Below are 227,839 nucleotides of genomic sequence, written 5' to 3' on the forward strand. Positions count from 1 at the left end.
CGGGCAAATACGCCCAGCCGCCACATATCCAGCGCCTCTATGCCGTAGATATGTAACAGGTACTGACCAAACTGCCGTTCGGCCGGGTTGAATTTATAGTGACCGTAGGAGCCCAGAATTCCCACCGACCATGCTCTATGCTGAGCCGTAGCGGAATACGACAGGAAAGCCAGGCCTAGCGGGAGTAAAAATTTTCTCATGCAGGGGTAATAGAAACGGGTGTTCTGTAGCTGAGCTTGGTCACTACCCTACTATCCGGCAGGAAAGAAAGAGCATTCGTGCGGAACAGCGGCTTGTAGCGCCTAAGCCCAAGAAGTGGATATTCTGCACAAAGCACCTGTTTTCCGACGAGCTGGCCCAGGACATTTGTACCGTGTTTGTGACACAGCCTTCAACCCCTGCCTGGGCAGAACAGGAAGCTACTACACCAGCCAGCACCGGATTCCGCAGGAGTTAGCCCCTTTCAGCATAGCCTCAGTTGTGACTTGGGCTACACGAGCTGCCTACTCAGGCTGTGTGGGCAGCACGAGAAACAGACCGTCATGCTAAACCCCGTCGAAGCATCTCGCGTGCAGTGGTAATCAGATTACTCCGGCAACCTCAGCACGCGAGATTCCTCGACAAGCTCGGAATGACGTTCTGTTTCGTTTCTAAATACCTTGAATAAAGAATTTTCCTACCCCAGCAACTCCTCGATATCCTCCTTGGTCAGGCTCTTGATGATGGCCTCGTCGGTGGTAATCAGGTCCGTGACCAGCTGGATTTTCTTGTTCTGCAGGGCCAGGATTTTCTCTTCCACTGTGTTCTGGGTGATGAACTTGTAGGTGAACACCGTCCGCTGCTGCCCGATGCGGTGGGCCCGGTCCACGGCCTGGGCCTCCACGGCGGGGTTCCACCAGGGGTCCAGAATAAACACGTAGTCGGCGGCGGTGAGGTTGAGGCCCACGCCCCCGGCCTTCAGCGAGATGAGGAACACGCGCAGCTCGTCGCTTTCCTGGAAGCGGGCCACCTCCTTGTGCCGGTCGCGGGTGTTACCATCGAGGTAGGCGTAGGCCAGCTGGCGCTCGTCCAAAGAAGCCCGCACAATATCGAGGTGCTTCACAAACTGGCTGAAAACCAGAACCTTGTGGCCTTCCGATACCACGCTCTTAATCATGCGCACTACCTCCCGCAGCTTGCCCGACTCGTGGGCGTACTCTTCGTCGGCCATGCGGGGGTGGTTGGCAATCTGGCGGAGCTTGGTCAGGCCCTGCAGCAGCATAAACTGGGTGCTGGCCGTGCCGTGCTCCTCTATACTCTGCAGAATCTTGTTACGGTAAAAGCTCTTGGTTTCCTCGTAGCACTGCTGCTGCTCCTCCGTCATGGGGCAGTAGCTCAGGTTTTCAATCTTATCGGGCAGCTCGCGGGCCACCTGGGCCTTGTGGCGGCGCAGGATAAAGGGCTTGATGAGCGTGTGCAGGCGGCGCGTCTTGGCCTCGTCCTTGCCCTTTTCAATGGGCTTGAGAAACTCCTTGCGGAAGAAAGCCTGGGTACCCAATAAACCCGGATTAATGAACGACATCTGCGACCAGAGGTCCATGGTGCTGTTCTCTACCGGCGTGCCCGTCAGGATGAGGCGGTGGCGGGAGTGCAGCCCGCGCACGGCCTGGGAGGTAGTAGAGCCCGGGTTCTTGATGGCCTGCGACTCGTCCAGAATTACATAGTCGAATTTGTAGGTCCGGAGCAGGTCGGCGTCGAGGCGCACGATGCCGTAGCTGGTCAGCACCACGTCGTAATCGGCAAACTGCTCCACGTTTTTGTCGCGGTAGGTGCCGGTATAAATCAGCAGGCGCAGGGTAGGCGTAAACTTAAAGGCTTCGGCCATCCAGTTGTACACCAGCGAGGTAGGCATTACCAGCAACGAAGCCGCGCCCTGGGCCGCGCCGCTTTCCTTGCGCTGCAGCAGCATGGCCAGCGTCTGTACGGTTTTGCCCAGGCCCATGTCGTCGGCCAGGCAGCCGCCGAACTGGTAGTCCTGCACGAAGTGGAGCCAGTTGTAGCCGGCTTTCTGGTAGGGGCGCAGCTCACCGCGGAACGAAGGGGGTAGGGGGCGGTCCTCCACGGCCTCAAACTCACGCAGCTTTTCCAGCTTCCGGCTCATGACTACGGTAGCCAGGTTGCCGTTCTGCAGATCAGACACCAGGGCCAGGTGGTGCTTGCGCAAAGTCAGGGCATGCTGGTGCTCCTCCGAGAAGGCAAACAGCTCCAGGTACTGCGTAAACCACTCCTCCGGGATAATGGCAATCTGCCCGTTGGGCAGCCGGAACTCGTGGCGCTTGTTCAGGATGTAGGGCCGCAGCTTAATGAAGGGCACCTCAAACTCCCCGAAGCAGACGGTGCCGTGCACGTCAAACCAGTCGTTGGTTTCCGTAATGCCCACCTGCACCGTCACGGCCCCAATAAAGTAGTCTTTGCCGGAGGTAGGGCCCTGCTGCACCGTAAAGCCCAGGCGGGCTAGCTCGTCGGCGTGGTGGTGGAGCCAGCGGAAGGCAGTGGCTTTTTCTAGCACGGCGCGGCCGCCCTTCACCTCCAGGGCCCGGTCGCGCAGCTCACTGATGATTTCCTGCTCCCGGTCGAGGTTGCGAATCAGGCGGTGGAAGATGTAGTTGTCTTCCTTCTTTTCCAGCTTCACGCACACCCGCTTGTTGTGGGCCGTGTGCACGGTATGGTCGCCGTAGCGGAAGCTGAGGTCAAAGTGAATGTGCTCTGATACCGTAGCCTCGGCCGTGGCCGTGTGGGCGGCCACCGGGCTACCCCGGCGGGCGGGTGCAACCGCGCGCGGGGCCGGGGCCGCTACCACGGTGGCCCCCGGCGCATCCGAGAAGGTTAGCTGGGGCCGGGCCACGTAGCGCTCCGAGCGAATATCGAAGCCGCGGGCGTGCACATCAAACGACTCCACCAGCGGCGCCACGAAGCGCTGGAAGTAGCTGTCCTCCACCTGCCGCGGAATAACGATGAATTTCTTGTTGAGGAAGGGCTTGATTTTCTTGCCGTCCACGTCGTTGTGGAAGTTGTGGAGCGTGTCGCCCAGCAGCAGCCAGGCCGGCTGCTCGCACACAATCACGGCGTTCTTGTACTGGAACTCCAGCTTCTGACCCTGGTACTGAATAGTCGGGAAGTAGTGGGTGCTGTCTTCGTTGCGGCGGAAGTGAAACAGCACGGAGGCCCGCTCCGGGGCTACCCCCATCTCGCGCCAGGTAGGCTCCCCATCCTTGCCCATAATAAACACCTGCTTGCCCTGCAGGCGCTCCAGAATCTGGCCCATGCGGTCCTGCACGTAGGTGCAAATAGCTTCCTGCAGGCCTTTATCACCCTTCTCGGGGTCGTAAATTTTGAGAAAGAAATCGGCCGGCGTGGTCTTCTTCGACCAAAACTCCTTGATAACCGCGTCCTGCTGAATCTGGTCGGTGAGGGCAATGAGCTCGAAGTCGGTTTCATCCAGGCCATCGGCAAACTCCGGGGCGTTTTTGGCCGATACCGTTTGGTGCTGCAGGGTAAGCTGCCCCCGCTGATTTCGCTGCACCACGTACGATTCAAACAGATACCCTAGATACTCATGCTCGAGTAATGAATAAACTATTTGAAAGGGCTGTGAAGTGGAAACCTTCATAGTCGACGACAATAATGCAGCGTTGAAAGTAGTAACAAATGCTAAATACTTATTTTTTTACCAAAAAGTAAAATTAAATCCAAGAATAGTCACATTATCAAGATGAACATGCCCAAAAAGGCTGTCCAACCAGGCTTTCTGGTCTACGAAGGTAAGTGGATGCGCTTTGCAGAATGATACTTTCCGGGCTAAGCACAAAGAAATACGGCGGCTCTACCCCGTAGAACCGCCGCACAAGAGAAAATCAGCAGTAGATAAAGTGCTGGAGGAATGAGGATTAAGTGGTTTTCCGGGATTGGGAACTCCACGGGAAGGCTAGGTGCTACAGATTCTCGCGCAGGTCCAGGCTGGCCGCGTTCAGGGCCGGACGGATGGAAACCACGATGGTAATAAAGATGATGGCTACCCCCGTCAGGGCTATGTCGGAGAACTGCATCTTCACGGGGTAAGAATCCACCACGCTGGTAGCCATGCCCATCCCCACCAGATGGAAGGTTTGCTGGGCCCAGCAGATGCCTACCCCCAGCACCAGCCCCGTAAAGGCCCCAACCTGGGCTACAATGGCGCCCTCCAGCAAAAAGATGTTGCGGATGGTGCGGGAGCTGGCCCCCATAGCCATGAGCACGGCAATGTCCTTGTGCTTGTCGATGACCAGCATGGACAAGGAGAAAAAGATGTTGATGCTGGCAATGAGCAGGATAAAGGCGAAGGTGATGAACACGAACATCTTCTCCACCTTAATGGCTTTCAGCAAACTCAGGTGCTGCTCGTCGGAGTCCAGCACCTTGAAGCCTGCGCCGAGCTGCTGCTTCAGCGCCTCCTTTACCTGCCCGATTTCCTGGTCTTCCTGTACTTTCACCTCCAGGGCGGTGCGGCGGTTTTCGTAGTGCAGCAGGGTGCGGGCAAACTCCAGGGGCACAAAGATGTAGCTGTCATCTACGTGCTGCTCAATCAGGAACACGCCGCCGGCCAGAATGTTCTGCTCGTTAAAAGCCGTTTCGGGGTTCATCGACAGCGTTTTGCGGCCCGTGTTGCGCGGGTACAGCAGGCGCATGGGCGAGAAGCGGTTGTCCAGGGCAATGCTGAGCTCGTGCTGCACGCCGGCCCCGAGCAGGGCGTAGTCCATGCCGTCGCGGTGAAGCTGGGAGCTGCCTTCCACAATCGCCGAATCGATGTTGCTCTGGCGGTAGTAGTTGTCCGAGACGCCCTTCATCTTCACCACCATCTGCCGGTCGCGGTACTGCAGCAGGGCATTGTCCTCGATAACTTCCGTAACCAGGGCCACACCGGGCAACCCCTTGATTTGCTTGATGAAGGCCGGGTTCACCTCAAAGGACTTACCCTGCACGGCCGTAATCATCAGGTCGGGGTCTGATTTGCCGTAGAGGCTACGCGCCACTTCCTCCAGCCCGTTGAACACGGACAGCACAATAATCAGCGCCATCGTGCCTATCGCCACGCCTACCATGGAGATATTGGAGATGATGCTGATGATGTTGCGCTTCTTCTTCGAGAGAAAATAACGCCGGGCAATGAGCAGGGATACGTTCACGTGCGGGGCGCGGAGGGCGAAACGGGTGGAAAAGCGGAGCTGACAGGCAACGGGTACGGTTCAGGAGCCAAGATACGCCGCCAACGGAAAAAAGGTCTATTTCCAGGCTTTCACAATCAGGCCGGTACCGGAGTCGTGCTTGGTGTTGGCGTCAAACCAGTTCAGAATAAGGCAGAACGGGAACGTAACGAGGTAGTAGAACGGCAGCAGCACGAAAAACCACTTCGAGTAGCCCAGCATCAAGATCGGGTACTTCATGCTCAGGCGCCAGGAAACCTGGCCTGGCTCGCCGTAGCTGTAGCGGGCCTCAATCCGCTCAAAGCCGGCCGTGCGCAGCTTCTGCTGAATCTCATGGATGTTGTAGCCGTCGCGGACGTGCTCCTCAATAAAAGAGGTTTCGCCGTCGGCGTGCACGTCGGAGCCGCCTTGGTCGGAGGGGGTAGAGATAAGCAGCATGCCGCCGTCCTTGAGGGAGGCGTGAATGTTGCGGAACACTTCCACGTCTTCCAGAATGTGCTCCATTACGTCCACCGACAAAGCCAGGTCAAAGGAGTTGGGCTGCTGATACAGCACCAGATCCTGCACGGCAAACTGAGCATTGGTGCGCCCGATCTGGCGGAAAAAGCGGTTAGAGTCGGCTACCTGCTCGTCTTTCACATCTACGGCCAGAATCTGCCACTTGCGGCTCAGCCCGCTCAGCCAATAGGTGTACTGCCCGTAGCCCGAGCCGGCGTCGAGGATGTTCAGCGCCTCGCTGGTGTGGCCTTTGGCCCACTGGCGCAGCTCGCGGTGAACGTGCCAGGTGCGCAGCAGCAGCAAATCGAGCAGGTGGTAGAAGAGGCGGCGCAGCAAGGGCGTGCGGTTGAACACTTCGCCGAGCGACTTCTTAATCGGATCGTAGTACAAGGGGTGAGATAGTGAAATGGTGAAATGGTGAGCTGGATGTTCTGATGGCGTAGTAGTCAGCAGGATAACTCACTATTTCACCATCTCACCACCTCATTACTCGTCTTCGTCGGCGAAGAGTTTGGGGCGTTTGGGCGCGGTGCCTTCAGCATCAGAGCCGGCCTCGGGCTCCGCTGAGGGGGCTGGCGGAATGTGCAGGTCGCCGAACACCTTGTCCATGTGAGCGGCGTAGGCGGCCGAGTCATCGAGGAAGAAAACCAGGTCGGGCACGATGCGCAGCTGCTGGCGCACGCGCTTGGCCAGGGCCTGCCGGATGGCTTTGAGGTTGTCCTGCACCAGGGCCAGCTGCTGCTCGGCGGCGGTGTTGCTCGGGGCCATCAGCAGGCTCAGATACACGCGGGCCACGCCCAGGTCGGGCGATACGCGCACCAGGCTGATACCGGGCGGCAGGCTCGGGAACAGGTGGGGCAGGTCGCGCTGGAATACGGCGGCCAGCTCCTGCTGGAGCAGGCTGGCTACTTTTTGCTGTCGTTTGCTTTCCATAAGAATCCGCAAAGATACCGGTTGCAGAGGATTAAGTAAGTAGGTAATTGGCGGTGAGGAAAGAAGAGTCCGGAAATGGCATTGAACCGACCGGTAGCTTCCGGCGGCGGACCGGTAGCCACCTGCCGGCGTTGCCCTGACTTGGTGGGGTAGGGGGCGGGCGGCGCTGAACTCCAGCGCCGTTGGTGTACGGCGCGTCGGGTATTGTTCCAGTGGCTTCGTTCGGGTGGTGCCGGCGGCAACCGGCCCGATACCTCTGGCGCCGGACCGGGGGTAGCCTGCGCTGTCTGCTTCCGAACTTCTTCGCAAAGGCCCCCCGGATGCCGTACTTTTACAGTTGCCTGACGCTGGTTGTCGGCTCTTCCTGACGTATTACCCCTTGCTGCAATTCTTCAAAAGCTCCCTGCCCACCCGCCTGTTTGCGCTGCTGCTGTTGCTGCTGGCCCTGCGGCTACCGCTGCTGTGGCTGGGCATTGCCCTCACGCCGGTGGAGCTGCGGGCCCTGCTGGTGGGCGAGCGGCTCCACGAGGGTGCCCTGCTCTACCGCGACCTGTACGACAGCACCGCGCCCTTGTCGGCGGCTTTGTTTGGGGCGCTTGATGTAGCCGCCGGCCGGCCCGTATGGCTCTACCGCATCCTGGCGCTGGTGCTGCTGGCGTTTCAGGCCCTGCGCTTCAACTTCGTACTCAACCGGGCCGATGTACACCCCGAGCGGGGCTACGTGGGGGCATTAATCTTCCTGCTCATCGGCAGCCTCACCACCGACCTGGACACCCTCTCGCCCCTGCTGCTGGGACACACCTTTCTGATTGCGGCCCTCAGCGCCCTGCTGCCTACCTCCCGGGAGGGCTATGACAACCGCCGCCTGTTCCGGGCTGGGTTTCTGGTGGGGGTAGGAGCCCTGTGCTACCTGCCGCTGGCCTTGTTCCTGCTGGTTGGGTTGTTTGCCGTGATTGTGTTTGCGGCCAACTCATTCCGGAGCTTTCTGCTGCTGGTGTGCGGGTTTCTGTTTCCGTATTCGGTGGCTGTTACCTTTTTTCTCTATACCGAGTCGTTGCCGGGCTTCGTGCAGTTTCACCTCACGCCTACCCTGCAGGGCATTGTGAACGAAACTGACGGGTTGCCGCTGTGGGTGCTGCTGCGCCTGCTCATTCTGCCGGGTGGGCTGCTGCTACTGGGCATCGGGCGCAGCTTTACTACCTCCCTGGGGCTGGTATTTCAGGTGAAGTTTCAGCAGCTGATGCTGGTGTGGGTGCTGGTGGCGGTGGGCATGGCGGCCGTGGGGCGGGGCATGGCTACCGGTACGCTGGTGCTGCTGCTACCCCCGCTCACGTACTTCAGCTTGTTTTTGTGGCAGAAAGCCCGGCGCGCCTGGGTGCCCGAGGTGCTGCTGCTGCTGGTTATCGGGGCGGTAGTGGTGGTGCGCTACCGGGCCGTCCTGCACCTGGAGCAGGTACTCCAGATTCCGGCCGAGCGCCACTACGCCGTGCAGCCCAACCCACGCTACGCCTTCTTGCAGGGCCAGCGCCTGTTGGTGCTGGGCCCCGATCAGCGCCCCTACCTGCACAACCGCCTGGCCACCCCCTACCTCGACTGGCGCCTGGCGCAAACCGACTTCGGGCACTTACAGGAGTACAATGCCGTCTTTCGGCTGGCCCAGAGTTTTCGGGATTCTCCTCCCCAATACCTCATCGACCAAGCCCGACTGCTGCCTGAGCTGCAGTACAAAGTGCCTGCCATCTTCGGCCGCTACCACCCCACCAATACCCCTGGTGTGTATAGGCTGAGTGGTGAGGTGGTGAATGAGTGAATAAGTAAAGTAGGTGCGCTGGCGGCAGACTTCTGGCCGGCGGCCAGAAGTCTGCCCGCCGACCAATGGGGCAAGTCTCCCGACTTGCGGCGGCCGAAGGCCGCCAGCTCGCGTCTGGGCCGCTGGCGCCGCGTGCATAAGTTGCTACCCCTCCTGTAAAGTCAAAAGGCCACCAGCACGATATTATCGTACTGGCGGCCTTTTTCATATGTAAACCCTGTCAGGCAGGAACCGCCCGAATGAAGCCACGCGGCGCGAGCGGCCCAGACGCGAGCTGGCGGCCTTCGGCCGCCGCAAGTCGGGAGACTTGCCCCATTGGCCGGCGGGCAGACGCCTGGCCGCCGGCCAGAAGTCTGCCGCCAGCCGTCTGTCACCTGTCACCATTTACCTCATCACCTGTTACCTCCTCACACGCCAATCTTATCAATGCGGGTTTGGTGACGGCCGCCTTCAAAGGCGGTGTTCAGGAACTGGCTGGTAATGGCGCGGGCGGTTTCCTCATCCACGAAGCGGGCCGGAATGCACACCACGTTGGCGTTGTTGTGCTGCCGGATCAGGGAGGCTACCTCTGGCTCCCAGGCCAGCCCCGCCCGGATGCCTTGGTGCTTGTTGGCCGTAATGCACACCCCGTTGGCCGAGCCGCAGAGCAGAATGCCCCGCTCGAACTCGCCGCGCTCCACCGCCGAAGCCAGCGGATGCACGTAGTCGGGGTAATCGACGGAAGCGGCCGAGTGAGTGCCGAAGTCCTGAACTTCGTAGCCGTTGTCGCGCAGCCACTGCAGCAGCATCTGCTTCTGCTCGAAGCCGGCGTGGTCGGAGCCGATGGCAAGTTTCATATCAAATGTGGAGAACGTGGTGGAATGTGCACAATGTGAGAAATGAGGATAAATGCCATGAAATGCTGGGTAGCTCACCACATTCCTCCACATTTTTCACATTAAGCACATTGTTAAGCTACTCCCTGATTTTCAGCGAGGCGGGCGTTGAGGTTGGCCGTGCGGGTACGGCTGACCACGCGGGCAATATTGATGCTCAGCTCATAGAGCAGCATAATGGGCACCGTAACAATGAGCTGGGCCGAAATATCCGGGGGCGTGATGATGGCGGCCACAATCAGAATAACCACAATGGCGTGCTTGCGGTACACCCGCATGATTTCGGGGGTAATCAGGCCGGCTTTGGCCAGGAAGAACACAATCATGGGCAGCTCAAACACGAAGGCGCACGACAAGGTCATGGTCGTGAGCGTGCTGATGTAGCTCTGCATGTCAATCTGGTTTTCGATGGTGGGGTCCACCACGTAGCCGGCCAGAAAGTTGATGCTCATGGGCGCCGCAATGTAGTAGCCAAACAGCAGGCCGGCCACAAACAGCACCGACACGAAAAATACGGCCCCGCGGGAGTTCTGCCGCTCGTGCGGGTACAGGCCCGGCTTGATAAAGCGCCACAACTCCCAGAACAGGTACGGAAAGCCCAGCACCAGCCCCACAATAAAGGCCGAGCTCAGGTGCATGGAAAGCTGCCCGCTCATCTCGCGGTTCTGAATCACGAATCCGATTTTGTCAACGCACAGGCTTTCGGCGTGCAGCAGGGTTCCGGCCCGGCACAGCATCCGGTAGGTCCAGAAATCGGGGCGGGAAGGACCCAGAATCAGGTCATGGAACAGAAAGTCCTTGGCAAAGAAGGCCCCCAGGGCAAACACTACCACCGCAATGGCCGCCCGGATGATGTGCCAGCGCAGGGCCTCCAGGTGGTCGATAAAAGACATTTCCTGCTGGTCGCCCAGCGCAGGTTGAGTAGGATCCACTGAGTGTAATGGGGAAAGTAGTGAAGTGGCGAAAAGGTGAGTAAACCAGCCGGCCTGCAGCAAGCGGCAGGAAACAAACGAAAAAATAGGGGAAGAAGATGGGTTCGGCTCGCGGAAATCAAACCGAACCCACCACCTCACTATTTCACCAGTTCACCGTTAGGCGAAGAGCGGGTACTGCTGCATCCACTCGTTGATTTCGCCGCGCACCCGGGCAATGCGGGCGTCATCGGCGTTGTGGGTCAGCACCTCGTCAATAAAGTCCACGATGCGGGCCATGTCGGGTTCCTTCAGACCCCGGGTGGTAACGGCCGCCGAGCCGATGCGCATGCCGCTGGTCACGAAGGGCGACTTGTCATCGAAGGGCACCATGTTTTTGTTGATGGTGATGTCGGCCTTGATGAGGGTGTTTTCGGCCAGCTTGCCGGTAAGGCCCTTGCTGCGCAGGTCAATCAGCATCAGGTGGTTATCGGTGCCGCCGGAAATAATCTGGTAGCCGCGCTCCACAAAGCCCTGGGCCAGGGCCTGGGCATTCCGAATCACCTGCTGGGTGTAGTCGGCGTAGGCGTCACTGAGGGCCTCGCCGAAGGCTACGGCCTTGGCGCCAATTACGTGCTCCAGCGGGCCACCCTGGGTGCCGGGGAATACGGCCGAGTCGAGCAGGCTGCTCATCATCCGAATTTCGCCTTTCGGGGTTTTCAGGCCGAAGGGGTTCTCGAAATCCTTGCCCAGCATAATCAGGCCGCCGCGGGGGCCGCGCAGGGTTTTGTGGGTGGTGGTCGTTACGATGTGGCAGTGCTGGAAGGGGTTGTTCAGCAAGCCCTTGGCAATAAGGCCGGAAGGGTGCGAAATATCGGCCAGCAGCAGGGCGCCTACCTCATCGGCGGCTTCGCGCAGGGCCTGGTAGTTCCAGTCGCGGGAGTAGGCCGAGGCCCCGCAGATAATGAGCTTGGGCTGCTCGCGGCGGGCGGTTTCCTTTACTTTTTCCCAGTCGATAAGGCCGGTTTCCTTTTCCACGCCATAAAACGTGGGCTGGTAGAGCTTGCCCGAGAAGTTCACGGGCGAGCCGTGGGTGAGGTGGCCGCCGTGGCTCAGGTCGAAGCCCAGAATTTTGTCGCCGGGGTTGAGCACGGCCAGCATCACGGCGGCGTTGGCCTGGGCGCCGGAGTGCGGCTGCACGTTCACCCACTCTACCCCGAACAGGGCTTTGGCGCGGTCAATGGCCAGCTGCTCAATCTGGTCCACAATTTCGCAGCCGCCGTAGTAGCGCTTGCCGGGCAAGCCTTCGGCGTACTTGTTGGTGAGGATGGAGCCCTGGGCCCGCATCACCTGCTCCGAAACGTAGTTCTCGGAGGCAATGAGTTCAATACCGTGGGTTTGCCGCTCTTGCTCTTTCTGAATCAGATCGAAGATGGCCGTGTCTTGGGCGAGGGTGGTGGCTTGCGTTTCCATATCGTCAAAGGTAAGAGTAAAAGGGGATGAGGTAATGAGGGGATGAAGTGGGGAAGTGTATAAGGATAGAAGAAGAAAAGACACTGCCCGACTTACATAATTCAGGCATTTGGTGGTGCGGTAGCCGGCTGCTAGCGTGTGCCTTAAGTGGTAGCGCCTACCCCCGCAACCCGCGCTAACCCGCAGGGCCCCCGGCGGCCGTGTGCGTTAACAGCTAACTGCCGTGCGCCAGAGGTGTTTAGAACGCCTGCGCGGCAGATTTTTGGGCTTTTTCTGCCGGGTAAAAGTCAGCTACATTGGCTATGTCCTATAGCTGCCCGCCGCTTCTGAGCCCAGGGCTCTGCCTCTCTGGCCCACCTTGCTGGCCAGTCTGTTCCGCCGCTCCCGTTCTGCTCTTACACACCGACTTCGCGCCTACCCCACCGGGTAAGCCGAAGCAGTGTGCCTTGTCCAATTCCCACCACAACCATTTCACCGTATGAGAAAGCGTACGCTATTTTCACTGTTTACTCTGCTCCTGAGTGTGCTGCTCCCCCTTGCGGGGTGGGCCCAGGGTAGCATCCCGTTCACCATCGCCAACAACTCGCCCTACCCCGATTCGGACCTGTATGTGGCTATTGTGGGCAAAGACGAGGCTGGTAATCACCTCTGGATCAATGCCGCCACCAGCCAGGTGCTACCCATGAGCGCCTCGTATAACACCGCGACGGGGCCAACGTACAACGGCAACACCGGGCCGGGCCAGAACTCGAAGTACGCGGCCTGCTTTACGCGCCTGAGCAACATCCCGAACAAGACGTTTACGCTGCCCTATATTGCGGGCTGCCGGGTGTTTATTGCCCAGGGCCAGCAGCTGTACCTGTACTTCTTCGGAGCATCGGGGGCCCCCTCGGGCTACGCCGCGCCGGACTTTCAGAACCCCAACGACCCGAACAAGGGTATTCGCTACGAGTTCATCGAGCTGACCAACAATACGTTCGGTTTCTTCGGCAACCACACCCGCGTCGATTCTTACCACTACCCCATGGGCCTGGAGCTGTGGGGCAACGGCTACTACAAGCGTGCCGGCGAGCTGAAAAGCCACGCCGACATTCTGGCCGCCTACCAGAGCTTTGCGCCCACGGCTTTCCAGAGCCTGCTGAACACCTCGGCCGGCACCATTACCTGCCCCGGCAAGTCGCCGGCGTTTCAGGCGGGCGGGGCCCAGGCCAACTACTTCGGCTCCTACATTGATGCCATCTGGAGCAAGTATGTAAACGAGGATTTGATTTTCAACGCCGGCGACGCGGGCGTATTCAAGGGCCGCATCAGCAACGGGCGCCTGACGGTGGTAGGCCAATCGGGTGGGTTTGTGGGCCGCACGGGCGTCATCTCGCGCAAGCCTACCACCCAGGAAGTGCTGGAAGGCAAGGGTGTGCTGGATCAGCGCGTGGGCGATGGGGACCTGGACCTGGTGATACAGTCGCAGCTGTGCGCGGCCATCAACCGCCACGTAGTGAACACCACTACCCCTAACCCCGGCCAGCAGAACTGGTACAACGCCAGCCAGTACTACCTCACGGCCCCGGCCAACTACTACGCCCGCTTCTGGCACCAGGGCGGCATCAGCGTCGATAACCTGAACTATGGCTTTGCTTACGATGATGTGAACGACCAATCCTCGTCGCTGCACACGCCCCAGCCGACCAAAGTGGTAGCTACGTTTGGCGGCTTTGCCGGCCTGGGCACTACCCCGCCGCCCGCTACGGGCGTGGCTACCTTCTACAAAGACTGCAACTACACGGGCACGGCCGTGGCCCTGCCCGCCGGCGACTACACCCTGGCGGCCCTGCAGGCCCGCGGCATCCTCGACAACGACGTGTCGTCGCTGAAAGTGAACAGTGGCTACGAGGTGGTGCTCTACGAAAACAACAACTACAGCGGCGCCGCCCTCACGGTAGGCAGCGCCGGCAACGCCTGCCTGGTAAACAACCCCCTGGGCACCGGCAACTGGAACGACAAAACCACTTCTCTGCGGGTGCGCACCGTTACTACCACCTCGCCTTCGTTTAGTGTAACGCTGCAGGCCGAAGCGGCCAGCGTGAACAACGGCATGACGGTGGAAACCTGCACCGACGCGGGCGGCGGGCAGAACATGGGCTTCGTGGATGCTGGTGACTACCTGGTGTGGAACGGCATCAACTTCCCGACCTCGGGCACTTATACCATTGAGTATCGGGTAGCCAGCGGAGCCGGGGGCGGCACTATTTCTTCGGACCTGAACGCCGGGGCTATCCAACTCGGTAACAGCACCATTCCGGGTACGGGGGGCTGGCAGACCTGGACCACCGTTTCCCGGACCGTGACCATCAATGCGGGTACCTACAACTTCGGGATATATGCCCAAACAGGTGGCTGGAATATAAACTGGGTGCGCATTACGAAAAGTGGGGCAGCCCGCACAGCCTTGGCTACCACGGCCGAAGCCGCTACGGGCGGCACGAAGCTTTACCCGAACCCCGTGGTAGACCGCCTGCAGCTGAGTGGAGGCGAAGTAAACCTGACGGGCAGCCGCTACCGCGTGCTGGATTTGCACGGCCGCACCGTAGCCAACGGGGCCTTCGACCGCGGCACGGCCGAGGTAAGTGCCCTCCCGGCCGGGATGTATCTGTTGCAGGTAACCACCCAGAGTCAGCAGGTTATCACGCACCGCTTCACGAAGTAAAGCTGCTGCCCAGCTAATCAGAAAGCAGGTTGCCTTTTGGGGCAGCCTGCTTTTTTAGTTGAGTACAGGCAGGCCGCCTGTGATAGGCAAGGCTCCGGCGGCGTACTGCCGCGCTGTAGGCCACGGTTGTGTTTTTGCCGTATTGATTACGCCATGTGGCTACTTCCTTGTTACTTGCTGCTATGAATTCCCCCCAACAGCTCGCCGAAGTCCTGACCAGTCTGCGCATTGGCAATCAATCGTACCTGATTGCTTTTTATGAGCAGAACCGCGACCTGTTTGCCCGCTGGGCCCGGCGGCAGCACCAGCTGGAGCCCGCGGCGGCCCACGCGCTGCTGCGCACGGTACTCGTCGATTTCTACGACCAGGTAGCCGATGGCCGCCTGACCAAGCTGCCGCCCGACGTGCGCGCCTACGTGTACGGCCTGGCCGATGAGCAGCTGCGCTCCGCCACTACCACCGAGATTCTGCCCGAGGATGAGGCCGGACGCCGCCAGCAGCTACTGCGGCTGTTCCGGCAGTTGGGCCTCGACTGCCAGAAGATTCTGATGTACTTTTATTTCCGGGGCTACAACTTCGAGAAGGTGGCCGGCAAAATGGGGTTCGCCAATGCCAACGTGGCCCGCCTGCAAAAAGCAACCTGCCTGCGGAAACTCTATGAGCTGCGTACGCGCACGGCAACCGGCAACCTGGCATAATAACCGGCTGCCCGCTTCTGCGTAGCTTAGTCCCCGATTTCCTTTCTTTTTCTGCCTGCCTGCCGCCGGTTTTCCGGCGCGCTTATTCCCCGGTTCTTCTCTGCCATGACGCCGCCCGCCTTCGACCTGCGCCCTTACCTGGAAGAGCTGGAACGCTTCGCCGATGGCCAGATGACCACGGCGGAGCAGGCCGCCTTTGAAATCCGGCTGGAACAGGACGCCGAACTTTACCAGGCCTACCAGGCCTACGAGCAGCTAACGGCCGACCTGCGCTGGGTAGCCGGCCACGAAACCCTGCACCAGCGCCTACTGGCCCTCGACCGCCGCCTGGACCAGCGGCAGGAAGCACTTACCCGCATCCGGCGCCGCCAGCGCAAAACCCAGCAGCAGTGGGGAGGCATTCTGCTTGTGGGAGTACTGGCTCTGCTCGGGCTGTGGCTGATTTTGCGCCCGGCCGCCCCCAATGCCGAAGTTGCCTGGGCCCGCTACTATGTGCCCGAGGCCGGCCTGCCTGATGATGCTGTGAACGAGAGGCGGCGCCCATTGCTGGCCGAGGCTATGCGCCAGTACCGCGACGGCCATTACGCGCCGGCTTTGCACAACCTGCGCCGGGTACCGTCCAGCAACCTCGGGCAGGATACCCTGCTGTATTACAGCGGCATTATGCTGCTAAGCCAAGAACAACCCGAGCAGATTCGGGCAGCCCAGCCTTTTCTGCGGCGCGTGGCTATGCAGTCGGCCTCACCCTTGGCCGGAAGGGCCCGCTACCACTTGGGCATGGCCTACTGGCGCAATCAGCAGATTACGGCCGCCCGCAACACGCTTCGCTCGGTGGCCAACGACCCACGCAACCCCTACCAGGACGCCGCGCGCCAACTCCTGCGCTCCAACGCACTACCCCAGGAGTGATTCGGTGCAGGAGCGAAGTGTCGTCATGGCGAGGGCACCGAAGCCATCCGTCCTGACCAGCGTGCTACCCCTTGAAATAGGACAAGCCCTTGACGCCTACGCTGGTTTCAAGGGCTTGTCACGTTAGAGAGCTTGTCAGGAGAAAAGAGGACGGCTAGCTTCGGTGCCCTCGCTATGGCGGTACTTCGCTCCTGCACTCCTGCGCCGGCTCATCGCCGCACGCCAATGGGGTAATCGGGCTCAATGTTGGGTTGGAGGTAGAGCGTGTTGGCGTCGAGGTCGAGAGCGGCAAGGTGGCGCAGTTCCGGGTTGTGGCGGTACACGCAGCCAGTATCCAGCCCAATGGCACCCTTCTGCGCCTTTACCTGGGCTTCTACTGTGGTAGTAGGGGTAGGCACGTGGCCATGCACCAGCCGGCGGCCGCCCGTGCGGGAGGCATCAAATACAAACTCCTTGATGTTGAGCATGGTGTGCCACTGCTGCCGCATCTGCTCGGGCGGCTGCCGGAAATCGTAGCCAGCATGCACCAGCATAAAGCCCGGAATATCAAACTGATACGGTAGGTTGTTGATCCAGCGGAGGTAGCGCTCCGGAATATCCTCGGGGCGCTCCACCCCGAAGCTGCCCAGCGTAATTTTATAATCGTTCATAGAGCCCCAGGTCAGCGTGATTTCGCCTTGGGCGGCGCTTAGCAGGTCCTGGTCGTGGTTGCCGCGCAGGCAGACTACTCGGTAGCCGCGTTCGGGCAATTGCATGAGGTAATCCAGCACCCCCCGGCTGTCGGGGCCTTTGTTCACGTAGTCGCCCAGCACGTACAGCTCGTCCTGAGGCCTGAGCTTCAGCTTTTCCTCAATTAAATGCCGGAGGGAAAGCAGGCAGCCGTGGATATCGGTAGTAACGTAGCGGGCCATAGTCAGCAGGCTTCAGAGGAAAAGAAGGGGTAGGGAGGCAAAGAAAAAGCACCTGCCACGGGCAGGTGCTTTCCCTGGTGGGCGCGGGCCCGGTTTAGGCGTACGGCGGCTTGCCGATGTCCTGCTTTTCGAGGTTGCGGTTGGGGTGGCGCTGGGGCGCATCCTGGGCTTCCTGCTCCAGACGGTCTTCGGTTTGGTCGTCGCGGTCGTTTACCGGCAGGTTGCCGGCCCCTTTGGGCTGCTCCGTTTGGGTAGGGCTGCCGTGATTTTCCTTGGACTGCTGGTTGGTGTTATTGCTTTTGTAGGGCATGACGTTCAGAAATCAAGCTTGTTTTCAGACAGGTAATCAGGTCAGGGTAGAAGCCGGGGCAGGCCCGGGCCTGCGGCGCTACTGCACAATGGCCGCGTCGGAGGCGTTGGGGTCGGTGAGGTCGGCGTTGGTGCCCTGGCGGGCCAGCTCCTCGTTGTTCGGCTGAATCTGTTCCATCTGGCCCATGCCCACGCGGGAGTTGGGGTTGCGCATTTCGTCGCGGCCGGGGCGGTCATCATCGGCATCCAGCTCATCTACGGGGCGGCGAGGCTGCAGGTCCGGGTCCCGGTCGTCGGGCATGTCCTGGTTTGGGAGGTCCTGGCGGCCTTCCTCGTTGCTACGCATATTGTCGGCCGGGCGGCCTACTTTATCCGCTTCCTCATTCACGGAAAGCGCGGTCAGGCCGGTTTCGCTGTCGGTGCCGTAGCCTTCTTTGCCGTCGCGGTTGCCAAAGCCGCCGCGGGCCGATTCGTTTTTGGGTGGGTCAGCACCCGGGATAATGTGCCCGGCGGCTAGTTCCTGGTCGGTGGTATCGTCGTTGATGACGCGAACGGGGCGGTTGTTAGGGTCAATGGCCATGGGAATTACAACTAGCAGATTGGGAGAGTGTACAAGCCGTTGTACTGTGGTTTACAGATTTGGGTTTAGCAGACCCAGCGGAAGCCAAAAGCACAGGAGCACCCACACGCCGGAATCAGGCAGTAGCGGACGGCGCCGGCCCTACCACGGCCCTCGCTCGGCTCCGGGAGTGGCCATCCGGCGCACCGAAGGCGATTCAGCTCCGTATTTGTGCTGAGTTTTTACCGGGTAAATACGGGTTTCGGGCTGATCTGTTGGTCACTCGCAACCTTGCCCGTAACGCAGGCAGTACAACAGGGGCCGCTGCCCCCGGCTGCCTGGGTCAGGTAATGAGCCTGATGACCATGAGCAGCACGGCAAAGCGGCCTTACTCATCCCACCAGAACCTTAACGTAGGATTCCTATGCTAGCAATGGACTACCGGGGCCCGAAAAGGGTCCGTGCCACCCAGAAACCCATGCCCGAAATCAAGCATCCGCAGGATGCTATTGTCCGGGTTACCCGCTCGTGCATCTGCGGCTCCGACCTGCACCTGTACAACGGCAACGTGCCGGACACCCGGGTAGGCACCACCTTCGGCCACGAGTTCTGCGGCATTGTGGAAGAAGTGGGCCCCGAGGTAACCAAGATTAAGGTAGGCGACCATGTGCTGGTACCCTTCAACGTGGCCTGCGGGGAGTGCCACTTCTGCAAGCAGGGCATGTTCGGCAACTGCCACGAATCCAACACCCAGGCCAGTGCCGTGGGCGGCATCTTCGGCTACTCGCACACGGCCGGCGGCTACAACGGCGGCCAGGCCGAGTACGCCCGGGTGCCCTACGCCAACGTGGGCCCCACGGTAATTCCGGAAGGTATGGACCCCGACGATGCCGTGCTGCTCACCGACGTAGTACCCACCGGCTACCAGGCTGCTGAAATGGCTGGTATCCAGAAAGGTGACACGGTAGTGGTGTTTGGTGCCGGCCCCGTGGGCATTATGGCCGCCCGCTGCTCCTGGCTGTTTGGCGCCGGCCGCGTTATCATCATCGACAAGGAAGACTACCGCCTGGAGTTTGCCCGCAACTACGCCAACTGCGAAGCTTACAACTTCGAGAAGGACATGGACGACCCGGTAGTGTTCATCAAGAAGCAAACCGACTTTATGGGCGCCGACTGCGTGATTGACGCCGTGGGGGCCGAGGCCGCCGGCAATGCCATGCAAACCATTACGGGCCGCAAGCTGCTGCTGCAGGCCGGCTCGGCCACGGCCATGCACTGGGCTATCAACTCCGTGAAAAAGGGCGGGGTAGTGTCGGTAGTGGGCGTGTACGGCCCCACCGACAACCTGATACCGATGGGCAACGTGCTGAACAAGGGGCTCACCATCCGGGGCAACCAAGCCTCGGTGAAGCGCCTGCTGCCGCGCCTGATTGAGCACGTACAGAACGGCGTAATCAACCCCAAAGCCCTGATTACCCACCGGATTCCGCTGGAAGAAGTGGCCGATGGCTACCGCATGTTCTCGGCCAAGCTCGACAACTGCATCAAGCCGCTGCTGGTTTTCCCTTCTTCCAACATCTAACCCCGACCACTGACCATGGAAAATACGCTGAGAGACCCGCAGAAGCTCCCCGGTTGGGGGATTGATGCGAACCCCGAAAACGACCCGACCTACCCCATGCGGGAACCCCGCATGAACGTGTCGCAGGACCTGGACAGCAAGCACCGCCCGGCTTCTTTGCAGCCCGAGGACGTGGAATTGCTCAAGTCCATTGAGCGCCCCACCGTATCGGCGGTGTTCGGCGAGTCGGCCCCGCCCGTAGGACTGAGCGGCCTGATCCGGCGGTTTGCCTTCAAGTACAGCGAATCGCACTACGGCCACTGGCTGCCCCTGCTGCTCGCCGACCGCGTGAACGTGGTAGAAGGCATCATGGAGGACCTGGGCCAGGGCAAAGTGCCCAACATCTTCGCCGAGAAAGGCTACGCCGCCGAGTGGAAGCACAACCGCACCGCCTTCGTGGCAAAAATGGCCACCATTGCCGCTGTTACCGTAGGCAGCATCCTCATCCTGACCCGCGACAACGGGAAAAAGCACAAGTACCGGTACTAGGTGCTGGTAGGCTTCTGCACTAAAGAAGGCAGAAGCGCAGTAAATGAAAAGCCCCACCATTGCTTTCCGCAAGGGTGGGGCTTCTTTCTGTTAGACTGTGTCAGATAGGCTTAGAACGTCCTGTCGAGCTTGTCGAGACATCTCGCGTGCTGCTGTTGGGGTAGTGTTGCAACGTCAGCAAGCGAGATTCCTCGGCTGCGCTCGGAATGACGTTCTTATAGTAACTTTCTAGTGCACCAGCACCCCGGCCTCCTCGGAGGCGGCTACGGGCTGCCCGACAATCCGGCGGCCGATGAGTTGAATCAGCAGGGCCAGCAGGGCGGTAGCGGCCATAATGGCTACCATAGGCACGGCCGTGCGGGTATTGAACACGCTGACCCCAAAGGAAGCCAGCGCGCCCACGCCCATTTGGGTGGCCCCCATGAGGGCGGCGGCACTACCCGCGTTTTTCGAGAAGGGCGCAATAGACAAGGCCGACGCATTAGGGTTGGCGTAGCCCAGGCAGCACAGAAACAGAAACAGTATTACTACCGTGCCTACCACCCCAAACCAGCCCTGCCAGGTGCCCACCAGAAACACCAGCCCAATAACCGATTGGCAGGCCATAGCCGCCAGCACAATTTGCTCGCTGCGGTAGTAGCGCAGCACCCAGCTGTTTACCTGGCTGGAGCCAATGAAGCCCACCGAGAGCAGGGCGAAAATCCAGCCGTAGGTTTTCTCACTGACCCCGAAGATGTCCATGAAGACCAGCGGCGAGCCCGACACGTAGGCCAGCAGCCCCCCGAACGTCATGGCGCCGGTGAGGGCGTAGGTGAAGAACTGGGGCTCGCGCAGCACCGACCAGAAGGTGGTCAGGATGGGTTTGGGATGCAGGGAGTAGGTAGGGTCAGGCTGGTAGCTTTCGGGCAGCCAGAAGATGCTGGCCAGCAGCATCAAGGCCGCCATCAGAAACAGCACCAGAAACACCGACTGCCAGCCGTAGGCCGAAATCATGTAGCTGCCGATGGTGGGCGCCAGCATGGGCGACACGCTGATAACCAGGGTCAGCAGGGAGAATACCTTGGGCGCATCCTGCACCGGAAACAGGTCGCGCACCATGGCCACGGCGGCCACCGTGGCGGCGCAGCTGCCTACCGCCTGCAAAAAGCGCAAAGCCACTAGCGCATCAATGGAGTGACACAGGTAGCATCCCACTGAGGCCGCCACGTACAGCAGCAACCCCACGTACAGGGGCTTCTTCCGTCCGAAGCGGTCCAGCAGGGGCCCGTAGAGCAGCTGCCCCGCCGATACGCCCACAAAGAAGCTCGACAGGGACAGGGCTACCTTGGCGGGCGTGGTGTGCAGGTCCTGGGCAATGGCCGGAAAGCCCGGCAGGTACATATCAATGGAAAAAGGCCCCAGCGCCGACAAGGTGCCCAGGATTAGAATCAGGAAGAAGTAGCGTTGCTTGCTCATGCAGGGGTAGGAAATGCCACCCGGCCATGGGCTGGTCGGCGTCATTTCAGAAAGAAGAACCGGGGTTTTGAACTAGTTGGGCTTTTAAACCACAAATGGCCCGAGAAGATTAGCTCGACAGGGAAATGTTTTTTGCGAGCTGCTCGGTAAGCCGCCACTGAAGGCGCAAAGGTAAAACCGGGGTAGCAGTTGGCGGCCCGCGTCGATTTCCGGCGAGTGAAGCCTACCTTGCGCTACCCCTTTCCAACCCTGCAACCCTATGTGGACCCAGCACGACAACGCCCTGACCCGCACCTTCCGCTTCAAGGATTTCAAGATGGCCTTCAGCTTCATGAGCGACGTAGCCGAGGAAGCTGAGTACCAGGAGCACCACCCTTGGTGGAGCAACGAGTACAACGTGGTCAGCTTTAGGCTGCGCACCCACGATGCCGGTAACACGGTAACGGAAAAAGACCAGAAACTCGCCGCCGCCATCGACCAGCTGGCCGCTGAGTATGGCGGCGTGGTGCAGGAGGGGTAGGAGACCGTAAGCAGGCCATCCTGATAGAACGTCATTCCGAGCTTGTCGAGGAATCTCGCATGCTCCTCTAGCACGTCATGCTGAGCGGAGTCGAAGCATCTCTACCTCTGACTAATCAATAGCACTACAACGAAGCGGTAGAGATGCTTCGACTCCGCTCAGCATTCGGCTGATGATCTGCCTCCCCACCCAAAGCCCGCTACCTTTGCTTTCTATGACGACTGCTACCCCTGCCCCCACGCTTTTGTACCTGGTACCCACGCCCATCGGCAACCTGGAGGACATTACCCTGCGGGCCATTCGGGTGCTGGGCGAGGTAGATACGGTGCTGGCCGAAGACACCCGCACCAGCGGCCGCCTGCTGCAGCACCTGAACCTCAAGAAGCCCATGCTCAGCTACCACCTCCACAACGAGCACCAGCAAGTGCAGCGCCTGCTGGAGCGCCTGGAGAAGGGTGAAACCATGGCCCTGGTGTCGGATGCCGGCACGCCCGGAATTTCCGACCCTGGGTTTTTGTTGGTGCGGGAGTGCCTGGCCCGGGGACTGAAGGTAGAGTGCCTGCCTGGCGCCACCGCCTTCGTGCCGGCCCTGCTGAAATCGGGTTTCGGGGCCGAGCGGTTTACCTTCGAGGGGTTTCTACCGGTGAAGAAGGGTAGGCAAACCCGCCTCAAGGAGCTAGCCGCGGAAACCCGTACCATGATTTTCTATGAGTCGCCGCACCGGATTGTAAAGACCCTGGAGCAGCTGGCCGAAGTGCTGGGCCCGGAGCGCATGGCCTCCGTGAGCCGGGAGCTGACCAAGCTGTTCGAGGAAACCGTTACGGCCCCGCTCGCGGAGCTGGCAGCCAACTTCGCGGCCCGTTCGGCCATCAAAGGTGAAATTGTGCTGGTGGTACAGGGCCACAAGGAAGAGCGCACCAAAGAAGACCGCTATACTGACGACGAACGATAGTGCTGACACAAACTACTTCTGCTGCGGCCGCCGCGCCGGTGGCCGCTCCTGATAAGCTCCCGGCCTGGCAACCAGCTGTGCTGGCCGTGCTGGGCGCCGTGCTTTTGTGGCTGGGCTGGCCGGTACACCCGGCGGTGCTGGCCTTGCTGCTGCTGGTAGGCTGGGTGCCCTACCTCCGCATGGAGCAGCAACTCACTGCTCACGGCGCCAGCGGCTGGAAGGTGTGGCGCTACAGCTATCTGCTACTGGTGCTCTGGAATCTGTTCATTACCTACTGGGTAAGCTACAGCACCTTGGGCGGCGGCATCACGGCCGTCGTCTGCAACGCCCTGCTGATGAGTGCCCCCCTCATGGCCTTCTACCACACCAAGAAGCGCTTCGGGCCGAAGCTGGGCTACCTCTCCTTACCCATCTACTGGATTGCCTTCGAGCAGCTCCACCTGCACTGGTTCCTGACCTGGCCTTGGCTGACGCTGGGCAATGGCTTCGCCCAGGCCAACCAGTGGGTGCAGTGGTACGAGTACACCGGTTTCCTGGGCGGCTCCGTTTGGGTGTGGCTGGTGAATTTGCTGGTGTTCGGGGCCTGGTTTGGCTTTCGCCGGCCTACCCCTACCCCCCATCCTCAGGGCAAAGCCTCCGGGAGGAAAGTAAGCTGGCTCTGGCCCGCGCTGGCGGCCGTGCTGCCAATTGGAGCGTCTTACCTCATTGGGAGTCAGTACCAGGAGAAGGGCCCCACGGCCGAGGTGTTGGTGATTCAGCCCAACGTGGACCCGTTCAATGAGAAGTTCGAAGGCGGCGCCAACTTCATTTCTCACGACTTGCAGATGCAGCGTATGCTCACCCTCACTGAGCAGAATCTGACCCCCCAAACCAAGCTCGTCCTTTGGCCCGAAACCTCCCTCGACGAGACCTACTTCGAATCGAATATCGATACCTACCCCAAAATTCAGCGCCTACGCCAGTGGTTGAGCCAGCACCCGGGGGTAGAGCTGATGACGGGCCTGACGACGGTGGAGCAGTACGGTTCGGATAAAAGCAACGCCAGCCCCACCGCCCGCTTCCGCGAGGATCTGGGCTACTACGACATCTTCAACGCCGCTCTGCATCTGGGTGGTGCTACCGGCCCGGCCGAGTTCTACCATAAGTCGAGGCTGGTGCCCGGGGTGGAGGGCGTGCCGCCGTGGCTGTCGGCCTTCGTGATTGACCTGGGCGGCACGGCCGGCGGCCTGGGCTCCCAGCCCGAGCGCACGGTGTACCGCACCGCTACTCCGGGCCTGAGCGTGGCCCCGGTTATCTGCTACGAATCGGTGTACGGCGACTTTGTGGGCGACTACGTGAAGAACGGCGCTTCCCTTATCGGCATCATCACCAACGACGGCTGGTGGTCCGACTCGCCGGGCCACAACCAGCACCTGCAGTACGCTACCCTGCGCGCCATTGAAACCCGCCGCGACATTGCCCGCTCGGCCAATACCGGCATTTCGGCCTTCATTAACCAGAAAGGCGAAATCACTCAGCGTACTGGCTGGTGGGTGCAGGCCGCCAGTCGGGCGACTGTTCACCTGAACACCGAACTGACCTTCTACGTCCGCTACGGCGAGCTCATCGGTCCCGCCTGCCAGGTGCTGGCCGTGCTCCTGCTCGTGCTGACTATAGTGCGGGCCGTGCAGAACCGAAAACAACTAGCGGCGTAAAGCCTGTTCTTGTCATCCTGAGCCTAAGCGAAGGACCTCTACCACGTGCCAACCCAAACGGTAGTCACTAGTAGAGGTCCTTCGCTTAGGCTCAGGATGACAGTTTTTTCCCGACGACACTACCTTCGCTTCATGGATTACAACCAACTCAGCTTTCAACTCGCAGCCGTAACGCGCCACGCGGGCCAGTTTATTCGCCAGGAGGCGGCTACTTTCGACCGCAGCCACATCGAAACCAAGGGCGTGCACGACCTCGTGTCGTACGTGGACAAGGAAACCGAAAAGCTGCTGGTGGCCGGGCTGCGTGAACTGCTGCCCGAGGCCGGCTTCATTACCGAAGAAGGCACTGAGGGCGCCGACCGTGCCGAGGAATACAACTGGATTATCGACCCCCTGGACGGCACCACCAACTTTGTGCACGGCCTGCCGGTGTACTGCGTGAGCGTGGGCCTTATCCACCACCAGGAGTTGGTAGCTGGGGTAGTGTACGAGGTGGTGCGCGACGAGTGCTTCCGGGCCGCCAAGGGCGCTGGGGCCTTCTGCAACGAGGTGCCCATCCACGTTTCCGACGTGCCCGAGCTGAACGGCTCCCTGATTGCCACCGGCTTCCCCTACACCGATTTCACCCAGCTCACGGAGTATCTGCAGCTGCTGAGCGCTTTCATTCAACGCTCCCACGGCGTGCGCCGGGTAGGCTCTGCCGCCGCCGACCTGGCCTACGTGGCCGCCGGCCGCTTCGAGGGCTTCTTCGAGTTCAACCTCAACTCCTACGACGTAGCGGCCGGCATTCTGCTGGTGCGCGAAGCCGGCGGCCGCGTCACGGCCTTCCTAGAGGACGGTGACCCCCTGTTCGGCCGCCAGGTAGTTGCCAGCAACGGCTACGTACACGAGGAAATGCAGGCCACCATCCGGGAAACCTGGAAATAGACGGAATCAATATGCTAAGTCGAGAGGTCATCTATTTTTGACATAAGATGGTGACCTCTCAGCTTTGTATACTGGAAATTCAGATCTATGTATAACTATCTTTTTTACAAATCTTATCAATTAGGTCGGGCTTCCGGCAATTATGATGATATGCCTGTTCTAGGTGGGGTAGTCTTTGTTTGCCTGTGCTTTATGCTTAACGTGTTTACTCTATTATTTCTGATAGAAGGAGCAGGTATTCAGAAAATTACACTGCCAGATGAGCGGTTTCGCTTTATCATCGCTCTTGGATTAGTTGGTCTATTCGTGGCTTTTTATCAGTATGGTAACCGGTACGAAAGAGTCATTTCTTACTACGAGGCCAGAGAGCGTAAAGCAGGTATAGGGCTGCATCCTATTCTGGTTATTACCGCGTATTATGTAGGTAGCTTCTTGGTGATGCTGGTAGCCGCATTATACAAAAACAAGGACTGGATATTTGCTCAGTAAGCGAATCTGATTAATCAGTCGGTTACACCAAAGCAAACTTTTCCCGGCGCCACGTAGTTTTGTGACCATCATGTGGATACAGTACCTCATCATCGCCTTGCTCTTTGCCGGAGCCGCCTTCTACGTGGGGCGCATCTTCTGGCGGGCTTTTTTTGCTAAAGACCAAGCCGGCTGCGCCAAAGGGTGCGGCGGTGCCTGCTCCGTGATTGATGTGGACCGGCTGCAGCGCACCATTGAGCTGGCGGCTGCCCGGGAAACCGCCGGGCGCTAGCGGCGCAATATTCTTGCTACGGGATATAACCTGCCCCCGCACTGGCTACGTATAGCCGGTGCGGGGGCTTTCCGTTGTTAGCCCCGCTACCCCCGCACTCTCTCCCAACTCCTATAAAACGCCCCTCATCATGCAAGACAAAGAAGAAGAACGCTCGCTGGTTAACGTAGAAAGAAAGCTCAATCAGGAAGGCTACACCGCTGACTTCAGCGTGCGCGAGGGCCGCCTCTACGCCATGAGCGACGACAAGAAAACCTACGGCCCCGAGGACGTAACCATCGTGGACTTCTACCGCTTCGAGGGCGAAAGCAACCCCGATGATATGTCCATCCTCTACGCCCTGGAAACTACCGACGGCGTACGCGGCACCATTTCCTCGGCCTACGGCACCTACGCCGAATCGGACTCTCTGGAGTTCCTGAAGCAGGTGGAAGACCTGGGCAAGAACCTGAGCAAGAAGTTCAAGTAAGCATATCCGCCCTACCCGTTCCTTTCCCAGAGTGCGCCGCAACTGCAGTTGCGGCGCACTCTGCTGTTTCTGCCCCACCCAACCTCAACGCTACCTACCCTTCTACTACAGCACCAACCCGAAGCGGCCGCCTTTGGTATCCAGGATGATGGTACGCTGCGCAAAAGGCTCGTTGCCGAGCATGCCGCCCATACCCGAAAAGCGCATCAGCAAGCTCTCCTTCAGGCTGGTACCTTCAATGTAGGTCACCGTCCGGAAGGGTACTGCCACGTTGCCCAGCTGCATGGCCGCGGGGGTAGGGGCGGTGTAAGCATGTAGCGTTCGGCTCATGGAGTTGACGGCGGCGTGCCGGACGGTAGCGTTGGGCTGGATCATGGTCTGCCAGGTATCCTGGCTGGTGAGCAGGGAGAAGGCGCTGCTGCCCGAGTCGAAGAGCAACTGGCGTGGCTCATCTTGCACAGTAGCGTTGAGCAGCACCCGGCGGCCAGTGAATTGCAGCGGCACAAAGGCGGCCTGGCGGCTGAGGTTGTCCGGTACGGTAGCCTCCAGGGTAAAGCGCTGCTGGGCATAGTCGAGCACCAGCACCCGGCCTTCCAGCACATCCGTCCCCAGCGTCCCGATGATGAAAGGCTGGGTAGTATCGGCGGGCAGCTCCGCTTTGCCGTAGTCGAATACCCGCATTTTTCGGGCGGTTACCTGGCCGGTTCCTAATCCAAACTGAAAGTTGCGCAACGTATCGGCCTGGGCGGGCAGATTCGGGGCCAGGCCTGGGTGAGTGCCCCGCAGCGCTGCCAATGCCTTGCCGTACATCAGGGAGGTAGGCGCCCCGGTATCAAACTGCACGTAGCAGGTGCGCGGGCAGCCGGGCAGGCGTACGGGCAGCAGCAGGGCGGCGTGCGGGGTGGCGGGCTTCGTCGTCGAGTCGGCCAGCCAGGTAAAGCGGCAGGTAGCAGGTAGGCCCGCAACGGCAAGCTGACTGGGGGCGGGCATGAACTTCTGCTTCATGTAGAAGTAGCCGCCGATGCCACTAACAACCAGTAAAGTCAGTACTCCGAGCAGAATTTTGAAGAGCGGTTTCATGGGACGCGAGGCGTGGTGGTTGATGTCACCAAAAGTGGGGCACTCCCCCCTCTGCCTCGTGCGTCATTCCTGCGTCATTTTGCCGCCATGTTTCGTAGTTAGTTGAAAGCTAGCTGTTTGGCGAATGGCGTGCTACATATAAATACGATACACGTTCAGACGGCCTTGCCGCAGCTGCCAGGCATTGTACCCAATTATTAGCACGTTGAGGGCATAGGTGAGCACCAGCACCACAAGGTACAGACCGGGCATTAGGGCGCGGTGGTTGCCCGCCAGTAGGAGCTGCACCATCACCACCACTAGGAAGGCGAGCGAGCTTCCTACCTGCCACAACACCTGAAAGCCCAGCACTCGCCGCCCTACCTCTGCGGCGTGCGCAATCGTGTGCCGCCGGGTTTTCCACAGCCACCACGGCACCAGAATATTCAGCAGGGGTAGCACCAGAAAACTCAGCGCACTCAGGTTGAGCAACTGCAGAAAGTCGGGGTCGGGGCGCAAGGCGGGGGTAGGGGCCGGCGCGTCCGAAGGAAGTACGGGCGCCGGCACGGCGGCGGGTGCGGGTGCCTCTGCCTCTTCGGCCCGAAAGGCCTCAAGCGGCACATCGAGGGCCGTGGCCAGGGCCTGCAGGGTGTAGCCGCGGGGTACGGTTTCGCCCTGCTCTACCCGCTGAATCGTGCGCAAGCTCACCCCCGATTGTTCCGCCAGCACTTCCTGCGAAAGGCCTTTCCTTTTCCGAATAGTAGCAATACGAGCAGCCGAGAACATAGCAATAGGGTCGAAGAGCAAAAGCTGTCAGCAAGATAGGCTTCTGCAGCCATGCAGGGAGTATGCCTAGCACCTACCAGAACGTCAGTCCGAGCGCAGCCGAGGAATCTCGCGTGCTGACGTCTGATTACTACCCCAACAGCACCACGCGAGATTCCTCGGCTGCGCTCGGCATGACGTTCCTGTAGACGCAGGTAGCAAACCCTCCTAAACTCTTACCCCCGCACCCTCACGCCCTACTCTTACCCCCACACCTTGGTGCCTTCGGTACAGTTGCGGCACATCTCAATTTGGTCGCGGCCCTTGAGCAGGGAGGCGCGGAAACGCTGGTACTTGGAGCCGTGCCAGAGCTGACGGAAGGTCTGGGTTTTCAGGTCGCCGAGGCGGTACTCGGCGTCTTTGTCGAAGCAGCAGGGCACTACCAGCCCGTCCCAGGTGATGACGCAGGAGTGCCACATCTTCCAGCAGTGGTTCACCAGCTTGTTCTTGATGCTCCAGGTACCATCAGCCGCGTTGTTCTCGTAGCGCGAGTAGTAGTCGATGGTCGGGATAAGCGGGGAGCCGTTCTGGTAGTCGTAAATCTGGGCCGTTTTGAACCACACGTCATCTACCCCCAGCTCCTTGGCCAGGCGCTTGGCATCTTCAATCTGGTGCTCGTTGGGGCGCACCACCAGAAACTGAAATACCACCCGCGGCGTCTGCGACTTTAGCTCCCGGCGCCACTTAATCACGTTGCGCGTGCCTTCCAGCACCTTATCCAGCTTGCCGCCCACCCGGTACTGCTGGTACACGTCCTGGGTGGTGCCGTCCAGGGAAATAATCAGGCGGTCCAGGCCGCTCTCCACGGTGCGGCGGGCATTTTTGTCGTTGAGGTAGTGGGCGTTGGTGCTGGTAGCCGTATAAATGCCCTTGCGCGCGGCGTACTGCACCAAATCCAGGAAGTTAGGGTGGAGGTAGGGCTCGCCCTGGAAATAGAAAATGAGATACCAGAGCCGCGAAGCCACCTCGTCGATGGTTTTTCGAAACAGCTCATCGGGCAGCATACCGGTGGGCCGCGTGAAGGAGCGCAGGCCGCTGGGGCACTCCGGGCAGCGCAGGTTGCAGCTGGTCGTCGGCTCGAACGACAGGGCCACCGGCAGCCCCCAGTGCCGGGCTTTGCCCGTGAGCTTGCTCAGCACGTACCCGCCCACTACCTGCGCCCCATTCCAGAGGCGGCCGGGGGTAGCTTTCGAAAAGAAGTTAAGTCCGTCGGTGAGTAGGGAGGCCATGCGGCAGTAAAGGTAGGCTATGGGCTGTCGTTCCGACGCAGGAGAAATCCGGGTCAAGCATTTAGATGCTAATTCAGATTCCTCACTTTGTTCGGAATGACAGGGGTAACAAACAAAAACGCCTTTCGCCGCGCGGCGAAAGGCGTTTTTCGATAACCGTCTGTAGCAGGCCTATTTACCAGACGGCAGGGTGCTGCTGTAGGTATTGGCCTTGCCAAAGGATTCCTTGATTTCGTCCACGGCGGCGCGGCTGCTCAGGCGCTTGGGCTTGGTATTGAGGAAGGTGCCGTCCTCGGCCAGCAGAAAGTAGCTGGGCACATCCTGCACGGCGTAGGCGCGGGCAATGGCCGAGCGCAGCCCGCCGGTAGTACGCACGTGCACCCCCGGCAGCTTCTTACTAACCACCAGCTGCTTCCAGGCCCCCTCGTTTTCATCGAGCGCCACGTTCAGAAACACGATGTTCTTGCCATCAAACTTCTTGATCAGCTCGGCCGCGTAGGGCAGGTCGCGCAGGGCCAGGCCGCTGGTAGTGCGCCAGAAGTTGAGGTACACGAGCTTGCCCGCGAACTGCTTCAGGCTGACGGTGTCGCCCTTGGCCGAAATCAGCTTAAAGTCCGGGGCCGGGGCGCCAATGGCAAAGGCCTTGTGGGTGTCAAAATCCTGGCGCAGCAAGGGGTAGTACTGGTTTTTAGGATCAACCGCACGGAAGTCTTCCAGCATGGTGGCCGACTGCTTCACGTGGCCGAAGCGGAACGACTCTTTCAGCACCCGCCCCATGATGATGGGCTTTACGGGGCCATCGAGTTGCTTTTTGGCCATGTCGTAGCACACTTGGTAGAAATCCGGGTCGGTGCGCTGCTTGCCGCTGCTGGTGGCCAAATAGTGGATGTAGTTGAGCAGAAATTCCTGGTACTGCTCGCTTTGCACGGCCGCCGGATTGTTAATCAGGGCTTTGTCGTTGAGGAAATCGTAGTAGGTAGGCGACACCTTCAGGCGGCTCTCGGTGGCTACCACCTGCTCGCGCAGGTCGGGGAAGGTGAGGCGGTCGTTGGCGTAGCTGTAGGCAATTTCCGCCTTGATGTACTCCTTGAACGCCGGACTCATGCCCTCCATGCCGTTTTCCATGAACTTCTGCTCCTCCTTGCGGCGGTAGTCCAGGAAAGAAATAAAGCCAGGCTCATAGAGCATGATGTTATCGGGCAGCACCTGAAAGCCATCATTCTCCACAAACTTCTCGTCCATCTCCGACATGAACGTGTTGGCTTCGGCCCCGCGGCCCTTGTAGCGCACCGAGCTGGCCAGGTCCGAGCCCTTGAAGCGGACTTCCAGTTGGTTGCCGGGCTCCAGAAACAGGTCGGCAACGTCGTCGCCGTACACCAGGTCGGCGCGGGTAGGGCCATTTACGGTCAGGGCCAGCCGGAACTCGCCTTTATCGTCGAGGCGGGCGTAGGTAATCTGTTCTTTGAGGTCGAGCGGATTTTCGCGCACCGATACGGCTACCGTATCGGACGTGCGGCCGCTGACCTTACCGGTCAGAACCACGGTGCCTTGGGCCCGGCTCAGCAGTGGGGCAGCCAGTAACCCAGCCCAGAGCAGGGCAGCGGCGAAGGTAGATCTAGAGGCCATCGGAAGAGGCTACGTCGGGGTGGGCAGTTGAAACCGACCAACACTCAGCCAGAACAGAATGTTTAGGTCAGGTAATTCGCGGTAAAAGTCAATTCCTGCACCGAAGATACGTCTAAAAGGTTGAGAAAGTGCAATATGGAAGCCTACTTTTTTAGTAATCTGCGGACAGAACCCAAAGTTTTACACGCAGCCAGAAGCCCGATTACAACAAATGCGCTTTGTAATCGGGCTTCATTCTGAGGCGGTTACCTGGCCAGGGGTTGCGTGTGAGCTGCCCCCTACCCGAACAGGCCCGTCAGCACCTCATCCAGCCGCCCCGCCGGGTGCACCCGAATGCCGTAGCGGGCCAGGTCGAGGCCCTTGGCGTTGAACTGCGAAATGTACATTTCGGCGAAGCCCAGTTTTTCCGCTTCGCTCAGGCGCTGATCCAGTCGGCTCACGGCCCGGATTTCGCCACTCAGGCCCACCTCCGCCGCCAAACAGATTTCATTGCGGATGGGCACGTCGTTGAGCGAACTTACCACTGCGGCGCACACGGCCAGGTCCAGGGCAGGATCTTCGAGGCGCAGGCCGCCGGCAATGTTCAGAAATACGTCGTGCTGACCCAGACGCAGGCCGCTGCGCTTTTCCAGCACGGCCAGCAGCATCTGCAGGCGCTTGCTGTCGAAGCCAGTGGAGGAGCGCTGGGGCGTGCCGTAGGTGGCGGGCGTTACCAGGGCCTGCACCTCCACCAGCAGCGGGCGGTTGCCTTCCAATGTAGCCCCAATGGCAATGCCGCTGAGCTGTTCGGTGCGCTGGCTCAGCAGAATCTCGGAGGGGTTGTTCACCTGCCGCAGGCCCGCGCCCTGCATCTCATAAATACCTAGCTCAGAGGTAGAGCCAAAGCGGTTTTTAATGGTGCGCAAAATGCGGTAGGTCAGGTGACGGTCGCCCTCGAACTGCAGCACCGTATCTACCATGTGCTCCAGAATTTTGGGGCCGGCAATGGAGCCATCCTTGGTGATGTGGCCAATGAGCAGCACCGGCACGCCGGTGTCTTTAGCGTACTTGAGTAGTTCGGTAGTGCACTCGCGCACCTGACTGACGGAACCCGGCCCGGCCTCTACAATGGTGCTGTGCAGGGTCTGAATGGAATCGACTACCACCACGTTGGGCTGCAGCTGGTCAATCTGGCGGAAGATGTTTTGGGTGTTGGTTTCGGTGAGGATGTAAAGTCCCTGGTGCTGCTGGCCCAGGCGCTCGGCCCGCATCTTGATTTGCTGCTCGCTTTCCTCGCCCGATACGTACAGAATGCGCAGGTTGCGCAACTGCATGGCAATCTGGAGCATGAGAGTACTTTTGCCAATGCCCGGCTCGCCCCCGATAAGAACCAGGGAGCCCGGCACCAGTCCGCCGCCCAATACCCGGTTCAGCTCCGCGTCATGGGTGTTCAGGCGCGACTCTTCCTCGTAAATAATGTCGCCGAGGGGCTTGGGCTTGGCCGCTTTATTTGCGCTGGAGCCTACCGAAGTTGACGCCTTCCAGGCATTGGCGGCCGGGTTGTTGTCGGCCTTCTCAATTACTTCTTCAACGTAGGTATTCCACTCGCCGCAGCTGGGGCAGCGGCCAATCCACTTGGCCGATTGAGCGCCGCAGTTCTGGCAGAAAAACAGGGTTTTAACTTTGGCCATGCCGGATATGTAAGGACCAGGGGAAAACTAAATAATGCAGCGCGAAGCCAAAAAGTTTGGCAAGAAACACCTTTTTAGCTGGGTTGAGAGGCTTTGCGCCGGGGCAAAGGGTAGGGCGCCGATAGCCCAGCAGGAAAGGCTTGAGTAGCAGGGAGCCAGTACCTTTTTAACCGGCGCGTGCACGGTGCATGCTCCGGCCAGAAAGTAAAAAGATAACCTCTTATCTTATCGTGGTATCGGGGCCTGGTGCTATTTAGCTCCGCATTGTGCTTTTGGTGGCGCTTGTGTTTTCTCCGTACTCTGTTGCATGCCTACTTCTTCTGTTACCCCCGACGAGCTGGCTCGGGTAGCCGTGTTTGCCGACCTGCCCGCGCCTACCCTACAGTGGCTGGCCGACCACGGCGCGCGGCGCATTTTTGCTCCCGATGAAACCATTGTGCAGCCCGGCGACGAAGCCGAGTACATGATGGCGCTGCTGCGCGGGGGCATTCAGTTCTACGGGCAGCGCAACGGACAGCGGGAGCCGGGCTTCCGGGTAGAGGCCGGGCAGGTAACTGGTGTGCTGCCCTATTCCCGGCTGCGCGTTATGCAGCGGCAGGGGGTAGCCCTGGGCGAGACGGAAGCCTTTATGCTGCACCGCAACCAGTTTCCGGAGCTGGAGCAGGTGAGCCCGGAGTTGGTGCAGCGCTTAGTTGGCCTGATGAGCGACCGGGCCCGGCTGGAGGCGCGCACCCAGGAGCGCGACGAAAAGCTGCGGGCCCTGGGCAAGCTCTCGGCTGGCCTGGCCCACGAGCTGAACAACCCGGCCGCGGCTATCATGCGGGCCGCCGAAAACCTGGCCACCCTGCTGCATGCCAAACCGGCTCTGCTGCTGGAGTTTGTGCGGCACTGCCCTAGCCCCGAAACCCTGCAGGCGCTGGCCGACCTGGCAACCGGCCCCGTGGCTGCTACCCCGCCTACCCAGTCGGCGCTGGCGCGGGCCGACGCGGAAGACGAGCTGGCCGATTGGCTGGAAACTCAGGGCATTGCCGATGGCTACCAGCTGGCCGGCGGCCTGCTGGATGCGGGCCTGACCCTGAACCGGCTAGAGCCCGTAGTAGCCGACTTACCGGAAGCCGCCCGCCCGGCGGCCCTTAGCTGGCTGGAAGGGCAGCTCACCACCCGCCGTCTGGTGCTGGATGTGCAGGAAGCCGGCTCGCGTATTACTACCCTCGTTGCCAACGTAAAGACCTACAGTCACATGGACCGCGGCAGCAACTTTGCGCCCCTGGACGTGCACGACGGCCTGGAGAGCACGCTCAACATTATGAGCTACTGCCTGCGCGAGGAAAAAATTACCCTTACCCGGGACTATGCGCCCACCCTGCCACCCGTGAGCGGCCAGGTCAGCAGCCTCAACCAAGTCTGGACCAACCTGCTCGATAACGCCATCGACGCCCTACCCCCCGGTGGCCAAATAACCGTGCGCACCCGGCTGGAGGGTGAGTTTGTGCGGGTGTTTATCATCGATGACGGTCCTGGTATTCCGCCCGAGGTGCTGCCCCACATCATGGAGCCCTTTTATACCACCAAACCGGCCGGCGAAGGTACCGGCCTGGGTCTCGATATAGCCCTGCGCATTGTGGAGCAGCACGGCGGCCGGCTGGAGGTGCAGTCGGAGCCGGGGCGCACGGAGTTTGGCGTGTGGCTGCCGGTAATGGGGCGCAGCTAAGTTAAGGCCGAAACAAAGCCAGTGCTGCCCGATAGCGCATTTCAGTATTCCTTTGTACGGCTACCCTACCCGGCAGCAGCTGTATTGACTAGTCTCCCCTCCTTCCTATGAAAAAGCCTGTTTTACTTTGCGTTGACGATGATCCTCAGGTACTGAGTGCTATTGACCGGGACCTGCGCCAGGAGTTTCGGCGCGACTACCGGGTACTGCGGGCCAGCTCGGGCCGCGAGGCCCTGGCTACTATTCAGGAGCTGAAGGAGCGGGAGGAGCCCCTGGCTCTGATTCTGGCCGACCAGCGCATGCCCGATCTGGAAGGCGTGGAGGTGCTTACCCAGGCCCGCCAGCTCTACCCCGATGCCAAGCGCGTGCTCCTGACGGCCTACGCCGACACCGAAGCCGCCATTCGGGCCATCAACTCGGCCCGCCTCGACCATTACCTCATGAAGCCCTGGGACCCGCCCCAGCAGCTGCTGTACCCTACCCTGCATGATCTGCTCAGGGCCTGGGAAATGACGTACAAGCCACCTTTTCGGGGTGTGCGCCTGATCGGGTTTCAATGGTCGCCCCGCTCCCACGATCTTAAGGATTTTCTGGCCGGCTACCTCATTGGCTACCAGTGGCTTGATTTCGAAACCGATTCGGAGGCGCAGGCCCTGCTGGCCCAGAAAGGATTAACCGCCCGCGACCTGCCGGTGGTAGTGCTAGAAGACGGCACGGCTCTGGCCAACCCCACCGCCACGGAAGTTGCCACTCGCATTGGTCTGGTAGTGCAGGCCTCCCAGGAGCTGTACGACGTAGTCGTTATCGGGGCCGGGCCGGCTGGGTTGGCTTCCGCCGTGTACGGCGCCTCAGAAGGGTTAAAAACGCTGGTGATAGAGCGCCAGGCCCCCGGTGGGCAGGCCGGCACCAGCTCCCGTATTGAAAACTACCTGGGCTTCCCGACGGGGCTCAGCGGCAGTGAGCTGGCCCACCGCGCCTGGAGCCAAGCCGTGCGCTTAGGCGCCGAGTTGCTGGCTCCGCAGGAAGTAGTAGATCTGTGCGTGCAGGACGGCTATAAGGTATTGACCCTGAGCGACGGTAGTAAAGTGCAGACGCGGGCCGTGGTGCTGACTACCGGTGTCAGCTACCGCACGCTGGCCGCCCCCGGTATGGACCGCCTGAGCGGGGTGGGCGTGTACTATGGGGCTGCCCGCACCGAGGCCCGTACCTGCCAGGAGCAGGACGTGTACATCGTGGGCGGGGGCAACTCGGCGGGGCAGGCTGCCATGTACCTGGCTACCTATGCCCGGCGGGTGTACATCGTGATTCGGAGCGCTAATCTGGCCGCGTCCATGTCGGCTTACCTGATTGAGCAGATCGGCCAAACGCCCAACATCGAGTTACTGCCTTTCACGGAGGTAGCCGAGGTGTGCGGCGACGACCACCTGGAAGAGGTAATACTTAGCCGCCAGGGGCAGCTGGAGCGGCGGCCGGCCCGCGCCCTCTTCGTGTTTATTGGGGCCAAGCCCAGCACCGAGTGGGTGTGCAACACCATTGTGTGCGACGCCAAAGGCTTTGTGCTGACGGGCCGCGACCTAGTGACGGACCCGCGCTACGCCACCTCCTGGAAACATCCGCGCCGGGAACCCTACCTGCTCGAAACCTGCGTACCCGGCGTGTTTGCCGCCGGCGATAGTCGGGCGGGGGCCATGGCCCGGGTTGCTTCGGCAGTAGGCGAGGGCAGCATGGCTATCAAGTTTGTGCACCAGTACTTAGATGAGTAAGGAGGGGGTAGGGGTTCGGCAAAAAGAATTTTGATGGAAACTCATACTTTCTGAGGCCCAGACAGCAAGCTGATTTCTGGCTGGGAAAGGCCGAAAAGACCACTCCGCCCAGGAAACGCCCCCAATGAAAGCCTGCTCCCAGTGTTGGCGCAGGGCCTTGCAAGGTCAACAAACCGTAGGCTTCGCTGGTATATAGCGCCGGAGCTATCCCGCCGGGTAGTTTGCCTATTGTTGTTTTTGTGCCGAGGCCTATGCGCTCATTTTTCCGAACCCTCCCCTCCCGTGCGCTCCTGCCCGCCGCGGCTGCCCTGTTGCTGGGTAGCTGCGAAATGCTGGAGTTTAGCCCCAACGACCACCGCGGCCCCGACCGTCAGCAGGACCTGACGGCTAAGAACCTGGCCCGCCTCAACCAGAACCCGCTGCCCGCTGGCGATACCCTGCGCTTTGTGTTTACCGGTGATTCTCAGCGCTTCTACGATGAAGCCGAAGACCTGGTGAAAAGCGTAAACCAGCAGGCCGATGTGCAGTTCCTGATTATTGCCGGCGACATTTCTGACTTCGGTTTCGGCCGCGAAATGCGCTGGGTAGATGACCACCTGCGCAAGCTGAAAATCCCCTACGTCACCGTTATCGGCAACCACGACTCGGTGGGCAACGGGCGCAAAGCCTACGAGGCCATTTTTGGGCCTCTGAACTACTCGTTTGCCTACGGCGACACGAAGTTTATCATGACCGATACCAACGGGCGGGAGTACAACTTCGATGGCAAGATTCCGAACATGCCCTGGGTAAACCAGGAGCTGCGCGATACCTCCACGCGCCGCCACGTTATCATCTCGCACGTACCGCCCCAGGATGAGGACTTTGACCCCGCCGTGCGCGATGCCTACGTAACGGCCCTGCGCAACGACCCGCGCCTGGCCTTCGAGATGAACGGTCACCGCCACGATTTCAGCATCGGGGAACCCTTCAATGATGGCGTTACCTACATCAACTCCTACGGCTTCGAGAAGCGCCAGTACCTGATTGTGACGGTGTGGGGCGACAAGCAGTTCCGGTTGAAAAAAGTACAGTTCTAATGGTACAGCGACTACTCCTGGCCGCCCTGGCGGCTGCTCCGCTGGCCGCCCTGGCGGGCCCCAACGGCCCTGCAACTCTCCTGCCCGACACTACCGGCACTACCCCTACAACCGGCCTGAACCCGGCGCCAGCCCAGGCTGCTCCCGCCGACCCGCTGCCCTGGTACCGGCCCCGCCACCTGGTAGCCCAAACGGGCGGGGGCCTGGGCATGGTGGCCGCAGGCGCCGGCTACTCGCTTAAGGACCGCCTTGATCTGGACATTCTTATCGGCTACGTGCCGCGCAAGTACGCGGGCTCCCGCTTATCTATTTACTCGGCCAAGCTGCTGTACTCGCCCTGGACGCTACCCCTGGGCAAGACCCAGAAGTGGGCGCTTAGGCCCCTGATGGTGGGCGGCTACTTCAGCTACACTCACGGCACCCTCAACGACGAAGAGCCCAACCAGTACTACCGCGGCTACTACTGGTTCTCGACCGATACGCGGGTAGGGCCCTTGCTGGGCAGCCGCCTGAGCTACGCCCTGCCCCCCACGGCCAAGGGCCGCTCCCGTAACGTGTCGGCGTACTACGAGCTGGGCTCCAACGACTTGTACCTGATCAGCTACGTGCAGAACCTGAAGGGCCTGTCGCCGATTGATATTCTGACTCTGAGCCTGGGCCTGAAGCTGGACATCTAGCCTGGGCCACCTCAGCCCCGCCAGGCTGGCTCAGGCCAAACACCTCCGGCAGTCCTACCCCTGCAGCAACGACAAACTCCTGGGCTCCGCTTTGGAAATCAGGGGTTTTTCGTTGTTATAGGGGGTAGGGAGCTACGAGCAGACAGGCCCGCGTACCGTGTCGGGGCGTGGCGTGGGGCGCGGGCCTACCGTCGGGCCAGGTATGTTTCGCGGGCTTCGCGCAGCAGGTGCAGCAGCTCGGTGCGCTGCCGGAGCAGCTGCTCCATGCGGGGCCGCTGCTGCCGGAACAGGCGCAGGGCCCGCAGGCGCCGCAGTCGGCCCGCCAGGTTACCCCAATAGCTCAGCGCATAAAACCCCGATAGGGGCAGGCTCAGCAGGTACAGCAGGGCCCACCCCCAGCTCTGGGTAAAGTGGTACACCAGCGCAGTTTGCCCTACGTAGGCCAGCGTGAACGTGAGCATGCCCGTCACGAGCATGATGGGAGCCACAAACTCCACATCCTGGGTGGCCCGTTTGGCCACCACCGACGGGATGATGTAGGGCAGGTAGTTGTTCAGGGCTCCGTAGAGGTAGAACGGTGCCCCGGCCAGCAGCCGCAGGCTTGCCCCAAAGGCCCGGACCGCCCGGCTGCTGCCACCGGGGCGCGCCTCCAGGGATTCATCGGTCAGGCGCAGCTGGTGCAGCTGCTGGTGGTAGGCCCGCAGCTTCTCCTGGGCCTCCCCAAGGCGGCCGACATCGCGCTCCTCAAAAAAGCGCACGGCCTTAAGCAGGGTACGACTGAGCTGAAAGTTGTCGTAAAGCGTTTCCTCAGCGTCCTGGATAAGGTGCTGGCCGAAGGTGCGCTCCACCTGCGTTACCAGTTCGTCTTCCTCATCGGTGCGCGTGATTACCAGGCGCGACTCCAGGCGGCGGCGGATGTGCTCCGTCAGCACCTCGGCGGCGGCTTCGGGGTTCTGGCGGTACTGCTCGGCGTAATCGGCTACCCGAATGGGCGGGGCCAGGTCCATGAACACATCGGAGCGAAAGCGCTGCGGATCAAAGTAGTTGATGCCCAGGGGCAGAATGTGCAGGCCCAGCTGGAAGTTGTGGCGGGCCTCGGCGCCCAGCGCAATACGGGCCGCCCCGGTTTTCAGGGGCCGCAGCCGCCGCTCCGACACGCTGGTGCCCTCCGGAAAAATCATGATGGTGCCGCCCCGGTCAAAGTAGTCGTAGCAGCGCCCGAAAATCTTCTCGTTGAGGGCTTCCAGCTGAGCCGGCGTCAGGGTTTCGGCCCCGGTTTCCACATCCTGGCGGCGGTAAATCGGGATGGAGTTGCCCGATTCCATGATGGCCCGCAGGATGGGGTTCTTGAAAAACGTGCTCTTGGCCAGAAAGGCAATGGGCTGCCGCCGGTTCACGGCCGCCACCAGCGGGTCCATGAGGGTGTTGGGGTGGTTGCTGGCAATAAGCAGGGGCCCCGGCATGCGCAGCCGCTCCGGGTGGCGCACCTCCAGGCGACGAAAAAATACGCGCAGGGCCACCTGCACGAGGGGCTTCATTACTGTATAAAAGAGCATGGCCGCAAGAAAGCTGTTTTGGGGTGGGGTGGGAATTATACTCAACCATAGCCCCGGAGTTGCCGGATGCCGGGCGGCAACCTGCGCATTTTTCCGCCAGGCTTCTTCCCCACAAGTTACCGGCTTCAGACTTTTCGAGCTGCCCGCGCCCGCGCCGCCAGGGCCCGGCCGGCCCGGGTAGGCGCCGGCCGGGCCCTGGCGGCCCCAGCCGCCTCCCCGGCCGGTAGGACTTTTGGCCGGCCCTGGCTTCCCGGCCAGGGAGGCCAGGGCCGGAGCCCCGGGGCCGCCCTACCCGGCCACCGCGCCGTAGAAACCCGGTGGGGTGCGTCCGTGCAAATTCCCGCATCTTTGAGGCTGATATTGGTTTTGTCCGTTATGCGTTTGCCACTCCTGCTGCTCCTGCTTCTGTTACTTACTCCGGCGGTAGGGTGGGCCCAAACAACGCCCGCTGCCGCCGATGCCGCTCAGGCCACGGCCCTGCGCCGGGCGGGCCAGCTGGTGCTGGAGCGCAAGTACGAATCGGCGTGGAAACTGCTGCGGCTGCTGGACCAGATGAACCAGGACCCGGCCGTGGCCCTGCAGAAAACCAGCCTGGCCCTCAACTACTACACGGCTACCGACGAGCTGAAGCGCTTTGCCTTCCGCGACCTGAAGCTGCTGGACCTCTCGCCGGACAGCCTGCGCCAGCTGGCCGTCGATACTCCGTACTATTCCTTTCCGGCCCGGCGGGTGCTGGAAAAGCTCAAGAATAAGTACCCCGATAACTACAAGCTCGACCGTGCCCTCGGCGACTACTACTTCACGGTGCAGCAGTGCGACTGCGCCGAGCTGGACCTGGGCGAGGACGAGGTGTTCCGGCGTACCATTCAGTATTACCAGCAGGCCCACGACCACGGCCAGGGCGACTACCTCTCGTACTTTGCCCTGGGCTACTCCTACCAGCGGCTGGGCCAGTTTCCGGAAAGCCTGGCGCCCTTCACGCGCTCCATTCAGCTGCGCCCAAACTACCCCACGGCGCACCTGAACCTGGCCTTCGTGTACCTGGAGCTTAAGGATTTTGAAAAAGCCCAGGCCCACGCCCGCCGCGCCGTGGAGCTGTTTCCCGATGACGCGCATAAGCAGGACGCCGCCTTTCTGCTCAGCCAGATTGAGGAACGCATGAGGGCCACCGCCGCGAAACCGGATTAAGCAGCCTCAGCTAACACCCTGACTTTCTCCGGGCCGGACTACAGCGTAGTACCGGCCTTGAACGAGCCGTCGTCCACGGATTTCAGGAAGCGGGTGAGGCCCCGGAAATAGGTTTGCTGGTCGTCCCACATGCTCATGTGGCTGCCCTGGGGGCAAAGCAGGTAGTTGCCCTGCTGCACGCGGCGGCTCATTTCCTCCATGTCCTTGGGGTTCATGGTGTCGTACTGTCCGCCAATCATGAGGGTAGGCACAGTTATCCGGCCCAGGTCGTTCCACCGGTCCCAGGTGAGCAGGCGGCCGGCGGTTTTGAACTCGTTGGGGCCCTGCATCAGCTCATATACATGCTGGTTGACGTGCTTGAAGGAGCGGGCCACCGGGTCGGGCATTTCCGGCAGGCGCAGCAGGTGCTTGGAGTAGTAGTTCTTGAACACCAGCCCCTCGTAGGTGGGGTTGTGATAGTCTTTCACGGCCTCGAACTTCTCCAGCGAGTCCAGCAGGGTAGGGCGCAGCTGGGCCCGCAGGGTTTTGTTGTAGGCATCGTAGCGCGGAATGCTGGCTACCATGTTCGAGATGACGAGGCCGGCCAGATGATCCTGGTGCTTAAGGGCATACTCCAGGGCCAGGATGCCGCCCCAGGAGTGGCCCAGCACGTAAAACTTATCAATGCCCAGGGCCTGGCGCACCTGTTCTACCTCATCCACGAACCGCTCGGTGCGCCATAGGTCGTCGTCCGTGGGCTGGTCGGAGTAGTAGGAGCCGAGCTGGTCGTACTCGTAGAACTCGATGCCTTCCTGCGGGAAAAAGCTCTCGAAGCACTCAAAATACTCGTGGGTCATGGCCGGGCCGCCGTGCAGGAGCAGCACCTTAATCTTGCCCGTCCCGAACCGCTTCGTCCAGACGTTGAAAGTACCCTTGGGCGTCTTGATGGGAATCACCTTCACCCCGCCACTGCGAATACCTGATTCAAAGGGTTTCAGGTAGGCCGAGGGGGTAGCATCCGGGGCCGCGTTGCCGGGCGCGGACGCTGCACCGGGCTTTTGTTGGCAGCCGGCGGCTAGCGTGAGGGTAGTGGTCAGCAGCAAGCTGGCTTTGCGGACGAGGGTAGGGGTAGGCATAGGGCGGGGTAGTTCGTGCTCTAATAGTAGAAAGAACTGAGGAAATGGCCGCTAAACCAGTGAAGCAACGTCAGTAAAAAGCCGGTCATCCTGAGCGCAGCGAAGGACCTTACTGCGCCAGAACAAGTCGTTGTTACGGCTCGTGTCAGCGGGATAAGGTCCTTCGCTACGCTCAGGATGACCGGCTACTTTTTACCTCTTCACCTCCTCACTTACTCCAGGTTCTCGCGGTTCATTACGCGGTTCTGGCGGTTGATGGACTCCAGGTGCACGGCATCGAAGTATTTGAGGATGAAGTCGCGGGTGAGGCCCAGCTGGTGGCCCTGCTGAATGCCGCGCTCCAGAATCTCGTTCCAGCGGCTGGTTTGCAGAATCGTGATGTCGTTGTCCTTTTTGTACTGCCCAATGCTCTCGGCTACCTGCATGCGGCGGCCCAGCAGGTGCAGAATCTCATCATCGAGCTGGTTGATCTGAGTGCGCAGCTGGCTGAGCTTGTTAAGGAATTCCTGCTGGTCGGTGGTTTCGTGGCGCCAGGTCAGGCCGTCGAGCAACTCGGCCAGGCGCTGGGGCGTTACCTGCTGCTTGGCGTCGCTCCAGGCGTTGTCGGGGTCAATGTGCGACTCCAGCATCAGCCCGTCGAAGTCCAGGTCGATGCTCTTTTGGGCCACGCTGGCCAGGCCGGTGCGGTTGCCGCAGATGTGGCTCGGGTCGCAGATAATGGGCAGGTCGGGCAGGCGGCGCTTCATCTCAATGGGCAAGTGCCACATGGGGGCGTTGCGGTACTCGGTGTTGCCGTAGCTGGCGAAGCCCCGGTGAATCAGCCCGATTTTCTGGTTGCCGACCTTGGCCAGGCGCTCTACGGCCCCCATCCACAGCTCCAGATCGGGGTGCACGGGGTTCTTGATGAACACCGGAATATCTACGCCCCGCAGCGCATCGGCCAGAGCCTGCACCGAGAAGGGATTAACGGTGGTGCGGGCCCCAATCCAGAGCACGTCCACGTCGAAGGCCAGGGCGTCTTCTACGTGCTTGGGGGTAGCCACCTCCACCGTAGTGGGCAGGCCCGTCAGCTGCTTGGCGCGCTGCAGCCAGGGGAGGCCCTTGGTGCCAATGCCCTCAAACAAACCGGGCTTGGTGCGAGGCTTCCAGATGCCAGCCCGGAGCATATCTACCTTGCCGGTGGCAGCCAGCTGAGTACAGGTGGCAATCAGTTGTTCCTCGGTTTCCGCCGAGCACGGCCCGGAAATGATGAGGGGCTTTTTGGCCAGGAATTTCGGGTGTTCCGCCGCGTCGGCGGGGGAGGTGAGGAGCTGTTCCATTATATGAGGAGGTTTTGTGTCTGGGATGGGGGTAGGGAATGGGGAGTAGGTGGGCGGTTGGCCCGGTTCCGGGGTACTACTTCAAAATCTTCTTAATCAGATTCGCCTGCTCTATCTGCTGATACACAGCCAGGTAGTCTTCTTGCTGAATCAGCTGGCGCAGGTGTTGCAGCTGGTGAATGTGCTCGTCCAGCACATCGAGCACGTTCACGCGGTTCTGGCGGAAAATGGGCACCCACATATCGGGCGAGCTTTTGGCCAGGCGCACCGTCGATTCGAAGCCGCCGCTGGCCAAAGCAAAGATCTGCTGTTCTTCCTTCTCCTTCTCTAACACCGTGAGAGCCAGGGCAAACGAAGTAATATGCGAAATGTGCGAAATGTAGGCCGTGTGCAGGTCGTGGGCCGTGGCATCCATGTACACCAGCTGCATGGCCAGGCGGCCAAACACAGCTTCTACCCGAGCCACAGCATCCTCGGCGCTGCGGGCCGCGTCGCAGATAACCAGGGTTTTGCCCTTAAACAGGCCCGGCACGGCGGCCGAGGGGCCCGAGTACTCGGTGCCGGCCATGGGGTGCACAGCTACAAAACGGGGGCGGTTAGGGTGAGCTTCCACAGCGGCCAGCAGGGTCGCCTTGGTGGAGCCCACATCAATGACTACTTGGCGGTCGGTGGCCGCGTCGAGCACCTGGGGCAGCACCCCGAGCATGGCGTCCATGGGCACGGCCACCACTACCAGGTCGGCGCGCTGCACGGCGGCGGCCAGGTCGGCTGCTACCTCATCTACCAGCCCTAAGGCTACGGCTTGGCGCTGGTTTTCGGGGCTCCGGTCGAGGCCAATGATGTGGTGAGCCAGGCCCGTCTCCTTAAGGCTAAGGGCCAGCGAGCCGCCAATCAGGCCAATTCCGATAATGGTGACTACCATGTGGTGAGATGGTGAAATGATGAGTTTGGATGATCTGCCGTCAGCACGGCTCTGCGCCTTCTGCGAAACCCTCTGCGCCCTCTGCGGGCTAAAAAATCAGGATACCGCCCGTACCCGCTCTAGTGCCGCTTGCAGCACCTCCGTGGTCTGACACAAGCTCACCCGAATGAACTTGTTGCCGTTGCTGCCGAAAATGCCGCCCGGGGTAATAAACACGTTGGCCTGGTACAGCAGCTCGTCGCTGAGAGCGTAGCCATCGGCGTAGCTGGCGGGCACGGCGGCCCACACAAACAGGCCCACCTGGTTCCGGTCGTAGCGGCAGCCGATGGTGTCGAGCAGCGCAAACACTACCTTCCGGCGGGCTGCGTACTGGGCGTTCAGCTCCTGCTGCCAGGTAGCGTCGAGGTTCAGGGCTTCCACGGCGGCCAGCTGCACCGGCAGGAACATGCCCGAGTCGAGGTTGCTCTTGAAGCGCAGCACCTCCTGCAGCAAATCGGGGCGGCCGGCCAGCAGGCCCACGCGCCAGCCCGCCATGTTGTGCGACTTGCTCAGGGAATTCAGCTCCAGTACCACCTCCCGCGCCCCCGGCACCGCCAGCAGGCTCTGGGGCGGCTCGGTGTTCAGAATAAAGCTGTACGGGTTGTCGTGGACCAGCAAGATGTTGTGCTCCTGGGCAAAGGCCACCAGCCGGGCAAAGAAAGCCGCGTCGGCGGCGGTGCCGGTGGGCATGTGGGGGTAGTTCACCCACATGAGTTTTACCCGGCTCAGGTCGCGGCGGGCCAGGGCCTCCAGGTCGGGCAGCCAGTGGTTGTCGGCCGTTAGGTCGTACTCCACGGGGGTAGCGCCGCTCAGGTGGGCGGCGGCCCGGTAGGCGGGGTAGCCGGGGTTCGGAATCAGCACCTCGTCGCCGGCCTCCAAAAACGTCATGCTTACGTGCATGATGCCTTCCTTGGAGCCCAACAGGGGTAGGATTTCCGCTTCCGCATCCAGCATTACGCCGTACTGCCGCTGGTACCAGCCGGCCATGGCCTGGCGCAGAGCCAGGACGCCCTTGTAGCTCTGGTAGGCGTGGGTGTTGGGCTGCTCGGCTGCTTGCGTGAGAGCCGCTACTACCCGGGGGTGGGGCGGCAAATCGGGGGAGCCAATACCCAGATTGATAATCTGCTTGCCGGCTTTGTTCAGGCCTTCAATCTCGCGCAGCTTCTGCGAGAAGTAGTATTCCTGGGTGTGCTGCAGGCGACTGGCTACGGAAACGTGCATGGGGTAGGATATTGGTCATTCCGGGTCTTGTGTGCAGTAAGCAGAATGTCCGGAATGACGGTTCAGTTTGATTTCAGTCAGTGCGTATCGCCTTTGTGGTAAACGCCCAGCACTTCCAGGCCTTCCGTGAGCGGGGCAATGGCCCGGAGGGCAGCCTGCAGCTGTTCAGGCTGCTCAAATTCTAGGTCGGCGTGGAAGTAGTAGTGCCAGGTGCCGCCCGGCTTGGGGCAGGATTGGAGCTTGGAAAGGTTGATGCCTTGCTCGGCAATGCGCACCAGCACCCGCGCCAGGCTACCCTGGGCATGCGTGGTGTGGAAGTAGAGCGAGGCCTTGTTGGGTTGGGCTACCTCCGCGGCGTTTTCGGGGCGGGCCACCACCAGAAAGCGGGTGTAGTTTTTCTTTTCAGAGTGGATGTCGGCTTCCAGAATATCCAACCCAAACAGCTCAGCGGCCAGCGTGCCGGCCACGGCCGCTACACCCGCGCGGCCGCCTTCCCGGATGCGCTGGGCACTCAGGGCCGTGTCCTCGGTTTCTACCAGGCGCCAGTGCCGGTGGCGGCCGAGGTAGTCGGCGCACTGCAGCAGGGCCATGGGGTGGGAGTGCACTTCGGTAATATCCTCCAGCCCTTGCCCCGGCAGAGCCATCAGGTGCTGACGGATGTGCAGGTAGGTCTCGCCCATCACCCGCAGGCCCGATTTGCGCAGCAGCGTGTAGTTGGGCAAGATGCTGCCGGCAATGGAGTTTTCGATGGCCATAACGGCTGCGTCGGCCGTGCCTTGCACCACAGTGCTTACTACCTCTCCAAACGTAGCGCAGGGTACTACCTCCACCTCGGGGCTAAAGTAGCGCCGGGCGGCTATCTGGTGGAAACTGCCTTCGAAACCCTGAATGGCAACGGCTGGAAGCATGGGGCTGGTAGTGAAAAGGGTACTAAAAAAGGCCTCCGGAGTGCGGGGCCTTGGTGTTGCGTGGTGGCTGCTTTTGGGTCAGCTTTGGCGAACGGGGCCCGGCTTCTTAGTAAAAAAGAAGTAGGTATAGCCGTAGTAAAAGAAAGCCGAAGTGAGCATAAGAAGCCGGAGCGTAAGCGTAAAAAAAGCGCCTCCCGAGGTGGTCGAGAGGCGCTGTATGGTTTCGGTTGGAAAAGCTACAGAAGGGCCGCTCGACTACGCCGTGGCGTAGTAGAAAGTATAGCTAAAAAAGAAGCGGCCGGTGTGCTGAGGCATGAAAATCAGGTGCTTTACGCTGGCAAGGTGAAACGCATCAATGGCAATTCCAAATTAATTTTTTGGAAGTGTAGCTGAACAACCGTTCGGGAGCGGCAAAAGCCGCAGCTCCTGGGGCCGCAGCGCGGGGGCCTGCTGAGCGCACAAAACCAACCGGTGACCAGCGGCCGTCCCGCACCATTTTCAGACGCTAAAGCGGAGCTGGATTCCGCTCCGGCCGCCTGGTGGCGCGAGGCCCCCTTGGAGAAATGCATGCGGTAGCCTTGGGCCGGAACAGACGGGAAACCACAGGCGCCACTACCGGAAAACCGGTATTTTTCTCTGATCAGGCCGTGTGCAAGCCCCTAAACTCTGTTTTGTTGGGTTTATTCTCCAGTTTTCGGCTGAATTCAGGGAACCGGAGTTTTCTCTGGTCTTAGCGGGGTAGGGACAATGGCAGCCCGTTTTACTGTGCACGTTAATCTATGACTTTACTTGCCTCACTCGTATCCGCTTTCCTCTTGGCGCAGGCCAGCCCCATGCAAACCCCGCCCACCGATACCACGCGGCTGGTACGAGGGTTTGGAGGCCAACAGTTTGCCTGGGGCACGGCCGGGCTGTGCAACGGCAAGCAGCTAAAGGCCTACCTTCCCGTTTCGGCTACGGGCGTGGATATGCTGGTAACATACTACCTGACCGCCCTCGATGGCAGCCCCAGCCCGAAGCCGAAGTTTCTGCCCGTGGATGAAGTGCAGTGGCTGCGCATACGGGGCCAGTACTCGGCACTGCTCAAGGAAAAAAAGCGGGAGCCGGGCCGCATTGGCGCGCGCCGGGTGGCCGGGCCCGTGGAGCTGTACGTAGTGAAGGCCGCCTCCGCCCCCACCACCAGTTTTCTGGGGCCTACCCCCGTACTGAGCGCCCCCGCCGCTTCCACTCAGACTACCGAACCGGAAGCCGTGAGGTGGTATCTGCGCCGGGCCGATGGTACGCTGGTGCTGGTGACGCCGGAGAATTTTGCCCGCCAGGTTTCCACTTTTCTGGCCGATGACGCCGAGCTGGCCCGCCGCGTGGCCGCCGGCCAACCCGGCCACGGCCCCGCCGAGCTGGAGGCTCTCATCCGGCAGTACAACGAGCGGGCCCGTAGCCGCTAAGCGTGAGCGGCCCACCGCTCTGGCCCCGGCGGCCCTGCAATCTACAATAGCTGCTGCTGAGCGGCCAGCTTAATTAAGGAGGCCGTGTTGCTCACCCCAAATTTGGTTAGAATGTTGCGCCGATGCGTTTCCACGGTCAGCACGCTCAGGAACAAACGATCAGCTATTTCTTGGCTGGTCAGGCCGTCGGCAATCAGAGCCAGAATTTCCTTTTCGCGGCGGGTTAGCAGGGGTAGTTGCGGCGTAGCTGGTGCCGGCTGCAGCAGTAGCTCCTGCACCTCCTCGCTGAAATATTTCTTCCCGGCCTGTACCCGCCGCATGGCTTCTAGCAGCTCTTCGGGCGAAGCGTTTTTGAGCACATAGCCCGCCGCGCCGTGCTGCATCATGCGCGTCACGTAGCTTTTTTCGTTGAGGGTGGTCAGGGCAATGACTTTGAGTTTCGGATACGTTTCCGTTAGCTGCTGGCATACCGCTACCCCGTTCTGGTCGGGTAAGTTAATGTCGAGCAGTACCACATCGGGCTGCAGCCGGGCCACGGCAGTATAGCACTCGGCGGCCGTGGTGCAGGTGCTCACTACCTCTACTTCTGCCAGCGGCTGCAGCAGCACGCGCAGGCCCTCCAGCACCATGCGGTGGTCGTCCACCAGTACTACCCGTATCGAATTCATAAGCGGCAATTTAGGGAGAAGGCAAACAGGGACGGCAGGTGCCGGAACCGCACGGCGGCAGTTGCAGCGGGCGCTGGCGGCTTGCCATCCTACGCCGGAGCGGTTGGTGGGGGTACGCGAAAATCCAGGCTGACCGCCGTACCCTGCCCGGGCCCGGAGCGTACATCCAGGGTGCCGCCGAGGTAGTCGGCCCGGGCTTGCATACTGCGCAGTCCTACCCCCATGCGGGTCCCGTTGGGGTCAAAACCCCGGCCGTCGTCTTCTACTACCAGCTGCACATCGTGGTGGTGGCGCATAAGCTGCACGAGCACCTGCCGGGCCTGGGCGTGCTTCAGCACGTTGTTGAGCAACTCCTGCACCAGGCGGTACAGTGCCACCTCCGTAGCATGGTCGAGGCGGGCTTCCAGGCCGTAGGTTTGCAGGTGTACCTGCAGGCCTCCGGCCTGCTGCGCAGCGGCGCAGAGGTCCTGCAGGGCCTGGGGCAAGCCAAACGTGAGCAGGGCCTCGGGCATCATATTGCGGGCTACCCGGCGCAACTCACTAATGGAGCTGTCAAGATGGTCAACGGACTGGGCAAACAGCGCGGCAGCCTCCTCAGAAAGCACCACGCGGCCGCGCACAGTGCCCAGGTACAGCTTCACGGTGGAGAGCATGCCGCCCAACCCATCGTGCAGGTCGCGGGCCAGGCGGCGGCGTTCCTCTTCCTGGCCCTGCAACATGGCCGTAGTACTCAGTAGCTGCTTTTCCTGCTCCAGCTGCCGGATGCGCTGGGCCTGCAATTCCCGCTGCTGCCGGGCCAGGCGCTGGCGGTGGCGCAGCAGCAGCCCCAGCAGCCCACCGGCCCCAAGGGCTGCCAGGGCTAGGCCCAGGTACGCCATACTTAACCGGCGCTGCTGCAGCAGCGCCTGCTGCTGGGCGGCCCGCTCGCGGCGCAAGGCCTGCAGCTGCTGGGCCTGCTGGCGCGTCCGGAAGCGCGTTTCCAGTTCCCGCACCCGGGCTTGCACGGCGGCCCCGGCCAGGGTGTCGCGCAGCTGCTGGCCGCGGCGGTAATAATACAGGGCCTGCTGCCACTGGCCGGCCTGCTCTTCCAGGTGGGCCAGGGCCGCCAGGTTGCTGATGAGCTGTTGTGCGTCGCCGAGCTGCTGGGTTAGCGCCAGGCTGCGCTGCATGGTGGCACGGGCCTGACTCAGGTCGCCGAGTTGGGCTTCTGCCTGCCCTAGGTTAAACAGAATCTTGGCCTGGTAGCCCAGTGCCCCTTTGGTGGTGGCGTAGGGCAGTGCCCGCCGGAAAGCCTGCCGGGCCGGCTGAGGAAGCTGCCGCCCGAGGTAGTACTGGCCCAGTGTACCGTAGTACTCGCCGGCGTAGAACGGGTGCCGCTCTATAATGGGGTAGGCGGCCCGGAGCAGCTGCCATGCACTATCGGGGCGGGCTTGCTGCAGCTGCAGAGCGGCCAGCTGCAGATACACCGGCGCCAGCTCGGGCACCGGCCCGGTGGCACGGCCCAGGGCCACGGCCTGCCCCCAATAGGCCGCCGCCTGCTCGGGTTGGTTGAGGGCCTGAAAGCTGTTGCCCAGGTTGGCATACACCGTGAGGGTAGTGGGCACTTCGGCTGTGCCGGCCAAGTGGGAAACTGCCTGCAGGTAGAACTGGGTCGCGGCCTCGTAGCGGCCCTGCCGATCGGCTACGTTGCCGCGGTTATTGGCAATGGCCGCCAGCAGCCTGCGCGTGCGCCCATCGGCCGCCGCCGAGCGTGGCAGGGCTGCGGCGGCGCGCTGGGCCAGCTGGCCGTAGCGCCGGGCGCGGTCATTGTCGTTGCGGATAATGGCCAGGGCGCTAAGCTGCAGCCAGCTATGGGCCTGTCCGTAAGCAAAGCCGGTGCGGGTGCTCAGGGCCAGGGCGTGCCGGGCATAGTGCCGGGCGCGGGCCGTGTCGGTGGGCGCCAGGGCGGCGGAAAGGCGCAGGGCAGTTTTGGCCCGAACCGTGTCGGAGGGGGCCGAGCGCAGGGCCTGCAGCAGGCTATCGGCGGCGGGTAAGCGGCTGGCCTTACTTGGCCAGGTGGCGCCGCTGAGTAGCAGCAACAGCAGCCCCAGCCGCCAGCCGCCGCGAAGCCTATACCACCCCAAAAATGAAAGAAAGCGAAGCCCCATGCGCCGGCAAACTTGCTTAGGATTTGGCGAAGAAACCCTGCTGACCAGGAAATTACTGGTTTCCTGGTAGAGCAGATTACCGGCTTCCCGCGATTTCAGGAGCGAAGCCCGCCCGGCACCTTTGCAACGGTTCCGCTGCCTCATCTTCCACCGGCACGGGTGGGGTAGCAGCCCTGGCCTAAACCAGCCGGGAGCTGCCGTTCCGGCGGCAAGTCTGTGATTTTACCCCCTCTTTCTTATTCCTACCTGATGTTTTCCCGCTACGCCTCCCTACTGCTCCTACTCTTAAGCGGCCTGCTGCTGGGCACAGCCTGCCAGAAAGAAAGTGACCCCACCCCCGTTTCAAGCCTGGAGCAAATCCTGCGCGACAATCCCGAGTACAGCACACTGTATGCCGGCCTGCGTAAAACCAACCTGCTACCCGCCCTGCAGCAAAGCAAGTTCCTGACGGTGCTGGCCCCCACCAACGCGGCCTTCGCGGAGCTGAGCGGCACTCCCTACACCACGGCGACCAGCATTATGGCTCTGCAGGATGTCGGCCAGATTGAGCAACTCCGCCGCGTGTTGCAGTATCATCTGCTGCCCGAACAGGCGCTCAACGAGGTAGCCGAAGTTGAACACAAGCAATTTACTACGCTGCTGCCGGCTGCTGGTGCGGCTGGCAACCAGTTGTACCTGTGGTATTTCAGCGGTAAAATAGCCCTGAATGGGTTGTACACTGCCTGGACCGACGCCCGGGGCCAGCACACGGTGGGCGGCGTAGTGCATGCGCTGCCCCATGTGCTGCTGCCACCGGCCCGCACCCTGGCCGAAGAAGTGCGGCAGCGTGCGGCAGACGGAGCCGAGTACGGCTTGTTCTGGGAGGCGCTGCAGCGCCCGGTAGCGGCGCCGGTGCTGGCTTTGCTCAGCGATGCGCAGCGCGACTACACCCTGCTGCTGCCTTCCAATGGCGGCCTGCTCCGCACCCTGCGCCGCATGAACCCGGCCTGGACCAGCGTAGCGGCCGTGCCCGACGCCGCCTTGCTGCGTCTGCTGCAACTCCACTGCCTCCCAACACGGCTGCCTTCCTACCTGCTGTTCAAGAATGACCGGAACCCGACTCTGGCGGGCAGCCAATGGGACTATGCCCTGGACTTCCACGGTGGATTCGATTTGTTTGGGCTCAAGCCGTATGATGCCAGCTGCCAGGTAATGCCCCATACCAATCGGCACCGGCTGTCCGAGCAGGAGCACCCGCATTTGGTTGCCCTCGATCAAACGGCTACCAACGGCATTATTCACCTGCTCGATGATGCTGTTCAGCCCTGAACTGGCTCTGCCTTCGTTTATCCGCTCTGTTCGTGGATGGCCAGATATCCGCTGCTTGTTTATTTGATTGTATAATCTAGTGATGAATAGTTGATTACTGAAATAATTACTGGGTAAGTGGGCGGCCGCGGCTTCAAGGACAGCTTGAGGTCGGGGCCGCCTGTTTTAGGATGTCGGGACTGTGGCAGGGCAGCAGCGGCCGGCTGGAGAAAAGTTGGCACGGTTTTGTAATACTACCCTCTCCGAAGCCGGCAGCCACCCGCTGCGCACCTCTGGTAGCCGGCCCTTCCTTCCAACCTTTCCTGCCATGAATACGAAGCGACTTTTCGGCCGCCTGGCCGCTGCTGCCCTTTTTGTTACCGCGTTTGCTACCGCCTCCGAGGCCCAGATTCAGCCCCACCGCGTACCGAAGTACACGGGTCCGGCCCAGGCCCGCCCGGTTCGTTCTACGCCCTCTTACTCCTCCTCGGCTTCCTCGGCCACCGATGGGGTGAAGTTCGGCATCCGGGCCGGCGTGAACGTCTCGGACTGGTCGGGCGACGCGGTAAACAGCGTGATGGACCTGGCCGACTATACCAACGGGGCCGTGACCAAGGAAATGAAGCCCGGTTTCCACGCCGGCCTCTATGCCTCGCTGCCCCTGGGCCCCCGCTTTGCCATCGAGCCGGGGGTAGGCTACTCCGAGAAAGGTACCGTGCTTACGGGCCGCATTCCGCTGGAGCAGTTCGACTTCCTGAACGCTAAAGTAAAAGCCACGGCCCGCATGGCCTACCTCGATATTCCGCTGCTGGCCAAAGGCTACCTCACTGATGGGTTCTACGTGTTTGCCGGTCCGCAGGCCTCGGTGCTGCTCTCGGGTAAGGCCCGCGTGAATGCCAGCGCCCTGGGCTTCTCAGCCTTCAATGAGAACTTCGATATCAAAGACCAGTTCCGCCAGGTAGATTTCTCGGTGACGGGCGGCCTGGGCTATCAGTTCCAGAACGGCCTGGGCCTAAGCGCCGGCTACGACTACGGCCTTTCGTCCCTGGACAAAAACAACAATTTCGACGCCCAGAACCGCGTGATTAAGGCGTCCGTCAACTACTCGTTCTAACTCTCTCTCCCACTACCTATTCCCTGCACAAAGGCCCCACCGATTTTCGGTGGGGCCTTTTTCATGCACGAGCAATATGAGGCACAGGAATAAAACACGGCAACTAGGAGTAAAGCCGAAGTCGGCCCGGCGGCGCTTATGGCGGCGCGTCTGCAACCGGCGCTGCCCGGCCGCTGTGAGTGGGGTTGGGCCGACTTCGGGGGGTAGGCAGAGCGGCAGCAAAACGCCCGAAACTACCCGCGTAAACGGATGGCGCTGGCAAGAGCCAATGCATGCTTGATAAGTTGCAAGCTATTGGTAATAAGATTTTTAATTAGTTGTATCTGATGGGCTTACTACCGCGCGCCTACTTCCACCGGGGCCGGGCGCAGGGCTTCCGCCAGCTTCACCAGGCGCACCAGCTCGGCGCGGTAGCCATCGGGGTCGAAGCGCCGGGCACCTTCGGCCAAGCGCGCCGTTGATTCCCAGGTGGCTGCGCCGCGGTAGTCGCTCTGGCGCAGCAGCATCCCGAACTGGGCCACCGCCGCCGCGAAACGCAGGTTTTCACTGGCTTCGGTCAGGGGGCGAGGGGCCCCGATCAGGGCTTGTTCCAGCAATTGGCTTTTGCTGCCCTGGGGCTCTTTGTAGCGCAGCTTCACGGTGAGCAACTCAGCCGAGGCGTTAGCCTTGGGCGCTGGCACCGACTGGTACTTGAGCGGATCGACGGTGGCACGGGCTCCTACGGGCACTACCTCATAAAGAGCCGTTACGGTGTGACCGGCACCTAATTCGCCGGCATCTTTGCGGTCGTTGTTAAAGTCCTCGGCGGCCAGCAGGCGGTTTTCGTAGCCTACCAGGCGGTACTCGCGCACCCGGGCCGGGTTGAACTCCACCTGCAGCTTCACGTCCTTGGCAATGGTGAACAGCGTGCCGCCAAACTGCCGGACCAGCACCCGCCGGGCTTCGTCGAGGTTGTCGAGGTAGGCGTAGTTGCCGTTGCCTTTGTCGGCCAGCAGCTCCATTTTCTTGTCCTGGTAGTTGCCCTGGCCTACCCCCAGCACTGTCAGGAACACGCCGGTTTCCCGCTCCTGGGTGATGAGGCGTTCCATGGCCGCGTCGCTCTGCTCGCCCACGTTGAAGTCGCCGTCGGTGCAGAGAATAATGCGGTTGTTGCCTTCCTTATTAAAGCTCTGACGCGCTACCTGGTAAGCCAGGCGCAAGCCCGCCCCGCCCGCCGTGGAGCCGCCCGCCTGCAGCTGGTCGATGGCCGCCAGGATGTCGGCGCGGCGGGAGCCGGGGGTAGGAGGTAGCACCAGGCCAGCGGCCCCGGCGTACACCACCAGCGCCACCTTATCCTGGGGGCGCAGCTCGTTGGTAAGCAGGCGCAGGCTTTGCTGTATCAGCCCGAGCCGGTCGTCGCCCATCATGGAGCCCGACACATCCACCAGAAAGACCAGATTGGCGGGCGGCAGCTTCTCGGTAGCCACCCGGCGGCCCTGCAACGCCACCTGCACCAGCTGGTGCTCGGGGTTCCAGGGGCACTCGGCCAGCTCCGTAAGCACCCGGAAAGGCTCGGGGGAGGTAGGGGCCGGAGCGGGGTAGTCGTACTGGAAGTAGTTAATGAGCTCTTCGGTACGCACCGCGTCGGATGGAGGGAGCTGACCCTGCTGCAGAAAGCGGCGCACGTTGCTGTAGCTGGCCGCATCCACATCAATGCTAAAGGTACTCAGCGGGTCTTTGGCAGCATTGTGGAAGCCGTTTTCAGCCAGCGAAGCGTAGGTTTCGCCCGCGCCGGGTTCAGGGCGGGGCATCATGTAACCGCCGCTCGGGCTGATAGCCACTCCAGCTACCCGGCCTTGCAGGGCATAATCAGCAGAAGTGGCGCCTTCACCCGGTTCGAGCCCCGCGAGGTCTGCCGGATTATCAGTGTTGCCGGCCACTGTTTCGGTCTGTTGCCTGCGGCTGTTGGGCGAGGCCGGGCGAGTGGCCCGTGGCTTGGCTTTGCCAGTAACTACCACTTCGCTTAGCTGCCGCCGGTCCGGTTGCAGGGCAATAGTGGGCACTACAGTCTGGCCCGGACGCAGGGTTAGCTCCCGCGTTACGTAGCCAATGGAGCTGAAAACCAGGGTTCGGTGCTCTGCTTTCAACTCCAGCTGGAAGTAGCCTTTGGACGTGGTAGTAGCCCCGTTCCGGGTTCCTTTTACCAGCACCGTGACGCCTGGTAACCCTCTTTTCGTGCGGGCATCAATCACCTGACCTTCCACAAAAGATTGAGTTGCAGGATTCTGTACGTGGTAGCGCGCGGGAGCAGGCTGCTGGGCCTGAGCAGGTGAACCGGTGAGTACGCCGGCTACTAAGGTGCAATACAGGAAACGGGGCATGGCAGATACCAGTAGAAGTGAAAGGATTAAATTGACTACCTATTCAGGGCTTAGCAGTAGTTGGCTCAGGCTGTTCTGCGGCCCAGCGGTGCAGCCGCTTCTCCCGGCGCTGGGCCTGCCGGGGCGCCGTGCGGGCTTCGTCGGCCCGAATGCCGGCACATTCCTGGGCGTTGGGCAGCCGCCACGGCAATACCGGTGAGGGCCCGACAGCGGCAGCCGCGGCGGGGTTCAGGGTATCGGGAGGGGTAGGGCGCTGGGCCCGCACCGGCTGGGTAGCGACGAGGGCCAGGGCTGAACCGGCCAGCAGGAAATAGGAAGGCAACATAACCGAGGGCGTTAGGGTAGCAGCTTGTATTTCAGATGCCCCCGGCCAACGGATTCCACACGCCACCTGAAAAATATTTTTACCGGCTTGCCTTTCGAGGCTCTGCTAGACGATTCCGGCCCGGCCGCGCCATGCTTTTCCGGCCTGAAAGCGTAGCTTTCGGTTCTGGCCCTTTTGCCCTGGTATGTTCTTTCGTCGCTCCCGCCGTCCTGCGCCTGCTGCCGAGCTCTCCGATGCGGAGCTGCTCCGGCGCTACCATGCCGAGGGCGACGTGCACGACCTGGGCACGCTCTACGACCGGCACATGACCGAGGTACTGGCCATCTGCCGGCGCTACCTCCGCGACGAGGAAGATGCCAAGGACGCCGTCATGCAACTCTTTGAGCAGTTGGTAAGTAAGTTGCGCCAGCACGAGGTGGAGAACTTCGCACCCTGGCTGCACGCCACGGCTCGCAACCATTGCCTGATGGTGCTACGGGCCCGGCAGCGGGCGGGGCCGGCAGCGGGTGGGGCGCTGGTGGTGCATTTTCCGGATGCCGCCGGTATGGAATCGGCGGCGGCCCGGCATCTGGCAGATGATGACCCCACCGAAGCCGACCTCCACGAACAGCAGCTTCAGCACTTGGAGCACGCCCTGGCTGAGCTACCTCCCGGCCAACGACGATGTCTGGAGCTGTTCTACCTCGAAAAGAAATGCTACCGCGACATTGCCGAGCTCACCGGCTTTGATCTGAACGCGGTGAAAAGTCACCTCCAAAACGGCAAGCGCAATCTGCGCCGCCACCTCGAAACTACTGCCGCTTCCAATGCTTCGCCCTGACTCTGCTTCTGCGCCTACCCCTCCTGCCAGCCGGCACCTGCCGGTGGAGGTGCTGCGCCAGTACGCGGCCGGGACACTGACGCCCGCCGAGCAGCACCGCGTGGAAGCCCACACCCTCGACTGCCCGCACTGCGCCGATGTGCTGGAAGGCCTGGAACTGCAGCCCGCCGCCGTTACCGATGCCAGCCTGGCCGAGCTGCGTCAGCGCCTGGGCGCCCGCGTATCAGAACTGGCTACTGAATCGAAGCCCAAACCCGCGCTGGGGCTAGCTTGGCAGCAACTGGCGGCCGCGGCCGCGCTCTTGCTCACCCTAGGGGCCGCCGTGGTGTGGTTTACTCTGCTGCGCCCGGCCCCACAGGATACGGCCGCGCGGCCTGCCGCTATGCGGCGCGAAGCCGTGGCTACGGCTCCCGTTGCTCCCGCTGCCCCCACTCTGGAAGCACCGGAAACGGCTGCCGCCCGGGCAGCCATTCCGGAAGTAGCCGCGGTTACGCCGGGCGCAACTTCCCGCGCAGCCTTACGCCCGCGGCGCTCCGCTGGGAGGCCGGCCCGGGGCCGGACGGAGTCAAGCGTAAACGGTGACGCCGATGTTCCGGTGGAAGTAGCCGGTCTGGGGGCAGCGCAGGGGTGGGCCGGGGAGAAAGGAGCGGCTGACGCAGCCGCGGCTCCGGTAGCCGTTACGGCACCCGATTCCGTCCGTACTACCTCGGCCCGCGCGGCCGAGGAGTACGCCGCAGCTCCCCCGCCCGCGGCTGCCATGCCAATGGTCGGTACTACAGCCGTAGCGAAGCGGAAGATAGCCGCCAGCCCCCTGGTTATGGATCAACAAAAAACGGCCGCCCCGGAAGCGGCTCGCACTATTCGGGGGCGGGTAACGGACACTGCTGGTGCACCAATGGCTGGCGCATTTGTAACGTTTCCAGGAGCTTCTACAGGAGTTTCAACTAACTCAGAGGGCTATTTCAGTTTGAAGGTACCCCCTACGGAGCAGCTATACATTAGCTCCATTGGCTACGTCACGCAGGTGCGTACAATACGCCCCACAGACTCCACCCTAACACTGGCCCTCACCCCCGACACCAAAGCCCTGAGCGAGGTAGTGGTAGTCCGCCGCGACGCCCCGCCGGCGCCCATGGCGGTAGGAGCTATGCCGGCCGGGGGCTACGCCAGCCTCAAAAAGTACCTGCGCGACAGCCTCGACTACCCCGAAAAAGCCCTCGAAGACCGGCGCGAAGGCAACGTGAAGCTCCGCTTTGTGGTGGGCGTGGACGGCAAGCTCTCCGACATTAAAGTGGTGAAGAAGCTCTCCGAGGAGTGTGACGCCGAAGCCACCCGGCTGCTGCAGGAAGGCCCGGCCTGGTTTCCCGCCATTCAGAACGGCCGCCGCACCGCCCGCACCGTCGAAATTACGGTGCCGTTTAAAATAGAAGAGCGGTAAAGGCTACCCGTCATGGCGAGGAGGCCCGACGAAGCCATCCTTCCTGACCAGTGTGCTACCCCCTGAAACGTGACAAGCCCTTGACGTATGGTATCGCCAAGGGCTTGTTGGGGGTAGGGAGCGGGGCTTGCCCCCGCCCGGCGTCAGCGCCGTTACATTTATATGTAGTCGTTGTTCAGGCGCCCCGTTTCCCACGTCCGGTCAGGCGTCCGCGCCGTTAAATTTACGTGTAACCGATGTTCAGGCGCCGGGCGGGGGCAAGCCCCGCTCCCTACATCTAGTTAGGAGAGAAGCTTTGCTCTGCTTGCTGCGTCCTCTATTCAGTTGCTCCATTACTCAGCTACTCTTTAGCCGCTGTAGCCGCCGCCGCTTTCGGGTTCGGTGGCGCTGCCGCCGGCTTTGTCGGGGGTAGGCAGGTCGGGCTCGGTTTTCACTTCCAGCTGGCTGTAGTCGGGGGCACCGTTGCCGGCCACGGGCACGGGCGTTTCATCGGCATCGGCGCTGGTGCTGGTCGTGGCGGCCGAAGGCGGCGTGGGGGCCGTGTTTTCCTGGGCGGGCGGCGTCACGGCAGAGGGCTGAGCCGTGGTAGGCTGGTCGGGCTGTACGGAAAGAGCGTCGGATTCTGATTCAAAGGTCTTGTTCATGACAGTAGAGTAGCTAGGTAGAATGCTTGAGCTAGGCTATACGCAGCCCGCCGGCCCAGGGCCGAGCCAACCCGGCGCAGAATTTTGGGGTAGGGGTGGCGGGCCGTACGCCGTTACGTACTTTTGCGGCGCGTCGGGGCTTGCCGCGCGCTTTCTTGTCACCTTATTCTCTTCTCACCCACTAGAAGCATGACTCAGTTTCGCACCGAGAAAGACACCATGGGCACCGTGCAGGTGCCGGCCGACGCCTACTACGGCGCCCAGACCCAGCGCTCCATCGACAACTTCCAGATTGCCCAGGACATCAATAAGATGCCCAAGGAAATCATCCGCGCCTTTGCCTACCTGAAGAAAGCCGCCGCCCTCACGAACCGCGACGCCGGTATTCTGTCGGCCGAGAAAGCCGAGCTGATTGGCCGCGTCTGCGACGAAATTCTGGAAGGCAAGCTCGATGCGGAGTTTCCGCTGGTGGTGTGGCAAACCGGCTCGGGCACCCAGAGCAACATGAATGTGAACGAGGTAGTCGCCTACCGCGGCCACGTGCTCAACGGCGGTCAGCTTTCCGACGAGAAGAAGTTTCTGGCCCCCAACGACGACGTAAACAAGTCACAGTCCAGCAACGATACCTTCCCGACGGCCATGCACATTGCGGCCTACAAGATTCTGGTAGAGAAGACCATTCCCGGCATTGAGAAGCTGCGCGACACACTGCGGGCCAAGAGCGAGCAGTTCATGCACATCGTGAAAATCGGCCGTACCCACCTCATGGATGCTACCCCCCTCACGGTAGGCCAGGAGTTCAGCGGCTACGTGTCGCAGCTCGACCACGGCCTGCGCGCCATCAAGAACACCCTGGCTCACCTTTCGGAGCTGGCCCTGGGCGGCACGGCCGTGGGCACGGGTATCAACACGCCCCCCGGCTACTCCGAAAACGTGGCCAAGCATATTGCCGACCTGACCGGCCTACCCTTCATCACGGCCGAAAACAAGTTTGAGGCCCTGGCCGCCCACGACGCTATTGTGGAAGCTCACGGCGCCCTAAAAACGGTAGCTGCCTCGCTAATGAAGATTGCCAACGACATTCGTTTGCTGGCTTCGGGCCCGCGCGCCGGCATCGGCGAGCTGCACATCCCCGACAACGAGCCCGGCTCCAGCATCATGCCCGGCAAGGTGAACCCCACCCAGTCGGAGGCCATGACCATGGTAGCGGCGCAGGTGATGGGCAACGACGTAGCCATCAACATCGGCGGCATGAACGGCCACTTCGAGCTGAACGTGTTCAAGCCCCTGATGATCTACAACTTCCTGCACTCGGCCCGCCTCATCGGCGACGTGTGCGTGTCGTTCAACGACAAGTGCGCCGTGGGCATCGAGCCCCTGGAACAGAACATCAAGAAGCACGTTGACTCGTCGTTGATGCTGGTTACGGCCCTCAACCCCCACATCGGCTACTACAAAGCCGCCGAAATTGCCCAGACGGCCCACAAAAACGGCTCGACCCTCAAGGAAACCGCCCTGCAGCTCGGCTACCTCACCGAGGAGCAGTTCAACGAGTGGCTCAAGCCCGAAGACATGGTAGGCGAAATCAAGAAGTAAGGTTGTAGCGCGAACGTTGTAGTTCGCGTATTGCCGGGCATCTTATACTGTGTAACCAGCCCGACAACACGCGAACTACAACGTTCGCGCTACAACCTAAGCGCACTGCTTTACGAACAACGGGCAGCCGGCTACCATGCGGGCTGCCCGTTTTCATGCCCGCATATCCGCAATTTGTGGCACCCTTCCGTGCCTTTCTGGATCAAATTCCGGCCGGGGGCCGCGTGGTGGTGTTCTGCCATTTCGATGCCGATGGGCTGGCTGCCGGGGCCCTGTTCGGGCGCGGCCTCCGCCGCATCAACCCCGGCTGGCAGGTGGAGGTAGTGCCCTCCGGCAAGGGCGAAAACGCCTTCCTGACCCCCGGCGCCCACGAGCGGCTGCTGGCCCTCAGGCCCGATGCCCTGATTGTAACAGACCTGGGCGTGCACGCCCACGGCACTCTGGAACCTCACGGCGTGCCGGTGCTCTACGTCGACCACCACATTCCGGAAGGGCAGCCCCCGGCCGGCGGCACCGTGCTGACCGGCTACGGCCTTGACCCCGTGCCCTGCTCGGCCTGGCTGGCCTACGAGCTGCTGGCCGCCGAAGCCGACGTGACGGATCTGCAGTGGGTAGCGGCTATAGGGGTTATTTCCGACCTCGGCGACCAGGCGGCCTGGCCCCCGCTGGCAGCCGTGAAAAAGCAGCATACCGCCAAGTGGCTCAAGGAAGCCGTGGCCATGTGCAACGCCGCCCGTCGGGCCGGGGAGTTCGACCTGGCCCTACCCCTGCGCTACCTCCTCCACGATGACAACCCCCGCGGCCTGGCCCAGGACGCGGTGCTGGCGGGCTACCGGGCCGAGGTAGCGGCCGCTTTGGCTGCCGCCCGCAAGCTACCCCCCAAGTTCCCACCCAAAGGCCCTGAGGCCGCGCCCGTGGCTATCATCACCATCAACTCCGCCTGCCAGATTCACCCGCTTATTGCCCAGCAGTGGATTACGCGCCTCGCTGATAGAGTGGTGCTGTGCGCCAACCTGGGCTACCTGCCCGAGGGCATGGTCGCTATTTCGGGGCGGGCTGCCGGCAACCTGCACATTCCGGACCTGCTGCGGGCCGCTTTTGCTAGGGTCGGCGCTACCCCGCCCGCCAATTTCGCCCACGGCCACCCCCAGGCCAGCGGCGGCCACCTTTCCCTTTCTGATTATGCCCTGCTGCTGCGGGGCCTAGGCTACTAGGTCCCTACCCCCGGTCGGACGGGCGGAGCCCGTCCGACCGGACCGGGCGGGCAACCGCACAAAGTCAGCAATACCGAGCAGGTAGCGTTGCCCGCGCCGTGAGAATGTGCGCAATCATGCAAACCAGCGGGAATCTGTGATTTATCTTTGGAGCCGTTCCCCTCTCAGCCTGTTCATGGATTTCGCCCGCTGCATCACCCTGGAAAATAGCCGCGTCCGCCTGCGGCCCCTCGACCTCTCCGACTTCGACGACCTGAAGGAGGTAGCCTTCGACCCGGCCATCTGGCAATACACGACCACCCCCATGCCCCAAAATAGCGTGGAGCTGGCCGCCTGGCTAACCCAGAGCGTGCGCGACCGGGAAGCGGGTCGGCGCTACCCCTTTGCTATTGTGGACCGGCAGACGGGGCGCGTGGTGGGTAGCACCAGCTACGGCAACATTGCTTTGGATGACTGCCGCCTGGAAATTGGCTGGACCTGGCTGGGCCGCGCCTACCAGCGCACCGGCCTGAACCGCGCCGCCAAGCACCTGCTGCTGAAATACGCCTTCGGAGAGCTGCAGTGTGAGCGGGTGGAGCTGAAAACCGACGCCCGCAACTGGCAAAGCCGCGAGGCCATGCGCCGCATGGGGGCCACCGAAGAAGGCATTCTGCGCAGCCACATGAAAACCCAGGGCGGCCTCCGCCGCGACTCGGTATATTTCAGCATCCTGAAGCCCGAGTGGGACCAGCTGCGCCATACCGTTTTCCAGCAGTTCGACGCCCGTGGCTGAGCCCCAGGTTCCTACCCCCCGCCAGCCCTCAAGCCTGCTGCGCCGCCGGGCTGCTAGTTTCGGCTACGCGTTCCGGGGCGTGTGGGCGTCCTTGCGCACCGAGGTGCATCTGTGGTTTCATGCCGCCGCTACGGTAGTAGTGGTGGGGCTGGGGCTGTACTGCGGGTTGGCGCGGTGGGAGTGGGTAGCGGTGGCCCTGGCTGTGGGGGCCGTGTGGTGCGCCGAGCTGGTGAATACCGCCATTGAAGCTGTCGTGAATCTGGTGTCGCCGGAGTATCACCCGCTGGCGGGCCGGGCCAAGGATGTGGCGGCGGGCGCCGTGCTGGTAATGGCCTTGGCGGCGCTGGCCGTGGGGCTACTGATTTTTGGGCCGCGCCTGTGGGCGGAGCTGGGCTGGTAGCACCAGAGAAAGCGGAACTACTGCGGCCTGCCTGCGTAACCAAGCTTTGTGTGCATATTTGCCGCCCCTTTAGCCCTTCGGCGCGGGGAGAGTTTCAACCCTGCTCGCTTATGCGTTCTTCCCTGCTTCTCGTCCCGGCCCTGACAATGCTGCTGCACCTGGCCGCCTGCCAGCGCAACGTGGCCGTGACCACTCCCACCGATGCGCCCCAGACGGGCATGGCCGGCAGCGTATCAACGCCGGCGCCTACCTCGGCTAATACCATTGAGCCTACCCCCCGGCCCGATGCTGTGTTTGATGCCGCCCGGCGCCCCAAGTGGCTGGCCGACCGGATTCAGCAGCACCTCAACAACGAGAAGCAGAATCCGCCCATCCACATCTACAGCTACCAGTACGATGGGGCCACGGTGTACTACGAAAGCAGCCCCTGCTGCGACCAGTTCACGAACCTCTACGCTGCCGATGGCAAGCTGCTCTGCCACCCCGACGGCGGCCTGACCGGCCGCGGCGACGGCAACTGCCCGGACTTCACCAAAACCCGGACCGACGAAAAGCTGGTTTGGCAAGACCCTCGCTAAAAGGAAAGCGGTAATGAAGTGACAGGGCATCATACTTCATTACCCCTCACTTCATTACCCCATTACCTTCTTTCTTCCCCATGATTAACACCATTGAAAAGCTGGGCGCCTACACCGTGTGGGCCAACCAAACCCTGCTGCAGCACCTCGACGGCCTAGTGGCCCAGGGCGCTACCCTTCCGGCCGGAGCCCTGCGCCTGTTCAGCCACGTACTCAATGCCCAAGCCATCTGGCTGGGCCGCATGACCAACACGCCCAGCCCCGTGAAAGTGTGGCAGGAGCACGACTTAGCTACCCTGCACCACTGGCACGAGCAGACCTCGGAGCGGTTCTATCAGTATGGTATTCAGGCCGATGAGGCCGAGATGCAGCGCCTGATTACCTACACCAACTCTATTGGGGAGGGCTATACCAGCCAGATTTCCGACATTCTGACCCACGTGCCGGTGCACGGCAACTACCACCGCGCCCAGGTAGCCAAGGAGCTGCGCGCGGCCGGCCTGGAGCCCATCAACACCGACTTTATCACCTATTGCCGCGAGCTGTCGGCCAAGGCCGAGGCCGCCGACGTGCCCAGCCTGTAACTTCGGGGGGCGTTGCTGGGTAAACCCTGCCGGATGGTGGCCCACCACCATCCGGCAGGGTTTTTCGTTGATATACCCATTCGCCCTCTTCTCCCTCATCAGCTACTATTTTCGCTATGACAACCTCTGCCCCCCAGCCTGCCGTGCTGAGCCAGGAGCGCCTGAACGGCGCCTACTCCTATGCCGCCTACCGCCGCCTCATTGATGAGCTGCTGGCCCAGGGCAAAACCACCGGCCCCAACCAGTCGGATATGCTTACCAACTATACCCGCCTGAATGTGCAGCGCATGGAGCGCCTCGATAAAAAGGCGGAGCTGCTGCCCGAGCTGCGGGAGGCGCTGGGCAAGTTGCAGCAGCAGTACGTGTGGGTTATTATTACGGAAGGCTGGTGCGGCGACGCGGCCCAGATTGTGCCCGTGCTCGAAAAAATAGCCCAGGCCAGCCACGGCCGTATTACCACCCACTACCTGCTGCGCGACGAAAACCCGGACCTGATGGACCGGTATCTGACCAATGGCGGGCGCTCTATTCCTAAGCTGATTATGCTGTACGCCGATACCCTCACGGAAGCTACTCAGTGGGGCCCCCGCCCGGCAACGGCCCAGGATCTGTTTCTGGAAATGAAGGCAGCCGGCGCCACCCACGAGGAGTTTGCCGAGCGGCTGCACGGCTGGTACGCCCAGGACAAAACCCGCCATACCCAGCAGGAGCTACTGCACCTGCTCTCCAGCATGGCGTAGACTGGTCCGGCTCCGTTGCGCATCTACCCAGCGCCTGTTAAATTTTACTTGCAGGTAAAATTTAACAGGCGCTGGGTGATTTTTTAGTAGAATATGTATTCATTGTAAAATACAATAGTAGGTGTAGTACCAGGTGTGATAAAAAGAGACTTTTCCCCATGTAGGAAAAACAGAGAGTATTTGTAGATTCATATTGGGAGGTTGTTCTATAGAATGGAAATTTGGTCGATTACTACCAAATAACCATCAATAGTAGTTGTTTGCATTCGTGTGGCTTGGCTGTTGTGAAAGTTGGTCTAATTGAAAAAGTTATATAATCTGCAATAAATTTGTGAATTGGTTTGCTGAAGCAAGCAAGCTAAACGAAGGGCAGGTTCTTTTCTTTTTACAACTTTCTATGAAAACACATTTCCGCAGTGTACCCCGGAGAGCCGCGTTGAGTAAACGGCGTTGGGGCCGGGTTGGGGGCATGGTTAGTGTGCTGGTAGCCCTGCCCGGACTTGCCTGGGCCGTGGCGCCGGTAACCCGCAACGATGCCGTAATACTTCTGAACACGGCCACCTCAGCCACCATCAGTGTGCTGGACAATGATGCGCGGGGCGGCCTGGGCCTGGGCAGTGATGCCATTGATCCAACCACCGTAACCCTAGTGAGTGCTTCCGGCGCTACCAGCACCACCAACATGGCCGGCAGCAACGGCGGTACCTTCTCGGTGAACCCTACGACGGGCGTGGTGTCGTTTGCCCTGCCGGTTAATCCTCAGCCGGGCAGTCGGTTCCAAACTACCGTGCGGTACACGGTAAAGAGCGTAGGTGGTTTTCTGAATGGCGTAGCCACCTCGGAGCCCGCCACCATCACCGTGACGGTCAGCATTCCGCCCGTGGCAGCCAACATCCGGACGGGGGCCATGCTGAGCAGCGCTGCGGCCACAGCCATTACCAGCCTCGCGGCCACTGCGGCACCTAACACCACGGTTACCAGCTTCAGCCTGAAAACCCTGCCCCAGGGTGGTACCCTGCTCCTGAATACTACCCCCGTTACGGCGGCCCGCCTCTTCAGCACCGAAGAAGCCAAACAGCTATACTTCGATCCGGCGGGCAATACGTCCGGAGAGTTTACTTTCACCTACACCGGCATCAACAACGATGGTCTGGAGTCGGACCCGGCTACCTACACCCTCCCGGTGGCCAACACCCCACCCGTGGCCGTCAACGACCCTACGGTAGTGGTGGCCCGCAACACCATTGCCACTATTGCCGTGCTCGACAACGACTCGGACGCGGACGGCCGGCTGGCCCCGACCACCGTGGACCTGAACCCCGAGCAGGCCGGCATACAGGCAGAGCGGACCGTAGCCAGCCAGGGGAAATTCACGGTATCGGCTCAGGGCATTGTTTCCTTTACCCCTTTGCTGAATTTTGGCGGCACCAGCACCATTACCTACACCGTGCAGGACGATAAAGGTCTGACTTCGAACCCGGCCGCCATTCGCGTTATAGTGAACAGCGTTACCTCGGCCTTCGATGACAGCAACGAGGTAGAGAAGAACACCACCGCTTCGGGCAACGTGATTCTGAACGATACCGATCCGCAGAACACGGGCTTTACCGTGAGCCTAATTGCTACTGCCAAGCATGGTAGCTTGGCCCTGAACCCCGACGGCTCTTACACGTACACCCCGCAAACGGGCTTTCTGGGCGAGGATAGCTTTGTGTATCAGGCCTGCGACCGGACCGCTACGCCCCAGTGCGCTACCGCTACGGTGCACCTGAACGTGTACGACCCGGCCGTGCAGTGCATTGCGGCCACCGGCCCGAACCAGCTGGTAAACCCGGGCTTTGCCAGTGGCAACGTGGGCTTCAATACCAACTACGAGTACCAGCCCGACGACCCGCTGCGGGCCAACGAGCTGACGCCGGAAAACACCTACGCCATCGGGCCCGATGCCAGCAAGTACCACGGCAACTTCCGGGGCAACGGCACCGGCGGAGCCGCCGACAACTTCCTGATGATCAACGCCACTTCGGCCATCCGGACGCTGTACAGCCAGACGTTTAAGGTGCAGCCCAACCGCTACTACACCTTCTCGGCGCACTTTAACAACCTGATTCCGACGACCATGAACATTGCCGACCCGATTGTGGGCTTTGTTATCAATGGGGCCTCCACTTCCGGCACGCTAACGGTGCCGGAGTCGCCGGACCAGTGGGTGAAATACTCCGACGTGTGGTACTCGGGCAACAATACTACCGCTACCTTCGAAATCCGCAACCTGACCCTGGATCTGGCCGGCAACGATATCGGGATTGATGATCTGTACTTCGGTACGTGCAACGCCGTGCCGGTCGCCAATAACACGGCCACCCGGCCGCTGCCCAGCACGGCCCCAGCCACGGCCATAACGCCCCTGGAGGCCACCGACCCCGATGGTACCATTATTTCCTACACCATTACCTCCCTACCCCAGTCCGGCGCCGGCATACTCTACGTGAATGGCCTGCCGGCTACGCTCAACCAGGTAGTGCTGCCCGCCGAAAACAGCCAGCTGTCTTTTGACCCGAGCGGCACCCAGAACGGCAACATCACCTTTACGTTCCTGGCAACGGATAATACGGGCTCTACCAGCAACACGGCTACCTACACCATACCGGTGGGCCAAACGGCTCCCCTGGCCGACAACGTCCTGATGGCCCCGGCCATTCCGAACACGGCCGCGGCTACCATCCTGAAGCCCCTGGTTGCCACCGACGGCGACGGCACGATTGTAAAATATGTGATTACCAGCCTGCCCAATGCCCAGGCCGGTACCCTGCTGCTTGGCAACCAGGCAGTTGCGGCCGTGCCGCAGGAAGTGCAGCCCAGCCAGCTCGGCCAGCTTGCCTACGACCCCTCCGGTACCTACGCCGGCACAGTGGCCTTCAGCTACTATGCCGTTGATAACCAGGGTAACCTCTCGAATACGGCCATCTATACCATTCCCATTGGCAACCAGATGCCGGTAGCCCAGAACAAGAACGCACCGGCTCTGCGCAATACCAGCGGCGCTACGCCGCTCAGCGCCCTGGAATCGACGGATGCCGATGGCTGGATTGCCTCCTATACCATTGCGGCCCTGCCCGCGAAAGGCACCCTCACGCTGAACGGGGTGCAGGTATCGGCCGGACAAACCATCCGGCCCGAGCAAGCCAGCGAGCTGTCGTACGCACCGCCTCAGGCAGAAACGGGCCAATACTCCTTCTCGTACTACGCTACCGATAACCTGGGTGGTCCCTCCAATATGGCTACTTACGCGGTGCCCGTATCGGGTCCGCTGCCGGTGAAGCTGGTTGGCTTTACGGCCAAGGCCGTGGGGAATACTGCCCGCCTTGCCTGGAGCACTTCCGCGGAGCTGCACAACGACCGGTTTGAGGTAGAGCGCAGCACCGACGGGCAGCAGTTCCGGCGCATCGGGCAGGTACGGGGCCAGGGCACCACGGCCACCGGCGCCACCTACCAGTTCACCGATACCGCCGTGCCCGCCCCGGATGCCGCCGGCCTGGTGTACTACCGCCTGAAGCAGGTGGATATCAGCGGTGAATCAGACTACAGCCAGGTGCGTACGATATCTTTCCCGCGCCCGGAGGTGCCGGCTGCCCTGGTGGTGGCCCCAAACCCCTTCCGCGACCATGTCAGCCTGAGCCTGTCTGCCCTGCCGGCCGGCACCTACCAGGTAACCGTCGTTGATGGTACTGGTCGGGTGTTGTACCAGGGGGCGCTGGGTGGCGGCCAGGTGCAGCGCCTGGAAGCGCGGAACTGGCCCGCCGGCTTGTACACCGTGCTGGTACGCGGCAACAATGCCCAGTTCAGCCAGCGCATCGTGAAAGAATAAGTGGCGCTTATTGCCTATCAAAAAAAGCCCTGGCTGCACAGCCAGGGCTTTTTTAGTAGCAGTAGGGGTAGTTAATTCAGGGAAGTAGCGCCAAGCTCCGTTACCTGGTTATTGGTGACGGTAATGCCCGTACGCACCGCCAGCTTGTAAGCCGGCTGTCCGCTAGGGGCCGTAGTGCTGGGGTAGATGCGCACCTGGTAGGTGCCCGCCGGAAGACCGCTGAACTGGTAACCCCCCCCGGCATCGGCGGCCGTGCTGAACGTATCGGGCACGGTTACCGCGGAGCGAATGGCCAGCACCTGGGGTAGGGCCGCGGCGGGCGTAACCGTGCCGCGCAGGCCGCCGGCCAGCTCCTGGGTTACTACCCTGATTACGGGCTTGAGCAGATACCGCTCCTTCTTATCATTGCCGGCTTTCCAGTTGCCGCGCTCCACAATGGACTTGGCCACATCAAAGTCGAGCAGCAGCTGAAACGTTTCCCGCTCCCGCAGCGTGGTGTTGTCCAGTTTCAGCTTTACGCCCGAGGTCTGACCGCTGGGCGTTTTCAGATCGTAGCGCTGCCCGTCGCGCCCTATTACGTAGCTGTCGGGGCCCAGCAGCAGCCGAATTTCCTTTAGGTCGCCGGGCTCGAAATCGGTGCTCACCAGCAGGGCCGATTTGCCGTTCACGTAGTCCAGCACATTAATGGTCTGGGCCTGGAAGGGGAGCAGCTGCCAGCCGTCGGGGGTGGTTTCCTCTTTCAGGTGCACCTCAATCTGGCGCACGTCCAGCACCACGTTGCGGAAGTCGCCGGGGGCGTCCATCAGGCGTATTTCCAGCTTCGCGGCGTCGGTGGAGCTGTCGTTGTCTTGGCCGCAGCTAGCCAGCGCCAGCGGGGTGGCCAGCAGAGCCAAGGGAAGTAACCGGGTAAGCATCATGCGTGTGGGGTTGTGGGAAAAATAAAAACAGGGCCGTCAGCTTCCGTGTAGGAAGCCGGCGGCCCCGTTCGAGCAAGAAGTCAGCCAACTTTTACCGGGAGCGAAGCCAACGAAGTGCTACTGTCCTGCCTTCGTGCTATCGGCGGGGGTAGGGGTGGGCTCCGTTGGCTTGGGCTGCTCAGGGGCGGGCTTGGTGGGCTGGGCCTTGGGCTTCCCGAAAATCAGGTTGTTGAGGCCCTGCTTGGCTTTGTCCTGGAGCTTGGCCTGGGCTTCGAGGCGCTTCTTTTCCAGCTCCAGCCGGGCCTTGTCGGCCAGCTCCTGCTGCTTGCGCTGCAGCTCCCGCTGCAGGCTGTCCTGGGCTACCTTGGCCCGGGCCTGCAGCTTCAGCTTGGCGTCATCTACCTTGGCCTGCACAATGTTGCTGACCAAATCCTTGGCCTGGGCTTTCACGCTGCCGCTGGAAAGCTTCACCTGCGGGTTCGTAACGGTGCCCCCAATGGTCAGGCCCAGGGTTACCCGGTCGGTGCCCTGCAGATTCTGCACGCCGGTGAGGCGCGTGAGCTGGGAGTTGAGCTGGGTGCCGAGTTTGCCGGTGGGCACGTTCAGGGCCGTTACGTACTCCAGCCCCCCGCTGCTGATGTTATTGGAGCCGCCCACCGTCATCTTGATCTGGCCCACCGTCAGGTCGAAGGGCTTCACCACGAAGTTGCCGTTGATGATTTCGGCGGCCACGTCCTTGTTGTCCACGGCAAACTTTTTCAGCTCCTGAAACTGGGTCAGGGTACTGATTTTCTCCAGCACCGAGGAGTTGGCCACCGCGGCCCGCACCACTTCAAACAAGCCCTTGCCAGTGAGCGTGTTGTAGCGGGGCATCATGTCGGGGCCCATTTCCCCACTCACGTTGAAGTTGGTGGAGAATACGCCCTCCAGGCTGCTGGCCAGGGGCACCATGGCCTTCACGGAGTTGAAAGCCCTGAAGGCATTCTGGAAATTCAGGTTTTTGATGTTCAGGCCCAGGTTGAACTTAGGGTGGGCCAGGTCTTTGCTGCTGTAGCTGCCGCTGGTAGCAAAGGATCCGCCCAGGGTGTTAAAGGTCAGTCCGTTGAGAATAGCTGCCTGGTCGCGCACGGTTACTACCCCCTTCACGTTATCGAGCCTGAGGTTGTCATACACCACCTGCTGCACGGTGGTGTTTAGCACCAGATCAAACTCCTTCGGAATCTGCAGCACACCTTCGGCCTTGGCCGGCGCGGCACCGGTAGCGGCCACCGTGGGCTTCTGCGACACCTCATCCACCATCCACTCGTTCACGTTGAAGCGGTTGCTGTTCACGGTTAGGTTGCCGCGCAGGGGTTGGCCGGGCACGAACAGGTAGCCCAGGTAGTTGCTGATGGTGCCCGAGGCGGCAATATCGGAGGAGCCTACCGAGCCGGCCATGTTCTGGAGCACAATCTTGTCGTTGTTGAAGGTGGCCGTGGCCCGCGTCACCTTCATGCCCTGGGGCAGGTCGGTGCTCTTGTAGGTAATGTTCTGGGCGTTTACGGTCCCGGAGGCTATAACCGTCTGGTAGCGGCCGGCCTCAATGTCGGCCATGTTGCCTTTGGCGGCCACGTTGCCGTTGAGGCGGCCCGTCACGGTCATGCCCTGCAGGGGGAAGATCTTGGTCAGCTTGGTCAGGTCGATGATGCCGTTCACGTCGGTATCGAAGCGCAGCTTATCCACGCCCTGGGTGGCCACGCGGCCCTGCAGCGGCTCCCCGTCCAGCAGCATCCGGAACTGCGGAATGTCCACGCGGGTGTCGTTGAGTTGGCCGGTGGGGTTCGTGACGGTGCCATTGAGGGTTAGGTTCTCGATGGGGGCCGGAAACTGCTTGCTCTTCACGTAGCCATTGGTCAGGTTCAGCTTGGCCTGCACCACCGGCATCTGGGTGCTCGAATACACGCCCCGGGCCGTGCCATCCACGAACAGCTTGCCGCGCAGCAGCAAATCCTGCACCGGGTACACCTTCATCATCTCGGCCAGGTCCACGTTGGCCTTCACCCGGCCGTCCACCCGCATCGGCTCCAGCCCGTCAATGGCCACGTTGCCGTCGATGGGGTTCGCGCCCAGGTCGAGGTGGAACTGCTTTACGTTCACTTTCACGTTGTTGGTGAAACCCGAGGGGTTATCCACGGCCAGGTCCACGTTGATGTTGCGGGCCCGCTGGGGTAGTTGGGGGTAGTGGAAGCTGCCCTCCTTTACCTGCAGGTTCAGGCCGTAGCCGGGCATCTTCACCGCGTTCTGCACGCCCTTGAAGTAGCCGTCGAACGCGACCTTGCCCGTGGCCTCTATGTCTTTGAACTGCGCGGTGTAGGCGCCGGGCACCAGGCTCAGAATGTTCTTGAAGTCGGTTTCCAGGGCCCGGAAGGTCAGGTCGTAGGTGATGTCGGTGGCGTTGGGCAGGCCGATGGTGCCCTGGAATGTGGCCGGAAAATCGTTCAGCTTCACCCGGTTGTCCTTAAAGGTGAAGAGCATCTCCTCCAGGTTCATGGCCAGGGTCACATCGGCATCCAGCTTTTTGTTGGTGATGTACTCGGTGCCAGCATATTGCATCGAGAGGCTTTCGGCCGTGGTCTGGCTGACCATATCAAACACGTTCCGCTCGAAGTCGCCGGAGCCGGTATGGTTCACGCCCCGCAGCTGCATCCCGAACGGAATGGTCAGGTCCTCGTAGCGCAGCCGCCCGTTGTTGATCTGCCAGCCCTGAATAGCCAGGCTCACGGCCGTGGTGTCCTGCCCCTTGGAGGCCGCCGCCGAGTCCGATACGTACACGTCCCAGTTAGCGCGTCCGCTTTTCAGCACCCGCAGGCTCAGGTCGGGCTGCTCCAGGGTTACGTTCTTAATCTTGATCTGCCCGCCGCCCAGCACACTCAGCAAATCCAGCCCTACCCGCACCCGGGGCAGGTAGGCCAGCGTGTCGCGGGCAAACGAGTCCTGGCCGATTACCCGCAGCTGGTCGAGCTGCAGGGCCAGGTTCGGGAAGGAGCTGAGCAAGGTCACGTCCACGTTGGCCGGGTCGTACTGCACCGTAGCCTTCACCCGTTGGGCCAGCTGTTGGTCGAAGGCCGCTTTAATCTTGTCCTTGAACAGCAGCGGGGCCAGGCCCAGCCCGGCTATCAGGACCACCAGAAAAATCAGCAGCCCAACAAAGAACTTACGCATAACGGTAGAGGAAAAAAGAGAAGCGAAGAAGAGGGCCAGCGGCCGCAGAATCCAATCGGCACGGGTCAGGCAAAAGTAGTGCGAAACCCTACCAGCCGCGGGGAAAGACCCCAAAAAAACGATAAGGTTGAGTTTCCTAACGCGGCTACCCCCGCAGCTGGTGCCACAAGTCAGAAAAGAAAATCCCATTTTAGCTCTCCGGACGCCGCCCACCGCGTACCAAATCCGGAGCTTTCACCGTTAGGATTCGTGTTTATGCCGCTGCTCCGCCCGCCGTACCCGTCTATCATCCAGTGCCGCCGCGGACTGCTGGCGGCCAGCCTGGTAGTGGGCGCGGGTGGCCTGGGCCAGGCTCAGGATTTGTACTTCGCTCAGCCCTACGCTAACCGCCTGCAGCTCAACCCCGCCTACGCCGGCCTGCTCGACGATTACAGCCTCACGCTCAGCTACCGTAACCAGTTCCCGACCCTGGCCGGCACTTTCCAAAGCAGCCAGCTGGCCGCCGACTACCGCCTGCCCAACCAGCGCAGCGCCGTGGGCCTGCTGGTAAACTACGACCGGACCGGGGGCATCGGCTACACGCGCTTGCAGGCCGGCGGCGTGTACGCCTACCACCTGCGCCTGAATGAGCAGCTGAGCCTGAGCGGGGGGGCGTCCGTAAGCTACGGGCTGCAGCGCGTGAGCTACGGCAACCTCGTTTTCGGCGACCAGCTTTCCGACGAGGGCGTCACGCGCGACTTTAGTTTGGAGGTAGCAGACTATAAGCCAGTGCACTACGTTACTGCCGGCGTAGGCGGGCTGCTGTATACGGAGCGGTTCTGGCTGGGCGCGGCGGCCCACCACCTGAACCAACCCGATCTGGCTTTCGTCTCGCAGGCTACCCTGCCGCTGCGCCTGAACCTGCAGGCCGGCTACAGGCACTATGTTGTTCGCTCCACCACCAAAGGCGAGTATCATGAAATCAGTGTGGCTCCTACCGTGGCCTACAGCCAGCAGGGCGGCTCCCGGCGGGCCGAGGCCGGACTGTACTTTACCGCGACGCCCCTCACGCTGGGGGCCGTGTACCGGGGGGTGCCGCTGCCCGGTGCGCCTAAGCCCCAGCAGGTTCTGACGGTGCTGGCCGGGGTAGGGGTGGGAAGTTTTCGGCTCGGTTATAGCTACGATGTGAGCCTCAGTCAGTTCAGCCGTGATTTAGGTGGCGCTCATGAAATTTCGCTGGCCCTTCGGGAGTTTGATTCGCTGGAAGCCGCCTGGCGCCGGCTGAAACGACGGAATTACCCGTCAATTCCTTGCCCGGCCTTTTGATTTTTTGTATTATTGCAGCCGACTTGCCTTGTCTAAACGCTTTTCTAACAGGTAGTTTCAACTTGATCATGAATTTTTCCAAGTACTTGCGCTTTGCTGTTGTGGGAGCTTGCGCGCTGGCCGCCTGTAAAGGAGGGCCTCCTACCGCCACCAAACCCGGTAAGTATAGCTCTACCACGGGCATCGAATACAATACCGAGGAAGGCATGAAGGTGTCTGATTACAAAGGCATTCCTGAGGGTCCCGGTCTGGTGTTTATCGAAGGAGGTCGTACGGTTCTGGGCTCCTCCGAAGAGGACGTGGCCATGACCCACGACAACATCGAGCGGACCGTAACGCTGGCATCCTTCTATATGGATGAAGCTGAGGTGGCTAACATCCACTGGCTGGAATACCTGCACTTTGTGCGCAAGGACTCGGCAGAAGAATTTTATCAGTCGGCCCTGCCCGATACCACCGTGTGGGCCCGCGAGCTGTCGTTCAACGACCCCTACGTAGATTACTACCTGCGCTACCCCGGTTTCCGCTACTTCCCGGTAGTGGGCGTAAGCTGGCTGCAGGCCAACGACTACTGCACTTGGCGCACCGCTAAAGTAAACGAGCGCCTGGCCGGTGAAAGCGGCGAAGGCGACGAGGGGGGCAGCGGAGGTGGTGGCCTGTTTGGCCGGAAGAAAAACAAAGGTGGCGATGCTGCCGAAGGTACTTCCGAGGACGGCGGCAAAGCCAAGATTGCCATTGAGAACGGCAACACGCTGCCCAACTACCGTCTGCCCACGGAGGCAGAGTGGGAATACGCTGCTCAGGCTCTCGTTGGTACTCAGGAAACCGGCAACGAAAACCAGGAGAACAAGCGCATCTACCCCTGGGATGGCCGCCAGGTACGGAACCCCTACGGCAAGAACATGGGCCAGTTCCTGGCGAACTTCAAGCGGGGCCGCGGCGACTACGCCGGTATTGCTGGCGCTCTGAACGATGGCGCCATGATTACGGAGTACATCTACAACTACCCACCCAACGACTACGGCCTGTACAACATGTCGGGCAACGTGAACGAGTGGGTACAGGACATCTACCGTCCGCTTTCCTTCGAGGACGTGGAAGATCTGAACCCTTTCCGTCGTAATGGCTTCCTCGACCCTTCCGAGCGCTACGACAAAAAAGGCTACCAGTCCCTCATCGACGACCACGTGCGCGTGTACAAAGGCGGCTCCTGGCGCGACGTAGCCTACTGGCTCTCGCCGGGTACGCGCCGCTTCATGGCTGAAGACTCGGCAACGGCTACCATTGGTTTCCGTTGCGCCATGATCAACGCCGGCTCGAACAAATAAGGATTACGGATTTTCGTGGACGATTACAAAAAGGCCACCTCGCAAGGGGTGGCCTTTTTGTTGGTTGGCGTCGGAGGTGGCTCGGCTGTCTGGCTGGGCTTGCTGCTAGTTGAGGGGGTAGGGTGGCAGAGTCCCGGCCGGGTTATGACTTGTGGTTATCTTGTTCTTTACTGCTTCCGGCTGCCCTTGCAGAGTTACGTTCCGGCTTTGCCTTCGCCAAGCCCGCAAAATCCGTGATGGCCCGGGCCCATTCGCGACAATCCGTGATTAGCGGTCGGCAGTGGCAATGGTGGCCACGCTGACGGTAGCGGCACCCGCAGCCAGCAGTACGGTAGCACAAGCTTCCAGGGTAGCGCCGGTAGTCAGCACGTCATCCACTACCACTACCCGGCGGCCGGCTATCAGCTCCGGCCGGGCCACCTCAAAAACTTCCGCCACGTTCTGCCAGCGCTGCAGGCGGCTCTTACGGGTCTGCGACTCGGTTCTGGTAATACGCCGCAGGCCGTCGGGCTGCCAGGGGCAGTGCAAGCTAGCGGCCAGGCCTTCGGCGAAGCTGTCGGACTGGTTATAGCCGCGCTGGGCCAGCCTGCGGGCGTGCAGCGGCACCGGCAGAATCAGGTCGAAGTCGGGCGCGAAGCCGGCCTCAACCAGCTCCTGCCCAAACCAGCGGCCCAGCACTTGCCCTACCTCCTGTTGGCCTCGGTACTTCAGCTGGTGCAGCAGGTGCTGCACGCGGCCATGCTTCTGAAAGCGCAGGTAGCTAAAGGCATGCTGCACCGGCAGCTTGCCCCAGAACCGTCGGGCCAGCGGGTTTTCCGTGGGTGGCAGGCGGTGGTAATCGGTGTAAGGCAGCTGGGCGCGGCACGCCGTGCAAATATGGTCTTCGCCCCGCGCCAGGGGCTCCTGGCAGGCCAGGCATACCTGCGGGAAAAGCAGGGCAACAAAATCGGTAACAAGCGTAGCGAGAGGCATAAAGAATAAAACACGGGGGTGGCCGGCTGCGGCGCGGGCGGCACAACGCGGCCTTAAACATGAGGCACTGGCGAACTTCTCCCTAATTTTAAGGTTTAAACCCGACTCCCGGAAATTGTTGTGGCCCCCCGCCAGCGGCTGGCCAACGGGGTCCGCCGCACCTGTGCTGCCGAGCGGCAGCACTGGCGCCCGGGTAACCTGTTCACTTTTTACTTCGCCTAGTTATGAGCCTCGTCTCAGAATTCAATGACTACCGCCAGCGCATGAACGAAAAGATCATGGCGGCCGATAACAAGGTTATTAAGCGGTTTTTCAACCTCGATACCAATACATATCAGGAAGGTGCCCTGAATGTAAAAACCAAGGAAATGCTGGGCCTGGCCTGCTCCATGGTGCTGCGCTGCGACGACTGCATTAAGTACCACCTGGGCAAGTGCTACGAGGAGGGCATCAACGACGAAGAAATCTATGAGGTCTTTGCCATTGCCAACCTCATTGGGGGAAGCATTGTCATCCCGCACTTCCGCCGGGCCGTGGAGTACTGGGAGGCCCTGAAAGAGGAAGCGGCCGTGGCTGCCCCGCCCCATTCCCACGACGCCTAGCCATGCTCGACCCTCAGGAAACGGAGGCGCAGTTTGAGCAGCGCTGGTGGGAGCTGATGAACCAGCTGCGGCAGCGCTTCGGCAAAAAGCCCGACCTGAACGCTCTGCTGCTGCTCATTGGCGTGCAGGAGCTGGGCCAGGGCGCCGGCCCCTTTACCAAGGAGCAGAAGCAGGACCTGATGCACATTGCTACCTGCCGCCTGTTCAGCCTTTCCGGCTACTACGAGCTGGAGCGGGTGGACGAGGATGGCTGGCCCCACTACCGCCTCGTGCACCCAGTGCCCTTTGCCAACCTTAAGGAGCAGGAGCGAATGCTGAAGTGGCATATTCTGGAGTATTTCGATACCCAGGAGTAATCATTACAGCGGTTCCTGCCGGGCACTAAGCCGGGACGTTTTGCGCCGGCTGGCACTGTAGCGCGGCAGCATCGGCCCGTGCGGTGTTGCAGCTGGCCCGACTGGCAGTTGGGCCCGAAACTCATTTCTTGAGTAACATTCCCTTACGTATTGCCCTTGAACATTATTTCCTATAACGTGAATGGCCTGCGCTCGGCCCTGAGCAAGGGGCTGGTGGACTGGGTGCGGGAAGCCAACCCCGATGTGCTGTGCCTGCAGGAAATCAAGGCCGGGCGGGAGCCGCTGGATGTTTCCGGGCTAGTGGCCCTGGGCTACCACGCCTACCTGCACCCGGCCCAGAAACCCGGGTACAGCGGCGTCGCCACGTTTTCAAAGCAAAAGCCCACCGCGGTAGTAGAGGGCTGTGGCACGGCACTGTATGATGCTGAGGGCCGGGTGTTGCGGCTTGATTTTCCGGAGTACTCGGTCCTGAACGTGTACATGCCCTCGGGCACGAGCGGGGCCGAGCGCCAGGCCTTCAAGGTAGAGTGGCTGCACTTTTTCCGGCGCTACGTGCGTGAGCTGCAGGCCGCAGGCACTCCCCCGCTCATTATTGGCGGCGACTTTAACTGCTGTCAGCGGGAAATTGACCTGCACAATCCCAAGGCCAACCAGCAAAGCCCCGGCTTCACCCCCGAGGAGCGGCAATGGTTCCGCGACCTGCTGGCCGACGGCTATACCGACTCTTTCCGCCACCACCACGGCGACGCCCCCGGCCACTACTCCTGGTGGACCTACCGGGCCGGCGCCCGGGCCCGCAACGTAGGCTGGCGCCTCGACCACCTGTTGGTAGATGAAGTGCTGCGGCCCCGTATTCAGGAGGCGCATTTGCTCCGCGACGTGGTGCACTCCGACCACTGCCCGGCCCAACTGATTCTGGCCGGGTAGCCCACCCCGGTCCGGTGGGCGGAGGCGCCCGACCGGCCGAGGCTCGTGCGGCCTACCCCCTTCGTGCGCCCAAACCTTTGTGGGTGGGCGTCAGTACGAAGTCAATCCGTCCGGCGCGCCGCGTCCACCCAAACCGGGTGGGCGGGAACCGGCGCGAGGCGGCGGTCAGGAAGAGCTAAGGAGCGCTTCGGCTACCTCGCGGCCCGAGGCCATGGCGGCGTTCAGGGAGGGGTAGGCCGTGTGGTCGCCGCAGCGGTACAGGGTACTGTGCAGCTTCAGGGGTTGCCGGGCAGGCTGTCCGGCCGCGTATACGGGCAGGGCGTGCGGAATGAAGTAGGTGCGCAGGTGCCGCCACTGGGCTGCCTCGGGGCCAAACCAGGCCGTCAGCTCGGTCTGCAGCTGCCGGGTCAGGTCTGCTTCCGGGAGGCCATGCTCGCCGTGGGTACTCACGGATACCAGCCGCTGGCCGGCGGGAGCGTAGGCCGGCGCCACATCCGAGGAAAAAGACACGTTGTGAGCCAGGCCGGTAGGCGAGGCGTTAAGCCGCAGCAGCTTGTCGGGGCGCTGGGGGGTAGCGGGGGCCGCAAAGTACGTGCAGGTGGTCTGGCGCCACTGCACCGGGTTGGCCTCAGGGGCGGGCGGCAGCAGTTGGGCGGCGGCCGCGCCGTCGGTGGCTACCACTACGGCCGCGGCCGCAACGGTTTCGGTGGTTGATAGGCGCACCAGGGTTCCTTCGAGAGCGGTAACAGCGGTGTTGAGCCGGATACTGCCCGCGGGCAGGCGGGCGGCCAGCTGCTCCGGAATCTGCTGCATTCCCAGCGCCGGTATGGCCGCTTCGCCTTCCACAAATTGCTTGAATACGAACTCAAAGAAGTTGGCCGCCGTGCTCAGGCTCCGGTCGAGGTACACGCCCCCGAAGAAGGGCCGGAAGAAGTTGTTGATGATCTGCTCACTCCAGCCGTACTGCCGCAGAAAAGTGAGGGTATCCAGCTGGTTGGTGCTGTTGCGGCTGATAAGCTGGCCGCTGGTGTAGCCGCGCACATGCTGCACCAGGCTGGCAATACGCAGCTTGTCGGGCAGGGTACCCACGCGGGACGTAAGGGCCGAAAACGCCGCCGTGGGTTGTTGCAAGGGGTTTTGCAGGGTGGTTTGCTGCCCGTTGGGCAGGCGAATGACGGCGCCGGAGCGGAATGCCTGCAGCTGCAGGGCACCGTAGTCGATGAGGTGCTGCACCTCGGGGTACTTGGTTTGCAGCACCTGAAAGCCCCGGTCGAGGCGGAAGCCTTCCGGGGTTACATCCGTCCGGACCCGGCCGCCTACCGCATCCGCGGCTTCCAGCACCAGCACGGGCCGGCCGGCGCGGTGGAGGTAGCAGGCGCAGGTGAGGCCCGCCATGCCGGCCCCGATAATTACAACGGGCAGTTCAGAATCAGAAGTAGTGGCGGCAGTAGTCATACCCTGCCCAAACTCCAAAACCCGCCCGAAGGTTGGGCTGCGCGCTGAAACCGGGTGAGGGGCTCGCCCAGGCTACTGGGTGGCCGCTTTGGGTGGGCCAGACGGGCAGTTAGGTTGCACCACAAATTCCTCGGCCTGGCTGTAGGTGTCCAGATCAGTAATGTAGATGCGCGAGGCCTCGTAATAATAGATGCCGGATGGCCGCGTAAGGCCGGCCCGGAAGCGCCCTTTGGCAAAGGTTTCTTCGGCCAGAACTTTCTGCTTGCCCGTGGTTTCCTGCACGCGCCACTTGCCGTCGGGCCGGCCGTTGGCTACGGCGCCGCTTACGCGCAGGTCACCATCTACCCGGTACCAGGTGCCCTGCCCATCCTGCACGGTCTGCTGGCCTTCTTCGGTCCAGAATTGCTGTATAAGCAGAGTATTGCCGGCGCCGAAGCTCAGCACCTGGCGCTTCTGGCCCGAGGGGTACCAGTAGGCCCAGTTGCCCACGGGCTTCCCCGCACAGTAGTAGGCCCGAACGGCAAGCGTACCATTCAGGTGAAACACCTCAAACATCCCGTCCTTGAGGCCGTTGCGGTACGTGCCGGTCAGGGCCGGTTGGGCATTGTGCATCCAGTAGTCGCGCACGTAGCCGAAAAACTGCCCGTTATCGTCGAAGCGAGTATGGCGCCGGATGGCCGAGCAGCCGGGTGGGCACAGGTCGTAGTCGGCGTTGTAGAACAGGGCAATGCTGTCGGGCCCCAAAATGCGGTAAGGCTGGCTGGCGCTTACCTTTCTGGCGAGGGCAGGGGTAGCGCGCTGGGCCGAGTCGGGCTGCTGGGCCAGGGCAGGCAGGCTGATAAGCAGCAGCGCCCCTGCCAACAAGAAGCGCAAACTGCGGAAAAGCAGAAGAAAGCGACGGTAGGGCATGGGCGCAGAACGGGGCTACTGCCGGGGCAGGACGGAAACGGATAAGCTCCGGGAGGGGCCGGGGCTGAAAACTACGCTAAAAAAGCGGCTTGCGCTTCTTCATCACCTTCCGGGTTTTCATGGTATAGAACTCGGCCACGCCCGGGCGCTTCAGGCTGGCGCGCCACACGCCCATGCTCTGCCCCAGCCGGTAGCCGGTAGCCTGGTCCTGGGGGGGGTACTGCTTCCGAAGCAGGGCGTAGTCGGCAGCCGTAATGTCCTGGCCCACCGTGCCGTGGCAGCGCAGGCACAGGGCATCGGAAAGCACTACCGGGCGCTGGTAGGTGAACTCCTCGGTGCCGGGCCGGGCTACCTGGCGTGCGGTATCAGCGGGGTCCAGGTCGGGAGCCGACAGGGCCGCGCGGTTGGCGGGGTTGCGGGGCCGGGCACTCACCCAGGTAAGCGAGGCCTGCAGCACCCGGGCCAGCGAATCGGTAGCGGGCAGGGCCGAGGGGCGGCAGTAGGGTAGGGCCGCGGCCACTCCGCCGTCCTGCAGCCGGGCGGCCAGCACCTGGCGCAGCTCCCGCTCGGCCGTGCGAGTCAGGGAGTCGCCGGCCCAGCGGGTAGCGCGGAGCAGGTCTTTGGGCATGATGCGCTTTACCTGCCAGTTTTCGGCCTCAATAGCCAGCTCCTTGGTATTGCTCAGGTGATCTACCTGATCGGCATTGCAGGCAGAGAGGGGTAGCAGCAGCAGGGCAGCGCGAAAGAGAAAACGCATGGGAGGCAGCTTTTAAAGTCGGCAGAACAGGCGCAAAGGGACACACTTCTGCCCATTCAACCAAAAGATACCCCCGGATGATTTAGCCCGCAACCTCAGATGGTGCCACGGCCAGCGGGGGTAGGCATTGCCTACGCTGTTTCCAGCAGGTAGGCGCGCAGGGCTTCATACTCCGGCTCCAGAAGAATGCTGCGCTTGGGTTGGCGCATAAGCTCCTGCAGCTCGGTCGGCACGGGCACGGGCTCACCGATGGCCGGCTCTACGGCCGCCGGAAACTTAACGGGGTGGGCCGTTTCCAGCAGCAGGCCCTGGGCCTGTGGGTGCCGGCGCAGGTAGTCATCGAGGGCGAAAAAGGCTACGGCGCCGTGGGGGTCCAGCACGTAGCCGGTTCGGGCATGCACGCGCCGGATGGTGGCGCTGGTTTCCTCATCCGATACGGAGTAGCCCGTCAGCAGCTCCCGGATAACGGGGTAGTCGTGGCGGAACAGCTCCAGAATGCGCCCGAAGTTACTGGGGTCACCTACGTCCATGGCGTTGGAGAGGGTAGGCACGGCGGGCCGGGCAGCATACTGGCCCGTGGCGAGGTAGGCGGGCACGGCCGCGTTGGCATTGCAGGCGGCTATAAAATGCGCTACCGGCAGCCCCGAGACGTAGGCCAGCAGCCCCGCGCAGAGGTTGCCGAAGTTGCCGCTGGGCACGGCCACTACCGGCGGCTGGCCCGTAGTGGCCCGCACCTGGGCTGCCCCGTAGCAGTAGTACACCTGCTGGGGCAACCAGCGGGCCACGTTAATGGAGTTGGCTGAGGTGAGGTGGCGCCGGCTCCGCAGGGCTTCATCCCGGAAGGCCTGTTTCACCAGGCGCTGGCAGTCGTCGAAGTTGCCGTTTACTTCCAGCGCCGTAATGTTCTGGCCCAGGGCCGTGAGCTGCTGCTCCTGCACCGGGCTCACGCGGCCGGCTGGGTAAAGCACCACTACCTCTACGCCCGGCACCCCCAGAAAGCCGCTGGCTACGGCCCCGCCGGTGTCGCCGGAGGTGGCTACCAGCACGGTTAAGGGCCGGGTTTCGTGGCGGGAGAAGTAGCCCAGGCACCGACTCATGAATCGGGCCCCTACATCCTTGAAAGCCAGGGTTGGCCCATGGAACAGCTCCAGCGCACGGATGTGGTCGGTAACCGGCACCACCGGAAACGGAAAGTTTACCGTCTCCGCGCAGATGCGGCGCAGCTCCAGCTCCGGAATGGTGCCGCCAACGTACGGGGCCAGCACGGTATAGGCTACCTCGCCGGCGTCCAGGTGGGGCAGCCGCTCCACAAAACCAGGCGTAAAGCGCGGAATAGCGGCCGGGAAGTACAGGCCACCATCGGGGGCCTGCCCGGCTACGGTAGCAGCCCGGAAATCAACGGTATCAGCTTGGCGGCTAAGACTGTAGTAGCGCATGGGGTAAGGGCTAAGAAGCGTGTTGGCAGCAGAACCAGCGGAAGACATTTCCCGGAGCGCTTTGCAGCGCCGCCCGAAAGAAAGGTTTAGCGGCTTTCCGGGCCGGCCGGAGCTTCGCTGCTTACCTGGCAACCGGTGGGGTGAATAGTCGTGACGTAGGTATGGTAGTCGAGGCTGAGGCGCTGGTAGGTAGCGTGCATCACGTTTTCCACGGCGCGGGCCGTGGCCTCATCCTGGCTGAGCATGAACAGGGCCGGCCCCGAGCCGGAAATGCCCCCGCCCAGCGCCCCAGCCACCCGGCTGCCATCCTTCACCTCCGCAAAGCCCGGAATCAGGATGCTGCGCACGGGCTCCACCACTACGTCTTCCAGGGAGCGGCCAATCAGGGCGTAATCGTGCTGGAGCAGGCCCGCCACCAGCCCCCCCACATTGCCCCACTGCCGGATGGCGTCGCGCAGAGGTACTTCCTGCCGCAGAATTCTGCGAGCATCGGCGGTTTTTATCTCAATCTGAGGGTGCACCACCGTCACAAACAAGGGCGGCGCATCAAGGGGCACCACGTCGGGGGACGGCAGGGTAGCCCGAATCAGCGTGACGCCGCCGTAAATGGCCGGCGCAATATTATCGGCGTGGCGGGCGCCGGAGGCCACTTCCTCGCCATACATGGCGTAGTGCACCAGCTCGGGTTGGCTGAAGCGGTTGCCGAGCAGGGCGTTCAGGCCCACCACGGCCCCGGCGGCACTGGCCGCGCTGCTGCCAATGCCGCTGCCCGGCCGAATGGTTTTGCGGATGCTGATTTCTACGCCTACCTCCTCGGGTACGGCCCGCAGCATGGCCAGCAGGGCGGCCCCGGCCACGTTGCGCGCCGGCTCGGTGGGCAGGCCGAAGTCATCTTCGTGGGTAATTACTACGCCGGGTTGCTCGGTCAGGCGTAGCTGCAGTTCGTCGGCGGGCTCGGCCAGGGCAAAACCCAGCACATCAAACCCGCACACCACATTGGCAACGGTGGCGGGCGCTAGTACGGTAACGGGGTGGGAAGAAAAACGCATGCAGGGAAAGTAGAGAAGGTTGCGGGCGAAGGGCAAGGTAGCGCCCCAGTCCGGAAAGCAGTAAGCGTAGCCGGCCCGCAAGCCGCCACCCGGGTCGCGTCAGGACTGTACGGCCCGCAGCACATCGGCAAACACGCCGGAGGCCGTTACCTCGGCCCCCGCGCCGGCTCCTTTAATAACGAGCGGCTGCTCCGGGTAGCGGTTGGTATAGAACAGCACGGCGTTGTCTTTGCCTTGCAGGGAGTATAGGTCGTGGGAGGGGGGTAGGGCCTGCAGGCCCACCCGGGCCCGGCCATCGGTGAGGCTGGCCACAAACCGCAGCTTCTCGCCCCGGGCCGCCGCGGCATCGTACAGGGCCCGGAAATGGGGTTCGTGCAGGGCCAGCTGCTCATAGAAGGCAGGCACGTCGCCTTCCAGGCAGGCAGGGGGTAGGAAGGGCTGGTTGTTTACCTCGCTTATCTGCAGCGGATAGCCGGCTTCGCGGGCCAGAATCAGAATCTTGCGGGCCACGTCCACGCCGGTCAGGTCGAGGCGGGGGTCGGGCTCGGTGTAGCCTTCGGCCTGGGCCTGGCGCACTACCTCCGCAAATGGCCGCAACCCATCGTAATTATTGAACACAAAGTTCAGGGTGCCCGACAGTACAGCTTCCAGGCGCTGCACCTCGTCGCCGCTGCGCAGCAGGTCGCCCAGGGTCCCGATGACGGGTAGGCCCGCGCCCACGTTGGTTTCAAACAGAAAGTGCGTATTGAACTCCTGGGCCAGCGCCTTGAGGCGGGCGTAGTTTTCGTATTCCGATGAGGCGGCCACCTTGTTGCAGGCCACTACGGCCACGCTGCGGGCCAGCAGCCCGGCATATACCTGGGCCACGTCGGCACTGGCCGTCACGTCCACGAATACAGTATTGCGCAGGTTCAGGGCCAGGAGCTGCTCCGTCAGAGCCGGTAGGTTAAGAGGTTGCCCGGCAGCCAGGGCCGGCTGCCAGCTCGTGAGGTCCAGGCCTTCCTCGTCGAGCACAAACTGCCGGCTGTTGGCCAGGCCTACCACCCGCAGGTTCAGGCGCAGCTTTTCGCGCAGCCAGGGCTGCTGCCGGGCCAGTTGCTCCAGCAGCTTGCCGCCTACGTTGCCCGTACCCGCAATAACTACGTTTACCTGCCGGGTGGTGGCCTCAAAGAAGGTTTCGTGGAGTACGTTGATGGCCTTGCGCACGTCGTGCTGCCGGATAACCGTGGAAATGTTTTTCTCCGAGGAGCCCTGGGCAATGGCCCGGATGTTGACCCCATTCTGCCCCAGCGCCCCGAACAGGCGGCCACTGATGCCGGGGTGGTTTTTCATTTGCTCGCCCACCAGGGCCACAATGGCCAACTCGTCTTCGCAGTAGAGCGGGTCCAGGCGGCCTACCCCTATTTCCGGGGCAAACTCCGCGTCGGCGGCCCGCCGGGCGCGGGGGGCGTCGGCGGCGCGTACGGCCACGGAAATGGAGTGCTCCGAGGAGCTCTGCGTAATGAGAATTACGTTGATCTGCTCCTGGGCCAGGGCCGCGAACAGCCGCCGCGAGAAGCCCGGAATGCCTACCATGCCGCTGCCTTCCAACCGCAGCAAGGCCACCGGCCCGATGCTGGAAAGGCCCCGCACGATGGCCGGACTGGCCGGCGCGGCTACCTCCACCAGCGTCCCGGCATCTTCGGGGGCAAACGTATTCTTGATCCAAAGCGGAATGTCCCGCTGCATAACCGGCTGAATGGTGGGCGGATACAGCACCTTGGCCCCAAAGTGCGACAGTTCCATGGCCTCCTGGTAGCTGATGCGCGGAATGGGGCGGGCGGCGCGCACCAGGCGCGGGTCGGCCGTCATCATCCCGCTTACATCCGTCCAGATTTCCAGCCGACTAGCCCCCAGCGCCCCGGCAAAGATGGCGGCCGTGTAGTCGGAGCCGCCGCGGCCCAGGGTGGTGGTGCTGCCGTCCGGGGCTGCGGCCACAAAGCCCGGCGCCACGTACAGCGCCACCTCGGCCCCACTTACGGCAGCTTGTATCTGGGCGTTGGTGGTGGCAAAGTCCACGGTGGCGTGCCCGTAGCGCGCATCGGTCCGGATCAGCTGGCGGCTGTCGAGCCACTGGTGGGCCGTGCCCCGGGCCGCCAGCCCCGCCGCTACCACCTGCGAGGAAAGTAGCTCCCCGTAGCTCACCAGCCGGTCGAGGGTGCGCGCCGACAGCTCGCCCAGGGCAAATACACCCTGGCAAAGGCCTTCCAGCTCATTGCAGTGGGTTTTCACGAAGCTCAGCACGCCGCTCTGCCCGGCAAGGGGTAGCAGCTCCCGTACTACCGCCAGGTGGCGCTGCTCCAGCTCCCGCAGCTGCTCCCGGTAGCCGGCATCGGCGGCGGCGGCGAGGCGGCCGGCCCTGATCAGGGCATCCGTTACCCCACCCAACGCCGATACGATTACCACGGTGGGCTGCTGCCGGGCGGCGGCCTCGGCCAGCTCCAATACGCGGCTGATGTTGGGAGCCGAGGCCACGGAGGAGCCTCCAAATTTCAGTACCTGCATAGTATGCCGTTGGGTCAGAAGGAACAAGAAAAGGCCCGCGTCGGTCCGGTAGCTCTGGGAGCTGACCGGCGAGGCGGGCTGCATGGAAAGAAAAGGGTAAGGAGTTCCGCAGCCCGCTTAGCGGGTTGTTGTCACGGTAGTTCCGGCTGAGGTGGCCAGGCCGGCCATCAGGGAGCGGGGTGAAACAGAAAGGGCTCGGAAGGAGGCCATACGTGCGGGTTGCTGGCCCCAAAGTAGGAATTTTTTGTTACGGCCAATCGTTTAAGCCAGAATAATTTACCATTCCGGCGGCAAGGTGCGGTTCCGGTCGGAGCAAGGTGCAGGCTGCTTTCCGTGCTACTGTCGCGGGCGTATATATGGTCAGCTTCGTTTCCGTACCTTTGCACTCCCCATACATTTTCTGAAGGCAAGATGCTAGATAAACTGGAGGCCATTCAACGGCGCTTTGAGGACGTGAGCGAACAGCTTACCCAACCCGAAGCCATGAGCGACATGAAACGCTTCAAGGCCCTCAACAAAGAATATAAGGACCTCGGCAAGATCGTAACCGAGTACAAGGCCTACCAGAACGTGCTGGCCAACATCGACAGCGCCAAGGAAGTTATTGCCACGGAAAAGGACGAGGAGTTCCGCCAGATGGCCAAGGACGAGCTGGAAGCCCTCTACCCCGAGCAGGAGCGCCTGGAAGCCGTTATCAAGGAGCTGCTGATTCCCAAGGACCCCAATGATAGCAAGGATGTTATCATGGAAATCCGGGCCGGCGCCGGTGGCGACGAGGCGGCTATTTTTGCCGGCGACCTGCAGCGTATGTACATGCGCTACGCCGAAAAGCAAGGCCTGCGCATGGACCTGATTGATGCCACGGAGGGCACTTCGGGCGGTTACAAGGAAATTATCCTGGCCGTGAAGGGCGAGGACGTGTACGGCAAGCTCAAGTTTGAATCGGGGGTGCACCGCGTGCAGCGGGTGCCGGCCACCGAAACCCAGGGCCGCATCCATACCTCCGTGGCCTCCATTGTGGTGATGCCCGAAGCTGAAGAGCTGGACGTGGAAATCGATATGAACGAGGTGCGCAAGGACCTGTTCATGTCCAGCGGGCCCGGCGGTCAGTCGGTAAACACCACCTACTCGGCCGTGCGCCTGACCCACCTTCCCACCGGCATCGTGGCCCAGTGCCAGGACCAGAAGTCCCAGCTCAAAAACTTCGATAAGGCCCTGCAGGTACTCCGCTCCCGCCTCTACGAAATCGAGCTGGCCAAGAAAAACGAGGCCGAAGGCGCGGCCCGTAAGAGCATGATTGGCGGTGGCGACCGGTCCGATAAAATCCGTACCTACAACTACCCTCAGGGCCGCGTAACCGACCACCGCATCGGCTACACCGTGTACAACCTGAGCGCCGTAATGGACGGCAACATCGACGACTTCGTGGAGCAGCTCCGCATTGCCGAAAGCGCTGAGCGCCTGAAGGAAGGCGTCGCGTAATTTAGTAGCCAACCATTCGTTTGTCATCCTGAGCGCAGCGAAGGACCTCTGCAGAAGGTAATCAAGCGTTACTCTCCGAAGAGGTCCTCCGCTCCCGCTCAGGATGACAGCTTTTATAGGGGTCCGTTTCTATACGTATGCGCTTTCTCCTCCCGTTGCTCTTGCTGCTTTCAGCCGCTACGGTATTGCTACCCGGCTGCGAACCGAAAGAAGATATTGTCACGACTGATGGCAGCGCCCGGCTGGAGTTTTCGCTGGATACCGTGAAGTTCGATACGGTATTCGTGACGGTGGGCACGGTAAGCAAGCGCCTGTGGGTGTACAACCGCAACCCGCGGGCCGTGCGCGTGTCGGAAATCAGCGTGCAGAGTCAGCCGGGCATCACCTACAGCCTGCTGGTGAACGGCGACACTGGCAATACGGCCCGCGACGTAGAAATCAGGGGCAAGGATAGCCTGCTGGTGCTGGTGCGCGCTACCATTGACCCCACCCCCAACGACCTGAAGCCCTTCCGGCTGATTGACAACCTGCGCTTCCGCACCAACGGCAACGAGCAGCAGGTCAAAATTCTGAGCTACGGCCAGAACGCCTACTTCCACACCCGGGACGTCATCAGCCGCCATACGGTGTGGAAAGCCGATAAGCCCCACGTTATCTTCGATTACGCTCTGGTGGACTCGGCCGTGACGCTGACCATTGAGCCGGGCGCCCGGATTTACGCTCATGCCGGAGCCGCGCTGCTGGTGGGCGGGCAGCTGCTGGTAAACCCTACCTACCAGCCCACCGGCGAGCTGAAGCCGGATAACCGTAACTTCGTGCGCTTTCAGGGCGACCGGCGCGAGGAGCAGTACGCCAATACCCCGGGCCAGTGGGCGGGCATCTGGTTTCTCTCCAGCAGCCGCAACAACGTGGTGCGCTTCGCCGAAATCAAGAACAGCGCCTTTGGGCTGCTGGTGATTAATCCGCGCAATCTGCGGCCTTTCCCCAGCGTCACGGTCGAAAACGCAACCATCCAGAATATTTCCAGCGCCAAGCAGGCCTTTACCAACTCGGGCCTGACCATTGGGCTGGAAGGCGCCGCCCTCCTGGGTCTCTCCGGCGATTTTACGGTGCGTAACACCCTCATCACCAACTGCGAGCAGTATGCAGTGTTTGGCGTGCAGGGCGGCAATTATCAGTTTGAGTATTGCACCATTGCCAACTACACCGTTCAGGCGAACCGCCAAACCCCTACGTTTCTGCTGGCCGATGCCATTGAAGTAAACGGCCGGGCCCGCCCGGCCATTGCCCCACGCCTGACCATGCGCAACTCCATTGTGTGGGGCAATGGCCGGGAAGGCGAAGAGCTGGCTTTCGTGAACGGAGAGCAGTATGCCAGCAATATCAGCATCAGCACCAGTGTGTTGCGTACCAAAAAATACGACAACACCGGCCCCCTGGGCCAGGCCCGGAATGGCAACATCCTCAACCCCCTGGAAGGCCAGACTTACCTGTTCCGGAGTACGCCTTACCGCCCGCGCGGCAAAACCTTCGACTATCAGCTCGACACCCTCTCGCCCGCCAGCAACAAAGCCGTAGCCCTGCCCGGCCTCACGACTGATCTGCTCAACCGCCCGCGCCTCAGTCCGCCCGACATTGGGGCCTTTGAGCGTAAAAACCCGTAAGCAGCCCCGCGTATGCAGTTTATTCAGAAGCGTTTGCGCCTGCCGGCCGTCAGCCGGGGCTTTCACCTGATTACCGATTTGCTGGTGGCCGAGTTGCCGGAGCTGGAGCAGCTGCAGGTAGGCACCGCTCATTTCTTTATTCAGCATACCTCCGCCAGTCTCAGCCTCAACGAAAACGCCGACCCCACCGTGCGTCACGACTTCGAGCAGTTTTTCAACCGCACGGTGCCTGAAAACGCGCCCTATTTCCGTCACACCCTGGAGGGCCCCGATGACATGCCGGCCCACCTCAAGGCCAGTCTGCTGGGCCACGCCGTGAGCGTCCCGATCAGCAAGGGCGAATTGGCTTTGGGTACCTGGCAGGGCATTTACCTGGGCGAGCACCGCAACCACGGCGGCCGCCGCTGGGTGGTGGCTACCCTTATGGGGCAGTAGTGTCCTCTGACAGACAAATGGCACGGATTGAACGGAATAGCGGGCCGTAACCGAGCCGGCCGTTGGTTGTTTGCGTATAGGGCAAAAAGCCTCTTGCTCATGCTTGCCGCCCTATTCGTATCCGCTGCCAAAGTTGTTTCCGCTGCCTCGTTCTGCGCGGTACTGCTGGCGGCTGGCCCTGTGGAGCCGGGTAGCGGCGAAAAGCCTCCCCGGAAAGTGGCGGCCCAACAGCGGCCCCGCACAGTCCGGGCGGCTGCACCCCCATCTACCCCGGTAGCCCGCCTGACCAACGATTCCCTGGCCGGGCAGCCCTTTGGCGAAGAGCCTACGGTGCGGGAACTGCTTCAGGCGGGCGGCCGGGTAGCAGCCCGCCGCCCTTTCAAGAATGTGTACGAAGCGGGGCAGATTGACACCATTTTGCTGGTGCGCCATCTGGGCAACGTGTTTGAGTTTTACCGGGCGCCGGAAAAAGACCTGCTTCGCAACGCCACCATCACCAATTTCCAGCCCACCTACGGTCGCCGTCTGCGCACCCGCCTGGAGCCCGCCTGCCGCGCCGCCGCCACTGCCACCGATAAGGTCCGGATTGGCGACACGGAGCGAACCAACTACGTTTCAGTGATATACCAGGGCGGGCAGCTGCGCGCCGTGCGCGTAGAGCCTTACCTGGAATAGGACCGACGCAACCAGGCAAGCAGCCGCCGCAGGAGTATGGCCTCCAGCAACATAAGGCCAGCCAGCGGCACGAGGAAAAGTTGCTGGTAAGAAAACATCATCCAGCTACTAGGCAGATAGTCGCGGCCCGGCAAAAGGGGGAGCAGCAATGGGAACAGCAGCGTTACCGATTGCAGCACCAGGCAACTTGCCGCTACGGCCGTGCTATGCTGCAGCCGTCGGAGCCAGAACAACTGCGCCAGTCCGTAGGCAGCAATCATGGACCAGAACGCCCACCAGTACGGGCCCGTCGCACGGTTGATAAGCCCGTACCGCTCCATTTCATCCTCGGAAGAACAGGCCCGGAAAATCTCCAGTGAAAGCAAGAGTAAGCTACCTAGAGCAGCGGCGGCAAACAGGCGGTTGAGCAAGGCCTGCTCCCCGCGGAACGCTCCGGATAGCTTCCTGTTCAGAAGCATTGCCAGCGGCGCCGCCAGCAGGTACGCAGTAGTATGAAAATCAACCCACTGATAGAGCATACCTGAGCGCTACAACACCCGCGCCCGAACCGCATACCGCACCGAATCGAACAACACCAGTTTCTGCACACCGCTCACTTGGTAGCTGCTGATTTGCCCGTTCTGGCAGCGTAGCGTCATGGTTTTGGCGGAGTACACCAGCGGGTTGTCCTGAGCTACGGTGGCGGTCAGCTCCTGCACGCTACCCCCCCGGCTGACTACCGTAAGCTGCTCAACGGGGTGCTCGGTGCCGGGCTGGCGCCGGTAGCTACGGCGTACCAGCCCGGCAGGGGTAGTAACGCAATCAACCTGGTAGAGGCCGCGCAAGGCCGGCTTGTTGATGTCGGCCTGCTGAAAAATCTGCAGTTCTTTGGCCCAGTCGGTTTGGGTAACGCGGGTGGTTTCCTGGTGCCCGTCGCGGAGAACTGCCTGCTTTTCTACGACAGGTTTCCGCCCGTTCAGCAGGGTAGCCTGCTTTTCCAGGAAGCCCAGCAGGTTGAAGTAAGCCGGTTTGCTATTGGCCGGGTTGGGGCGCACGGTAGCGTCCTGGCCGGGCTCGCAGGCCGAAAGAAGAACCACCGTGCCCAGTAGCCAGCCGAATACGCTACGCATTCGGCGTGGTTTCGGGGCGCAGCAGGCTTTGGCCGCCCATTACCTCGGGTTGGGGTAGGCCCATTAGCTGCAAAACGGTGGGGGCAATGTCGCCTAGCTTGCCATCGGCCAGGGTGCCGCGGTAGTCATGGGAGGCCAGGATGCAGGGCACCAGGTTGGTGGTGTGGGCGGTGTTGGGCGTGCCGTCGGGGTTAATCATCATGTCGGCGTTGCCGTGGTCGGCAATGATGATGCAGGCGTAGTCCGAGGCCAGGGCGGCTTCCACTATCCCGCGGGTGCACTCGTCCACGGCTTCGGCGGCTTTCACGGCGGCGGCAAACACGCCCGTGTGGCCTACCATGTCGGTATTGGCAAAGTTCAGCACTACAAAGTCAGCCGATTTGGCCTGTAGTTCCGGCACCAAGGCGTCGCGCAGCTCGTAGGCGCTCATCTCAGGCTGCAAATCGTAGGTAGCCACTTTGGGCGAGGCCCGCATGATACGCTTTTCGCCTTCGAACTCTACTTCACGGCCTCCCGAGAAGAAAAACGTAACGTGCGGGTACTTCTCCGTCTCAGCAATCCGGATCTGGGTTTTGTGGTTGGCGGCCAGCACCTCACCCAGCGTTTCTTCCAGGTTGTCTTTCTCGAAGATGGGCGTGACGCCGGTAAAGGTGGCGTCGTAGTTAGTTAGGGTGAGGTAGTGCAGGCTCAGCCGGCGCATCTCGAAAGCGTGGAAATCCTGCTGGGTCAGGGCCTGCGTAATTTCCCGGCCCCGGTCGGTGCGGAAGTTGAAGCACAGCACCACGTCGCCTTCCTTAATGGTAGCGAGGGGCTGCCCGTCGGCGCCTACCTTCACAATCGGCTTCAGAAACTCATCGGTCACTCCTTCTTTGTAGGAATCCTGCATGCTCTGAATCAGGTTCTGGGAGGGCGTGCCTTTGCCATTCACCAGCAGGTCGTAGGCTACCTTTACCCGTTCCCAGCGGTTGTCGCGGTCCATGGCGTAGTAGCGCCCTACAATAGAAGCAATTTTGCCGCTGGCCCCGCGCTGCAGGTGCTGCTCCAGGTTGTTTACGTAGCTGACGCCGCCCTTGGGGTCGGTGTCGCGGCCGTCGGTGAAGGCGTGAATAAACACGTTGTGCACATCGGCGTCGTAAGCCAGGGTGCACAGGGCTTTCAGGTGCTCCAGGTGGGAGTGCACGCCGCCGTCGGAGAGCAGGCCCATCAGGTGCACGGGCTTGTTGTTGAGGCGGGCGTACTCAAAGGCTTTCACCAGGGCCGGCATGTTGCCCAGCTTCCGCTCCCGAATGGCCTTGTTGATGCGTACCAGGTCCTGATAGACTACCCGGCCGGCCCCAATGTTCATGTGGCCTACTTCGGAGTTTCCCATCTGCCCGTCGGGCAAACCCACGGCCTCACCAGAAGCCTGCAGTCGGCTGTGCGGAAAACGCTGAAACAGTGAATCGACAAAGGGCGTACGCGCCTGATCAATAGCCGATACCTCTTTATTCTGCGCCAAGCCCCAGCCGTCCAGAATCACCAACAATACCTGTTTGTTCATGGTCGCAAAGATAGGCCAGAAGGGCCAAAACGCCCGCATTTTCCCTAACTTGGCAGTCTCCCCTCCCCGGTTGGCCGCTAAATACCGGCCCGGGTAGGGTTGGCATAGTTTTCGCACGCAGTATGCTGTACTCTATACACTAACATGAAACGCAACTTTTTTCTGGCCTTCGCCCTGGTGTGGGGCCTGTTGCTATCGGTGGGAGCCTTGGCGCAGAGTGAGTCTTTCGGCCCGGTGCGCAATGCCATTCGCAGTTCCTCCTCGCGCGACTTAGCCCAGTTCTTCGCTCCTACCGTGGAGCTAAGCTTTGATGGGGATAAGCAAAGCTACAGTGCTACCCAGGCCGAGTTTGTGATGAAGGATTTCTTCGCCAAACACTCGCCGGCTTCTTTTGACTTCATTCACTACGGCGGCAGCAACGAAGGTACGCCCTATGCCGTGGGCAAATACACGGGCAAAGACGGAGCTTACCGCATGTTCGTGAAAATGAAATCGGCGGGCGGCAGCCTCAAAATTGCTACCATCGACTTTACCAAAGAGAACTAGCTTCTCTTCCTCCGTTTCTCTCCCAGCGCCGCGAAGCTTCTTCGCGGCGCTTTTTTTGTGCCTCCGAGCTATTCTTGTGCCTCTCGTTCCGGTCCGACGCCGGCGTCGTCCGACTGGTTGGTTTTGTGCTGACGCCTGTTACTGGTAGCCAGGCGGGGTAGGGGTACCGTTTCAGTGGCGCAGACGATGACTGGTCGGACGGCTACCGCCGTCGGACCAGCAGGTTCGACGAGGAACCAGTAGGGGCCTGGCCACCTGGCCTCGTAGGCCTCCGAAGGAGCAGTGGGGAAGTAGGGGCATTTTTGACTATTTTTGCTCCGTGTACACGCCCTCCTACCTCACCCCGGAAGCTTTATCTTCATTTATTCGCACGGCGCTGGCCGAAGACGTCGGCGACGGCGACCATTCGGCCCTGTCGGCCATTCCAGCCGACGCGCGCAACCGTGCCCACTTGCTCATCAAGGATGAGGGTGTGCTGGCGGGCGTTGAGCTGGCGCGGCACATCTTCCGGGAGGTAGATGCCGACCTGGCGGTTGAACTCCGCCTGCAGGACGGGGCCCGAGTTAAGCACGGTGATGTTGCCCTGGTGGTGGAGGGCCGCGCCCAGAGCATCCTGACCGCCGAGCGGCTGGTGCTCAACTGCATGCAGCGCATGAGTGGTATTGCCACCCGCACGGCTCACCTGACCAGCCTGCTGGCCGGCACCAAAGCCCGTCTGCTCGATACCCGCAAGACAACCCCCAACTTCCGGCTGTGCGAAAAGTGGGCCGTGCTGATTGGGGGCGGAATCAACCACCGCTACGGGCTGTTCGATATGATTATCCTCAAGGACAACCATGTGGATTATGCCGGGGGCGTGCGCGAAGCCATTGAAGCCTCCCGGGCTTACCTGGCCCGCACCGGCCGGCAACTGCCCATCGAAATAGAAACCCGCAGTCTGGCCGAAGTGCAGCAGGCCCTGGAGGCAGGCGGCATCGACCGGATCATGCTCGATAACATGGCGCCCGCGCAGCTACGGGAGGCCGTGGCTCTGGTAGCCGGCCGCTACCCCCTGGAAGCCAGTGGTGGCATCACGGAGGAAACCATTGCCGAGGTAGCCGCTACTGGCGTGGACTACATCTCGGTGGGAGCCCTAACCCACTCCATCCGCAGCCTCGATATGAGCCTGAAAGCGTTTTAATGAGTTGTCAGTTGCCGGTTATCGGTTGTCAGTAAAACAGTGCTGATAGCTGGCAACCGGCAACTGACAACCGACAACTCAACTACCAATGCAACTTCCTAATCAACGCGGCGGCTACCGGCAGCAACAGCAGCAGCAAGGCGCCTCGCCGCTGGCTATCCGCACCAAAAAGCACCAGCTCGATACCGATACCTACACCAAGCTGGCCATGGGCCGGGTGTGGCGCAGGGAGTGGTGGTACGCCCTCATTCCGTTTGCGCTGGGCTTGCTGCCGGCCCTGATCTGGCCCTCGTGGTGGTGGCTGGCCGCGGCCCTGCTGCTCACGCTGCTGTACGTGCTGTTTCGCTCGGCGCAGGTTACTGGGGTTACCCAGGTAGAGCAAACCAAACCCCTGTTCGAGAAGCTGGGGTACGAGTTTGATAACAAGCAGATTGTGCTGCGCCGCAACGAGAAGGAAGGCATGCGCCTGACCTGGGATATGATTGGCGACGTAAAGCGGGAGGCCGATGGCTACCTGCTTTCCCTGCGGGCCCCGGAGCTGCCCCAGGAGCTGAAAGGCTGGCGCCTGTGGATGGCCAAAACCTTCGACACGCCCATTTTTCTGCAGGTACCGGACCGCATCTTTAACTCGCCCAACGACCAGAAGCTGTTTGACGCTATGCTGCGTCGTAAGAACCTGCTACCCGGCGGCGGGCCGGTGGCCGCCTAACGCTTCCGTCAACTTAGTGCGCCGTTTTTTCGTCATTACTTCTTACCGATTTCTTTTTCTCTTCTCATGAGCAAGCAACTCGTACTTTCCGCTCTGGCCCTGGCTACGCTGGCCCTGAACGCGTGCAGCAGCGAACCGTCAGACTGGCGTCCGGATAAAAAAGTATCGTTGGATATGGTAGAGCCAGGCAGCCGCTCCTCCGACAACTTCGATCAGCACACCTCGGCCGCCGCTGACCAGTCGAAGGGCGGCGCCATTGAGCGCCCCATTAGCTCGGAGGTAACCCTGGACGAAACCAACCAGCGCGACCGGGTAAACGCCGAACAGGTTCGGACTGCTGATGCCAAGGATGCTACCCACACCAGCAGCTCCACCGCCATCGAGAGCGACAAAAAAGCCATCAGCGACCAGAAGGCCGAAACGGCTGAGCCCGCCCCGAAGCAATAGCCTGACGCGCATGAAGTCTTTCTGGAAATCAGGAGTAGCGGCCGCGCTGCTGCTCGGTGGCCTGGCCCTGGGCAGCTGCCAGTCGAAACCCGCGGAGCAGGGTGCGGCCGGTGCCGCTGCCACTATGGCCCCCGCCGACAGCACGGCCGCGCCGGTTGCTACGGCGGCTTACATTTGCCCCATGGGCTGCGAGGGTAGCGCCAGCAACAAGCCCGGCAAGTGCCCGGTGTGCGAGATGGATCTGGAGGCCAACCCGGCCGCAAAGCCAGCCCAAGCGCTTTGATTTAAGTAACCGGTAGGCCATATTTGCAGCCATGTTGCAGATGTGGCCTTCCGTGTCTGTTTTCTGAAAACTGAGGAAGGGGCGTGAAGACGCCCTTTTTTCATGATATCCCGTTGCTTACTGCCTATGCCTTCCGCCCCACCCACAGAATGGTTTAGTACCTGGTTTGATTCGCCATACTATCATCGGCTGTACCGGGAACGGAATCATGAGGAGGCCCGGGCGTTTCTGGGGCAGCTGCTGCGGCATGTGCGCCCCCGGCCCGGCGCGCGGCTGCTGGACCTGGCCTGCGGCAAGGGCCGTCATGCGTTGTATCTGAGTGAACAGGGCTACGACGTAACCGGCGTTGATCTGTCGGCGGAAAGCATCCGCTACGCCCGGCAGTTTGCCCACGAGCACCTGCACTTCTACGAGCACGACATGCGTGAGCCGCTGCCCACGGGCTCGTTTGATCTGGTTTTGAACCTGTTTACCAGCTTCGGCTACTTTGAGCAGGAAACCGATAATGTGGTGGCCCTGCGCAATGCGGCAGCCGCCCTCCGCCCCGGCGGCAAGCTGATTATCGATTTTATGAATACCCGGCTAACCCTGCGCGAGCTGGTAGCCCACGAAACCAAGCAGATAGACCACACCACGTTTCAGCTCTACCGCCACTTTCAGAACGGGTTCATTGTCAAGGAAATCCGCTTTCGCGACGATGAGCAGCAGGAGCAGTACTTCGAGGAGCGGGTGCGGGCCCTGAGCCGGGAGCAGTTCGAGGAGTATTTCCAGATTGCCGGCCTGCGCCTGATGACCATCTGGGGCGACTACCAGCTTCGTCCGTTCGAGCCGGAGAGCAGCCCCCGGATGATTTTCGTGCTGAAAAAGTAAGGCAGTTTTTTGCAACAGCAGGAAGTGACAGGGAACGTGAGCAAAAAAGCACTGACCAGGCGCAGTGGGGTAGGAAAAAGGCTGGATTCGCCGGCTTTTTCTGTTTTTCACCACCGCTCGTCAAATCTTACTGGCCGCTTGCCTTGTTAACTCCCTCCTGCCTCAGCTTATCCTGCTCGTCCGCTTTCCCTTCTATCCTTTCCCCTCCTCACGTTCTATGTGGTTTGCCGTTTTTGCGTTGTTTCTGACCGTACTGGGGGCCGGCTGGCTGACCCGGCTGGTCCCAACGGCCCGCACCACCTGGATGAAGCCCTTGCTGGCGTTTAGCGGCGCCTACCTTTTCACTCTCACGGTAACGCACCTGCTGCCGGAGGCCCTGCAGATGCTGCCCGGGCACCGGGTTGGCTACTTTGTGCTGGCTGGTTTTTTCGGGCAGATGCTACTGGAGGTGTTTTCGCAGGGAGTGGAGCACGGGCACGTACATCACCACACGGCGCATGCCGGCCGGGTGCCCTTCCTGCTGTTGTTTTCCCTGGTACTGCATTCGTTTCTGGAGGGTAGCATTCTGGTGAAAACACCCGAAGCCGGTGATATCAGCCAGAACTTTTACGCCATTCTAGCTGGGGTGGCCCTGCACCACATTCCGGCGGCCTTCGCCCTGATGGCGGCGCTGCTACTGCGCCTCAGCTCGTTTCGGCGGGCCTTGCCCTACCTGTTGCTGTTTGCCGTGGCCGGACCGGCCGGTATTGTGGTCAGCAACTTTGTGGTGCTGGAGCAGCTGCTGACAGGTGGCCTGTACGCGGCCCTGCTGGGGCTAGTGGCCGGTAACTTTCTGCACGTCTCCACCACCATTCTGTTTGAAACCAGCCCCGACCACAGCCTGAACCTGCGCAAGCTGGTAGCCACCCTGGCCGGCCTGCTGCTGGCTTTGCTCGTGGATGTGGGGTAGGAGTCCGCAGTAGGTACCGCTTCAGCGCAGCGGGTTGCTGAACAGTCCCCATTCATCCTCCGCGTCGGTAGTGGGGTCAAAGTCCTGCACCCAGGCCACGAACAGCAGCCGGAACTGCTCTACCTCGTCGCGCAGCAGCTGCCAGTACTCGGGAGCTCCGATGCTGAGCATGCGGCAGGTGCTGGTTTGGGTCAGCAGGCCCTCGGCGGCTACTTTAATCAGCACGGCCAGCTCCATGCGGCGTGAGTAGTAGGGCACGGCCCGCGACGCGGCCAGCTTGGCGCTTAGCACATAGCTGTTTTCCAGCATCATCTCGCCCAGAAGCGGAATTTCCGGGGGCTCAGGCAGGCTTTGCACAAAGGCCTGGGTCAGGTGAGCCAGCTCTTGGGCCTTCTCGAAGAGGGCCCGGTGCTTGAGGTACTCCACATCCTCGTGGTCATCAAAGGAAAAATTTTCGGGCAGGAAATCATCGTCGTGGGGCATGGCGGATGCAGATAGGGGAGAGAAGAGAAGCCAGGCGGCAGCGGGCCGCAGACTTAATTCAACCTTCATAAAAAAGCGGCCCGCTCAACTGAGCGGGCCGCTTTTCTTACCAGTTGCCGGAAACTACTTCCGACGCGGAGCAGCTTTCTTGACCGGAGCCTTTTTGGCCGGAGCGGCTGCTTTCACGGGAGCAGCCGGGATTTCCGGAGCCGGGCCATACTTGGTTTCGGCGGGGTTCGGGTCGCCGGGCAGGTACACGTCAAACTCTACGCGGCGGTTAAGGGCGCGGCCGGCTTCCGTGGTGTTCGGGGCAATGGGCTTGCTTTCGCCGTAGCCGTGCGACACAATGCGGTCGGCGGGGATGCCTTTGCGCAGCATGTAGGCGCGGGCCGAAGCAGCGCGCTCATCCGAGAGGCGCAGGTTGTAGGCATCGTCGCCTTTGTTGTCGGCGTGGGCCGAGATGCCCAGGAAGTAATCCGGGTAATCGTTCAGGATTTGCACCAGCCCATCGAGGGTTGGGAACGAAATCGGCTTCAGGGTTGCCTTGTTGAACTCGAACTGGATGTACTTAGTGGCTTCCTGGAGGCGCTTTTTCTCTTCTACCTTCATCTCAGGGCAGCCTTTGTTCGAGGCCGGACCGGGGCGCTGCGGGCAGCGGTCCTGGTAGTCGGGTACACCGTCGCCGTCAGTATCTACGGGGCAGCCGTTGGCATCTACTTTCACGCCGCCGGGCGTGTCGGGGCACTTATCGTTCTGGTCAATTACACCGTCGTTATCCGAGTCGGGGCAGCCCTGCAGCTCGGCTTTGCCGGGCGTGTCGGGGCATTTGTCGTCCCCGTCGCGCACACCGTCACCGTCCCGGTCGGGGCAGCCTTCCAGCGCGGCCAGGCCCTTCTCGGTGGGGCACTTGTCCTGGTAATCCGGCACCCCGTCGCCGTCGCCATCCAGCGGGCAGCCGTTGGCATCCACGGCTACGCCGGCCGGCGTGCCAGGGCACTTGTCTTTGCGGTCCGAAACCCCGTCGTTGTCTTCGTCTTTCGCTTTACCCAGGGCCACGTTCAGGCCCACGGTGTGCTGCAGAAACTTGTCGTCCCAGGAGTTATCGTCGCGAGTGGGGTCGCCGTCGAGGTTGGCGTTCAGGGGAATATGCTGGCCAGTCTGCACAAACAGGTGTACCGCTTCACCGAGCCGGAAATCAAGGCCCGCCGCCCCAAACAGGTCGAAGTAGCTCTTGTCCTGGTCGGTGTTGGTGGTTTGGTTGTTGCGGAAAACAGTGCCCTCACGGCTGGTGTAGGTCCAGCCCGGAGCAGCCAGCAGGTAGGGCCGCAGGAACGATTCTTCCTTGAGCAGCTTGAATTTCAGGCCCAGGTTCACGTTCACCACGTTGGTAGCGAAGTTGCTGCCGAAGTACGGAGCACCCGCCGGGGCATTTTTCTTGAACTCCACGTAGTTGCCGCTCAGCTGCAGATCAAGGCCTTTGCTGAGGTACTGGCTGATGGTGATGCCGGGCGCGTACTTATTCTCGCTCCAGTTCCAGTAGTCGGAGCCAAAGTTGCCTTTGTACTGCATGGCACTTACGTTGATGCCAATGGCCGTTTTGCGGTCGGCCGTTTGAGCGTGCGAAGCCAGTGGCGCCAGAGCCCAGGCCGTAAGCCCAAGCGTCAGTGCCTTGGATAGGGGGATGCGTGGAGGCATATGAAGGAGTGGAAAATGGTGGCGGAAATACCAGCCTGCAAGACCAGACTGGGCCTTTATACCTGGCTGGGCCGGAAAAGTTGCCCGGCGTCGTCCAACCCTACCCCCGAATTCTGCAAGCGCTGGCTTGCCTCAGGCTGTCGTTAAAGCCAATGGCAGCAGGGGCGGCCTTACCGCAAGTCAAGGTCAATTACGGGGCCTGAGCCGTGCAGAAAGGCCTCCAGCTGCCGCACCCGCGCCCGTTGCCGGGCTAGCTCCTGCTGCAGCTGCTCCAGGCGGTAGCGCATGGCCATCACCACCTCCAGGCTGTCCTTGCTCAGGCCTAACTCGTGGTGCAGGCGGGCCAGGCGGGCCAGGTGGTCGGGCTCGGCCTGCAGGTGGCCGGGCGCATTGGGGGCGGGGTGCAGCAGCCCCAGGTCCATAAATTCGCGCACATCGGCTTCGCTCAGGCCGTATTGGGTGGCGCATTCCCGGAAGGTGAGGATGATAAGTTGCGTTTCCATAGCAAAGACGCGGTTTTGGGTGCAAATGGGGCGCGGTTACTTGCGCAGCTCGGCCAGCTGCCGGAACAGGGCTTTTTCCTGCTCCGTCAGGTGCTGGGGCAGCGTTAGGGTCAGGCGCAGGTACAGGTCGCCGAACTGCCCGGGCTGCCGGTACACCGGAAAGCCCTTGCCCCGCAGGCGCAGACGGGTACCGTTCTGGGTTTCGGGCTTGATGGTGATTTTCACCGGTCCCGACAAGGTTTCTACTACCTGCTCACCCCCAAGCAAGGCTGTGTAGATGCTCACGGGCACGTCCATGGTCAAGTCGTGGCCGGCGCGGGAGTAGCGGGCATCGGGCTGAATGCGCAGGGTAATGTAGAGCGAGCCGCTGGGGCCGCCGTGGCGGCCGGGGCCGCCCTGGTCGCGCAGCCGGATGGTCTGGCCGTCCTCCACCCCCGGCTGAATGGTGAGGCGCAGGTTTTTGCCATTGACCGTGAGCGTGCGCGGTCCGCCCCGGTAGGCTTCCTCCAGCGTCAGCTCCAGCTCGGCCTGGTAGTCCTGCCCGGCCCGGGGCCGCGTACTACCCCCGGACCCGCCGCCCATGCCCCCGAACATGGAGCTAAAGAAATCGGAGAAGTCGGCGCCGCCAAACGGGTCGTTGCCGCTGCCGCCCCCGAAACCACCGCCCTGCGCGTACTGCGACCAATCGAAGCCCCCGCCCTGGCCGCCGCGCCCGCCGCCGGCCTGCTGGTAGCGCTGCCAGTCGGCGCCCAACTGGTCGTACTTCTGGCGCTTTTCGTCGTCGCTGAGCACTTCGTGGGCTTCGTTGATTTCCTTGAACTTGCGCTCGGCCTCCGCGTCGTTGGGGTTCACGTCGGGGTGGTACTGGCGGGCCAGGGTGCGGTAAGCCTTCTTGATCTGGTCTTTGGTGGCCGTCTTATCAAGGCCCAGAATCTGGTAGTAGTCTTTGTAGTCCACGGGGCGAGAGGGAAACAACAGAAGGAAAGCGCGGCGCGGGGCCGACAGCCATAATGCTCCCGGTAAAACGGACGTAAACCACGCGGGGTTACCCCCCGAAAACAGCCAAATATGGTCCGGTTTTCGTATAGAAAACCGGCGGCACCCGGCCAGGTTTTTCAGTAGTTACCTTACCCTCTACCCCTTATGAAACAGTCCTTCGCTTTCCTGTCTTTCCTGCTGCTGGCAGGAGTTACTACCCATAGCGCCCAGGCGCAAACCAAGCTGCCGCCGCGCAAGCCCGCCCAGCCCCGCCCCCGGGCTGCCGCTCCCGTTGGACTTACCCTGAAGGATGGCTTCGTGATGAAGGAAGGCAAAGTGATGATGACGCGCGACGCGCACACCGAAGCTCTTACTTCTGAAACGGCCCTGGTGAACGGCACCAAAATTGGGGCTGATGGCACCGTGACCATGGCCAACGGCACTACCACTACGCTTAAGGAAGGCGACTATATGTCCCTGACCGGCCGCCTGACCACCAGAGCCATGAAGGCGGAGCAGGACAGCCTGCTGCAGCTGTCTAGAAACGGCGGCAAGGTTAAAATGAAAAAGAAAATCAAGTAGGCTGCAAGCCGCATTCCAACCCGCGCGCTAACGGAAACGGGCCGCCCGGCACTGGCGCCGGGTGGCCCGTTTCCGTTAGCGCGCGGGTTGGGTATAGTCCTGAAAGATGAGAGCTACTTCCGCCTCGTCGCGGGCTTCCACAATCTCATCCATTACAAACTGAATTTCGGCTTCGGACCAGCCCTGGGTTTCGGCCGCTTTAACAAAGGCGCCGAGCTGCACGAAGCGGCTGGCTTCGGCCGGAATGGTCCACTGAACTTTCTTGCGGATACGCATGGCGGAAAGGGGGTAGGGAACGGAAGAACTACTTGGCTTTGCGGACAACTTTCAGCTCGACGGGCGCAACGCCGGCCTCCACAATGCCAATTTTACGGGCCGCTTTACGGGAAAGGTCGATGATGCGGCCTTTGGCGTGTGGCCCCCGGTCCGTGACCTTCACCCGCACCGAGCGGTGGTTGCGCGGATTAGTAACCCGCACGATGGTGCCAAACGGCAGCGTATTGTGGGCTGCCGTGCGCTTGCCCGGCCGGTACACGGCCCCGCTGGCCGTTTTGCGGCCGGCAAACTTATCGGCGTAGTACGAGGCCTTGCCCGACTGGGTAACGCCGCTGCCCGCACAGCCAGTGAACAGCAAGGGCAGTAGCAGCAGTAGTAGCCAGCGGCACGAGAAGCGCGGAAAGCAGAATGGAAACGGCATGGGTCTGAGCAGTTAGTTGGGTGCCTGCGAGCGGCGGGGCGGAATGCGCAGCGCCAGCAGGCGTTGAAAGTTGCCCTGAAATACGTTAAAGTCCACGGTGCCGCGGATGCCGGGTACGTAGGCCTCATCAGAATGCTGCCAGATAATCCACTTCTCGCGGGGCAACGACGGTTGCGCTACCTCGTAGTGTGCCAGCCACAGCGGGTACTTATCGAAGTGGCCGGCCAGGTGGCGCTTATAGAAGCTGTAGTTGGAATACAGAATGGGGCGCACGCCGTAGTGGCGCTCTACCAGCCGCAGCCAGGTAGCCACCCCGCGCCGCATCTGGGCCACGTCATGAAACTCAGCGTGCTCTACGTCCAGCACCGGGGGCAGGTCGCCGGGGGCCAGGGGCACGGTGCGGGTAAACAGGTTGGCCTGCGTGGCCCCGTCGTAGTTGGGCTGGAAGTAGTGGTAGGCGCCGCGGTAGATGCCGGCCGCCCGGGCGCCCCGCCAGTTGCGCTGAAAGCGGGCGTCGCGCAGGGTTACGCCTTCGGTGGCTTTAATAAAGGCAAACCGCACCTGGTGCTCCGCCACCTCGGGCCAGTTGATACGCCCCTGGTAAGCCGATACATCAATGCCGTGCACGGAATAACCCGCCAGCAAAGGCGTTTTTTCGCGGCCCGTGAGGCGGCCACTGATAAAAGAAGCGTAGGTGCGCCGGATGTAGCGGTTGAGCTGCCGCTGGTAGCGCCAGTAAAAGGCAAGGCTACCCAGCAGCACAACCGCGAGGGCCAGCAGAAGCGCCCGGCGCCAGACCAGACGAGAGCCAGAACGGGAACGGCGAGAAGCAGTCATAAAGGCAATGGCAGTTGCCAAAGGTAACGCCCGGCCCCGGCTCCGTGGTGTCTTTCCGGAAGGAATAAGCCCAAAAGACGCCCGTTTTTTCGCATTTTTACCAACCCAAGCTACCCCTACCCATGCCCGATCTGCCTAACCTACCCGATGCCCGCGACGAATCCGGCCGCCTCATTCGTGAGCTGCATGGCGTTACCCTGGCCCAGATTCTGGAGTACCTGGTAGCGGCTTACGGCTGGCCCGAGCTGGACCGCCGCATCCGGATCAATTGCTTTGCCGTGAACCCCAGCCTCAAATCGAGCCTCACGTTTCTGCGCCGCACGCCCTGGGCACGGGCCAAAGTAGAGGAACTCTACATCCGGACCCGCACGGCGGAAGTGCTGGGCAAGAGGTGAATGGGTAAATGAGTGAGATGGTGAGTTTGATGCCCAATTCAGGGCGCGAAACATCAGCTTACGGTACTCATCCCTTCGGCCCTATTGACATACCCTCCATAAAAACTCACCATCTCACCAACTCACTAGCGCACCACCTATGGCCGATGTATCGCAAAAATCCGGGCCGTTGGCCCTGCTGGCTGGTGGGGCACTGTTTGTGTTGTTTGAAGTGGTAGCCTACCAAGTGCTCCGGTTCGCTACCTCGGGCCTGGGCATGAGCAACCAGATGCAGCCCGAGAACACCATAGTCAGCAACTGGGTGAAAACGGTGGTGTTTCTGCTGCTACACCTGACTTTGGTGGTGGTAGCCGTGCTGGTGCTCAGCAACCGCCTGCCCCGCCGCCACCGCGGCCAGCTGATGGGCTGGTTTTACCTGTCGCTGCTCACAGGCTTTGGGCTGCTGTGGCCTCTGTTCGGGTAACCGGGCACAAAAAAGCCACTACCGAACCGGCAGTGGCGGGTGAAACCATCAGGAAGGCCGGTCGGTCCCGGCGTTATAGAGGCAGCTGCAGTAGGTTAGCGCTGCTTGATGTTGATTTCGCGAGGCTCGGTGGCGGCGTCGCGGTACGGAATGCGGATCTGCAGCTCCTGGCCCTCAAACACGGCATCGATGCGGCTCAGGTCGAGGGTAGCAGGCAGGTTGAGGGTGCGGCTGAACAGCGGAGCGGCCAGCTTATCCTCGGGCGTGTGTCGGAACTCGGCAAGTACCGTCAGCACGTTGTTGTTGAGCACTACGTGGAAGTTCTCTGGGCTTACCGACGGGGCTGCCACCCGCACTACCACGCCTTTCTCCCGCTTGTCAATCCACATCGTGGCCTGCGCAATACCTCCACCCAGCGTATTCAGCAGGTCGAGCTGCGGGACGATGTTGCGGATAAAATCCTTGCTGATAAGATTCATGGTCAGGTTCCTCTCTTGATGTGTACCAGGCTTATTTCAAATCCTGTACCAACCTCAGTGGGCCCCGATTGTTAAGGCAAAGTAGTCATAATGACCGTATTAGTCCAGATTTTGCTGCACGCGTAGTGTCAGGTTGACCGAAAGAAATCGGTTTTCAACCCTTGTTGCTGCCAAAAAGCCATGTAGCCGCAGCGGCCGTTACTTTGCCGAAATAGGGGTAGCAGTGGGCGCATATCGTACGTGGCGCTTCAGGCGGTCCAGCGGGGCCTCAATGAAGCGCCAGGAAGCCGCACTGAGCAGAATCAGCAGGGGGGCCAGCACCAGCACAGTAGGTAAGGGAGCCAGCAAAAACTCGCGCCATTCGGAGCCAGCCGGGTATAGCTTGTACACCAGGCGCTGCCAGAATACTGGCAGCAGCAAATGGTAGAGGTAGGTGCCGAAGCTGCGCTTGCCCAGCCAGAGCAGAACCGGGTGCAGCAGGCCTGCCCGCCGCGCCGCGGTGGGGTGGTGCAGCAGCCAGCCCAGGGTCAGGAAAGAGGCCATGGCCCCTACCGTCGGGAATACCATCAGCCAGGTAGCGCCGCCGTTGTGCCGGTGCAGCAGGGCCCACAGGGTCCACCACAGCGCCCAGGCCAGCAGGGCATTACGCCCGCGTACCCACCGCGCCAGCCCCTCCGATTTCTCGAAAAGCCGCAGCAGGGTTCCGGCCACAAATAAGTCAAGGGAAGAAGGCAGCAGCACCAGCACGAAGCCCGGGGTAACCAGCAGGCTCCAGCCCACCCGAAACGCCAGTCCGCCTACCCCAACCAGGAGTAGCCCCTGCCAGCGGCGGCCCACTACCGCCAGCAGCGCCGGCCAAAGCAGGTAGAACTGCTCGTCCACGGCCAGGGTCCAGAGGTGACCCAGACCTTCGCCCCAGCGTTGCAGGGAGTAGAACAGGTGGTTGGCGGCCGGCAGAAGAAACCAAACCGGGTAGTCCTGAATGGTAGCCAGGGGTAGTAACGCGCTCAGGGCCAGAGCACAATAGTAGGGAGGAATAATGCGCAGCAGGCGGCGCAGATAGAACGTGCCCAGCCGCTGCCCCCACGCCCCCGGCGCCCCCGGATACACCTGCTGCTTCCAGACGATGCCCGATATAAGGTAGCCGCTGAGCACAAAAAACATCTGGCGGCCCATTTCGCCCATCATAATGGGTGGGGCTACCCAGTGCTGCACCACCACCAGCCATACCGCAAGGGCACGCACCCCGTTCAGCTCGGGACGGTAAGCAAGCGGAGCGCCGGTAGGCGTGGACATACGATACGGGTTGGTTGCGGCCGCAAAAGTACCTTGCCTGTTCCGCACAATCAGCTGTGCCGGCAAAAACCCAGGCCGGCCTGTTGGCCGAGGGCTAGGCTGTGGTTGCCGGGGCCGATTTGTCAGCCGCTACCAGGTCGCGCACAAAGTGCAGCTGTCCTTCCGCGTCAGGGTCGGGGCCCGAAAGGCAGAAGCCGTTTTGCTCCAGAATGCGCCGGGAGGCCGTGTTAGCCGGCGTAGTACGGGCCGTAAGTTGGCGCACCAGGCCGGTATCGGCGGCGTGGCGGATCAGGCCGGCTACCAGCTCGGTGCCCAGGCCGCGGCCCCGCCAGTCATCGGCTATTGAAAAGCCTATTTCAACCGTTTCATCCTGGGGCGGGCCATGAAAGCCTCCAGCCCCAACCAGAGTATTTTTGGGCGTTTCAGGTCCGGCTTTCAGAATAGCGTACCAGCCGTACCAGCCCGCCGCGGTGCGGCCCCCGGCCGTGAGCTGCTCCAGAAAGTAGCGCATGGCGTCCTCATCGTACTGGCCCGGGGGCCAGTGCGCGGGCAGCTGGGCTCCTAGCAGAATAGGAAAGTAGTGCGGCTTGGTTAGTTCGGCCGTGAGCAAGGCGCGGCTGGCGGCAATCAGCGTGAGGCGGGAGGTATAGGCAATCAGCGGAATCATGGACGAGAATACGGGTTTGGTCGGAAAAAAGGCAAAATACAAGCTAGCATCTACCCCAATGCTTCCCCGAACCACTACCTTTGGTACTCGCTCTTGCCCCACCTTTCCTGATGCTGCCACCTGCCCCGGAGTACATTGAGGTTACCTACCGCTCTGATCTGGACGCGCTGCTGATTCGTTGGATGCGCAAGGTAACGCTGGACGAAATGTGCCAGGGCTACCTCCACCTGCTGGAGGTGGCCGCGCACCACCAGTGCCGCCACTGGCTGCTCGATGCCCGCCGGCGCTTCAACACCGACCGGGAAGGCGCCCAGTGGATGGTTGCCACCTTCCTGCCTACCCTGCACGGGCGGCTGGGCGGCCGTACCTACCTGGCCTACCTGCTGGTGCCCGTGATAATGCGCGACGCCGAAGCCGATGCCGCGTTTCCACCTGCCAGCTTCTTTCAGGACAAGCCGTATTTATCGGAGCGGTTTATTGATGAGCGCGCCGCCATTGAGTGGCTGCAGCAGGCCCGGCACCAACAGCTGGCCTAGCACCATACCCAGACTTAGCTTGCCGGCTCACTGAGGTGCTCCTCTACGCAGGTAAGCACGTCCTGCACGGTGCGTAGGCGCTCCAGCTCGGGGTCCGGAATTTCAATGTGAAAACGGTGCTCCAGGTTCATGACCAACTCCACCATGTCAATGGAGTCGAGCCCGACGTCTTCGTGCAGGCGGGAGGCCGGAGTGAGGTGCAAGGCCGGGTTGCGGTGCTTGCGGCGCAACATGCGCTCTACTTGGTAGCGAACAAGCTGTTCCATAGTCCGATACGGTAACAGAGAAAAACAGAAAACGAGAAGGAAGGGCAAGCGTGCTTACTCAACGCTGGAAAGCAGAAGGGTGGTATCGGCCAGGGGGCCGGCGAAAAGCTGGGCTACCGTGGCCTGGGCCGCCAAATAGTCGCCAACCTGCACCAGCCCGCCCGAAATGATGCCATCCGCGGGCGCCGTCACGAACACAAAGCTGAGCATGGGCACGGCGCGGGCCAACAGTTGGCGGGTATCCTGCAGTTGCTGGCGGGCGGCAGCCAGGGCGGGGTTGTCCGGAGTGGGATGGGTAGCCAGCAGGGCATCGTAGGCTAGCTGCTGCTGCTGCAGGCGGGCTTTCAGCTGCTGCTGGGTTACGCTGGGCAGTTTCTCCACCAGCTTCAGCAGTAACTGGCCTTTGCTTACGCGCTGACCGTCGTGGAAATACACTTCCCACACCCGGCCCGCGTATTCCGTCCGGACGGGTTGGCCTTTGCTGGCGGGGGTAGCGGTAGGGCGCGGAAGGGTTGGGGTGAAGTGGGAGGTAGGAACAAGGGGCAGCGTTACGCCCGACTCATCCGTTGGGGTAAGCCAGAGAGGAAGCAGAAAGCTCCCCAGGGCAACGAGAAGCACTAGCCCCACGCCAAGTAACTTTTTCATGTGATGCATACCGGCTTACCCGGCAACCCGAACGCCACGCTGGCAGCATCCGGCAAAAGTGGCCGCCGACCCGAAAATCAGACGGAAAGCAGTGAAAAACAGATAGTAACCAGTTTGGTTACATTTCCTGGTAAATAAAAAAGCCATTAGCCGGCAGCGCCGGGGCAGGCACCGGGCAGGCGCTTGGCTAGCTCCTGCATTACCTGGGCCACCGTAATGCCGGCCAGGGCGGCCCGCATGGCCTCAATAGCCGGCCCGAACATATCTTCCAGCGTAGCCTGCATTACCCCACCCAGGTCACACTGGGCGTTGGGGTTGGTGCTGCCCACCTGAAAAATATCGGGGTCCGACTCGCGCATGGCCCGGAACACATCCAGCAGCGTAATGTCGGCGGGCGGGCGGGCCAGAATGGTGCCGCCGCCGGCCCCGCGCTGGCTTTGCACCAGGCCGGCCTCGCGCAGGCTGCTCATCAGGCGGCGAACTACCACCGGGTGTGTGCCCACGCTGCTGGCCAGTACCTCCGACGACACCGGCTGGCCCTGGGCGTGCGCCAGGTAGGCCAGAATGTGCGTCGCGACGGCGAAGCGAGTGTTCATGTAGAATTAGTAACAGATTTGGTTACAAATGTACGAAACAGAAAGGTTGTGCACAATCTTTTTGCTGGCGGCGGGCAGCAGGACGTGGAAGGGTCGGGCATGGACAGAGGGCGCTGCCTGGAGTCAACTCTCAATAGCCGACGGTTTACCGGCCTGATTACCTTATTCGAAAGCGTATTTTTTTATTCTTTCCAGCGGCCAAAGGTGCCGGCTTGGTAGTCCTGGTAGGCCTGCCGGATTTCCTGCTCGGTGTTCATCACGAAGGGGCCGTAGGACACAATGGGCTCCCGGAAAGGCCGGGCGTGGCCCAGCAGCAGCACGGCGTCTTCCGGGGCTTCGAGGTGCAGCTCGTCGCCGTCGTAGTTGAATTCCACTAGCCGGCGGGCTTCCGTGTCCTGGCCGTTCACGCGCAGGCGGCCCAGCACAGTGTAGAAAAAGAGGGTGCGCTCGGCGGGAATAGTCAGGCTGAGCTTGCCGCCCGCCCGGAAGTTGAGGGTTGCCAGCTGAATATCCGTGAGGGGCGTAACGGCCCCGGCTGTACCAGCCCAGCTGCCCGATACGGCGTGCAGCACCACCCGGGCTTCATCCAGCGCCACGGCCGGAATTTCCGACTCCTGCAACCCAATGTAGCGCGGCTCCACCAGCTTATCCTTGGCCGGCAGGTTTACCCAGAGCTGCAGAATTTCCAGCGGCCCGCCGGTGCGCTTGAACTCCGGCGAGGAAACCTCGGCGTGAATCAGGCCCCTACCCGCCGTCATCCACTGAATGCCGCCCGGCCCGATAATGCTCTGGTGCCCGCCGGTGTCCTGGTGCATAATGTCGCCGGCCAGAATAAACGTCACCGTCTCGAAGCCCCGGTGGGGGTGGGGGCCGAAGGGCAGGCCCTGGTTGTGGGGTTGGTACACCTGCGGGCCGTGGTGGTTCAGAAACAGAAATGGGTCGAGGTGCTCCACCGAGCTGGTGGGCAGGGCCCGGTAGGTAACCAGGTCGGCAATGGGCGCGCTCTGGGCGCGGTGCTGAGCTTTGATGGTGCGCATGGGGTAGGCGGAGAGGGCAGGGTTGGGGTGAAGCGCCGGCCAGCTTGCCGCCAGCGCCAGATGCATACCAACTGCCGGCTCGAATGGTTTTCGACTTCCGCTTTCCGGGTCTTGCCGCCTACCCCCGCGCATCGGCGCAAACCGCCACGGTAAAAACCCTGGGGCCCGGCCCGCGGTTTATCTGGCTTCCGTTCCGACTTTACTTCGACGCTTTTCTAGAATGGCCCAGCTTTTCACGCCGCTCACCCTGCGCGGCCTCACCTTGAAAAACCGCATCGTCATCTCGCCCATGTGCCAGTACAGCGCCCAGGATGGCTTCAGCAACGACTGGCACCTGGTGCACCTGGGAGCCCGGGCCGTGGGCGGGGCGGCGCTTATCCTGCTGGAAGCCACCGCCGTAGTGCCCGAGGGCCGCATCACCCCCGACGACCTGGGCATCTGGCAGGATGAGCACCTGCCCGGCCTGCGCCGCATCGTGGACTTCCTGAAAAGCGAAAATTGCGTGGCCGGTATTCAGCTGGCCCACGCCGGCCGCAAAGCCAGCCACAGCAGCCCCTGGAAAGGCGGTGCGGTAGTGCCCGAGGCGGAAGGGGGCTGGCAAACGGTAGCCCCCAGCCCCTTGCCCTTCACCCCCGACGAGCCCGCCCCGCGCGAGCTAAGCCTTGCCGATATTCAGGGGGTAGTAGAGGCGTTCCGGGTGGGTACGCGCCGGGCCTTGTCGGTTGGCTTTGAGGTGATTGAGCTGCACGCGGCCCACGGCTACCTGCTCCACCAGTTCCTCTCGCCCCTGAGCAACCAGCGCACCGACCAGTACGGCGGCTCCTTCGAAAACCGCATCCGGCTGCTGCTGGAGGTAGTGGAAGCCACCCGCGCCGAGATGCCCGACCACCTGCCCCTGCTGGTGCGCATTTCCGCCACCGACTGGACCGAGGGCGGCTGGACCGCCGAAGACTCCGTGCAGCTGGCCGCCATCCTGAAAGACTGGGGCGTGGACTTGCTCGACTGCTCCACCGGCGGCAACGTGCCCCGCGCCGACATTCCTGTGGGCCCTGGCTACCAGGTGCAGTTCGCCGAGCAAATCAAGCGCGAAACCGGCCTGCCCACCGGCGCTGTGGGCATGATTACCGAAGCCCAGCAAGCCGAAGACATCATTGCCACCAACCAGGCCGACCTAATCCTACTGGCCCGCGAGTCCCTCCGCGACCCTCACTTCCCGTTGCACGCTGCTTATGAGCTGGGTATTGATATAGAATGGCCCGAGCAGTATGAGCGCGCCAAGCCGCGCCGGCGGTAATTAAGGTTCGCAAGATGTTGCAGGGTAGGGAGGGTGTGCTCTTCCTACCCCATCCCACTGCTTCCAGAAAAAGCTTGGTAGTAGTAAAGTGCTAGTCAGAAAGAGAAGAGCAATAACATCGAGAATTGTGCAATTATCAGAGGCGTCGAATAGCTCGCATTACGTTAATGACTATTTCCTCTAAAGATGCTGGCAGGATTAGCCTTGCTATTGCCTGTTAAAGTCCAGTTTTAGGTGAAGCATTACCCGCTTTGTTTAGTCCGCCTATTTGAGCGCCTTGTGAGCACCCACAGTTGCTGGCTCGAAGCCCCTCGGCCAGCGGGTATGGGCATCATATACCGCCCCTTGGAAGCTGGCTTCGTCTAGGGTCGCTCCCAGCAGACTGGCTCCCTGCAAGCGGGCTTCGGCGAAATTGGCCCCTGTCAGATTTGCACCATCTAAGACCGCGCCTTGCAGGTTCGCTCGGGAGAAATTGCAGTACTGAGCCTTACACCCTCGCAGCATGCAGGCCACCAAGGAAGCTTGAGCCAGATTGGCGGTGATTAGGTTGGCTTGGTAGAAGTTGCTGTAGTCAAATACAGCTTGGCTTAGAAAGGCACCGCGCAGATTCGCTTGGACTAAGGACGAATGAGGGGCCACAGCCTGTTCTAGGAGGGCGCGATGTAGCTCCTGATGATCGACGTTCATTCCTTCCAAGGTATCGGCCGGAATGTCAACAGTTTCGCCCGTCACACAGTAGATAGTCATAGTAAACAAGGTCGCTAAACTATGGCAAACTACTACCGTTGCGCTTGCCTGAGGCGCCCGAGAAATAAAACTATGTTAAGTAAACCGGTGCCAAACAATTTATGGCGCTGTGTTTCAATAATCAACAGCTTAGCGGCTAATAGAAGATAGGTTAGTTTGCCGTTTTAGTTGACATATAGCCGCCCCTTACACGACCAAACAACCCCACGCAACCTTCCTAGCCCAAGCTGCGACCTTAGCGGAAATCCTTTCCTCTAATTCGCTGAATGAAAAACCGTTCTGCCTCACCGCGCACCGGCGCCGCGGCCCTGCTGCTCACGCTGGCTGGCTGCGCTACCACCCAACCCACAACCACCGCCACTACTGCTACCCCCGCCGCTGCCGCTAACCCGGCTGCCGTGGCTTCCACTACCGGCGGGCGCAGCATCAACCCCCAGGACGTGGACCGCTCGGTGTCGCCCTGCGAGGATTTCTTTCAGTTTTCGGGTGGCAACTGGCTCAGGAACAACCCCGTGCCGGCCTACGCCTCCAGTTGGGGCCCGCGCAACCTGCTCGGCGACCGGACCCAGGCCACGCTCCGCCAGATTCTGGAAGAAGCCGCTGCCAATACTTCGGCCGCTAAAGGCTCCAACGCCCAGAAAGTCGGCGACTTCTACGCTTCGGGCATGGACTCCGTGGCCATTGAGCAGGCAGGCCTGAAATACCTGCAGCCGGAACTCAAGCGCATAGCTGCCATCAAAGACCTGAAGACTTTGCAAACGGAGCTGGCCCACCAGCAAACCCTGGGCACCGGTGCTTTCTTCCGAGCTGGGGTAGGGCCCGACCGCAAGCAGAGCACGGTGTACGCCGTGAACCTGAGCCAGGGCGGCCTGGGCATGCCCGACCGGGACTACTACCTCAAGGACGACCCGCGCTCCAAAGCCGTGCGCTCCGCCTACGTCACCTACATGACCAACACCTTTAAGTTGATGGGCGACCCGGAGGCCACGGCCGCCCAGAAAGCCGCCACCGTGGTGCGCGTAGAAACCCGCCTGGCCAAGGCCAGCAAGGACCGTGTGGCCCTGCGCGACCCCAACTCGACCTACAACAAAATGACCCTGGCGGAGGCCAACAAGCAGTTCCCCAACATCGGCCTACCCGCCATGCTGGCCCAAAACGGCCTCGGTGCCGCCAAGGAAGTGATTGTGGGCCAGCCCGATTTCTTCCGGGAAGTCAGCGCCATGATGAAAGAGGAGCCGGTGGCTGACCTTAAAACCTACCTGACCTGGCAGCTCGTCAGCTCCCTACCCTCGGCCCTGCCCAAAGCCTACGCCGACGAGGCCTTCCGCTTCCAGCAGGTGCAGAGCGGGGCCAAGCAGCAGCCGGTGCGCTGGAAGCGCATGCAGTCGGCTACGGATGCTACCCTAGGCGAGGCGTTTGGGCAGCTTTACGTAGACAAGGCGTTTTCGCCGGAGGCCAAGCGCAAGGCCCTGGAGATGGTAGCCAACATCAAGGCCAGCATGGCCGAGCACATCCAGACCAACACCTGGATGAGCGACGCCACCAAAGCCGAAGCCCTCAAGAAACTCAACGCCCTGCGCGTGAAAATCGGCTACCCCGATAAGTGGAAGGACTACTCCGAGCTGAACATTTCGCGCGAGTCGTACCTGAAAAACGTGCTGGCTGCCCGGCAGTGGAATTACCGCCAGAACGTGAAGAAGTTCGGCGGGCCCATTGACCGCAACGAGTGGGGCATGACCCCGCCTACCATCAACGCCTACTACAACCCGCCGATGAATGAAATCGTGTTTCCGGCCGGGTACCTGCAGCCGCCTTTCTTTGACCCCGAGGCTGATGATGCCGTAAACTACGGCGCTATTGGCGGGGTGATGGGCCACGAAATGACCCATGGCTTCGACGACCAGGGCCGGCAGTACGACTCCGAAGGCAACCTGCGCGATTGGTGGACCAAGGCTGATGGCGAAGAGTTTACGCGCCGGGCCGCCGTAGTGGGCCGCCAGTACGACGCCTTTTCGCCCCTGGACTCGGTGCACGTGAACGGCAAGCTGACCATGGGCGAAAACCTGGCCGATTTCGCCGGCCTGACCATCGTGTACGGGGCCCTGCAAAAGCAGCTCGACAAAACCTACGGCAAAGGCAACCGCCCCCTGATTGATGGCTTCACGCCCGAGCAGCGCTTCTTCCTAAGCTGGGCCCAGCTGCGCCGCACCAACATCCGGCCGGCGGCTTTGCGCCAGCAAATCCTTACTGATCCTCACTCGCCCGGCCAGTACCGCACCATCGGCCCCCTCATGAACATGCCCGCTTTCTACCAGGCCTTTGGCTGCCAGCCCGGCCAGAAAATGGTGCGTCCTGATGCCGAGCGGGCCGTTATCTGGTAGGGGCGGGGCTTGCCCCCGCCCGTCGTCCGGTCCGCCCGAACGATACCGTGCAAGCACTGCAACGAGCCCGGACGGCGGGCGGGGGCAAGCCCCGCTCCCTACTACCGGACAAGGAAACTTTCTGGTTTCTTAACTTAGAACTCAACAATCTCACTCATCCTTCTCCATGACCTCCAAAAACTACCTGTTGCTCACCCTGGGCACGGCGGCGGGCCTGGCCCTCACGGGCTGCGCTTCCAGCACGCCCGCCGCCTCGGCTTCCTCTGCTGCCGACACCACCACTACGGCCACTGCCTCCACGGCGGCTACCCCCTCGCAGGCCCCGAAGGGCCCGGTAATGCCCGGCGTGGGCCTCGACCTCTCGGCCCGCGACCTGTCCGTGTCGCCCTGCGACAATTTCTTCCAGTACGCCTCGGGCACCTGGCTTAAGAACACGCCTATTCCGGCGGCCGAATCATCGTGGGGCTCCTGGAACACGCTGATTGACCAGAACAACGCCGTGCTGCGCAATATTCTGGAAACGGCCGCCGCCAACAAATCGGCCGCCAAGGGTAGCAACCTGCAGAAAGTGGGCGACTTCTACGCCTCGGCCATGGACACCGTGGCCATCGAGAAAGCCGGCCTGAAGTACCTGCAGCCGGAGCTGGCCCGCATCAACGGCGTGAAAGACCTGAAAGGCCTGCAGGCCCAGCTGGTGCGCCAACAGATGCTGCAAACCCGCTCGGTATTCGGCTTTGGCGTGCGCCAGGATTCCAAAAAGAGCACCGAGTACGCCCTCTACCTGGGCCAAGGCGGCCTTACCCTACCCGACCGGGACTACTACCTCAAGGACGACGCCCGCTCCAAAACCATCCGCTCGGCCTACACGACCTACCTGACCAACATGTTCAAGATGTTGGGTGATAATGAGGCTACCGCTGCCAAGAACGCCGCCACCGTGCTGCGTCTGGAAACCCGCCTCGCTAAAGCCAGCAAAGACCGCGTAGCCCTGCGCGACCGGTATGCCAACTACAACAAAATGACCGTAGCCGAGGCCAACCAGCAATTCCCGAACCTGGGACTGGCCGCCATGCTGCCGCAGGTAGGGCTGGGCTCGGCCAAGGAGATTATCGTGGGGCAGCCCGAGTTCATGAAGGAAGCCAGCACGGCCCTGCAGCAAGAGCCCCTGGCCGACTGGAAAACCTACATGCGCGCCCACCTGGTGAACTCCGTGGCCTCGGCCCTACCCAAAGCCTACGTGGATGAGTCGTTCCGTTTCCAGCAGGTAATGAGCGGCGCCAAGCAGCAGCAGCCCCGCTGGAAGCGCATGCTCCGCGCCACCGACGGTACCCTGGGCGAGGCCTTCGGGCAGATCTACGTGGAAAAGGCCTTCACGCCCGAGACCAAGCAGAAAGCCCTGGAAATGGTGGCCAACATCAAGGAAGCCATGGGGGAGCACATCCAGGCCCTGGAGTGGATGAGCCCGGCTACCAAAACCGAGGCCATGAAGAAGCTCAACTCCTTCACGGTAAAAATCGGCTACCCCGATAAGTGGAAGGACTACTCGGCCCTGAATATCTCGCGCGAGTCGTACCTGAAAAACGTGCTGGCCGCCCGCGAGTGGGAGTACAAAGACAACCTCAGCAAGTTTGGTAAGCCCATTGACCGCGGCGAATGGGGCATGACCCCGCCCACGGTGAATGCCTACTACAACTCGTCGATGAACGAAATTGTGTTCCCGGCCGGCATCATGCAGCCCCCGTTCTTCGACCCCAAAGCTGATGACGCGGTAAACTACGGCGGCATGGGCGCGGTCATTGGCCACGAAATCACCCACGGTTTCGACGATCAGGGCCGGCAGTCGGACGCCGAGGGCAACCTGCGCGACTGGTGGACCAAGGAGGACGCTGCCGAATTCACGAAGCGCGCCGGCCTCGTGGGCGCTCAGTACTCCGCTTTCCAGCCCCTGGACTCCGTGTTCGTGAATGGTAAGCTGACCATGGGCGAAAACCTGGCCGACTTCGGTGGTACCGCTCTGGCCTACTCGGCCCTGCAGAAGCAGATCAGGAAGCAGTACCCCAACGGCAACGTGCCCCAGTACGACGGCCTGACGCCCGAGCAGCGCTTCTTCCTGGCCTGGGCCCAGATCTGGCGTACCAGCGCCCGCCCCGAGTACATCCGTCAGCAGGTGCTCACGGACCCGCACTCCCCGGCTCAGTACCGCACCAACGGCCCCCTGATGAACATGCCCGAGTTCTATGAGGCCTTCGGCTGCAAGCAGGACGCCAAGATGGTGCGCGCCGAGAACGTACGCGCCCGCATCTGGTAGTGAGTAGTAAAAGGCTGTAATTAAGTAGATTGAAAAGCGGGTTGCCCAGGTAGCTCGCTTTTCTCTTTTTCACCTTCTCGTATTTCTTTCCATCATGAAAAAAACCAGTACGCTGGCGCTGGCCGCGCTGTCCGTTGCGAGTCTGGCCGCCACTAGCTGCAGCTCATCGAAGCCGGCCGCTACGGCCGCCACCGCCACCACTTCCGACGCGGCCGTAACCGCCCCTACCCCCGCCAAACCCGAAGAACCCAGCGTACCGGGGGTAGGGCTGGCCGTAGCCAACATCGACCGTTCCGTTTCGCCCTGCGACGACTTTTTCCATTTCGCCAGCGGCACCTGGCTCAAGAACACGGCCATTCCGGCCAGCGAGGTGCGGTGGGGGAGCTTCCAGCAGCTCGCCGACCAGAACAATGCCGTGAGCCGGCAGATTCTGGAGGAAGCCGCCGCCAACCGCAACGCCCCCAAGGGCAGCAACCTGCAGAAAGTAGGCGACTATTACGCCTCCGCCATGGACTCCGCGACCATTGAGCGCGCCGGCATCACGCCCCTGAAGCCGGAGCTGGCGCGCATTGCCGCCGCCAAAGACCTGAAAAGCCTGCAGGCCGTGGTGGCCCGCCAGCAGACCCTGGGCACGGGGGCCTTCTTCCGGGCCGGCGTGAGCCCCGACCGCAAGCAAAGCACCGTGTACGCCGTGAACCTGAGCCAGGGCGGCCTGGGCATGCCCGACCGGGATTACTACCTCAAGGATGACGCCCGTTCCAAAACGGTGCGCTCGGCCTACGTGGCCTACATGACCAACACGTTCAAGCTCATGGGCGACTCGGAGGCCACGGCGACCCGGAAGGCGGCGGCTGTGCTGGCCCTCGAAACGCGCCTGGCCAAGGCCAGCAAGAGCCGCGTGGAGCTGCGCGACCCTTACGCCAACTATAACAAGATGACGGTGGCCGAGGCCGATAAGCAGTTCCCCAACCTGGGGCTGCCCGCCTTGCTGGCTCAAAACAAGCTCGGTGCGGCCAAGGAAGTGATTGTGGGGCAGCCGGCTTTCTTCCAGGAAGTCAGTACCTTGATGAAGCAGGAGCCCCTGGCCAACCTCAAAAGCTACCTCGACTGGCAGCTGGTCAGCTCGGTTAGCTCCGCGCTGCCCAAGGCCTATGCCGATGAGGCCTTCCGCTTCCAGCAAACCCTGACGGGGGCCAAGCAGCAGCAGCCCCGCTGGAAACGCATGCTGGGCGCCACTGATCAGGCCCTGGGGCAGGCCTTCGGGCAGCTGTACGTGGACAAAACCTTCACGCCGGAAACCAAGCAGAAGGCCATGGAAATGGTCAACAACATCAAAGCCAGCATGGCCGAGCACATTCAGCAGCTGGACTGGATGAGCACCGCCACCAAGCAGGAAGCCCTCAAGAAGCTGAATGCCTTCACCGTCAAAATTGGCTACCCCGATAAATGGAAGGACTACTCGGCCCTGACCATCACCCGCGAATCGTACCTGAAAAATGTGCTGGCCGCCCGGCAGTGGGCCTACAACGACAACGTAAGCAAATACGGCAAGCCCATTGACCGCACGGAGTGGCGCTTTACGCCGCCCACGGTGAATGCCTCTTACAACCCGTCGATGAACGACATCACCTTCCCGGCGGGCATCATGCAGCCCCCGTTCTTCGACCCCAAAGCTGATGACGCGGTAAACTACGGCGGCATGGGCGCCGTTATCGGCCATGAAATCACCCACGGCTTCGATGACCAGGGCCGCCAATCGGACGCCGAGGGCAACCTGCGCGACTGGTGGACCAAGGAGGACGCCGAAAAGTTTACCCAGCGCGCCGACATGGTGGGCAAGCAATACTCCGCTTTCCAGCCCCTGGACTCCGTGTTCGTGAATGGTAAGCTGACCATGGGTGAGAATCTGGCCGACTTCGGCGGGCTGAGCGTGGCCTACAGCGCCCTGCAAAAGCAGCTGCAGCAGAAATACGGCAACGGCCCCCGGCCCAAGTACGACGGCTTCACGCCGGAGCAGCGCTTCTTCCTGGCCTGGGCCCAGATCTGGCGCACCAACGCCCGCCCGGAATACCTGCGCCAGCAGGTGCTCACGGACCCGCACTCCCCGGCTCAGTACCGCACCAACGGCCCCCTGATGAACATGCCCGAGTTCTACGAAGCTTTCGGCTGCAAAGAGGACGCCAGGATGGTGCGCGCCCAGAACCTGCGTGCCCGCGTCTGGTAGCCTTGCGTTAAACCAATCAAAAAGCCCGTCTGCACGTCGCAGGCGGGCTTTTTTGCGCTTTACCGAAAATAATCTGCGGAATACTATATCTAATTACGAAATATTCGTAGTATTACGAAAAGATAGTAATTGTTGATATGGAACGACTTACCCAACCTGAAGAAGAAGCCATGCGCGGCTTCTGGCACCTGAACGGCGCTTTTATTAAGGAGGTGCTGGAGCTGCTGCCCGAGCCCCGCCCGCCCTACACCACCCTGGCCTCCACGGTGCGCAACCTGGAGCGCAAGGGCTACCTGCGCGGCGAAAAGCTGGGCAACACCTTCCGCTTCATGCCCCTGATTCCGGCCGAGGACTACCGCAAGCGCTTCCTGGGCACCTTCGTGGGCGACTACTTCCGCAACTCCTATAAAGAGCTGGTTTCCTTTTTTGCCAAGGAGCAGAAAATCAGCGCCGAGGAGCTAAAGGAGATTGTGCGCATGATTGAAAAAGGCGAGGACAAATGAGCACGCCTGAGCTGCTACCCTACCTGCTGAAGGTGAACGGAGCCCTGCTGCTGTTCTGCGCCGGGTACTACCTGCTGCTGCGCCGCCTGACCTTCTTCCGCCTGAACCGGGCCTTCCTGCTGGTGGTCCTGGTGTTTGCGCCGCTTTATCCGCTGCTGGATGTCAGCCAGTGGTTTGCCCGGAGCCAGTCCTTGCCGGTGCCGCTGCTGGAGCTGGCGCCCGCCTGGCAGGCACTGCCGGTAGGCGCGGCTACCGCGCCCGAGGCTATCAACTGGCTAGGCTTTGCCTACTGGACGGGGGTAGGGGTGTTGGCGGTGCGGTTTCTGCTGCAGCTGCTGTCCTTGTACCGCCTGCACCGCCGCTCCCGGTCCACGGAGTTTGAGGGGGTAGGGTTTCGGGCCGTGCCGGAGTTGGTGGCGCCCTTTGCCTTCTGGCAGACGGTGTATCTGAACCCCGCCCAGCATGGCCCCGACGAGCTGCCGGCCATTCTCTGCCACGAGCAGGTGCATGTGCGCGAGTGGCATACCGTGGATGTGCTGCTGGCCCAGCTGAGCCTGGTGTTCTACTGGTTTAACCCCGGCGTGTGGCTGCTACGCCAGGCCCTGCACGAAAACCTGGAGTTCCACACCGACTACCGGGTGCTGCAGTCCGGCCTGCTCGATTCCAAAGCCTACCAATACCGCCTGCTGCGCCAGAACGTGCAAAGTCAGGCTCATTCCAACGCCTTGGTCAGTCATTTCAACTTTCACCTGTTAAAAACCCGCATTGCCATGATGAACAAGCCCCGCACCGCCCCCTTGCAGGCCGCCCGCTACCTGCTGCTGCTACCCCTGGCCGCCGCACTAACGCTTTGGGGCTGCGAGAAGAAAGCCTATGTTCCGGAGCCCGTCAGTGTGAGCCAGAACCAAACCTCTGACGCTACTAAAGCAATGTATTTTCTGGATGGGGTCAGAACTACGTCTGCTGCTCTGGACCAACTCAACCCCACGAGCATAGCCAGCATGAACGTGCTGAAGGGCCGCAAGTTTATGCCCGGCTTCGATGAGCAAGCCTTCCGTAAAGACTTCGGTGACATTGGCGAGCAGGGCATCATTCTGATTGTCACCAAAGCAGGAGAAAACTCCGAAGCGTTACGGGCCTTCAATGAGAAGTACCATATCGTGTACAAAGAGCAAAGCCCTGAGGATAAGAAGATAACGATGCGTGTATCCAGTGGCAATGACCTGTCCACGGCTGACCTGCAGGGCCGCCTGCTGCTCATCAATGGCAAGGAGGCTACCCCCGGCGCAACAAAGCTGGCGGCCGGCAGCGTGCAGAGCGTGTATGTGCTAGACGCCGAAAAGGCTACCGCCAAGTACGGCGAGAAGGGCAAAAATGGCGCAGTAGTTATTACCACCAAACAATAGGCCGGCCGGTAGGTTATCAACGTGTTATTATTTACCGAAAAGCCCGGTTTCTGACGGAAGCCGGGCTTTCTGTTGCGCTTGCGGCACAAACTTTGCGCCCGGCAGCCCACTATGTCCCTTTACTCCTCCTTCCGCCAAACTGCCTTCGGAACCAGCCTGCTCTTGCTGCTGGGCCTGACTACCCCCACCGCCCAGGCCGAGCCAGAGCCGGCCGCTCCCGCCGGCCAGACGGATGGCCCCAGCCTGTATTTTCTGGACGGAGTGGCTTCGGACCAGAAAACCATTAATGCGCTGAACCGCCGCACCATTGCCTCCGTGAACGTGGTAAACGGGGAAGATGCGGTGCGCGTGTTCGGTCCCGAGGCCGCCGACGGCGTGATGATTGTGGTAACGAAGCGCAACGTAGGCTCGGCCGCCGTGGCGGAATTCAACCGCCGCTATAACATCCGGCCGGTGGAGGCGCCTGCTGCCCCCGCGAAATTATAGGGGCCTACCCCTGGCCAGAAGGCAACTGCTGCGGTTTAAGGCAACTCAACGCGTCGCGCTCAGGCTCCGTATTGGAACAACGTTTCTTGTTGGTTTGCCTTTCTGCTCTGACTGCATGACTTCCACTACCCTTGCCGATTTTCTGCACCTGACTTACCGCCCCGATCTGGGTATTGTAGCCGTTCGCTGGACGCGTCCCACGGCCTCGCACGAGTTGCGGACCGGCTACCAGGAGGTACTGCGCTACGCCACCGCTTGCGACCTGTGCCGCCGGTGGCTGATTGACTCCCGTCGGCGCCTGGAAGTAGATGCCCGCGACGTGCACTGGCTGACTACCGTGTTTTATCCCCTGCTGCGCCAGCACCTCGGCAACCAGGCCTACCTGGCGTTTCTGGTGGCTCCTCACCAGCTCAACGATGTGCACGACGATACCCTGCCTTCCCTGCCTTATACTCACGGCAACTACTGCTCCCTAAACCAGTTTACCGATGAGGGTGAAGCCGTCCGGTGGCTATGCTCACACGGGTAGCCAGCAAGCCGCTGAAGGTACGGCTCATCAGCCACGATGCTACACACAACAAGTGCGCGGCCATACGGCCGCGCACTTGTTGTGTGTAGGGGGTGCTAAGACCGTTGTTGCCCGCACCATGGTGGGGCTGAGGGGAGCATAGAGCGGCGGCAAGCAGGAGCTTGTCAGGGCTAATAAAAGCAGGTAAGTACATTGGTTTTATAAGAAAAGTTACATAAAATAAAGTTAATATTCGAAACACCGTCGGAATGATAGAATTATAATTTTGCCCAGATAAAATCTTTATATCAGGTTGTTAGGTGAATAATAAAAAGATTTACTCTATCTTAGGTGCCGATAGTAGGTAGTTTTCTTCCACTTCTTATTCTTTCTTATGTTCAAAACAATACTCTTGTTGTTTTTGGCCTTTCTGATGTTCCTGGAGCCGGAGGCGGTACAGGCTGAAACAGGAGGCAGCCCATTGGTTGGCACAGAAATGGTAGAAAGCACGCCCGTATTCCGGCGTACCTACAAGCGCGGCCGACCCAACTACAAACGCTACCGCGGCAACAGCCGGCACAAGATGAAAAAGCTGGGCCCCTTCCGCCGCTGGAAGCTCCGCCGCAAAGCCCAGAAGAAACGCAAGCAGCGCACCCCCAGCGTGCAGGTAGGAGCACCCACCCGCAGCATGCCCAAAAAATAGCAGCACCCCCTCAGGCAAAGAGCCGGTTTCCGCACGTCGCGGAAACCGGCTCTTTGCTTTTCAAGGCTACCTACCGCCGCCGGGGGTAGGGCCCGCAGGTGCGGAAGAATGACCCAAATGCCACAAGGGAGCTACCAGCTGCCGCTGTTGTCGTCGTCGCCATCAAACCCACCCCCGCCCGTGTCGTCCGACGACATATCATCGTAGGAGGAAGCATCGTCAGAGGAAAAGTAGTCGGGCTCATTCGCCGTGTAGTCCTCCGAGAAGTAGTCCGGGCCGGCCTCGTCCGGGGTGCCGGTGTTATCCAGGGCCGGGAAGCCGCCGGATGCCGCCCCGGCGCCGCCTATGGCTCCGGCGGCAGCATCGTGGCCCAGGGAAGGAGGGAGAGTGTCCGGGTTCAGGACGCTGCTATCCGGCCGGTCGTGGCCCTCAGCCATGCGGTTGCCCAGGTAAGCGCCCGCTGCGGCCGCCGCTCCGGTCATGAGCATGCCGCCCATGCCACTGCCCAGGCCGCCACCCCCGCCGCCGAAGCCGCTGTTGCGGTTGGGCAGAAAATCGGGGGCGCCGCCGGGTTGGTTAGCGTGTGGCCCGTAGTTGCCGGCCGGGGCGTTGGGTTGGCGGGGCAGGAAATCGGGGGCCGGAGCAGTGCCGGCACCATAGGTGCCGGGGGCGCTGGGTGCGGCCGGGCCACGCCGCCGGAATAGCTTTGATACCAGCCAGATGCCCCCACCTATTACCACCACGCCCAGTACCAGCGTACCAATGCCAAAGCCCGAAGTAGCCGGCTCAGGCGCGGCAGCGGGCGTCATCATGGGGTCGGGGGTAGCGGCACTGGCGGGCAGCTCGTTGCTGAGGCCGCTGCTGGGGGCGGTGCCCAAATCGTTGGGGGAGGAAGAGGGGGTAGCAGCGGCGGCTGGCTGGTTCTGGCGCGGGTCGGAGCTGGGGTTGGCGGCCAGCATCAGGGTGTTGAGGCCGGTGCGCAGGCCGGCAAAGTAGCGGCCCTGCTTGAAGCTGGGCGTCATCTGCTCCCGAATTACCCGCTGGGTCAGCTCGGGCGTAATGCGGTCCTGCAGGCCCGAGCCGGCCTGAATGGTTACCTGCCGGTCCTGGGCACTCAGCAGTACCACCAGCCCGTTGTTTTTGTCGCGCTGCCCAATGCCCCAGGCCGTGCCCAGGGCCCGGGCATACTCGGCGGCGCTGCGCCCACCCAAGGAAGGCACCGTTACCACCACCATCTGGGTACCGGTTTCATCGGCGTAGCGGCGCAGGCCGCTCTCGAGGGTTTTGGCGTTGGCAGGGGGTAGGAGCTGGGCCTGGTCGTTGAGGAACTGGAACGGCGAGGGCCGGGGCGGCAGCTCCTGGGCCGTGCCCGTGGCCGACCAGCCCAGGCCCACCACGAAAAGCCACAGAAAAAGAAGAAGGCGGTGCATAATGTCGGGGAGTTAGGGTGAAGGAAATACAGCCTTCTTGTACGTTCGGGGGCCTGAAGTGGCTATGGTTCAGTAAATGGGGAGCTTCGCGTGAAAATCCGGCTAACGCAGCAAGGCCGGCCCCACGGGGCCGGCCTTGCGTTTGATGCTCCATCAGTGAGGCAACTCAGGAACCTACCCCGGAGCTTTGGGGGCGGTTTCTCATTTCCTCAGTGGGGTCAGTGGAGGCTGCGGTTTCGTCCGACAGATGCCCGTTACCGGTGTGGCCGCCCAACTGCACCGCTACATCGGTGGCCTGCTGGCCCACGCGCTCCGATATCTGGCCGGGTCTGTTATTCTGGCCCTGGCCGCCGCGCACCTCAATCTGGTGGCGCATGGTTTTCTTCTCGTCCTTGGGTACGCTTACGTGCAGAATGCCGTCCTCGAAGTGGGCCTCAATGCCGCTGGCCTCCACCGTATCGGGCAGCTGGAAGGCGCGGTGGAACGAGCCGAAGGAGCTTTCCACCATGTGGTAGCGCCGCTCGCTCTGTTCCTGGCGGAAGTGCCGCTCGCCCGAAATAGTCAGGCGGCCCTGGTGGAAATCCACTCTGATGTCTTCGCGCTTCAGGCCGGGTAGGGCAGCTTCTATCTCGTAGCTTTTCTCGGTTTCGTAGGCATCAACGTGGGGCGAGAAGCTGTTCACCCGCCCCCGGGAGGCCAGCGAGTCGTTGAAAAACCGGTCGAGCATGGTGCTGAAGCTGGACGAGGCCAGGTCGGAAAATGAATCCTGATACTTCTGAATAGCCATGGTTATGTGCCGTTTTAACGTGAAACATCGCTGAAAACGGCATTTTATACGACTTGCCAAATCAGAGGTTATTGTGGAACCAGCGTGTTTTTGGCGCCTTGTGTGGGGCTACACGTGTCGGTTATAAAATCGTACGCTATCCACGGGTATTCGGGCCAGGCTACCCTGCCAAGGCCTGGAGCGGCGGTTTATCTATGGCGAGTGGAAACCTGGCCCCGCAGAACTGGCGCGGTGACCCGCGCGCTAGCTCTGCGGAACCAGGCTTCTCGTTTCCTGTTGTTTTCGCTAACAGAAATACCGCGGCAGCCGTATTTCCTGCCCGGCAATAGCGTACTTTTGACAATCCATGAAGCAAGCTGTGTCCACGCCTGTCGTTTACTTTGAGAGTGCTGCGGGCACCCTGCTGGAAGATCCGGCGGGCTTTATCCGGGCCATTTGGGGTAGCAACGCGCAGCAGTACACCACCGCCGATGCGCAGGAGTTTTTTTCGCAGATGATGGCGGGCATGCAGCGGCGCGGCTGGAGCCGCATGTTTGTTGATCAAACGCACATGCGTCCGTTCACGGCGGAGGAGCAACGCTGGATATCCCAGGAGTGGCTGCCACGGGCCGTAACGCACGGCGGCTACCGACACGGTGCGGTGGTAGTGTCTCCGAACGTAATGGTGCGGCTGGCTACGGCCTATATCACCACCCAGGTCCTGAACCTGTCCCTGATCTACCGCTCCTTCGATTCCGCAGCGGCGGCCCAGGCCTGGCTTCTGGAGCAGCCCATCTCTCCGGGAAAGTAGCCGCCCAGGCGGCGGGGCCCTACCCCCAAGGCCCCCCCCAACCCCCGGGGCCGGTGGCAGGAGTACCCCTGCCGGCTGATGAACTTGGCTTGGGTCCGCCTCGTATGCCACAAAGCCTGGCAGCAGGTGCTGCGCCGTGGTGTGCAGCTGTTCACCTAACGGCCGTGTGCTACCTGTTTTATGTCTCGTACTCTGTTTTTTGGAATAGCCTTCCTGAGCCTGGCCGCTACGGCCGCTCAGGCCCAGAACCGCCCCCCCGTGCAGCCCGTGCGGCGCCAGCCTACGGAGCGGGTAAGCCCCATGCCGGGCATAACGCTGCCCGCCGGGGTAGGGCAGGGCAAAGCCGAGCCGGTGCCCGCCCCCACCCAGGTGTTACCCAACCACCCGCTGCCCCAGCCCTCGGTGCCCAGCGGACAGGTAAGCGTAGGCCCTCTCGACTCCGGGCAGGTGAAACCAGTGGAGCGGCCCCGGCGGGCGGCCCCGCCCGCGCGTACCCCGCGCCGTCGCCCCTGAGCCCGCTCCGGCTGCGGGCCTGCCGCAACGGAGTAAGATGCTTCGCTTATCTTCGAACCCCCTTTTAGTGCTTCACCCCATGAGCGAGCAACTTGCCGTCGTTACCTCCTATTTCGAGCTGGTTCAGGCCTTCAACACCGAGCCCGAAGCCTACGCGGCCGTGCTGCACCCCGAGGTGGAGCAGACGGAGTACCCCAATCTGATCTTCAAAACGGTTCAGCGCCGCTCCTTCACCGACATTATGGACAACCTGCGCGCCGGCCGGGAACTGCTGCGCGACCAGCACTTCGAGGTGGAGCACACGCAAATCAACCCCGACGGCAGCGTGGTGGTGGAAGGCCTCTGGTACGCCACCACCGCCAGCGACGTAGGCCCGCTGCTGCGCGGGCAGCGGGTGCAAGGGCAGCTATGCCTGGTGTTTGAGTTTAAGGATGGCAAAATTTACCGGCAACGGCGCTACCCCTGCTACTACCTGTCGTAGCCCGCGCCTCGCTTTAAGCCCACCTGCACCGGCAGGCGGGCTTATTTTTTCTTCAGATAGGTGGTAGCAGGCACTACCCGGTAGGCCGGATCAGTCCTCAGAATGCCCTGCAGGGAGGCTACGTGCCGGCCCCCGATGATGGTGAGAAGGCGGGTGCCGCCGGTGGCCAGTTGGGTAGTTACGATGTTGGAGTAGATTTTCAGGTCGCGGTTGTAGAGTACCGAAATAAACTCGGCGCCTACGTAGTGCGGCTTCACGAAGCTGGCGTCCACCATCGGGTCCGTTTTCAGGGTGCCATCCGTTACGCGGGCCGGGGTGCGGTACACCAGCGTGTGCAGCTGCTCCAGCATGGGCCGGCTGTTCAGGAAGTACAGCAGCCCCGACATCGACACCGCCCCGCTTTCCCACTGCTGCACTACGGGAGCGTAGTAAGCGCGGTGCGCGGCGGTGGCCTCCTCGTACAGCTTAATGTTCTGGCCCTCGTGCAGAATACTCTGCGAGGTGCCGCCCTCCGAGTTCACGCAGTAGATGCGCGCCAGCCCCAGGCGCTTGCCCAGCGCAAACCCCAGCTGGTACACCTCGCTGCGCCCGCCGGGCAAGGTGCTCAGGTTCAGCTTATCCTGGCGATACAATGCGTACAGGCTATCAATGCGGGCCTGCTCCTCGGGCAACTCTTCCACCGTAATGACATCGGGCCGGAAACGCTGTAGCCGGCTCAGCAGAGCCTCTAGTTCGGCCTGACGCGGGGGCGTCAGCACGTCGCTGGTGGGCTTGTCGGCCTTGCGGAGCTGGGAAAGGTGAGGGCAGGCCACCAGCATAATATTGGTTAGCTGCTGAGGAGTAGCGGGCAGGGGGCCGGTGGCCGGCAGGCGGGTACAGCCCAGTATGCCCGCAAGTGCTAGCAAGCCGGGAGCGAATGATAGGCGCATTGAAGATAGAAAGTAGGAAGTAGGGCAGGGGCGAAGATAGAAGATAAAAGGAAGGCCTAACCTGCCTGATTTTCAGGCGCCCGCCTCACCCGTGTCCGGTGCCCGGCCGGCCCCATACCGGAAGCCCCGCCGCTCCTATCAGCCCCGCCCGGTGATGACTGGGGGCGCGCCCCCGTGTACTACGCGCGCCGCTAACACGGCCCTCAGCCCTGGCCGGGGACACGGCCACGGGCGTCATTAGTCGCCTACCCTCGCCACAAGCCCCAAGACTTCCGCACTAGCGGGAACCTGCCCGTTGGAGACCCGCCGCCGCCTTCTACCGTCTGCTTACCTCGTAGGGCAGATTGGTGAAGGTGCCTTTTATGGTTTTCAGCGCGTATTTTTCCCGTTTCTCCCCGTCCAGGTAGTTGCCGGCTTTAAACTCAAACGTGCCGGAAAAAAGGTGTTTGGTTTTGTTGACCGACGTGGTGGTAAGCGTACCCCCGGTTCGGGAGGGGTACCAGTCGCCGGCGTACAAGGGGGGCATAAAATCCTCTTCGTAGCGGGCCGTATAGCATTGGTCGCCCAGCGGCAGGGTGATGTTCACCTCCGGGCCCGTCTCATAATCGCACGCATAGTGCAACCCAAGGCATACCATAGGATACTGGTTTCCCAAGTAGCTCGAATTTGCCAGGTAAAAGGTGTAGGCATCATCCCCGATGGTGCTAAACCACATATGCTCCACCGTAATCTTACGGGTTACGCGCACGCCATCCACCTCAATAGTGGCGGAGGCGGGGGCCAGCTCCGCAGTGGTGGCCACAAAGGTGCCCCCGCGGCGGAGGGTAGCAGTATAAGCAGCCGGCTCGGCGTAGCTGCTGGTGGTCGTAAAACGCAGGATATACTCGCCCAGGGCGGCCGCCGGCAAGGCATACTCGCCAGCGCTATTAGGAGAAACGGACACGGCTTTACCACTCTTATCCGTGGCTGTTACCGCCGTTACGGCTTCTGCCGGCTGAATTTTGCCGCTCAATACAGCTGTTTCCGGTGTTGGGGCCGGCGTGGGGGTAGGCTGCCCGGAGTCCTGCTTGTCGCAAGACATCAGTCCGGAACCGGTAAGCAGCAGGCTCAACACAAGAGGTAGCGAGTAACGAAGGCGCACACTTAGCAAGATTAGGGGACAAATAACCGGCCGCTGATTTCCGAAGCCACGTTCAGGCCGGCCGTTACGGGGCATGCTTCCTGCCGGGAAGCAAGACAAAAACGGGCAGTAAGGTACTGATTCCGCAGGAAGCTCATCAATAGCCACGTCAGGGAAGCCAACCGCTGCCAGCCCAGTGGGCAGAAGCGTAGGTTGCCGGACTGGGGAGATTATAGTTGCCCTAAACGCAACTGTCCGTGCTGCCGCAGGTTATGGCAAGGCGCGCGTTTCTCTGGTGCGGGCCTAGCGCCCTGTAACCCGGGCCCAGGCAAGGTGTGTTGCTAACTCGCCCGTTAGAACAACGATGCGCGAGCAGTGCCGTAACGGTGGCGGCGGTAGCGAGGAAGGCGCCGCCTCCCCTGCATGGGCACGGAACGCGGTTGGGGTGGCCTATTGGCCTGGTAGGCGGGCTATTCTACCTGCTTCAAGGGCACATTGGCGAAGGTGCCCGTAACGGCAATGTCGCACTTGCGCTTCGGGAAGGTGCCGTAGGCCACGGTTGGGTCGCTGGCCCCGGTTAGGGTAGCAGTATAAGTGCCGCTCAGGAGTTGCCGCTTGGCATCGTAGCTGCTGATGGTGAGGCTGCCGGTAACGTGCTGCCCGTTGCTGAAGTACAGGATGGTACCGCCGCCCAGGCTCTGGGGTTGGTCGTAATAGTAGGTCACATCCGCATCAAGAGTTTGGTCGCGGAGGGTTTTGAGGGTGTAGGTGCCGGTGAGAGTAGCGGGCAGTTTCGTGCGGTTCAGCGCGAAGCCGATGCCCTCAGTACCGGCAATAGGCTCAGCGCCCACGGACAAGCCCTGGGCGGTCTGCGTGACATACCCCTTCACTTGCGACGCCTGAAAAGTACTATCCCGGTGCTGGCCGTTGTCCTGATACACAATGGAGCGGCTATACGTAACGGTGGGCTCCGGCAGTGGCTCGGGCGTTTCTTCTCGATCATCTTTATCACATCCCGCGGTGAAAGCCAGCGTCAGGCCCAGCAATAGCGAGAGAGTAGCGTTGTATTTCATAAGGAATAGAGCAGTGTAAAAACACTATATATAAAACTGTACCAAGCAGGACGGATAGTGGCCTATGCAACAAGAATCATTGTGGCCATTCTTAATAGTTGTTGAGCAGTGGAAACGCATTTGGGATGCTACCGATGGATAACTAGCTGCTCCCGCGACAACTCCACGTAGTGGTTGTGCTGCAGAGCCTGGATAAGCAACGGTAGGTGCTGGCGGAATAACTCTAGTAGCTCGTTGGTGCTGATGTTGCCCGTTGAAACCAGCAGGAGCTTATGAGGCCGACCATGTAGTAGAAACGTATTTACGAAGTCTGCATCCTTGGTGATGACAACCCGATTTTCCTGCACCGATAGTTCACTGATGTAACCGTCTGGGGTATGGTTGGCGGCCGGCAAGTCCAGCGTATGAAGGGCATCTAGCCCGGCCTCTTGTGCCAGCCAGCGCGCTAAGCGTTTCGGTAGCTGGGCATCAACCAACGCCCGAAGTTGCGCGGCAGCCATCAGGACGCCAAGCGGTAAAAGGTCTTGGCTTTAAGCAGTTCCGCGGCGTAGGCCTGGCAGGCGCGCAGGTCAGCTAGCTCCAGGTCCTCGTAATCCTCCAGAATTTCCGCATCCGTCATGCCCGAAGCCAGTAGCTCCAACACGTTCTGCACTGGATAGCGCAGCCCCCGCACGGTAGGCTGGCCGTGGCAGATAGTAGGGTCAACAGTGATGCGGTAGAGGAGGTCGGTCATAGAACCAAACTACGGATTTATATCAATTGAGCCCAAACTCCTCTGTGACCTTACTTTAACAGGTTGTAATAGGCATAAATATATGCCTTTATTTTCTGCTAACGTTAAATATGTATACAGGTATCGAATTTAATTCATCTGTGCCAACTGATATTTTCACTATATATGACTGCCCTTCATAACGGGTAATAACTTGTCCATCATCATCTATTACAGTATCTATCTTTCGCATATGATAAGCATTTATTTGTTTTTTATACAATAAATAGTACTGCTTATCCACGGTTTGATAAGATATGCTAGGCAGGTACCCTTCTGCACTACGAAGATTGATGAATGCTGATGCCGCAGTGGTGTAAGAGTTCACCCTGTATCCCCAAGATACGACTGCATATTCCTCATCTGTTTCCTTTGAGGCTTCGGTAAATCTCCAACCTTTTTGCAATAATATAGTGTTCAATTCCTCAAAATCCTTGCTCCTAAAACTTATCAATTCATTCAAGCTAATATATTGAGCATTTGCTTCTGAAGCGAGTAAATATATCAATAATGAAAAAAATAATTTAAATGTGGTTTTCATAGAAAGTGTATTTCTAATTCGTAGATGATCTAGTCTATGATAGTAGTTGACATAAAAACGGAATTTTGCCTAGCCAAAGGCAAAATTCCGTTTTTATGTCAACTACTAAGTTTTTCCCTACGAACCACACGCCTCGCAGGCGTCTGGGTTATCCAGAGAGCAGGCCATGTCGGAGGCGTTCTGGGCCGATACGTTCAGCGGCTCCAGGGTCTCGGCGGCTTGCTTCTGCACCGTGAACTTGATGGCATCCACGGCGGCTTTGGTGCGCAGGTAGTACATGCCGGTTTTCAGGCCCTTCTTCCAGCTGTGGAAGTGCATGCTGGTGAGCTTACCGAAGTTCACGTTCAGCACGTGCAGGTTCAGGCTCTGGCTCTGGCAGATGTACGCGCCCCGGTCGGCCGACATATCAATGATACGGCGCTGCGAAATCTCCCACACCGTTTTGTACAGGTCCTTGATGTTCTGCGGAATGTTCGGGATGTCCTGCACCGAGCCGTTGGCGGCAATGATGGCGTTCTTCATCTGGTCGTTCCACAGGCCTAGCTTCACCAAGTCCTTGAGCAGGTGCTTGTTCACCACCATGAACTCCCCGCTCAGCACGCGGCGCACATAAATGTTGGAGGTGTAGGGCTCAAACGACTCGTTATTGCCCAGAATCTGGGCCGTGCTGGCCGTGGGCATGGGGGCTACCAGCAGGGAGTTACGCACGCCGTGCTCCATTACCTGAGCGCGCAGCGTTTCCCAATCCCAGCGGCCCGACTCGGGCGTTACGCCCCACAGATCGAACTGGAACTGGCCCTTGCTCAGGGGCGAGCCGGGGAAGGTCTCGTAGTGACCGTCCTTGATAGCCAGGTCCTTGGAGGCCGTCATGGCCGCGAAGTAGATGGTCTCGAAGATGTCCTTGTTCAGGCCCGCCGCCTCGTCGCTTTCAAACGGCATGCGCAGGGCAATGAACGTATCGGCCAGCCCCTGCACGCCCAGCCCGATGGGGCGGTGGCGGCGGTTGCTGCGTTCGGCTTCCGCTACGGGGTAGTAGTTGATGTCGATAACCTTGTTCAGGTTCTTCGTGGCGTGGTAGGTTACCTCGTAGAGCTTCTGGTGGTCGAAGATCAGGTTGCCGGCTTCGTCGGGGCGCACGTAGCGGGGCAGGGCCAAGGAGGCCAGGTTGCACACGGCTACCTCGTCCTTGTCGGTGTACTCCATAATCTCGGTGCACAGGTTCGACGACTTGATGGTACCGAGGTTTTTCTGGTTGCTCTTGTTGTTGGCGGCGTCCTTGAACAGCATGTAGGGCGTGCCGGTCTCGGTCTGGCTTTCCAGAATGGCAAACCACAGGTCCTGAGCCTTAATGGTTTTGCGGCCGCGGCCTTCACGCTCATACTTCTGGTAGAGGCGCTCAAACTCTTCGCCGTAGCACTCATCGAGGCCGGGGCACTCGTTGGGGCACATCAGGGTCCAGTCGCCGTTGGCTTCCACGCGCTTCATGAACAGGTCGGGCGTCCAGAGGGCATAGAACAGGTCGCGGGCGCGCATCTCCTCCTTGCCGTGGTTTTTCTTCAGGTCCAGGAAGTCGAAGATGTCGGCGTGCCAGGGCTCCAGGTAAATAGCGAAAGCGCCCTTGCGCTTGCCACCGCCCTGGTCCACGTAGCGGGCCGTATCGTTGAACACCTTCAGCATGGGCGTGAGGCCGTTGGAGGTGCCGTTGGTGCCTTTGATGTAAGAGCCCGTGGCGCGCACGTTGTGCACAGCCAGGCCAATACCGCCCGCGCTCTGCGAAATCAGGGCACAGTTTTTCAGCGTGTCGTAAATGCCCTCAATGGAGTCATCCTTCATCGTGAGCAGGAAGCAGGAGCTAAGCTGAGGCTTGGGCGTGCCGGCGTTGAAGAGGGTAGGGGTAGCGTGGGTAAACCACCGCTCCGACATCAGGTTGTAGGTTTCAATAGCCGACGCAATGTCTTCCTTGTGAATACCCACGGCCACGCGCATCAGCATGTGCTGGGGCCGCTCCACCACGCGCCCATCGAGGCGCAGCAGGTAGGAGCGCTCCAGGGTCTTGAAGCCGAAGTAGTCGTAGTTGTAGTCCCGGTCGTAGATGATGGCCGAGTCGAGGGTAGCGGCGTGGGCATGCACAATCTCCCACACGTCCTGGGCAATCAGCGAGGCGTTTTCGCCGGTTTTGGGGTCCTCGTAGGTGTGCAGCCGCTTCATGGTGCTGCTGAACGACTTGCTGGTGACCTTGTGCAGGTTGCTCACAGCAATGCGCGCGGCCAGAATAGCGTAGTCGGGGTGTTTGGTCGTGAGCGAGGCCGCCGTTTCGGCTGCCAGGTTATCCAGCTCCACGGTAGTTACGCCGTCGTAAATGCCGTCGATAACCTTCTTGGCCACCTCAATCGGCGACACGTACATCATGTTGAGCCCGTAGCAGAGCTTTTCGATGCGGGCCGTGACTTTATCGAATTTCACGGACTCGCGGCGGCCGTCGCGTTTGATTACCAACATAGGCGTAGCAGGTTGATGTGGTAGTAGAAGTATGAGTACGGCCGGAGCAGGCCAGCCAAACAATTCAGGTAAACCCTTGGGCGCTTCCCTACCCCCGAAGGAAAGGTCAACGGTTCCGAAGATATCCGTCTGGAAAGGTCAGGACAAACCTATTCTTTAGAAGTTTTCCACATATAGCTAATGCGCTAGTGCTTAGGCGGTTTTTTGTCATTCAAGCGCGTCTATATAGTCAGTTGATAAGGGTAGAAATTGGGTTGCTGATTTCCGCCAGAAATGGTATTGCCAGTGAAAGGCGCCTGTCCGTAGGCCAGGATCAGGCAACCCGGCAGCCCGGCTGCGTGGCGGTCGGCCACTGCAAAGCCAGCAGTTTTGGATTGGCTGCGGGCGCCCGGAAGGCCAGAAAGGAAACCAGAGTTTAGTGCCCCGGCGGCGGCTTGCTCGCTGCCCCAGCCGGCCGGCCGTCAGGCTAGCGGGAGCGGCGGCCGTACCACCAGAGCCCGACTGCTGCCAGTGCCGCTCCGGTGAGCAGCGCGCCAATCGTGACCGGCGGCCCGAAAGCCTTGCACGAGCAGGAAGTGAATACGGGATGCCCATTGATGCGCAGCCGGCGGCGGCAAAAGGCGCAAGGCAGTAAGTTGGGATCTACCTGGCCCGGCAGGGGCCATTGATTGTGGAGAGGCTGCATGATAAAGTAAGAACTAGTACGCGTCAGTACATACTTGCTGGCCGGTGGAGGTAACCCAACAAAAAGCCCCGACATGCAAGGCAGCCGGGGCTTTTTACTCATCAGGAGGACGAGGTTAAAAGTCCTCGTCCAGGGAGAAGGCGTTAGAGGTCCGCTCGCTGAGTACGCCGGCCTTCTGGTACTCGCCCACCCGCTTCTCGAAGAAGTTGGTTTTGCCCTGCAGCGAAATCATTTCCATGAAATCGAAGGGGTTGGTAGCGCCGTAGATCTTGCTGTAGCCCAGGGCGTCGAGCAGACGGTCGGCCACAAACTCAATGTACTGCGACATCAGCTGGGCGTTCATGCCAATCAGGTTAACGGGCAGGGCGTCGGTGACGAACTCCTGCTCAATGGTCACCGCGTCGCGGATGATTTCATGCACGCGGCTCTCGGGTAGCTTGTTTACCAGGTGGTCTTTGTAGAGCAGGCAGGCGAAGTCGCAGTGCAGGCCTTCGTCGCGGGAAATCAGCTCGTTCGAGAAGGTCAGGCCGGGCATCAGACCGCGCTTTTTCAGCCAGAAAATAGAGCAGAACGAGCCCGAGAAGAAGATGCCCTCCACGGCGGCAAAGGCAATGAGGCGCTCCGTGAAGTTTTCGGAGTTGATCCACTTAATGGCCCACTCCCCTTTTTTCTTCACGCACGGCACGGTTTCCAAGGCGTTGAAGAGGTGGTCTTTCTGCTTGGCGTCCTTGATGTAGGTGTCAATCAGCAGGGAGTACGTTTCCGAGTGAATGTTTTCCATCATCACCTGAAAGCCGTAGAAGCAGCGGGCCTCAGCCATCTGCACTTCCTGCATGAAGTTGACGGCCAGGTTTTCGTTTACAATTCCATCGGAGGCCGCAAAGAAGGCCAGTACGTGGCTGATGAAGTGCCGTTCCCCATCGTTGAGCGAATCCCAGTCCTTCTGGTCCTGGCCCAGATCAATTTCCTCAGCCGTCCAGAACGAGGCCTCGGCCTTCTTATACATCTGCCACACATCGTTGTGCTGAATGGGGAAGAGGACGAAGCGGTTGGGGTTCTCAGTAAGCAGAGGTTCCATGGCAACAAGAGTAAGATGATAAATGCAAAAGCCAGCTGGCCGCACGGGTAGCGGTGGGCTAACCCAACCACAACACCGAATGTTTAGCCGTTTGCGGTCTAGGCAAAGCCAAAGATAAACCCCACTGCCGGGAAGCTAGGCCACCACAGCGCTTTTTTCTGTGTTAATTTTTGCATAACACCACTAAGCCGCTGCAAGTTGAAATCAGATGGTGTAGGGCCACCTGCGACGCCCGAGTAGGCCCGGCAAGCAAAAGTTATCCACATTTTGCTTGTGGATAATTGTGGTTGTCCACAAAAACTGTATTCGCGCACCCGCCGGCGCGTTCCTGCTTATGCTCTGCAGAAGCGTCAGGAAAGCGGGGGCAATGAGGTTTAGTGAGTTAGGTTTGGATTTGTAAAATCATCCTTCTACTTTTGCCTTCCATTTTTCAGAAACCGCGAAGACGCCGATGTACGCAATTGTCAACATAGCCGGGAAGCAGACCAAGGTCGAAGCCAATAAATTTGTATACGCCCACCGTTTGGCTGGCAACGTCGGCGACACCGTGGAGCTGGGCAAAGCCCTGCTGACCGATAACGAAGGAACTATCACCATTGGCGCCCCCGAGCTGGACGTTACCGTAACCGGTACCATCCTGGCTCACGTGAAGGGTGACAAAGTGCTTGTGTTCAAGAAAAAGCGCCGCAAGGGCTACAAGAAGCTGAACGGCCACCGTCAGCAGTTCACTAAAGTACTGATCAACAGCATCGGCTAGTTGGCTTTAGCTGTTAGCTGACGGCGATTAGCTGTTAGCTTTCGGTTCAGCTAGCTTGCTTCATTTCAAATCAAAAAGCTAACAGCCAACAGCTAGTAGCTAAAAGCTAAATAATACCATGGCACACAAGAAAGGCGTAGGTAGCTCCAATAACGGTCGTGAATCGCATTCCAAGCGTCTCGGCGTGAAAATCTTCGGCGGTCAGGACATCATTGCCGGCAACATCATCGTGCGTCAGCGCGGTACCAAGCACCACCCCGGCCAGAACGTGGGTATCGGCAAAGACCACACGCTGTTTGCTATGATTGACGGTACGGTGGAGTTCCGCAAGGGCCGCAAAGACCGTTCGTTCGTATCGGTAGTTCCTGCTACGGAAGTAGCGGAGGTAGCCGTAGCCGAGTAGTCGCACTGCGGCTAGTATAGCCCTCAGATTATCCGGAATTTTGAGCAAGGGGACCGTCCGCAAGGGCTGTCCCTTTTTGCGTTGAGTTGCGCCGTATTGGTCTGCACACCTAAGCCGGACTGGTCTATCTGCTCTAATACACCCCAGTGAACTATCGGGATAGGCTGCCACGAGAGCAATCCGTGGCGTCTGTCATGCTATCAGAAAGTTTGGTACAAAGCAAGCATGACAGCAATACACCAGGAGCGTGGAGCCCACTGATACCAGACAACCTTCTCCTCTTCAGGCCGAAGCCTACTACCGGCGAAGTATTCTCATGCAGGGCCGGTCTTTCTGATGCAGTACCGCTTACAATCATCTCAGTTCAGCGGCGGCAACCATCGCTGGAATCCATAGCGCCACAGAGCTGTGAGTAACTACGGGGCTGGTTGATGACAGCCGGCTACGGGGCACACGTCAGACCGTTGGGGCCGGCATAAAAAACACCGACCCGGCTGCCGTGTTGGCAACCGGGTCGGTTAAGGTAGCGGGGACTGGACTCGAACCAGTGACCTTTGGGTTATGAGCCCAACGAGCTACCAACTGCTCCACCCCGCACTGTTTGGTAATACAAATGTAGGAGGGTTTTTGGGATATTGGTACAGAGAACCGCAAAATAAAAGCTGGCAGCGTGCTTTAGGTTGATAATCAATGGTAAAAATTTATTGCGGAGGCTAATTGCCTCATATGTCTGTACATAATTTGGGAAGCAGACAGCCCTCCGGAGAGCTCAGGCGTAGAAGCGCTCTGTACTCCCTTACTAGACAGGTTCAATGAAATTTCTGCACTCCTCCCGCCAGCTGCGCTGGGCCCTACCAGCCTTGGCCGCTGTAACTCTGGCTTCCTGCAATACTTCTCAAATATCTGAATCAACCAGCGCGGCAACCACGGCAACTGACTCTATGTCAACTGTGCCAGCAACTGCTCCGGCTACTTCCGAACCTAAAGCGGTGCAACCTACGGGACCCAAGCCCACCTGGGGGCCAACTATTGCCCCAGAGATGCAGACGGTGATAGAGGCCCTAGCCAGCCTGAACCCCAAGCCTATTGAAACGCTATCGGCCCAGCAGGCCCGCCAGCAGCCTACCCCGGCCGACGCCGTGATGAAGGTGATGCGCGATAACAACATCCCCATGCCGCCCGTTACCGCTGATACCATGAGCCGCTCAGTAATGCCGGGGGTGAAGGTGCGCATCTATACGCCTAAAAATGCCAGCGGTGCGCTGCCGGTGGTGGTGTACTACCACGGTGGAGGCTGGGTTATTGCTAACCTCGATACCTATGATGCCTCCGTGCGCGGCCTGGTAGGGAAAACCGGCGCTATTGTGGTATCAGTGGCGTACCGGCAGGGGCCGGAGCACAAATACCCGACCGCTCACAACGATTCGTTTGCCGCCTACCAATGGGTGCTCCGAAATGCTGCTTCCTTTAAAGGTGACCCGCAAAAGGTAGCCGTAGCCGGCGAAAGTGCCGGCGGTAATCTGGCGGCGGCCGTCAGTATGATGGCCCGCGACAAGAAAATAGCACTGCCCCGCCACGAACTGTTGGTGTACCCCATTGCCGGCTACGACCTGAATACGCCCTCCTACCAGAAGAATGCCCAGGCCAAGCCCCTCAACAAACCCATGATGGCGTGGTTCTTCGAGAACTACCTACGCGGCACGGCCGATGGCAAAAGCCCACTGATTTCGCTGGTGAATGCCAACCTTAAAGGCCTGCCGCCCACTACCATTATCACGGCTGAAATAGACCCGCTGATGAGTGACGGCAGCATGCTGGCCGACAAGCTGAGGGCGGCCGGCGTACCCACTAAATACCAGAACTATACCGGCGTTACCCACGAGTTCTTCGGAATGGCCGCTGTAGTGCCCCAGGCCGCCCAGGCTCAGGATCTGGCCGCGGCGGAGTTGAAAAAAGCCCTGCAGTAAACTGCTGTAGCATAGGCTATAGGCAAAGGCCTGCACTAATGGTAGTGCAGGCCTTTTGCATGTGGGCAACTTTGCCCGACTCCTGACGTAGCTGGACCGGTTTCAGGTGCGCTGGTTGATAGCAAAGGGGGCTAGAACCGGCTGGTGATGCCAAAGTGAATTTTGCCGGCGTTCAGCGCGAACTTCTGCTGCTGGTCGCGGCCGAGGGCGTACACAAACTGAAACTGTCCGGCACCGGTACGAAAGCTCAGGCCCGCTCCCAGGCCCGTAGGAGTATCATGCGGGAGCGTATCAGTGGGCAGGTCGCGGCGCAGGTAGCCCTGGTCCACGAACAGAAACACGTAGGCATCGGGGCCGGTGAACTGCCGAAACTCGGCCGTGCCTACCGCATACTGACTGGCGTAGTAATTCAGCTCATTAAAGCCCCGGAGCGTAGCCAGGCCGCCTACGCGGAACAAGTCGTTGAGGAACAGACGCTCATTCACGAGGGCTTCGCCGCGGAGCCGGGCCAGCAGCACCCCGCTACGGCCTACCCGAAAATACTGCTCTACCCGCAGACCCAGGCTAACCTGCGTGGAGCGCAGGGCCAGCCCTTCGTATAGGGCCTCGTTGAGGTTGGCATTCTTGCTGATGCGCTTGGTCCCGATGGAGCCCTGCCCGGTAGCCAGCAGGCCGCGCCGGGGAAGGTAGGGGTCATCGAGGGTACTCCAGGTGTAGGCGAGGCCATAGGAAGTAAACCGCGAATCGACGTTGACGGGCAGCTGCCGCAGGGTGGTATCGGTGGTGAGCAGGCGGGAATTGCGCCACTCCACGAAAAACGACAGCCGCCCGGCATTGGCCAGGGGGTAGGCCAGCTGCAGGCGGGGGCGCGAGGTCAGAAACAGCGTATCCTGCTTGAGCAGGTTGAAAGAGCCATCCAGCTCCAGCGGGGTGCCCAAGAAGGCGGGGTGCACGTACTGGGCGTCCAGGAGCTGCGAGTTGGCATCGAGCTTACGCCACTGCACCCCCAGGCCCTTGCCGCCCCCGCCAATGTTGCGCAGGTTGATGGTTACGTCGCCGGTAAGCTGGATGCGCTTCTGGCCGATGCCAGGATTCGGGTTGGGCAGCACCCCCACAATGGCATCAAACTGATTGGAGGTGCGGTCTTCGAGCAGGAAATACACCCGGGCCCGACCGCGGGCGAAGCGTACTTCGGGTTCGGCCTTGAGCTGGAGGTAGGGCAGCTGGCGCAGGCGCCGGGCTGCTTCCTGCACCCGCTGCTGGCTGAAGGGCTGGTTGGGTTCCAGCTGCAGATACTTGGTCAGGAACCGGGCGCGGGTTTTGGTTTTGCCTACGATCTGCAGGGAGTCGAATACCACGGCCGGGCCCCGCCGCAGCACAATACGTCCCTCCACATCCGCCCCGCGCAGGGCCACGGAGTCCAGCCCGATGGTAGCGAAGGGGTAGCCCTGGTTTTCGGCCTCGCGCAGGATGTTCTGCTGCAGCCGGGCCCACTCCTGGGGCTGCAGAGGCTGCTCCCGAAACAGCTTTTCACGGTAGCCGGCCCGCGTCAGCAGACCGTCGCCGAGGTTGCCGTTGCGCAGGCGGGCCCAGCGAAACTTCTCGCCCACGTACAGCTGCACCCGCAGCGTATCGCGGCGCCAGCGAATTTCATCGGCCGAGGCCGTGAGGTAGGCATCGGCCTGCAGGGCCAGTACCAGGGTGCGCACTTCGCGCAGGGCCGCCAGCGAATCGGGGAGGGTGGTGCGGTAGCGGTAGGGCCGCAGTAGAGGGCGGTCGGCGGCTTCGGTGAGCAGCTGCAGCACCACCGGGCGGGCGGGCCGCAGCACCGGCGCGGGGGGCGTTCTGCGCGTCGAGTCGGGCAGCAAGGCGGGTGAGGCAGACTGCAGCGGGGGAGCCGCCGGATTCAGAGGTGCCGTGGGCTGGGCCCCGGCCGTACGGCCGGGGCGGAGCGTGAAGAGCAACAACCAGAAAACGAGGGCGCGGGCGTACATTTGGAGTTTGAAACGCGAAACGCCGCGTTTAATTCCCCGAAAGTACGCGGGTTGAGCGCATTGCCCTGCTCAACAGCTGCCGCTGGGTCAGGGGGCTCTTTGCAATGAGCCGCAACTTCTTCGGTGTGGCCTGGGTTGTGAGTGGTTATCCTTTCACGGGAGCATTGGCCGCCTACCCCGGTCCGGGGCCGGAAGCGCCTGGCTGGTCGGCCTTGTGCTGACAGGCGCGGCCGTTGCTGCCGCTGTTCTACGGGGGGCGTTCGGGCAGCTTGGTCCGACGCTTCCGGCGTTGGGGCAGGGGTAGGGCCCCGGGGCCAGCTTCAACTAACTCAGGGGCAAGATTTTTTGATTTTTGCGCATGTCTGGTCTGTACCTTCATATTCCCTTCTGTAAGCAGGCCTGCCACTACTGCGACTTCCACTTCAGTACCTCGATGGCGCTGAAAAGCCGCTTCGTGGAAGCCCTCACCCAGGAGGTAGCGCTGCGCCGCCAGTACCTGGGCCCCGCTGCCACGCTCACTACCATTTACTTCGGGGGCGGTACGCCCTCTTTGCTGACCCAGGCCGAGCTAACCACGATTTTTGAGGCCATCCACCGCCACTTCCGGGTAGCGCCCGACGCCGAAATTACCCTGGAAGCCAACCCCGACGACCTGACCCCGGCCAAGGTGCGCGAGCTGGCCGCCTCACCGGTTAACCGCCTGAGCATTGGGTTGCAGAGCTTTCATGAGCCCCACCTGCGCCTCATGAACCGGGCCCACTCGGCCCAGGAGTCGCGGGCGGGAGTGCTGCGGGCCCAGGAGGCGGGTTTTGAGAATATTTCGGTGGATTTGATTTACGGCGTGCCCGCCCCCGACCACCGGCTGTGGGAAGCGGATATGGCCGCGGCTTTTGCCCTGGGCGTGCCCCACCTTTCCTGCTACGCCCTCACCATTGAGCCGGATACAGTATTTGGGCGGCAGCTGAAAAAAGGGAAATTCTTGGCCCCTCCCGACGATTTCGTGGCCCGGCAGTTTGAGCTGCTGCTCCAGCAGATGCACCGCCACGGCTACGAGCAGTACGAAATCAGCAATTTCTGCCGGCCCGGCCGCGAGTCGCGCCACAACTCGGCGTACTGGCGCGGGGTGCCCTACCTGGGCGTGGGGCCTAGCGCCCACTCCTTCAACGGCCACAGCCGGCAGTACACCGTGGCCAACAACCCGCAGTACGTGGCCGCCGTGCTGGAGCGGGGCGAGGTACCGGCTACCGTAGAAAACCTCAGCCTCCAGGACCGCGCCAATGAGTACCTGATGACCAGCCTGCGCACGGCCCGGGGCTGCGACCTGACTTATCTGCGCGACGCGCTGGGCACCGATGTGCCGGGGCAGCGCGCCGCCTACCTGCAGGAGTTGCAGCAAACCGGCCTGGCCACGCTCCGGGGCGGGGTGCTGCAGCTCACGGACGCGGGTAAACTGCTGGCCGACCACATCACTCTGGAGCTGTTTCAGGGGTAGGCCAGGAAAAGCCGGACCTGGCCAGTGTCAAAATGGGCCAATAGGTACTACACTCCGGCCGGAAACTGCTAATTTCCCGGCCTACCCACTGCGTACCCCTGCGCGCCAGCCGGCCGGCTACTACCCCCGCTCCGGGCCGCAAACCGGGTAGCCGCCCTTCTATTGTGTTTAAATCCGTGATTATGAGACGACTGATTGACGCCCTGGCCGACGACACGGATTTCTTTATCGAGCAGGTGCAAATCACGGCCATCGTGTTCGATACCTCTGACGACGTGACCATCTGGGCTACCACGTACTTCGACCAGGAACCGCACTTTTTTCATTTAGGGCTTCCTTTTCAGCAACTTGATTTGCTGCTGCGCCTGGCTGGCTCCCGGGCCGAAGCCCTGCAGGAAGATGTGGCCGACGCCCTGGCTACCGTGCGCGAGTGGCCTTGCCTGCTGGAATATACCACTGCCGCCGACCCGCCCGTGCCCTTGCCCAACGTGGCCCTCAAGCTCTCCTGCACCTATCCCGCCGACGAGCCCTACGAGGAAGGCGAAGAAGACGAAACCTTCGATATCAGCATGGCCGCCGACACCGAGGAAGCCGAGGAATACGAGGGCAGCCAGCCCCACAACATCTTCTACCTGGAAGGCGTCTTTCTGCGCGTCGAGCCGTAATGGCGAAATGGTGAGATGGGGAAATAGTGAGGTTGACGTTCGGCTACCCTCTCACGACCAACGCAACCTCAACCCATACATTTCACTAGCTCCGCACTTCACCACATGTTCTACCTTCTTCCCGGGCTGGGGGCCGATGAGCGGGTGTTCCGAAACTTGCTACCCCGGCTGCACGGCCAAACCCGGGTACTGCCCTGGCTGACGCCCACGCCGGATGAAACCCTGCCCCAGTACGCGGCCCGGATGGCGGCCGACATTCCGCCGGAGGCCGAGGGCCTGCTGGTGGGCGTGTCGTTTGGGGGGGTGGTGGGGCTGGAAATCAACCGCCTGCGGCCCCGGCTGCGCACCGTACTCATCAGCAGCATCCCCGACTCCAGCTGCCTGCCGCCCCTGCTCCGCCTGATTCGGGCCAGCGGGGCGTACCGACTGTTTCCGCCGCAGTGGCTGAAGCTGTTTCCGCGGGCCGGGCAGTGGTATTTCGGGGTGAAGAACGGGGAAGAATACCGCCTGTTCAAGGAAATTCTGCGTGATATGGAGCCCGTGTACACCCGCTGGGCCATTCACCGCCTCCTGCACTGGGACAGCACCCACGTGGGGCGCAGCGTCCAGATCCTGGGCACCCACGACCGGGTTTTTCCGCCCGGCCCTACCCCCGTGGAGTACCTGATCCGGGGCGGCGGCCACTTTATGGTACTAAGCCACGCCGAGGAAATCAGCCAGATCCTGGATCGGTTAGAGCAGCAGGAGCGGGTAGCAGCATCGTGACTCAGCCATTCTTATCACCTCATCACCTCATCACCCTCATGCTTGCTACTTACCCCTACCAGGGCCGTCCGTTTGCCTTTGACCCGGCCGCCCCGCTGGATATTTCCCTTCCCCTGGCACCCGGCGCCGGGCAAGTGAACTGCTTCTGGGCCGAGCCCGTGAAGTTCGAGGTGATTCGGGTGGGTAGCTTTGTGGGCAGCGTGGCGCAGGGCGGCAGCACCAACTACCAGCGCGTGCACCTGACGCCCCACGGCAACGGCACCCATACCGAGTGCTACGGCCATATTTCTGCTGAGCCCCAAGCCACCCTTGACCGGTGTTTGCGGCGGTTTCTGTTCGTGGCCCGGCTGGTATCGGTGCAGGCCCGGCCCCAGCCCAACGGCGACGAAGTGGTGCTGTTGGAAGATGTGCGCCGGGAGCTGGAAAGCGGGCCAGATGCCAACCTGTGGCCCGAGGCCCTGGTGCTGCGCACCCTGCCTAACCATAAAAGCAAGCGCACCCGCCAGTACTCCGGCACCAACCCTACCTACCTGGAGCCTGCCCTGGCCGAGTACCTGGCCGCTCACCACATTGAGCACCTGCTGCTGGATCTGCCCAGCGTGGACCGGGAGGAAGACGGCGGGCAGCTGCTGGCTCATCATGCGTTCTGGCAGTACCCCGCGGCCACCCGCACCGCAGCCACCATCACGGAGCTGATTTTTGTGCCCGATGAGGTGGAAGATGGATTGTACCTGCTCAACCTGCAGGTAACGAGCCTCGCGCTGGATGCCAGCCCCAGCAAACCCATACTGTACGCGTTGTATGATGGTAGATAGTTGGCTGAAGAAGTAGGAACGGAAGCGTCATCTGCCTAATAAGCAGACCTTTATCCACGTCCCGGTGCCAATTACCCGCTACCCTTCAACGCCAACGGCCTCCGCTGTAGCAGCGGAGGCCGTTGAGGATACTTGCCGAAACGGGTGCTTAGTTCAGCCACACCGTCAGGAGCATTTCGAAGCGGTGCGGGCCGTAGGCGTTATAATAAGGCGCCTCGCCCTCGAAGCCGAGCACGTGTACCAGAGGCATGCCTTCGGTGCGCGAATCAACCACGCGCACGGGGTAAAGCCGGCCTTCCTCGGGCCAGTCGCCTATGTGGTTGTAAGGGCGCTGGCTGGCGTCAATGCAGCGGGCGTAATCGATGAAGGGGGCGTGGCGGGTAGCTTCCGCCAGGGTCAGGTTAGCAACTTCGTACTTAGGCATACGTGGGTCAGGATGAGGAAAACAGCTGCTACCCCGGGGGGCCGGCCAAAACCGGATGGTACAGGGGAGCCATTTGGTGAGAAGAGCTGAAAAATGATGCGCTCAATATGCCAAAGGTACAGCCTTCAAACAAGTCCTGCTACCCTGGCTGGTGCTAGTTGTCCAACGCCCGGGCCTTCCGGATTGTTCTACCGGGGAACAAGAAAATACGACGGCCGCGCCAGAACCCTCGGATTGTGCAAGTAGCTCTTTGCTGAAGTAAAATCCGGAAAACTCTGGTGGGTGAGTCCCGGGCACATGCCCGCCGCAACGTTGCTTTCGCACCTGCCAGCTCCGGATGATTATAGGAAAGAATGAGATTTAATAGGTTGTTTTGCTGCTGGTTAGCTGCGGATGAGTAGATACCCAGCGGGCCGTAGCTGCCCTGAGCTGCCTACCCCCGCATCAGCGCCGGATACTCACTGACGCCGGCCACAATGGAGGCCGTGTAGGTTTCGAGGGACAGGCCCAGCTGCTGCTTGTAAGCGGCCGTCTGGTGGGCAATGAAGGCTTCTACCTGCTCGGGAACAACCAAGTTAATGGTGCAGCCGCCAAAGCCCCCGCCCATCATGCGGGCCCCGAACACGCCGGGCGCCGTTTGGGCCGCCGCTACCAGCACATCCAGCTCCCGGCAGCTGACCTCGTACTTGTCGCGCAGGCCGGCGTGGGAGGCGTACATTTCCTGCCCGAAAGCCCGCAGGTCGCCGGCCAGCAGGTGTTGCCCCGCCGCCTCTACCCGTTGGTTTTCCTCCACCACGTACAAGCAGCGCCGGTACACCACGTCGCCCAGCTCGGCCCGCCGGGCCTGCACCTGCTCGGGTGTCGCGTCGCGCAGACTACGGACTTCCGGGTAGTGCTGCTGGAGCAGGGCCACGCCCTGCTCGCACTCCTGGCGGCGGGTGTTGTACTCGGAGCTGGCCAGAGAGTGTTTCACGCCCGAGTTGCAGAGTACCACCTGGGCCGCCGTGGTATCAAAGGGAAAGTACTCGTATTCCAGGGAGCGGCAGTCCAGGCGTACTACCTCACCGGCCCGCCCGAACAGGCTGGCAAACTGGTCCATAAGGCCGCACTGCACCAGGGCAAACTCGTGCTCCGCTTTCTGGGCCATGTGGGCCAGGGTCATGCGGTCGAGGTTAGTGCCCAGGAGCTGATCCAGGGCAAAGGCCAGGCCGCACTCCACCGCCGCCGACGACGACATGCCCGCCCCCATCGGAATGGTACCCCCAAACACGCAGTCGAACCCCGGTACTGCCACGCCCCGCTTCTGAAACTGCGCCACCACGCCCAGCAGGTAGTTGGCCCAGCCCGTGGAGGAGCGCTGCACCCCGGCCGCCGCCACCGAAAACCGCTTGTTCAGGTCGTGGGCTACCAGCCGGATGGTGTCGGTCTGGTTCAGCCCCACGGCAAAGTAAATTTCCTTGTCCACGGCCGCGGGCAGCACGTAGCCCGCGTTGTAATCGGTGTGTTCCCCAATCAGGTTGACGCGGCCGGGCGCCCGCACCAGCAGGGGCTCGTGCTGAAACTGTTGGCGAAACGAAGTAGCAATGGCGTGAGGTAGCTGCATAGCAAGACGAGGCTGAGGTTCGGGGGAAGAGAAAGGGGTAGGGCCGGCACGCCGGCAAGCGGTGAAGATACTGGTACGGATACCAGCCGGTTTTTGCTGCTGAAGATGTTGGCCTCCCGGCGGGGGCGCGTGTCCTTCTGCGGGGTTGTAAGTCGCGGAAATTCAGCTCACAGCTTGAACTGGAAGCTCACTTTTACGCCGAAGGTGCGGGCGCCGGGTGCAGCACGGTAGGTAAGCCGGTGCAGGAAATCGACCCGCGCTACCTTGAAGATGTTCTCGATGCCGTAGCCTACCTCGGCGTAGGGCGTACGGCCCAGGGGCCGGAACGAGGGGAGCGGGCCGCCGTTCACGGGGTCTTCCTGGGGAATGATGCGCCGGTTGGCCTCGCGCACGCTGCCCCAGAGCAGGTTGCCGGTAGCCACCAGCCGCCAGTTCAGCTGCTTGATGGCCGGCAAGGAGTTTAGCAAGAAACCATCGAACTGATTTTCAACGCGAAACGCTACGTACTGGTCGCTCACAAACTCGAAGTAGCGCATCAGGTTGAAAGCCCCGGCGTTGTAGAAGGGCGACTGGTTGCCCAGATGGGTTTTGAGCACCGGGTAGGGCACCGTGCTCGGGATGTAGCCCGCATCGAGGCGGTAGTCGGTGCGGCCCAGCTGGCCCAGCCGAATGCTTTGGTCGATGAGCAGGTTGAATTTCTGGTAGCGGAAATCGGAACCCAGCACGTCATCCACGCCCAGGGTATAGCGCAGCGTGAATACCGGCCAGCGTTTGAGCCCGATGGCCGTGCGGCGGTTCTGGTTGTTCTCGACCAGCACCTCGTCGCGGGCGTAGCGCGACTCCAGCACGATTTCCGAGAGGTCGAAGTGGTCGTTGGTGGGTGCGCCGGGGCTGGTTTCCTGGGTGTAGTAGGCAAACGGGTACAGGGGCCGGAACTGCTGGTGGCGCACCATCACGCGCTGGGTGAACCCCCGGAACAGGTCCGACTGCAACGCCACCGTGGTTAGGGCGCGGCGCAGGGGCCGGCTGCTGCTGATGTTACCCAGGCGGGCCGAGGCCTCGAACAACGGGTTTTCCAGGGCGTAGTCGTTATCGAGCAGGGCTACCTGGTCCAGGTCCTGGCGGTGCTCGAAGTTGGCAACCGTCCAGCGGCGCCGGTCCAGCACGCGCTGCACCCGCAGGCCGTACTTGAAGCGCCCGTCGCGGGTGCCGTAGGCCAAGAAGGAGCGCAGCAGCCAGTCGCGGCTCAGCTCGGGGGTAGTCCGGAAGCCCACCCGAAAGCGGTGCCCCTCAATGCTATTGAAGCTGTACGCCGTCAGGATGGGGCCCAGATCTACCTTGCCCACGCGGTAGTAGCCATTCACGGCCACGTCGGCCAGCTCCAGCAAGGAGCGCACGGCCGGCAGCTGCCGCACCGAGTCGAGCACCAGCAGGGTGGCCTGCTCCTCGCGGCTTAGGGAGTCGGGGCGGTTCCGATCAAAGAAATCCTGCGGGCCACTAAAGGCCGAAGCCAGAGTTTCCAGGGGCCGGTCGTAGAAGGGCAGGGGCTTGGGCTGATTCACCACGAAGCCTGAGTTGACCGTCGTGAACCGGGCCAATACACCCGTGCTGCCTTTCGTGGGCTTGATGCCGATGACCACCCGGGTGCGCCGGGGTAGCTCGCCACCGGCGGGGGTAGGGGCCATTTCCTGGTACACCCGCACCTGCTCCACAAAGTTAAGGTTGGCCTCCGGACTTACGGCCAAATCCAGCCGGCGCAGGGCGTACGTATCGGCCGTAATCCAGATGGTACCCGTGAAGGCCAGGTCCTGGGGGCGGCGGGGCTGCACCCCAATCTGGTAGCAGAAGTCCGGGCCGAGCATGACCGAGTCCTGCAGCTCGTACTCATAGGTGAACTTCCAGCCGTCGGCAATGGGCGAGATGAAATCCTTGCCCAGCAGCTGCTGCCAGTTGCGGTAGAAGTCCCAGTCCTGAAACGAGGAGCCCATGATCTGCGACACTACCGAGCCTTCCCGGGGAGCCGCGCCGCGCATCTGGGTACGCACAATTTCCTCGCGCCGGCGCAGGGGCTCATTGTTCTGGTAGAAGCGCGAAAGAACCTCGGAGGCGAAAATGGGCACCACCGGCTTGCCCTGGGCGTCGCGGGCAATGCCCAGGCTGTCGGCCACCTGGGTCATCTGGCGCAGCACCTTGCGGCGGCTCAGCTGGTCGGGCAGATTGTTGAGGGAAACTTCCGTGCGGTTATAGCTCTCAAACTCGAAGGCCCGCAGGTTGCGCTTGTTGTTGCGGGCTTTGTGCTGCTGCACCCGGCGCAGGATAGCATAAGCTGGGTTCTCACGGGGCCGCACCACTACCTCGCCCAGCGACACGCTGCCGCTGCCCAGGCTGAAGTGAATGGTTTGTTGGGTGGGGGCGGCGGCCACTTTCCGTTTCTGGGGCGCGAAGCCAATGGCGGAGGCCACCAGCGTATCTACGGGGCCGGTTACCGTGAGCTGGTAGCGGCCGTTATCATCGGCGGTAGCGCCCTGGCTGGTGCCGCGCACAAACACGGAGGCAAACGGCACTGGCTGACCCGTGGCCGCTTCCGTTACGCGGCCGCTGAATACTATCCGCTGGCCCCAGGCCACCGGCGCGCTCAGCAGCAGCAGACAAAGCAGCGAAGACACGAATTTCATACACACGGACTATACGGACACTCAGGCGCAGGTTGGGTAACAAGATACTGCTAAGACCGCACGAAAGCATGCCACTCCGAAACTTGCCTGCTGCCAGCCTCGCCCTTCCTACCCCCGGTCCGGCAGTAAAGCCGCCCGCTGAGGGTAGGGGCCGCACGGCTGGTCGAACAAGCGTTGGGTTGCTTTTCCGCGGGCGCTAGGGAGTGTCAGCGGATGTCAGCCCGCAGCAACCTGGCCAGAAACGTTTCCGGCATCGGACTGGGTATCCCGGCGAAACCGACCTGGTGCAGCAGGCAAGATGACCAGTGGCGAACTGCTACTTTGGGCACTCTTCCCGGGTCAGGGTTTCGTTGATGCTGATGGCGGCGGCGCTACCCTCGGCGGCGGCCAGAATGGCCTGCTGGGTGCCGGGCGTAATGTCGCCGGCGGCGTAGAGGCCGCGCACCGTCGTTTGCTGCTTTTTATCGACCCAGATAGCGCCCTTGCTCGTGAGGCGGCAGCCAACCTGTTCGGCCAGGGTACTGCGTTGGTGCTGATGGGCGTGTACGAATACGGCCGTGCGGGCCAGCTTCTCGCCCGAGGCAAACACAATGTGACGCAACTCGCCCTCGGCCGTGCCCTCCAGCCGCACCACGGGTTCTTCGCGCACCTGTATTTTCTGCTGGCGCAGGCGGCGGCGGGCATTCTCGGTCAGGAATCCTGGGCCGTCAATGCAGGCCACCACATCTTTGCTCCAACGGCTTACCAGCAGGGCCAGGCCGGTTACCATTTTGGCGCGGCCGTACACCGCCAGGGGTTGGTCGCGCACTTCCCAGCCGTGGCAGTAGGGGCAGTGCAGCACCCCGCGTCCCCACAGGTCGCGCATGCCGTCAATGGGCGGCAGCTCATCTTCCACGCCCGTGGCCAGCAGCACCTTTCGGGCCGTGAGGGTGGAGGTACGGCCTGTGGGGCCTTCCAGCGTCAGCTCGAAGAAAGGGCCTAATGGAGCCAGGTTCACCACCCGAGCTGCCCGAATTTCGACGGTAGCATAAGCGGCCAACTGCTCCCGGCCCAGGCGCAGCAAATCGGCGGGTTGGGTCCCGTCGCGGGTGAAAAAGCCCTGCACGGCGGGCGAGGGAGCGTTGCGGGGGGCACCCCCATCCAGCACCACTACCTTCCGCAGGCAGCGGCCCAGTACCAGCGCGGCGCTAAGGCCGGTACTGCCGGCACCAATGATGGCAACGTCGATATCGGTAGGGGGCTGGGCGGGGAGGCGGTGACGGGGTGGCATACGCAGAATATTTCCGTTTGCCTATACCGGCAAAGCCGCCCAGGGGTTAGGCTCAGGTTCAGAAGAGCCAAAGAACAGCGAAACAAAAAGGCCTTTCCCCGCGGGGAAAGGCCTTTTTGTTTCGCTAACCTAATTTACAGGTTACTCTTTGATCAAACGCTTCGTGAAGGTTTGACCGTTGCCCTGAATAGTGAGCAGGTAGCTGCCTTTGGGCAGGTTATCGAGTCTGATAGACTCTGTAGTACCACCTTGTTGCGATACTACCCGCACCGTACGACCCGTCAGGTCAGTTATCTTAACCTGATAAGTACCTGCCGACAGAGTCGTCAGATTCAGGAATGTAGTAACGGTTGCGGCCGTTGGGTTGGGATACACCGTTATGTCCGTAGCGGCCGCAAAGCGCACTGTCTGTACGTCGCTGAGGATAGCGGTACCATCCAGGTCAACCTGACGCAGACGGTAGTACACGGTGCCCTGCGCTTTAGCACCCACCTGGGCATCCAGGAAGCTATAGTCGTGCGCGGTAGGGGTAGTGCCCTGACCTTTCACTTCGCCCACTTTCTGGAAGGTAACTGCATCAAAGCTGCGTTCCACCACGAACCGGTCGTTGTTGAGCTCCTGCGAGGTAGCCCACACCAGTCTGGTGTCCAGCCCGTTGGCCTGGGCCTTGAAGCTTACCAGGGTTACAGGTAAGGGTGCTGCTGCACTGTTGCGACGGAAGAATGCATCGGTGGTTGCGTTCAGGTAGCCAGGACCTGTAGAGGCACTGCCGCTGTACGCAGGGTCATAGATATCAACCAGACCGTTAAAATTATCGTCGTGATAGTACGGAGAGCTAATATCGAGGAAGTTTGGGACACCGTTGTTGTTTGAGTCCTGCAGGAATAAGGAGAGCGTGGTAGCTCCATAACCGGAACCGTTAGTGGTAACCGGATAATAGGCACTCTTCTCTGGGTTGTTGACAGCAAACTGGCGGGCTAGTGCGACGATATCATCACCAGCAGCCCCGCTGCCGTTCAAATCAAAACCCTCCGACCAGTCAGACGTTTGAGCATAGATAGGACGAGTGGTACGAGTAGCGTTGTCTCCGTCGGAGTCTAGGTCGAACATATCCGGGGTACCGTCCGCATCGGTGTCAACCCGCGTAGTAATAGCATTGCCTCCCGTAATGTTGCCATCGTAGGCGTCGCGGATGCCGTCGCGGTCAGTATCCGTATTGAAGTTAGCCTGGTTCTTACGGGTATTATAGGTTACAGAGGTTAAGGCCTCCATCTCATCTGTAATGCCGTCGTTATCAGAATCCAGATCCAGGAAGTTGTAGTTGCGAGCCGTCTGGCCATTAGCCGTAAACGTTTCCTGGTCGTTATCCAACAGGGTGTAGCGTACCGTGTTCACTTCTGTACCCCCCACCCGGGCATTCGCTGCGCCACCCGTACCACGGTTTTCTACCGCATTAGGCAAGCCGTTGGCTCCAACCGAAGCGGCCACAGTCCCGACGGTAGTACTACCATTGGTAATAGAGTTAATAAAGCGGCCCTGAGCAGTACTGTAGCCGCTAGACTGCGTGGCAGTAGCATCATTAGTCCAGATTAGAAGAGTCAGGCCGGCTTCAAATGAGTCCGTCAAGCCATCGTTATCCGAGTCGAGGTCGAAGTGGTTTGGAATACCATCCCCGTCCGTGTCGAAGATGTCGTTCACCCCGTTATTATTCAGGTCGCGGAAGGCGCCGAAGATTGGGTGAACGTAGTCCACATCGAGGTAGCGTACGGGCGAAGTAGCATCGGCAAAAGCACTTGGATCTACGTTGGTAGTGCCAGACAGAGATTCTACTACGTCCAGAATACCGTCGTTGTCATCGTCAATATCAACGTCATCAGTTACGCCATCACCATCGTTGTCGCAAACATAGACGGTTGTATAGGTCAGATTGTTGGCCGTGCTTACGAAGCCATACGTCCACGTGTTCACCGTCACGGCGTTGCCGGGGGTGTTAGTGGTGGTGCCATTGCCCCAGCCGTGGGCAGGGCTAAGGGTACCGTTTAAGCTTTGCGTATTAAGCGCCGCAACGTTTGTGTCATCCCAGTACAGCAGATCGAGACCAGTGGCGGAGGGCCGTACGTTGCGCACGGCAAAGCCGCCTTCATTATTTTCCGCGTCGTAAATAGGGAAGTTAACCGGGGCGCCACGGTTAGTAAAGCTGTAGGTGATGTTCTGCCCGGCCGGTACCCGAACGTTGTTCACCAAGCCATCCCAGATAACCGTAGCCGATGAGCCACCAACCACGTCGGTAGTCAACGTACGGGTGTTGCCGCCGTACGAGATGACGATATCAAAGCGGCCGGTTTCAGACGACGACGTGGTGAAGGCTACCTCAGTGTTGCCCCCGCGGCAGTAGGGCTGCGGAGTAATAGAAACCGTTGGAACGGTAGCGCTAGGCCAAATGGCCGGATCAGGGTCGTTTACGAAGCTGGGATATTGGGCGTAGGCCGTATTGCCCGATTGGCTTTTGCGGCGGTCGGCGATGGTGGTGCGGCCGGTTACCGCAGTAGAGCCAAACTCGTTGGTTACGAAAAAGAAGGCGTATGGACGCAGGCCAGCAAGCTCAATAGCTTTTACGTAGTAGTTGCCGGCCGAGGCACGGCTCTCAACCAGTGGGTAAAGCGTGAACTTGCTTGATAGCAAGTTTGCCGCGCTCAGCGAGGAAAATGCCCACGACCGGCTGAACAGACGGCCGTTCTTGATTTGATTATCAGTGCCGGTTACCGTAAAGTCCCATAGGTTGTAGGTGCTGAAAATCCGGTTGCCAGCTGTGCCTTGAGCGTTGCTGAAATTAGGATTTGCAGTCTTCAGGTCATTGAAGCCCGGCTGGGTATTCTGATTGGTGTACTCACCAACCTGGGTGAATTCAATAAAGAAATCCTGGGCCTGGCCCGTGTTGTTAATGTATTCTAGCGGTTGGTAGCCGCCGGCTGCCGGAGCAGGGCCGGCCTGAGCTTGTGCATAATCGTCGATAACCCCGGCCTGGTTAGTGTTCAGCAGGTAGGTAGTCGTGGGGTTACGCGTGAGCGTGTTCTGCTTAACGATGGTGCCGTCGCCTGTGCCGTAGCGCAGGGTGAGCATTAGATCTTGGTAGTTGCTGGTGGTAAAGTTGGGGTCATTGGCACGCTGTACCCCGTATGACAACTTCTCCCCTGGCAGTAGGCGGATGAATAGACGGTAGTCGGGGCTAAAAGGAGCGCCCGCTGGACTTACCCAGCTAGCTGGCTTTAGGAAGCCATAGGAAATGTCAACCCCACCCGATGTCTGGTCGGAGTTATGCACCAAGTAACCGCACCGGTCGTTGGCAGCATTAGTGAAGGCAATGCTAGCATTGGCAGCGGCACCCGGCGTAAGGTTCTTGGAGCCTTCTGCCTTTGCCTGCGTCCAACCTAGCACCGACCAAGCTAACAGCAGAAGCGCTGATCGTAAGTGTGTTTTCATGCAAGAAGTATTTATGGAAAGTTTTAATGTCAGTCTGTTAGGGCTCGTAAAGCCTACTCGCATTCAAAGCTAGAGGGACTGTAAAAGGGAAGGCCCAATTTTCGCCCAATTAATAGGAAGACTCGGTGAATCCGCCGGTTTGGGCTGGTAAGTCGAGATTGAAAAGTCCCAATTTGAATCCCGGCTGCAAAGGTAGGGATTGACTAGTAAAATGTTACGTTATTTTGACAGATACCGGATTGATAACAAGTGTTATGAAATAATTAAGCCCTGCCAATGCTGGCAGGGCCCTTTTTATCAAAAGCTCATTTTAAGTGATTTAGTACACCTGGACCCGGTTACTTGTAGTAACCAATGAGCTAATATCTTGATTAAATTCTATTTGTTGTAGTAATTCTTCCAGATTCAGGTGCAGGCGGTACTTCCAGAAGTGGGTGGGGTTTGCGGGTACGTTGATCTGCTCCTCGGCAGAATCCGAGCGGCGCAGCTGCTCATGAAGGGCCAGCAAATCCTGTAATGGGAAAATGGCCCACATGGCCGGCGAGGCCAGGTGTTGCGCCACTATTTCGCGTGCTACCCAGGGCTCACAGTGCAGAGGAGCCTGCTGGCCCCAGTGGCCTAACAGCTGCTCGAAGAAGCGCTGGGTTTTTTCGCGGTCCTCTTCCCACCAGCCGCGCACCGTGCTCATGTCGTGCGAGCCGGGGCTGACTACGGAGAGATAGGGGGCGCGGGCCGGGTCGCCGAACTCCACGCTGGGGTCGGAGGGCATGCGCTGAATGTTGAGGCCCAGAATACCCAGAGCCTTCATAACCCCCGGCACCGACTCGGGCACCATGCCCAGGTCCTCGCCGCAGATCAGCATATCGGTGGCCCAGCGCACGGCTGGTAGCTTAATCAGTCCCTGGCGGCGCCAGAAGTCCTCGTGGCGACGGTAGAAGAAGTCGATGTACAACTCGTGCAAGCGGGTACGGGTGTGGTCGTCCAGCTCCCGGAACGAGCGGCTCAGGTGCAGGGTAATGCGCGGATGGTAGAAGTCCGCCCGCTGGTCGTCGGGCACCAGCAGCACTTCGTTGATCAGCTTATAGAGGCCTGTACGCAGCCACGTATAGTGGTCCGTGTTGGCCGGGTCCTGCCTGATCTTTTCGCTGATAACGGCTTCAACCTGGCGCTGGGTGCGCACGTGCTCCTGCAGGCGAATAACGCCGTGCTCGTTGGCTTCCATGAACTCATCGAACACCGGCTGGGCCTGGCCGTGGAAGATTTCCTGTACGATGTGCCAGCGGATGTACGGCTCGCAGAGGCGGCCGTAGTCAAACCAGCCGATGCGCTGCTCGATTTCGTGCTGGTGCAGGGGTAGGGCCGGGGAGAAGTGGCCCAGCAGGCCCTCCACGGAGTGACCCGGAATTTCCCAGATGCGGAAAAAGCCCAGGATGTGGTCGATGCGCAGGGCGTCGAAGTAGCGGGCCAGGTGACCCATGCGCTGCTGCCACCACTGGTAGCCGTCCTCGGCCATTCGCTCCCAGTTATAGGTAGGGAAGCGCCAGTTCTGGCCCGTTACGGAGAAGTCGTCGGGGGGGGCGCCGGCCTGCTGGTGCATGTGGTAGAGCTCGGGCTGGGTCCAGGCGTCCACGGAGTGGCGGTAGATGCCGATGGGCAGGTCGCCCTTCACTACTACCCCCCGCTGGCGGGCGTACTCCACGGCTTCCAGCAGTTGCTTATCCAGGTGGAACTGCGTAAACAGGTGCAGGCCGAACTCGTCGAACGCCGGGCTGTCCTCCCGCAGCAGCTCGGCCACCTTGGCCGGGGTGCGGTATTCTTCGGGCCACTGGCTAAAGTCGGCCGTGCCGAACCGGTCGCGTAGGCCGGAGAAGGCCGCGTAGGGTAGCAGCCAGGCCTGCTGCTCCTGGCGGAATTGCTGGAAAGCCGGGTCGGCGAGGAAAGCCGCTTTTTCCTGCTGGTAGAGCTGGCGGATAAACTTCCACTTGGCGTTCATCACCGGCTCATAGTCCACAAAGTCCCGGGCGTTCAGCTCCTCGCGCAACTGCGCCAGCTCCTGGCGGGCGGCGGCATCCCGCAGTTCGGCCACGGCATCGAGGTTGAGGTACTGCGGGTGCAGGGCAAACACCGAAATGGCGGCGTAGGGGTAGCTGTCCACCCAGGTATGGGTAGCCACCGTGTCGTTGATGGGCAGCACCTGCACCAGCTTGAGGCCGGTAGCCACAGCCCAATCTACCAGCAGCTTCAGATCCGGAAACTCACCTACGCCCAGGCCGCGGCGGCTGCGCAGGGCAAACACGGGCAGGGCCACGCCCGCCCCGCGCCAGTTACCGGTGGGGTAGCGGAAATGGTCGTCGGCCTTCACGCGCAAGGTGCGCTGGTTGGCATCGGGGTAAATCAGCCGGTCCTCACCTGCTTCAAGGTGAATGATTTTCTGTTCCGCCGGGTCCCAGACACCGTATTTATACTGCGCGGTCTGCTCGGGGTGGGCCAGGGCCACTTCCGCCCGCCAGGTGGGGTAGTCGGCATCGGTTAAAACAACGGCCTTTCCTGCGTCCCAGCTGCCCAGGGCCGGGTCGGAGCCCAGCACGCACAGCTGGTGGTTGGAATCGACGCGCGGAGCCGACAGCTGGAAGCGCACAACCCCGTTGGTTGCGCTTGCCGGGGCAGGAGCCGGCGCAGCCGGGGCCGGGCGGCGCATCAGGGCCTTGGTGAAGGCGGCCGTGTGCAGCTCGTTTTCGGGCAGGGCCGGAGCCCGCCAGAAGTCTTCCAGCACGATGCGGGTAAAGCGGTTGGCGTCGGGACTGATGGTACGGTTGGGGCCCCATTCCCAGTGTTGGCCCCCGTCGCCCTCGTCCAGCAACACATACTTATACTCCACGGGGTCCAGCTGGTCATCGGGCAGGCTGATTTCCTGAGTCCAGAGGCCGTGCTCGGGGAGGTAGTGCAGGTTCAGGGCTTGATGGAGGTTCCAGTGGCCCAGGCTGGGCAGGGAGCCGCAAACTACCAGGCGCTGGCCCCAGGCCGTGCGGAAGGGTAGCGTAAAGCGAAGAATCATTGGGGGCTGGGTTACTTAGGAAGTGGGGCCGAAGATACGGTGGAAACCGCGGACCCGAAGCCGCTTGAAGGGCCTTATCCGGCGCAATGCAGCCTATTTTCTGGTGGTTTCCGCGCGGCTAATGGCGGGTTGACCGCTGGTTGGTGCCAGATTGATTCGGGGTGGATGCCCACTGGCCCGCAGCGTTTCAGCCCCGCCGACCTTTGCCCCGCTTTCGGCTTGTTTTCGAGGGCTCAGCCTGCTGCTGAAGGGTAACCACCAGGTTCTTTTCGGCCTCGGGGGCGCGTAGCTCCACTTGCTGGGGCAGGTGGCCGGGGTAGGCCACCAACAGCCGAACCGGGGCGCCCGTCGGCAGGGCTAGCAGGAAAAAGCCCTCGGCGTTGGTAGTGGCCAATTGGGTGCTTTTGCCCACCACTGCCACGGTAGCACCGGGCAGGGGCTGCCCTGCCTCACTGAACACCGCGCCGGTAAACTGCACAAGGCGCGGAGCTGCCCCTGCCGCGGTTGGGGTGGTTTGGGCAGCGGCCGGGGGTAAGCCTCCCCCCAACAATACCCCATACCCCACCAGCAACAGACAGATGGCTACCCGGCAACGGAAGAAACAAGTCAGCAGCAAGGGACGGAGTGGAAAAGCGGACGGAAAAGGAAATATATATTCGGAAGCTACGATATTTATATCAGGCTTCCTCCTTTCTTCGATAGGAACAATCTTCTGGCCGATGTAGGACGGCAATAGGTCGGTAAAAACAGAGCGCGGCCAACCTGAGCGGGCATTTTCCCGTTTGGCTGACTGAGTTTCATTTCTACTGGTCTGTCGTTTGCCTCTCTACCTGCGTCGTATTCTGTACGCCCTGCTCGGGCTCATTGGGTTGGTGCTGCTGCTGGTGGCCGGCATCTTCGTGTTCCTGCAAACCAACGCGGGGCAAGATTTCGCCGCCCGGAAGGCTGAAGGATATTTACGGGACAAACTGCAAACCGACGTGCGAATCGCAAAATTTCGCACGGACTTCAAGCACGCCATCAGCCTCGATGGGGTCTATATCGAGGACCAGAAGGGCGACACGCTCCTGTCAGTAGGCCACCTGGGCGTGGACCTCGACATCTGGGCCCTGACCAAGTCGCAGATTAACCTCAAGAGCCTGGAGCTGAACGACGGGCGCCTGGCCATTACGCGCACCGAGCCCGACAGCATTTCGAACTACGACTTCATTGTCAATGCCTTTGCCAGCGGCGACACCACCACCGTGGCTGCTACTCCCGCCGACACCACCGGCGCGGGCTTTAAGTATGATATCGGGGATTTGCGCCTGACCAACATCCTGCTCACCTACAACGACCAGGTAGATGGCATGAACGTGCGTACCCGGGTAGGGGAGCTGGCCGTGAGCATGGACGAGGTGGATGTGGACGGCTCTACCTATCGGGTGGACCAGGCGGCCTTGCGCAACACGGGCATCAACATCCGGCAAACCAAGGTGCCGCCCGATACGCCCCAGGACACGGCGGCCCTCAAGCTGGAGTTTGGCCTGAACCGGGCCCAGCTCCAGAACGTGAGCCTGACCTACCGCAACGACCCCTCGGCCCAGTTTATCAGCACCCGCGTGGGAGAGGCCGACGTGACGGCCGACAACATTGACCTGGTGAACAGCCGCGTGGCCCTGAACACCCTGAAGCTGCGCAACACCAGCTTCGCCTACGCTCAGAACGAGAACGTGCCGGTGGAGCAGCGGGTAGTAAACCCGGCCGAAGCCGTGCGCGACCTGAACGCCGCCGTGGAAAACGCCACCGGCCAGGAGGCCAGCTGGGTCGTGAGCCTGAAGCAGTCGGATATTTCGGGAGTTGATGTGGCCTTCGACAACTTCAACCAGCCCCGGCAGAAAACGCGCATCCGGGGCATGGACTACAACCACCTGAAGTTCACGAACCTCACGCTCAACACCGAGAACCTGCGTTACTCCGCCGACAGCACCACCGGCCGCATTACCCAGCTGGCGGGCCAGGAGCAGAGCGGCTTTGCCATTACCCGCGCCGCCGCCCAGGTCCACTACGACGACCACCGCATTCAGCTCAACGACCTGGATTTGGTGACGCCCCACAGCCACCTGAAGCGCCGCATCGGCATTGGCTACAAGGACCTGGCCGGCATTGCCGACGACCTGCCCAACCTGCAGCTCAACGGCGACCTGCGCCAGGCCCGCCTGGGCTTCCGCGACGTGCTCTACATCACCCCCAGCCTCATTGATACGCCTCCGTTCAGCAGCGGCCCCAACCAGTCGTTCCTGATTTCGGGACTGGTGAGCGGGCGGCTGGGTGACGTGCGCGTGCAGAACCTCGACTTTGTGGGCCTCCGCAACACCGTAGTGCGCGGGGGCGGCCGCATCCAGGGCCTGCCGAACACCGATGACCGCCTGGTGCTGGATTTGAACCTGGGCTACGTGCGCACCACCGAGGCCGATATGCGCAGCCTGTTACCCGCCGGCACCCTGCCGGAATTGGGCATCGACCCGAGTGACCCAATTACGATGAGCGGACAGGTGCGCGGCCGCATCAGCAACCTGGCCCTCAACAACATCAACCTGCAGGGCCTGCAGGGCACCCGCATCCGCACCAGCGGCCGGATTCAGGGGCTGCCCAACACCGACCGCCGCCTCTACGCCGACTTCAACGTGCAGGAGTTTACCTCCACCGCCGCCGACATCAAGGGCCTGCTACCCCCCGGCACCCTGCCGGCCGGCTACCAGCTACCCCCGCGCCTGACGGTAAGCGGCACGTTCCGGGGCCGGCCCACGGCCTTGGTATTTGACACCGACTTGCGGGCTACCACCAGCTTCGGCAACGTGGCGGCCAAGGTGAACGTGGGCGAGGGGCCACAGGGCCAGGAGCCGGTGCGCGCTACCTTCAACACCCAGGGCCTCGACGTAGGCAAGTTCCTCGGTGACCCGACCATTGGCAAGGTAACGGCCAGCGGCACCCTGAACGGGCGCGGCGGCCTCGACCCCAACCAGCTGCGCGGCACCCTGCAGGCCAACGTGCAGCAGGCTACCTACAACGGCTACACCTACCGCGGCATCACGGCGAAGGTGGACATCGACCGGAACCGCTACGTAGTAGATGCCAGCAGCAAGGATGACCCCAACCTCAACCTCGACCTACTGGCCACCATCGACCTGCGCAACGCCTCCAACCCCACCTACACCGTGGACCGCCTGAACCTGCGCGGGGCCAACCTGACGGCCCTGGGCTTCTACACCGGCGGCGACCTGCGCGTGCAGGGCGACCTGACGGCCAACATCAGCGGCGCCGACCTGAACACCATCAATGGAACCTTCTCGGGTAACCGCATTGTGATTGTGAATAACAACCGGCCGTTTGCCCTTGATTCGGTGAGCGGGCGCATTGTGCAGCGCACGGGCCGCACCGAGGTGGACTTTGCTTCCAGCGTGGCCGACCTGACCCTGCGCGGCAACACCCGCCTCGGCGACCTGGCCCTGGAGCTGCAGCGCCACATCGACCGGTACTTTGATTTGCCCGGCGTGCAGTACCGGCCCTCCTCAGAGTACCGACAGTTTACGTTTGAGGCCAACCTCAAGCAGCCGCGCCTGGTGCAGCAACTCGTGCCCGACCTCAAGCGCCTCACGCCCTTCAAGCTCACCGGCTCCTACGACAGCCGCCAGGCCGACCTGCGCCTGAACACCCGCATCGGCCGCATTGTATATCTGGGCTACGCCCTGGATTCCCTGAAACTGGCCGTGCAGTCGGACCCCCAGAAGCTGGACTACGCCCTGGGCCTGCGCCAGATCAGCCAGGACACAACCCTGCAGATTCCGAACCCCAGCCTGACGGGTAGCATTCAGAACAACGAAATCGGGACGCGCCTGCGCATTGCTGAGTCGGACAGCGCCGAGAAGCTGAACCTGGCCGGGGTGCTGCGGGTGCTCAACCAGGGCACGGCCTACGCCTTCCGCTTCGAGCCCAAGCTGATGCTGGACCAGAAGCAGTGGGACATTACCCCGAACAACGAGCTGCGCTACACCACCAGCACCGGCGCCATCTTCGCCCAGAACCTGGTCATCAGCCGTAACCAGCGCCAACTGAGCCTGCAAACTCTGGCCGGGCCCCAGTACCCGCTCCAGGTGAACATGCAGAACCTTGACATTAACGGGCTGGGTAGGGCCGCTGGCTTCCAGGACTCCCTGATTGCGGGCACCCTGAACGGGCAGGCCGTGGCCTACAGCTTGGGTCAGCCCCGGCAGGCCTTCACGGCCAACGCCAACCTGGCGGGCTTCGTGTACAACAAGGCCGCCATCGGCGACCTGGCCGTGCAGGCCACCAACCCTACCCCCGACCGCTACAACGTGGATGCCCGCCTGACCAACCCGCGGGGTATGGATGTGCGCGCCGTGGGCTACTACCTGGCTACCCCGCCCTCACCCATTCAGTTTGATGTGAACGTGAACCGGCTCGACCTGCAGATCATAGAGCCCTTCTCCCTGGGCCAGCTCCAGCAGATGGCCGGGGGCGTGAGTGGGCAGCTGACCGTGACGGGCAGCGTGGCCCAGCCCACCATCAACGGTACGCTCACCACTACCCCCGACGCCACCTTCACCCTCACCCAGCTGGGGGCGCCCTACTTCCTGGCCTCCCAGGACATCCGCTTCAGCAACGAGGGCATTGGCTTCCGCAACTTCGTGGTGAAGGACTCCGTGGGCAACGAAGCCGTAATTAACGGGGCCGTGCGCACCACCAACTACACCTCTGACTTCCGCTTCGACCTGAGCGCCACTACCACCAACTTCCTGGCTATCCAAAGCTCCCAGCGCGAGAACAACCTGTTCTGGGGCAAGCTGCTGGTGGATTCCGACTCCCGCATTACCGGCACGCTCGCCCTACCCGTGGTGCGCACCCGGGCCCGGGTGGCCGATGGCTCCAACTTCTTCGTGGGCATCCCGAACGAAGACCCGGTGAAAGTGGAGCGCGACGGGATTGTGGAGTTCATTGACAAAAGCGCACCGCTGGATACTATGCTGGCCCGGCAGGTAGCCGTCGACTCGGCCGAAACCGCCGCCGGCTACGACATTCAGGCCATTGTGACGGTAACGGACAACACGCCCTTTACCATTGTGGTGGACGAGGCCTCCGGCGACAACCTGCGCGTGCAGGCCAACGGCACCCTGAACACGGCCATTGACGCCACCGGCAACATCACCCTCACCGGCCGCCTCGACGTAGCCAAGGGCAAGTATCAGATGTCGCTTTATGACCTGGCTTCCCGCGAATTTGACATTGCGCCGGGCTCGTCCATTACCTGGAGCGGGGACCCCTACAACGGGCAGGCCAACGTAACGGCTATCTACAAGGTGCGCGCTGCGCCCGCCGAGCTGATTTCCTCCCAGGGCGGCACCGATGAAACCCAGAATGCCCTGGCCCGCAATCAGCTACCCTTCGAGGTAGATTTGAAGGTAGCCGGCCAGCTGCTCAAGCCCGTTATCAGCTTTGATATCCGGCTGCCCGAGGAAGCCCGCTCCGACCTGCGCGGCCCCATTGAAGCCCGCCTGACCCAGCTGCGGCAGCCTTCGCAGGAAAGCGAGCTGAACAAGCAGGTGTTCTCCCTGCTCGTGCTCAACCGCTTCCTGGCCGACGACCCCTTCCGTAGCAGCAGCGGCAACCTGGTAGCCGAGCAGCTCCGCGGCTCCGCCAGCCAGGTGCTTACCCAGCAGCTCAACAACCTCACCGGCTCCTACCTCTCCAACCTGGGCGTGGAGCTGGGCGTGAACTCCTACGCCGACTTCAGCAGCGGCTCCGAAAAAACCCGCACCGACCTGAACGTGGCCGTGCGCCGGCAGCTGCTCAACAACCGCCTCACCGTGCGCCTGGGTACCGATGTGCCCCTGGGCGGCGGCAACCAGGGCAGCACCGGCCAGAGTCAGTCGGGGGTAAGTGCCTTTGCCGGCGACGTAAGCGTGGAGTACAACGTGCTGGCTAATGGCCGCATCCGCCTGCGGGCCTTCCGCAACAACGCCTACGGCGACATCGACGGGCAATTTGTGCGGACTGGGGCCTCCCTCATCTTCCAGCGCGACTACCGCGACCTGGCCGACCTGTTCCGGGGCATTGATGATAACGTGAAGGAAGAAGTGAAGCTGGAGCGCCAGCAGCGCCGCCGCGACCGGAAAGCCGGCCGCGACTCGACCAACGCCGCCCCCAACGCCCCGCGCCGCGACTCCACCCGCCTTCGCCCGAACGCGGCCCGGCCCGATTCGGTGCGGCGCACCAGTGCCCGCGCTGCGGCCCGCCCCGACTCTACCCGGCGCTGACACTTGCCGGTTTCCTACCCCCTCGCGCTACGCCAACCTTTCGCTTTCCCTTTTCCGAACTAGTTCTTCATGCTGCCTCATCTGCCCTTCTTTCCGAATACCAAGGACGCCGCCGATCCGCATCGTCAGGCTTCCCCGCCGGGCCGGGGTAGGGGCTGGGGGGTAGGGCTGCCGCTGCTGGCGCTGCTGGCTTCCTGCTCGGGCCTCAAGTACATTCCGGAGGGGAGCAAGCTCTACACCGGCAGCACCGTGAGAGTGAAGTCGGAGAGCACCATCCCGCGCGAGGCCGAACTGACCACGGAGCTGGAGTCGGTGATTACGCCCAAGCCCAACACCTCCTTCCTGGGCATCCGGCCCAAGCTGTACTTCTGGCACCTGGGCGAGGGCAAAACCAAGGGCCTGGGCCACTGGCTGGCCAACAAGTACGGCGAGAAGCCCGTGCTGCTCAGTCAGGTAGATACCCAGAAGGTGAAGGGCCTGATGGTTAACCGCCTCTACAACAACGGTTACTTTCAGCCGGTGGTGCACAGCCGCGTGACCGTGAAGGGCCAGGCCGCCAGCGTCGATTACACGGCCACGGTGGGCAAGCCCTACACGATTAAGGAGATTTTCTTCCCCGAGGGCGACTCCCTGCTCCCCCGGGCCGTGCGCGCAACCCAGCCTGGGTCCCTGCTGAAAGTGGGGGAGCCCTACAGCCTGCAGACGTTCACGAATGAGCGCATCCGCATTGATGGAGAGCTGAAAAACCAAGGGTTTTACTACTTCAACCCCGACTACATCCTGTTTCAGGTGGACAGCACCCTGAACAACCAGGTAAACGTGTATCTGAAAATCAAGGAGCGTACCCCAGAGCAGGCCAGCAAGCCCTACCTCCTGAACCGCATCCGGCTGAATACCAGCTACTCGCTGAATGATACCACGCTGAGCGAGCGGCCCATCCGGTACCGCGGGTACATTTACTACCCCGATGAGAAGGTGTTCAAGGCCAAGGCCATTACCAACGCTACCTTCATTTACCCCGACAGCCTGTACCGCCGCCGCCGCCAGGACCAGACCCTGAGCCGCCTCATGAGCCTGGGCACCTTTAAGTACGTGGACGTGGGCTTCCGGCCCGCCCGCCAAAAGCCCGACTCGGCCGGCTACGGCTTCCTGAACTCCTACGTACGCATGACCCAGCTACCCAAGAAGAGCCTGCGGGCCGAGGTGCTGCTGGTGAGCAAGTCGAACGGGTTTGTGGGGCCGGGCTTCCGGGTGCAGTTCCGTAACCGCTCGGCCCTGCGCGGGGCCGAGCAACTGCTGGTAAACCTGACGGGCTCCTTCGAAAACCAGCGCCGCAGCAACCAGAACACCATCGGCCTGACCAGCTACGAGCTGGGCGCCGATGCCCAGCTGCTGGTGCCGCGCCTCATTACGCCGCCCTTCAACATCCGGCTGGTCAACTCCGACTTCCAGCCTCGCACCACCTTTGGGGCAGGCATCCGGTCTGTAACCCGCGTGGATGCCTTTACGCAGCAGGGCTTCAACCTCAACTACGGCTATACCTGGAAAACCAAGCTCACCAACGAGCAGGAGTTGCGACCCATCGATATTCAGTACCTGCGCCTGAGCAACACCACAAAGGAATTTGACACCCTACTGGTAGAGCGGCCTTTCCTGAACAACTCCTTCCGGCAGCAGTTTGTGCTGGCTAGCTCCTACCGCTACACCTATAACCAGCAGACCCAGGAGCAGCGCCGCAACCAGATTTACTTTAGCGGGGGCATTGAGGTAGCCGGCAACCTGGCTTACCTGGTCAGCTCCCTGACGGGCCAGCAGAAGATAACCAATCCGGATGGCAGCCAGTCGTACACCATCCTGAACCAGCCTTTCTCGCAGTACACCAAGGTAGATCTGGAGCTGCGCAACTACTTCCGCACCAGCGCCAACCCTAGCAGCGGCAACAAGTTCGCAACCCGCCTGCTGATTGGAGCCGGCCTGCCCTACCAGAACGCCCGGGTGCTACCCTACCTGAAGCAGTACGGCATTGGCGGCCCCAACAGCGTGCGGGCCTTTGCCGCCCGGGGGCTGGGGCCCGGCACCTACCGCACCCCCGCCGCCCGCGAAAACAGCGCCTTCTACGACCAGGTGGGCGACCTGCGCATTGAGGCCAACGCCGAGTACCGCCAGGACCTGTTCCCGTACGTGAAGGGTGCCCTGTTTATTGATGCCGGCAACATCTGGCTCATTAACGACGACCCCAGCCGCCAGACCATTGATGAGAACGGCAACCCCGATGGCAAGAACGGGCAGTTTGCCTTCAATACCTTCCTGAAAGAGCTGGCCGTAGGGGCCGGCGCCGGCCTGCGTATTGATGTGCAGTTCTTCGTGCTGCGCTTCGACTACGCCTACCCCCTGCGCCTGCCCTACAGCAATACGGAAATCCGGAATCCGCTGAACACGGAGGAGGTGCTGTACAAGAAAACCCCCGATACCGGCCGCTTCAACATTGCCATCGGCTACCCCTTCTAACTCAGGCAACCCACAAGAAAAAGCCCGGCTGTTTTCACGGCCGGGCTTTTTTTGCGGGTGTTTTCGGGGCTACGTTTCCACCGCCAAGCGCTGTTCCAGCGGAGCACCTACGGTTTTGCGGGTGGGCACCACGGTTACCACTACAAACTTGGAGGTAGGCGTGTTGCTGACCTTGGCTACACTGCCCACCGGCACCAGCGGGTTGGCCTCGGGGAAGTAGGCTGACACGTTGCCCTTCGGAATTTCGTAGGGCACGGCAATGAACTTCTCCACGGTGCGCTGCTCGCCTTTGTAGTGGCTGGTAATGTCGATGAGGTCCTTGGCCTTGATGCCGCGGTCGGCCATGTCCTGCGGGTTCATGAACAGCACCCGCCGCTCACCGTGCACCCCGCGGTACCGGTCGTTGTAGTCGTAAATGGTGGTGTTGAACTGGTCGTGGCTGCGCACAGTCATCAGGATCAGCTGGTCGGGCTCCACCTGGAACTTTTCCAGCTCGGTGGTGGTGAAGTTGGCCTTGCCATTTTTGGTCGTGAACTTCCGCTCCCGGGGGCCGTTGGGCAGGTAGAAGCCGCCGGGCTGCCGCAGCTGCTCATTAAACTTCTCGAAGCCCGGAATCACCCGCGAAATATGGTCCCGGATAACGTCGTAGTTTTCCGTCATGGCCACCCAGTCGGCAATGTTGGTCCGCTCGCCGAGGGTAGCAATGGCTACCCCACTGATAATCGCCACTTCGCTCATCATCTGGCCTTCCAGGGGCACCAGCACGCCTTTGTTCTGGCTGACTACCCCCATGGAGTTTTCGCAGGAAGTCATTTGCTGCCCTGATTTCTGCATGTCGATGTCGGCGTGGGTGAAGCAAGGCAGGAGCAGGCTGGTTTCGCCGGTGGTCAGGTGGCCGCGGTTGAGCTTGGTGCCTACAAACACGGTCAGCTTCTGCTTGCGCATCCCCTCGGCAATTACTTCGGTATCGGGGCCGGCCGCCAGCAGGTTGCCGCCCAGGCTGAAGAACACCTTGGTTTTGCCCTTGTACATGGCCTTAATGGCCTCCACGGTGTCGTAGCCGTGCTCGTAGGGCGGCGTGAAGTTGAACTCCTTGCCCAGAGCATCCTGAAACTCTTTGGTCGGCTGCTCCCAGATGCCCATCGTCCGGTCGCCCTGCACGTTGGAGTGGCCGCGCACCGGGCAGGTGCCCGCGCCGGGCTTGCCGATGGCGCCCTTCATCAGGTGCAGGTTCACGATTTCCTGCACGGTTTGCACCCCCTGGCGCTGCTGGGTTACGCCCATGGCCCAGCACGTGATAATCTTTTGCTTGCGGGCCAGCAGGTTGGCGGCTTCCAGCAGTTTCTCGCGCGAGATGCCGCTGAGCTCCTCAATATCTTCCCAGGAAGTGTTGCGGATGTTTTGCTCAAACGACTCAAAGCCCGTGGTGTACTCAGCAATGAAGCCCCGGTCTACTACCTGGCCGGGGTTCATGTCCTCGGCCTCGAAGAGGTGCTTCATGATGCCGCGCAGCAGGGCCATGTCGCCGTTTACCCGCACCTGCAGAAACAGGTCGGTGATTTGGGTGCCGTCGCCGAGCAAGGCCCCCAGCGCTTTGATGGGATTCATGAAATCCTGCGGATTCTTGAAATTCATCAGGCCGGCTTCCAGCAGCGGGTTCACCGAAATGATTTTGGCGCCGTTCTTCTTGGCCTTTTGCAGGGCCGTGAGCATGCGCGGATGGTTGGTGCCTGGGTTCTGCCCAATGATAAGGATGACCTCGGCCTCGTAGATGTCGTTGAGCGTAACGGAGCCTTTACCCAGGCCTAAGGTCGGGCTCAGGCCGGCGCCGCTGCTCTCGTGGCACATGTTGGAGCAGTCGGGCAGGTTGTTGGTGCCCAGCATTTTGGCGAACAGCTGAAACAGGAAGGCCGGCTCGTTGGGCACCTTGCCCGAGGTGTAGAACACGGCCTCATCGGGCGAGTCCAGGGCGTTCAGGTTGTCGGCAATCAGCTGGAAGGCGTCGGGCCAGGCAATGGGCGAGTAATGGTTGTCGCCGGGGCGCTTCACCAGGGGGTGGGTCAGGCGGCCGGCGTTGTTCTGGTCCCGGTCCGTCATCTTGGAAAGCTCCGCCAGGCTGTGCTGGGCAAAGAACTCGGGGCCGGCCGGCTTGCTGTCGGCATCCGAGGCGGAGGCTTTGGCGCCGTTCTCGCAGAACTCCGCCACCGAGCGGTGGTCGTCGGGGTCGGGCCAGGCGCAGCTGGAGCAGTCGAAGCCGTCCTTCTGGTTCATCTTCAGCAGCACCTGCGTGCCGCGCGACACGCCGCTTTCGCCCCAGCTGAACTCCATGGACTTGAGCACGGCCGTGACGCCGGCCGCTACCGTAGCGCGCTGCTCCAGGCGCAGGCCCGTGGGCGCCTCCGGGGGCTGGGCCAGAATGGGGTGGTGATATTTCGCGTTGGCCACGTCGGGGGCGGGAATTACCGACTCGTCGCGCTCGTGCTGCGGATCGGGGCGGTAGTGGTCGTTGGTGGGGGCTGCGCCCTGATCGGGCCGCTCACCACTTTTGGGTACGTTGTTTTCGGCGGCCTGCTGATGCGTTTTGCCAGCCTTGCCGGGGTCGTTGATGGGGGATTCTTCCATAACAAGTCAGAACAAAAGGAAAGTGAAAGACCCAGGCACTCCGGGCCGCCAGGTTTTTTATGGTAAGTCAGAAGCCCAGCCAGGCAGGCCGTGGTTTTCGGTTGAAATCAGGAGGCCCGGCTGATGCGTGAGCAAAGCAGTTTCGTACCCCCCGTGTTCCTCCAACCGCTCTGGCCGGTTTATGTTGGTTTTCAGGCGGAATGCTACCGTTTGTCAGACGCAAAAACGCCCGCTGGGGTTACTGTGCCCCGCCTAAGAGGCACTGTACGGCGGCAGACGGCGCCAGGCGCTAGTGCTGGCAGTCCAGGTCCTTTTCAATCAGGATTTTCAGCGGGCGGTCATCGGCCACCATAAGGGTAGCGGAAATGCCATTTTGGTCGGTGGTAGTCCAGTGCGAAGCCAAGGCGGCGGGCACCTTCACGGTAATGGCTCCGGCCCCGTAGGTTACCCGAAACTCTTCGTTTTCAGTGCGTTCCAGGGCGTAGGTCAGACTGTCGGTATCGGTGGGGCCCAGGGGAACCACGGCCGCTACCCGCCCGGCGTCGGCGAAGTGCTGTACTTCTTCCTCGGAAAGCCGAAGGCGAAGCGAGTTATCTTCAATACGAAGTTTCATGGAGCAAAAGGGTTTACCTCTCAGACGAGGCCTGGCCGCCGGATGTTGCGGCGGCGTTGGGGGTATAGCTGGCGAGCCACCCGGTCCAACGGGCTTTGCCCGCCGGACCGGGGTAGGCGTTATTTGCTGGGTTGCTGCAGGCGCCACTCGTGGCAGTACACGTTGTAGCGGTTCTGGCGCACGAAGCCGCAGAGCGTCATGCCAAAATTCTGGGCGGCCGATACAGCCAGGGAGGAGGGCGCCCCCACGGCCGCCAGCACCGGAATACCGGCCACGGCGGCCTTCTGCACCAGCTCAAACGAAGCCCGGCCACTCACCAGCAACACCGCGTTGTGCAGGGGTAGCAGCTCCTGAAACAGGGCCGCGCCAATTACTTTGTCCAGGGCATTGTGCCGGCCCACGTCTTCGCGCAGCAGCAGCAGCTCGCCTTCGGCCGAAAACAGGGCCGCCGCGTGCAGGCCGCCGGTTTGCTCAAACAGGGCCTGGGCCGCCCGCTGCCGCTCGGGCAGCTGGTGTATTACGGCCGGGTCTAGGTAAGGGCCCGCTTTAGGCAGCACCGGGCAGGCGGCGGCGTGCACGGCCTCGATGCTGGTTTTGCCGCAGACGCCGCAGCTGCTGCTGGTGTAGAAGTGGCGCTCCAGGCGGGGCATATCCACGGCGGCGGTGGGGGCCAGCTCGGCGCGCACCACGTTTTCGCGCTCTTCTTCCTTCTTTACATCGGGGCAGTAGATGACGCCGTGCACATCCTGCCGCCCCCGGATAATACCCTCCGTGAGCAGAAAGCCCGCCGCCAACTCAAAGTCGTGGCCCGGCGTGCGCATGGTGATGGACAAGGTGCGGTGCTCCCGCTGCCCCACCGGCCCGTAGCCCACCCTGATTTCCAGGGGCTCTTCGGCGGCCAGCACATCGGAGGCAGTCGTCATGTCGGGGCCCTGCACTTTGTGCACGGTCACGTAGTCGTAGGAGGTAGGGGGCAGGAAAACGGGAGCGGACACGGCAGGGAGGAGAGGGTGAGAAGAACGGCCGCCAGCAGCGGCGCCCAGCAAGCCAGACGCAGGCCCGGCGGCATTTGTTTAACCTTATGACCCGGAAGTAGGTTTGAGGAAGTGACAGGTGAATCGTGACAGGTGACAGGTGATGAGGTGACAGGTGAATGGTGATGAGGTAAAGGGTGACCGGTGACAAGGAAATAGTCCCGACACCGAATATTTTCACCTATCACCTCCTCACCTATCACCTCCTCACCTATCACCTTCTCACCTGTCACCTGTCACCTGTCACCTGTCACCTGTCACTTCCTCACCTCATCACCTCATCACCTCATCACCTCATCACCTGTCACGATTCACCTGTCACCTGTCACCCTTATGCTTACCGCCGAAGAACGCCAGATTTACCGCCGCCACCTGCAGTTACCCGAAATAGGTGAGGCCGGGCAGGAGAAGCTGAAAAGTGCCCGCGTGCTGGTGGTAGGGGCCGGTGGACTGGGCTGCCCCATTCTGCAGTACCTGGCCGCGGCGGGGGTAGGCACCCTGGGCATTGTGGATGCCGACACCGTGGACCGCAGCAACCTGCAGCGCCAGATTCTGTACGGCCCCGCCGACCTGGGCCAGCCGAAGGCCGAAGCCGCCGCCCGGGCCGTGAAGCGCATTAACCCCCTGGTGCACACGGAGGTGCACAGCTGCCGGGCCCGGCTGGGCAACGTGCGTGAGCTGGTCAGTAAGTATGATGTGGTAGTAGATGGCTCCGACAACTTCCCTACCCGCTACCTGCTCAACGATGCCTGCGTGAGCCTGGGCCGCCCGCTGGTATCGGGGGCTATTTACAAGTTCGAGGGGCAGGTATCAGTGTTCAACTACCAGAACGGGCCCACCTACCGCTGCCTGTTTCCGCAGCCGCCTTCGGCCCAGGAGGCGCCCAACTGCGACGCCACCGGGGTGCTGGGCGTGCTGCCCGGCCTGGTAGGCACTGCCCAGGCCACTGAAACCCTGAAAGTTATTCTGGGCCTGGGCGAAGTGCTGAGCGGGCGCCTCTGGCTGTTCGACGCCCTCACCTTCCAGACCCGCACCCTCAAGTTTGCCCGCCGCCCCGAGCAGGCCGCCATCCACCTCGACACGGCCGACACCCGCGACTACGCCGACCTGTGCGGAGCCGGAGTACGCAGTATTTCCGCGGCCGAGCTGCAGCAGCAGCTGGAGTCGGGCCAGCCGCCCTTCCTGCTGGATGTGCGCGAGCCCCACGAGTTTGCCGCCGGCCACCTGCCCGGGGCTACCTCCCTCCCCCTCAGCAGCCTGGAAAAAGGTGTGGCCACCCTCCCCAAGCAGCACCCGGTAGTGGTGTACTGCCGCTCCGGCCGCCGCAGCCAGCAAGCCGTGGAGCGCCTGCAAACCGAGTTCGGCTTTGGTAACCTCCTCAACCTCAGCGGCGGGATTCTGGCCTGGGAGGAAAGCGAGGAAGCCGTAGTAAAAAGCTAAGCGGGCCGAAAGAAATCATGTCAACCCAAGCACAATGTGCTGAAGCTTTTATCAGAACGTAGTTCCTCTTCAGAAGAAAGAGTAAGGTGGTTGAATGAAACACCCCCGCACGTCATGTCTCGTCCAGCCCGACATGACAGGTGAGAACAGGCTTACTTTTGGTGTTTCAGGCACTTCTGCCTCTCATTGCTTGATGCGCAACATTGCCTAAGGAAAAAGAGCCAGCTGTAGATTTTGCCATTGGTTGTGCTTCCCGGCCTGGGTAGCTGTCATTCTGCATTCCTGCCCTGCCTGCCTTCTGCAGCTGCTTTGCTTCTTCCCGTTTCCTACCCCTCCCACACTCGCAAACCCGAATGCCGCTTACCGCTACCCCTTCGCCTCGCCCCCGTATTCGTTTTGACCGCAACGAGCTGGCTGGTGCTTTCGGGGATTTAGGCACCGATTTGCCCCTGCTCATCGGCATCATTGCCGCTTCGGGCATAAATAGCGCCGGGGTGCTCATCATGTTCGGGCTGATGCAGCTGTTTTCGGGCCTGTGGTACGGTATGCCCATGCCGGTGCAGCCTCTCAAGGCCTTCGCGGCCCTGGTTATTGCCCAGAAAATTCCCGGGCGCGTGATTTTTGGGGGTGGGCTGGCCATTGGCCTCAGCATGCTGGCGCTGTCGGTGACGGGGCTGATTGACGCCCTGGCCCGGCTGGTGCCCAAAACCGTGATTCGCGGCATTCAGTTTGGGCTGGCGTTGCAGCTGGCGACCCTCGCCCTGAAAGAATACGTGCCCGCCGACGGCCTGCCCGGCTACGCCCTGGCCGCGGCCGGCTTCCTCGTGACGGTGGTGCTGCTGGGCAACCGGCGCTGGCCCGCCGCCCTCATCGTCCTGACGCTGGGCGTAACCTATGGCCTCATTTTCAAGCTCGATTTAGCCACTGCCCAGCGGGCCTTGGGCCTGCACCTGCCCAGCTGGCACGTGCCCGCCCGCGCCGATATTCTGCTGGGCGCCGTGCTGCTGGCCCTGCCCCAGATTCCGCTTTCCCTGGGCAACTCGGTGCTGGCCACCAAGCAGGTAGTGGACGATTATTTCCCTGAGCGGCCCCTCACGGTGCGCAAGATCAGCTTCACGTATGCCCTCATGAACCTGGTGAATCCGTTCCTGGGCGGCTTCCCGGTGTGCCATGGCTCCGGGGGCATGGTAGGGCACTACACGTTTGGGGGGCGCACGGGCGGCTCGGTGGTGCTGTACGGGCTGCTGTTTCTGGTGCTGGGGCTATTCTTTAGCCAGGGCTTTCAGCAGATTGTGCACATCTTTCCGCTGCCGGTGTTGGGGGTGCTCCTGCTGTTCGAGGCCCTCACGCTGGCTACCCTTCTGCGCGACATCAGCGGCTCCCGCGCCGATTTACTGCTGGCCTTGCTGGTGGGGTTGTTGTGCAGCGGCCTGCCCTATGGCTACCTTGTGGGCCTGGTAGCCGGAACCGCGCTGTATTACGCCATGCAGCGCGGGTGGGTAGGCCTCGGAAAATAGCTGCGTATGGAAGAACAATTACTCTGTCAGATCTGGAAAACGGTGCGGGTGGAAGCGGGGCCCCAGCCGTTTCAGGGCTACTACAGCATTGGGGAAAGTATGCTGTTTGATTTCCGCTACCTCGATGCGCCTCCATCTGCCCACCCCGATACCCCGCCCGGCCACTGGACCCGGCAAGCCGAAAAAATCCAGCATCCGGGTCAGGAAGATGCCCTGTACCTGCTGGTGCAGGCCGCTACCGAAGAATACTTGGTCCTGGAGCTGCACATGCTCTACGCCGGCCAGCCCCGGCACACCCTCACCCTGAGCCTGGTGCCTGCCGTTGCCGATGCTTCTGCGGCGTAAGAAATAGCGCGAACCTGTGTTTCGCGCTATTGGCTAGTCGGGCTGGGAGGGCACGTACTCCGGCGCGGGCCCCCCAGTATTGCGCCGGCTGATGCGGTAGATAACGGACAGCAGCAGGTTGTTTTTGCTGACGGTGGTCTGGGGCGTGTACACGTTCTGCTGGTAGCTGGCCGGCGTGAAGTTCGACTGCCGGACCACGCCAGCCTGTACCGTCCAATTCGGGCTAAACTGGTAGCCTACCCCCCCGTACACCCGGTTTCGCTCCAGGAAGGGCCCCTTCGGATTGAAGAAGACCTCATCGTAGAGGGAAAGAAAGACTGTTTTGTTCGTGACTGTGCTGTGGTTGAGCGGAATAAAGCCGTTGAGGCGGTACCGGATGCGGTTGCGGTAGCGCGAGGAGCCCGCCGGCACTACCCCGTCGCGGAAGGTAAACCAGCGCTGCTCAACGCGGTAGCGGTGCTCCACCTTGAGGCGGGCGTTATAGTGCGTAAACGTCACCTGCTCCCACAAGCGCCTTTCCGAGTTCAGCAGCCCCTCGTCCAGGTCGCGGTAGTCGGAGGTGGTGTAGCGCCCCCCGGCCACCATAAACGTGAAGTTCTTGGCCACATCGTAGCTCACCCCGCCCTTTATTTCGGTGTAGAAGTACTGCCGAAACAACCCATTAGCGCGGGTTTGCAGCTCCACGTAGCCGCCCCAGTGCTTGGGGCCGCCCGGCAGCACGGCCGTGGCAATGTGCCAGGTTCCTAGTTGCCGGTCCTGCACGGCGTTGGTCTGGCCCCGGGCGGTCTGGCCAGCCAGGCCGCTTAAAGCAGCTGTCAGCAATAGGGTAACGCGGGTTGTGGCAACAGGCATGGGGTAAGGCGCAATAAGATGCGAAAGTAGGCACCCCGAGCCAGAGCTAGCCTACAGCATCCTGTCATTCCGGGCCCTCACTTCAGTTGATTGTAACGCAGCAGCGCCTCCAGGTAGTAATAGTCGGCGTAGGTCAGAGGTGCATCTACCTCCGCCTTAGCTGGCTTGTGGGCCACGCAATGCTTGATGAGAAAGTTGTTGTTCTCGCCCACGGCGGCTAGGTAAGCGGGGCTGCTCAGGCTTACTAAAATCTGCTCGGCGGCTCGGCGGTAGCGTTTGGCATCGGGGGCGGGGCAGTACTGCTGCAACTCCAGCAGGGCCGAGGCCACAATGGCCGCCGCCGACGCGTCGCGCTCCTCCCGCGGGATGCCCGGGGCGTTGAAATCCCAGTACGGAATCTTGTCGGCGGGCAGGTTGGGGTGGTTGAGGAAGAAGTCGGCGGTTTGGCGCGCCTGCTCCCGGTAGCGGGTCAGCTTGGTGTCGCGGTACAGGGTGGTGTAGCCATAGATGGCCCAGGCCTGCCCCCGCGCCCACGCCGAGTTATCGGCCGCGCCCTGGGCGGTTTTCCTGGCCAGCACCTGCCCGTGCTCATCGTAGCAGACGACGTGGTAGGTGCTGCCATCGGGCCGGAAGTGGTTTTTTAGCGTGTTGTCGGCGTGCGTAATGCTGAGGCGGCGCAGGGTGGAGTCGCCGGAGGTGCGGGCGGCCCAGCAGAGCAGCTCCAGGTTCATCATGTTGTCAATGATGACCGGATACTGGTAGCCCGCAAACTCATTCCAGGACTTAATCAGCCCGACTTCCGGGTCGAACCGCGTCGCCAGGGACTTGGCCCCGGTAAGCAGCACGGGCTGGTAGGCGGGGTTCTGGGTCAGGCGCAGCCCGTTGCCAAAGGGACAGTAGAGCATAAAGCCCAAATCGTGGGTGCCGGTGTTGTGCTGCTCCCGGGCCATGGCCATGGTCCACCGCTCGGCGGCCTGCCGCCATTGGGGCTGCTTGGTGTACTCGTACATATACCAGAGCGTCCCGCCGAAAAAGCCGCTGGTCCACCACTCCGAAGGCATATCCTTGAGGGAGCCATCGGGCCGGCTGGAGTAGGGAAACTTCGTAACGTCGGGATGGGTCTGGAGCAGGCGCGTGAGCTGCTGCCCGGCGCGGGCAAACTCCTGCTGCACCTTGATTTTGCGCTGCTGGGCCGAGGTAGGCAGCACCACGGAAATGGCCAGGCAAAGTGCAGCCAGCAAACGCGGGAAGGAAGTGGGGCGGAGCATGGCATCAAGCTACGGGAAATTCGTGGCTGGCCTTTGGTTTTCAGCTAATAAGGACTCGCCTGCTTCCGATGATGCCTACCCCCGCTTGCGCTCCAATACCTCGTCAATAAGTCCGTACTCGCGGGCTTCGTCGGCGTGCAGCCAGTAGTCCCGGTCCGAGTCGTGGTGAATTTGCTGCGGTGTTTTGCCGGTGCGCTCCGCGTAAATAGCATAGAGTTCCCGCCGCAGCTTCACTACCTCCCGAGCCGTAATTTCAATATCGGCCGAGGGTCCCTGCACTCCGCCGCTGGGCTGATGAATCATGACGCGGGCGTGGGGTAGGGCCGAGCGTTTGCCCAAGGCCCCGACGCAGAGCAAAAACGCCCCCATGCTAGCCGCCAGCCCCGTGCAAATAGTGGCTACGTCGGGGTTCACGTACTGCATGGTGTCGTACATGCCCAGGCCGGCGTACACCGAGCCGCCCGGCGAGTTGATGTAGAGCAGGATGCCCTTGCGGTTGTCCACTGATTCCAGGAAGAGCAGCTGGGCGTTGATGATGTTGGCTATCTGGTCGTCCACGGCCTGCCCCAGAAAGATGATGCGGTCCATAATCAGGCGCGAAAACACGTCGATTTCCGCGAAGCGCGTGGGGCGCTCCTCAATTACGGAGCGGGTCATCCCTGTCACGTTGGGGTAGGCCGCGCTTTCAAACGGCTGAAAGTAGCGGTCAACGGTGAGGCCGTTCAGGCCGCGACTGTGCACGGCGAACTTGCGGAATTCTTGCTGAAGTAGCATGGCAAATAGGGGAAGAAAAGGGTATGAAGGTTCGGCCGCCTTCCGGGGGTAGGAAGCGGGGCGGGAAGAATCATAAACTCAGGAAAGGTTAGCGGCTTCTGCGGCGGGCGGCTAACAGGCTGCGCAGGGAGCCCGTGGCCGCTTGCCACCACCTGTGCCGGCGGGCCGGGCGCTCCAGGCGGGCGTGAATCAGCTCCAGCTCCTGGCGCAGCTGCTGGCGGCCGGCTAGCTGCAAGCCTTGGTAGAGCAGCTGTTGGGCGGCCACATCGGCGGCCAGTTCACTATCTACCAGCTGGCGTACGCGCCACGCCTCGGCTTCGGCGGCCGTGGGCTGGCCGAGCAGGTAGTGCTCCAGCTGGCGCAGGTAGTCAAGGGCGGGGCGCATGGCAGGCTAGTTAGTAACCGTGGCTACCAGGGCCCGAACGGAGGTGCGCAGGCGCTCCAGGCACTTGAACTTCTGCACCGTAGCCGAGCGCACGGTGCGGTACTGGTGGGCGGTGGCAATCTGTTCCAGGGGCTGCTGGAAGTAGTAGAAAGCCAGGAGAATATCTTTGCACCGCGCGCCCAGGCGCTCTACCTGCTCCAGTACCGAAAGTGCGGGCTGCTCCGCCACTTCGGCTTCCGCTACCTCCGCGTGTTCGTCGGTAAGGGAAACAAGCGGCTGCCGGGTGCGGCGACTCAGCTCCTGCCGCCACAGGTTGCGGCACACGGCCACCAGGTAGGTGCTGGCCGAAGCCGACAGCACGAGCGTTTCACCTACCACCTTCTCGTAGAACGTAATCAGGGCATCATGAAACACGTCCTTGGCATCCTGAGCCGTGCCGCCGTGCTGCTGCACGTAGCGCCGCACCATTGGGAAGGTGCGCTGGTACAGGTGGGTGAGGGTTCGTTCCCGGTCCGCGAGAAGCGCCTGCCGCAAAGCTGCTGTAGTTTCCATGAGAGGTAGGGCCGAGGTGAGGTGCCGAAGTCGTTCTGATAGTTAATCCGTTTTCTCGTCAACTATCACCCAGCTTCAGTGAAATATTTCATCAGGGTGGCTATGGCTTACTCAAAATCCGTTGGATAGCGGCCAGATAATCGGGGGTATCGGTCAGGCCGTTATGGCCCGCGCCTGGCAGGGTAATAAACTGGTCCTGCGACTTTAGCGATAATTGCCGTTTTGGTGCGTTTGCCGTAGCAGAGTGGTCAATCTTCCCTACCCCCTTTAACTTTACCATTCCAGCTTTTTCAGCAGCGGTAACCGTTGGCGGTTGACAATAGTAGAATCAAGGCCGGTGTACTGTATGTTGAGGCCTTCCAGCTTTGAGAGTCTGTAAACAGCGGCGGGTAATGAATCGAGTGGGTTATCTTTTAGACTGAGACGCCGCAATTGAGGAAGCCCCTGTAAGGCATCTATATTAGTTACTCGGTTCTTGCGCTTGCTGTTCCAGAAGCTATTCACTTCCAATACTTCTAAGTGTTGAAGCTGGCGAATACTGGTGGGTATAGTTCGTAAGTTGGCGTTGCTAAGGTATAGCTCACGCAGATTAGTTAACCCATTCACCGCCTGCGGATAACGGTCCAGTCGGTTGTCGTTAAGATTTAACACACGCAGACTTTTCAACTGGCTGATAGATGCCGGAATGCTGTCCAGCCGGTTCCATTCCAGATTCAGCTCCTGTAGGCTGTCGAGTTGGTAGAGTTCAGTTGGGAATTGGGTAAGTCGATTATAGCCCAAATCCAGCTTCTTCAGCCGCTTCAAGTTCTGCAGCCCTGCAGGGAGCTTTGGCAAGTGGCTAAGATTCAGGCTTAGCTCCTGCAAATTGAACAGCTCACCTAGCCGGCTGTATAACGTGTCAGGGCCTTTGTCCTGCCCGTTACGCTTTTCGTAGTCAATGGCGTACGAAACCAAATCCAGCGATTTTACTTTGGCTGGCTCTTTCAACGCTAGGCGCAGGTCGTCGTACTGGCCTTTGTAATCCTTACGAGTGCGTTGGAAGTAAGTAGAGTCCAGTCGGAACGTAAACGTGCCTTGCAGCAACGGCTTAACACGCTTTTTGTCGCCGATGTACTGTAAATCAAATTGTACTTCCGGGTGTGTAAATGAGGCATTTAGCCGGGTAATAGTACCGGTGATGCCCTTGAACTGCTCAAAGTCCCAAGTGGCCCGGTCGTAGCCGATTGCAGCAAAGGCCGCATTCGGCACCGGTACAGACTGGCCTACCGGAAGATTGGCCAAGTGCTGAAGACGCACAAATATTTCTTTGGTATACCACGTATCACTGATGTTCGGTTGCTGGGAAAAGTAGCGGTACACCAAGACCTCAAAACGGCCGCTGTCCAGCTCCGTGCCGCCAATTACATCGGCCCGCTGCAAATAGCTCGTTTCTACCTCAATCTGCTGAGGTGGCTCTTTGCTTGTTCTCAGTGATTTACAGCTTAACGCAACTAGTAGGCACGCAATTGCACACAGCACTGAACTTAAGCTCACAGAGTGGAATAGTCGTTTCATCGTGAGCTAAGGATAGGTAGAATTTGCTGTTCTAACATCCTATGCCTCCTCTCGATGAGAACTAATGAAATTAGTGGCTCCCGAGAAATAAACCCAGATTCCTTCCTGCGGTCGGAGTGACAAGCTCCCTACCCCCCAATCGTGCTCATGGACTCGAAGCTGAGCTGGTGGAGGGGGCGCTGCTGCTCGGCCTCAAAGCCATTGGCGGCGCGGTTGCGGAAGGCGGAGGTGAGGGCGGCCACCAGGTCGGCATCGGAGGCGCCGCCGCGCAGTAGGGCCCGGATGTCGAGCACGCCCTGGTCGTAGAGGCAGGTTTTGAGGCCACCTTCGGCCGTGAGGCGGATGCGGTTGCAGGTGCCGCAGAAGGTGCGCGAGTAGGCCGCAATAATGCCCAGGCGGCCCTGGTGGCCGGCCACGGTGTAATGCGAGGCCGTGTCGCCGGGGCGGGTGGCTACAGGCGTCAGCTCACCCAGGTTCAGGGCCAGATGCTCCCGGATGCGGTTGTGGTTCCAGGGTAGGGTAGCGGCGTGGCTACCCCCGTTGAAGGGCATTTCCTCGATGAAGCGCACGTCTACGGGCAGGTCGCGGGTGAGCTCGGCCAGGGGTAGCAGGTCCTGGGTGTTCTGCCCGTCCATTACTACCGCGTTGATTTTTACTCTGATTCCAGCCGCCAGCAGGGCGTAAAACGTGTCCAGCACGCGGGGCAGCTCGTCGCGGCGGGTGATGCTGGCGAAGCGGGCCCGGTCCAGAGTGTCGAGGCTCAGGTTCACGGCCTTCACGCCCATGCGGGCCAGCTCTGGCACATGGGGGGCCGTGAGTACGCCATTGGTGGTCAGGGTCAGCTCCTCAATGCCCGGAATTTCGGTGAGCCGACTCATAAACGGCACCAGGTCGCGGCGCACGAAGGGTTCCCCGCCCGTCAGGCGGACCTTGCGCACGCCCAGACCGGCCATCACGGCCACCAGTCGCTCCATTTCCTCGTAGGTCAGCAGCTGTTGCTTGGGCAGGTACTGAATGCCTTCCTCGGGCATGCAGTAAAAGCAGCGCAGGTTGCAGCGGTCCGTAACGGCCAGGCGCAGGTATTCCAGCGGGCGGCCGTGGTTATCAAACAAAACGGACGGTACAGGAGCAGACATACTCGGGAGGAGAAAACACGGCGCTTCAGAGGGCGTCGTGAAACAAACAACGTAAATCAGACTTTTCCGTTCGGGTGAAGGGCACGGCTACCTGCCTGGGGCTACCCCCGCCGGCCGGCGCAACCCGTTTCACCACGACGAACACCTAGATAACCAATGAACTTGAAAATTGCTTTGTTTGGCATTGCCCGCGAAATCGTGGGGCAGTCGGCGCTGGAGGTTTCGGCGCCGGAAGGCCAGTCGGTGCAGGCGCTGCTGGCGGGGCTTCGGGAGCAGTACCCGGCCCTGGGCCGCCTCTCCAGCCTGGCCGTAGCCGTGAACAACGAATACGCCGAAGACGGGGCCACCCTCTCGGAGCGCGACGAAATTGCCCTGATTCCGCCGGTGAGTGGGGGGTAGGAGTTTACTTGGTAATACAGCGTCATACTTGATCTTGCGTCCGCGCAGCCGAAGCATCTCTACCGGTTCGTTGCTATTCTAGGGCAGTGATTAGCCAGAGGTAGAGATGCTTCGACTACGCTCAGCATGACGTTATTTGGTCACCTTATCCCTTCATCACCTCCTCACCTCTTCACCTCTACTTTGATTCACATCGACTTAACTGATCAGCCCATTGACGTAGCCGCGGCCCTGCGCACGGTGGAAGACGACGGGGCTGGTGCCATCAACACGTTTATTGGCGCGGTGCGCAACAAGAGCACCGGCCGCCCCGTGGTGCGCCTCGAGTATGAGGCCTACGACAGCATGGCCCTGCACCAGCTCCGCAAAGTGGCCGAGCAGGCCGTGGAGCAGTGGCCCATGCTGAAGAAAGTCACCGTCATTCACCGCAAAGGCACCCTCTACATCGGCGACGTAGCCGTGGTAGTAGCCGTATCCACGCCCCACCGTGCCGAAAGCTTCGCCGCCTGCCAGTACATCATTGACACCCTGAAGCAGGTAGTAACTATCTGGAAGAAGGAGTTTTACGAAGACGGCGACGTGTGGGTAGCCGCGCACCCGTAGCAGTTTAGTTTGCGGCGCCGGCCTCGATAAACGCCACGGCGCGTTCCAGCACTTCGTCGCGGCCCTCCCTGATTCCTTGGATGGTGGGCTTCACCTCTACGTCGGGGACAATGCCGACGCGCTGGGTTTCGCGGCCATCCGGGTAATAGACGCCCAGACCGGAAATGCGGGTGGAGATGTTGCCGGGTAATACAATGGCCGATACGTTGCCGTCGGCGCCGGCCGTGGTGCTGCCCATTACCATGGCGCCGGGTATGGCCCGCAGCGCCATGGCCGTGTATTCGGAGTTACTAACGGATAGTTCGTTTACCAGAATAACCACTTTCCCAGTGTACGCCGGGCTTTCACCCGGCTGTACTAGTAGCGGATTAGATTTTAGAAACACGCCTGGGTAAGCGACGAGCGGGGCGCTGAACCGCGCGAATTCTGCGGGCTGCGTCAGCAGATACTTCGTAAGCGCAAACACTACGAAATCAGAGGGGTAGTTGCGAATATCAATAATAAGGCCCTTGGTGCCCTGGGCTTCCTGCATAATGACCGGCAAGTCCTTGTTTTTGATTGTGCCCAGTGTGAGGTGGCCGATATTGCCCGGGAGCACGCGCCAAGCAGGAGCTTTGGGGTCAGGGGTGCCAGATTCAAGTCCCAGATTTAACTTGCTGATCAGGTGGCGGTTGAGGGTGAAAGGTAGCTCCTGGCCGTTGCGTTGCACCACTACGGATACCTGCTCAGTGGAGCCGCGCAGCAATTCGCGGCCTATGTTCCGAAGTTGGGTAGGCTCGTTGGATGCCGGCGTAATTGGTCGTCTTTCGGCAATAAGGTCTGTTACCTTACGGCCATTTATCTGCACTACAATATCGCCTTTTTGTAGGCCGGTGGCCGGTCCTAGCTGCGGGTCAAAGTACCCAGTTACAACCGGCTGCCCTTCCACAAACCGCACCTGCACGGGGGCACGATACTTCCCCTTGTATGCAGTAAGAATTCTGTCGGGTTCCGAAATAGTGGCGTGGGTATCGTGGATGCGGGCAATGAGGGCTAGTGCCGTTAGCCGGTACTGCTCGGGGGTGCGGGCAGCCACAAACTGCGGTATCAGTTCGGGCAGTACTTGCTGCCAGTCTTCCCCGATGGCGTAGCGGTAGGGAAAGAAGTAGGCAATCATGTTCCAGTAGCGGTACAGGGCCAACAGCCGCAGGCCGTCGTCGGGCAGGTCGGTTTTCAGCAGGGCATACCGTTCCTCGTGCTGAAATACGGGGTTGCCTGCTCCCGGCGCAGTACCCACGTAGTAGTGCGGCCCTTGGTTGCGGTTGCGGCGCAGGTAGACCAGCTGCTTGCTCAGGTCCGGGCTCAACTGCTTTTTATCCGTCAGCCAAGCCAAGTCCGGTTGAAGGCGGACACTATCGGGGGCGGGTTCCCGGCAGGTAGGGCAGGCCGGCACCGGGCCCAGACTGGTCACCCAGCTGCTGAGTACCTGGCTGCGGGCGTTGGTGGATGAGCTGGCCAGCACCTGCGGCAACACCCGGAACAGCGCAGCATCCAGATTATGCTCGCCGGCCGCCACGGCCGGGTGGTAGTACTTCACGAAGCCCCACACCCGCCCCAGCACCGCCAGGTTTTCAGTTTGCTGCTTGCTGAGCCCGTTAAGGTTGAGGCCAGAGCCTGAAAAGAATGCGGTATCCTGCTCGGCCTTGTACTGCCGGACCGGGCGCAGAAGCGCTTGTGCCAGCGGCTTGCCATCCACGGTCAGCTCTAGTTGATCAAGCCACATGGTGCCGGTGCCGGGCAGCAGGCCGCCCAGCACCACCGACTCCGCGGCTTCATGCAAGGGAAGCGTAATAGAATAGGCTTGCCACTCCGTGGTACCGCGCACATTCTGCTTCGACATATTGTCGAGCTGCAACGTGCCCTGTGGCCCATCAACCCGTAGCCAAAGGCCCGCGTAGCCGTTTTGCACGTTCTCGGTTTTGATAAAACCGCTGAGCGTCATGGTCTTGCCCTGGAAATTGATGGGCAGCCGAGTAGAGGCTACGCCAAACCCGCCCTCTTTTTTCGTGCCGGTCGACTGAATCCGCAGGGCGTAGCGCCCGTGGTGTTTCACCAGAGAGTCGGCCGTTACCGTGTACCCGTTATCCGTGGGCGCCCACCAGCCGACGGGCAGATGAGTTTCCGGGTTCACCTGTTCAACATCCAGGTTCAGATTGGACCCTACCCGCTGGGCATGGGTAGCAATGGTTGCGCTCAGTAGCGCTGATAGTAAATAATACCGTTTCATATAGCAGCTAGAGTCAGGAACGTGCTTGAAGGTAGCAGCATATTCCTGACTCTGGCTCCAATACGGTTTTCGAGCCTGGGCTACCCCTTAAGTTCCTGGCGGGCCTGCTCGGCTTGCTCGGGCGTGTTCACGTTGCGCAGCTCCTGGGGGGCGGGCGGGGGTAGCAGCTCGATGTCGGAGTTGATGAGCGACTTGCGGGGGCAGCTATAGCCCAGGCTCAGGAAGCGCAGCAGGGTAGCGTAGCTGCCGGGCTCCCAGATGGTGATGAGCGGCTCGGGCCACTCGTTTTCCGGGCTTTGGTAGGCCGTGGCCAGGCGGGCTGGTTGGCGGTGCTCCACGAGGTGGCCCAGGGTGGTTTCGGAGAGGAAGGGCAGGTCGCAGGCCACCACCAGCCAGGCTGCGTTGGGGTCGAGGCGGAAGGCGGAGAGCAAGCCGCTCAGCGGGCCCAGGTCGGCGAAGGTATCGGGCAGGGGGCGCAGGCCGGCGTACTCCAGCTCCATCACCTGGTCGGGGCGGCAGGAAACGTGCACATCCTGGCAGAACCCGGCCAGCAGCTCGGCGGCGTAGGCGCGCTGCTCCCGGCCTTGGTGGTAGGCGAGCTTGCCCTTGTCCTGGCCCATGCGCTGGCTGCGCCCGCCCGCCAGCACGAGGCCCCGCAGAGGAGGCGCGGCCTGGTGCCACTCCCGCAAAATCAGGTCGGCCAGGGTTTCGGTGTCGTGGAGGGGTAGGACGGGCACGTTGGCCTCGGCCAGGTGGGCGCGCAGGTAGGCGGGTACTTCGGTTACGCCTTCGGGCAAAAGCAGGGCGCGCACGTTGGTGAGGCGGTCGAGTTTTTTCTCCACGGGTTTGGCCGAGTCCAGAATCACGAGCTGCTGGCGGGCCCGGAAGTGGTTGCCATTCACCAGCACCAAACTCTGGTGCTGCAGCCACTCCTGTTGGCTGAACTTATCAAAGCCGCGCTTTACATCCAGCCGGGTAAAGGTGATTTTATCGGTCAGCTCGGCCGCCGCGCCGGCTTGCAGCACGGCATCCTGGCCGCCGCTGCCGCCCTGGGCCGCGTCGTCGCCGGCGGCGTGGTCGGCATCCACGTAGGCCACGCGCAGGGTGGGAGCAAGCAGGGGCAGCAGCCGGGCCGCCAGCTCCTTGATTTTTCCGCAGGGCGCGCCCAGGATGGCCAGCTCGTGGCGGCCAAACTCGCCCAGGTCGGGACGGGCCAGCTGGGCGTGCTTGGTGCGGGGCGCGGGGGTAGGACTGGCCGAATCGGCAGTAGGCTTATCCGACATGGTGAAAATCCTGTTTGCCGCCGGTTTTCTCCAGCAGGCGCGTTTCCTGAATGACAATGTTGTGCGACAAGGCTTTGCACATGTCGTAAATGGTAAGCGCCGCCACCGAGGCGCCGGTCAGGGCCTCCATTTCTACCCCGGTTTTGCCGGTTACGGTGGCCGTGCACTCAATCAGCACGGCGTCTTCCCCATCCACCTCAATGCGCACCTGGCAGTCGTCGAGGCCCAGGGGGTGGCAGAGCGGAATCAACTCCGAGGTGCGCTTGGCCCCCATGATGCCGGCCAGAATGGCGGTCTGGAACACGGGGCCCTTGCGGGTGGGCAGGTCGCCTTCTTTCACGAGGGCCATGATATCAGAGCCGAGCACCACGCGGCTGCGGGCCCGGGCCACGCGGCGGGTAGAAGCTTTGGCGCCCACATCAACCATGGCGGGCTGCCCGGCGGCGTTGAGGTGGGTGAGTTTGGGAGAGTCAGACATAGTAGCGGTAAAGACGCATCTTGGCGCCCAGTCGTTGCGAATAGTAAACAAACCGGCCAGGCTGGTACTTTGCTTTTTCGTTCCGCCCGGTTGTCATTCCGAGTGGAGCGAGGAATCTGGGTTAAACTCCTGATGACTTGACCCAGATTCCTCGCTCCACTCGGAATGACAGTCCGGTAACGCTGCGCGACGTAAAGATGCGTCCCTCCACCCGTTCTATCTGCTGCCATGCTCTCCGTTGAAGACGCCACCCGCCTTGTTGCCGCCACCATCCGTCCGCTGCCCGTGGAGTACCTGTCGCTACCCCTGGCGGCGGGCCGCATCCTGCGCGAAGACCTGCGGGCCGACCGGGACTTTCCGCCCTTCAACCGGGTAGCCATGGATGGCATTGCCCTGCGCTTCGCCGCAGTAGAAGCCGGCCAGACGGAATTCCGCATCGAAAGCACCCAGTTTGCTGGCCAGCCGCCTACCCCCTTGCTTGACCCCGAAGCTGCCGTGGAAATCATGACCGGTGCGGCTCTGCCCAAGGGCGTGGATACCGTAATTCGCTACGAAGACCTGACGTTCCGCACCGATGCCGCCGGGCAGCGCTACGCCACCGTGCAGGCCTACCCCCCGCGGCAAGGCTACAACGTACACGCCCGCGCCGCCGACCGCCGCCAGGGCGACTTGCTGGTGCCCGCCGGTACTCGTCTGGAGCCCGCCGAAGTGGCCGTAGCCGCCACCATCGGGGCGGCTACGGTGGCCGTCACGCGCCGCCCCCGCGTGGCCGTAGTCAGTACCGGCGACGAGCTAGTGCCTATCACGGAGCAGCCCGCCGCCCACCAGATCCGGCGCTCTAACGCCCTGATGCTGCAGGCCGCCGCCTGGCAGGCCGGGGCCGAGGCGGAAGCCTTTCACTTCAACGATGACCCCGAAGCCCTGCGCCGGGGCCTGCCCGCCCTGCTGGAAGGCTTCGACGCGGTGATCTTGAGCGGAGGCGTGTCCAAGGGCAAAGCTGATTTCCTGCCGGAAACCCTGCGGGAGCTGGGCGTAGAGCAGGTGTTTCATGAGGTGCAGCAGCGGCCCGGCAAGCCGTTCTGGTTTGGCCGGCAGCCGGGCGGCGCGGTAGTGTTTGCCCTGCCCGGCAACCCCGTGTCCACGTTCGTGAACTTCTACCGCTACGCCCGTCCCTGGCTGCTGGCTGTGCAGCACCCCGAAACTGCCGAAACCCTGAGCTTGCCAACGACGGCCTTGCTCGGCGGTCCGGTAGCGGCGGTGCTTACCGAAGATGTGCAGTTCAAGCCTCGCCTCACGCACTTCCTGCTGGTTAGCCTGCAGCCCGGCCCCGACGGCCGCCTATTGGCTACCCCCGAGCGGGCCGGCGGCTCGGGCGACATGGCCAGCCTGCTCACCTCGGCGGGTTTTCTGGAGCTGCCGCCGGAGCCGGAACAGTTTCCGGCTGGCACGGTGCTGCCGGCATGGCGGTTTCGGTAACGAATTCTATGCGGCGGCGAGGCTTACTTGGCGGCCGAAACGGGGGCCGCTTCCAAGGCCGCCTGCATCTGGCTGATGACTTCCCGCAGCTGCTGGGTAATGGTGGCTACCAGTGCGCCCACGGCCTCCGGCTGAAACTCGCCCGGCCACTGGTCCAGTTCCGTGACTGCCGGGAGCAGGTGCTGCACCCGCAGGTGGGCCAAGCCGGGCTTGAGCGTGTGGGCCACCGTCTTTAGCCGCCCGATGTTGCCCTCCTGCAATGCCTGAGCCAGCTCCTGTAGCAGTTCCTCGCTGCTTTCCACAAAGGTTTCCAGCATGAAGTTCACGAAGCTCTGGTCGCCCTGGCCCACTTTCAGCAGCTCATCCGTCTGGTAAAGCGCTGGCGGTGGGGTGGCAGCCGGCAGCAACGAGGAAGCCGAGGCCGGGGCCGTAGCCGTAGCCCGCGACTGGGGCACTACCCACTCGCTCACCACCTTCAGCAGCTCGGCTTCCTGGAAGGGCTTGGCCAGATAGGCATTCATGCCCCCCGCCAGGCACTTCTCCCGCTCGCCCTTGATGGCGTTGGCCGTGAGGGCCACAATGGGGGTAGTAAGCTGCAGCTGCTGGCGCAGGGCCGCCGTGGCGCCGTAGCCATCCAGCACAGGCATCTGAATGTCCATCAGAATCAGGTCGAAAGCCTGCTCTCGGGCCAAGGCCACGGCCTGCTCGCCGTGCTCGGCCTCGGTTACCTGTACCTGGGCCTGTTGCAGAAAGGTTTTGGCAATCTGGCGGTTAAAGCGGTTGTCTTCTACCAGCAGCACGTGTTTGTGGCGCAGATGCTGACGCAGGGGGCTGTCCTCGGTCAGGACCACCTGGGGCAGCAGGTCCTGCTCCGTGCCGATGGGTAGGCGCAGGGTAAACTGCGTGACCGTGCCCTGGTGCTTTTCGCTTTCCAGCTGCACGTCGCCGCCCATGAGCTTTACCAGGTTGCGGCAGATGGGCAGGCCCAGGCCGGTGCCGCCAAACTTGCGCGTCACGGAGGCATCTTCCTGGCTGAACTCCTGGAAGATGTGGGCCAGAAACTCGGGCTCAATGCCCACGCCCGTATCCGTCACCCGAAACAGCACATCGGCGGTTCCGGCGGGCGCGCCGGCCTCCACCACCTGGCACGAAATTACTACCCGTCCTTTCTCCGTGAACTTAATGGCGTTGCCGGCCAGGTTCAGCAGCACCTGCGTAATGCGGTATGGGTCGCCGAGCAGCACGGCCGGCAGGCCGGGCCCGGCCTGCGTACTCAGGCACAAGCCTTTCTCAGCGGCCTTGTAATGCAAGGTTTGCTCTACCTGAGCCAGCAGCTGCGCCGGCGAGAACCCAACCTGCTCCAGCACCATTTTGCCCGCCTCCAGCTTGGAGAGGTCGAGAATATCGTTGATGATGACCAATAGGTTGTCGGCGGAGGTGGTAATGGCCTGCTGGTAGCTGCTCTGGAGGGGTGTCAGCTCGGTTTTGGCCAGCAGCTGCCCCATGCCCAGAATGGCGTTCATGGGCGTGCGGATTTCGTGGCTCATGTTGGCCAGAAACAGCTCCCGGGCCCGCACCGCCGACTCGGCCGCCAGCTTGGCGTGGCGCAGGGCCCGCTCCGTGGCTACCCGCTCCGTCACATCCAGCCCGTAGCCCAGAATCATGTGCAGGGAGCCATCGGGGTGGAACACGGGCTGCAGGCAGCGGTACTGGTGCCGGTCGCCGTCGGGCCGCAAAAAGGTTTCCTCGTAGGTGACCAGGCGCCGCTCGCGCACTACCTGCTCCAGCTGGGCGTGCCGCTCCTGGGCCATGGCCTCCGGGAGGTTGCGGTGGGAGAAATAGGTGAAATTGTCCTTGCCAATAATCCAGCGGCGCACTTCCGGGTCCTTGATGCCGCTGGCATTTACGAACAGGTACCGGAATTTGTCATCGAACACGCCCACGTCGCAGGGCAGCTGGTCCAGCACAAACTCATAGAAAGCCCGCTGTTCGGCCAGCTGCTTTTCTACCTGCCGCCGCTCCGTAATGTCCACGCCCATACCTACCATCATGCGCAGGGAGCCATCGGAAGCAAATACGGGCAGAAAATGCCGCCGCATGTGCTGAGGGCCCGCGTCGGTTTCCTGCACTTCCTCCCAGGCCACGGCGGCGCGGGTCTGCACGGCCTGCTCGAAGCACGCACGGCGCTGTACGGCCAGCTCCCGGGGGCGCTGAAAGTGGGTGCAGTAGGCAAAGTCATCGTGCCCGATAACCCAAATGCGGGTGTCAGCGTCCAGAATGCCGTTGGCATTCACGAAACGGTAGCGGTGCCCGGCGTCGAAAACGGCCACTTCCACGGGAAGCTGCTGCAGAATGGTTTCGTAGAAATCCGGCTGCGGAGCGAGTGGGGCTGACCCGGGGTGCTCCGCTGGGCGTAGGGCAGTGAAATAAAGCGCGGCAACCCCGTCGGAAATAACCTTGCCCTCTAGGTGATAGGGTTGCCCGGCCAGCTGCAGGTGCTGCTGCCGGGGCGTATTGGTGCGCAAAACGGCCTGCGCTACCTCCATAACCGGGGTATTGGGGCAGGTTAGCTCGTCGCCGACGCGGGCCGCCAGGGCGGTGGCGGCAGCATTGGCGCACTGCACCTGCCCGGCCGCCGAAACCAGCACTACCGGCTGCGGGTGCTGAGCCAGCAACTGAGCGGCCACTTCCGCTGCAGGGGTACAGGTGCCACCACCGGGCTGGGTCGGCGGGAGGGAGGTGTGCTGAGCTGCCGACAGCTGAGCCTGGGCCGTTTGCAGGGCCTGTTGCAACGTGGCTATCTGGTTCTCGGCCCAGGCCCGCCAGGCCCGTTCGTCGGCGGGGGGGCTGGCGAAATCATCAGTAAGGCCAAGAGACGCAGCAGCAGTCATTTACTTCAGGAACACAGCGTGATAAAGCAACAAATATAGCCAATTCGGGTAGTGTAATATACTTATTAATAGATGACTGATTTTTGAATAAATAGGACGATTTATATGTGATTTGTCGGGTGCGGCTCATAGGCGCTCTTTTCGGTAGGCCTATGCCAACGCGCATAACCAAGCCTGCCCTGCCCCGCCATGGTACGATTCCGGGGAATCCGCCGGGAAAAGCCGCCTGTTATAAAGCAAGTCGGTGCGGGTGTATGGGCGGGCGCGTAGCGGCGCACCGCTGCCACCCCGGGAGACAAGTCGCAGCGAAACCCCCGGCCAGCTGCCTTCCCGAAGGCGGTTGCATGTGTCCGGGCAGAGGCGTATCTTCCTGTTTCAGAGAAACTAGTGCTTTCTGAATTTCTGTGCATGCCCTACTTTGAGAATACGGCCGGTCATCTTGAGGTGGAGCCTGCTGGTTTCCTGCGCCTGACTTGGCACTCGGCGCACACCCAACAGCGAGAAGGAGTGCGCCCGCTACTGGAGTGCGCGCTGCAGGCCCTGCGGGAAACCGGACTAGAGCGGGCCCTGATAGATCAGCGCGCCCGCCTGATTCATCGGGAGGAAGACGCGGTGTGGATGCTGCTTGACTACTTTCCTCGCCTGATGGCCCAAACCCACTACCGCTACGGGGCATACCTGGAATCGGCGGAGTTTTTTACCCGAAATGAAACCCGCTACCTGATGGCCGAAGCTCACACCCGCTACGGGGTGCCGTGCCGGTATTTTGGCACCGAGGCCGAGGCAGTTGTCTGGCTGTTGCGGCAAGAGGTAGGGTAAGCCCCCAGGGTGAATGCCACCACTAGGCCCCTAAGCCGGCCCCAATAGTGCAGGTGGTAAGGCAGGGCGCTACTTCCACTTCTGGGCAATGCGAACGGCCGTCTCCAGCATGTGGGGTGCCCATTGCTCAATGTTCCAGTCGGTGGAGGCCAGGAGCGGAGAGGCCAGGAGAAGCTGGCGGGCTTCGGCTACGGAGGGAGCCGTTTCCAGGATGCGGGAAAGGTGCTGCTGCTGCTCGTGCAGGGCGGGCTCTTCCAGAGCAGGGCCAGGCTGCGGGGGCCGTAGCGGCAAGAACGCCTGGTCAGCGGAAGCCGTTAGGCCGGCCCGGTGCTCTTGCACCAGGGCTTCCATTCTCCCAAAATCAAGGCGAAACCGGGCCCGGCTGTCTTCGGTTCGGAGGCTGTTGCCCAACTGCTCCAGCACCACAAAGCGGAGGTGGGGGCACCGGGGCATGGTGCGCTGCAGCAGCTGAAATACCTCTTCCGGCACGCCCTGGTCGTGGGTGTCACGGCGCACCCTCTGCCCCGGTGCCAGCGCCGAGGCCTCCCAGCTGCCCCCGGAAATATGGATTTCCCGCACCCGGTGCAGCGGGTACAGGTCAATCAGGTCCTCGTAGGAAATCGAGAAGTTGTGCAGCTGACAGTACAGGTTGTGCAAATCCAGAATCAGAAAGCCATTGACGGGCTCCAGCAGCTTATCCAGGAACTCGCCGTGGCGCTTCACCTCCTCCAGGGCGTAGGCAAAGGCCAGGTTTTCCAGCCCCACCGGACACTGGCAGGCCTCGTAGAGGCGGCTAAGCCGATCTTGGCCCAGGCGCAGGGTAACGGGGGTGTAAGGTACGGGCAGGGGCGCGCCAGAATGAAAGTTCTGGCCCGTGAAAAAGCCGAAGTGCTCCGTTATGTGGGCAAACGGTAGCTGGTTCGCCAGCTGCCGCAGCTGGGTCAGCCACTGCTGCTGCTCCCGGCTCCACCTGCCCGAGAGCAGAGAAAAAAACACCCCATGACCCAGCAGCCGGCCGCTGGCGCTGTAGGTGCGCAGCAGCTCCGAAAACCAGTCGGGTATCTGCCCGGCCCAGAACAACGCGTCAAACGACCACTCCAGGGCCTCTACCCGGCCTTCGGCCAGCAAAGGCAGGGCCGCCGACAAAATATCGACGTCCAGATTGCAGGCCAGGGCCGAGCAGAGGGTAGGAGTTGCTTGCACCGCGAGAGAAAGTAATTGATAGCCAGTGCCTAGCCCAAGCCGCAAGCAGGGCAGTTAACGGGCGGCTGGCCGCTTTCCTTTTCCGTTTTTTTGCCCTTCTCGCCGTTGGGGGTAGGGTCGTTGTCTTTGCAGCCGGCGGCCTGAACGGTGAGGCCTACCACAATAGCGCCGAGCACTGCTTTGGAGAGTTTCATGGGAGTGAAGTAGTTGTAAAACAAACGGACTGGCTTTCTGATAGGAGTTGCCTTCTGTTGAAAAGGTTGCACCCGAAAATAGTTACCCGCCTTCAAAAGCCATCTGCCGGGAAAGCGGGCGGTTGGCATTTGACCGGTTCAATACACTTCTCTTCCGGACCGGAGGCTATTCCCGCTCGAACTCCAGGCCGCAGGTAAAGCAGTGGCACTGGGGCTTTTGGGGGGCCAGCAACCACAGGCGCAGCTTCACAAATAAGTTGTCGGTGGGTTGGGGCTGGTGACGGCAAACCACATCGGTGTGGTGGCAGCGGGGGCAGCGCGGGGCGGCACCCGGATCCGCAACGGGTTCTTCGGGAGGCATGGCGTGCATAAAAGCGCGCCGGGCGTGCAGCACCTCCTGCGCCGCGGCTACGTCGGGGGCGCGCACGAACAGGCGCACGGAACCCAGCGCGGGGCCATAGGGCCGGTTTTCGTTGCTGAGAAAACACGGAATACCGGCCGCATCCAGCTGGTTTTTGGCCAGATGCGCCGCAATGGTATCCCGAAACGAATCGAGCACGACAATGGGGGTAGGCGAGGAGGAATCCGAAGGCATAAGCAAAAGGCCGCGCCCAACGACGCTACAAGCCAAAAACAACAAAAGCACCCACTTGGGTGCTTTTGAAGATGAGAAAAAGCGGCCGAAACTGCTACTTAAACAGGGCTAGTGCTTTAATAAACGTCTGCGACACGCCCCAGGCCAGGGGAATGCCTACGTACAGCCAGGCCAGAATGGCCGAGCCGCCCACGGCTGCCGGCTCCTGGGCGGGCGGTGTGGCCGAAGAAAGATTAGCGGGAGTGCTCATAGTTGCTTGTGGTTAGAAGGGTAGGAAAAGCAGGGGCTAGTGCCCGCCGGCTTCAATGGTTACGGGGCCTTTCTCGTAGTAGTCTTCCTTCACGGGGCGCACGGCCAAGTTGGCCAGCAGGCCCACCACCAGCACCCCGGCCATGGTGTAGAATACGTTCTGGTAAGCGGCGGCGCCCTTCAGGCCCTGCTCCTGGGCGTGCTCGTGCAGGGTGTGCACAATGAGGGGGCCCAGCACCCCGGCCGTACTCCAGGCCGTGAGCAGGCGGCCGTGAATGGCGCCCACTTGGTACTTGCCAAACATATCCGACAGGTAGGCCGGAACGGTGGCGAAGCCCCCGCCATACATGCTGATAATCACACAGGCCACCACCACAAACAAAGTCAGTTGCAAGCTCCGGCCCAGGGTAGGCACCAAGGCATACAGCAAAATGCCCAGCCCAAAGTAGATGGCGTACGTCGTTTTGCGGCCTAATCTATCAGAAGCCGACGACCAGAAAAAACGGCCCAATAGGTTAAACAAGCTCAGCAAGCCTACAAAGCCCGCCGCTGCGGCCGCCGTTACGCCGCGCCCCGCGCCCATGGCCCCGTCCGAGAAGGTTTCCTGCACCAGCGGCGAGGCCGTTTCCAGCACCCCGATACCGGCCGTTACGTTGGTGAGCAGCACCACCCACAGCAGCCAGAACTGCGGCGTCTTGATGGCATTGTCAGCCGATACGTTGCCGGTCGTTATCATCTCGTTGTGCTCGGTGCTGGGCACGTAGCCGGCCGGCTTCCAGTCGTCGGCGGGCACCCGGATGGTCCAGACGCCGAACTGCATGAACACCAGGTAAATCAGGCCCATCACAATAAAAGTGGGCGCCACACCCTGGGGCGCCGAGTCCTTGAAGTGGTTCATGAGGTTGTTGGCCAGGGGCGAGCCAATCATGGCCCCGCCGCCAAACCCCATAATGGCCATGCCGGTGGCTACCCCCTTGCGGTCCGGAAACCACTTAATGAGCGTGCTCACCGGCGAGATGTAGCCAATGCCCAACCCGATGCCACCCACAAAGCCGTAGCCGAAGTAAAGCAGCCAGATGTTGTGCAAATGAATTCCGAGGGAGGCAATCAGGAAGCCGCCGCCAAAACAGAGGGCCGAGGCCAGCATGGCCTTGCGCGGGCCCACCCGCTCCAGCCACTTCCCGAACACGGCTGCCGAAAGGCCTAGCAGCACAATGGCAATGGAGAAAGTAATGCCAATCTGGGTGGGCGTCCAGTCGTCGGGGGCGGGGTTGCTCACGTCGCCACTGATCAGGGCGCCCAGCGGCTTGTTGAACACACTGAAGGCGTAGGCCTGCCCGATGGCGAGGTGAATAGCCAGCGCAGCCGGCGGAATCAGCCACCGGTTGTAGCCCGGCCCGGCAATTGTGCGGCTGCGGTCCAGTAAGGAATCATTTGCCATAAGTTGAACGGGTGTTTTTGGGGAGTGAAAGAACGGTCCGACCAGCCAGCCGCCGTAACGCACTGCTCGGCTGTACGAGTTGGTAGCCAATAAGGTAGAGGTTCGGGGTAGGCTTTCTATTGGGTAGTCCAACTATTTTTTGCTAAAAACCTATAGCTGAAAGTTGTTTCTCCAGTACCAGTTCAAGCCCCGAGCTGGACCAAGCTGGTCATCTTACGCAGGGAATGAATGTAGGTACACTGCCGCCGTTCTTCTGCCGCCCCTGACAAGTCTCCTGGGCTTAACTTGTAGCTGTATATTAGTTATAGAATATTGTGGTGATTCAAGGCGTTGCCTGTAAAGTGGAGCAGCCGGCAAACGCACGCAGAGCAGTTGGTATTCTGATTTAAGACTTTTTGCCCTCCACCGCTGCCTGTTTCAACAGCCAGCCGCGTGGGCCGCGGGCCCGGGTGCGCTGCAGAAATACTTCCAGCCCGCGCCTCATGGCCTCCGCCATGCGCTGCTGAAACTGCGGGTTCGTCAGGCGCTTCTCATCCCCGGGGTTCGATACAAAAGCCGTTTCTACCAGGGCGTTGGGGTACTCAGTGGGCCCGTTCAGCCCGAAGTTGAAGCTCCCTACGTTGCCGAAGCCCGCCAACCCGGTGCCGCGCATCTGCTCGTACAAAGCCACCGACAGCGGCCGGAACGCCACGTAGCGGTAGTAAGTGCTGGTGCCGTGGGCCGTGGCACTACCCGAGGAATTGACATGAATGCTGACGAGCAAATCGGGGTTGAGGCGGCGCAGCAGCAGCACCCGGTCGCCGTTGTCCACGGTGGCGTCGGTTTCGCGGGTCATGAGCACGCGGGCCCCGGCCTGCTCCAGCTCCTGGCGTAATTTTAAGGCAATGGCCAGGGTGAGGTCTTTCTCGCGGGCTCCGCTGGCGCCGGTAGCGCCCACGTTGGTGCCGCCGTGGCCGGCATCAATAGCCACCCGCAGGCCCTGCAGGCGCAGCTTCCGGGGCGGCCGCTTCACCCGGACTTCCAGCGTGTTGCCCCGGTAGCCGACGTGGTAGCCCCAGCTTTGGCGGTGGCGCAGGGGTAGCACCAGCCGGAACACATCGGGCTGCACCTGCTCGTAGGTCACGTCGCCCAGCTCTCGCAGACCGTCGCGCTGGGTTATCCAGTTGGTGTTGGAGGTCGCCCCGAAAATGTCCACCACCAGGCGGCTGGGCTCCGTGAGCAGCTGGGAGCGGTAGGGCAGGCGCTGGCTGAGCGCTACCCGCACGTAATCGTACACGGAGTCGCCCTGCACGCTCCAGGAGCCGGTAAGCGAACCGGGCACGAAGCCGCCCGGCGGCAGCAGGCGCACTACTTCCTGGGGCACCCAGGCCGTGTAGGTTTCGCTGAGCTGCACCCGGTACTGGCTGCCTACCCGCCCCGTCAGGTGCAGCACCACCGCCGAGTCGAGGTAACCGAGCTTGGCCCCGCCCAATCGGTCTTCGCCGAGGCCGTAGTTGAGGTAAGCCAGCGGGCCTTTGGTGAGGGCCAGCTGCGGCTCATTCGGATTCAGAAACCGAACCCGGTTTTTGCTGAAAGCCGTGACTACGAGGCTATCGGGCGTCAGGAGCTGAAACGAAATGCGCCGGTTCTGCAGCGTATCGCCGGGCCGCACTACGTAGGTGCCCTGGTACACCCCGCGCTTGCCCTGGGCCTGGGCGGGCGGCAGTTCCGTGAGGGGCTGCCCATTCAGAAAGCTGGCCCGCAAACCCGGCGTGCCCGTCAGGCGCACCTGCAGCCGGTCGCCGGGCCAGAGCCACTGGTCGGCGGCGGGCACGGTTTCGGCATGGCTGATGGCGGGTGGGGTAGGGGCCGGCGGGCGACGCTGCTGGGCCAGGGCAGCAGGAGCAAAGGCCAGCAAAGCGCCTAGCCCAAACAGGCAGGCAAAAGAAGTTCGGATGATCTGCATACGTCGAGAATACAGACGCATAAGCGGCTTCGGGCGTTGCCGTGGGGGTAGGCAGGGCCCCTGGCTTCCTACCCCCTACGGCAACAAAAAGCCCCGCCATTGACGGGGCTCAGACGGAAAAGAGCTACTCGCGGCAGTCCCGTCAGTGGTACTTTGGGCGCGGGCTTAGTCGGGCTGCTTTACGGCCTGGCCCAGGTCCTTCACGTCGCGGCCCGTTTCCAGGGCTGTAAATTCGGTTTGCAGGGCCCGGATGTGCAGCTCGTCGCGGCCTTTGATGTCGAGACGGATAGCCCGGAACCGGGCATTGAGGCGGCGACTAATGACGGTAGCGTAGTCCCAGTCGCGCTGGGTCCACTGTTTGCGCTGGGCCCGCACCTGCTGCATAAACTGCACGAAGGCCGGCTCAATGGTCTGGGGCGTGAGCTGCTCAATATCGGCATACGTGCCCAGCAGCTCGTTGGTAAAGGCCGTTTCGGCGGCTTTATCAAGGGGCTGGCGGGTACGGGCCCGGGAAACGGAGTCGAAGCGGGCGGCGCGGCGGCCGGCCACGCGCAGCTTGGCGGCGGCGCGGTCGGCGACGGTATCCAGCCGGCGGGCTTCCTGTTTTACCATTTCCTGCCGCTCGCGCGGGGTAGTGTCGCAGGCTGCCAGCAGCAGTCCGGCCGCCGGCAACAAAAACAAACGGAGAGATTTCATGTCGGCAAGGTATTGATTGTGGCGTGACGAAGCGTACCCCACGCCGCCGCGCCCAACGCAGCGCAGCCCACCTTTGTACGAGGTGGGCTGCGGTAGTTGTTCTGATTGGGGGAGGTAGGGCGGGGCTAGGGCCGCATCCGGAACGTAAAAGGCAGCTCATACTTGGAAACCACCGCGCGGCTGCCAATGCGGGCCGGAATCCACTGGGCCGGAATGCTGCGGGCCACGCGCAAGGCCTCTTCATCGCAGCCGGAGCCAATGCCAAGCACTACCTGGTGGTTGCTGGCCTGCCCCAGCGTATCCACCACAAACGACACCAGTACCCGGCCCTGCACGTTCTTGTTCTGGGCCGCCGCCGGATAATTGAGCTTGGAGATATACTGGGCCAGCGCGGCGTCGCCACCAATAAAAAACACCGGGTGCTTTACCCGCTGGCGCGTCCAGTCGCCGGCGGCATTCTGCACGGCGTAGGGCACATCATCAAACGGACGGTAGAAGAGAAGCTTTTTGGTGGTATGATCGTATTTCTGGGTTACTACCTGGCTGCCGTCGCGGGTGTAGGCGTAGTATTCCCACACCCCCACTTTTTCGCCCTTTTCCAGCATGCCGCTTTCCAGGTCGTTTTTGCGCATTTTCTGAGCCTCGGCCGTAAGTGAGGCCAACAGGAATAACAAGAGTACAAGTTGTTTCATAGGAGAAACGGTGGGTGGGAGGTGGGGGTGGAGCAAGGTAGCCGGAGTTTTAGCCTCAACGAGGAGCCCGGGCGAGAAAATTAAATCTTTGCTTTGTTATAAAGTGAAGACGAGCCACAGCAAGTAAGCGGAAGCAAAAAGGCTCGGGAAGTACCGTAAAAGCAGTAAAAAAAGACAGTATTGCAGTTAAGGTGAGTGACCACACACGTAGTATGGTCCGGGAAATTTACCAATTTCCTCTCAGCCTCACAAAATAGCACTTCAGAAATGCTGCCGAAGCCGTCTGTTTACTCGGCCAAGTCATCAAGCTGGTCGCGCAGGTCGCGCAGCTGGTGTTGCAATCCGGGCCAGGCCGGACAAATTTTTTCCAGCCGCCTCAGCACGCGCAAGGCGCCCCGGGCATCGCCGAGCATGCGGAGCATGGTAGCCTGGCCCGACAGGGCCCCAAAGTGGCGGGGCTCCAGGCGCAGGGTTTCGTGCACGTCGCGCAGGGAAGCGTTGTACTCGCCGCGCATGTAATAAGCCGTAGCGCGCTTGTTCCAGCCCTCGGCGTAGGTGGGGCTGGCCTCGGTCAGCAGCGTAAACTGCTGAATGGCCTGGCTGTAGTCGCCGGCGGCCAGGGCGCGCATGCCCACCTCCAGGTACTTATCCAGCAGAGGGTGCCCGGCCGTCAGCCAGATCTGCCAGATGCCATCCTGCAGGGCCTCAATCTCGGCCGGAGCCGTGGCCTCCCGCAGGCGCGCAAACAGGTCGTTGAGGGTGTCCAAGGGGTGAGCTGGTGAGATAGTGAAATGGTGAGTTCTACGTTCGGCCGGCGCGAATGGCGCAAGTAGAACATAAAACTCACCATTTTACTATCTCACCAGTTCATCTTAAAACAGGGCCGCCGCTACCCGCCGGATGCTCTCCGACTTGCCCATGCTGTAGTAGTGCAGCACCGGCACGCCGTGGGCCATCAGCTCTTTGCTCTGGTTGATACACCACTCAATCCCAATTTCGCGGGCCGCTGCATTATCGGGGGCCAGGTGCACGGCATCGGCCAGCTCCTCCGGAATGTTGAGGTAGAAGGCCCGGGGTAGCATGGTGAGCTGGCTCTTGGTAGTCAGGGGCTTCAGGCCGGGGATGATGGGCACGGTAATACCGGCCTCCCGGCAGCGCTTCTCGAAGTTAAAGAACTGCTCGTTGTCGAAAAACATCTGGGTCACAATGTAGTCGGCGCCGCGGTCCACTTTGTGCTTGAGGTAGCGCAAGTCGGCCCCGTAGTTCGGCGACTCAAAGTGCTTTTCGGGGTAGCCGGCCGTGCCAATGCAGAAGTCGGTAGCCCAGGTATCGTCCTGCTCCTCATCCAGGTACTCGCCCTTGTTGAGGTTAGCTACCTGCCCAATCAGGTCGGCGGCGTAGGCGTGCCCGTCGGGGTCGGGCTTGAAGTGGCCTTCACTTTTAATTGGGTCACCGCGCAGGGCCAGCACGTTATCAATGCCGAGAAAGTGCAGGTCGATGAGGGCGTTTTCGGTTTCTTCCTTGGAAAAGCCTCCACAAATCAGGTGGGGCACCGTGTCCACGTCGAAGCGGTTTTTGATGGCCGCGCAAATGCCCACCGTGCCGGGGCGCTTGCGCACGGTTTTCTTTTCCAGAAACCCGTTGGGGTGCTGGCGGTACACGTATTCCTCGCGGTGGTAGGTTACGTCAATAAACGGCGGCTTGAACTCCATCAGAGGCTCAATGTTCGAGAACAAGTTCTGAATGTTCTCGCCCTTTTTGGGGGGTAGCACCTCGAAGGAAAACAGCGTCTTGCCGTTGGCGCGGGTCAGGTGTTCGGTTACTTTCATATGGCAGGCCAACCAGTGGTTGGCGGGTCGTTCTGGTGGGTGCCTCACCCCCCGGCCCCCTCTCCGAAAAAGGAGAGGGGGAGCCTGATGGCTTTTAGGTGATGGACTTTGGTTTAGTTATAGAGCAGATTTGATGGTGGCTAAAACCTGATCTAGTTCGTGCAGCACTTGGCCGTTGGAGAAGCGCACAATGCGGTAGCCGAGTTCTCGTAACAGGGCGGAGCGGCCGGTATCATAGTCCGCTTGACCGTTTTCAAGGTGAACGTCTCCATCAACTTCAATTATTAGGTGGTAGTCAGTGCTGATGAAATCAACGATGTAGTTATCAACAGCATGCTGGCGCCGAAACTTTACACCGGCTAGCTGACGGTTACGCACGGCTTGCCAGAGCTTATGCTCCGCCTCAGTAGGGTTCCGGCGCATTTCGGTGCTGAAACATTTCAGGTGGCTGTGCCATTTTGATTTGTCAGCAGTCAGGCGGGCGTTAGTTGCCTCACCCCCTAGCCTCCTCTCCGGAGGAGAGGGGAAACTAGTATTCAACTCTAGGTTTTGATTGAAATCAGTTTCCTGACTCATACAGGCGGCTCTCTAGAATTAGAAGCTAAAAGCTAGTTTCCCCTCTCCCTCGGAGAGGGGCTAGGGGGTGAGGCCCCCTACAGCGCCGTCACCGGTACGCTGGCCGGGTCGTAGTTCAGGTTCGGGGCCAGCCAACGCTCCAACTCAGCCACGGGCATGTGCTTACGCTCAGCAATGTCCTCTACCTGGTCCTTGCCGATGCGGCCTAGGCCGAAGTAGCGGGAATCGGGGTGGGCGTAGTAAAGGCCGCTTACCGAGGAGGCAGGGTACATGGCCAGGTTCTCGGTGAGACGAATGCCGGTGGTGTTCTCCGCGTCGAGGAGTTCAAACAGGGTAATTTTCTCGGTGTGGTCGGGGCAGCCGGGGTAGCCGGGAGCCGGGCGCACGCCTTTGTATTTCTCTTGAATGAGGTCTTCGTTCGAGAGGTTCTCGTCGGCGGCGTAGCCCCAAAACTCTTCGCGCACGCGCTGGTGCAGACGCTCCGCGAATGCCTCGGCGAGGCGGTCGGCCAGGGCTTTCACCATGATGCTGGAATAGTCGTCGTGCTCCTGTTCGTACTTCTCCAGTAGCTTCTCAATGCCTAGGCCTGCCGTTACGGCAAACCCGCCGATGTAATCCTCGCGGCCGGTTTCACGCGGGGCCACAAAGTCGGAGAAGGCCAGATTGGGCACGCCGGGCGCTTTCTCGCTTTGCTGACGTAAGGTGAAGAACTCGGTCTGGATTTCCTGGCGGGTATCGTCCTTAAAAATCTGGATAGTGTCGTGGCCTACGGTGTTAGCGGGCCAGAAGCCGAGTACGGCGCGGGCCGTGAGCAGCTTCTCGTCGATGATCTGACGGAGCATCTTCTGGGCATCGTTGAAGAGCTGGGTGGCGGCTTCGCCCACGTTCTCATCGGTGAGGATGCGGGGGTAGTGGCCCTTCAGCTCCCAGGTCTGGAAGAAGGGCGTCCAGTCGATGTACTCGGCCAACTCTGCCAGCGGGTAGTCTTCCAGCACCTTCGTGCCCAGGAAGCTCGGCTTTACAATGCGGCTGGTTGCCCAGTCGGCCTTGAAACCGTTTTCGCGGGCGGCTTCAATAGTGAGGTAGTTCTTTTCGCGCTGGCGGCCGGCGTAGTCTTCACGGAGCTGGCGGTACTCCTCACGCACAGTGCGGGCGTACTCCACATCGGCGGAACCGAGTAGGGCCGCGGCCACGCCTACCGAACGGGAGGCGTCGTTCACGTGCACCACCGGGCCGGAGTAGTTGGGCGCAATTTTTACGGCGGCGTGCAGGCGGGAAGTCGTAGCTCCCCCGATGAGCAGCGGAGTCTTCAGGCCGCGCTTTTCCATTTCCTGAGCCACATACACCATTTCATCTAGGCTCGGCGTGATGAGGCCGCTGAGGCCAATTACATCTACCTGTTGCTTCACGGCTTCGTCGAGAATCTTCTCCAGGGGCACCATCACGCCCAGGTCCACGATGTCGAAGTTGTTGCAGGCCAGTACCACGCCCACGATGTTCTTACCGATGTCGTGAACGTCGCCTTTCACGGTGGCCAGCAGAATTTTACCAGCCGTTTGCCGGTCGCCGCTTTGCTTGTCGGCGAGCAGGTAGGGCTCCAGGTAGGCCACTGCTTTCTTCATCACGCGGGCCGACTTCACCACCTGAGGTAGGAACATCTTGCCGGCGCCAAACAGGTCACCCACCACGTTCATGCCGGCCATCAGGGGCCCTTCAATCACTTCGAGTGGCCTAGATACCTGCTGACGAACCTGCTCGGTGTCTTCGTCGATAAACTCTGTAATGCCTTTTACCAGCGCGTGTTGCAGGCGCTCGGCTACGGGCAGGCTGCGCCAGGCGTCGGCTACTACCTCGGTTTTGTCCTTCTGCTTTACCGTGTCGGCAAACTCTACGAGGCGCTCGGTGGCGTCGGGGCGGCGGTTCAGGAGCACGTCTTCTACCAGCTCCAGCAGGTCCTTGGGTACTTCGTCGTACACGGCTAACTGGCTGGGGTTTACGATGCCCATATCCAGGCCGGCCCGGATGGCGTGGTAGAGGAAGGCCGAGTGCATGGCTTCGCGCACCACATCGTTGCCGCGGAAGGAGAAGCTGATGTTGCTGACGCCGCCGCTGGTGAGGGCGCCGGGCAGGTGTTGCTTGATCCAGCGGACGGCCTCAATGAAGTCGAGGGCGTAGGTACGGTGCTCCTCCATGCCGGTGCCCACCGTCAGGATGTTGGGGTCGAAGATGATGTCCTCGGCGGGGAAGCCCACTTCGTTTACTAGAATATCGTAGCTGCGCTGGCAGATTTCGATGCGCTTCTCGTAGTTATCAGCTTGGCCGTTCTCGTCGAAGGCCATCACCACCACGGCAGCTCCGTAAGCGCGTACGGTGCGGGCCCGCTCCTTGAAGGTTTCCTCGCCTTCCTTGAGGGAAATGGAGTTAACGATGCTCTTGCCTTGCACGCACTTGAGGCCGGCTTCCAGCACGCTCCACTTCGAGGAGTCAATCATAATCGGCACCCGCGAAATGTCGGGCTCCGAGGCAATTAGGTTCAGAAACGTGGTCATGGCCTGCTCCGAATCGAGCATGCCTTCGTCCATGTTCACGTCGATGACCTGGGCTCCGCCTTCTACCTGGTCGCGGGCTACCTGCAGGGCGGCTTCGTAGTTGCCGGTCCGGATGAGGCGGGCGAAGGCACGGCTGCCGGTCACGTTGCACCGCTCACCCACGTTCACAAACAGGCTGTCGGGGTAGATGTTGAAGGGCTCCAAGCCGGCGAGGCGAGTAATACGTGGTGCCTCACCCCCCGGCCCCCTCTCCTTCAGAGAGGGGGAGCCAGACGCGAGTTTCAGAACGGAATCGTTCGGCTCCCCCTCTCTGAAGGAGAGGGGGCCGGGGGGTGAGGCCAACTTGCGCGGCTGGTACTTGTCGGCCAGGCGGGCCAGCTCCCCAATGTGCTGGGGCGTGGTGCCGCAGCAACCGCCCACCACCGTCACGAGGCCTTCCTTGAGGTAGTTCTCCACTACCCCCGCAAATTCCTGGGCCGACTCATCGTAGCCACCAAACGCATTCGGCAAACCAGCATTGGGGTAAGCCGAGATGTGCACGTCGGCAATGCGGCTCAACTCCTTGATGTACACCTGCAACTGATCGGCACCGAGGGCGCAGTTCAGGCCCACGCTCAGCAGGGGCAAGTGGCGAATGGAGTTCCAGAAAGCCTCCACCGTCTGCCCTGAGAGGGTGCGGCCGGAGGCATCGGTAATAGTGCCAGAAATCATGACGGGCACCATGCGGCCACCTTCATCGAAGAACTTCTGCACGGCATACAGCGCCGCTTTGGCGTTCAGCGTGTCGAAGATGGTTTCGATGAGCAGGGCGTCGGAACCGCCATCAATGAGGCCGCGCACCTGCTCGTGGTAGGCGGTGGCTAGCTCGTCAAACGTCACGGCCCGGAAGCCGGGGCGGTTCACGTCGGGGGAGAGGCTAGCGGTGCGGTTGGTGGGGCCGATGGCGCCGGCCACAAAGCGGGGCTTGTCGGGATTCTGGGCCGTAAACTCGTCGGCTACCTCCTTGGCAATGCGCGCCGACTCATAGTTAAGCTCGTACACGATATCCTCCAGGGCGTAGTCGGCCTGGGCAATGGTGGTGCCGCTGAACGTGTTGGTTTCCACCATATCAGCGCCGGCCGCGAAGTAATCGGCGTGGATGCCTTTGATAATATCGGGGCGGGTGATGCTGAGCAGGTCATTGTTGCCGCGCAGGGGCTTGGGATGATCCGCAAAGCGCGAGCCGCGGAAATCCGCCTCTTCCAGCTTATGGCGCTGAATCATGGTGCCCATAGCCCCGTCCAGAATCAGGACGCGCTGGGCAAGAATATCGTGGAGCGGGGAGTCAGTGACGGTCGGCATATCGGCTCTTCAAGTAATTCGGCAGCGAAAAAGTGCCTATCCAGAAAGAGCCGCGTGGGGCGCGAGTCCTGTACTTATCTTCTTCCAGCCCGGAGCACGGGTTGAAATGGGAGTTAGCACCTTGTTTTAAGTCAGGTTGCTAAGACGTCGTCGGGCCCAATCCCTCGGTCTTTCTGGATAAGTAACTCTGCGAAGATACGGCAGGAATCTTCGAAATTCAATTCCGGCGGTAAGCGGTGGGGTTTAGGCAAACCAGAGGGGTAGGAAAAGGGCCGTGCCCGGCGGAGCAAATCAGCAAGCCAGTGATGCTAAAGCCCAAGGCAAAAATGGGTGGCATGCGCTTGCCAGATCATGCACCGGCAGCCAAAAATAAATGTAACCACGGCGGAAACATATAGGTGGGTTCCCGAGTTGCTACGCGCTGAATCTGCACGCAGCGGATTCTCTATAGAATTCAACCATGAGCCAAACCACCAATCTGTTTACGTCTGTGCAAGTGGGCGCCCTCACGCTGCCCAACCGCTTCGCCATGGCCCCCATGACGCGCAGCCGCGCCACCAACGAGGCCACCGCCCCCACCGACTCAGTAGTGAAATACTACGTGCAGCGCGCCACGGCCGGCCTAATTATCTCCGAAGGCTCGCAGGTGTCGCCCCAGGGCGTGGGCTACATCAACACGCCCGGCATCTACTCCGAAGAGCAGGTAGCTGGCTGGAAAAAAGTAACGGATGCCGTGCACGCGGCCGGTGGCCGCATTTTTATTCAGCTCTGGCACGTAGGGCGCGTGTCGCACCCCTTCTTCCACAACGGCGAGCTGCCCGTAGGTCCCTCGGCCATCAAGCCCGAAGGAGCGAAGGCCTTTACCGGCCAGGGCTTTGAAGATGTGCCCACGCCGCGCGCCCTGGAGTTAAGCGAAATTCCGGGGGTAGTAGACCAGTTCCGCCAGGCCGCCCGCAACGCCAAGCGGGCCGGCTTCGATGGGGCCGAAATCCACGGGGCCAACGGTTACCTGCTCGATCAGTTCATGCAGGACGGCTCGAACCAGCGCACCGACGAGTACGGCGGCAGCCTAGAAAACCGCAGCCGCTTTGTGCTGGAAGTAGTGCAGGCCGTGGTGGATGAGCTGGGCGCCGACCGCGTGGGCATCCGCCTCTCGCCCCAGGGCAGCGCCAGCATCAAGGATTCGGACCCGGTGAAAACGTTTAGCTACGTAACGGAGCAGCTCAACCAGTTCAACCTGGCCTACCTGCACGTCATTGAAGCCCTGCCCGGCCACCCTATGGCCCAGCCCCAGGCTCCGGCCGTAGCGGCGCACCTGCGCAACATCTTCAACGGCACCTTCATCCTGAACGGCGGCTACACCCAGGAAACGGCCGAAGCCGCCCTGGCCAACAACGAGGCCGACGTTATTGCTTTCGGGGTGCCCTTCATCGCCAACCCCGACTTGGTTGAGCGCTTCCGCGTGGGCGCCGCCCTCAACACCCCGGACCCCAGCACCTTCTACGTGCCCGGCGACAAAGGCTACATCGACTACCCCTCCCTGCAGGAGCAAGGCGTGGACGTGAAAGAGCCCGTTGATTATCAGAACAACTAAGCCTACCCCGGCTGGCTTACAGAAACCCGCTTCGGCCCCGGCCGGAGCGGGTTTCTTGGTTATGGCTCATTTCCTGGTTTTGCTACTCGGAGGAGAAGAGTGCCAGACGGTAGAACTGTCGGCGGCTACCAGCGCAGGCGAGCATTTATTGACCGAAACCGGGCGTAAGTGCTCAGGTTAGACTGGTTTGTTGATTATTTGCTTTTCTTATATAGAGTAGGATTAATTCTTTGCAACAGAATGTGTAGGTTGAGGACCATTTCGGACTTTATACCCTACCACCTTCTGATTATGAAACCACTACCTCCTGTAAGCCACGCCCTGGGTTGGGGTGCGGCCTTCCTGCTGACCCTAGGCGCCTGCAGCCCCAAAACTGCCTCGGTGGCCACCACCAGCCCTACCCCCCCGCCTACTGCCGAAGCCGCCCCAGCGCCGGCCGCCGCGGCTTCGTTCCAGATTCCGGTGGAGTATTACACCCTGCCCAACGGCCTGAAAGTGGTGCTTTCGCCCGACCACACGGCCCCCACGGCTACCGTAGCGGCCTACTACAACATCGGTTTCCGCAACGAGCCCCGCAACCGCACCGGGTTTGCCCACTTGTTTGAGCACCTCATGTTTCAGGGCTCCCAGAACCTGGGCAAGATGGAGTTCATCCAGCTGATTCAGAAGAACGGCGGCATTCTGAACGGCTCTACCCGCTTCGATTTCACCAACTACTTTGAGGTAGTGCCCTCGCACAAGCTCGAAACCATGCTCTGGGCCGAAGCCGACCGGATGCGCGGCCTGGCCATCAACCAGGCCAACCTCACCAACCAGCAGGGGGTAGTGAAAAACGAGGTGCGCGTGAACGTGCTCAACCAGCCCTACGGCGGCTTTCCGTGGCTGGATATGCCCCAGTACGCCAACAAAAACTGGAACAACGCCCACAACTTTTACGGCGACCTGAAGGACCTGGACGCCGCTACCCTGGAGGATGCCCAGCAGTTCTTCAAAACCTACTACGCGCCCAACAATGCCGCCCTGGCCGTGGTCGGCGACTTTGAGCCGGCGCAGGCCAAGGCCTGGGTGGAGAAGTACTTCGCGGGCATTCCGGCCGCTACCCAGCCGCCCAAGCCCGACCTCACGGAGCCGCGCCAGGAAAAGGAGCAGCGCTTCACCAAAGACGACAAGCTGGCGACCAAGCCGGCCCTGGCCTTCGCCTACCACATGCCCGAGCGCAACACCCCCGAGTATTACGCCCTCATCCTGCTCGACCAGATTCTGCTGCAGGGCAAAGACTCGCGCCTCTACCAAGCCATGGTGCAGAAGCGCGGCCTCACCGATGACGTGAGTGGGGGTATTAACTACCTCGGCAACGCCTTCAACTACGCCGGCCCCATGCTCTGGATGGGCAACCTAGTGTATGACCAAACCGTGAAATCAGACTCCGTGGTGAGCGTGCTGGATCAGGAAATCAACCGCTTGGCCCAAGGCGGTATTGACCAGGCTACTCTGGATCTGGCCGTGGTGAAGCTGCGCTCCACCCTCTACGACCAGCTTTCCGGCTCCGATAATTTCGGCCGCGCCGACATGCTAGCCTCCTTTGCCTTGTTTGACAACGACCCCTCGCGCATTAATACCCTGGAAGGCGAGTTCCGCAAAATCACGCCCGCTGTCATGCAGCGCACCATTCAAGAGTACCTGCGGCCTACCAACCGCACCATTCTTATTGTCAACCCGCTGGCTAAAAGCTAACCCGCTACCGTATGAAAACTTCCTACCTCGGGTTGCTCAGCGCGGCCCTCTTCCTGACTGCTCCGGCAGTCCAGGCCCAAACCAAGCCTACCCCCAAGCCAGCCAGCAAAGCCACTACAACGGCTAAACCGGCCGCTGCTCCGGCTGCTCCCGCTACCCCCAAGGAAACCCCTCCCCCCGGCGGTACGCCCCGCGACTTCGCCCTGCCCGCCAAAGAAGAGTTTGAGCTGCCGAATGGCCTCTCAGCTAAGCTGGTGCCCTACGGCCAGGTGCCCAAAGTAACCATGATGGTGGCTATTCAGGCTGGCAACGTGCACGAAGCTCCTGACCAGGTAGGCATTGCCGACGTGCTGGGTAAGCTCATGAACGAAGGCACTGCTACCCTCAACGCTACCCAACTAGCCGATAAGGTGGCCCGCATGGGCGGCTCTCTCAACATTTCAGTGGGCCAGGACCAGACCATGCTGTGGGCTTCCTGCCTTTCGGAGTATGCGCCGGAACTGGCTACCCTGCTGGCCGAGGTGGTCCAGCGCCCGGCCCTGCCCGCCAGCGAGCTACCCCGCATCAAAACCGACTTCAAGCGGCAAATGAACCTGGCCCGGGCTCAGCCCAGCATGCAGGCCCGCCAGAAGTTCGTGGCCTCGCTCTACGGCAATCACCCCTACGGTCGCCCCCTGCCCACCGACGCGGCCATTGATGCCCTGACCCTGGAGCAGGTAAAGGCCTTCTACCAAAACCAGTACGGGGCTCAGCGCACCAGCGTGTACGTGGCCGGTAAGTTCGATAAGGATGCCCTGCGCCAGGCCATTACCAAAAGCTGGAGCGAGTGGGCCAAGGGTCCGGTGCCCCGCATTGAAATTGCCAAAGCCCAGATTCGGCCCGATATCCAGACCCTGGACCGGCCCAGCGCGCCCCAATCAACCCTCATGATTGGCATGCCCGTAGTGGACCCTTCGCACCCCGACTACGTGAAGCTGCGGGTGATGAACTCCCTGCTGGGCGGCTCCTTCGGCTCGCGCATCACGCGCAACATCCGCGAGGACAAGGGCTACACCTACTCGCCTTACAGCAACATTGAGACGCACTACCGCGCCGGCAACTGGACTCAGAACGCCGACGTGACCACCCAGGAAACGGGCAACTCGCTCAAGGAAATCATGTACGAGATTGAGCGCCTGCAGAAAACCCCGCCCACGGCCGAAGAGCTGAAAGGCATTCAGAACTACGAGTCGGGTTTGTTTGTGCTGCGCAACTCTACCCCCGGCGGCATCATCAGCCAGCTCAACAACCTGGATCTGCACGACCTCCCCGATTCCTACCTCACCGAGCAGGTCAAGAATATCAACGCCGTGACGCCCCAGCAAGTCTCGGAAACCGCCCGCAAATACGTCCGCCCCGAGGCTATGACCATTGTGGTAGTCGGCGACAAAAAAATCATCGACCCCCAGATCAAGAAGTTTAAGGATAGCCGGAAGAAGGCGTTGTAAACCTGTGGCAATCAGAAAATATCGAACTTAGAGCACGATGATTCCTGCCTACGAAGAGATTATAAACTTTCTGGCCGCTGGCACTACTGCCGGGGCCCTGGCTGATTTTCAGCCCTCAGCCGAAGCTCGTCAGCGGGTGGCCGAACTGCTCGTTCGCCGTAAGCAGGCGGCGCTGACGATGGATGAGGAACGGGAGTTGACGCATTTTCTGGAACTGGAGCACCTAATGCGCCTAACAAAAGCCCGCGCCCGCCAACACCTGGCGGCATGAGCGAGGCGTACATCCCGGCAGCTATGCGCCGACAGGTGGCTGAGCGCGCCGGCTACTGCTGCGAATATTGCCGACTTGCCGAAGCCGATATGTTCCTGGGCTGTCATATCGACCATGTAATCAGCGAAAAGCATGGTGGCCTGACGCAGCCAGACAACCTGGCGTATGCCTGCGTCTTTTGTAACCTGCACAAAGGCAGCGATATTGCTTCCCTGACAGGGGCGGGGGAACTGGTCGCCTTGTATAATCCGCGTCGGCAGCGTTGGCAAGAGCATTTTCGTTTACAGGGAGCTCTTATTCTGCCCACTACCACCGTGGGGGAGGTAACGGTCCGTTTGCTCCAGTTCAATCACCCTGACCGACTGTTAGAGCGGGAAGCCTTATTAGTTGTAAACCGCTATCCGCCCGCCTAGCCTCTAAACAAACAGCCGCTCCGGATTCCGGAGCGGCTGTTTACTTCCCACGGTAGTATAGGGCGGCGTTATACAGCCGCGGCAGCAGGCTGGGGGTGTTGGGTGGGCATCTCCACGTCCACGCCCAGGCCTTTGGCAATGGCCATACCCAGGCGGATATCGGCACGGAACCAGTGGCAAAGCTGGCGCTGGATGATGAGGTCTTTCTTGGGGCCATCGATACCACTCATGGAAGCCACGATGTTGTCGATGAGGTTGCGCTGAGCCTGGGCATCCAGCAGGCGGAACAGGTTGCCGGGCTGGGTGTAGTGGTCGTCGTCGCCGGGACCTACGTTGCGGTCGAACCGGTCGGCGAACAGACCATCCAGCTCCTGGTCGGGCTCGCCTACGGTCTTGTCTTCCGCGGGGCCATCGAAGGAGTTGGGGAAGTAGTTGGGGCCGGGGCCGCCGTTGTCGCCCAGGGCCATCTGGCCGTCGCGCTGGTAGTTGCTGAAGCCGTAGGGGCAGGCATTTACGGGCAAGTGCTCGTAGTTGGCCCCCAGGCGGTAGCGCTGGGCGTCGGGGTAGCTCAGGATGCGGCCCTGCAGCATTTTGTCGGGCGAGTAGCCGATGCCATCTACTACGTGGGCAGGGGCAAAGGCGGCCTGCTCTACGTGGGCGTGGTAATTCAAGGGCACCTCGTTCAGCTCCAGCACACCTACTTCCTGCAGCGGAAACTCGCCCTGGGGCCACACCTTGGTCAGGTCGAAGGGGTTCCAGCGGAAGGTTTTGGCCTGCTCCTGGGTCATGGTCTGGATAAACATCTTCCAGCGGGGAAAATTGCCGCTGTCAACGGCGTCCACCAGGTCATGCTGGGCGAAGTCGGCGTCTTGAGCCTTCATCTGGGCGGCGTCTTCGCTCGTGAAGTTCTTTACACCCTGCTCGGTACGGAAGTGGAACTTCACCCAAGTGCGCTCATTGTCAGCGTTAATCAGGGAGAAGGTGTGCGAGCCGTAGCCGTGCATGTGGCGGTAGCCGTAAGGCGTGCCGCGGTCCGACATCAGGATGGTGACCTGGTGCAGGCTCTCGGGGTTCAGGCTCCAGAAGTCCCACATCATCGTAGCCGATTTCAGGTTGGAACGGGCCTCGCGCTTCTGGGTGTGGATGAAGTCGGGAAATTTCACCGGGTCTTTCACAAAGAACACCGGCGTATTGTTGCCTACCACGTCCCAGTTGCCGCCTTGGGTGTAGAATTTCAGGGCGAAGCCGCGGGGGTCGCGCTCCGTATCGGCTGAGCCTTTCTCACCGCCTACCGTGCTGAAGCGCAGAAAGATGCGGCACTGGTTGCCCACCTGGCTGAAAATCTGGGCGCGGCTGAGGCTAGTGATGTCGTGGGTGACGGTGAACGTACCGTACGCGCCCGAGCCCTTGGCGTGCACTACCCGCTCCGGAATCCGCTCCCGGTTGAAGTGGGCCAGCTTTTCGTGCAGGAAATAGTCCTGGAGCAGGAGCGGCCCGCGCGGACCCGCCGACAAGGAGTTCTGGTTGTCGAAAATGGGGCGGCCGGCGGCGGTAGTCAGCTTCCGGGGTTGGGTTGATTCTTCCATGAGAATAAATGAGATTCAATGGCGACTCCGGGGTAGGAGGAGCGCGACAAAGGTTGAGCTTCCGGCGTTATAAGTAAAATTGATTGTTTTGATACTAATATAGATGGTGGTTATATTCGTGGGATGACCAGACGAGGGAGCCCGCAGAGGGCGCTGTGTTTGCGCGGAGGGCGCAGAGTTGTTCTGCCTTGGTAAGCCTATGAATATCCAGCAGTTAGAATACGTAGTGGCCCTTGATACGCACCGGCAGTTTGTGCTGGCCGCCGAGAAGTGCCACGTCACCCAGCCCACCCTGAGCATGCAACTGCAAAAGCTGGAGGAGGAGCTGGGCGTGCTACTCTTCGACCGCACAACCAAAGGAGTGCAGCCCACGGCCGTGGGCGAAAAAGTGGTGCAACAGGCCCGGCAGGTGTTGCGCGAGGTAAAGCAGCTGCGCGAGGTAGTACAGGTAGAGAAAGGCGAGCTGGTGGGCGAGCTACGCCTGGGCATTATCCCCACGCTGGCACCCTACCTGGTGCCCCTGTTTCTGGTGGAGCTGGTGGAGCGCTACCCCCAGCTGCGCGTGCAAGTCCAGGAGCTGCAATCAGCCCAGATAATTCAGCAGCTCAAGGACAACCAGCTGGATGTGGGCTTGCTCGTCACGCCCCTCGATGACCGGCAGCTGCGGGAAGTGCCGGTGCTGGAAGAGCCGTTTCTGGGCTACATCTCCGAAAGCCACGAGCTGTACGCCCAACCTACCATCAGCCCCCAGGACATGGGCGCGCCGGGGTTGTGGCTTTTGCAGCAAGGGCACTGCTTCCGCCACCAGGTCCTGAACATCTGTGCCCCCGCGCCGGCTGCCACCAGTCGGCCCTTCACTTACGAAAGCGGCTCCATTGAAACCCTAAAGGAGCTGGTGCGCCACAACCATGGTTACACGCTGGTGCCCGAACTCTCGGTGCTGCCGGAGCTGAATAACCCCATGGTGAAGCGCTTCGAGGCTCCCGAGCCCGTCCGCGAAATCAGCTTGGTAGTACACCAGGGCTTCGTGCGCTTGCCCCTGCTGGAAACCTTGCGCGAGCTTATCCTGCGCAAAGTGCCCGAGCGGTTGCAGGCGGGGAAAGCCAAACAGAAAATCCGGTGGCGCTAAGCACTGAGCTATACGCCTCGTTCCTGAAGCTGCTGTATCTTTCCCTTGTAGTTCTAAAATCAACCATGCAGTTCTCAAAGCCGAAGTGGGGCACCATTGCCCAGTGGGGTGGGGTAGTAGCTTTTCTCATCATCCTGTTCACCGACCTCCGCACGCCCGTACTGGGCGGCATGCAGCGGGCCTTGCTGGCCACGGGCTTGTGGCGGCCCGCCCTACCCGCCGCTCCAACTCAAACCCCGGTTCAGCCGACGGGTGGCACCTACCCCCACAACCTGTCCTTGCTCACCCTGGATGGCCAACCCGCTAACCTCCGCAACCTGAAGGGCAAGGTAGTTTTGGTGAACCTGTGGGCCAGCTGGTGCCCACCCTGCGTGGCCGAAATGCCCAGCTTGCAGAAGCTTTACAACCAAGTGGATAAGCAGAAGGTAGCCTTCGTGATGATTTCGCTGGACCAGAACCCCGAGAATGCGCGGCGGCTGATGGCCCGCAAAGGCTACACGTTCCCGGCCTACTTCCCCGCCGGGGCCCTACCCCCCGCCTTCGACTCAGAGTCTATTCCGACTACGGTTATTGTGGGGCCGGATGGCCAAATAGCTGCCCGCCACGAAGGCATGGCCGACTACGACACGCCTGAGTTTAAGGCGGCGTTGGAGAAGCTGGCCGGCCCGGCCCGACTCTAAGCGGCCGTAGTACGTACAGCAAGGTAATCTGGCTCTGAGCTGGAATCTGAATGCTGTTTTTCTATGCCTGCTGCACCTGCGCTTACGTTTATTGGCCTGCACTACTGGGCTGGCTCCGGCCGCGAGTTTCAACAACTAGCCCAGTTGCTGGCCCCCGACTACCCCTTCTTAGCTCCTGACCTGCCGGGCTTTGGGGCGGCCACGGAACCGGGCAGCAGTTACTCGGTGGCCAGCTACGTGAAAGCGCTGGAGTCTTACATTGCAGAAAACGGGGTAGGGCGCTACGTGCTGGTAGGCCACGGTATGGGCGGCAAAATTGCGCTGGCCCTGGCCGCCCGGCAGCCGGCGGGCCTGGCTGGGGTGGCCCTGCTCAGCCCCTCGCCGCCCGGCCCCGAGCCTCTCACCGACGAAGACCGAATGACGAGCATGCGGGCCTACGGCAAGCCCGACGAGGCCGAAAAAACCTTCCGGAAAATAACCGCCCGTTCCCTTTCTGCCACCTCACACCAGCAAATTCTGGAAGACAACCTGCGCAGCACCCACCTGGCCTGGGACGCCTGGCTGCTGCACGGCAGCCGCGAAGACCTGAGCGCCCAGATGTGCCACGTGCAGGTACCCTGCACCATCCTGGTTGGCGACCAGGATGATGTAATGTCGCCCTCGGTGCATGGGCTGGAAACCCTACCCCTGCTGCCTAGTGGAACCCCGCTGGAAATTATTGGCGGAGCCGGCCATTTGCTCCCGTATGAAGCGCCCGAGGAAGTAAACCGGTTGCTTCGCGACTTCGTGCAGGGGCTGTAGTAGCGAGCAGGGCCGCACTTCCCGCGGAGCGGCTTCCGGCACCGGGCGAAAACTCCGAACTTCGTGGCCTACCTTTCCCGCTATGAAGTCTCGGTTTCTTTTTGTCTTGTTACTGACGGTGTCCAGCCTGACCACCTGCCGCACGGCCCGCGTGACGGATGCGTACGCCGCCTACCCCACTTACAACGGCCCCGACCTGGGCCTGACGTTCATCAAAGGCCAGGCCCGCCTGCGGGTGTGGGCGCCCACCGCCGAAAAGCTGCAGCTCAAGCTCTACGCCGAAGGCACGGGCGGCGCGCCCGTGGCCGAGTACGCCATGCAGAAATCCGGGGGCGGGACGTGGGTGTACACGCTGCCGGCCCAGCCCGCCGGACGGTTTTACGTGGTGCAGGCCACCATTAAGGGCAAGCAGATGGCCGAAGTGCCCGACCCCTACGTGCACGCCGTGGGCCTGAACGGGCAGCGCGGGGCCCTGCTCGACCCGGCCGCCGTAAATCCCCCCAACTGGACCGACGACCTCCGGCCCCGGCTAAAGCAGCCCACCGACCTAGTCATTGGGGAAGCCCACATCCGCGACCTGACCATGCATCCGCAGTCGGGCGTGCGGCACCAGGGCAAGTTTCTGGGCGTAGCCGAAGCCGATACCCGCGGCCCGGCCGGCGTCAAAACCGGCCTCGACCACCTCACGGAGCTGGGCATCACGCACCTGCACCTGCTGCCTACCAACGACTTTGCTTCCATTGATGAAAGCCGGCTGGCAGAAAACCTCTACAACTGGGGCTACGACCCCCTGCACTACTCCGTGCCGGAAGGCTCCTTCGCCACCAACCCCGCCGACCCCGCGGCCCGCATCCGGGAGATGAAGCAGCTGGTGCGAAACCTCCACCGCAACGGCCTGCGCCTGGTGCTCGACGTGGTGTACAACCACACGGCCGAGGCTGGCCGCAGCTCCTTCGAGCAGCTGGTGCCCGGGTACTACTACCGCCACACCCCCGATGGCGGCTACTCCAACGCCTCCGCCTGCGGAAATGAAGTAGCCTCCGAGCGGCCCATGGTGCGCAAGCTCATTGTGGAGTCGGTGGCGTACTGGGCCCGCGAGTACCACGCGGACGGCTTCCGGTTTGATTTGATGGGGGTGCTGGACCTGCGCACTATGCGCGCCGTGCGCGTGGCCCTCGACCAGATTGACCACAGCATTCTGATGTACGGCGAAGGCTGGGCGGCCGGGGCCAGCCCGCTGCCGGAAGCCGAGCGGGCTCTCAAAGCCAACATTGGGAAGCTGGACCGGGTAGCTGCCTTCAGTGATGAGCTGCGCGACGGCGTGAAAGGCCATTTTGCCCGCCGCACCGAGCCGGGCTTTGCCAGCGGGCAGCCGGGACTGGAAGAAAGCGTGAAGTTTGGGATTGTGGCAGCCACCCAGCATCCGCAGCTCGACTACAGCAAGGTAAACTACTCGAAAGGGCCCTGGGCCGCCTCGCCCCAGCAAACCATCAACTACGTGGCCTGCCACGACGATCAGGTGCTCTGGGATAAGCTGGCGGCCTCCAACCCCGCCGCCTCCGAGGCCGACCGAATGAGGATGGATTTGCTCAGCAACACCATCGTGTTTACCTCGCAGGGCGTGCCCTTTCTGCCCATCGGCGACGAGTTTCTGCGCAGTAAAGGCGGTTCCCACAACTCCTTCAACGAGCCCGACGCCATCAACCAGATAGACTGGAGCCGCAAGACCCGGTACGCCCGCGTGTACGAGTTTTACCGCCAGCTGATTGCCCTGCGCCGCGCCCACCCGGCCTTCCGCCTGCCCACCCAGGAGCTGGTGCAGCGGCACCTGGAGTTTTTGCCCAACCTGCCCGCCACTACCATTGGCTACCGCCTGAAAGACTACGCCGGCGGCGACACCTGGGACACGATTGTGGTACTGTTCAACGGCAACCGCCAGCCCGCCCGCCTGCCCATTCCGGCCGCCCGCTACTCCGTGGTGCTGGCCGAAGATCAAATCAACCCCGCAGGCCTGCGCCAGATAGAAGGGGTAGGCGAAACCATGACCATAGAAGTCCCCGCCTCCTCCGCCCTGATCCTGGTGAAGTAGTGAAATTGTCAGGGCGAGGTACGAAGCCCTCCTTCCTCTACGTGTGACAAGCCTAATAAACCGACAAGCCCTTGACGTAGGGTAGCGTCAAGGGCTTGTCACGTTTCAGGGGGTAGGGACGTTGGTCAGGAAGGATGGCTTCGTACCTCGCCCTGACAATTTTACCATCTCACCACTTACTCCAACGACCGTTCGCGGAATAGCACGTAGCCGATGTGGGCAAACACGCCGAAGCGGTGGTTGCGGTCGTCGTAGTGGATGGCTTGCACAGAGAGCGGGCCCACGGGCGTCTGGTACACCAGGCCGGTCATGAGGGTGAGGTAGGGACGGGTTACGCTGTTGGAGCGGCGCACCAGCACGGGGTTGTCGTAGGCGGGGCGCCAGGGGCGCACCAGTACGTGGGCGAAGGCCTCCGCCCGCCACTCAACCCCCCGAAAAATACCCTTGACGTAGCGCAGGCCCAGGCCCGCGTAGGCCGTGCCCCGGTAGTTGTCCAGAAACAGGGTTCGGGAGTCGGGCAGGGGTAGGAAAGCGGCCGAGGTGGTCAGCGAGGAGCGGTACGTGGCAAAGGCGCCCTGAGTGCTGGCCACGGCATCCACCACGTAACCCCAGGCGTTGGTTTTGGCCCCTACGGAGTCGGTTTTACTGAGAGAGAAATATTGCTCCGAGAACAGCGAAGCCCGCACCCAGCGCTGGTTTTTGGTCCGGCCTTCCACGCCGTTGGAGGTAGTGCCCGGGTCATATTTTTCCTGGCCCGTAATGCCGCGCACAGCAAACTCTACCCGTCGGCCTTTGGTAGCGTACTGGCGGCGGTCGAGGGAGTTGCGCTCGAAGCGCAGCCCCGCCGTGATGCCCTGGAAGCGGTTCAAATCCAACTCATCGGTGCTGCTGACTTCGCTGGTATTGGCAAACCGGTCGCGGTTGGTGAAAGCGCCAATATCCAGGATATAGCGGCTGCGGTAGTTGGGGCTGATGCCAATGTTAATACCCGTTTTCAGGTCGCGCTGCACCAGCTGGCTAGTTTCGGCATTCTGGCCCAGCAGGCCGCCCGTGTCCTGGTAGTTCAGGTTGTTGAAGGTGATAATCGGCTCGAAGTACAGCGGAATCTGGCCGGGCACGCTCACCCGGAACGAGCCCTGCACGGCGTTGTAGAAGCGGCCCACCGTGGCGTTGGCGCGCACTGTGTAGAGGTAGCGGTTGAGGTAGCGGTAGGCCCCGCCCAGGTAAAAGTTGCTCATGGAGCGCGAGGACAGCAGCACGCCCAGGTCGGCGGTGAGGTTGTTGGCCTGGCGGGCGTCAATGTTCAGGCCGTAGCCCTTCTGCTGCTCGGAGTAGCGCACCCGGGGGTACACGTTGGTAAAGAAATCGTTGCTGACGAGGCGGAAATAGCCTTCCTCAATGTCGCTGGGGGAGTAGGTGGAACCAGTACGCTGGAAGAAGCGCCGCACAAACTCCTGCTGCTGCCGGGGCAGGCCCTGCACCGTTACGCTGGTAAAATCGGGCCGGGGCGCCCGCTCCTGAAACGCCCGGCGGCGCTGCTGCAGGGCCAGCGTGTCTTCGCGGCGCGGAATACGCCTGAGCATCAGGGCCAGCTTTTCCTGAGCCGCGTTTTCGCCCAGGGCTACCAGCCGGCGCACCCGGCCGAAATCGGCGGCCGTGTAGTCGGTCAGATCAGGCTGGATGAAGATGCCGTTGGGGCCCACCGACAACGTATCGGCGGCATTGGAGCCCAGAAACACCAAGGTGCTGGTCAGTAGCTGGTCGTCCTTTTCCTTGGGGTATTTGCGGTACGCCACGTCGCCTACGTTCACCCCAATAATCACATCGGGCTTGAACTCATCCTTAATAACGCCGGTCGGGAAGTTGTCCACCACGGCCCCGTCAAAGAGGTAGCGGCCGTCTTCCTGCCGGATAGGGCGGAAGGCCAGCGGAAACGCCATAGAGTTGCGCACCGCATCGGAGAGGGAGCCGCTGCGCTGAATCACTTTCTGGCGCGTGAACACCTCCGAGGCCACGGCCCGGTAGGGCACAAACAGGTTATCGAAGTTGTAGTTGGCAATGGCGCCGGCCGGGGCCAGCATGGTCGCCAGCACATAGTTCAGGGTAGCATCATTAATGATGCGCGGCGTTACGCGGGTGCGAAAAGCCGAGTCGATGGACAAGCCCAGGTGCAGGGCCGCGGGCGAAGGATCGGCGTCGTAGAAGTTGAACACCTTGCCCTCCAGCGGACGGTTGGCCACCCAGTTCTGAAACTCGGGCTTGAGCACAATTTCCTCGATTTCCTCGGGCGAGTAGCCGGCCGCGTACATGCCGCCTACAATAGCCCCCATGCTGGTGCCCACAATGTAGTCGATGGGGATGCGGTTCTTTTCCAGCACTTTCAGCACGCCTACGTGGGCCAGGCCCTTGGCCCCGCCGCCGCTGAGTACCAGCCCCACTTTTTGAGCCTGCGCAACGGTGGCACTCAATAGCCAGAGGCCCAGCAGTAAAAAAAAACGGTAGTGTTTCGGCATATAACCGGGTAGTAGAAAACGTGAAAAGCCCCAGCAGTGGGGCGCGTTTCCCTACGCATACGGTTGAGGGGAGTTGCCCTTCGCTACCCGAAAGTCAGCGCTTCAGCGCCGGAAGTAAAGCAGGGCCTTATTTAAAGCAAGGCTCGACGCTAATCTACCGGGTTGTGGGGCGCTTGGGGTAGGGCCGCCAGGGTGGCGCGGACCGTGGCTTGTTGGCTGCCGGGGTTGCGTTACCTGCGGGCAGCGGGCCGGGGCTCCCGCTCCGGCCGCTCGCTCACCACTTCTTAAAGATGACGTACACGGCCGCCACCAGCAGGGCAAAGCCTACCACGTGGTTCCAGGCCAGCTTATCGGTTTTGAAGACGAACACGGCGCAGAGCGTGAACACCGTCAGGGAAATAACTTCCTGAATAACTTTGAGTTGAAACAAGCTGAACGGCCCGCCATTTTCCTCGAAGCCGATGCGGTTGGCCGGTACCTGAAACACATATTCGAAAAACGCCAGCCCCCAGCTAATCAGGATAACGCCCACCAGCCCCAGCCCGTGCAGCCAGCTGATTTTCCTGAACTGCAGGTGCCCGTACCAGGCAAACGTCATGAACAGGTTGGAAACAAGCAGCAGCGCAATAGTGGCAAGGCTTTTCATGAAAATGGTGAACTGGTGAGATAGTGAAATGGTGAGTTTGATGCGCAGGGGCCCGGCCTTACTGGGGTACTATCCGACGAGGCGAAAACAATCAACTCCCCAACGAGGCGGCCCCCAAACGCTACAACAGGCAGTGCCACCTCGTTGGGGAGTTGAACGGATAAAATAGGCCGCCTGCCGATATGCGGCCCCGCCAGAGCACCCGCGCTACTAGCGCCGCCGGAACGTCAAACTCACCATCTCACTATTTCACCACTTAATCCTCGTGGCCGGCAACGGGCGTAGTTGGGGCCTGGGCGGCCTGTTTGGCTTCGAGGGCCAGGCGCTGCTGCTCTTTCTCGGAGGGCGTGCGGGGTAGAGCATTGAGGTCGGGTTGGCCGGCATCTACCCAAGCCGTGTACCAGAAAGCCCCCACCAGGCGCAGAGCCAGCCGCATCTGCCGCTCCACCTGCCCGTTCAGGCGCTGGTGATACTCACGGGCGAAGTCGCGGGAGTAGGTGCGCACCGTGAGGTTGCCGCGCTGCTCGAAGCCGTATTTCCGGTCGTCGGGCAGCTTCCGGCTCAGCTCCCGCTCAAACCCCAGCACCGAATCGACGGCCGCGTGGGAGCGGCCCACCGCCGCCCAGATGGTTTGGGTCGGGCGGTCGAGGTAGGGGGCGGGGCCGGTAAAGAAATCGTAGCCGGCGCTGAGCAGCTCGGGCAGGCGGCTTTCCCAGAGGGCATGAATGCCGCGCTGCCCCGTCAGCTGCCCGTTGTAGTTGTGGGTGGTGTGCAGGGGCACGCAGGCATCGGCAATGTAGTGGCCCATGTCGGCCGAGAGGTGCAGAATCCGGTCGGTGTCGTGGGCCTGAAACGCGGCCGTAAGCTGCCCCTTCATGCGGGCCACCTGCCAGGGCACGATGCCGTGGCGCAGCAAGGAGTCTTCGCCGAGTTGGGCCACTGCATCGGGGTAGGAGCGGGGCAGCTTGTACACGGCCGAGTCGCCGTACACGTCCACATCCAGAAAGTGGCGCGGGGCCTCGCCGGGCACCACCGTGCGGCGCGAGTCGGGCCGGGTGGCGTTATCAGTCAGGTAGTCGATGTTGGCCTTGTAGAAGCCAATCATGTCGGGCGGCAGCGTAAATACAGCCAGCCGGTTAATGAGCCGGTGACTGAAAAAACCCCAGGCCTGGGCCGTGCCGGTAGAGGCTAGCACAAGCACTCCCGTTATAGTGAGTAAGAATAAGCGTCGCATAAGAGAATGATAAATAAGTTGAAAATAAGCGCGTTACCAGGAAATAACCTGAAAATCGGTTAGTAGCCGGCAGGGTCGGCGCTGGGCGTCCAGGCCCACGTAGGTGGCGTAGCTACCGTCCCCGAAACCCGTCGAGAAGGCCGCTACCGTATCGGGCGGCATGGCATACAGGAAGCCAGGGCTCGGCGACTCTGCGTCAAGCCGGAAACTGGTAATCATCAGATTTTCTGAGGCTGCCGGGTCGGCCAGATACCGGTTCAGGGGCTCCACGCTGGCCGCATCCATAAACAAGGCCATACCCCCATCAACTGGGTAGCCGTAATACTCTTTGCTGCGGAGCGGCAACGGCTTCTGGCCAGGTAACAAGGCTGGCTCCCAGCTCACTACAGGCGCCGCCGAGAACAGAATGCGGGCAAATGCTACTCGCTCGTCGCCGTTGAAGCGGGCCATAGCCAGCTCGACCGGAAACCGCCCCCGGGGAAAGAGGGTCGTAAACGGCTGGGTTTGCGAATGCAGCGAAACCGGATCGGCGGCTACTATCCGCCCCGATGGCACCGGCAGATTGCCCAGAAAATGAGCGTACAGTGTGAACTGCAGGCTGTCCTGGCTTATTTGGGTGTCAGGGAAAAAGCTGGTTTCAAAAATAGCCGGCTCGGCCTGCACCGCATACGGGCGCTGGCTGACCGTTGCCCGACCCGGTGAGAGTACATAACCGGTAGCAAACGGCACAGTAGAGGCGGTGGGGGTACTGCATCCACTCAGCAGCGCTGCCGCTCCCAATAATCGAAGTAGAGTAGAAATAAACACCATGCAATATGACAAGGAAGAGCTAGGTAATCAGCTTCCTCAGGCTGCTATACAAACAGGTGGCAGCATAATGCCCGGTTGTCCCGAGCATCATCCTGCCACCTGTGCTTAGCTAACTCACTTTTCGGGTTTACCGCCGGCCCTGGCCCACGAAGCGCATGCGGTAATCGGCATTCACGTCGCCTTTGCTGATGCGGGCCAACTTGCCCTTGAGCAGCTGCTTTTTCAGGCCTGAGGCGTAATCAGTGAATAGGATACCTTCCAGGTGGTCGTATTCGTGCTGAATCACGCGGGCCGTCATGCCCGAGAAGGTTTCCTCGTGCACTTGGCGGTTTTCGTCCTCGTAGCGCAGCACAATGGTAGCGTGGCGTACCACTTTCTCCCGGATGCCCGGAATGCTGAGGCAGCCTTCCTCAAAGCCCCACTCCTCGCCGGTTTCACTTACCATGCGGGGGTTAATGAAAGCGCGCTTTACGGGGGCGGCGGTAGGCTCTTCAATGATGGGGTTGCCTTCTTCGTCCTCGTCGAGCATAGGAGCCGAGTCGATGACGAACAGGCGGATGCTTTTGCCAACCTGGGGCGCCGCCAGGCCCACGCCGTGGGCGTGGTACATGGTGTCGAACATGTCGGCAATAATCTGTTTCAGCTCCGCCGCCGGAAAGTCGGCGGGCAGGTCTTTGGCCGGCGTTTTCAGCACCGGGTCGCCGAAGGCAACAATGGGGTAAATCATCGGGATGCGAGGAAAGATTGCAGAATGATAGTGGCCGATACTTTATCGACGGTGGCTTTGTCGCGGCGGTCTTTCTTGCTCAGCCCCCCGGCCAGCATGGCCGCGTGGGCCATACGGGAGGTAAACCGCTCGTCTACCTCGTGCACCGGCACGCCCGGAAACTCCTTGCGCAGCCGCCGTACTACCCCCACTACGGCCGGGGTAGAGTCAGTGGCTTCGTTATTGAGGTTTTTGGGCATGCCTATCACTAGGGCCGCCAGGGGCTCGCGGAGGTGGTAGGCTTTCAGGTACGCCAGCAGGTCCTGGCTGTGCACCGTGTCGAGGGGGGTAGCAATGAGCTGAAGCGGGTCCGTAACGGCCAGCCCCACGCGCTTATGCCCGTAGTCGATGGCAAGAATCCGGCCCATCGCAAAAACAAGAAGTAGAAAGCCAAGCAACAACGGTTCAGCTCCTTAGCTGCTGCCGCGCCCCAAAGATACGATACCCGCCCGGAAAGGTGACGCCGCCGGAGCTCAACCGTGCAATCCGGTGGTGCGGCCAGGGCGTACGTTGGCCGGGCAAACAACTAGCTTGAGCGAGCAGCGCCCGTCTTTCCAAAATCATAAAATAATCTTTGCACCGGGTTCATATTCAGGTAATTCTCGAGCGTTGGAATCCGCTGGAAAAGAAGATTATTTAGCGTTTAATTCATAAAAAATTGCATTGTTATTCGAAAATACATATCCCCCTATGTAGGGGGTGGGTTTCTTGGAATAGTTTCAATAGTTTTGAAGGACTGTCTGTACCGCACGCTGCCGAATATCGCCTAAACCTCTACTCTCTCAGCGCTTTATGAACATCGAGCCAACCGACTCGCCACGTCCTGCGTTGGAGCATGCTCCCAAAAATTCGCGGAGCAAGGCGCGGCAGCCGTTCTTGCTGGCGCTGGCCTTGGCGTGTGGCGTGCTACTGGGCGCTAATCCTTTTCGGCCTTCAGATCAGAACCCGGACCTCACGGCCCGCGGCTATCTAAAGTTCAAAGAAATCCTGAGCTACGTGGACCGCGACTACGTGGACTCCGTGAATGCCGAGGAGCTGTCGGACTACGCCATCAGCCGCATGCTGGAGCGCCTGGACCCACACTCGGTATTCATTCCGGCCAAGCAGCAGCAGCAGGCATCCTCGTTTCTGCAAAGCGACTACGACGGCATCGGCGTCGAGTTCAATCTGTTCCGCGACACCGTGACGGTAGTAGCTCCGCTCAGCGACGGCCCGGCTGAGCGCGCTGGTCTGCAGCCCGGCGACCGGATTCTGGCCGTGAACGGGCAGCGCGTATCGGGCGTGCATACTACCACCGAGCAGATGTTCGGGAAGCTGCGCGGCCCGCGGGGCAGCGCCGTGCTGCTGCAGGTGCTGCGCCGCGGCCAGCCCCGGCCCCTCAACGTGCAGGTAACCCGCAACCGTATTCCCAACTCCTCCGTGGATGTGGCCTACATGGTGGACAACCAGACCGGCTACATCAAAGTAAGCCGCTTTGCCAGCGGCACCTACGATGAGTTTAAGTCGGCCTTAGGAGATTTGCGCCGGCAGGGCCTCGCGCGCCTCGTGCTGGATTTGCGCGGCAACCCCGGCGGCTACCTCGACCGGGCCACCAAGATGGCCGATGAGTTCATCGGGGGTACCAAGAAGATTGTGTACACCGACGGCAAGGGCGACCAGTACGATACCCAGACCTTTTCGCGGGTAGTGGGCGAGTTTGAGGAAGGCGCCTTGGTGGTGCTGGTGGATGAAGGCAGCGCCTCGGCCGCGGAAGTGTTGGCCGGTGCCCTGCAGGACCACGACCGGGCCCTGCTGGTAGGCCGGCGCACCTTCGGGAAAGGCCTGGTGCAGCAGCCCATTGCCCTCAATGATGGCTCGGAGCTGCGCCTGACCATTGCCCGCTACTACACACCCTCGGGCCGCAGCATCCAGAAGTCATACCGCGGGGGGCTGGCCCAGTACGAGCAGGACCTGCAGAACCGCCAGCGTCACGGCGAGTTTTTCCACGCCGACAGCATCCACTTCGCCGACTCGTTGCGCTACCGCACGGCCCACGGCCGCACCGTGTACGGGGGCGGCGGCATCATGCCCGACCTGTTCGTGCCCCGCGACACCACGGCCCACTCGGCCTATTACACCCGCTTGCAGAGCCTGAACCTAGTGCGCGAGTACGCCCTGACCTACTACCAGGAGCACAAAGCCGAGCTAGAGGGGCTGCGCTTCGAGCACTTCAACCAGAGCTTCCGCATCACGGACGTGCAGCTGCAGCAGCTGGCCGCCAAAGCCGCCCGCGACGGAGTGCCCCAAAATGCCGCCGATCTGCGCCGCAGCGCCGCCCTGCTGCGCAACCAGCTCAAGGCCCTGATTGCCCGTAGCGCCTACGGCAAATCGGCGTACTACCAGGTGCTCAACCAGGAGGACTTGGAAATGCAGCAGGCCCTGCGCGCCGTGCAAGAGCCCAGCACCACAGCCATGCTCGGGCTGCTAGGCAAGTAGAGCAGTATTCAACTAAAAAGGCCGGGCCACTACCCTACGGTAGTGGCCCGGCCTTTTTCTAGGCGGCAATTGCCATTGTTTACCACCTGTCCTATTAGCACCTGTCATCTCCCATCTGTCATCCTGAGCATGTGGCGTATCAAGCCAGCGACGAAAAACCTCTACAGAAGGTAATTACTAACAGCAGAAGTCCTTCGCGCTGCTCAGGATGACAGGTGAGGGGATGATGAGGCGGGATGTAACAGGCTTTATATCAACGACAAGACTCCTGGTAGCTCGGGAGGTGAGACAGGCTAGGGCGTGCGGGACCTACTTCTTCACCACATCCTGCACGCGGAATGCCTGTTTGACGCCGGTCAGGGGTTTGCCGTCGGCTTCGGCGTAGGGGTAGATGAAGTAGTTGAGGGCCGGGTTGTTCTGGCGGGGCACCAGTACCAGGTCGCGGCCGCGGGTGAACTCCAGGCGGTTTTCGTCGTGGGCCCCGAAAAAGTAGTTGCGGCGGTCGGGGTTTTTGGCGGCTTCGGAGGCATCCACGGGTACCCAGCCGGTTTCGGGGGTGTAGAACTCGGCCCAGCAGTGGTAGCCTTTGATTTCGGCCGTGCCGCGTTCCGGGGGTAGCGGGAAGCCGATGCTGAAGCGGGCCGGAATGCCCAGGGCCCGGCAGTAGCCAATAAACACGGCGTGGAAATCGGTGCAGTTGCCGCGGCGGGCGTCGCAGGCGTAGTAGATGTCGCCGCGGCCCCAGCCCTGGCCGGTTTTGTCGTACTTCACCGTGCTGACCACGTGCTCGTACACGGCGCGGGCCTTCTCCAAATCAGTCTTGGCCTGGGCTTTGGTAGCTACCTCCAGGGCCCAGAGCCGGATTTGCGGATCGAGGGGCACGAGGCTGTCGGCGGCCAGCCAGCGCCGCAGGTTGGGGTCGGGGGCTTCGCGGGGCGGGCGCTGCCCATTCAGGACTAGGGCCAGGTGCTCACGGCGGGTAGCGCGCAGGCGCATATCTACCGTGAAGCCCTGCAGGGCCTCGCCCGTGGCTCGCAGGTGCAGAATCCGGTTGCCATACGCGCCGGTCTTGATTTCATAGGGCACCGGCGAGGTCACCTGCAGGTCGCGGATCTGCTGCGACTTATCGTCGTGGGGCACGGGTAGCCACAGGTCCACGGCCTTGGTACCGGCGGGCTGGGCCGGAATAGTAGCCGCGTAGTCGAAGGTGAACGTGCGGCTGCGGGGCGTGGGGGCAGGCGGCTGGGCCACGGTGAGCAAGGCCAGCAGGGAAGGGAGGAGCAACGAAATCATAGCAGGAGCAGCCGGCAGCCGGGGTCAGAGGGCCAAGCCTAGTACAAAGTAACGATGGGGAAGATTGTTCTGGTTCAGAATACGTTCTGTCATTCGGAGCGGAACGCGGAACCTGGGTCAGACCCAAGCAAGTCCTCAGCTTCCTCGCTCCGCTCGGAATGACTGGAGTTGGGGGCGCACGCCGGGTAAACTTTGTACCTTCACTGCCCGGCATTCATTTCGCCCTTCCCACCCATACTATCCCACCCGTATGCCTTTTTATCAACGTTTAGGTCAGATTCCGCGCAAGCGCCACACTCAGTTTCGGCAGCCCGACGGCTCGCTCTACCACGAGCAGCTGGTGGGCACGCTGGGCTTCCACGGCGTTTCGTCCTTGCTCTACCACCGGCACGCCCCCACCGAAATCCGGCAGGTAGGCGCCCCCGAGCCCTACGCGCCCAAGCTGCTCAAAGACCGGCCGCTGGAGCCGGCCCACCTGCGCACCCTCAACCAAACCAGCACCGGCAGCGACTACCTGCAGGCCCGCCAGACCGTGCTCGGCAACGCCGACGTGACCCTGAGTATCTGCAACCCCACGGAGCAGCGCATGGAGTATTACTACAAAAACGCACTGGCCGACGAGGTGATTTTCGTGCACGAGGGCCGAGGGGAGCTATGGAGCCAGCTGGGCAAGCTGGCCTTCGAGCCCGGCGACTACGTGGTGATTCCGCGCACCATCATCCACCAGCTGCATTTTGAGGAAGGGCCGGTGCGCCTGCTCATCATCGAGTCGTTCAGCCCGGTGGAAACCTGCCGGCGCTACCGCAACCACTTCGGGCAGCTGCTGGAGCACGCGCCCTACTGCGAGCGGGACTTCCGCGGCCCCTCGGAGCTAGTAGAAAACGACGTGCGCGAATCGGGCGAGTACGTGGTGCGGGTGAAGAAGGACGGGCTCTTGCACACGCTGGTGTACGGCCACTCGCCCTTTGATGTGGTGGGCTGGGACGGCTACTTCTACCCTTATGCTACCAGCATTCATGATTTCGAGCCCATTACCGGCCGCATCCACCAGCCCCCACCCGTGCACCAGCAGTTCGAGGGCAATAACTTCGTCATCTGCTCCTTCGTGCCCCGCCTCTTCGACTACCACCCGCTGGCCATTCCGGCGCCCTACAACCACTCCAACGTCGATTCCGACGAGGTGCTGTACTACGTAGCGGGCAACTTCATGTCGCGGCGGGGGGTAGATCTGGCCTCGTTCACCTGGCACCCCAGTGGCATTCCGCACGGCCCGCACCCCGGCACCGTGGAGGCCAGCATCGGCAAAAAGGAAACCCACGAGCTGGCCGTGATGGTCGATACCTTCCGGCCCCTCTACCTCACCGAGGCCGCCCTACCCTACGTGGACCCGCGCTACCCCATGAGCTGGCAGCCCGATTTCCAGCACGAGCCCCCGCGTGCCGCCGATATGATGGATTAAGAGCAAGAAAAGATTTCTTTCCAAACGAGGTGAGGCAGCTGGGTGTACCATCAGATGGGTGCACCCGCTGCCTCCTCTCGCTCGGAACGACAAGCGGAAGAGAAATCTGCACGCGAAAACCAGACCCGGAACGTTACGCAACTGGCGTCCCGGGTCTGGTTTTGTCGAGTTAGCGGGAAAGTTCGCACGGTGCCGGTAGTGTTCTAGCGGCCCGGACAAACCACACCGAACCGGGATTTCGTAGCTTCGTGAAAATTGCAACCCCTATGAAAAAAATCCTGTTTCTGGCGCCGGCTTTGTTGTTGCTGGCGGTGCTGACCAGCTGCGACAAGCTGGATAAACTGCTGACTTTTTACATTGAAGATTCGCAGTCAGTGAAGATTGCCAGCGCCTTTCCGGTGGGCCAGCTGATTCCGCTGACGCCTGTTTCGGTGCCTACCCGCTCCGATGAGAAGTTCAAGAACGAAAACACGAGCGCCAACCTGGTGAAGGATGTGAAGCTCGACCGCCTCACGCTCACCGTTACCGACCCCAGTTCCGAGAACTTCGACTTTCTGCAGAGCATCAACCTCTACATCAGCACCGACCAGAACGATAAAATTCTGCTGGCCTCCGCCGATAACATCCCCACGGGCGTAAGCACCGTGCAGCTGACGCCTACCTCTCAGAAGCTGGATAAGTACGTGAAAGCCAGTAGCTACACCCTGTCCACGGAAGCCCGCATCCGCAAGCCCATCAGCCGCGACATCACCATCCGCTCCGATTCCCGCTTCAAAGTAACCGCCGACCCGCTGTAGGTGGAGAGTTGTCATGGCGAGGAGGTACGACGAAGCCATGACAACTCTCCGTGTGATACACCTAATAAACCGACAAGCCCTTGACGCTCGCACAGTCGTCAAGGGCTTGTCACGTTTCAAGGGGTAGGGCGTTGGTCAGGACGGATGGCTTCGTCGTGCCTCCTCGCCATGACAACTCACCATCTCACCGATTCCGGCCGTATTGCTCGTGACTGCTGACCCAGTCGGAGGAGCTGATGGCGGCGCCCAGGCTTAGCTCGCCGGCCAGCACCACGCCGGCCACAATTTCGGCCAGCTTGTTCACGGTGCCGCGGCCGGTGCAGCCCAGCAGGCGCAGGTACTCGTTCTGGGTGGCCAGGCCGGTGCCGCCGCCGTGGGTCGCCACGATGAGCGAGGGAATGGTGATGCTGATGTACAGGTCGCCCTCGGGCGTGATTTCAGAGTACAGCACCCCCGCCGACGACTCCGATACGTTGGCCACATCCTGGCCGGTAGCAATGAACAGGGCCGTAATGCCATTGGCCGAGTGGGCCCCGTTGTTGTTGGCCCCCGAGAGGAAAGCGCCCACGTTGCTCACCTGCCCGTGGTAGGCCAG

Annotated in this window: 199 protein-coding genes, 1 tRNA gene and 1 riboswitch (1 of these 201 cut by a window edge); of the genes, 91 read left to right on the plus strand and 109 right to left on the minus strand. The window is 61.3% G+C overall.

Annotated features, from left to right (window positions below):
• The 5 genes from GGU46_RS00005 to GGU46_RS00025 all read right to left on the minus strand — a co-directional run.
• A partial coding sequence (locus tag GGU46_RS00005) for a hypothetical protein (protein WP_183401556.1) occupies positions 1–200 on the minus strand: 200 nt, incomplete at its 3' end.
• A gap of 476 nt (positions 201–676) precedes the next feature.
• Positions 677–3,649: a DEAD/DEAH box helicase gene (locus GGU46_RS00010; protein WP_183401557.1), complete on the minus strand. Its 2,973-nt coding sequence runs from the start codon at positions 3,647–3,649 to the stop codon at positions 677–679.
• A 322-nt stretch (positions 3,650–3,971) separates the two neighbouring features.
• A complete protein-coding gene (locus GGU46_RS00015) occupies positions 3,972–5,201 on the minus strand; it encodes an FtsX-like permease family protein (protein WP_183401558.1) in 1,230 nt (409 codons plus the stop codon).
• A 96-nt stretch (positions 5,202–5,297) separates the two neighbouring features.
• Positions 5,298–6,107, minus strand: a complete 810-nt coding sequence (locus GGU46_RS00020) for a class I SAM-dependent methyltransferase (RefSeq protein ID WP_183401559.1) — start codon at positions 6,105–6,107, stop codon at positions 5,298–5,300.
• Between the two features lie 96 nt (positions 6,108–6,203).
• The gene (locus GGU46_RS00025; RefSeq protein WP_183401560.1) at positions 6,204–6,650 is read right to left on the minus strand and encodes a ribosome-binding factor A; all 447 of its coding nucleotides are present in this window, start codon (positions 6,648–6,650) and stop codon (positions 6,204–6,206) included.
• Between the two features lie 379 nt (positions 6,651–7,029).
• On the opposite strand from GGU46_RS00025, the gene GGU46_RS00030 reads away from it, so the two are divergent.
• Positions 7,030–8,460: a hypothetical protein gene (locus GGU46_RS00030; RefSeq protein WP_183401561.1), complete on the plus strand. Its 1,431-nt coding sequence runs from the start codon at positions 7,030–7,032 to the stop codon at positions 8,458–8,460.
• A gap of 407 nt (positions 8,461–8,867) precedes the next feature.
• Here GGU46_RS00030 and rpiB read toward each other — a convergent pair whose 3' ends face one another.
• The 3 genes from rpiB to GGU46_RS00045 form a co-directional block, all read right to left on the minus strand.
• Positions 8,868–9,296, minus strand: coding sequence for a ribose 5-phosphate isomerase B (gene rpiB, locus GGU46_RS00035; protein WP_183401562.1), 429 nt, complete (start codon positions 9,294–9,296; stop codon positions 8,868–8,870).
• Between the two features lie 113 nt (positions 9,297–9,409).
• Entirely contained in the window at positions 9,410–10,267 is an 858-nt protein-coding gene (gene tatC / locus GGU46_RS00040) for a twin-arginine translocase subunit TatC (RefSeq protein ID WP_317171817.1), read from the minus strand.
• Positions 10,268–10,426: 159 nt separating this feature from the next.
• A complete protein-coding gene (locus GGU46_RS00045; protein ID WP_183401563.1) occupies positions 10,427–11,719 on the minus strand; it encodes a serine hydroxymethyltransferase in 1,293 nt (430 codons plus the stop codon).
• 523 nt (positions 11,720–12,242) lie between these two features.
• On the opposite strand from GGU46_RS00045, the gene GGU46_RS00050 reads away from it, so the two are divergent.
• The 3 genes from GGU46_RS00050 to GGU46_RS00060 all read left to right on the plus strand — a co-directional run bounded on the left by GGU46_RS00050 (position 12,243) and on the right by GGU46_RS00060 (position 16,030).
• Positions 12,243–14,423 carry a beta-1,3-glucanase family protein gene (locus GGU46_RS00050; protein WP_215906229.1) on the plus strand — a complete coding sequence of 727 codons (2,181 nt, stop codon included), beginning with the start codon at positions 12,243–12,245 and terminating at the stop codon, positions 14,421–14,423.
• A 182-nt stretch (positions 14,424–14,605) separates the two neighbouring features.
• On the plus strand, positions 14,606–15,121 hold the full coding sequence (locus GGU46_RS00055) for a hypothetical protein (protein WP_183401565.1): 516 nt from the start codon (positions 14,606–14,608) through the stop codon (positions 15,119–15,121).
• A gap of 105 nt (positions 15,122–15,226) precedes the next feature.
• Entirely contained in the window at positions 15,227–16,030 is an 804-nt protein-coding gene (locus GGU46_RS00060) for a tetratricopeptide repeat protein (protein ID WP_183401566.1), read from the plus strand.
• Positions 16,031–16,239: 209 nt separating this feature from the next.
• Here the strand turns inward: GGU46_RS00060 and GGU46_RS00065 are convergent, their stop codons facing one another.
• The 3 genes from GGU46_RS00065 to GGU46_RS00075 all read right to left on the minus strand — a co-directional run bounded on the left by GGU46_RS00065 (position 16,240) and on the right by GGU46_RS00075 (position 17,830).
• Positions 16,240–16,941 (minus strand): metallophosphoesterase family protein, encoded by a 702-nt coding sequence (locus GGU46_RS00065; protein WP_183401567.1) that lies wholly within the window; start codon positions 16,939–16,941, stop codon positions 16,240–16,242.
• Positions 16,942–17,035: 94 nt separating this feature from the next.
• A complete protein-coding gene (locus tag GGU46_RS00070) occupies positions 17,036–17,251 on the minus strand; it encodes a hypothetical protein (protein ID WP_110976128.1) in 216 nt (71 codons plus the stop codon).
• A gap of 78 nt (positions 17,252–17,329) precedes the next feature.
• On the minus strand, positions 17,330–17,830 hold the full coding sequence (locus tag GGU46_RS00075; protein WP_183401568.1) for a hypothetical protein: 501 nt from the start codon (positions 17,828–17,830) through the stop codon (positions 17,330–17,332).
• A gap of 403 nt (positions 17,831–18,233) precedes the next feature.
• Between GGU46_RS00075 and GGU46_RS00080 the strand changes: the two genes are divergently transcribed.
• The gene (locus GGU46_RS00080; RefSeq protein WP_183401569.1) at positions 18,234–19,391 is read left to right on the plus strand and encodes a zinc-dependent alcohol dehydrogenase; all 1,158 of its coding nucleotides are present in this window, start codon (positions 18,234–18,236) and stop codon (positions 19,389–19,391) included.
• A 15-nt stretch (positions 19,392–19,406) separates the two neighbouring features.
• Complete coding sequence (locus GGU46_RS00085) at positions 19,407–19,919, plus strand: hypothetical protein (RefSeq protein WP_183401570.1); 513 nt, start codon at positions 19,407–19,409, stop codon at positions 19,917–19,919.
• A gap of 228 nt (positions 19,920–20,147) precedes the next feature.
• Here GGU46_RS00085 and GGU46_RS00090 read toward each other — a convergent pair whose 3' ends face one another.
• Positions 20,148–21,374: a multidrug effflux MFS transporter gene (locus GGU46_RS00090; protein WP_183401571.1), complete on the minus strand. Its 1,227-nt coding sequence runs from the start codon at positions 21,372–21,374 to the stop codon at positions 20,148–20,150.
• A 259-nt stretch (positions 21,375–21,633) separates the two neighbouring features.
• On the opposite strand from GGU46_RS00090, the gene GGU46_RS00095 reads away from it, so the two are divergent.
• The 7 genes from GGU46_RS00095 to GGU46_RS00125 all read left to right on the plus strand — a co-directional run bounded on the left by GGU46_RS00095 (position 21,634) and on the right by GGU46_RS00125 (position 26,696).
• On the plus strand, positions 21,634–21,894 hold the full coding sequence (locus GGU46_RS00095; RefSeq protein ID WP_183401572.1) for a 4a-hydroxytetrahydrobiopterin dehydratase: 261 nt from the start codon (positions 21,634–21,636) through the stop codon (positions 21,892–21,894).
• A gap of 214 nt (positions 21,895–22,108) precedes the next feature.
• Positions 22,109–22,846: a 16S rRNA (cytidine(1402)-2'-O)-methyltransferase gene (rsmI, locus tag GGU46_RS00100; protein ID WP_183401573.1), complete on the plus strand. Its 738-nt coding sequence runs from the start codon at positions 22,109–22,111 to the stop codon at positions 22,844–22,846.
• Complete coding sequence (gene lnt, locus GGU46_RS00105) at positions 22,846–24,540, plus strand: apolipoprotein N-acyltransferase (protein ID WP_317171819.1); 1,695 nt, start codon at positions 22,846–22,848, stop codon at positions 24,538–24,540. Before rsmI ends, lnt begins: the two co-directional genes overlap by 1 nt.
• 132 nt (positions 24,541–24,672) lie before the next feature.
• On the plus strand, positions 24,673–25,467 hold the full coding sequence (locus GGU46_RS00110; protein ID WP_183401574.1) for an inositol monophosphatase family protein: 795 nt from the start codon (positions 24,673–24,675) through the stop codon (positions 25,465–25,467).
• 87 nt (positions 25,468–25,554) lie between these two features.
• Positions 25,555–25,956, plus strand: a complete 402-nt coding sequence (locus GGU46_RS00115; protein WP_183401575.1) for a hypothetical protein — start codon at positions 25,555–25,557, stop codon at positions 25,954–25,956.
• A 70-nt stretch (positions 25,957–26,026) separates the two neighbouring features.
• On the plus strand, positions 26,027–26,227 hold the full coding sequence (locus GGU46_RS21860; protein WP_215906230.1) for a FeoB-associated Cys-rich membrane protein: 201 nt from the start codon (positions 26,027–26,029) through the stop codon (positions 26,225–26,227).
• Between the two features lie 130 nt (positions 26,228–26,357).
• On the plus strand, positions 26,358–26,696 hold the full coding sequence (locus GGU46_RS00125) for a hypothetical protein (RefSeq protein ID WP_183401576.1): 339 nt from the start codon (positions 26,358–26,360) through the stop codon (positions 26,694–26,696).
• Between the two features lie 105 nt (positions 26,697–26,801).
• Here GGU46_RS00125 and GGU46_RS00130 read toward each other — a convergent pair whose 3' ends face one another.
• The 5 genes from GGU46_RS00130 to radA all read right to left on the minus strand — a co-directional run bounded on the left by GGU46_RS00130 (position 26,802) and on the right by radA (position 33,105).
• Positions 26,802–27,776 (minus strand): hypothetical protein, encoded by a 975-nt coding sequence (locus tag GGU46_RS00130; protein ID WP_183401577.1) that lies wholly within the window; start codon positions 27,774–27,776, stop codon positions 26,802–26,804.
• A 132-nt stretch (positions 27,777–27,908) separates the two neighbouring features.
• A complete protein-coding gene (locus GGU46_RS00135) occupies positions 27,909–28,562 on the minus strand; it encodes a helix-turn-helix domain-containing protein (RefSeq protein WP_183401578.1) in 654 nt (217 codons plus the stop codon).
• 221 nt (positions 28,563–28,783) lie between these two features.
• The gene (locus tag GGU46_RS00140) at positions 28,784–29,809 is read right to left on the minus strand and encodes an SPASM domain-containing protein (RefSeq protein WP_183401579.1); all 1,026 of its coding nucleotides are present in this window, start codon (positions 29,807–29,809) and stop codon (positions 28,784–28,786) included.
• 171 nt (positions 29,810–29,980) lie between these two features.
• Positions 29,981–31,435, minus strand: coding sequence for a TlpA family protein disulfide reductase (locus tag GGU46_RS00145; protein ID WP_183401580.1), 1,455 nt, complete (start codon positions 31,433–31,435; stop codon positions 29,981–29,983).
• A gap of 278 nt (positions 31,436–31,713) precedes the next feature.
• A complete protein-coding gene (radA, locus tag GGU46_RS00150) occupies positions 31,714–33,105 on the minus strand; it encodes a DNA repair protein RadA (RefSeq protein ID WP_183401581.1) in 1,392 nt (463 codons plus the stop codon).
• A gap of 307 nt (positions 33,106–33,412) precedes the next feature.
• Here radA and GGU46_RS00155 point away from each other — a divergent pair, with 307 nt between their 5' ends.
• The 4 genes from GGU46_RS00155 to GGU46_RS00170 all read left to right on the plus strand — a co-directional run bounded on the left by GGU46_RS00155 (position 33,413) and on the right by GGU46_RS00170 (position 38,335).
• Positions 33,413–34,816, plus strand: coding sequence for a sensor histidine kinase (locus GGU46_RS00155; RefSeq protein WP_183401582.1), 1,404 nt, complete (start codon positions 33,413–33,415; stop codon positions 34,814–34,816).
• Between the two features lie 107 nt (positions 34,817–34,923).
• On the plus strand, positions 34,924–36,579 hold the full coding sequence (locus GGU46_RS00160; RefSeq protein WP_183401583.1) for an FAD-dependent oxidoreductase: 1,656 nt from the start codon (positions 34,924–34,926) through the stop codon (positions 36,577–36,579).
• Between the two features lie 251 nt (positions 36,580–36,830).
• On the plus strand, positions 36,831–37,658 hold the full coding sequence (locus tag GGU46_RS00165; protein ID WP_183401584.1) for a metallophosphoesterase family protein: 828 nt from the start codon (positions 36,831–36,833) through the stop codon (positions 37,656–37,658).
• Positions 37,658–38,335 carry a hypothetical protein gene (locus GGU46_RS00170; protein ID WP_183401585.1) on the plus strand — a complete coding sequence of 226 codons (678 nt, stop codon included), beginning with the start codon at positions 37,658–37,660 and terminating at the stop codon, positions 38,333–38,335. The genes GGU46_RS00165 and GGU46_RS00170 overlap by 1 nt, the downstream gene beginning before the upstream one ends.
• Positions 38,336–38,520: 185 nt before the next feature.
• Here the strand turns inward: GGU46_RS00170 and GGU46_RS00175 are convergent, their stop codons facing one another.
• On the minus strand, positions 38,521–39,891 hold the full coding sequence (locus GGU46_RS00175) for a lysophospholipid acyltransferase family protein (RefSeq protein WP_183401586.1): 1,371 nt from the start codon (positions 39,889–39,891) through the stop codon (positions 38,521–38,523).
• Between the two features lie 375 nt (positions 39,892–40,266).
• Here GGU46_RS00175 and GGU46_RS00180 point away from each other — a divergent pair, with 375 nt between their 5' ends.
• The gene (locus GGU46_RS00180) at positions 40,267–41,079 is read left to right on the plus strand and encodes a tetratricopeptide repeat protein (protein WP_183401587.1); all 813 of its coding nucleotides are present in this window, start codon (positions 40,267–40,269) and stop codon (positions 41,077–41,079) included.
• Positions 41,080–41,117: 38 nt separating this feature from the next.
• Here the strand turns inward: GGU46_RS00180 and GGU46_RS00185 are convergent, their stop codons facing one another.
• From GGU46_RS00185 to GGU46_RS00205, 5 genes are all read right to left on the minus strand, one after another.
• Positions 41,118–42,194 carry a proline iminopeptidase-family hydrolase gene (locus GGU46_RS00185; protein ID WP_183401588.1) on the minus strand — a complete coding sequence of 359 codons (1,077 nt, stop codon included), beginning with the start codon at positions 42,192–42,194 and terminating at the stop codon, positions 41,118–41,120.
• 212 nt (positions 42,195–42,406) lie between these two features.
• Complete coding sequence (locus tag GGU46_RS00190) at positions 42,407–43,513, minus strand: chorismate mutase (protein WP_183401589.1); 1,107 nt, start codon at positions 43,511–43,513, stop codon at positions 42,407–42,409.
• A 76-nt stretch (positions 43,514–43,589) separates the two neighbouring features.
• Complete coding sequence (locus GGU46_RS00195) at positions 43,590–44,435, minus strand: prephenate dehydrogenase (RefSeq protein WP_215906231.1); 846 nt, start codon at positions 44,433–44,435, stop codon at positions 43,590–43,592.
• Positions 44,436–44,531: 96 nt separating this feature from the next.
• Positions 44,532–45,695, minus strand: a complete 1,164-nt coding sequence (locus GGU46_RS00200) for a pyridoxal phosphate-dependent aminotransferase (protein WP_183401590.1) — start codon at positions 45,693–45,695, stop codon at positions 44,532–44,534.
• 77 nt (positions 45,696–45,772) lie between these two features.
• Positions 45,773–46,603 (minus strand): prephenate dehydratase, encoded by an 831-nt coding sequence (locus GGU46_RS00205; protein WP_183401591.1) that lies wholly within the window; start codon positions 46,601–46,603, stop codon positions 45,773–45,775.
• Between the two features lie 779 nt (positions 46,604–47,382).
• Here GGU46_RS00205 and GGU46_RS00210 point away from each other — a divergent pair.
• On the plus strand, positions 47,383–48,048 hold the full coding sequence (locus tag GGU46_RS00210; protein ID WP_183401592.1) for a hypothetical protein: 666 nt from the start codon (positions 47,383–47,385) through the stop codon (positions 48,046–48,048).
• A gap of 41 nt (positions 48,049–48,089) precedes the next feature.
• On the opposite strand, the gene GGU46_RS00215 is transcribed toward GGU46_RS00210, so the two are convergent.
• Together GGU46_RS00215 and GGU46_RS00220 are read right to left on the minus strand one after the other, a co-directional pair.
• Entirely contained in the window at positions 48,090–48,716 is a 627-nt protein-coding gene (locus GGU46_RS00215) for a response regulator (RefSeq protein ID WP_183401593.1), read from the minus strand.
• Between the two features lie 89 nt (positions 48,717–48,805).
• Positions 48,806–50,863, minus strand: a complete 2,058-nt coding sequence (locus tag GGU46_RS00220) for a tetratricopeptide repeat-containing sensor histidine kinase (protein WP_183401594.1) — start codon at positions 50,861–50,863, stop codon at positions 48,806–48,808.
• A gap of 249 nt (positions 50,864–51,112) precedes the next feature.
• Here GGU46_RS00220 and GGU46_RS00225 point away from each other — a divergent pair, with 249 nt between their 5' ends.
• Together GGU46_RS00225 and GGU46_RS00230 are read left to right on the plus strand one after the other, a co-directional pair.
• Positions 51,113–52,171: a fasciclin domain-containing protein gene (locus tag GGU46_RS00225; protein ID WP_183401595.1), complete on the plus strand. Its 1,059-nt coding sequence runs from the start codon at positions 51,113–51,115 to the stop codon at positions 52,169–52,171.
• A 307-nt stretch (positions 52,172–52,478) separates the two neighbouring features.
• Positions 52,479–53,264 (plus strand): porin family protein, encoded by a 786-nt coding sequence (locus GGU46_RS00230; RefSeq protein WP_183401596.1) that lies wholly within the window; start codon positions 52,479–52,481, stop codon positions 53,262–53,264.
• A gap of 335 nt (positions 53,265–53,599) precedes the next feature.
• On the opposite strand, the gene GGU46_RS00235 is transcribed toward GGU46_RS00230, so the two are convergent.
• Both GGU46_RS00235 and GGU46_RS00240 read right to left on the minus strand, forming a co-directional pair.
• Positions 53,600–55,624: a vWA domain-containing protein gene (locus GGU46_RS00235; RefSeq protein WP_183401597.1), complete on the minus strand. Its 2,025-nt coding sequence runs from the start codon at positions 55,622–55,624 to the stop codon at positions 53,600–53,602.
• A gap of 43 nt (positions 55,625–55,667) precedes the next feature.
• Positions 55,668–55,949 carry a hypothetical protein gene (locus GGU46_RS00240; protein WP_183401598.1) on the minus strand — a complete coding sequence of 94 codons (282 nt, stop codon included), beginning with the start codon at positions 55,947–55,949 and terminating at the stop codon, positions 55,668–55,670.
• Positions 55,950–56,133: 184 nt separating this feature from the next.
• Between GGU46_RS00240 and GGU46_RS00245 the strand changes: the two genes are divergently transcribed.
• Positions 56,134–56,769 carry an RNA polymerase sigma factor gene (locus tag GGU46_RS00245; protein WP_183401599.1) on the plus strand — a complete coding sequence of 212 codons (636 nt, stop codon included), beginning with the start codon at positions 56,134–56,136 and terminating at the stop codon, positions 56,767–56,769.
• On the plus strand, positions 56,756–58,207 hold the full coding sequence (locus GGU46_RS00250; protein ID WP_183401600.1) for a TonB family protein: 1,452 nt from the start codon (positions 56,756–56,758) through the stop codon (positions 58,205–58,207). Before GGU46_RS00245 ends, GGU46_RS00250 begins: the two co-directional genes overlap by 14 nt.
• 347 nt (positions 58,208–58,554) lie before the next feature.
• Here GGU46_RS00250 and GGU46_RS00255 read toward each other — a convergent pair whose 3' ends face one another.
• On the minus strand, positions 58,555–58,851 hold the full coding sequence (locus tag GGU46_RS00255; RefSeq protein ID WP_183401601.1) for a hypothetical protein: 297 nt from the start codon (positions 58,849–58,851) through the stop codon (positions 58,555–58,557).
• Positions 58,852–59,040: 189 nt separating this feature from the next.
• Here GGU46_RS00255 and fumC point away from each other — a divergent pair, with 189 nt between their 5' ends.
• The 8 genes from fumC (at position 59,041) to GGU46_RS00295 (ending at position 68,603) form a co-directional block, all read left to right on the plus strand.
• Positions 59,041–60,447 carry a class II fumarate hydratase gene (gene fumC / locus GGU46_RS00260; protein WP_183401602.1) on the plus strand — a complete coding sequence of 469 codons (1,407 nt, stop codon included), beginning with the start codon at positions 59,041–59,043 and terminating at the stop codon, positions 60,445–60,447.
• A gap of 176 nt (positions 60,448–60,623) precedes the next feature.
• Complete coding sequence (locus tag GGU46_RS00265) at positions 60,624–61,661, plus strand: DHH family phosphoesterase (protein WP_183401603.1); 1,038 nt, start codon at positions 60,624–60,626, stop codon at positions 61,659–61,661.
• A 175-nt stretch (positions 61,662–61,836) separates the two neighbouring features.
• Complete coding sequence (locus GGU46_RS00270) at positions 61,837–62,433, plus strand: GNAT family N-acetyltransferase (RefSeq protein WP_183401604.1); 597 nt, start codon at positions 61,837–61,839, stop codon at positions 62,431–62,433.
• Positions 62,426–62,833 (plus strand): diacylglycerol kinase family protein, encoded by a 408-nt coding sequence (locus tag GGU46_RS00275; protein ID WP_317171822.1) that lies wholly within the window; start codon positions 62,426–62,428, stop codon positions 62,831–62,833. The genes GGU46_RS00270 and GGU46_RS00275 overlap by 8 nt, the downstream gene beginning before the upstream one ends.
• A gap of 110 nt (positions 62,834–62,943) precedes the next feature.
• Complete coding sequence (locus GGU46_RS00280) at positions 62,944–63,411, plus strand: DUF6970 domain-containing protein (RefSeq protein ID WP_183401605.1); 468 nt, start codon at positions 62,944–62,946, stop codon at positions 63,409–63,411.
• 80 nt (positions 63,412–63,491) lie between these two features.
• Entirely contained in the window at positions 63,492–63,995 is a 504-nt protein-coding gene (locus tag GGU46_RS00285; RefSeq protein WP_183401606.1) for a DinB family protein, read from the plus strand.
• 116 nt (positions 63,996–64,111) lie between these two features.
• Positions 64,112–64,735 carry a thioredoxin family protein gene (locus GGU46_RS00290; protein WP_183401607.1) on the plus strand — a complete coding sequence of 208 codons (624 nt, stop codon included), beginning with the start codon at positions 64,112–64,114 and terminating at the stop codon, positions 64,733–64,735.
• A 397-nt stretch (positions 64,736–65,132) separates the two neighbouring features.
• Positions 65,133–68,603: an Ig-like domain-containing protein gene (locus tag GGU46_RS00295; RefSeq protein WP_184093936.1), complete on the plus strand. Its 3,471-nt coding sequence runs from the start codon at positions 65,133–65,135 to the stop codon at positions 68,601–68,603.
• Positions 68,604–68,674: 71 nt separating this feature from the next.
• Here GGU46_RS00295 and GGU46_RS00300 read toward each other — a convergent pair whose 3' ends face one another.
• Positions 68,675–69,520: a DUF4382 domain-containing protein gene (locus GGU46_RS00300; protein WP_183401609.1), complete on the minus strand. Its 846-nt coding sequence runs from the start codon at positions 69,518–69,520 to the stop codon at positions 68,675–68,677.
• A 117-nt stretch (positions 69,521–69,637) separates the two neighbouring features.
• Entirely contained in the window at positions 69,638–72,721 is a 3,084-nt protein-coding gene (locus GGU46_RS00305; RefSeq protein WP_183401610.1) for an AsmA family protein, read from the minus strand.
• 255 nt (positions 72,722–72,976) lie between these two features.
• On the opposite strand from GGU46_RS00305, the gene GGU46_RS00310 reads away from it, so the two are divergent.
• Entirely contained in the window at positions 72,977–74,026 is a 1,050-nt protein-coding gene (locus GGU46_RS00310) for a PorP/SprF family type IX secretion system membrane protein (RefSeq protein WP_183401611.1), read from the plus strand.
• 68 nt (positions 74,027–74,094) lie between these two features.
• A complete protein-coding gene (locus GGU46_RS00315; protein ID WP_183401612.1) occupies positions 74,095–75,354 on the plus strand; it encodes an SUMF1/EgtB/PvdO family nonheme iron enzyme in 1,260 nt (419 codons plus the stop codon).
• Positions 75,355–75,621: 267 nt separating this feature from the next.
• Here GGU46_RS00315 and GGU46_RS00320 read toward each other — a convergent pair whose 3' ends face one another.
• Positions 75,622–76,326, minus strand: coding sequence for a ComF family protein (locus tag GGU46_RS00320; RefSeq protein ID WP_183401613.1), 705 nt, complete (start codon positions 76,324–76,326; stop codon positions 75,622–75,624).
• A gap of 224 nt (positions 76,327–76,550) precedes the next feature.
• On the opposite strand from GGU46_RS00320, the gene GGU46_RS00325 reads away from it, so the two are divergent.
• From GGU46_RS00325 to GGU46_RS00335, 3 genes are all read left to right on the plus strand, one after another.
• A complete protein-coding gene (locus tag GGU46_RS00325; RefSeq protein ID WP_183401614.1) occupies positions 76,551–76,928 on the plus strand; it encodes a carboxymuconolactone decarboxylase family protein in 378 nt (125 codons plus the stop codon).
• A 2-nt stretch (positions 76,929–76,930) separates the two neighbouring features.
• Entirely contained in the window at positions 76,931–77,284 is a 354-nt protein-coding gene (locus GGU46_RS00330; protein WP_183401615.1) for a hypothetical protein, read from the plus strand.
• 156 nt (positions 77,285–77,440) lie between these two features.
• On the plus strand, positions 77,441–78,211 hold the full coding sequence (locus GGU46_RS00335; RefSeq protein ID WP_183401616.1) for an exodeoxyribonuclease III: 771 nt from the start codon (positions 77,441–77,443) through the stop codon (positions 78,209–78,211).
• Between the two features lie 165 nt (positions 78,212–78,376).
• On the opposite strand, the gene GGU46_RS00340 is transcribed toward GGU46_RS00335, so the two are convergent.
• The 6 genes from GGU46_RS00340 to thrA all read right to left on the minus strand — a co-directional run bounded on the left by GGU46_RS00340 (position 78,377) and on the right by thrA (position 86,445).
• Positions 78,377–79,666 carry a protoporphyrinogen/coproporphyrinogen oxidase gene (locus GGU46_RS00340; protein WP_183401617.1) on the minus strand — a complete coding sequence of 430 codons (1,290 nt, stop codon included), beginning with the start codon at positions 79,664–79,666 and terminating at the stop codon, positions 78,377–78,379.
• Positions 79,667–79,738: 72 nt separating this feature from the next.
• Positions 79,739–80,575, minus strand: coding sequence for a toxin-antitoxin system YwqK family antitoxin (locus tag GGU46_RS00345; protein WP_183401618.1), 837 nt, complete (start codon positions 80,573–80,575; stop codon positions 79,739–79,741).
• A 76-nt stretch (positions 80,576–80,651) separates the two neighbouring features.
• The gene (locus GGU46_RS00350) at positions 80,652–81,332 is read right to left on the minus strand and encodes a c-type heme family protein (protein ID WP_183401619.1); all 681 of its coding nucleotides are present in this window, start codon (positions 81,330–81,332) and stop codon (positions 80,652–80,654) included.
• Between the two features lie 131 nt (positions 81,333–81,463).
• The gene (gene thrC / locus GGU46_RS00355) at positions 81,464–82,768 is read right to left on the minus strand and encodes a threonine synthase (protein ID WP_183401620.1); all 1,305 of its coding nucleotides are present in this window, start codon (positions 82,766–82,768) and stop codon (positions 81,464–81,466) included.
• 86 nt (positions 82,769–82,854) lie between these two features.
• Positions 82,855–83,817, minus strand: a complete 963-nt coding sequence (locus GGU46_RS00360) for a homoserine kinase (RefSeq protein WP_183401621.1) — start codon at positions 83,815–83,817, stop codon at positions 82,855–82,857.
• 99 nt (positions 83,818–83,916) lie between these two features.
• Complete coding sequence (gene thrA / locus GGU46_RS00365) at positions 83,917–86,445, minus strand: bifunctional aspartate kinase/homoserine dehydrogenase I (RefSeq protein WP_246398714.1); 2,529 nt, start codon at positions 86,443–86,445, stop codon at positions 83,917–83,919.
• A gap of 327 nt (positions 86,446–86,772) precedes the next feature.
• Between thrA and prfA the strand changes: the two genes are divergently transcribed.
• From prfA to GGU46_RS00385, 4 genes are all read left to right on the plus strand, one after another.
• Positions 86,773–87,843, plus strand: coding sequence for a peptide chain release factor 1 (gene prfA / locus GGU46_RS00370; RefSeq protein ID WP_183401622.1), 1,071 nt, complete (start codon positions 86,773–86,775; stop codon positions 87,841–87,843).
• 137 nt (positions 87,844–87,980) lie between these two features.
• Complete coding sequence (locus tag GGU46_RS00375) at positions 87,981–89,507, plus strand: right-handed parallel beta-helix repeat-containing protein (protein WP_183401623.1); 1,527 nt, start codon at positions 87,981–87,983, stop codon at positions 89,505–89,507.
• Positions 89,508–89,519: 12 nt separating this feature from the next.
• Complete coding sequence (locus tag GGU46_RS00380) at positions 89,520–89,942, plus strand: secondary thiamine-phosphate synthase enzyme YjbQ (protein ID WP_183401624.1); 423 nt, start codon at positions 89,520–89,522, stop codon at positions 89,940–89,942.
• A 99-nt stretch (positions 89,943–90,041) separates the two neighbouring features.
• Positions 90,042–90,617, plus strand: a complete 576-nt coding sequence (locus tag GGU46_RS00385) for a hypothetical protein (RefSeq protein WP_183401625.1) — start codon at positions 90,042–90,044, stop codon at positions 90,615–90,617.
• Here the strand turns inward: GGU46_RS00385 and GGU46_RS00390 are convergent.
• The 3 genes from GGU46_RS00390 to gpmI are packed head-to-tail and all read right to left on the minus strand — an operon-like array spanning position 90,605 to position 93,266.
• Positions 90,605–91,135 carry a hypothetical protein gene (locus tag GGU46_RS00390; protein ID WP_183401626.1) on the minus strand — a complete coding sequence of 177 codons (531 nt, stop codon included), beginning with the start codon at positions 91,133–91,135 and terminating at the stop codon, positions 90,605–90,607. The two genes, GGU46_RS00385 and GGU46_RS00390, sit on opposite strands and share 13 nt — an antisense overlap.
• Positions 91,136–91,144: 9 nt before the next feature.
• A complete protein-coding gene (locus GGU46_RS00395; protein ID WP_183401627.1) occupies positions 91,145–91,726 on the minus strand; it encodes a hypothetical protein in 582 nt (193 codons plus the stop codon).
• Positions 91,719–93,266, minus strand: coding sequence for a 2,3-bisphosphoglycerate-independent phosphoglycerate mutase (gpmI, locus tag GGU46_RS00400; protein WP_183401628.1), 1,548 nt, complete (start codon positions 93,264–93,266; stop codon positions 91,719–91,721). Before gpmI ends, GGU46_RS00395 begins: the two co-directional genes overlap by 8 nt.
• A 144-nt stretch (positions 93,267–93,410) precedes the next feature.
• Between gpmI and GGU46_RS00405 the strand changes: the two genes are divergently transcribed.
• The 7 genes from GGU46_RS00405 to GGU46_RS00435 all read left to right on the plus strand — a co-directional run bounded on the left by GGU46_RS00405 (position 93,411) and on the right by GGU46_RS00435 (position 98,250).
• Positions 93,411–93,812: a DUF4783 domain-containing protein gene (locus tag GGU46_RS00405; protein WP_183401629.1), complete on the plus strand. Its 402-nt coding sequence runs from the start codon at positions 93,411–93,413 to the stop codon at positions 93,810–93,812.
• A gap of 319 nt (positions 93,813–94,131) precedes the next feature.
• Entirely contained in the window at positions 94,132–94,992 is an 861-nt protein-coding gene (gene nadC, locus GGU46_RS00410; protein WP_183401630.1) for a carboxylating nicotinate-nucleotide diphosphorylase, read from the plus strand.
• Positions 94,993–95,080: 88 nt separating this feature from the next.
• On the plus strand, positions 95,081–95,701 hold the full coding sequence (locus GGU46_RS00415; RefSeq protein WP_183401631.1) for a hypothetical protein: 621 nt from the start codon (positions 95,081–95,083) through the stop codon (positions 95,699–95,701).
• Between the two features lie 66 nt (positions 95,702–95,767).
• On the plus strand, positions 95,768–96,148 hold the full coding sequence (locus GGU46_RS00420; protein WP_183401632.1) for a hypothetical protein: 381 nt from the start codon (positions 95,768–95,770) through the stop codon (positions 96,146–96,148).
• A 10-nt stretch (positions 96,149–96,158) separates the two neighbouring features.
• A complete protein-coding gene (locus GGU46_RS00425; protein ID WP_183401633.1) occupies positions 96,159–96,431 on the plus strand; it encodes a heavy metal-binding domain-containing protein in 273 nt (90 codons plus the stop codon).
• 126 nt (positions 96,432–96,557) lie between these two features.
• Positions 96,558–97,301: an SAM-dependent methyltransferase gene (locus GGU46_RS00430; protein WP_183401634.1), complete on the plus strand. Its 744-nt coding sequence runs from the start codon at positions 96,558–96,560 to the stop codon at positions 97,299–97,301.
• 217 nt (positions 97,302–97,518) lie between these two features.
• Positions 97,519–98,250 (plus strand): ZIP family metal transporter, encoded by a 732-nt coding sequence (locus GGU46_RS00435; protein ID WP_183401635.1) that lies wholly within the window; start codon positions 97,519–97,521, stop codon positions 98,248–98,250.
• Between the two features lie 21 nt (positions 98,251–98,271).
• On the opposite strand, the gene GGU46_RS00440 is transcribed toward GGU46_RS00435, so the two are convergent.
• From GGU46_RS00440 to GGU46_RS00455, 4 genes are all read right to left on the minus strand, one after another.
• Entirely contained in the window at positions 98,272–98,733 is a 462-nt protein-coding gene (locus GGU46_RS00440; RefSeq protein WP_183401636.1) for a hypothetical protein, read from the minus strand.
• Positions 98,734–98,856: 123 nt separating this feature from the next.
• Positions 98,857–100,428 carry an OmpA family protein gene (locus tag GGU46_RS22390; RefSeq protein WP_183401637.1) on the minus strand — a complete coding sequence of 524 codons (1,572 nt, stop codon included), beginning with the start codon at positions 100,426–100,428 and terminating at the stop codon, positions 98,857–98,859.
• A gap of 170 nt (positions 100,429–100,598) precedes the next feature.
• The gene (locus GGU46_RS00450) at positions 100,599–100,931 is read right to left on the minus strand and encodes a chaperone modulator CbpM (RefSeq protein ID WP_183401638.1); all 333 of its coding nucleotides are present in this window, start codon (positions 100,929–100,931) and stop codon (positions 100,599–100,601) included.
• Positions 100,932–100,967: 36 nt separating this feature from the next.
• Positions 100,968–101,888, minus strand: coding sequence for a DnaJ C-terminal domain-containing protein (locus tag GGU46_RS00455; protein ID WP_183402538.1), 921 nt, complete (start codon positions 101,886–101,888; stop codon positions 100,968–100,970).
• A 186-nt stretch (positions 101,889–102,074) separates the two neighbouring features.
• On the opposite strand from GGU46_RS00455, the gene GGU46_RS00460 reads away from it, so the two are divergent.
• Positions 102,075–102,491, plus strand: a complete 417-nt coding sequence (locus GGU46_RS00460; RefSeq protein ID WP_183401639.1) for a DUF6799 domain-containing protein — start codon at positions 102,075–102,077, stop codon at positions 102,489–102,491.
• Positions 102,492–102,566: 75 nt separating this feature from the next.
• Here GGU46_RS00460 and GGU46_RS00465 read toward each other — a convergent pair whose 3' ends face one another.
• From GGU46_RS00465 to GGU46_RS00475, 3 genes are read right to left on the minus strand one after another with little or no spacing between them, the layout of a single operon-like run.
• A complete protein-coding gene (locus tag GGU46_RS00465; protein WP_183401640.1) occupies positions 102,567–102,767 on the minus strand; it encodes a hypothetical protein in 201 nt (66 codons plus the stop codon).
• A gap of 28 nt (positions 102,768–102,795) precedes the next feature.
• Complete coding sequence (locus tag GGU46_RS00470; protein WP_183401641.1) at positions 102,796–103,188, minus strand: septal ring lytic transglycosylase RlpA family protein; 393 nt, start codon at positions 103,186–103,188, stop codon at positions 102,796–102,798.
• Positions 103,189–103,200: 12 nt separating this feature from the next.
• Positions 103,201–104,025, minus strand: a complete 825-nt coding sequence (locus GGU46_RS00475; protein ID WP_183401642.1) for a glycoside hydrolase family 25 protein — start codon at positions 104,023–104,025, stop codon at positions 103,201–103,203.
• Between the two features lie 122 nt (positions 104,026–104,147).
• On the opposite strand from GGU46_RS00475, the gene GGU46_RS00480 reads away from it, so the two are divergent.
• Positions 104,148–104,420, plus strand: a complete 273-nt coding sequence (locus GGU46_RS00480) for a VF530 family protein (protein WP_183401643.1) — start codon at positions 104,148–104,150, stop codon at positions 104,418–104,420.
• A 139-nt stretch (positions 104,421–104,559) separates the two neighbouring features.
• Complete coding sequence (locus tag GGU46_RS00485) at positions 104,560–104,883, plus strand: hypothetical protein (protein ID WP_183401644.1); 324 nt, start codon at positions 104,560–104,562, stop codon at positions 104,881–104,883.
• 95 nt (positions 104,884–104,978) lie between these two features.
• Here GGU46_RS00485 and GGU46_RS00490 read toward each other — a convergent pair whose 3' ends face one another.
• The 3 genes from GGU46_RS00490 to GGU46_RS00500 all read right to left on the minus strand — a co-directional run bounded on the left by GGU46_RS00490 (position 104,979) and on the right by GGU46_RS00500 (position 107,325).
• A complete protein-coding gene (locus GGU46_RS00490) occupies positions 104,979–105,362 on the minus strand; it encodes an Hsp20/alpha crystallin family protein (RefSeq protein ID WP_183401645.1) in 384 nt (127 codons plus the stop codon).
• 198 nt (positions 105,363–105,560) lie between these two features.
• Positions 105,561–106,658, minus strand: coding sequence for an acyltransferase family protein (locus tag GGU46_RS00495; RefSeq protein ID WP_183401646.1), 1,098 nt, complete (start codon positions 106,656–106,658; stop codon positions 105,561–105,563).
• A 94-nt stretch (positions 106,659–106,752) separates the two neighbouring features.
• Positions 106,753–107,325 (minus strand): GNAT family N-acetyltransferase, encoded by a 573-nt coding sequence (locus GGU46_RS00500; RefSeq protein ID WP_183401647.1) that lies wholly within the window; start codon positions 107,323–107,325, stop codon positions 106,753–106,755.
• 80 nt (positions 107,326–107,405) lie between these two features.
• Between GGU46_RS00500 and GGU46_RS00505 the strand changes: the two genes are divergently transcribed.
• Complete coding sequence (locus GGU46_RS00505; protein ID WP_184093934.1) at positions 107,406–107,861, plus strand: hypothetical protein; 456 nt, start codon at positions 107,406–107,408, stop codon at positions 107,859–107,861.
• A gap of 14 nt (positions 107,862–107,875) precedes the next feature.
• Here the strand turns inward: GGU46_RS00505 and GGU46_RS00510 are convergent, their stop codons facing one another.
• From GGU46_RS00510 to GGU46_RS00525, 4 genes are all read right to left on the minus strand, one after another.
• Positions 107,876–108,127 carry an acyl carrier protein gene (locus GGU46_RS00510; protein WP_183401649.1) on the minus strand — a complete coding sequence of 84 codons (252 nt, stop codon included), beginning with the start codon at positions 108,125–108,127 and terminating at the stop codon, positions 107,876–107,878.
• 54 nt (positions 108,128–108,181) lie between these two features.
• Positions 108,182–108,772, minus strand: a complete 591-nt coding sequence (locus GGU46_RS00515; RefSeq protein WP_183401650.1) for an efflux RND transporter periplasmic adaptor subunit — start codon at positions 108,770–108,772, stop codon at positions 108,182–108,184.
• Positions 108,773–108,918: 146 nt separating this feature from the next.
• On the minus strand, positions 108,919–109,368 hold the full coding sequence (locus tag GGU46_RS00520) for an Rrf2 family transcriptional regulator (protein WP_183401651.1): 450 nt from the start codon (positions 109,366–109,368) through the stop codon (positions 108,919–108,921).
• A gap of 182 nt (positions 109,369–109,550) precedes the next feature.
• The gene (locus GGU46_RS00525) at positions 109,551–110,405 is read right to left on the minus strand and encodes a pirin family protein (protein WP_183401652.1); all 855 of its coding nucleotides are present in this window, start codon (positions 110,403–110,405) and stop codon (positions 109,551–109,553) included.
• A gap of 220 nt (positions 110,406–110,625) precedes the next feature.
• On the opposite strand from GGU46_RS00525, the gene GGU46_RS00530 reads away from it, so the two are divergent.
• Positions 110,626–111,699, plus strand: a complete 1,074-nt coding sequence (locus GGU46_RS00530; RefSeq protein ID WP_183401653.1) for an NADH:flavin oxidoreductase/NADH oxidase — start codon at positions 110,626–110,628, stop codon at positions 111,697–111,699.
• Positions 111,700–111,963: 264 nt separating this feature from the next.
• Here the strand turns inward: GGU46_RS00530 and GGU46_RS00535 are convergent, their stop codons facing one another.
• Positions 111,964–112,446: a pentapeptide repeat-containing protein gene (locus tag GGU46_RS00535; protein ID WP_184093932.1), complete on the minus strand. Its 483-nt coding sequence runs from the start codon at positions 112,444–112,446 to the stop codon at positions 111,964–111,966.
• A 266-nt stretch (positions 112,447–112,712) separates the two neighbouring features.
• Here GGU46_RS00535 and GGU46_RS00540 point away from each other — a divergent pair, with 266 nt between their 5' ends.
• The 8 genes from GGU46_RS00540 to GGU46_RS00575 all read left to right on the plus strand — a co-directional run bounded on the left by GGU46_RS00540 (position 112,713) and on the right by GGU46_RS00575 (position 122,965).
• Positions 112,713–114,827 (plus strand): M13 family metallopeptidase, encoded by a 2,115-nt coding sequence (locus GGU46_RS00540; protein ID WP_183401655.1) that lies wholly within the window; start codon positions 112,713–112,715, stop codon positions 114,825–114,827.
• A 166-nt stretch (positions 114,828–114,993) separates the two neighbouring features.
• Positions 114,994–117,135 carry a M13 family metallopeptidase gene (locus GGU46_RS00545; protein ID WP_183401656.1) on the plus strand — a complete coding sequence of 714 codons (2,142 nt, stop codon included), beginning with the start codon at positions 114,994–114,996 and terminating at the stop codon, positions 117,133–117,135.
• Positions 117,136–117,229: 94 nt separating this feature from the next.
• The gene (locus GGU46_RS00550; RefSeq protein ID WP_183401657.1) at positions 117,230–119,359 is read left to right on the plus strand and encodes a M13 family metallopeptidase; all 2,130 of its coding nucleotides are present in this window, start codon (positions 117,230–117,232) and stop codon (positions 119,357–119,359) included.
• A 137-nt stretch (positions 119,360–119,496) separates the two neighbouring features.
• Positions 119,497–119,862 (plus strand): BlaI/MecI/CopY family transcriptional regulator, encoded by a 366-nt coding sequence (locus GGU46_RS00555; protein ID WP_183401658.1) that lies wholly within the window; start codon positions 119,497–119,499, stop codon positions 119,860–119,862.
• Complete coding sequence (locus GGU46_RS00560) at positions 119,859–121,268, plus strand: M56 family metallopeptidase (RefSeq protein WP_183401659.1); 1,410 nt, start codon at positions 119,859–119,861, stop codon at positions 121,266–121,268. Before GGU46_RS00555 ends, GGU46_RS00560 begins: the two co-directional genes overlap by 4 nt.
• 111 nt (positions 121,269–121,379) lie before the next feature.
• Positions 121,380–121,754: a hypothetical protein gene (locus GGU46_RS00565; protein ID WP_183401660.1), complete on the plus strand. Its 375-nt coding sequence runs from the start codon at positions 121,380–121,382 to the stop codon at positions 121,752–121,754.
• Between the two features lie 115 nt (positions 121,755–121,869).
• Positions 121,870–122,283: a hypothetical protein gene (locus tag GGU46_RS00570; protein WP_183401661.1), complete on the plus strand. Its 414-nt coding sequence runs from the start codon at positions 121,870–121,872 to the stop codon at positions 122,281–122,283.
• A gap of 373 nt (positions 122,284–122,656) precedes the next feature.
• The gene (locus GGU46_RS00575; protein WP_183401662.1) at positions 122,657–122,965 is read left to right on the plus strand and encodes a hypothetical protein; all 309 of its coding nucleotides are present in this window, start codon (positions 122,657–122,659) and stop codon (positions 122,963–122,965) included.
• Between the two features lie 131 nt (positions 122,966–123,096).
• On the opposite strand, the gene GGU46_RS00580 is transcribed toward GGU46_RS00575, so the two are convergent.
• Together GGU46_RS00580 and GGU46_RS00585 are read right to left on the minus strand one after the other, a co-directional pair.
• The gene (locus GGU46_RS00580) at positions 123,097–124,395 is read right to left on the minus strand and encodes a TPM domain-containing protein (protein ID WP_183401663.1); all 1,299 of its coding nucleotides are present in this window, start codon (positions 124,393–124,395) and stop codon (positions 123,097–123,099) included.
• A 166-nt stretch (positions 124,396–124,561) separates the two neighbouring features.
• Positions 124,562–125,182, minus strand: coding sequence for an Hsp20/alpha crystallin family protein (locus tag GGU46_RS00585; RefSeq protein WP_183401664.1), 621 nt, complete (start codon positions 125,180–125,182; stop codon positions 124,562–124,564).
• Positions 125,183–125,528: 346 nt separating this feature from the next.
• Between GGU46_RS00585 and GGU46_RS00590 the strand changes: the two genes are divergently transcribed.
• The 3 genes from GGU46_RS00590 to GGU46_RS00600 all read left to right on the plus strand — a co-directional run bounded on the left by GGU46_RS00590 (position 125,529) and on the right by GGU46_RS00600 (position 126,966).
• The gene (locus tag GGU46_RS00590; protein ID WP_183401665.1) at positions 125,529–125,972 is read left to right on the plus strand and encodes a hypothetical protein; all 444 of its coding nucleotides are present in this window, start codon (positions 125,529–125,531) and stop codon (positions 125,970–125,972) included.
• A 180-nt stretch (positions 125,973–126,152) separates the two neighbouring features.
• Positions 126,153–126,485 carry a hypothetical protein gene (locus tag GGU46_RS00595; RefSeq protein ID WP_183401666.1) on the plus strand — a complete coding sequence of 111 codons (333 nt, stop codon included), beginning with the start codon at positions 126,153–126,155 and terminating at the stop codon, positions 126,483–126,485.
• A gap of 79 nt (positions 126,486–126,564) precedes the next feature.
• Entirely contained in the window at positions 126,565–126,966 is a 402-nt protein-coding gene (locus GGU46_RS00600; RefSeq protein ID WP_183401667.1) for a nuclear transport factor 2 family protein, read from the plus strand.
• 41 nt (positions 126,967–127,007) lie between these two features.
• Here the strand turns inward: GGU46_RS00600 and GGU46_RS00605 are convergent, their stop codons facing one another.
• The 8 genes from GGU46_RS00605 to GGU46_RS00640 all read right to left on the minus strand — a co-directional run bounded on the left by GGU46_RS00605 (position 127,008) and on the right by GGU46_RS00640 (position 135,663).
• Positions 127,008–127,895 (minus strand): DUF5694 domain-containing protein, encoded by an 888-nt coding sequence (locus tag GGU46_RS00605; RefSeq protein WP_183401668.1) that lies wholly within the window; start codon positions 127,893–127,895, stop codon positions 127,008–127,010.
• 316 nt (positions 127,896–128,211) lie between these two features.
• Complete coding sequence (locus tag GGU46_RS00610) at positions 128,212–128,976, minus strand: hypothetical protein (protein ID WP_183401669.1); 765 nt, start codon at positions 128,974–128,976, stop codon at positions 128,212–128,214.
• A 509-nt stretch (positions 128,977–129,485) separates the two neighbouring features.
• Complete coding sequence (locus tag GGU46_RS00615; RefSeq protein ID WP_183401670.1) at positions 129,486–130,088, minus strand: hypothetical protein; 603 nt, start codon at positions 130,086–130,088, stop codon at positions 129,486–129,488.
• A 128-nt stretch (positions 130,089–130,216) separates the two neighbouring features.
• A complete protein-coding gene (locus tag GGU46_RS00620; RefSeq protein ID WP_183401671.1) occupies positions 130,217–130,588 on the minus strand; it encodes a DUF5615 family PIN-like protein in 372 nt (123 codons plus the stop codon).
• On the minus strand, positions 130,588–130,821 hold the full coding sequence (locus GGU46_RS00625) for a DUF433 domain-containing protein (protein ID WP_183401672.1): 234 nt from the start codon (positions 130,819–130,821) through the stop codon (positions 130,588–130,590). The genes GGU46_RS00620 and GGU46_RS00625 overlap by 1 nt, the downstream gene beginning before the upstream one ends.
• A gap of 88 nt (positions 130,822–130,909) precedes the next feature.
• The gene (locus tag GGU46_RS00630) at positions 130,910–131,401 is read right to left on the minus strand and encodes a hypothetical protein (protein WP_183401673.1); all 492 of its coding nucleotides are present in this window, start codon (positions 131,399–131,401) and stop codon (positions 130,910–130,912) included.
• Positions 131,402–131,518: 117 nt separating this feature from the next.
• Positions 131,519–133,900 carry a ribonucleoside-diphosphate reductase subunit alpha gene (locus GGU46_RS00635; RefSeq protein ID WP_183401674.1) on the minus strand — a complete coding sequence of 794 codons (2,382 nt, stop codon included), beginning with the start codon at positions 133,898–133,900 and terminating at the stop codon, positions 131,519–131,521.
• An 800-nt stretch (positions 133,901–134,700) separates the two neighbouring features.
• Positions 134,701–135,663, minus strand: coding sequence for a ribonucleoside-diphosphate reductase small subunit (locus GGU46_RS00640; RefSeq protein ID WP_183401675.1), 963 nt, complete (start codon positions 135,661–135,663; stop codon positions 134,701–134,703).
• A gap of 451 nt (positions 135,664–136,114) precedes the next feature.
• On the opposite strand from GGU46_RS00640, the gene rplU reads away from it, so the two are divergent.
• Together rplU and rpmA are read left to right on the plus strand one after the other, a co-directional pair.
• Positions 136,115–136,420 (plus strand): 50S ribosomal protein L21, encoded by a 306-nt coding sequence (rplU, locus tag GGU46_RS00645; RefSeq protein WP_110976236.1) that lies wholly within the window; start codon positions 136,115–136,117, stop codon positions 136,418–136,420.
• 118 nt (positions 136,421–136,538) lie between these two features.
• Complete coding sequence (gene rpmA, locus GGU46_RS00650) at positions 136,539–136,823, plus strand: 50S ribosomal protein L27 (protein ID WP_183401676.1); 285 nt, start codon at positions 136,539–136,541, stop codon at positions 136,821–136,823.
• 524 nt (positions 136,824–137,347) lie between these two features.
• On the opposite strand, the gene GGU46_RS00655 is transcribed toward rpmA, so the two are convergent.
• Positions 137,348–137,420: transfer RNA gene (locus tag GGU46_RS00655), tRNA-Met, on the minus strand.
• 443 nt (positions 137,421–137,863) lie between these two features.
• On the opposite strand from GGU46_RS00655, the gene GGU46_RS00660 reads away from it, so the two are divergent.
• Positions 137,864–138,790 (plus strand): alpha/beta hydrolase, encoded by a 927-nt coding sequence (locus tag GGU46_RS00660; protein ID WP_246398712.1) that lies wholly within the window; start codon positions 137,864–137,866, stop codon positions 138,788–138,790.
• Between the two features lie 131 nt (positions 138,791–138,921).
• On the opposite strand, the gene GGU46_RS00665 is transcribed toward GGU46_RS00660, so the two are convergent.
• Positions 138,922–140,784, minus strand: a complete 1,863-nt coding sequence (locus GGU46_RS00665; RefSeq protein ID WP_183401678.1) for a BamA/TamA family outer membrane protein — start codon at positions 140,782–140,784, stop codon at positions 138,922–138,924.
• 358 nt (positions 140,785–141,142) lie between these two features.
• On the opposite strand from GGU46_RS00665, the gene hemW reads away from it, so the two are divergent.
• The 4 genes from hemW (at position 141,143) to GGU46_RS00685 (ending at position 144,521) form a co-directional block, all read left to right on the plus strand.
• Complete coding sequence (gene hemW / locus GGU46_RS00670; protein ID WP_183401679.1) at positions 141,143–142,276, plus strand: radical SAM family heme chaperone HemW; 1,134 nt, start codon at positions 141,143–141,145, stop codon at positions 142,274–142,276.
• Between the two features lie 182 nt (positions 142,277–142,458).
• Positions 142,459–142,941: a hypothetical protein gene (locus tag GGU46_RS00675; RefSeq protein ID WP_183401680.1), complete on the plus strand. Its 483-nt coding sequence runs from the start codon at positions 142,459–142,461 to the stop codon at positions 142,939–142,941.
• 105 nt (positions 142,942–143,046) lie between these two features.
• Positions 143,047–143,706, plus strand: coding sequence for an alpha/beta fold hydrolase (locus GGU46_RS00680; RefSeq protein ID WP_183401681.1), 660 nt, complete (start codon positions 143,047–143,049; stop codon positions 143,704–143,706).
• 38 nt (positions 143,707–143,744) lie between these two features.
• Entirely contained in the window at positions 143,745–144,521 is a 777-nt protein-coding gene (locus tag GGU46_RS00685; protein ID WP_183401682.1) for a cyclase family protein, read from the plus strand.
• A gap of 148 nt (positions 144,522–144,669) precedes the next feature.
• Here the strand turns inward: GGU46_RS00685 and GGU46_RS00690 are convergent, their stop codons facing one another.
• The 7 genes from GGU46_RS00690 to GGU46_RS00720 all read right to left on the minus strand — a co-directional run bounded on the left by GGU46_RS00690 (position 144,670) and on the right by GGU46_RS00720 (position 157,644).
• Positions 144,670–144,945, minus strand: a complete 276-nt coding sequence (locus tag GGU46_RS00690) for a hypothetical protein (protein WP_183401683.1) — start codon at positions 144,943–144,945, stop codon at positions 144,670–144,672.
• A 433-nt stretch (positions 144,946–145,378) separates the two neighbouring features.
• Positions 145,379–146,548: a galactokinase gene (galK, locus tag GGU46_RS00695; RefSeq protein ID WP_183401684.1), complete on the minus strand. Its 1,170-nt coding sequence runs from the start codon at positions 146,546–146,548 to the stop codon at positions 145,379–145,381.
• Between the two features lie 167 nt (positions 146,549–146,715).
• Positions 146,716–149,223, minus strand: a complete 2,508-nt coding sequence (locus GGU46_RS00700; protein WP_183401685.1) for a DUF5686 and carboxypeptidase-like regulatory domain-containing protein — start codon at positions 149,221–149,223, stop codon at positions 146,716–146,718.
• Between the two features lie 316 nt (positions 149,224–149,539).
• A complete protein-coding gene (locus tag GGU46_RS00705; protein WP_183401686.1) occupies positions 149,540–150,493 on the minus strand; it encodes an NAD(P)/FAD-dependent oxidoreductase in 954 nt (317 codons plus the stop codon).
• A gap of 141 nt (positions 150,494–150,634) precedes the next feature.
• Entirely contained in the window at positions 150,635–153,676 is a 3,042-nt protein-coding gene (locus GGU46_RS00710) for a T9SS type A sorting domain-containing protein (RefSeq protein WP_183401687.1), read from the minus strand.
• A gap of 616 nt (positions 153,677–154,292) precedes the next feature.
• Complete coding sequence (locus GGU46_RS00715) at positions 154,293–157,028, minus strand: 4-alpha-glucanotransferase (RefSeq protein WP_183401688.1); 2,736 nt, start codon at positions 157,026–157,028, stop codon at positions 154,293–154,295.
• A gap of 187 nt (positions 157,029–157,215) precedes the next feature.
• Entirely contained in the window at positions 157,216–157,644 is a 429-nt protein-coding gene (locus GGU46_RS00720; protein WP_183401689.1) for a carboxypeptidase-like regulatory domain-containing protein, read from the minus strand.
• Between the two features lie 202 nt (positions 157,645–157,846).
• Between GGU46_RS00720 and GGU46_RS00725 the strand changes: the two genes are divergently transcribed.
• Both GGU46_RS00725 and tamL read left to right on the plus strand, forming a co-directional pair.
• Positions 157,847–163,342, plus strand: coding sequence for a translocation/assembly module TamB domain-containing protein (locus GGU46_RS00725; RefSeq protein WP_183401690.1), 5,496 nt, complete (start codon positions 157,847–157,849; stop codon positions 163,340–163,342).
• A 69-nt stretch (positions 163,343–163,411) separates the two neighbouring features.
• Positions 163,412–165,850 (plus strand): translocation and assembly module lipoprotein TamL, encoded by a 2,439-nt coding sequence (gene tamL / locus GGU46_RS00730; RefSeq protein ID WP_183401691.1) that lies wholly within the window; start codon positions 163,412–163,414, stop codon positions 165,848–165,850.
• A gap of 69 nt (positions 165,851–165,919) precedes the next feature.
• Here tamL and GGU46_RS00735 read toward each other — a convergent pair whose 3' ends face one another.
• From GGU46_RS00735 to fdhD, 3 genes are all read right to left on the minus strand, one after another.
• Positions 165,920–168,472: an FdhF/YdeP family oxidoreductase gene (locus GGU46_RS00735; protein ID WP_183401692.1), complete on the minus strand. Its 2,553-nt coding sequence runs from the start codon at positions 168,470–168,472 to the stop codon at positions 165,920–165,922.
• Between the two features lie 289 nt (positions 168,473–168,761).
• Positions 168,762–169,085: a DUF7009 family protein gene (locus GGU46_RS00740; RefSeq protein ID WP_183401693.1), complete on the minus strand. Its 324-nt coding sequence runs from the start codon at positions 169,083–169,085 to the stop codon at positions 168,762–168,764.
• 119 nt (positions 169,086–169,204) lie between these two features.
• Positions 169,205–170,080, minus strand: coding sequence for a formate dehydrogenase accessory sulfurtransferase FdhD (gene fdhD / locus GGU46_RS00745; protein WP_317171825.1), 876 nt, complete (start codon positions 170,078–170,080; stop codon positions 169,205–169,207).
• Positions 170,081–170,452: 372 nt separating this feature from the next.
• Between fdhD and moeB the strand changes: the two genes are divergently transcribed.
• The 3 genes from moeB (at position 170,453) to GGU46_RS00760 (ending at position 173,421) form a co-directional block, all read left to right on the plus strand.
• Positions 170,453–171,559 (plus strand): molybdopterin-synthase adenylyltransferase MoeB, encoded by a 1,107-nt coding sequence (moeB, locus tag GGU46_RS00750; RefSeq protein ID WP_183401694.1) that lies wholly within the window; start codon positions 170,453–170,455, stop codon positions 171,557–171,559.
• A 353-nt stretch (positions 171,560–171,912) separates the two neighbouring features.
• The gene (locus GGU46_RS00755; protein WP_183401695.1) at positions 171,913–173,076 is read left to right on the plus strand and encodes a putative sulfate/molybdate transporter; all 1,164 of its coding nucleotides are present in this window, start codon (positions 171,913–171,915) and stop codon (positions 173,074–173,076) included.
• A 6-nt stretch (positions 173,077–173,082) separates the two neighbouring features.
• Complete coding sequence (locus tag GGU46_RS00760) at positions 173,083–173,421, plus strand: hypothetical protein (protein ID WP_183401696.1); 339 nt, start codon at positions 173,083–173,085, stop codon at positions 173,419–173,421.
• A gap of 33 nt (positions 173,422–173,454) precedes the next feature.
• On the opposite strand, the gene GGU46_RS00765 is transcribed toward GGU46_RS00760, so the two are convergent.
• From GGU46_RS00765 to moaA, 7 genes are all read right to left on the minus strand, one after another.
• Complete coding sequence (locus GGU46_RS00765; RefSeq protein ID WP_183401697.1) at positions 173,455–174,273, minus strand: DUF2490 domain-containing protein; 819 nt, start codon at positions 174,271–174,273, stop codon at positions 173,455–173,457.
• Between the two features lie 77 nt (positions 174,274–174,350).
• Positions 174,351–175,541, minus strand: coding sequence for a glycoside hydrolase family 88 protein (locus GGU46_RS00770; protein ID WP_183401698.1), 1,191 nt, complete (start codon positions 175,539–175,541; stop codon positions 174,351–174,353).
• A gap of 75 nt (positions 175,542–175,616) precedes the next feature.
• Positions 175,617–176,315 carry a ClpP family protease gene (locus GGU46_RS00775; RefSeq protein ID WP_183401699.1) on the minus strand — a complete coding sequence of 233 codons (699 nt, stop codon included), beginning with the start codon at positions 176,313–176,315 and terminating at the stop codon, positions 175,617–175,619.
• A gap of 88 nt (positions 176,316–176,403) precedes the next feature.
• Positions 176,404–176,700, minus strand: a complete 297-nt coding sequence (locus GGU46_RS00780) for a hypothetical protein (RefSeq protein ID WP_183401700.1) — start codon at positions 176,698–176,700, stop codon at positions 176,404–176,406.
• A gap of 6 nt (positions 176,701–176,706) precedes the next feature.
• Positions 176,707–177,252, minus strand: coding sequence for an RNA polymerase sigma factor (locus GGU46_RS00785; RefSeq protein WP_183401701.1), 546 nt, complete (start codon positions 177,250–177,252; stop codon positions 176,707–176,709).
• Positions 177,253–177,525: 273 nt separating this feature from the next.
• Entirely contained in the window at positions 177,526–178,806 is a 1,281-nt protein-coding gene (locus tag GGU46_RS00790; protein ID WP_183401702.1) for a leucine-rich repeat domain-containing protein, read from the minus strand.
• 128 nt (positions 178,807–178,934) lie between these two features.
• Positions 178,935–179,942 carry a GTP 3',8-cyclase MoaA gene (gene moaA, locus GGU46_RS00795; RefSeq protein WP_183401703.1) on the minus strand — a complete coding sequence of 336 codons (1,008 nt, stop codon included), beginning with the start codon at positions 179,940–179,942 and terminating at the stop codon, positions 178,935–178,937.
• A gap of 156 nt (positions 179,943–180,098) precedes the next feature.
• On the opposite strand from moaA, the gene moaD reads away from it, so the two are divergent.
• Together moaD and GGU46_RS00805 are read left to right on the plus strand one after the other, a co-directional pair.
• Complete coding sequence (moaD, locus tag GGU46_RS00800; RefSeq protein ID WP_183401704.1) at positions 180,099–180,341, plus strand: molybdopterin converting factor subunit 1; 243 nt, start codon at positions 180,099–180,101, stop codon at positions 180,339–180,341.
• Positions 180,342–180,524: 183 nt separating this feature from the next.
• On the plus strand, positions 180,525–180,944 hold the full coding sequence (locus GGU46_RS00805; RefSeq protein WP_110976271.1) for a molybdenum cofactor biosynthesis protein MoaE: 420 nt from the start codon (positions 180,525–180,527) through the stop codon (positions 180,942–180,944).
• 4 nt (positions 180,945–180,948) lie between these two features.
• Here the strand turns inward: GGU46_RS00805 and GGU46_RS00810 are convergent, their stop codons facing one another.
• The 3 genes from GGU46_RS00810 to moaC all read right to left on the minus strand — a co-directional run bounded on the left by GGU46_RS00810 (position 180,949) and on the right by moaC (position 184,971).
• Positions 180,949–183,210, minus strand: coding sequence for a S41 family peptidase (locus tag GGU46_RS00810; RefSeq protein ID WP_183401705.1), 2,262 nt, complete (start codon positions 183,208–183,210; stop codon positions 180,949–180,951).
• An 80-nt stretch (positions 183,211–183,290) separates the two neighbouring features.
• Positions 183,291–184,493 carry an NTP transferase domain-containing protein gene (locus GGU46_RS21865; RefSeq protein WP_215906233.1) on the minus strand — a complete coding sequence of 401 codons (1,203 nt, stop codon included), beginning with the start codon at positions 184,491–184,493 and terminating at the stop codon, positions 183,291–183,293.
• Positions 184,483–184,971, minus strand: coding sequence for a cyclic pyranopterin monophosphate synthase MoaC (moaC, locus tag GGU46_RS00820; protein WP_183401706.1), 489 nt, complete (start codon positions 184,969–184,971; stop codon positions 184,483–184,485). Before moaC ends, GGU46_RS21865 begins: the two co-directional genes overlap by 11 nt.
• Positions 184,972–185,199: 228 nt before the next feature.
• On the opposite strand from moaC, the gene GGU46_RS00825 reads away from it, so the two are divergent.
• The gene (locus tag GGU46_RS00825; protein ID WP_183401707.1) at positions 185,200–186,447 is read left to right on the plus strand and encodes a molybdopterin molybdotransferase MoeA; all 1,248 of its coding nucleotides are present in this window, start codon (positions 185,200–185,202) and stop codon (positions 186,445–186,447) included.
• Between the two features lie 23 nt (positions 186,448–186,470).
• On the opposite strand, the gene GGU46_RS00830 is transcribed toward GGU46_RS00825, so the two are convergent.
• Entirely contained in the window at positions 186,471–189,338 is a 2,868-nt protein-coding gene (locus GGU46_RS00830) for a hybrid sensor histidine kinase/response regulator (protein ID WP_183401708.1), read from the minus strand.
• Between the two features lie 408 nt (positions 189,339–189,746).
• Between GGU46_RS00830 and GGU46_RS00835 the strand changes: the two genes are divergently transcribed.
• Positions 189,747–190,157, plus strand: a complete 411-nt coding sequence (locus GGU46_RS00835; protein WP_183401709.1) for a hypothetical protein — start codon at positions 189,747–189,749, stop codon at positions 190,155–190,157.
• A gap of 69 nt (positions 190,158–190,226) precedes the next feature.
• Here the strand turns inward: GGU46_RS00835 and GGU46_RS00840 are convergent, their stop codons facing one another.
• From GGU46_RS00840 to metH, 12 genes are all read right to left on the minus strand, one after another.
• Positions 190,227–191,360, minus strand: a complete 1,134-nt coding sequence (locus GGU46_RS00840; protein WP_317171826.1) for a multinuclear nonheme iron-dependent oxidase — start codon at positions 191,358–191,360, stop codon at positions 190,227–190,229.
• A gap of 29 nt (positions 191,361–191,389) precedes the next feature.
• Positions 191,390–191,554: a chryseobasin-related MNIO class RiPP peptide gene (locus GGU46_RS00845; RefSeq protein ID WP_183401710.1), complete on the minus strand. Its 165-nt coding sequence runs from the start codon at positions 191,552–191,554 to the stop codon at positions 191,390–191,392.
• 166 nt (positions 191,555–191,720) lie between these two features.
• Positions 191,721–192,149 (minus strand): putative signal transducing protein, encoded by a 429-nt coding sequence (locus GGU46_RS00850; protein ID WP_183401711.1) that lies wholly within the window; start codon positions 192,147–192,149, stop codon positions 191,721–191,723.
• Between the two features lie 94 nt (positions 192,150–192,243).
• A complete protein-coding gene (locus tag GGU46_RS00855; RefSeq protein WP_183402599.1) occupies positions 192,244–192,399 on the minus strand; it encodes an MFS transporter small subunit in 156 nt (51 codons plus the stop codon).
• Positions 192,400–192,435: 36 nt separating this feature from the next.
• Positions 192,436–193,839, minus strand: coding sequence for an L-lactate MFS transporter (locus tag GGU46_RS00860; RefSeq protein ID WP_183401712.1), 1,404 nt, complete (start codon positions 193,837–193,839; stop codon positions 192,436–192,438).
• A gap of 385 nt (positions 193,840–194,224) precedes the next feature.
• Positions 194,225–195,784 (minus strand): N-acetylmuramoyl-L-alanine amidase, encoded by a 1,560-nt coding sequence (locus GGU46_RS00865; RefSeq protein ID WP_183401713.1) that lies wholly within the window; start codon positions 195,782–195,784, stop codon positions 194,225–194,227.
• A gap of 165 nt (positions 195,785–195,949) precedes the next feature.
• Positions 195,950–196,480, minus strand: a complete 531-nt coding sequence (locus GGU46_RS00870; RefSeq protein ID WP_183401714.1) for a hypothetical protein — start codon at positions 196,478–196,480, stop codon at positions 195,950–195,952.
• 125 nt (positions 196,481–196,605) lie between these two features.
• Complete coding sequence (locus GGU46_RS00875; RefSeq protein ID WP_183401715.1) at positions 196,606–197,172, minus strand: energy transducer TonB; 567 nt, start codon at positions 197,170–197,172, stop codon at positions 196,606–196,608.
• Positions 197,173–197,459: 287 nt separating this feature from the next.
• Positions 197,460–197,939, minus strand: a complete 480-nt coding sequence (locus GGU46_RS00880; RefSeq protein ID WP_183401716.1) for a tetratricopeptide repeat protein — start codon at positions 197,937–197,939, stop codon at positions 197,460–197,462.
• Positions 197,940–198,044: 105 nt separating this feature from the next.
• Entirely contained in the window at positions 198,045–199,001 is a 957-nt protein-coding gene (gene metF / locus GGU46_RS00885; protein ID WP_183401717.1) for a methylenetetrahydrofolate reductase [NAD(P)H], read from the minus strand.
• 117 nt (positions 199,002–199,118) lie between these two features.
• On the minus strand, positions 199,119–199,577 hold the full coding sequence (locus GGU46_RS00890) for an endonuclease domain-containing protein (RefSeq protein ID WP_183401718.1): 459 nt from the start codon (positions 199,575–199,577) through the stop codon (positions 199,119–199,121).
• Positions 199,578–199,654: 77 nt separating this feature from the next.
• On the minus strand, positions 199,655–203,467 hold the full coding sequence (gene metH / locus GGU46_RS00895; protein WP_183401719.1) for a methionine synthase: 3,813 nt from the start codon (positions 203,465–203,467) through the stop codon (positions 199,655–199,657).
• A 71-nt stretch (positions 203,468–203,538) separates the two neighbouring features.
• A riboswitch (SAM riboswitch) is annotated at positions 203,539–203,651 on the minus strand.
• A 276-nt stretch (positions 203,652–203,927) separates the two neighbouring features.
• On the opposite strand from metH, the gene GGU46_RS00900 reads away from it, so the two are divergent.
• The 5 genes from GGU46_RS00900 (at position 203,928) to GGU46_RS00920 (ending at position 208,966) form a co-directional block, all read left to right on the plus strand.
• Positions 203,928–205,061, plus strand: a complete 1,134-nt coding sequence (locus GGU46_RS00900) for an alkene reductase (RefSeq protein WP_183401720.1) — start codon at positions 203,928–203,930, stop codon at positions 205,059–205,061.
• Positions 205,062–205,352: 291 nt separating this feature from the next.
• The gene (locus tag GGU46_RS00905; protein WP_183401721.1) at positions 205,353–206,795 is read left to right on the plus strand and encodes a M16 family metallopeptidase; all 1,443 of its coding nucleotides are present in this window, start codon (positions 205,353–205,355) and stop codon (positions 206,793–206,795) included.
• An 11-nt stretch (positions 206,796–206,806) separates the two neighbouring features.
• Positions 206,807–208,282: a M16 family metallopeptidase gene (locus GGU46_RS00910; protein WP_183401722.1), complete on the plus strand. Its 1,476-nt coding sequence runs from the start codon at positions 206,807–206,809 to the stop codon at positions 208,280–208,282.
• Positions 208,283–208,319: 37 nt separating this feature from the next.
• Positions 208,320–208,553 (plus strand): hypothetical protein, encoded by a 234-nt coding sequence (locus GGU46_RS00915; protein ID WP_183401723.1) that lies wholly within the window; start codon positions 208,320–208,322, stop codon positions 208,551–208,553.
• Positions 208,554–208,576: 23 nt separating this feature from the next.
• Positions 208,577–208,966, plus strand: coding sequence for an HNH endonuclease (locus GGU46_RS00920; RefSeq protein ID WP_215906235.1), 390 nt, complete (start codon positions 208,577–208,579; stop codon positions 208,964–208,966).
• A gap of 68 nt (positions 208,967–209,034) precedes the next feature.
• Here the strand turns inward: GGU46_RS00920 and GGU46_RS00925 are convergent, their stop codons facing one another.
• A complete protein-coding gene (locus tag GGU46_RS00925; RefSeq protein WP_183401725.1) occupies positions 209,035–210,552 on the minus strand; it encodes a catalase in 1,518 nt (505 codons plus the stop codon).
• 199 nt (positions 210,553–210,751) lie between these two features.
• Between GGU46_RS00925 and GGU46_RS00930 the strand changes: the two genes are divergently transcribed.
• From GGU46_RS00930 to pulA, 4 genes are all read left to right on the plus strand, one after another.
• Positions 210,752–211,681 carry a LysR substrate-binding domain-containing protein gene (locus GGU46_RS00930; RefSeq protein ID WP_183401726.1) on the plus strand — a complete coding sequence of 310 codons (930 nt, stop codon included), beginning with the start codon at positions 210,752–210,754 and terminating at the stop codon, positions 211,679–211,681.
• Positions 211,682–211,746: 65 nt separating this feature from the next.
• Positions 211,747–212,361 carry a TlpA family protein disulfide reductase gene (locus tag GGU46_RS00935; RefSeq protein ID WP_246398710.1) on the plus strand — a complete coding sequence of 205 codons (615 nt, stop codon included), beginning with the start codon at positions 211,747–211,749 and terminating at the stop codon, positions 212,359–212,361.
• Between the two features lie 63 nt (positions 212,362–212,424).
• Complete coding sequence (locus tag GGU46_RS00940; protein WP_183401727.1) at positions 212,425–213,162, plus strand: alpha/beta fold hydrolase; 738 nt, start codon at positions 212,425–212,427, stop codon at positions 213,160–213,162.
• Between the two features lie 82 nt (positions 213,163–213,244).
• Complete coding sequence (gene pulA, locus GGU46_RS00945; RefSeq protein ID WP_183401728.1) at positions 213,245–215,251, plus strand: type I pullulanase; 2,007 nt, start codon at positions 213,245–213,247, stop codon at positions 215,249–215,251.
• 176 nt (positions 215,252–215,427) lie between these two features.
• Here the strand turns inward: pulA and GGU46_RS00950 are convergent, their stop codons facing one another.
• The 6 genes from GGU46_RS00950 to ruvX form a co-directional block, all read right to left on the minus strand.
• A complete protein-coding gene (locus GGU46_RS00950; protein ID WP_183401729.1) occupies positions 215,428–217,764 on the minus strand; it encodes a patatin-like phospholipase family protein in 2,337 nt (778 codons plus the stop codon).
• A 274-nt stretch (positions 217,765–218,038) separates the two neighbouring features.
• Positions 218,039–218,410, minus strand: a complete 372-nt coding sequence (locus GGU46_RS00955; RefSeq protein WP_183401730.1) for a DMT family protein — start codon at positions 218,408–218,410, stop codon at positions 218,039–218,041.
• Between the two features lie 256 nt (positions 218,411–218,666).
• Positions 218,667–219,644, minus strand: coding sequence for a zinc dependent phospholipase C family protein (locus tag GGU46_RS00960; RefSeq protein ID WP_183401731.1), 978 nt, complete (start codon positions 219,642–219,644; stop codon positions 218,667–218,669).
• A gap of 33 nt (positions 219,645–219,677) precedes the next feature.
• Positions 219,678–220,373, minus strand: a complete 696-nt coding sequence (locus tag GGU46_RS00965; protein WP_183401732.1) for a DUF4241 domain-containing protein — start codon at positions 220,371–220,373, stop codon at positions 219,678–219,680.
• 208 nt (positions 220,374–220,581) lie between these two features.
• Entirely contained in the window at positions 220,582–221,181 is a 600-nt protein-coding gene (def, locus tag GGU46_RS00970) for a peptide deformylase (protein ID WP_183401733.1), read from the minus strand.
• A complete protein-coding gene (gene ruvX, locus GGU46_RS00975; protein ID WP_183401734.1) occupies positions 221,178–221,588 on the minus strand; it encodes a Holliday junction resolvase RuvX in 411 nt (136 codons plus the stop codon). Before ruvX ends, def begins: the two co-directional genes overlap by 4 nt.
• A gap of 424 nt (positions 221,589–222,012) precedes the next feature.
• On the opposite strand from ruvX, the gene GGU46_RS00980 reads away from it, so the two are divergent.
• Complete coding sequence (locus GGU46_RS00980) at positions 222,013–223,695, plus strand: S41 family peptidase (protein WP_183401735.1); 1,683 nt, start codon at positions 222,013–222,015, stop codon at positions 223,693–223,695.
• 309 nt (positions 223,696–224,004) lie between these two features.
• Here the strand turns inward: GGU46_RS00980 and GGU46_RS00985 are convergent, their stop codons facing one another.
• Entirely contained in the window at positions 224,005–224,988 is a 984-nt protein-coding gene (locus tag GGU46_RS00985) for a transglutaminase-like domain-containing protein (RefSeq protein ID WP_183401736.1), read from the minus strand.
• Positions 224,989–225,238: 250 nt separating this feature from the next.
• Between GGU46_RS00985 and GGU46_RS00990 the strand changes: the two genes are divergently transcribed.
• Positions 225,239–226,447: a homogentisate 1,2-dioxygenase gene (locus GGU46_RS00990; protein ID WP_183401737.1), complete on the plus strand. Its 1,209-nt coding sequence runs from the start codon at positions 225,239–225,241 to the stop codon at positions 226,445–226,447.
• A gap of 266 nt (positions 226,448–226,713) precedes the next feature.
• Positions 226,714–227,244 carry a hypothetical protein gene (locus GGU46_RS00995; protein WP_183401738.1) on the plus strand — a complete coding sequence of 177 codons (531 nt, stop codon included), beginning with the start codon at positions 226,714–226,716 and terminating at the stop codon, positions 227,242–227,244.
• Between the two features lie 184 nt (positions 227,245–227,428).
• Here the strand turns inward: GGU46_RS00995 and GGU46_RS01000 are convergent, their stop codons facing one another.
• Positions 227,429–227,839, minus strand: partial view of a hydroxymethylglutaryl-CoA reductase gene (locus tag GGU46_RS01000; RefSeq protein ID WP_215906236.1) — the 3' end only. Its footprint extends 1,146 nt past the window's final position; 411 of the gene's 1,557 nt are visible here — the last part of the coding sequence; its start codon lies off the right edge, out of view; its stop codon occupies positions 227,429–227,431.

This window comes from Hymenobacter latericoloratus (genome assembly GCF_014199535.1).
Taxonomy (GTDB): Bacteria; Bacteroidota; Bacteroidia; order Cytophagales; family Hymenobacteraceae; genus Hymenobacter; species Hymenobacter latericoloratus.

What these genes read in the sequence shown, in the direction of transcription:
- GGU46_RS00010 (WP_183401557.1), bottom strand. Translation starts at nt 3,649, where the DNA reads ATGAAGGTTTCCACTTCACAGCCCTTTCAAATAGTTTATTCATTACTC.
- GGU46_RS00025 (WP_183401560.1), bottom strand. Translation starts at nt 6,650, where the DNA reads ATGGAAAGCAAACGACAGCAAAAAGTAGCCAGCCTGCTCCAGCAGGAG.
- rpiB (WP_183401562.1), bottom strand. Translation starts at nt 9,296, where the DNA reads ATGAAACTTGCCATCGGCTCCGACCACGCCGGCTTCGAGCAGAAGCAG.
- GGU46_RS00045 (WP_183401563.1), bottom strand. Translation starts at nt 11,719, where the DNA reads ATGGAAACGCAAGCCACCACCCTCGCCCAAGACACGGCCATCTTCGAT.
- GGU46_RS00055 (WP_183401565.1), top strand. Translation starts at nt 14,606, where the DNA reads ATGAATTCCCCCCAACAGCTCGCCGAAGTCCTGACCAGTCTGCGCATT.
- GGU46_RS00060 (WP_183401566.1), top strand. Translation starts at nt 15,227, where the DNA reads ATGACGCCGCCCGCCTTCGACCTGCGCCCTTACCTGGAAGAGCTGGAA.
- GGU46_RS00065 (WP_183401567.1), bottom strand. Translation starts at nt 16,941, where the DNA reads ATGGCCCGCTACGTTACTACCGATATCCACGGCTGCCTGCTTTCCCTC.
- GGU46_RS00070 (WP_110976128.1), bottom strand. Translation starts at nt 17,251, where the DNA reads ATGCCCTACAAAAGCAATAACACCAACCAGCAGTCCAAGGAAAATCAC.
- GGU46_RS00075 (WP_183401568.1), bottom strand. Translation starts at nt 17,830, where the DNA reads ATGGCCATTGACCCTAACAACCGCCCCGTTCGCGTCATCAACGACGAT.
- GGU46_RS00080 (WP_183401569.1), top strand. Translation starts at nt 18,234, where the DNA reads ATGCTAGCAATGGACTACCGGGGCCCGAAAAGGGTCCGTGCCACCCAG.
- GGU46_RS00085 (WP_183401570.1), top strand. Translation starts at nt 19,407, where the DNA reads ATGGAAAATACGCTGAGAGACCCGCAGAAGCTCCCCGGTTGGGGGATT.
- GGU46_RS00090 (WP_183401571.1), bottom strand. Translation starts at nt 21,374, where the DNA reads ATGAGCAAGCAACGCTACTTCTTCCTGATTCTAATCCTGGGCACCTTG.
- GGU46_RS00095 (WP_183401572.1), top strand. Translation starts at nt 21,634, where the DNA reads ATGTGGACCCAGCACGACAACGCCCTGACCCGCACCTTCCGCTTCAAG.
- rsmI (WP_183401573.1), top strand. Translation starts at nt 22,109, where the DNA reads ATGACGACTGCTACCCCTGCCCCCACGCTTTTGTACCTGGTACCCACG.
- GGU46_RS00110 (WP_183401574.1), top strand. Translation starts at nt 24,673, where the DNA reads ATGGATTACAACCAACTCAGCTTTCAACTCGCAGCCGTAACGCGCCAC.
- GGU46_RS00115 (WP_183401575.1), top strand. Translation starts at nt 25,555, where the DNA reads ATGTATAACTATCTTTTTTACAAATCTTATCAATTAGGTCGGGCTTCC.
- GGU46_RS21860 (WP_215906230.1), top strand. Translation starts at nt 26,027, where the DNA reads ATGTGGATACAGTACCTCATCATCGCCTTGCTCTTTGCCGGAGCCGCC.
- GGU46_RS00125 (WP_183401576.1), top strand. Translation starts at nt 26,358, where the DNA reads ATGCAAGACAAAGAAGAAGAACGCTCGCTGGTTAACGTAGAAAGAAAG.
- GGU46_RS00130 (WP_183401577.1), bottom strand. Translation starts at nt 27,776, where the DNA reads ATGAAACCGCTCTTCAAAATTCTGCTCGGAGTACTGACTTTACTGGTT.
- GGU46_RS00140 (WP_183401579.1), bottom strand. Translation starts at nt 29,809, where the DNA reads ATGGCCTCCCTACTCACCGACGGACTTAACTTCTTTTCGAAAGCTACC.
- GGU46_RS00145 (WP_183401580.1), bottom strand. Translation starts at nt 31,435, where the DNA reads ATGGCCTCTAGATCTACCTTCGCCGCTGCCCTGCTCTGGGCTGGGTTA.
- radA (WP_183401581.1), bottom strand. Translation starts at nt 33,105, where the DNA reads ATGGCCAAAGTTAAAACCCTGTTTTTCTGCCAGAACTGCGGCGCTCAA.
- GGU46_RS00155 (WP_183401582.1), top strand. Translation starts at nt 33,413, where the DNA reads ATGCCTACTTCTTCTGTTACCCCCGACGAGCTGGCTCGGGTAGCCGTG.
- GGU46_RS00160 (WP_183401583.1), top strand. Translation starts at nt 34,924, where the DNA reads ATGAAAAAGCCTGTTTTACTTTGCGTTGACGATGATCCTCAGGTACTG.
- GGU46_RS00165 (WP_183401584.1), top strand. Translation starts at nt 36,831, where the DNA reads ATGCGCTCATTTTTCCGAACCCTCCCCTCCCGTGCGCTCCTGCCCGCC.
- GGU46_RS00170 (WP_183401585.1), top strand. Translation starts at nt 37,658, where the DNA reads ATGGTACAGCGACTACTCCTGGCCGCCCTGGCGGCTGCTCCGCTGGCC.
- GGU46_RS00175 (WP_183401586.1), bottom strand. Translation starts at nt 39,891, where the DNA reads ATGCTCTTTTATACAGTAATGAAGCCCCTCGTGCAGGTGGCCCTGCGC.
- GGU46_RS00180 (WP_183401587.1), top strand. Translation starts at nt 40,267, where the DNA reads ATGCGTTTGCCACTCCTGCTGCTCCTGCTTCTGTTACTTACTCCGGCG.
- GGU46_RS00185 (WP_183401588.1), bottom strand. Translation starts at nt 42,194, where the DNA reads ATGCCTACCCCTACCCTCGTCCGCAAAGCCAGCTTGCTGCTGACCACT.
- GGU46_RS00190 (WP_183401589.1), bottom strand. Translation starts at nt 43,513, where the DNA reads ATGGAACAGCTCCTCACCTCCCCCGCCGACGCGGCGGAACACCCGAAA.
- GGU46_RS00195 (WP_215906231.1), bottom strand. Translation starts at nt 44,435, where the DNA reads ATGGTAGTCACCATTATCGGAATTGGCCTGATTGGCGGCTCGCTGGCC.
- GGU46_RS00200 (WP_183401590.1), bottom strand. Translation starts at nt 45,695, where the DNA reads ATGCACGTTTCCGTAGCCAGTCGCCTGCAGCACACCCAGGAATACTAC.
- GGU46_RS00205 (WP_183401591.1), bottom strand. Translation starts at nt 46,603, where the DNA reads ATGCTTCCAGCCGTTGCCATTCAGGGTTTCGAAGGCAGTTTCCACCAG.
- GGU46_RS00210 (WP_183401592.1), top strand. Translation starts at nt 47,383, where the DNA reads ATGACTTTACTTGCCTCACTCGTATCCGCTTTCCTCTTGGCGCAGGCC.
- GGU46_RS00215 (WP_183401593.1), bottom strand. Translation starts at nt 48,716, where the DNA reads ATGAATTCGATACGGGTAGTACTGGTGGACGACCACCGCATGGTGCTG.
- GGU46_RS00220 (WP_183401594.1), bottom strand. Translation starts at nt 50,863, where the DNA reads ATGGGGCTTCGCTTTCTTTCATTTTTGGGGTGGTATAGGCTTCGCGGC.
- GGU46_RS00225 (WP_183401595.1), top strand. Translation starts at nt 51,113, where the DNA reads ATGTTTTCCCGCTACGCCTCCCTACTGCTCCTACTCTTAAGCGGCCTG.
- GGU46_RS00230 (WP_183401596.1), top strand. Translation starts at nt 52,479, where the DNA reads ATGAATACGAAGCGACTTTTCGGCCGCCTGGCCGCTGCTGCCCTTTTT.
- GGU46_RS00235 (WP_183401597.1), bottom strand. Translation starts at nt 55,624, where the DNA reads ATGCCCCGTTTCCTGTATTGCACCTTAGTAGCCGGCGTACTCACCGGT.
- GGU46_RS00240 (WP_183401598.1), bottom strand. Translation starts at nt 55,949, where the DNA reads ATGTTGCCTTCCTATTTCCTGCTGGCCGGTTCAGCCCTGGCCCTCGTC.
- GGU46_RS00245 (WP_183401599.1), top strand. Translation starts at nt 56,134, where the DNA reads ATGTTCTTTCGTCGCTCCCGCCGTCCTGCGCCTGCTGCCGAGCTCTCC.
- GGU46_RS00250 (WP_183401600.1), top strand. Translation starts at nt 56,756, where the DNA reads ATGCTTCGCCCTGACTCTGCTTCTGCGCCTACCCCTCCTGCCAGCCGG.
- GGU46_RS00255 (WP_183401601.1), bottom strand. Translation starts at nt 58,851, where the DNA reads ATGAACAAGACCTTTGAATCAGAATCCGACGCTCTTTCCGTACAGCCC.
- fumC (WP_183401602.1), top strand. Translation starts at nt 59,041, where the DNA reads ATGACTCAGTTTCGCACCGAGAAAGACACCATGGGCACCGTGCAGGTG.
- GGU46_RS00270 (WP_183401604.1), top strand. Translation starts at nt 61,837, where the DNA reads ATGGATTTCGCCCGCTGCATCACCCTGGAAAATAGCCGCGTCCGCCTG.
- GGU46_RS00280 (WP_183401605.1), top strand. Translation starts at nt 62,944, where the DNA reads ATGCGTTCTTCCCTGCTTCTCGTCCCGGCCCTGACAATGCTGCTGCAC.
- GGU46_RS00285 (WP_183401606.1), top strand. Translation starts at nt 63,492, where the DNA reads ATGATTAACACCATTGAAAAGCTGGGCGCCTACACCGTGTGGGCCAAC.
- GGU46_RS00290 (WP_183401607.1), top strand. Translation starts at nt 64,112, where the DNA reads ATGACAACCTCTGCCCCCCAGCCTGCCGTGCTGAGCCAGGAGCGCCTG.
- GGU46_RS00295 (WP_184093936.1), top strand. Translation starts at nt 65,133, where the DNA reads ATGAAAACACATTTCCGCAGTGTACCCCGGAGAGCCGCGTTGAGTAAA.
- GGU46_RS00300 (WP_183401609.1), bottom strand. Translation starts at nt 69,520, where the DNA reads ATGATGCTTACCCGGTTACTTCCCTTGGCTCTGCTGGCCACCCCGCTG.
- GGU46_RS00305 (WP_183401610.1), bottom strand. Translation starts at nt 72,721, where the DNA reads ATGCGTAAGTTCTTTGTTGGGCTGCTGATTTTTCTGGTGGTCCTGATA.
- GGU46_RS00310 (WP_183401611.1), top strand. Translation starts at nt 72,977, where the DNA reads ATGCCGCTGCTCCGCCCGCCGTACCCGTCTATCATCCAGTGCCGCCGC.
- GGU46_RS00315 (WP_183401612.1), top strand. Translation starts at nt 74,095, where the DNA reads ATGAATTTTTCCAAGTACTTGCGCTTTGCTGTTGTGGGAGCTTGCGCG.
- GGU46_RS00320 (WP_183401613.1), bottom strand. Translation starts at nt 76,326, where the DNA reads ATGCCTCTCGCTACGCTTGTTACCGATTTTGTTGCCCTGCTTTTCCCG.
- GGU46_RS00325 (WP_183401614.1), top strand. Translation starts at nt 76,551, where the DNA reads ATGAGCCTCGTCTCAGAATTCAATGACTACCGCCAGCGCATGAACGAA.
- GGU46_RS00330 (WP_183401615.1), top strand. Translation starts at nt 76,931, where the DNA reads ATGCTCGACCCTCAGGAAACGGAGGCGCAGTTTGAGCAGCGCTGGTGG.
- GGU46_RS00340 (WP_183401617.1), bottom strand. Translation starts at nt 79,666, where the DNA reads ATGACTACTGCCGCCACTACTTCTGATTCTGAACTGCCCGTTGTAATT.
- GGU46_RS00345 (WP_183401618.1), bottom strand. Translation starts at nt 80,575, where the DNA reads ATGCCCTACCGTCGCTTTCTTCTGCTTTTCCGCAGTTTGCGCTTCTTG.
- GGU46_RS00350 (WP_183401619.1), bottom strand. Translation starts at nt 81,332, where the DNA reads ATGCGTTTTCTCTTTCGCGCTGCCCTGCTGCTGCTACCCCTCTCTGCC.
- thrC (WP_183401620.1), bottom strand. Translation starts at nt 82,768, where the DNA reads ATGCGCTACTACAGTCTTAGCCGCCAAGCTGATACCGTTGATTTCCGG.
- GGU46_RS00360 (WP_183401621.1), bottom strand. Translation starts at nt 83,817, where the DNA reads ATGCGTTTTTCTTCCCACCCCGTTACCGTACTAGCGCCCGCCACCGTT.
- thrA (WP_246398714.1), bottom strand. Translation starts at nt 86,445, where the DNA reads ATGCAGCCCGCCTCGCCGGTCAGCTCCCAGAGCTACCGGACCGACGCG.
- prfA (WP_183401622.1), top strand. Translation starts at nt 86,773, where the DNA reads ATGCTAGATAAACTGGAGGCCATTCAACGGCGCTTTGAGGACGTGAGC.
- GGU46_RS00375 (WP_183401623.1), top strand. Translation starts at nt 87,981, where the DNA reads ATGCGCTTTCTCCTCCCGTTGCTCTTGCTGCTTTCAGCCGCTACGGTA.
- GGU46_RS00380 (WP_183401624.1), top strand. Translation starts at nt 89,520, where the DNA reads ATGCAGTTTATTCAGAAGCGTTTGCGCCTGCCGGCCGTCAGCCGGGGC.
- GGU46_RS00385 (WP_183401625.1), top strand. Translation starts at nt 90,042, where the DNA reads ATGCTTGCCGCCCTATTCGTATCCGCTGCCAAAGTTGTTTCCGCTGCC.
- GGU46_RS00390 (WP_183401626.1), bottom strand. Translation starts at nt 91,135, where the DNA reads ATGCTCTATCAGTGGGTTGATTTTCATACTACTGCGTACCTGCTGGCG.
- GGU46_RS00395 (WP_183401627.1), bottom strand. Translation starts at nt 91,726, where the DNA reads ATGCGTAGCGTATTCGGCTGGCTACTGGGCACGGTGGTTCTTCTTTCG.
- gpmI (WP_183401628.1), bottom strand. Translation starts at nt 93,266, where the DNA reads ATGAACAAACAGGTATTGTTGGTGATTCTGGACGGCTGGGGCTTGGCG.
- GGU46_RS00405 (WP_183401629.1), top strand. Translation starts at nt 93,411, where the DNA reads ATGAAACGCAACTTTTTTCTGGCCTTCGCCCTGGTGTGGGGCCTGTTG.
- GGU46_RS00415 (WP_183401631.1), top strand. Translation starts at nt 95,081, where the DNA reads ATGCAACTTCCTAATCAACGCGGCGGCTACCGGCAGCAACAGCAGCAG.
- GGU46_RS00420 (WP_183401632.1), top strand. Translation starts at nt 95,768, where the DNA reads ATGAGCAAGCAACTCGTACTTTCCGCTCTGGCCCTGGCTACGCTGGCC.
- GGU46_RS00425 (WP_183401633.1), top strand. Translation starts at nt 96,159, where the DNA reads ATGAAGTCTTTCTGGAAATCAGGAGTAGCGGCCGCGCTGCTGCTCGGT.
- GGU46_RS00430 (WP_183401634.1), top strand. Translation starts at nt 96,558, where the DNA reads ATGCCTTCCGCCCCACCCACAGAATGGTTTAGTACCTGGTTTGATTCG.
- GGU46_RS00435 (WP_183401635.1), top strand. Translation starts at nt 97,519, where the DNA reads ATGTGGTTTGCCGTTTTTGCGTTGTTTCTGACCGTACTGGGGGCCGGC.
- GGU46_RS00440 (WP_183401636.1), bottom strand. Translation starts at nt 98,733, where the DNA reads ATGCCCCACGACGATGATTTCCTGCCCGAAAATTTTTCCTTTGATGAC.
- GGU46_RS22390 (WP_183401637.1), bottom strand. Translation starts at nt 100,428, where the DNA reads ATGCCTCCACGCATCCCCCTATCCAAGGCACTGACGCTTGGGCTTACG.
- GGU46_RS00450 (WP_183401638.1), bottom strand. Translation starts at nt 100,931, where the DNA reads ATGGAAACGCAACTTATCATCCTCACCTTCCGGGAATGCGCCACCCAA.
- GGU46_RS00460 (WP_183401639.1), top strand. Translation starts at nt 102,075, where the DNA reads ATGAAACAGTCCTTCGCTTTCCTGTCTTTCCTGCTGCTGGCAGGAGTT.
- GGU46_RS00465 (WP_183401640.1), bottom strand. Translation starts at nt 102,767, where the DNA reads ATGCGTATCCGCAAGAAAGTTCAGTGGACCATTCCGGCCGAAGCCAGC.
- GGU46_RS00470 (WP_183401641.1), bottom strand. Translation starts at nt 103,188, where the DNA reads ATGCCGTTTCCATTCTGCTTTCCGCGCTTCTCGTGCCGCTGGCTACTA.
- GGU46_RS00475 (WP_183401642.1), bottom strand. Translation starts at nt 104,025, where the DNA reads ATGACTGCTTCTCGCCGTTCCCGTTCTGGCTCTCGTCTGGTCTGGCGC.
- GGU46_RS00480 (WP_183401643.1), top strand. Translation starts at nt 104,148, where the DNA reads ATGCCCGATCTGCCTAACCTACCCGATGCCCGCGACGAATCCGGCCGC.
- GGU46_RS00485 (WP_183401644.1), top strand. Translation starts at nt 104,560, where the DNA reads ATGGCCGATGTATCGCAAAAATCCGGGCCGTTGGCCCTGCTGGCTGGT.
- GGU46_RS00490 (WP_183401645.1), bottom strand. Translation starts at nt 105,362, where the DNA reads ATGAATCTTATCAGCAAGGATTTTATCCGCAACATCGTCCCGCAGCTC.
- GGU46_RS00495 (WP_183401646.1), bottom strand. Translation starts at nt 106,658, where the DNA reads ATGTCCACGCCTACCGGCGCTCCGCTTGCTTACCGTCCCGAGCTGAAC.
- GGU46_RS00500 (WP_183401647.1), bottom strand. Translation starts at nt 107,325, where the DNA reads ATGATTCCGCTGATTGCCTATACCTCCCGCCTCACGCTGATTGCCGCC.
- GGU46_RS00510 (WP_183401649.1), bottom strand. Translation starts at nt 108,127, where the DNA reads ATGGAACAGCTTGTTCGCTACCAAGTAGAGCGCATGTTGCGCCGCAAG.
- GGU46_RS00515 (WP_183401650.1), bottom strand. Translation starts at nt 108,772, where the DNA reads ATGAAAAAGTTACTTGGCGTGGGGCTAGTGCTTCTCGTTGCCCTGGGG.
- GGU46_RS00520 (WP_183401651.1), bottom strand. Translation starts at nt 109,368, where the DNA reads ATGAACACTCGCTTCGCCGTCGCGACGCACATTCTGGCCTACCTGGCG.
- GGU46_RS00525 (WP_183401652.1), bottom strand. Translation starts at nt 110,405, where the DNA reads ATGCGCACCATCAAAGCTCAGCACCGCGCCCAGAGCGCGCCCATTGCC.
- GGU46_RS00530 (WP_183401653.1), top strand. Translation starts at nt 110,626, where the DNA reads ATGGCCCAGCTTTTCACGCCGCTCACCCTGCGCGGCCTCACCTTGAAA.
- GGU46_RS00535 (WP_184093932.1), bottom strand. Translation starts at nt 112,446, where the DNA reads ATGACTATCTACTGTGTGACGGGCGAAACTGTTGACATTCCGGCCGAT.
- GGU46_RS00540 (WP_183401655.1), top strand. Translation starts at nt 112,713, where the DNA reads ATGAAAAACCGTTCTGCCTCACCGCGCACCGGCGCCGCGGCCCTGCTG.
- GGU46_RS00545 (WP_183401656.1), top strand. Translation starts at nt 114,994, where the DNA reads ATGACCTCCAAAAACTACCTGTTGCTCACCCTGGGCACGGCGGCGGGC.
- GGU46_RS00550 (WP_183401657.1), top strand. Translation starts at nt 117,230, where the DNA reads ATGAAAAAAACCAGTACGCTGGCGCTGGCCGCGCTGTCCGTTGCGAGT.
- GGU46_RS00555 (WP_183401658.1), top strand. Translation starts at nt 119,497, where the DNA reads ATGGAACGACTTACCCAACCTGAAGAAGAAGCCATGCGCGGCTTCTGG.
- GGU46_RS00560 (WP_183401659.1), top strand. Translation starts at nt 119,859, where the DNA reads ATGAGCACGCCTGAGCTGCTACCCTACCTGCTGAAGGTGAACGGAGCC.
- GGU46_RS00565 (WP_183401660.1), top strand. Translation starts at nt 121,380, where the DNA reads ATGTCCCTTTACTCCTCCTTCCGCCAAACTGCCTTCGGAACCAGCCTG.
- GGU46_RS00570 (WP_183401661.1), top strand. Translation starts at nt 121,870, where the DNA reads ATGACTTCCACTACCCTTGCCGATTTTCTGCACCTGACTTACCGCCCC.
- GGU46_RS00575 (WP_183401662.1), top strand. Translation starts at nt 122,657, where the DNA reads ATGTTCAAAACAATACTCTTGTTGTTTTTGGCCTTTCTGATGTTCCTG.
- GGU46_RS00580 (WP_183401663.1), bottom strand. Translation starts at nt 124,395, where the DNA reads ATGCACCGCCTTCTTCTTTTTCTGTGGCTTTTCGTGGTGGGCCTGGGC.
- GGU46_RS00585 (WP_183401664.1), bottom strand. Translation starts at nt 125,182, where the DNA reads ATGGCTATTCAGAAGTATCAGGATTCATTTTCCGACCTGGCCTCGTCC.
- GGU46_RS00590 (WP_183401665.1), top strand. Translation starts at nt 125,529, where the DNA reads ATGAAGCAAGCTGTGTCCACGCCTGTCGTTTACTTTGAGAGTGCTGCG.
- GGU46_RS00595 (WP_183401666.1), top strand. Translation starts at nt 126,153, where the DNA reads ATGTCTCGTACTCTGTTTTTTGGAATAGCCTTCCTGAGCCTGGCCGCT.
- GGU46_RS00600 (WP_183401667.1), top strand. Translation starts at nt 126,565, where the DNA reads ATGAGCGAGCAACTTGCCGTCGTTACCTCCTATTTCGAGCTGGTTCAG.
- GGU46_RS00605 (WP_183401668.1), bottom strand. Translation starts at nt 127,895, where the DNA reads ATGCGCCTATCATTCGCTCCCGGCTTGCTAGCACTTGCGGGCATACTG.
- GGU46_RS00610 (WP_183401669.1), bottom strand. Translation starts at nt 128,976, where the DNA reads ATGTCTTGCGACAAGCAGGACTCCGGGCAGCCTACCCCCACGCCGGCC.
- GGU46_RS00615 (WP_183401670.1), bottom strand. Translation starts at nt 130,088, where the DNA reads ATGAAATACAACGCTACTCTCTCGCTATTGCTGGGCCTGACGCTGGCT.
- GGU46_RS00620 (WP_183401671.1), bottom strand. Translation starts at nt 130,588, where the DNA reads ATGGCTGCCGCGCAACTTCGGGCGTTGGTTGATGCCCAGCTACCGAAA.
- GGU46_RS00625 (WP_183401672.1), bottom strand. Translation starts at nt 130,821, where the DNA reads ATGACCGACCTCCTCTACCGCATCACTGTTGACCCTACTATCTGCCAC.
- GGU46_RS00630 (WP_183401673.1), bottom strand. Translation starts at nt 131,401, where the DNA reads ATGAAAACCACATTTAAATTATTTTTTTCATTATTGATATATTTACTC.
- GGU46_RS00635 (WP_183401674.1), bottom strand. Translation starts at nt 133,900, where the DNA reads ATGTTGGTAATCAAACGCGACGGCCGCCGCGAGTCCGTGAAATTCGAT.
- GGU46_RS00640 (WP_183401675.1), bottom strand. Translation starts at nt 135,663, where the DNA reads ATGGAACCTCTGCTTACTGAGAACCCCAACCGCTTCGTCCTCTTCCCC.
- rplU (WP_110976236.1), top strand. Translation starts at nt 136,115, where the DNA reads ATGTACGCAATTGTCAACATAGCCGGGAAGCAGACCAAGGTCGAAGCC.
- rpmA (WP_183401676.1), top strand. Translation starts at nt 136,539, where the DNA reads ATGGCACACAAGAAAGGCGTAGGTAGCTCCAATAACGGTCGTGAATCG.
- GGU46_RS00660 (WP_246398712.1), top strand. Translation starts at nt 137,864, where the DNA reads ATGCAGACGGTGATAGAGGCCCTAGCCAGCCTGAACCCCAAGCCTATT.
- GGU46_RS00665 (WP_183401678.1), bottom strand. Translation starts at nt 140,784, where the DNA reads ATGTACGCCCGCGCCCTCGTTTTCTGGTTGTTGCTCTTCACGCTCCGC.
- hemW (WP_183401679.1), top strand. Translation starts at nt 141,143, where the DNA reads ATGTCTGGTCTGTACCTTCATATTCCCTTCTGTAAGCAGGCCTGCCAC.
- GGU46_RS00675 (WP_183401680.1), top strand. Translation starts at nt 142,459, where the DNA reads ATGAGACGACTGATTGACGCCCTGGCCGACGACACGGATTTCTTTATC.
- GGU46_RS00680 (WP_183401681.1), top strand. Translation starts at nt 143,047, where the DNA reads ATGTTCTACCTTCTTCCCGGGCTGGGGGCCGATGAGCGGGTGTTCCGA.
- GGU46_RS00685 (WP_183401682.1), top strand. Translation starts at nt 143,745, where the DNA reads ATGCTTGCTACTTACCCCTACCAGGGCCGTCCGTTTGCCTTTGACCCG.
- GGU46_RS00690 (WP_183401683.1), bottom strand. Translation starts at nt 144,945, where the DNA reads ATGCCTAAGTACGAAGTTGCTAACCTGACCCTGGCGGAAGCTACCCGC.
- galK (WP_183401684.1), bottom strand. Translation starts at nt 146,548, where the DNA reads ATGCAGCTACCTCACGCCATTGCTACTTCGTTTCGCCAACAGTTTCAG.
- GGU46_RS00700 (WP_183401685.1), bottom strand. Translation starts at nt 149,223, where the DNA reads ATGAAATTCGTGTCTTCGCTGCTTTGTCTGCTGCTGCTGAGCGCGCCG.
- GGU46_RS00705 (WP_183401686.1), bottom strand. Translation starts at nt 150,493, where the DNA reads ATGCCACCCCGTCACCGCCTCCCCGCCCAGCCCCCTACCGATATCGAC.
- GGU46_RS00715 (WP_183401688.1), bottom strand. Translation starts at nt 157,028, where the DNA reads ATGATTCTTCGCTTTACGCTACCCTTCCGCACGGCCTGGGGCCAGCGC.
- tamL (WP_183401691.1), top strand. Translation starts at nt 163,412, where the DNA reads ATGCTGCCTCATCTGCCCTTCTTTCCGAATACCAAGGACGCCGCCGAT.
- GGU46_RS00735 (WP_183401692.1), bottom strand. Translation starts at nt 168,472, where the DNA reads ATGGAAGAATCCCCCATCAACGACCCCGGCAAGGCTGGCAAAACGCAT.
- GGU46_RS00740 (WP_183401693.1), bottom strand. Translation starts at nt 169,085, where the DNA reads ATGAAACTTCGTATTGAAGATAACTCGCTTCGCCTTCGGCTTTCCGAG.
- moeB (WP_183401694.1), top strand. Translation starts at nt 170,453, where the DNA reads ATGCTTACCGCCGAAGAACGCCAGATTTACCGCCGCCACCTGCAGTTA.
- GGU46_RS00755 (WP_183401695.1), top strand. Translation starts at nt 171,913, where the DNA reads ATGCCGCTTACCGCTACCCCTTCGCCTCGCCCCCGTATTCGTTTTGAC.
- GGU46_RS00760 (WP_183401696.1), top strand. Translation starts at nt 173,083, where the DNA reads ATGGAAGAACAATTACTCTGTCAGATCTGGAAAACGGTGCGGGTGGAA.
- GGU46_RS00765 (WP_183401697.1), bottom strand. Translation starts at nt 174,273, where the DNA reads ATGCCTGTTGCCACAACCCGCGTTACCCTATTGCTGACAGCTGCTTTA.
- GGU46_RS00770 (WP_183401698.1), bottom strand. Translation starts at nt 175,541, where the DNA reads ATGCTCCGCCCCACTTCCTTCCCGCGTTTGCTGGCTGCACTTTGCCTG.
- GGU46_RS00775 (WP_183401699.1), bottom strand. Translation starts at nt 176,315, where the DNA reads ATGCTACTTCAGCAAGAATTCCGCAAGTTCGCCGTGCACAGTCGCGGC.
- GGU46_RS00780 (WP_183401700.1), bottom strand. Translation starts at nt 176,700, where the DNA reads ATGCGCCCCGCCCTTGACTACCTGCGCCAGCTGGAGCACTACCTGCTC.
- GGU46_RS00785 (WP_183401701.1), bottom strand. Translation starts at nt 177,252, where the DNA reads ATGGAAACTACAGCAGCTTTGCGGCAGGCGCTTCTCGCGGACCGGGAA.
- GGU46_RS00790 (WP_183401702.1), bottom strand. Translation starts at nt 178,806, where the DNA reads ATGAAACGACTATTCCACTCTGTGAGCTTAAGTTCAGTGCTGTGTGCA.
- moaA (WP_183401703.1), bottom strand. Translation starts at nt 179,942, where the DNA reads ATGTCTGCTCCTGTACCGTCCGTTTTGTTTGATAACCACGGCCGCCCG.
- moaD (WP_183401704.1), top strand. Translation starts at nt 180,099, where the DNA reads ATGAACTTGAAAATTGCTTTGTTTGGCATTGCCCGCGAAATCGTGGGG.
- GGU46_RS00810 (WP_183401705.1), bottom strand. Translation starts at nt 183,210, where the DNA reads ATGAAACGGTATTATTTACTATCAGCGCTACTGAGCGCAACCATTGCT.
- GGU46_RS21865 (WP_215906233.1), bottom strand. Translation starts at nt 184,493, where the DNA reads ATGTCGGATAAGCCTACTGCCGATTCGGCCAGTCCTACCCCCGCGCCC.
- moaC (WP_183401706.1), bottom strand. Translation starts at nt 184,971, where the DNA reads ATGTCTGACTCTCCCAAACTCACCCACCTCAACGCCGCCGGGCAGCCC.
- GGU46_RS00825 (WP_183401707.1), top strand. Translation starts at nt 185,200, where the DNA reads ATGCTCTCCGTTGAAGACGCCACCCGCCTTGTTGCCGCCACCATCCGT.
- GGU46_RS00830 (WP_183401708.1), bottom strand. Translation starts at nt 189,338, where the DNA reads ATGACTGCTGCTGCGTCTCTTGGCCTTACTGATGATTTCGCCAGCCCC.
- GGU46_RS00835 (WP_183401709.1), top strand. Translation starts at nt 189,747, where the DNA reads ATGCCCTACTTTGAGAATACGGCCGGTCATCTTGAGGTGGAGCCTGCT.
- GGU46_RS00845 (WP_183401710.1), bottom strand. Translation starts at nt 191,554, where the DNA reads ATGAAACTCTCCAAAGCAGTGCTCGGCGCTATTGTGGTAGGCCTCACC.
- GGU46_RS00850 (WP_183401711.1), bottom strand. Translation starts at nt 192,149, where the DNA reads ATGCCTTCGGATTCCTCCTCGCCTACCCCCATTGTCGTGCTCGATTCG.
- GGU46_RS00855 (WP_183402599.1), bottom strand. Translation starts at nt 192,399, where the DNA reads ATGAGCACTCCCGCTAATCTTTCTTCGGCCACACCGCCCGCCCAGGAG.
- GGU46_RS00860 (WP_183401712.1), bottom strand. Translation starts at nt 193,839, where the DNA reads ATGGCAAATGATTCCTTACTGGACCGCAGCCGCACAATTGCCGGGCCG.
- GGU46_RS00865 (WP_183401713.1), bottom strand. Translation starts at nt 195,784, where the DNA reads ATGCAGATCATCCGAACTTCTTTTGCCTGCCTGTTTGGGCTAGGCGCT.
- GGU46_RS00870 (WP_183401714.1), bottom strand. Translation starts at nt 196,480, where the DNA reads ATGAAATCTCTCCGTTTGTTTTTGTTGCCGGCGGCCGGACTGCTGCTG.
- GGU46_RS00875 (WP_183401715.1), bottom strand. Translation starts at nt 197,172, where the DNA reads ATGAAACAACTTGTACTCTTGTTATTCCTGTTGGCCTCACTTACGGCC.
- metF (WP_183401717.1), bottom strand. Translation starts at nt 199,001, where the DNA reads ATGAAAGTAACCGAACACCTGACCCGCGCCAACGGCAAGACGCTGTTT.
- GGU46_RS00890 (WP_183401718.1), bottom strand. Translation starts at nt 199,577, where the DNA reads ATGAGTCAGGAAACTGATTTCAATCAAAACCTAGAGTTGAATACTAGT.
- metH (WP_183401719.1), bottom strand. Translation starts at nt 203,467, where the DNA reads ATGCCGACCGTCACTGACTCCCCGCTCCACGATATTCTTGCCCAGCGC.
- GGU46_RS00900 (WP_183401720.1), top strand. Translation starts at nt 203,928, where the DNA reads ATGAGCCAAACCACCAATCTGTTTACGTCTGTGCAAGTGGGCGCCCTC.
- GGU46_RS00905 (WP_183401721.1), top strand. Translation starts at nt 205,353, where the DNA reads ATGAAACCACTACCTCCTGTAAGCCACGCCCTGGGTTGGGGTGCGGCC.
- GGU46_RS00910 (WP_183401722.1), top strand. Translation starts at nt 206,807, where the DNA reads ATGAAAACTTCCTACCTCGGGTTGCTCAGCGCGGCCCTCTTCCTGACT.
- GGU46_RS00915 (WP_183401723.1), top strand. Translation starts at nt 208,320, where the DNA reads ATGATTCCTGCCTACGAAGAGATTATAAACTTTCTGGCCGCTGGCACT.
- GGU46_RS00920 (WP_215906235.1), top strand. Translation starts at nt 208,577, where the DNA reads ATGCGCCGACAGGTGGCTGAGCGCGCCGGCTACTGCTGCGAATATTGC.
- GGU46_RS00925 (WP_183401725.1), bottom strand. Translation starts at nt 210,552, where the DNA reads ATGGAAGAATCAACCCAACCCCGGAAGCTGACTACCGCCGCCGGCCGC.
- GGU46_RS00930 (WP_183401726.1), top strand. Translation starts at nt 210,752, where the DNA reads ATGAATATCCAGCAGTTAGAATACGTAGTGGCCCTTGATACGCACCGG.
- GGU46_RS00935 (WP_246398710.1), top strand. Translation starts at nt 211,747, where the DNA reads ATGCAGTTCTCAAAGCCGAAGTGGGGCACCATTGCCCAGTGGGGTGGG.
- GGU46_RS00940 (WP_183401727.1), top strand. Translation starts at nt 212,425, where the DNA reads ATGCCTGCTGCACCTGCGCTTACGTTTATTGGCCTGCACTACTGGGCT.
- pulA (WP_183401728.1), top strand. Translation starts at nt 213,245, where the DNA reads ATGAAGTCTCGGTTTCTTTTTGTCTTGTTACTGACGGTGTCCAGCCTG.
- GGU46_RS00950 (WP_183401729.1), bottom strand. Translation starts at nt 217,764, where the DNA reads ATGCCGAAACACTACCGTTTTTTTTTACTGCTGGGCCTCTGGCTATTG.
- GGU46_RS00955 (WP_183401730.1), bottom strand. Translation starts at nt 218,410, where the DNA reads ATGAAAAGCCTTGCCACTATTGCGCTGCTGCTTGTTTCCAACCTGTTC.
- GGU46_RS00960 (WP_183401731.1), bottom strand. Translation starts at nt 219,644, where the DNA reads ATGCGACGCTTATTCTTACTCACTATAACGGGAGTGCTTGTGCTAGCC.
- def (WP_183401733.1), bottom strand. Translation starts at nt 221,181, where the DNA reads ATGATTTACCCCATTGTTGCCTTCGGCGACCCGGTGCTGAAAACGCCG.
- ruvX (WP_183401734.1), bottom strand. Translation starts at nt 221,588, where the DNA reads ATGGGCCGGATTCTTGCCATCGACTACGGGCATAAGCGCGTGGGGCTG.
- GGU46_RS00980 (WP_183401735.1), top strand. Translation starts at nt 222,013, where the DNA reads ATGAACATCGAGCCAACCGACTCGCCACGTCCTGCGTTGGAGCATGCT.
- GGU46_RS00985 (WP_183401736.1), bottom strand. Translation starts at nt 224,988, where the DNA reads ATGATTTCGTTGCTCCTCCCTTCCCTGCTGGCCTTGCTCACCGTGGCC.
- GGU46_RS00990 (WP_183401737.1), top strand. Translation starts at nt 225,239, where the DNA reads ATGCCTTTTTATCAACGTTTAGGTCAGATTCCGCGCAAGCGCCACACT.
- GGU46_RS00995 (WP_183401738.1), top strand. Translation starts at nt 226,714, where the DNA reads ATGAAAAAAATCCTGTTTCTGGCGCCGGCTTTGTTGTTGCTGGCGGTG.